This is a genomic window from Onishia taeanensis (assembly GCF_013349955.1).
GTDB classification, from domain to species: domain Bacteria; phylum Pseudomonadota; class Gammaproteobacteria; order Pseudomonadales; family Halomonadaceae; genus Onishia; species Onishia taeanensis_B.
The window spans coordinates 51679-233962 of the sequence record NZ_JABVXC010000005.1; the positions used below are offsets into that span (position 1 = coordinate 51679).

The 182284-nt window shown below is 62.5% G+C and carries 149 protein-coding genes and 2 tRNA genes; 84 read left to right on the plus strand and 67 right to left on the minus strand.

What is annotated here, in order from left to right:
• The 3 genes from HUS66_RS08095 to HUS66_RS08105 all read left to right on the plus strand — a co-directional run.
• Positions 1–888, plus strand: an 888-nt coding sequence (locus tag HUS66_RS08095) for a methyl-accepting chemotaxis protein (protein ID WP_254628750.1), incomplete at its 5' end; no start/stop codon positions are given.
• Between the two features lie 294 nt (positions 889–1182).
• Positions 1183–2940 carry a methyl-accepting chemotaxis protein gene (locus HUS66_RS08100; RefSeq protein WP_175070410.1) on the plus strand — a complete coding sequence of 586 codons (1758 nt, stop codon included), beginning with the start codon at positions 1183–1185 and terminating at the stop codon, positions 2938–2940.
• 322 nt (positions 2941–3262) lie between these two features.
• Entirely contained in the window at positions 3263–4828 is a 1566-nt protein-coding gene (locus HUS66_RS08105; protein WP_175070411.1) for a putative bifunctional diguanylate cyclase/phosphodiesterase, read from the plus strand.
• Positions 4829–4871: 43 nt separating this feature from the next.
• On the opposite strand, the gene HUS66_RS08110 is transcribed toward HUS66_RS08105, so the two are convergent.
• Complete coding sequence (locus HUS66_RS08110; protein ID WP_175070412.1) at positions 4872–5804, minus strand: LysR family transcriptional regulator; 933 nt, start codon at positions 5802–5804, stop codon at positions 4872–4874.
• A 161-nt stretch (positions 5805–5965) separates the two neighbouring features.
• Between HUS66_RS08110 and HUS66_RS08115 the strand changes: the two genes are divergently transcribed.
• The 4 genes from HUS66_RS08115 (at position 5966) to HUS66_RS08130 (ending at position 9578) form a co-directional block, all read left to right on the plus strand.
• On the plus strand, positions 5966–6436 hold the full coding sequence (locus tag HUS66_RS08115; protein ID WP_175070413.1) for a DoxX family protein: 471 nt from the start codon (positions 5966–5968) through the stop codon (positions 6434–6436).
• A 111-nt stretch (positions 6437–6547) separates the two neighbouring features.
• A complete protein-coding gene (locus HUS66_RS08120) occupies positions 6548–7369 on the plus strand; it encodes a DODA-type extradiol aromatic ring-opening family dioxygenase (RefSeq protein ID WP_175070414.1) in 822 nt (273 codons plus the stop codon).
• A 233-nt stretch (positions 7370–7602) separates the two neighbouring features.
• Positions 7603–8211, plus strand: a complete 609-nt coding sequence (locus tag HUS66_RS08125) for a LysE family translocator (protein ID WP_175070415.1) — start codon at positions 7603–7605, stop codon at positions 8209–8211.
• A gap of 107 nt (positions 8212–8318) precedes the next feature.
• Positions 8319–9578: an EAL domain-containing response regulator gene (locus HUS66_RS08130; protein ID WP_175070416.1), complete on the plus strand. Its 1260-nt coding sequence runs from the start codon at positions 8319–8321 to the stop codon at positions 9576–9578.
• A 75-nt stretch (positions 9579–9653) separates the two neighbouring features.
• Here the strand turns inward: HUS66_RS08130 and HUS66_RS08135 are convergent, their stop codons facing one another.
• Complete coding sequence (locus tag HUS66_RS08135; RefSeq protein WP_175070417.1) at positions 9654–11306, minus strand: acyl-CoA dehydrogenase family protein; 1653 nt, start codon at positions 11304–11306, stop codon at positions 9654–9656.
• A gap of 165 nt (positions 11307–11471) precedes the next feature.
• On the opposite strand from HUS66_RS08135, the gene HUS66_RS08140 reads away from it, so the two are divergent.
• Genes HUS66_RS08140 through HUS66_RS08160 form a run of 5 tightly spaced genes read left to right on the plus strand, consistent with a single transcriptional unit; the run spans position 11472 to position 16951 of the window.
• Entirely contained in the window at positions 11472–12011 is a 540-nt protein-coding gene (locus tag HUS66_RS08140; protein WP_175070418.1) for an NUDIX hydrolase, read from the plus strand.
• Positions 12008–12937 (plus strand): AAA family ATPase, encoded by a 930-nt coding sequence (locus HUS66_RS08145; protein ID WP_175070419.1) that lies wholly within the window; start codon positions 12008–12010, stop codon positions 12935–12937. The genes HUS66_RS08140 and HUS66_RS08145 overlap by 4 nt, the downstream gene beginning before the upstream one ends.
• 3 nt (positions 12938–12940) lie before the next feature.
• Positions 12941–14083 carry a DUF58 domain-containing protein gene (locus HUS66_RS08150; protein WP_175070420.1) on the plus strand — a complete coding sequence of 381 codons (1143 nt, stop codon included), beginning with the start codon at positions 12941–12943 and terminating at the stop codon, positions 14081–14083.
• Positions 14080–16437, plus strand: coding sequence for a DUF3488 and transglutaminase-like domain-containing protein (locus HUS66_RS08155; RefSeq protein ID WP_175070421.1), 2358 nt, complete (start codon positions 14080–14082; stop codon positions 16435–16437). Before HUS66_RS08150 ends, HUS66_RS08155 begins: the two co-directional genes overlap by 4 nt.
• 19 nt (positions 16438–16456) lie before the next feature.
• Positions 16457–16951 (plus strand): glutathione peroxidase, encoded by a 495-nt coding sequence (locus tag HUS66_RS08160; protein ID WP_175070422.1) that lies wholly within the window; start codon positions 16457–16459, stop codon positions 16949–16951.
• 100 nt (positions 16952–17051) lie between these two features.
• Here HUS66_RS08160 and HUS66_RS08165 read toward each other — a convergent pair whose 3' ends face one another.
• Positions 17052–17447 (minus strand): DUF7079 family protein, encoded by a 396-nt coding sequence (locus HUS66_RS08165; RefSeq protein ID WP_175070423.1) that lies wholly within the window; start codon positions 17445–17447, stop codon positions 17052–17054.
• Positions 17448–17586: 139 nt separating this feature from the next.
• On the opposite strand from HUS66_RS08165, the gene fabV reads away from it, so the two are divergent.
• The 3 genes from fabV (at position 17587) to HUS66_RS08180 (ending at position 21178) form a co-directional block, all read left to right on the plus strand.
• A complete protein-coding gene (gene fabV, locus HUS66_RS08170; RefSeq protein WP_175070424.1) occupies positions 17587–18786 on the plus strand; it encodes an enoyl-ACP reductase FabV in 1200 nt (399 codons plus the stop codon).
• A 176-nt stretch (positions 18787–18962) separates the two neighbouring features.
• Positions 18963–19937 carry a GlxA family transcriptional regulator gene (locus HUS66_RS08175; RefSeq protein WP_175070425.1) on the plus strand — a complete coding sequence of 325 codons (975 nt, stop codon included), beginning with the start codon at positions 18963–18965 and terminating at the stop codon, positions 19935–19937.
• Between the two features lie 209 nt (positions 19938–20146).
• The gene (locus tag HUS66_RS08180) at positions 20147–21178 is read left to right on the plus strand and encodes an aldo/keto reductase (RefSeq protein ID WP_175070426.1); all 1032 of its coding nucleotides are present in this window, start codon (positions 20147–20149) and stop codon (positions 21176–21178) included.
• 13 nt (positions 21179–21191) lie between these two features.
• On the opposite strand, the gene HUS66_RS08185 is transcribed toward HUS66_RS08180, so the two are convergent.
• Positions 21192–22280 carry a LysR family transcriptional regulator gene (locus HUS66_RS08185; RefSeq protein WP_175070427.1) on the minus strand — a complete coding sequence of 363 codons (1089 nt, stop codon included), beginning with the start codon at positions 22278–22280 and terminating at the stop codon, positions 21192–21194.
• Between the two features lie 152 nt (positions 22281–22432).
• On the opposite strand from HUS66_RS08185, the gene rluF reads away from it, so the two are divergent.
• The 3 genes from rluF (at position 22433) to HUS66_RS08200 (ending at position 25207) form a co-directional block, all read left to right on the plus strand.
• Positions 22433–23578 carry a 23S rRNA pseudouridine(2604) synthase RluF gene (rluF, locus tag HUS66_RS08190; protein WP_175070428.1) on the plus strand — a complete coding sequence of 382 codons (1146 nt, stop codon included), beginning with the start codon at positions 22433–22435 and terminating at the stop codon, positions 23576–23578.
• A gap of 110 nt (positions 23579–23688) precedes the next feature.
• A complete protein-coding gene (locus HUS66_RS08195; protein WP_175070429.1) occupies positions 23689–24246 on the plus strand; it encodes an isochorismatase family protein in 558 nt (185 codons plus the stop codon).
• Positions 24230–25207 carry a GlxA family transcriptional regulator gene (locus HUS66_RS08200; protein WP_282848464.1) on the plus strand — a complete coding sequence of 326 codons (978 nt, stop codon included), beginning with the start codon at positions 24230–24232 and terminating at the stop codon, positions 25205–25207. The genes HUS66_RS08195 and HUS66_RS08200 overlap by 17 nt, the downstream gene beginning before the upstream one ends.
• Before the next feature lie 7 nt (positions 25208–25214).
• Here HUS66_RS08200 and HUS66_RS08205 read toward each other — a convergent pair whose 3' ends face one another.
• From HUS66_RS08205 to HUS66_RS08230, 6 genes are all read right to left on the minus strand, one after another.
• Positions 25215–25844, minus strand: coding sequence for a class I SAM-dependent methyltransferase (locus HUS66_RS08205; RefSeq protein ID WP_175070431.1), 630 nt, complete (start codon positions 25842–25844; stop codon positions 25215–25217).
• Positions 25845–25898: 54 nt separating this feature from the next.
• Positions 25899–26777, minus strand: coding sequence for an ABC transporter ATP-binding protein (locus tag HUS66_RS08210; protein ID WP_175070432.1), 879 nt, complete (start codon positions 26775–26777; stop codon positions 25899–25901).
• Positions 26777–27916, minus strand: a complete 1140-nt coding sequence (locus tag HUS66_RS08215; protein ID WP_175070433.1) for a FecCD family ABC transporter permease — start codon at positions 27914–27916, stop codon at positions 26777–26779. Before HUS66_RS08215 ends, HUS66_RS08210 begins: the two co-directional genes overlap by 1 nt.
• A gap of 62 nt (positions 27917–27978) precedes the next feature.
• Entirely contained in the window at positions 27979–29028 is a 1050-nt protein-coding gene (locus HUS66_RS08220) for a FecCD family ABC transporter permease (RefSeq protein ID WP_175070434.1), read from the minus strand.
• 20 nt (positions 29029–29048) lie between these two features.
• Positions 29049–29981, minus strand: a complete 933-nt coding sequence (locus HUS66_RS08225; RefSeq protein ID WP_175070435.1) for an ABC transporter substrate-binding protein — start codon at positions 29979–29981, stop codon at positions 29049–29051.
• A gap of 41 nt (positions 29982–30022) precedes the next feature.
• Positions 30023–32005, minus strand: coding sequence for a ligand-gated channel protein (locus tag HUS66_RS08230; protein WP_175070436.1), 1983 nt, complete (start codon positions 32003–32005; stop codon positions 30023–30025).
• 150 nt (positions 32006–32155) lie between these two features.
• Here HUS66_RS08230 and HUS66_RS08235 point away from each other — a divergent pair, with 150 nt between their 5' ends.
• Positions 32156–33076, plus strand: coding sequence for a LysR family transcriptional regulator (locus HUS66_RS08235; protein WP_175070437.1), 921 nt, complete (start codon positions 32156–32158; stop codon positions 33074–33076).
• Positions 33077–33127: 51 nt separating this feature from the next.
• On the opposite strand, the gene HUS66_RS08240 is transcribed toward HUS66_RS08235, so the two are convergent.
• The gene (locus tag HUS66_RS08240) at positions 33128–33922 is read right to left on the minus strand and encodes an SDR family NAD(P)-dependent oxidoreductase (RefSeq protein ID WP_175070438.1); all 795 of its coding nucleotides are present in this window, start codon (positions 33920–33922) and stop codon (positions 33128–33130) included.
• 282 nt (positions 33923–34204) lie between these two features.
• Between HUS66_RS08240 and HUS66_RS08245 the strand changes: the two genes are divergently transcribed.
• The 6 genes from HUS66_RS08245 to zapE all read left to right on the plus strand — a co-directional run bounded on the left by HUS66_RS08245 (position 34205) and on the right by zapE (position 41880).
• Positions 34205–35419, plus strand: coding sequence for an aspartate aminotransferase family protein (locus HUS66_RS08245; RefSeq protein WP_175070439.1), 1215 nt, complete (start codon positions 34205–34207; stop codon positions 35417–35419).
• Positions 35420–35484: 65 nt separating this feature from the next.
• Entirely contained in the window at positions 35485–36549 is a 1065-nt protein-coding gene (locus HUS66_RS08250) for an arginine N-succinyltransferase (RefSeq protein ID WP_175070440.1), read from the plus strand.
• Positions 36549–37595, plus strand: a complete 1047-nt coding sequence (gene astA / locus HUS66_RS08255) for an arginine N-succinyltransferase (RefSeq protein ID WP_175070441.1) — start codon at positions 36549–36551, stop codon at positions 37593–37595. The genes HUS66_RS08250 and astA overlap by 1 nt, the downstream gene beginning before the upstream one ends.
• A gap of 115 nt (positions 37596–37710) precedes the next feature.
• Entirely contained in the window at positions 37711–39180 is a 1470-nt protein-coding gene (gene astD / locus HUS66_RS08260) for a succinylglutamate-semialdehyde dehydrogenase (protein WP_175070442.1), read from the plus strand.
• Positions 39177–40550 carry an N-succinylarginine dihydrolase gene (gene astB / locus HUS66_RS08265; protein WP_175070443.1) on the plus strand — a complete coding sequence of 458 codons (1374 nt, stop codon included), beginning with the start codon at positions 39177–39179 and terminating at the stop codon, positions 40548–40550. Before astD ends, astB begins: the two co-directional genes overlap by 4 nt.
• Positions 40551–40713: 163 nt before the next feature.
• Positions 40714–41880, plus strand: coding sequence for a cell division protein ZapE (gene zapE, locus HUS66_RS08270; protein WP_175070444.1), 1167 nt, complete (start codon positions 40714–40716; stop codon positions 41878–41880).
• Between the two features lie 19 nt (positions 41881–41899).
• Here the strand turns inward: zapE and HUS66_RS08275 are convergent, their stop codons facing one another.
• From HUS66_RS08275 to HUS66_RS08335, 13 genes are all read right to left on the minus strand, one after another.
• Positions 41900–43288, minus strand: a complete 1389-nt coding sequence (locus tag HUS66_RS08275; protein ID WP_175070445.1) for a PepSY-associated TM helix domain-containing protein — start codon at positions 43286–43288, stop codon at positions 41900–41902.
• 97 nt (positions 43289–43385) lie between these two features.
• The gene (locus HUS66_RS08280; protein ID WP_175070446.1) at positions 43386–43838 is read right to left on the minus strand and encodes a DUF2946 domain-containing protein; all 453 of its coding nucleotides are present in this window, start codon (positions 43836–43838) and stop codon (positions 43386–43388) included.
• Positions 43839–44035: 197 nt separating this feature from the next.
• Complete coding sequence (locus HUS66_RS08285) at positions 44036–45532, minus strand: diguanylate cyclase domain-containing protein (RefSeq protein ID WP_175070447.1); 1497 nt, start codon at positions 45530–45532, stop codon at positions 44036–44038.
• Between the two features lie 376 nt (positions 45533–45908).
• Positions 45909–47306: an amidase gene (locus tag HUS66_RS08290; RefSeq protein ID WP_175070448.1), complete on the minus strand. Its 1398-nt coding sequence runs from the start codon at positions 47304–47306 to the stop codon at positions 45909–45911.
• Positions 47303–47986: a DUF2848 domain-containing protein gene (locus HUS66_RS08295; protein WP_175070449.1), complete on the minus strand. Its 684-nt coding sequence runs from the start codon at positions 47984–47986 to the stop codon at positions 47303–47305. Before HUS66_RS08295 ends, HUS66_RS08290 begins: the two co-directional genes overlap by 4 nt.
• A 69-nt stretch (positions 47987–48055) precedes the next feature.
• Positions 48056–49342 (minus strand): TRAP transporter large permease, encoded by a 1287-nt coding sequence (locus tag HUS66_RS08300; protein WP_175070450.1) that lies wholly within the window; start codon positions 49340–49342, stop codon positions 48056–48058.
• Complete coding sequence (locus tag HUS66_RS08305; protein ID WP_175070451.1) at positions 49342–49917, minus strand: TRAP transporter small permease subunit; 576 nt, start codon at positions 49915–49917, stop codon at positions 49342–49344. The genes HUS66_RS08300 and HUS66_RS08305 overlap by 1 nt, the downstream gene beginning before the upstream one ends.
• 51 nt (positions 49918–49968) lie before the next feature.
• Complete coding sequence (locus tag HUS66_RS08310; RefSeq protein WP_217487962.1) at positions 49969–51033, minus strand: TRAP transporter substrate-binding protein; 1065 nt, start codon at positions 51031–51033, stop codon at positions 49969–49971.
• 93 nt (positions 51034–51126) lie between these two features.
• Positions 51127–51927 (minus strand): putative hydro-lyase, encoded by an 801-nt coding sequence (locus HUS66_RS08315; protein ID WP_175070452.1) that lies wholly within the window; start codon positions 51925–51927, stop codon positions 51127–51129.
• 110 nt (positions 51928–52037) lie between these two features.
• Positions 52038–52937, minus strand: a complete 900-nt coding sequence (locus tag HUS66_RS08320) for a LysR family transcriptional regulator (protein WP_175070453.1) — start codon at positions 52935–52937, stop codon at positions 52038–52040.
• A 4-nt stretch (positions 52938–52941) separates the two neighbouring features.
• Positions 52942–53991 carry an SPFH domain-containing protein gene (locus HUS66_RS08325; protein WP_175070454.1) on the minus strand — a complete coding sequence of 350 codons (1050 nt, stop codon included), beginning with the start codon at positions 53989–53991 and terminating at the stop codon, positions 52942–52944.
• A gap of 2 nt (positions 53992–53993) precedes the next feature.
• Entirely contained in the window at positions 53994–54467 is a 474-nt protein-coding gene (locus tag HUS66_RS08330) for an NfeD family protein (RefSeq protein WP_175070455.1), read from the minus strand.
• Between the two features lie 113 nt (positions 54468–54580).
• Positions 54581–54790, minus strand: coding sequence for a hypothetical protein (locus tag HUS66_RS08335; protein WP_175070456.1), 210 nt, complete (start codon positions 54788–54790; stop codon positions 54581–54583).
• A 183-nt stretch (positions 54791–54973) separates the two neighbouring features.
• On the opposite strand from HUS66_RS08335, the gene HUS66_RS08340 reads away from it, so the two are divergent.
• The 6 genes from HUS66_RS08340 to malG all read left to right on the plus strand — a co-directional run bounded on the left by HUS66_RS08340 (position 54974) and on the right by malG (position 63664).
• Positions 54974–56317 (plus strand): DUF2252 domain-containing protein, encoded by a 1344-nt coding sequence (locus HUS66_RS08340; protein WP_175070457.1) that lies wholly within the window; start codon positions 54974–54976, stop codon positions 56315–56317.
• A 57-nt stretch (positions 56318–56374) separates the two neighbouring features.
• Positions 56375–57346 carry a cysteine synthase A gene (cysK, locus tag HUS66_RS08345; RefSeq protein WP_175070458.1) on the plus strand — a complete coding sequence of 324 codons (972 nt, stop codon included), beginning with the start codon at positions 56375–56377 and terminating at the stop codon, positions 57344–57346.
• A 55-nt stretch (positions 57347–57401) separates the two neighbouring features.
• On the plus strand, positions 57402–59393 hold the full coding sequence (gene rmuC / locus HUS66_RS08350) for a DNA recombination protein RmuC (RefSeq protein WP_254628751.1): 1992 nt from the start codon (positions 57402–57404) through the stop codon (positions 59391–59393).
• A 519-nt stretch (positions 59394–59912) separates the two neighbouring features.
• Complete coding sequence (gene malE / locus HUS66_RS08355; RefSeq protein WP_175070459.1) at positions 59913–61109, plus strand: maltose/maltodextrin ABC transporter substrate-binding protein MalE; 1197 nt, start codon at positions 59913–59915, stop codon at positions 61107–61109.
• A 75-nt stretch (positions 61110–61184) separates the two neighbouring features.
• Positions 61185–62759: a maltose ABC transporter permease MalF gene (malF, locus tag HUS66_RS08360; RefSeq protein WP_175070460.1), complete on the plus strand. Its 1575-nt coding sequence runs from the start codon at positions 61185–61187 to the stop codon at positions 62757–62759.
• Positions 62760–62773: 14 nt separating this feature from the next.
• Entirely contained in the window at positions 62774–63664 is an 891-nt protein-coding gene (gene malG, locus HUS66_RS08365; protein ID WP_175070461.1) for a maltose ABC transporter permease MalG, read from the plus strand.
• Between the two features lie 284 nt (positions 63665–63948).
• Here malG and ugpC read toward each other — a convergent pair whose 3' ends face one another.
• From ugpC to malT, 3 genes are all read right to left on the minus strand, one after another.
• On the minus strand, positions 63949–65064 hold the full coding sequence (ugpC, locus tag HUS66_RS08370; protein ID WP_175070462.1) for a sn-glycerol-3-phosphate ABC transporter ATP-binding protein UgpC: 1116 nt from the start codon (positions 65062–65064) through the stop codon (positions 63949–63951).
• A complete protein-coding gene (locus HUS66_RS08375; RefSeq protein WP_175070463.1) occupies positions 65052–66725 on the minus strand; it encodes an alpha-glucosidase in 1674 nt (557 codons plus the stop codon). Before HUS66_RS08375 ends, ugpC begins: the two co-directional genes overlap by 13 nt.
• 146 nt (positions 66726–66871) lie before the next feature.
• Positions 66872–69598: an HTH-type transcriptional regulator MalT gene (gene malT, locus HUS66_RS08380; protein WP_175070464.1), complete on the minus strand. Its 2727-nt coding sequence runs from the start codon at positions 69596–69598 to the stop codon at positions 66872–66874.
• Between the two features lie 135 nt (positions 69599–69733).
• On the opposite strand from malT, the gene HUS66_RS08385 reads away from it, so the two are divergent.
• Positions 69734–71311: a glycoside hydrolase family 32 protein gene (locus HUS66_RS08385; protein WP_175070465.1), complete on the plus strand. Its 1578-nt coding sequence runs from the start codon at positions 69734–69736 to the stop codon at positions 71309–71311.
• A 36-nt stretch (positions 71312–71347) separates the two neighbouring features.
• Here the strand turns inward: HUS66_RS08385 and HUS66_RS08390 are convergent, their stop codons facing one another.
• Positions 71348–72376 carry a LacI family DNA-binding transcriptional regulator gene (locus HUS66_RS08390; RefSeq protein WP_175070466.1) on the minus strand — a complete coding sequence of 343 codons (1029 nt, stop codon included), beginning with the start codon at positions 72374–72376 and terminating at the stop codon, positions 71348–71350.
• A 349-nt stretch (positions 72377–72725) separates the two neighbouring features.
• Here HUS66_RS08390 and ltnD point away from each other — a divergent pair, with 349 nt between their 5' ends.
• From ltnD to HUS66_RS08445, 11 genes are all read left to right on the plus strand, one after another.
• The gene (gene ltnD / locus HUS66_RS08395) at positions 72726–73679 is read left to right on the plus strand and encodes an L-threonate dehydrogenase (RefSeq protein ID WP_282848471.1); all 954 of its coding nucleotides are present in this window, start codon (positions 72726–72728) and stop codon (positions 73677–73679) included.
• Positions 73676–75034 (plus strand): 3-oxo-tetronate kinase, encoded by a 1359-nt coding sequence (gene otnK / locus HUS66_RS08400; RefSeq protein ID WP_175070467.1) that lies wholly within the window; start codon positions 73676–73678, stop codon positions 75032–75034. The genes ltnD and otnK overlap by 4 nt, the downstream gene beginning before the upstream one ends.
• Complete coding sequence (gene otnC / locus HUS66_RS08405; RefSeq protein WP_175070468.1) at positions 75031–75678, plus strand: 3-oxo-tetronate 4-phosphate decarboxylase; 648 nt, start codon at positions 75031–75033, stop codon at positions 75676–75678. Before otnK ends, otnC begins: the two co-directional genes overlap by 4 nt.
• A gap of 83 nt (positions 75679–75761) precedes the next feature.
• Entirely contained in the window at positions 75762–76556 is a 795-nt protein-coding gene (gene otnI, locus HUS66_RS08410) for a 2-oxo-tetronate isomerase (protein ID WP_175070469.1), read from the plus strand.
• A gap of 170 nt (positions 76557–76726) precedes the next feature.
• Positions 76727–77689, plus strand: coding sequence for a D-erythronate dehydrogenase (gene denD, locus HUS66_RS08415; protein ID WP_175070470.1), 963 nt, complete (start codon positions 76727–76729; stop codon positions 77687–77689).
• Between the two features lie 59 nt (positions 77690–77748).
• Positions 77749–78750, plus strand: coding sequence for a TRAP transporter substrate-binding protein (locus HUS66_RS08420; RefSeq protein ID WP_175070471.1), 1002 nt, complete (start codon positions 77749–77751; stop codon positions 78748–78750).
• 64 nt (positions 78751–78814) lie between these two features.
• Positions 78815–79375, plus strand: coding sequence for a TRAP transporter small permease (locus HUS66_RS08425; protein WP_175070551.1), 561 nt, complete (start codon positions 78815–78817; stop codon positions 79373–79375).
• Entirely contained in the window at positions 79372–80646 is a 1275-nt protein-coding gene (locus tag HUS66_RS08430; protein WP_175070472.1) for a TRAP transporter large permease, read from the plus strand. Before HUS66_RS08425 ends, HUS66_RS08430 begins: the two co-directional genes overlap by 4 nt.
• 155 nt (positions 80647–80801) lie before the next feature.
• Positions 80802–81689, plus strand: a complete 888-nt coding sequence (locus tag HUS66_RS08435) for an NAD(P)-dependent oxidoreductase (RefSeq protein WP_175070473.1) — start codon at positions 80802–80804, stop codon at positions 81687–81689.
• Between the two features lie 73 nt (positions 81690–81762).
• Complete coding sequence (locus tag HUS66_RS08440) at positions 81763–82509, plus strand: trimeric intracellular cation channel family protein (RefSeq protein ID WP_175070474.1); 747 nt, start codon at positions 81763–81765, stop codon at positions 82507–82509.
• 59 nt (positions 82510–82568) lie between these two features.
• A complete protein-coding gene (locus HUS66_RS08445) occupies positions 82569–83654 on the plus strand; it encodes a DUF3541 domain-containing protein (protein WP_175070475.1) in 1086 nt (361 codons plus the stop codon).
• Positions 83655–83682: 28 nt separating this feature from the next.
• Here the strand turns inward: HUS66_RS08445 and HUS66_RS08450 are convergent, their stop codons facing one another.
• The 5 genes from HUS66_RS08450 to nhaD form a co-directional block, all read right to left on the minus strand.
• Positions 83683–84438: a PEP-CTERM/exosortase system-associated acyltransferase gene (locus tag HUS66_RS08450; protein WP_175070476.1), complete on the minus strand. Its 756-nt coding sequence runs from the start codon at positions 84436–84438 to the stop codon at positions 83683–83685.
• Positions 84439–84502: 64 nt separating this feature from the next.
• Positions 84503–87253, minus strand: coding sequence for a bifunctional diguanylate cyclase/phosphodiesterase (locus tag HUS66_RS08455; RefSeq protein ID WP_254628752.1), 2751 nt, complete (start codon positions 87251–87253; stop codon positions 84503–84505).
• A gap of 133 nt (positions 87254–87386) precedes the next feature.
• Positions 87387–88607, minus strand: coding sequence for a porin (locus tag HUS66_RS08460; protein ID WP_217487963.1), 1221 nt, complete (start codon positions 88605–88607; stop codon positions 87387–87389).
• Complete coding sequence (locus tag HUS66_RS08465) at positions 88576–88974, minus strand: hypothetical protein (protein ID WP_175070478.1); 399 nt, start codon at positions 88972–88974, stop codon at positions 88576–88578. The genes HUS66_RS08460 and HUS66_RS08465 overlap by 32 nt, the downstream gene beginning before the upstream one ends.
• Positions 88975–89444: 470 nt before the next feature.
• Positions 89445–90911, minus strand: coding sequence for a sodium:proton antiporter NhaD (nhaD, locus tag HUS66_RS08470; RefSeq protein WP_175070479.1), 1467 nt, complete (start codon positions 90909–90911; stop codon positions 89445–89447).
• 528 nt (positions 90912–91439) lie between these two features.
• Here nhaD and HUS66_RS08475 point away from each other — a divergent pair.
• On the plus strand, positions 91440–92153 hold the full coding sequence (locus HUS66_RS08475; protein ID WP_175070480.1) for a DUF3581 domain-containing protein: 714 nt from the start codon (positions 91440–91442) through the stop codon (positions 92151–92153).
• Positions 92154–92319: 166 nt separating this feature from the next.
• Entirely contained in the window at positions 92320–93288 is a 969-nt protein-coding gene (locus HUS66_RS08480; protein WP_175070481.1) for a magnesium transporter CorA family protein, read from the plus strand.
• A gap of 137 nt (positions 93289–93425) precedes the next feature.
• Here HUS66_RS08480 and HUS66_RS08485 read toward each other — a convergent pair whose 3' ends face one another.
• Positions 93426–94325, minus strand: a complete 900-nt coding sequence (locus tag HUS66_RS08485) for a hypothetical protein (RefSeq protein WP_175070482.1) — start codon at positions 94323–94325, stop codon at positions 93426–93428.
• A gap of 341 nt (positions 94326–94666) precedes the next feature.
• On the opposite strand from HUS66_RS08485, the gene HUS66_RS08490 reads away from it, so the two are divergent.
• The gene (locus HUS66_RS08490; protein ID WP_175070483.1) at positions 94667–95131 is read left to right on the plus strand and encodes a hypothetical protein; all 465 of its coding nucleotides are present in this window, start codon (positions 94667–94669) and stop codon (positions 95129–95131) included.
• Between the two features lie 88 nt (positions 95132–95219).
• Here HUS66_RS08490 and HUS66_RS08495 read toward each other — a convergent pair whose 3' ends face one another.
• Positions 95220–95939, minus strand: a complete 720-nt coding sequence (locus HUS66_RS08495; protein WP_175070484.1) for a response regulator transcription factor — start codon at positions 95937–95939, stop codon at positions 95220–95222.
• A 39-nt stretch (positions 95940–95978) separates the two neighbouring features.
• Between HUS66_RS08495 and HUS66_RS08500 the strand changes: the two genes are divergently transcribed.
• Positions 95979–96587, plus strand: a complete 609-nt coding sequence (locus HUS66_RS08500) for a molybdopterin-dependent oxidoreductase (protein ID WP_282848479.1) — start codon at positions 95979–95981, stop codon at positions 96585–96587.
• Positions 96574–98826 (plus strand): ATP-binding protein, encoded by a 2253-nt coding sequence (locus HUS66_RS08505; RefSeq protein ID WP_175070485.1) that lies wholly within the window; start codon positions 96574–96576, stop codon positions 98824–98826. The genes HUS66_RS08500 and HUS66_RS08505 overlap by 14 nt, the downstream gene beginning before the upstream one ends.
• 13 nt (positions 98827–98839) lie before the next feature.
• Here the strand turns inward: HUS66_RS08505 and HUS66_RS08510 are convergent, their stop codons facing one another.
• The 3 genes from HUS66_RS08510 to HUS66_RS08520 form a co-directional block, all read right to left on the minus strand.
• A complete protein-coding gene (locus tag HUS66_RS08510; protein WP_175070486.1) occupies positions 98840–100033 on the minus strand; it encodes an EAL domain-containing response regulator in 1194 nt (397 codons plus the stop codon).
• A 149-nt stretch (positions 100034–100182) separates the two neighbouring features.
• On the minus strand, positions 100183–101868 hold the full coding sequence (locus HUS66_RS08515) for a methyl-accepting chemotaxis protein (RefSeq protein WP_175070487.1): 1686 nt from the start codon (positions 101866–101868) through the stop codon (positions 100183–100185).
• Positions 101869–102147: 279 nt separating this feature from the next.
• Positions 102148–102363: a DUF3820 family protein gene (locus tag HUS66_RS08520; RefSeq protein ID WP_112055562.1), complete on the minus strand. Its 216-nt coding sequence runs from the start codon at positions 102361–102363 to the stop codon at positions 102148–102150.
• 264 nt (positions 102364–102627) lie between these two features.
• On the opposite strand from HUS66_RS08520, the gene HUS66_RS08525 reads away from it, so the two are divergent.
• Together HUS66_RS08525 and nfsA are read left to right on the plus strand one after the other, a co-directional pair.
• Positions 102628–103260 carry an SDR family oxidoreductase gene (locus HUS66_RS08525; protein ID WP_175070488.1) on the plus strand — a complete coding sequence of 211 codons (633 nt, stop codon included), beginning with the start codon at positions 102628–102630 and terminating at the stop codon, positions 103258–103260.
• A 168-nt stretch (positions 103261–103428) separates the two neighbouring features.
• A complete protein-coding gene (nfsA, locus tag HUS66_RS08530; RefSeq protein WP_175070489.1) occupies positions 103429–104160 on the plus strand; it encodes an oxygen-insensitive NADPH nitroreductase in 732 nt (243 codons plus the stop codon).
• A gap of 73 nt (positions 104161–104233) precedes the next feature.
• On the opposite strand, the gene HUS66_RS08535 is transcribed toward nfsA, so the two are convergent.
• The gene (locus HUS66_RS08535; protein WP_175070490.1) at positions 104234–104761 is read right to left on the minus strand and encodes a YgjV family protein; all 528 of its coding nucleotides are present in this window, start codon (positions 104759–104761) and stop codon (positions 104234–104236) included.
• A gap of 357 nt (positions 104762–105118) precedes the next feature.
• On the opposite strand from HUS66_RS08535, the gene HUS66_RS08540 reads away from it, so the two are divergent.
• Positions 105119–106591 (plus strand): MFS transporter, encoded by a 1473-nt coding sequence (locus tag HUS66_RS08540; protein ID WP_175070491.1) that lies wholly within the window; start codon positions 105119–105121, stop codon positions 106589–106591.
• Between the two features lie 192 nt (positions 106592–106783).
• Here the strand turns inward: HUS66_RS08540 and HUS66_RS08545 are convergent, their stop codons facing one another.
• On the minus strand, positions 106784–107071 hold the full coding sequence (locus tag HUS66_RS08545; RefSeq protein ID WP_175070492.1) for a coiled coil domain-containing protein: 288 nt from the start codon (positions 107069–107071) through the stop codon (positions 106784–106786).
• 230 nt (positions 107072–107301) lie between these two features.
• On the opposite strand from HUS66_RS08545, the gene blaOXA reads away from it, so the two are divergent.
• Positions 107302–108108 carry a class D beta-lactamase gene (gene blaOXA, locus HUS66_RS08550; protein ID WP_175070493.1) on the plus strand — a complete coding sequence of 269 codons (807 nt, stop codon included), beginning with the start codon at positions 107302–107304 and terminating at the stop codon, positions 108106–108108.
• A gap of 32 nt (positions 108109–108140) precedes the next feature.
• Here blaOXA and HUS66_RS08555 read toward each other — a convergent pair whose 3' ends face one another.
• Entirely contained in the window at positions 108141–108911 is a 771-nt protein-coding gene (locus HUS66_RS08555; RefSeq protein WP_175070494.1) for a DUF1499 domain-containing protein, read from the minus strand.
• Between the two features lie 397 nt (positions 108912–109308).
• Here HUS66_RS08555 and HUS66_RS08560 point away from each other — a divergent pair, with 397 nt between their 5' ends.
• The gene (locus HUS66_RS08560; RefSeq protein ID WP_282848482.1) at positions 109309–109653 is read left to right on the plus strand and encodes a DUF427 domain-containing protein; all 345 of its coding nucleotides are present in this window, start codon (positions 109309–109311) and stop codon (positions 109651–109653) included.
• Positions 109654–109908: 255 nt separating this feature from the next.
• On the opposite strand, the gene HUS66_RS08565 is transcribed toward HUS66_RS08560, so the two are convergent.
• Positions 109909–110925 (minus strand): TauD/TfdA dioxygenase family protein, encoded by a 1017-nt coding sequence (locus tag HUS66_RS08565; RefSeq protein ID WP_175070496.1) that lies wholly within the window; start codon positions 110923–110925, stop codon positions 109909–109911.
• A 290-nt stretch (positions 110926–111215) separates the two neighbouring features.
• Here HUS66_RS08565 and HUS66_RS08570 point away from each other — a divergent pair, with 290 nt between their 5' ends.
• Positions 111216–112253, plus strand: coding sequence for a DUF2235 domain-containing protein (locus HUS66_RS08570; RefSeq protein WP_175070497.1), 1038 nt, complete (start codon positions 111216–111218; stop codon positions 112251–112253).
• 57 nt (positions 112254–112310) lie between these two features.
• Here HUS66_RS08570 and HUS66_RS08575 read toward each other — a convergent pair whose 3' ends face one another.
• Both HUS66_RS08575 and HUS66_RS08580 read right to left on the minus strand, forming a co-directional pair.
• Complete coding sequence (locus HUS66_RS08575) at positions 112311–113306, minus strand: ion transporter (RefSeq protein WP_175070498.1); 996 nt, start codon at positions 113304–113306, stop codon at positions 112311–112313.
• 137 nt (positions 113307–113443) lie between these two features.
• Entirely contained in the window at positions 113444–114520 is a 1077-nt protein-coding gene (locus HUS66_RS08580) for an NAD(P)H-dependent flavin oxidoreductase (RefSeq protein WP_175070499.1), read from the minus strand.
• Between the two features lie 93 nt (positions 114521–114613).
• Here HUS66_RS08580 and HUS66_RS08585 point away from each other — a divergent pair, with 93 nt between their 5' ends.
• From HUS66_RS08585 to HUS66_RS08610, 6 genes are all read left to right on the plus strand, one after another.
• Positions 114614–115501, plus strand: a complete 888-nt coding sequence (locus tag HUS66_RS08585; protein ID WP_175070500.1) for a LysR substrate-binding domain-containing protein — start codon at positions 114614–114616, stop codon at positions 115499–115501.
• A 97-nt stretch (positions 115502–115598) separates the two neighbouring features.
• Positions 115599–116819, plus strand: a complete 1221-nt coding sequence (locus tag HUS66_RS08590; protein WP_175070501.1) for an AAA family ATPase — start codon at positions 115599–115601, stop codon at positions 116817–116819.
• Positions 116816–117313 carry a hypothetical protein gene (locus HUS66_RS08595; protein WP_217487966.1) on the plus strand — a complete coding sequence of 166 codons (498 nt, stop codon included), beginning with the start codon at positions 116816–116818 and terminating at the stop codon, positions 117311–117313. Before HUS66_RS08590 ends, HUS66_RS08595 begins: the two co-directional genes overlap by 4 nt.
• A gap of 198 nt (positions 117314–117511) precedes the next feature.
• On the plus strand, positions 117512–117955 hold the full coding sequence (locus tag HUS66_RS08600) for a GNAT family N-acetyltransferase (protein ID WP_175070502.1): 444 nt from the start codon (positions 117512–117514) through the stop codon (positions 117953–117955).
• Between the two features lie 491 nt (positions 117956–118446).
• Positions 118447–118563 (plus strand): DUF427 domain-containing protein, encoded by a 117-nt coding sequence (locus HUS66_RS17805; RefSeq protein WP_254628753.1) that lies wholly within the window; start codon positions 118447–118449, stop codon positions 118561–118563.
• 136 nt (positions 118564–118699) lie between these two features.
• Positions 118700–121609, plus strand: a complete 2910-nt coding sequence (locus HUS66_RS08610; protein WP_175070503.1) for a TrlF family AAA-like ATPase — start codon at positions 118700–118702, stop codon at positions 121607–121609.
• Between the two features lie 56 nt (positions 121610–121665).
• Here the strand turns inward: HUS66_RS08610 and HUS66_RS08615 are convergent, their stop codons facing one another.
• The 5 genes from HUS66_RS08615 to recC form a co-directional block, all read right to left on the minus strand.
• Positions 121666–121818: a hypothetical protein gene (locus HUS66_RS08615; protein ID WP_175070504.1), complete on the minus strand. Its 153-nt coding sequence runs from the start codon at positions 121816–121818 to the stop codon at positions 121666–121668.
• Positions 121819–121901: 83 nt separating this feature from the next.
• Positions 121902–122462: a hypothetical protein gene (locus HUS66_RS08620; RefSeq protein WP_175070505.1), complete on the minus strand. Its 561-nt coding sequence runs from the start codon at positions 122460–122462 to the stop codon at positions 121902–121904.
• Between the two features lie 226 nt (positions 122463–122688).
• Positions 122689–124914: an exodeoxyribonuclease V subunit alpha gene (recD, locus tag HUS66_RS08625; protein WP_175070555.1), complete on the minus strand. Its 2226-nt coding sequence runs from the start codon at positions 124912–124914 to the stop codon at positions 122689–122691.
• Positions 124914–128954, minus strand: a complete 4041-nt coding sequence (recB, locus tag HUS66_RS08630) for an exodeoxyribonuclease V subunit beta (protein ID WP_425340079.1) — start codon at positions 128952–128954, stop codon at positions 124914–124916. Before recB ends, recD begins: the two co-directional genes overlap by 1 nt.
• Before the next feature lie 2 nt (positions 128955–128956).
• Positions 128957–132667 (minus strand): exodeoxyribonuclease V subunit gamma, encoded by a 3711-nt coding sequence (recC, locus tag HUS66_RS08635; protein ID WP_175070507.1) that lies wholly within the window; start codon positions 132665–132667, stop codon positions 128957–128959.
• A gap of 191 nt (positions 132668–132858) precedes the next feature.
• Here recC and HUS66_RS08640 point away from each other — a divergent pair, with 191 nt between their 5' ends.
• Positions 132859–133179 (plus strand): hypothetical protein, encoded by a 321-nt coding sequence (locus HUS66_RS08640; RefSeq protein WP_175070508.1) that lies wholly within the window; start codon positions 132859–132861, stop codon positions 133177–133179.
• A gap of 32 nt (positions 133180–133211) precedes the next feature.
• Positions 133212–133700, plus strand: a complete 489-nt coding sequence (locus HUS66_RS08645) for a metallophosphoesterase family protein (RefSeq protein ID WP_175070509.1) — start codon at positions 133212–133214, stop codon at positions 133698–133700.
• A 45-nt stretch (positions 133701–133745) separates the two neighbouring features.
• Here the strand turns inward: HUS66_RS08645 and HUS66_RS08650 are convergent, their stop codons facing one another.
• Together HUS66_RS08650 and HUS66_RS08655 are read right to left on the minus strand one after the other, a co-directional pair.
• Positions 133746–135056 carry an arsenic transporter gene (locus HUS66_RS08650; protein ID WP_175070510.1) on the minus strand — a complete coding sequence of 437 codons (1311 nt, stop codon included), beginning with the start codon at positions 135054–135056 and terminating at the stop codon, positions 133746–133748.
• Between the two features lie 301 nt (positions 135057–135357).
• Positions 135358–135957, minus strand: a complete 600-nt coding sequence (locus tag HUS66_RS08655; RefSeq protein ID WP_254628754.1) for a methylated-DNA--[protein]-cysteine S-methyltransferase — start codon at positions 135955–135957, stop codon at positions 135358–135360.
• Positions 135958–136708: 751 nt separating this feature from the next.
• On the opposite strand from HUS66_RS08655, the gene HUS66_RS08660 reads away from it, so the two are divergent.
• Positions 136709–138220 (plus strand): protein adenylyltransferase SelO, encoded by a 1512-nt coding sequence (locus HUS66_RS08660; RefSeq protein ID WP_175070511.1) that lies wholly within the window; start codon positions 136709–136711, stop codon positions 138218–138220.
• 138 nt (positions 138221–138358) lie between these two features.
• On the opposite strand, the gene katG is transcribed toward HUS66_RS08660, so the two are convergent.
• Together katG and HUS66_RS08670 are read right to left on the minus strand one after the other, a co-directional pair.
• The gene (gene katG / locus HUS66_RS08665; protein WP_175070512.1) at positions 138359–140536 is read right to left on the minus strand and encodes a catalase/peroxidase HPI; all 2178 of its coding nucleotides are present in this window, start codon (positions 140534–140536) and stop codon (positions 138359–138361) included.
• A gap of 252 nt (positions 140537–140788) precedes the next feature.
• Positions 140789–141790, minus strand: coding sequence for a LysR family transcriptional regulator (locus HUS66_RS08670; RefSeq protein WP_175070513.1), 1002 nt, complete (start codon positions 141788–141790; stop codon positions 140789–140791).
• Positions 141791–142077: 287 nt separating this feature from the next.
• Here HUS66_RS08670 and HUS66_RS08675 point away from each other — a divergent pair, with 287 nt between their 5' ends.
• Entirely contained in the window at positions 142078–143577 is a 1500-nt protein-coding gene (locus tag HUS66_RS08675) for a CoA-acylating methylmalonate-semialdehyde dehydrogenase (protein ID WP_175070514.1), read from the plus strand.
• 108 nt (positions 143578–143685) lie between these two features.
• Here the strand turns inward: HUS66_RS08675 and HUS66_RS08680 are convergent, their stop codons facing one another.
• Entirely contained in the window at positions 143686–144357 is a 672-nt protein-coding gene (locus HUS66_RS08680) for a hypothetical protein (RefSeq protein ID WP_175070515.1), read from the minus strand.
• Between the two features lie 313 nt (positions 144358–144670).
• Here HUS66_RS08680 and ilvD point away from each other — a divergent pair, with 313 nt between their 5' ends.
• Complete coding sequence (gene ilvD / locus HUS66_RS08685) at positions 144671–146359, plus strand: dihydroxy-acid dehydratase (protein WP_175070516.1); 1689 nt, start codon at positions 144671–144673, stop codon at positions 146357–146359.
• 155 nt (positions 146360–146514) lie between these two features.
• Here ilvD and HUS66_RS08690 read toward each other — a convergent pair whose 3' ends face one another.
• From HUS66_RS08690 to HUS66_RS08710, 5 genes are all read right to left on the minus strand, one after another.
• A complete protein-coding gene (locus HUS66_RS08690; protein WP_175070517.1) occupies positions 146515–148056 on the minus strand; it encodes a PhnE/PtxC family ABC transporter permease in 1542 nt (513 codons plus the stop codon).
• A gap of 30 nt (positions 148057–148086) precedes the next feature.
• A complete protein-coding gene (locus tag HUS66_RS08695; protein WP_175070518.1) occupies positions 148087–148740 on the minus strand; it encodes an ATP-binding cassette domain-containing protein in 654 nt (217 codons plus the stop codon).
• Positions 148740–149594: a putative selenate ABC transporter substrate-binding protein gene (locus HUS66_RS08700; RefSeq protein ID WP_175070519.1), complete on the minus strand. Its 855-nt coding sequence runs from the start codon at positions 149592–149594 to the stop codon at positions 148740–148742. The genes HUS66_RS08695 and HUS66_RS08700 overlap by 1 nt, the downstream gene beginning before the upstream one ends.
• Positions 149595–149757: 163 nt before the next feature.
• A complete protein-coding gene (selD, locus tag HUS66_RS08705) occupies positions 149758–152076 on the minus strand; it encodes a selenide, water dikinase SelD (RefSeq protein ID WP_175070520.1) in 2319 nt (772 codons plus the stop codon).
• A 203-nt stretch (positions 152077–152279) separates the two neighbouring features.
• Entirely contained in the window at positions 152280–152567 is a 288-nt protein-coding gene (locus HUS66_RS08710) for an XRE family transcriptional regulator (RefSeq protein ID WP_092525639.1), read from the minus strand.
• A gap of 183 nt (positions 152568–152750) precedes the next feature.
• Here HUS66_RS08710 and HUS66_RS08715 point away from each other — a divergent pair, with 183 nt between their 5' ends.
• From HUS66_RS08715 to HUS66_RS08730, 4 genes are all read left to right on the plus strand, one after another.
• On the plus strand, positions 152751–153293 hold the full coding sequence (locus HUS66_RS08715) for a YaeQ family protein (protein ID WP_175070521.1): 543 nt from the start codon (positions 152751–152753) through the stop codon (positions 153291–153293).
• Positions 153294–153494: 201 nt separating this feature from the next.
• Entirely contained in the window at positions 153495–154454 is a 960-nt protein-coding gene (locus HUS66_RS08720) for a TAXI family TRAP transporter solute-binding subunit (protein WP_175070522.1), read from the plus strand.
• A gap of 304 nt (positions 154455–154758) precedes the next feature.
• Complete coding sequence (locus HUS66_RS08725) at positions 154759–155241, plus strand: DUF1850 domain-containing protein (RefSeq protein ID WP_175070523.1); 483 nt, start codon at positions 154759–154761, stop codon at positions 155239–155241.
• 113 nt (positions 155242–155354) lie between these two features.
• Positions 155355–157364 carry a TRAP transporter permease gene (locus tag HUS66_RS08730; RefSeq protein ID WP_175070524.1) on the plus strand — a complete coding sequence of 670 codons (2010 nt, stop codon included), beginning with the start codon at positions 155355–155357 and terminating at the stop codon, positions 157362–157364.
• Positions 157365–157487: 123 nt separating this feature from the next.
• Here the strand turns inward: HUS66_RS08730 and HUS66_RS08735 are convergent, their stop codons facing one another.
• Positions 157488–158162 (minus strand): YbaY family lipoprotein, encoded by a 675-nt coding sequence (locus HUS66_RS08735; protein WP_175070525.1) that lies wholly within the window; start codon positions 158160–158162, stop codon positions 157488–157490.
• Between the two features lie 276 nt (positions 158163–158438).
• Between HUS66_RS08735 and purE the strand changes: the two genes are divergently transcribed.
• Both purE and HUS66_RS08745 read left to right on the plus strand, forming a co-directional pair.
• Positions 158439–158945, plus strand: a complete 507-nt coding sequence (gene purE, locus HUS66_RS08740; RefSeq protein WP_175070526.1) for a 5-(carboxyamino)imidazole ribonucleotide mutase — start codon at positions 158439–158441, stop codon at positions 158943–158945.
• Positions 158946–158957: 12 nt separating this feature from the next.
• Positions 158958–160124, plus strand: a complete 1167-nt coding sequence (locus HUS66_RS08745) for a 5-(carboxyamino)imidazole ribonucleotide synthase (RefSeq protein WP_175070527.1) — start codon at positions 158958–158960, stop codon at positions 160122–160124.
• 136 nt (positions 160125–160260) lie between these two features.
• Here HUS66_RS08745 and HUS66_RS08750 read toward each other — a convergent pair whose 3' ends face one another.
• A complete protein-coding gene (locus tag HUS66_RS08750) occupies positions 160261–161304 on the minus strand; it encodes a YeiH family protein (protein ID WP_175070528.1) in 1044 nt (347 codons plus the stop codon).
• Between the two features lie 97 nt (positions 161305–161401).
• Here HUS66_RS08750 and HUS66_RS08755 point away from each other — a divergent pair, with 97 nt between their 5' ends.
• Positions 161402–162328: a LysR substrate-binding domain-containing protein gene (locus HUS66_RS08755; RefSeq protein ID WP_175070529.1), complete on the plus strand. Its 927-nt coding sequence runs from the start codon at positions 161402–161404 to the stop codon at positions 162326–162328.
• Here HUS66_RS08755 and HUS66_RS08760 read toward each other — a convergent pair.
• Positions 162325–162636: an NGG1p interacting factor NIF3 gene (locus tag HUS66_RS08760; protein ID WP_175070530.1), complete on the minus strand. Its 312-nt coding sequence runs from the start codon at positions 162634–162636 to the stop codon at positions 162325–162327. The two genes, HUS66_RS08755 and HUS66_RS08760, sit on opposite strands and share 4 nt — an antisense overlap.
• A 207-nt stretch (positions 162637–162843) precedes the next feature.
• On the opposite strand from HUS66_RS08760, the gene HUS66_RS08765 reads away from it, so the two are divergent.
• Positions 162844–163353 (plus strand): fasciclin domain-containing protein, encoded by a 510-nt coding sequence (locus tag HUS66_RS08765; protein WP_175070531.1) that lies wholly within the window; start codon positions 162844–162846, stop codon positions 163351–163353.
• 190 nt (positions 163354–163543) lie between these two features.
• Positions 163544–164389 carry a fructosamine kinase family protein gene (locus HUS66_RS08770; protein WP_175070532.1) on the plus strand — a complete coding sequence of 282 codons (846 nt, stop codon included), beginning with the start codon at positions 163544–163546 and terminating at the stop codon, positions 164387–164389.
• Between the two features lie 69 nt (positions 164390–164458).
• Here the strand turns inward: HUS66_RS08770 and HUS66_RS08775 are convergent, their stop codons facing one another.
• Complete coding sequence (locus tag HUS66_RS08775) at positions 164459–165370, minus strand: alpha/beta fold hydrolase (protein ID WP_175070533.1); 912 nt, start codon at positions 165368–165370, stop codon at positions 164459–164461.
• Between the two features lie 482 nt (positions 165371–165852).
• On the opposite strand from HUS66_RS08775, the gene HUS66_RS08780 reads away from it, so the two are divergent.
• The 3 genes from HUS66_RS08780 (at position 165853) to HUS66_RS08790 (ending at position 172013) form a co-directional block, all read left to right on the plus strand.
• Positions 165853–167316, plus strand: a complete 1464-nt coding sequence (locus tag HUS66_RS08780) for a TolC family outer membrane protein (protein WP_254628755.1) — start codon at positions 165853–165855, stop codon at positions 167314–167316.
• 344 nt (positions 167317–167660) lie between these two features.
• The gene (locus HUS66_RS08785; protein WP_175070534.1) at positions 167661–168833 is read left to right on the plus strand and encodes an efflux RND transporter periplasmic adaptor subunit; all 1173 of its coding nucleotides are present in this window, start codon (positions 167661–167663) and stop codon (positions 168831–168833) included.
• Positions 168834–168836: 3 nt separating this feature from the next.
• Positions 168837–172013, plus strand: a complete 3177-nt coding sequence (locus HUS66_RS08790; protein WP_175070535.1) for an efflux RND transporter permease subunit — start codon at positions 168837–168839, stop codon at positions 172011–172013.
• Between the two features lie 227 nt (positions 172014–172240).
• On the opposite strand, the gene HUS66_RS08795 is transcribed toward HUS66_RS08790, so the two are convergent.
• Positions 172241–172897 carry a TetR family transcriptional regulator gene (locus HUS66_RS08795; RefSeq protein WP_175070536.1) on the minus strand — a complete coding sequence of 219 codons (657 nt, stop codon included), beginning with the start codon at positions 172895–172897 and terminating at the stop codon, positions 172241–172243.
• Positions 172898–173168: 271 nt separating this feature from the next.
• On the opposite strand from HUS66_RS08795, the gene HUS66_RS08800 reads away from it, so the two are divergent.
• Positions 173169–174200: a succinylglutamate desuccinylase/aspartoacylase family protein gene (locus HUS66_RS08800; protein WP_175070537.1), complete on the plus strand. Its 1032-nt coding sequence runs from the start codon at positions 173169–173171 to the stop codon at positions 174198–174200.
• Between the two features lie 22 nt (positions 174201–174222).
• On the opposite strand, the gene dusA is transcribed toward HUS66_RS08800, so the two are convergent.
• Entirely contained in the window at positions 174223–175248 is a 1026-nt protein-coding gene (gene dusA / locus HUS66_RS08805) for a tRNA dihydrouridine(20/20a) synthase DusA (protein WP_175070538.1), read from the minus strand.
• A gap of 548 nt (positions 175249–175796) precedes the next feature.
• Entirely contained in the window at positions 175797–176150 is a 354-nt protein-coding gene (locus HUS66_RS08810; RefSeq protein ID WP_175070539.1) for a hypothetical protein, read from the minus strand.
• 1068 nt (positions 176151–177218) lie between these two features.
• On the opposite strand from HUS66_RS08810, the gene HUS66_RS08815 reads away from it, so the two are divergent.
• The 3 genes from HUS66_RS08815 (at position 177219) to HUS66_RS08825 (ending at position 179581) form a co-directional block, all read left to right on the plus strand.
• Positions 177219–177551 carry a TraR/DksA family transcriptional regulator gene (locus tag HUS66_RS08815; RefSeq protein WP_175070540.1) on the plus strand — a complete coding sequence of 111 codons (333 nt, stop codon included), beginning with the start codon at positions 177219–177221 and terminating at the stop codon, positions 177549–177551.
• A 359-nt stretch (positions 177552–177910) separates the two neighbouring features.
• Positions 177911–178291: a hypothetical protein gene (locus tag HUS66_RS08820; RefSeq protein WP_217487967.1), complete on the plus strand. Its 381-nt coding sequence runs from the start codon at positions 177911–177913 to the stop codon at positions 178289–178291.
• A gap of 393 nt (positions 178292–178684) precedes the next feature.
• Positions 178685–179581, plus strand: coding sequence for a LysR family transcriptional regulator (locus HUS66_RS08825; protein ID WP_175070542.1), 897 nt, complete (start codon positions 178685–178687; stop codon positions 179579–179581).
• Positions 179582–179625: 44 nt separating this feature from the next.
• Here HUS66_RS08825 and HUS66_RS08830 read toward each other — a convergent pair whose 3' ends face one another.
• Positions 179626–180366, minus strand: a complete 741-nt coding sequence (locus HUS66_RS08830) for an SDR family NAD(P)-dependent oxidoreductase (RefSeq protein WP_175070543.1) — start codon at positions 180364–180366, stop codon at positions 179626–179628.
• A 165-nt stretch (positions 180367–180531) separates the two neighbouring features.
• On the opposite strand from HUS66_RS08830, the gene gltX reads away from it, so the two are divergent.
• The 3 genes from gltX to HUS66_RS08845 all read left to right on the plus strand — a co-directional run bounded on the left by gltX (position 180532) and on the right by HUS66_RS08845 (position 182284).
• Complete coding sequence (gene gltX, locus HUS66_RS08835) at positions 180532–182010, plus strand: glutamate--tRNA ligase (RefSeq protein ID WP_175070544.1); 1479 nt, start codon at positions 180532–180534, stop codon at positions 182008–182010.
• 79 nt (positions 182011–182089) lie between these two features.
• Positions 182090–182165, plus strand: a tRNA-Ala gene (locus HUS66_RS08840).
• Positions 182166–182211: 46 nt separating this feature from the next.
• Positions 182212–182284, plus strand: a tRNA-Glu gene (locus HUS66_RS08845).

Sequence of the window (182284 nt, forward strand, 5' to 3'; positions counted from 1 at the left end):
GTGCGCAACAGCACCAATCACGTGCGTGATGCCGCGACGCAAATGGAGCAGGGCAGCCAGGAACTGGCCACCCGCACCGAGCAGGCGGCCGCCAACCTGCAGCAGACCTCGGCCTCGATGGAGGAAATCACCTCCACCGTGGATCACAGCGCTCAGTCCGCTCAACAGGCCAATCAGCTGGTGCTGAGCACCGGCGAAGTGGCGCGCCGCGGCGAGTCCGCCATGCAGGATGTCGAGCGCACCATGTCGGATATTCACGACTCGTCCAGCAAGGTCAGTGACATCGTCACCATGATCGATTCGATCGCCTTCCAGACCAATATCCTGGCCCTCAATGCCTCGGTAGAAGCCGCCCGTGCCGGTGAGCACGGGCGTGGCTTCGCCGTGGTGGCCGAGGAAGTGCGCACCTTGGCGAGTCGCTCCAGTGACGCATCGAAGGAAATTCGCGCCTTGATCGATACCTCCGCTGAGCACACCAAGTCGGGCGCTGAGCTGGTGCGTAATGCGGGTGCCACCATGCAGGAGATTGCCGAAAGCGTGGCCAAGGTGACGGATGTGATCGGTGAGATCACGGCCGGCGCCAAGGAGCAGAGCACCGGAATCGGCCAGGTCAATACGGCGGTTACCGAAATGGACACCATGACCCAGCAGAATGCGGCCATGGTTCAGGAGTCGACCACTACTGCCAGCCAGATGCGCGATCAGGCCGAGCAACTGCAACGCTTGCTCAATTCCTTCGTGCTGGGTAGCGATGACGCCTCGTCTCACCAGTACGATGAGCCAACAGCGCCTGCGCTGCCCTCAGCGTCGAGCCCAGCATCGCGTCAACAGGCGCCCGCTCGCAGCAAGTCGGCGGCCCATGCCGAGGAGGAGTGGGAAGCCTTTTGATCGTATGGCCTAGCTGATAGGCGATAGTAAAGGCTCGAGAGGTTGGAGATGGCAAAGCCAGTTGGCCGAGAGGTCAGCTGGCTTTTTCTGTTCTTATTGTTAGGTATTTCTAATAAATAAGAATGCTCGCGGACCTGCCTCAGGGAGCTGTCTTTATGGTTGAACTCCTCCCTTTTTCGCCTATGGGAATGATGGGTGTTTACTACTCCTTTGGTCGAGCTTTGCTCAAATTTTGCAGAGACATGCCGATAGACAATAAACGGACTTTTTGCAGATCGAGGTGGATGCGCTCTTATGGAAAAAAATAAAGCAACGCTAAGCTGGTGGAATCTGCAGACCAAGACCATGGCATTGGTACTAGTGCCACTATTGTTGATAACCGCCATCCTGGTAGGGATGAAGAGCTATCAAAGCGTCCAGTCTTCCAGGGAAAACTTGGCGCATCAACGCGAAGAACTGTTGCAAAGTCGGCAAGCGACAGTGAAAGACGTGGTGATGGCGGCCAAGAGCGCCATTGCGCCTATCTACGATAATGCTGGCCCCAACGATGAAGACGCTAAAGCCCGGGCGGCGGAGATTCTGCGGTCGATTCGTTTCGGTGACGGAGGTTATATCTTCGTGTTTCGTTACGATGGCACCACCGTTGCCCATATCAATCGCGACCTTGAGGGCAAGAACCTGATTGGCTTGCAGAGCCCCGACGGTGACTACATGATTCGGTCACTGATCGAGAATGCCAAGGCCGGAGGAGGCTTCCATGAGTATCCCTGGCCTCACCCCGAAACCGGGCAAGAAGAAGACAAATACTCCTATTCTATAGGGCTGGATAAATGGGGCTGGATGCTGGGCACCGGCGTCTATGCGGTTGATATCGACGAAGCCATGGCCGAGGCTCGCGCGACCGCCAGCGACAACCTGCGTGACTCGATCATCAGTTCGCTGCTGACGGCACTGGCGCTACTGCTGGGTGTTGCGTTGCTGGCAAGCTGGTTGGTCAAGCGTACCCTCAAGCCGATCCGCTCTGCGGCCCAGACGATGGGCAACATCGCTAGCGGCAAGGGCGATCTGACCCAGCGCCTGAACGTCTCGACTCACGACGAGGTCGGCCAACTGGCCGAGGGCTTTAATCTCTTCGTCTCGCGCATGCAGGACACCCTGCGTGAAGTGCGCAACAGCACCAATCACGTGCGTGATGCCGCGACGCAAATGGAGCAGGGCAGCCAGGAACTGGCCACCCGCACCGAGCAGGCGGCCGCCAACCTGCAGCAGACCTCGGCCTCGATGGAGGAAATCACCTCCACCGTGGATCACAGCGCTCAGTCCGCTCAACAGGCCAATCAGCTGGTGCTGAGCACCGGCGAAGTGGCGCGCCGCGGCGAGTCCGCCATGCAGGATGTCGAGCGCACCATGTCGGATATTCACGACTCGTCCAGCAAGGTCAGTGACATCGTCACCATGATCGATTCGATCGCCTTCCAGACCAATATCCTGGCCCTCAATGCCTCGGTAGAAGCCGCCCGTGCCGGTGAGCACGGGCGTGGCTTCGCCGTGGTGGCCGAGGAAGTGCGCACCTTGGCGAGTCGCTCCAGTGACGCATCGAAGGAAATTCGCGCCTTGATCGATACCTCCGCTGAGCACACCAAGTCGGGCGCTGAGCTGGTGCGTAATGCGGGTGCCACCATGCAGGAGATTGCCGAAAGCGTGGCCAAGGTGACGGATGTGATCGGTGAGATCACGGCCGGCGCCAAGGAGCAGAGCACCGGAATCGGTCAGGTCAATACGGCCGTCACCGAAATGGATACCATGACCCAGCAGAATGCGGCCATGGTTCAGGAGTCGACCACTACTGCCAGCCAGATGCGCGATCAGGCCGAGCAACTGCAGCGGCTGCTCAATTCCTTCGTGCTGGGTGACGACGGTGCCCAACCGTTTCAGCGTGCTGAGGAAAGGGCGCCTTCGTTGCCCTCCACCTCTAGCGCATCTTCACATGCAGCGGCACCCGCTAAAGCCAAGTCATTGGCACATAACGAAGAAGAGTGGGAAGCCTTCTGATCGCCAGCTCCGCCACCGTTCCGGTGTCGGGCCAGTTTACGCAGCAAGCGAGACACAAGCAGACCGCGGGAAGGGGCAATACACCCTTACCCGCGCTTGCCTCATCAGCGACTTTTCTGGGAAAGCGTTGGTATCAAGCGACTATTAAGCCTGCTGGGGTTGGCGTCTTTGTATACCCTTGTAGCTCTTTTGGGGTACATGAGGACTGCAGGCAATGAGGTCATTCGATGTTCCGACAACAACAGACCGCAGACGGCGCACGCTTACACTGTGTGCCTTACCCCATCTCAAGCGATGCGGCAGTCTGGTTCTGTTGTTGCTCATGGGCACCTGGATCGTCTATGCCACGGGAGGAACGGCCTACGCATACCCTTATCTGATGTTGGCGCCGGTCCTGATAGGTGCCTTCTGGTATGCGTTGGCCGGCGGGCTGTGCGTGGCGCTTGCCGCCGGCATTCTGATGGCCTTCATGCCCCAGGATGCTTCGCTTAATATCGAGCAGAGTACGGCCAACTATCTGATTCGCATAGCACAATACCTGTTGCTGGGGGGAGTTTCGGGGTGGCTTTTCCTGCTGAGACGTCGGTCGGCACGCCGCCATAGAACCATGGCGCGTACCGACCCGCTATCAGGGCTCGCCAATCAGGTTGCGCTCAATGAAGACTTGGGACGCCACCTTGATCTGCCCGCCACACGAGGTGCGACGACCGGGTTGATGCTGGTACGGATCACCGATATCACTGACGTCATTGATGCCATGGGCCTGGATGCCGCCGATGAACTGGTGCTCTCGCTGAGCGAGCGCTTGAAAGGTGTGGTATGTGGGAAGCCGTTCGCCTATCGGGTCAATCATGATGAACTGGCACTGATACTCCACGATATCGACCTGAGTGATATCGAGCGGATCGCTTTGAAGCTGCTGGATGTCGGCGAAGAAAGCTACCTGATTCAGCAAGTGCCTGTGCGCATGCAATTGGAGGTCGGCAGTAGTCTGCGGCAAGGGGATAGTGTCACGCAGGGAAACCTTGTCCGTGAGGCCCGTATTGCTTTGTTCACGGCCATTCAGGAAGGCAGCGCTCACAAGCATTTCTCTCCTCGACTCGAGCGTCACTCCCTCGATAGCCTGCAATTAATTGCCCGCGTGCGCAGTGCTCTCCAAGAAAGAGAGTTTTCGTTGCACTACCAGCCCAAAATCCGTTTGGCCGACGATCGGGTATGTGGCAGCGAAGGCCTGATCCGCTGGCCGCAGGCCGATGGCACTCTTATTCCCCCCGGCCAGTTCATGCCCAAAGTGGAAAGTACCTCGCTGATCAATCCCGTTACTCATTTCGTGGCTCGTGAGGCGGCAAGCTTTGCCCGTCGGCATGCTGGCTGGGGTGTCATCAGCATTAACCTGTCTGTGCACAATCTCTATGATGACGACTTGGTCGACTTGCTGATCGAGTTGGTCGAGCAAACTGGTTTGACCACGGAGTGGTTGGAGGTGGAAATTACCGAGACCGCCTTGATCGGTGATCTGGCGGCGGCACGTCGTGCCATCCAGCGCATTCGTGATGCGGGGATCGGGGTGAGCATTGATGACTTCGGAACGGGGTTTGCCTCTTTTGAATACCTTCAGCACCTGCCGATTACGGGACTCAAAATCGACCGTACTTTTGTGGCTCAGTTGGAAACGAACTCTCGTACCCGCAAATTGATGACCTGCATGATTGAAATGGGGCATGCACTGGGCTTAACGGTCACTGCCGAAGGGGTGGAGACGCAAGGGCAGGCAGATATTCTACGCGAGCTTGGCTGTGATCAGGCGCAGGGGTTCCTCTATACGGGAGCCTTGCCAGCGGGTGACTACCTGGCCTGGTGCGATGCTCATGCCGAGACTCTGTCCTGAAGCGACAGACCGGGCTTGCTGTTTGGCCTGTGTCGAGTTGGCCTCAGCCGTTGAGTGCCTGGCGCAGAAATTCGCGAAATACGCGGACCCTCGCCGGGGCCTGGAGCCCTGACAGCGTGATGGCATAGAGCCTTGCCTGCGCGACGCTATGGTCCGGCAGGACGGGCACTAGCTTGTGCTCATCGACGAGAGGCTGAATGATCAGGTCTGGCAGCACGCCGATCCCTCCACCCGCAGCCAGCAGTCGGGCGAGGCTGGCATAGTCTGTCGTACGCAGGCGAGGCGGAACCTTGATCTCGCTTCGCTTGCCGCGCCGGTCGGTGAGCACCAATGGCGTGGGTCCCTCTAGGCCGCGACGAATCGCCAGCGCGTGATGCTGCAGGTCGCCAGGGTCTGCCGGTGTGCCGTGCTTTTCCAGGTAGTCGGGGGACGCATAGAGCCGCATGTGGAAGTCGGCGATGCCAGAGGCACGGTAGTTCATGTCGGGCAGGTCATCGGTGCTGGCGCGCAGCGCTAGGTCGATGCGGTTGGCGGCCAGATCCAGCGGCGTATCGGTCATCAAGAGTTCGATGCGTATCTGCGGGTGGCGCTCCTGGAAGGCCACTACCAAGGCCGGCAACAGGTCGATGCCCATATCGACCGGTGCGGTGACCCGCAGGTTGCCTTCGGGCACCGAACGCGAGGAACGGGCGCTTTCGGTGGCATCTCCCAACAGTTGCAGCGCCTCCCGGGCCTTGGCATGGAACAAGAGCCCCTCCTCGGTAGCCGAGACCGCCCGCGGGGTGCGGGCCAGAAGCGCTGCGCCGAGGCGACCCTCCAGTCGTGAAATGCGTCGACTGACGCCGCCTTTGGTTTCATCGAGCTCCCGAGCCGCCGCGGAGATGGAGCCGAACTCCACCACGGCACAGAACGCGCGGATGTCCTCCAGGGCGCCGCCCAGCGTGACACTGTTCGGGGTTTCCAATTCATCAACCATGCGTTGCCATTCCGCCATCTCCCGGAAAATCGGAAACCCCAATATGCTGTCTTCCATCCACAGGACGCAAGCGCCTGTTGCGATCCACTAGCTGTCGCATCGCAACTTCAGACGTTGCAAACCACAGGCGCTGCGACCACAGACGATTCGAGGACACGCTCATGAACCAGAACATCGATACCGCCGCATCCACTGTCACTCCCGGCCCGGCGATCTTCCAGCGCCTGTCGGTGCTGTCCTATCCGTTGATTCGCGTGACCGCGGGCTTGCTGCTGATGCCTCACGGCGCCCAGAAGCTGTTTGGCTGGTTTGGCGGCTATGGTCTCGAAGCGACCGGCCAATTCTTCGCCGACAGCCTCGGTATGACACCCGGCGTGCTGTTTGCGCTGATGGCGGGTCTGGTCGAGTTCTTCGGTGGTCTAGCCTTGGTGCTTGGCCTGCTGACACGCCCAGCGGCACTTGGCGTGATGGTGCTGATGGGCGTCGCGCTGAGCGTGCACATTCCCAACGGCTTCTTCTGGACCAACGGGGGCCTCGAGTATCCGCTGATGTGGGGGTTGGTAGCCTTGGGCATCTTCCTGCGCGGCGGTGATCGCTTCTCACTTGATGCCAAGCTTGGCCTCAAGATCTAAGCCATCATCCTGAGTGACCCCTTATCTTGAACTTCACCCTTAGCCCTAGCGCCGGCTTGAAAAAGCCGGCTGGCGGCGATGTTGCCGCCCTTGAGTCTCGGAGGTTCGACCATGTCCCATCCCGCTGCTTCCACTTCCTTGCCGACAGTGTTTCTGCCCCATGGCGCCGGGCCTTGCTTCTTCATGGACTGGCAGCCGGCTGGGCTGTGGGATCGTATGGCCGCCTGGTTGAGCGGCTTGACCGACACGCTAGAGGTGAAGCCTCGCGCAATCTTGGTGATCTCCGCGCACTGGCAAGCTGACACTTTCACCGTCAATACCCAGGCGTCGCCATCGCTTTATTTCGATTACTACGGTTTTCCCGATCACACCTACCGGCTGAGCTGGCCGGCGACGGGTGACCCTGAGCTTGCCGCCGAGGTGCGTGAGCGGCTGGCCGAGGCCGGGCTTGCTTCCAGCGAAGACGATCAGCGCGGGCTCGACCATGGCGTCTTCATCCCGCTCAAGCTGGCGTTCCCGGAGGCCGAGGTGCCGGTGGTTCAGCTATCGCTGAAGAAGGGGCTAGACCCCGCCGAGCATCTGGCCCTGGGGCGTGCCTTGGCCCCGCTGCGCGAACAGGGCGTGCTCATCATCGGCAGCGGCATGAGCTATCACAACATGGCGCGATTGAGGCGTGGCGGTGCGGTCGTCGATCCGGATTCCCGCGCCTTCGATACCTGGCTTGGCGAGACCGTGGCGCTTGCCGGCTCGGCCCGCTCTTCGCGTCTTATGGACTGGGCGTCAGCACCCAGCGCGCGTGCCTCCCATCCGGAAGAGGAGCATCTGCTGCCGCTGTTTGTGGTGGCTGGGGCCGGCGGTGAAGCTCCCGGCAAGAAGGTATTTGAGGACGAGGTAATGGGCAGCGTGCAGTCGGCCTTCGTTTTCGGTGCCTGATTCGCAGCAAAAAGGCGCCCCGCATGCTGCATCGAAGGTCGGCTTGGCCGGGGGGCGGCCGGCGCCTATGATAGTGTTTCGCTATCACACCCTTGGCTATCTTCCTCCTGGCAGGGCAAGTTGGCCTGGATAGGGCATGTTTACCTGGAAAGAGTATGTTTGCCTGGAAAGAGCATGGCCAAGGAGGGCGGCGAGAACTTAGTGCCAGCAAGCCATGAAATAAGGAGATATTCATGCCGTTCACCCTGTGGCTGTCGCTTGCGGCAGTCTGTGCCATTGGGGCCATGTCGCCTGGGCCTAGTCTCGCGCTGGTGTTACGTCATACCTTGGGCGGTGGTCGCCTGCCGGGAGTGGCAGCGGCGCTTGCGCACGCAATGGGCGTAGGGCTCTATGCGCTGTTGACCGTCTGGGGCCTGGGAGCCTTGATTGCCCGCCACCCGCTACTGTTCCAGGTGATTACCTGGGCCGGTGCCGCCTATCTCGCCTGGCTTGGTGTGAAAGCGCTGCGGGCCGGCCAGGCATCAGCGCTGCAGGCCAGTGGCGTGGCCACGACTCAAGTGCAGGCCGCCCGTGACGGGATGCTGGTGGCGCTTGGCAACCCCAAGCTGATCCTGTTCTTCGTCGCGCTGCTTAGCCAGTTCGTCAGCCCTGACATGAGCGCGGCGGCCAAGGCGTTGATCGTCGCCACGGCGATGGTCATCGACGGCGGCTGGTACGTGCTGGTGGCCGTGGCGCTATCGCATTCCGCCGTGCTGCCCTGGCTTCAGGCTCGGGCTCACTGGCTCAATCGTGTAACCGGGGTGATCCTGTTGGGGTTGGCCATTCGGGTGCTATTCGGATAGCGCAGACATTTATACGTTAATCGCTTAGTTGGCCGGATCAGTTGGGTGTATAAGTGAGTGGCTAGGCCACGTTGGCCGAGCGACAACTCAATCGTGTGAGAGCTCTGATGCCTCTGGATACTGCGCCACTGGCCGTCGTCGTCGACAAGGACCCAGGTGTTTTGGCCGACCTGACTCACCTGTTGCGTACCTTGGGGCTCGAGACTCACCACCAGCCTGCCGACTTGCGGGCATGCCTCACCTGTCTTAGGCCGCGGTTAGTGATCCTCGATCTGGAAATCGACGGGGTCGAAGGAATCGATACCCTGCGCTATCTCGCGGACGTCGGCTATCAAGGTTCGGTGATGCTGCTCAGCGCCGTGGACCCCAAGGTAATGCGGATCGCTGAACGGATGGGCCATACTCTTGGCCTGGCCATGCTGGATTCGTTGAGCAAACCGTATGAACTGAGTGCCCTGCATGACAGCCTTGATGGACTGCGGATGCCGTCACAGGGCGACACCGCCGATGAGCGCAATCAAGAATGGGGCCGCGGGGAGATCGTTCGCGCTCTGAAAGAGCAGGAGCTGGTGGTTCATTATCAGCCCCAGTTCGATCTGGCCTCTCAGGCCCTCAGCGGCGTCGAGGCTCTGGTGCGCTGGCAGCACCCCGTGTGTGGGCTGATTTGGCCGAGCCACTTCCTGAAGTTGATGACCCTGGAGCAGACGCGGCTGATGACTCGCCAGATCGTGGCGCAGGTCGCTCGCGATTCACAGCTCTGGCGGGTAGCAGATCACCAGCTGTCGGTGTCGATCAATATCTCTCCCAACGAGCTACTCCATGATGATCTTGTCCCGCTGATGGACGAACTGCAGCAGTCGCTGGGGTGTCGGCTGTCGCTGGTGCTGGAAATCACCGAAAACGATGCCATGCATGATGAGCTGTTGAGCAGCGAGGTGGCGGCTCGGCTGCATCTGCTTGGCATGGAGCTGTCGGTCGACGACTTCGGTGTTGGTTTCTCGTCTCTGGCACGCCTCCAGCTGCTGCCGATCAGTGAAGTGAAGATCGATCGCGGTTTCGTGCGCCACCTCAATGACAATCCCGAGGATGCGGCCATTGTCGAAGCCGTGGCCTTGCTCGGGCAGCGGCTTGGTATCCGGGTGGTGGCCGAGGGCGTCGAGACGCTGGAGAGCCTGACGCAGTTGGCACGTTTTGGCTGCACCCATGCCCAAGGCTATGCGTTGGCGAGGCCCATGCCGATCGAGGGTCTGCTTGCGCTGATCGCGAGTCTGGGCAGCTGTCAGCCCGCGACATCCGACCCCACCGAGCCCCAGGCCTATCAGTTCTGGATGCCGCGTAACGTCAAGCCCGCTAATAACGCACCCTGATCGAGGCACGGCTCTTTATTCGGCGACGGCGTGGTGTACACAGCTTGGCGGCAGCAGGCGCTTCCTTCGTGGCGCTCAGGGCGTGATTCGCTCGAGGATAGCGGCCAAGGGCGCCTCCACCGGCAGTACACCGTAGGCCGGGCTCGGCGCTTCGCCGAGCCGCGTTCGGCAGAAGGTATCGGCCACTGCCGCCGGGGCGAAGCGCAGCAGCAGCGTGGCCTGCAGGGCCTGGGCCATGCGCTGGGTCAACCAGCGTGCGCGCAGCGTCAGGGTCTCGCTGGGCTGCGTCAGTGCTTGGTCGAGTTCGGCCAGGGCACGGTCGAGGTCGGCCTGCTGGCCGTGCGCCGCCCTGAGCTCGCTTGTCAGCGCCTCGATGCTCTCCGGATGGCGCGCCATCACCCGCAGCACATCCAGGCAGATGACGTTGCCTGACCCCTCCCAGATCGAGTTCACCGGCGCCTCTCGGTATAGCCGTGCCAACGGTGTTTCTTCCACGTAGCCGATGCCGCCCAGGCATTCCATGGCCTCGGCCATGAAGCCGGGCCCGCGCTTGTTGTGCCAGTACTTGGCAAGCGTCGGCAGCAGTCGTGCCAGGGCTCGCTCGTGGTCGCTGCCGCTGGCTTCGCCATCGAAGGCACGGGCGGCGCGCAGACTCAGCGTCACACCGGCCTCGACTTCCAGCGCCAGGTCGGCGATCACCATCCGCATCAGCGGCTGCTCGGCGAGCGGCCGGCCAAAGGCGTGGCGGTGGCAAGCGAAGCGCCATGCTTCGCGTAGGGCCTGTCGCATCATGCCCACCGGGGCCACGGCAGCGTCGAGTCGTGTTTGCTGGACCATATCGAGAATGGTGGCGATGCCGCGGCCCGGTGAGCCGATGGGCTGCGCCCAGGCGTGACGGTACTCGATCTCGGCGGAGGCGTTGGCACGATTGCCGCACTTGTCCTTGAGACGCTGAATCTCGATGGGGTTGCGGCTGCCGTCGGGCTGGAAGCGCGGCACCAGGAAGCAGCCGAGGCCATCTGGCGTCTGCGCCAGTGTCAGGAAGGCATCCGACATCGGCGCGCTGCAGAACCACTTGTGGCCGGTCAGCCAAGCGCCCTCACCGTCGGCCTGGGCTCGGGTGGTGTTGGCCCGCACGTCGCTGCCACCTTGTTTCTCGGTCATTGCCATGCCCAGCGTCACCGCTGACTTGTCATCGCGTGGCAACGCTCGTGGGTCATAGTCCCAGGTCAGCAGCCGCGAGCCCCAATGGTCCAGTATCCGATCATCCTTCGCCAGCACCGGCATGGCGGCATGGGTCATGGTCAGCGGGCAGCAGATGCCGGGTTCGGCCTGAGTCAGCAGATAGAGCGCGGCAACGTGCGCCTGATGGCCACCGCGGCCTTCCTCCTGCCAGGCTACCGCATGCCAGCCGTGGTCGAAGGCTTCGTGCATCAGCGCATGGTAGGCAGGGTGGTACTCGACCTCGTCCAGCCGCCGCCCGTGCCGATCGAAGAGCCGCAGGCGCGGCGGGTGCTGATTGGCTGCCTCGCCCAGCGCCTGCAGCCGCCGGCTGCCCACCGCCCGGCCTAGCACGGCGAGTCGATCGGTGACCCAGGCGGGGGCCTCACGCGCCAGCGCTTCGCGCAGCGGCGTGTCGTCGGCCAGCCAGTCCTCGTCCTCGAGCGGCGGCGGCTGGTTGACGACCTCATGAGTGGCGAGGTGTTGGCGGGGGGCGCTATCGGCCATGGCGGTGGGCTCCAGGCGGCATCTCGAGGCAGGCGCTGACGATAGGACTCAACCTCTTGGTCTTTTGAGCATGGTCAGCGAGCGGTGATCGGTCAAACGTCGCCAGGCTGGCCCCGGCCCGGTGGACTGGTTAGGCTAAAAGGCTGATCCGATAGGGAGAGCCCGATGACCGCCGATGATTTCACACTGCCGGCGCCGGTGATCGCCGATGAACACATCCAGTTGGTCGATGCCCGCAATCGCCCCTGTGGCAGTGCACCCCGGGCGCTGATGCGTCGCTTCCACTTCTGGCACCGGGCCACCTACATCGTGGTCCGCAACGCCAGGGGAGAAATCTGCGTACAGCGTCGCACCCTGATCAAGGAGGTTTTCCCCGGCGGTGATGACCTGGCCGCCGGTGGCGTGGTCGGCGCCGGCGAAGCGGTACATCTGGCCGCCCGCCGCGAACTCGCCGAAGAACTTGGTATTCGTGGCCAGCCGCTCAGCACCTGTGGCGGTTTTCGCTATTCAGAAGGCGGTAACCATATCTACGGCAGTGTCTATCTGGTCGATTACGATGGGCCGCTCTGCCTGCAGCCCGAGGAAGTCGATTCGGTGCGCTGGATGCCGCTCAAGCAGGCGCTGGCCCTGGATACCGCCACGCCGGATACCCGCTGCGCGCTGGGCATGCTGCATGCGGGTGGCTGGCTCGAGGAGGCGGCATGAACCAGCTCGCGCAGCGTCACGCAAGCGTCAATGACGTCATGGCAGCGCTGTCGACGGTGGTGCGCGGCAAGCCGCGGGAGGTGCGGCTAGCGCTGTGCTGCCTGCTGTGTCGCGGCCATCTGTTGATCGAGGATCTGCCAGGACTTGGCAAGACCACCCTGGCCCAGGCGCTGGCCCGGGTGACCGGACTCGATATGCAGCGGTTGCAGTTCACCAGCGACCTGCTACCCGCCGACGTGCTTGGCGTCTCGGTGTTCGATCCGGGGCAGGGGCGCTTTCATTTCCATCCCGGGCCGGTCTTTCATGGCCTGGTGCTGGCCGACGAGGTGAACCGTGCCACGCCCAAGACCCAGAGCGCGCTGCTCGAAGCCATGGAGGAAGGACAGGTGACGGTCGAGGGCGAGACGCGAGCGCTGCCGGATCCGTTCTTCGTGATCGCTACCCAGAACCCTCAGGATCAGGCCGGCACCTTCCCACTGCCCGAGTCCCAGCTCGATCGTTTCCTGATGCGCCTGTCGCTTGGCTACCCCGAGCGCCAGGCCGAGCGCGAAATTCTGCGCGGCGAAGCCGGGCGCGCACGCCTCGTCGACCTGCCGGTATTGCTCGATGCCATGACCCTGCAAGACATGCAGGCACGCCTGGCAAGCCTGCATGTCGCCGAGCCATTGCTCGATTATGTGCAGGCACTGGCGGCGGCCAGCCGCAGTCATCGCGATCTGCCCTGGGGGCTATCCACCCGCGGCGTGCTGGCACTGCTCCAGGCCAGCCGGGGCTGGGCGCTGCTCGAGGGTCGTGACCACGTCTTGCCCGAGGATATTCAGGCGGTGTGGGTGCCAGTGGTCGCTCACCGGCTAAGCAGCGGCAACCGCGATGCCGACGAGAAGGCGGCGCGCGATCTGCTTGCCGCCGTGCCGGTGTTGGGCTAGCCGATGATAAAGCGGAGCGCCCTCTTCGCTGGGCCGCTGACTCGCGGCTGGGCGCGGCTGCGTGCCTGGAGCTGGTCCCGTCGCTCGACCCCTGCCGATGCGCCGCTCTCCCAGCATCGGCTGTTCGTGATACCGACCGGCTTTGGCCTGGCCTGGGCGGGCCTGATCCTGATCCTGTTCCTGTTCGGCACCAACTATCAGAACAATCTGGCCTACGGCCTGTCCTTTTGGCTGCTCGCCATCGCCTTGGTGGCGTTGCTGCGCGGTTGGCGCAACCTGCTGGGCGTGCGTGTGACGATCACCCCCGAGGGCGAGGCCTTCGCCGGTGGCGAGGCGCGACTCAGAGTGCGGCTTGCCGCCTCCCGGGATCGTCAGGCGTTGGCGGTGTGCCTCGGGCGGCGGCTTGGTCGGCGGGCAGGTCGCCGCGCCGGGCGACACCTCGAAGGTCACCGCGAGGTGGTCGATCTCGTCGATGGCGATGCCAGCCTGACGCTTGGCTGGCCGGTCTCTGCGCGGGGCGATCAGCCTCTGCCGCGGCTGCGCCTGGAGAGCGACTGGCCGCTGGGATTGGTGCGGTCCATGGCCTGGGTCGAGAGCCCCGCGACGCTGCTGGTCTATCCCCGACCAGGTCCGAGCACCGATGCCGCCATGCTCGAAGCCCGTTCTATGGATGAGTCGACGCCCCAGGCGGGGCCGAAAACGCCACGTGAGGCACAGGACTTCGCCGGGCTCAAGCGTTACGTGCCCGGGGATGCCCCCTCGCGGCTTGCCTGGAAGCAGTGGAGCCGCACCGGGGTGCTTGCCACCAAGCACTTCAGCGAGCCACCGACAGCACCTACCTGGCTTGACTATGCGGCGGTGACGGGCGATGTGGAAACCCGGTTGTCGTGGCTCTGCTATCAAGTGAACGCTTATCATCGCCGCGGCGAGCCCTTCGGCCTGCGCCTGCCCGGCCTCGTGCTGCCGCCGGCCAGCGGTTCCGTCCAGCGTCGCCGCGCGCTTAGCGCCCTGGCGCGCTTTTCTCTCGATAGTGCCTCTGAAGACGCTGCCCATGGCGGTTCGGACGACGGCTTTCTCGGCAAGAGCTCGAGCGCTGCACCTGAGGCAGGGGCTACGGGTAGCGATGCACGAGCGGAGGGCGCATGAGCGAGTCTTCCGTGCCTGTCCTGCTGGCCGATGGCGAGAGTCTCTCTGCGGCCATGCTGCGCCGGCTGTTTATCGGTCAGTGTCTGGTGCTTGGCATGCATCTGGCGTTCATGCCGCTGTGGTTGCTGGCGGTGGCCGTGCTGGTGGCCTGGCGTCGCCACCGCCAGTTGATCGAACGCGCCCCCCAGGCCGGCGTGGTCCTGCGCCTGGTCTCGATTGTAGCGCTGCTGGGGGCGCTTTGGGCCCAATACGGCGGTTTTGGCGATCTCGAGGCGCTGCTTGGGATGTTGGTCGGCATCTACCTGCTGAAGCTTCTGGAGACCCGTACCCGGCGCGACGCGCGGGTGGTGATCGGTATCGGCTTCGTGGTCCTGACGGCGAGCTTCCTGCATGACCAGAGCATCGTCATGGCGCTGGGCGCGCTGGTGGCGGCGACCTGGCTGGTGCACTCGCTGGTGATGTTGTCGGGTGGCGCGCAGGCTCGTCCCCTTCGTGTCGCCTGGCGTGAGACCGCCTGGCTACTGGGCCTGTCGGCGCCGCTGATGGTGGCACTCTTCATCGGCATGCCGCGGCTCGGGCCGCTGTGGAGTCTGCCGACACTCGAGCGCGCCTCGACGGGGCTCTCCGACAGCATGGCGCCTGGCGAGATCGCCAGGCTGTCGCGGAGCGATGCCCGGGCCTTTCGGGTCAGCTTTGAGGGCCCGGTGCCCGCGCCCGCCGAACGCTACTGGCGGGTCTATACCCTGACGCACTTCGACGGCAAGCGCTGGTCGCGGGAGACGCCGGAAGCCCTGGCCGCGACCCTCGAACGCCCGCTCAGCGACTTCGCCAAGACCGCACGGCGCAACCCCTTTACGGCGGATACGGCTAGAAGTGCGGCCACTGATCAACCTGGCGGCGTAACCGGCTCCGGCTCGACGTCAGGCGGTTCGTCTCGCTACCGGGCGGAGTTCCTGCTGGAGCCGGACAGCCGGCCCTGGCGACCCTCGCTGGGGACGCCGCTGGCAAGCCCGGAGCGGCAGCGCTTCTTCGGCGATGGCACCTTCGAGGGCGTGACCGCACTCTCCTCGAGGGGCCTGGTGACCCTTGAAAGCAGCGGTGAGGCGCCGGCCTTCGCCGACCCGGCCGGGCGTGCCTGGCATACGCTACTACCCCGAGGGCGCAACCCGCGTACCCTGGCGCTGGCCAAGCGGCTGTGGCGGGACGCCGAGGGAGATCCCGAGGCCTATCTGGCTGCCGTGATGGCGCGCTTCGGCGAGGCGCCCTATCGCTATACCCTGGAGCCGCCGCGGCTATCGGGCGAGCATCGCGTTGACGCCTTCCTGCTCGATAGTCAGGCCGGATACTGCTCTCACTATGCCTCGGCCACCGCGGTGCTGGCGCGGGCGGTGGGCATCCCGGCGCGAGTGGTCGCCGGCTTTCAGGGCGGCGAGCGCCATCCGGACGGCCACCTCACGGTGCGTGATTACGATGCCCATGCCTGGGTCGAGGTCTGGCATGACGGCGCCTGGCATCGGTTGGATCCCACCTCGGTCATCGCGCCTGAGCGCATCGAGCAGGGCACGGCCGCCCTGAGCGCCGGAAGCCAGGCCTTTCTGGCCGATGCTGGCCTGTCGCCACTGCGCTTTCGTGATGTCGCCTGGGTGAATCGGGCCAGACTTGCCTGGGAGCAGCTCGAGTATCGCTGGCAGCGCCAGGTCGTGGGCTATGAGCGTCGTGATCGTGAGGCACTGCTGGCGCGCTTGCTGCAGGCGCTGGAGGCCCCCTGGCAGGCGTTCAAGACACTGAAGGAGCGGGTGTCGTCACTGGTATCGAGTGGCGGCGTCGGGGCCCTGCGTCTGGGCGCCGAAGTACTGGGCGTACTGACGCTTGCCGCCGTTTTAGGCTTTGGCGCGCAGGCCGGAGTGCGGCGCTGGCGACGACCGTCGACACTGCGCGGTCTGCTGCTTGATGATGCAGCCTGGCTCGCCGGTCATGGCTATCCGGCGCGGCCGGGGGAATCGCCGGCGGCGCACCTGCGTCGCCTGGCGGCAGCCAAGCCAGGCGCTGATTCGTCGGGTGGTGAGTCGTCGGGTGGTGAGTCATCAGATAGCGAGCCGGGCTTGGCCGGTGGGCGGGGGGCTGATGGCCAGCAGCGTCAGCGCGACCTCGAGTCGGCCTGCCAGGCCTTGGCTGAGGCCATCGAACAGCTCTATTATGCGCCGCTCGACGACAGCCAGCGTCGCCGCTGGCGTGAGGTCTTTCATACGCGGCGCCGACACTGGCGACGCGTTTTTCTTCGTGTGAGCCGATGTCGCGGGGGAAGTGCCGGCAGGCTGGCGCGTTGGCGACAGACATGGCATCTTGGACGCTAAAGCCGGATCGGTGCTCGCCATGCATATCCACGACATAGACTGTCAGACTGCCGCGGGCGACCCCTTCAACCTGCTGGCCCTGCGCGGGCAGGTACTCCTGGTGGTCAACGTCGCCAGCCGCTGCGGTTATACGCCCCAGCTCAAGGAGCTCGAAGCTCTCTATCGGCGCTATCGCGACCGGGGCTTTATGGTGCTCGGTTTTCCCTGCGACCAGTTTGCCCATCAGTCGCCGGAATCGGCACGCGCCTTCTGCACCTTCGGCGAGCAAGAATTCGGAGTGACCTTCCCGCTGCTCGAGAAGGTCAAGGTCAACGGCGCTGGCGCCCATCCGCTGTTCATCGAGCTGCGCCGCCAGGCGCCGGGGCTGCTGGGGACCAAGATGATCAAGTGGAACTTCACCAAGTTCCTGGTCGGTCGCGAGGGGCAGGTGCTGCGTCGTTTCGGCCCCCGGGACGGCGCGCGCGAAATCCGCGTGGCGCTGGAAGCGGCGCTGGATGCGCCTTTTTCTGCCTGAGACGCCGGTTTCAGCCTGCCTTCTTCAACCCACCTTCTTTCACCCACCACCTTCAACCCATGACCCGGTGTTCCAGACCAGGGTCATGGTGCTGGGCGGGTCAACGTGCATCCGGGGTTTCTCCTCGCGCCAGCATTACCCGCATCATCAGCTCGTTCCAGCGGTGCCGAGTCATCATGGTGGTCAGCCCCGAGAAGAGTATCAACATCTTCTTGCGCCAGCCGGAGAGCCGCTTGTAGTGGGCGACCAGCTGGCCGACCAGCTTACGGTCATCGAAGCGTCGCCATTCGCCGGCCACCGACAGTTGGTGGCGCGCCAGCACCGGCGCCAGTTCCAGGCGAAAGATCCATTCCAGCTCCTTGAGCGTCAGATCGTGGCGTTCGATCACTTCGACCATGCGTGCGTAGTCGCTCTCGCGGGGCTCGCGTTCGAGCCACAGCGGCGCCAGGGCGAGCCAGAGTTCGGCGCGCAGGTCGACCAGGGCTTGAGTGTCCATGGTTATCCTCTCGGTTGAGCAGGGCATCTTGGGTGATGGGCGCAGCCGACTCAAGGGGCGGACACTCGCGCGCCAAGCCGCTAGAATATGCACCACTGTCATTTTGCTTGTACTTTATCACCGACTGTCGAGGTTGCCTGTGATCATCAAACCCAAGGTTCGCGGTTTCATCTGTACCACCACCCATCCCGTCGGCTGCGAGAAGAACGTCCTCGAGCAGATCGAAGCCACCAAGGCGCGTGGTCTGGACAAGGCGAGCGGACCCAAGAAGGTGTTGGTGATCGGGGCCTCCAGCGGCTATGGCCTGGCGGCCCGCATCACCTCGGCTTTCGGCTACGGCGCCGACACCCTGGGCGTGTTCTTCGAGAAGCCCGGCACCGAGAAGAAGCCCGGCACCGCCGGCTGGTACAACTCGGCGGCTTTCGACAAGTTTGCCAAGGCCGAGGGCCTGTACAGCAAGTCGATCAACGGCGACGCCTTCTCTCACGAGGCCCGTGAGAAGGCCATCGAGCTGATCAAGCAGGACATGGGCCAGGTCGACCTGGTGGTTTACTCGCTGGCCTCTCCGGTGCGCAAGCTGCCGGACAGCGGCGAGGTGAAGCGCTCTGTGCTCAAGCCGATCGGCGAGACCTACCGCGCCACCGCCATCGACACCAACAAGGATGCCATCATCGAGGCCGAGGTCGAGCCGGCCAACGAGCAGGAAATCCAGGACACCATCACCGTCATGGGCGGCGAGGACTGGGAGTTGTGGATGAGCGCCCTTGATGAGGCCGGTGTGCTGGCGCCGGGCGCCAAGAGCGTGGCCTTCAGCTATATTGGCACCGAGATTACCTGGCCGATCTACTGGCACGGCGCGCTTGGCAAGGCCAAGGAAGACCTGGATCGCGCCGCGCACGCCATCGACGCCAAGCTCAAAGAAACCGACGGCGGTGCCAATGTGGCGGTGCTCAAGTCGGTGGTCACCCAGGCCAGCGCCGCCATTCCGGTCATGCCGCTCTACATTGCCATGGTCTACAAGATCATGAAGGAGCAGGGCCTGCACGAGGGTACCATCGAGCAGCTCAACCGCCTCTACGGCGAGGCGCTCTACGCGAGCGAGCCGGCGGCCACCGATGAGGCCGGACGCCTGCGTCTGGATGACTGGGAGTTGCGTGATGATGTCCAGAAGGCCTGCCAGGACCTGTGGCCGCAGGTCACTACCGAGAATCTGTTCGATATCACCGACTACGCCGGCTACAAGCACGAGTTCCTGAAGCTGTTTGGCTTCGAGCGTGATGACGTGGATTACGACGCCGACGTGGCGACCGTCGCCGACTTCGACGTCGTCAACCTGTAACGGGTTGGCGCTACCTACCTTCCTGATCGCGCCTGCCGGCCTCATGCCGGCAGGCGTTTTTCATGCAGGCGCCAACACTTCCATTTTCGCCCCGCTGGCAGTGCCGCTCGGCTGTCGTCTGGGCGCCGATGCCCTATGATGGTTTTCCCGCGCTGGATGGATGATGGCGACACGCAATGCATGACCTTTCTGTTGATTCTTCGGCTCAGCCGCCGCGTCAGGTAGGAGTGCTGCTGCTGCCGGGTTTTTCGCTGCTGGCCCAGGCCTGTGCACTGGAGCCCCTGGCGGTGGCCAGCCAGTTGGCCGGCCGGCGGCTCTATACCCCCATGGCCTTCGGCCTCGATGCCCGGGCGGTGACCAGCGCCGCCGAGCTGTCGCTGTCGCCGCCGCTGGTGCCTGGCGACGATGACCGGTCGCTCGACTTGCTGCTGGTCTGCGCGCCGAGCCCGCTGGCCGCTGCGCTGCCGGCGAGTCTCGCCGACTGGCTGAAACGCTTGGCGGGGCGGGGCGTGGTACTGGGCGGTATCGCCGGTGGCGCCGAGGTACTGGCCTGGGCGGGAGTGCTGGATGGCTATCGGGCGACGCTGCCCTGGCAGCGGGTCGATGCCGTGGGCCAAGAACACCCGGCCATCAATCTGTCACCGCAGTTATTCGAGATCGATCGCGACCGACTGACCTGTGGCGGCGGCACCTCGGCCATGGACATGGTGATGACCCTGATTGGCATGCACCACGGCCAGCGGCTGGCCGAGAAGGTGTCCGAGCACTTTGTTTGCGAGCGTATTCGCATGGCCGATGAGCCTCAGCACGTGCCGCTGCGCTCGCGGCTTGGTCATGCGCCGCAGAGCCTGATCGACGCCGTCGCGCTGATGGAGGCCAATATCGAGGAGCCGCTGACCACCCATGAGCTGGGCGAGCATCTGGGCATTTCCCGGCGTCAGCTCGAACGCCTGTTCAAGAAGTATCTGCAGGCCGTGCCGAGCCGCTACTACCTGGATCTGCGCCTGCAGGAGGCGCGTAAGCTGCTGCGGGATAGTGATCGTGCGGTGGGCGACATCGCCCTGCAAACGGGCTTCTCCTCCGGTGCCCACTTCTCCACCGCCTACCGTAACCATTTCGGCATGACGCCCCGGGAAGAGCGGCTGGCCTGAGCCCCCGGGCCGGCCAACCCCCTGCACGTCGGGCTCGGCCAAGCCCCGCCGGCATGGTCTTAACCAACTGTCGATGAGGGGTGCCGCCTGGTGGTGATGTGCAACCGATCATGCCGTGATGCGTTAAAGGTATTACCGAATCGGCAATTCCCGCCCTGATCCGTCCGCGCCATGCTGTGCCTCGACACTTCATCAAGACGAGGCAACCGATGACATCGCCCACGACGACTTCTTCACCACTTCCCGAACGCGAGCTTGGCCAGGGCCTTCGTGTCTCGAGCATGGGCTATGGTGCCATGGGGCTCAGCGAGTTCTATGGCCATACCGATGAGGCCAGCGCGCTGGCGATACTGCACGAGGTGGTCGAATCCGGGGTTACCCTGATCGATACCGCGGACATGTACGGCCGTGGTCACAACGAGCGCTTGATCGGTCAGTTGCTGAGCTCGTCAAACGCCAGCCGCGAGCTTAGCAACCTCAAGGTGGCCACCAAGTGCGGCATCGACCGGCCGGCGGATGCCAGCTATGCCCGCGGCATCAATAACCGGCCCGAGTATATTCGCGCCTGCTGCGATGCGTCGCTGTCGCGGCTGGGCGTCGAGCAACTGGATCTTTATTACCTGCATCGTGTCGACCCAGAGGCGGATATCACCGAGACCATGGGCGTGATGAAGCAGCTCGTGGATGAGGGCAAGGTGGCGCATGTCGGCCTGTGCGAGGTCTCGGCCAGCACCCTAAAACGGGCCCATGCCGTACATCCGCTGACGGCCCTGCAGACCGAATATTCTCTGTGGTCGAGAGACATCGAAGCCGAGATTCTGCCGGCGGTCGAGGCCCTCGATATCGGCCTGGTGGCCTACTCGCCGCTGGGGCGGGGCTTTCTGACCGGGCGCATCGCCTCGGCGCAGGATTTGGCCGAGGATGACTTTCGACGCCACAATCCGCGCTTCCAGGACGAAAACCTGGCGCACAACTTGGAGTTGCTGAAGAGCGTCGAGGTCATCGCCCAGCGTCATTCGGCGACGCCTGGACAGGTCGCGCTTGCCTGGTTGCTCGGCAAGTATTCGCGGCTGGTACCCATCCCCGGCACTCGCCGCTCGCGCTATCTCGAGGAAAACCTGGCGGCGCTGTCACTGCGCCTGGAGGCGCAAGAGGTCGCTGAACTGGAGGCGGTGATGCAGCCCGAGCGCATTCAGGGGCAGCGCTATACGGCCGAGGGTATGAAGGGCGTTAACACCTAACAAGCGGCCGGTATCAGCTATCGCCGACAGGCCTGGCTTGGAAGGAATGGGGCTGGCAGGAATGGGGCTCGAAGGAAAACGCCTCGATGAGCTTTCGCACTCGCTTTCGCGGTTCGCCATCGCGCCAGGCCAGATGAATGTCGATGGCCAACTGCCGCTTCAGGGCGGGGGTGAGGTCACGATACACCACGCCGATGCGGCTGGCGGCGAGCATGGACGCTGGCAGCAGGGTAAGCCCTTCGCCGTCGGCAATCCTTGCCAGCAGGGTAATGTGTTCCGCGGGTTCCGCCAGGCGTGGTGGCTGGTACCCCGCCGCGTTGAAGATAACCTCGCAGCGATCGAAGAAGGCGGGGTTGTCCGGGCGCGGAAACCAGTAAAGGGGCGTGTCGGCGATGTCCTGCAGGTCGATGATGTCACCCTCGGCGGCCGGGTGCTGGGCCGGTAGCGCGACGACCAGCGGGTCGATGGCGATATGGCTGATGCGCAGCCCCGCCGGCAGGCGCTCGATCTCGCCGATGATGGCCAGGTCGATCTGTCCGGCGGCCAGCCGCGCCAGCAGGTGCTTCGAGTAGTCATACTCCAGCCGGGCATGCTGATGGCCTCGCGCCTCGCTCAGGGCCTGGTGCAGGGCCGGAAACTGGCTGAAATCGAGCACGCTGGTCAGACCGATGCGCACATCCTGGTCAGCGTCTTCCACCTGTGAGAGGCGGGTGGCCACGGCCGCCTCCAACTGGCTCAGCAGGCGCTCCGCTTCGAGCAGAAAGTCCTGGCCGGCAACGGTCAGGGCGACCCGGTGGGTGTCACGATCGATCAGCCGGGTACGCAGTAGCGTTTCCAGGCCATGGATCTGCCGGGACAGCGGCGGCTGCGACATGTGCAGGCGTTGCGCGGCGCGGCGGAAGTTGAGTTCCTGAGCCACGGCAACGAAGCATTGCAGCTGCTTGATGGTGGGCAAGCGAGGCGATTGTGGTAGACGCGGGACGTGAGGCATGACATGAGCCTGGTCGATCGAGGGGCCCGCCGGCAGGCGGGAAAATACCGGGTGGCGCTTTCCACGCAGAGCCACCTCAAGATGCCAGGGATCAAGTTTACCAACCTTCAACGTATCCTGCTGCGAAGCACGATCTAGGTTGCCGCGGCTGGGCGCGGGCGGCCCGGGGCGCTACCATTGGTCGATCTTCTTTCACGCAGTAGCCGGCGACGCGCGCCTCGTCGCGATGGCCGCCTTCTGCCCCGACTCTCCACGGTTTCCCCATGGCTCTCGATTCAAGCGATACCCGCCTCAACAAGTTCATCAGCGAGACCGGCATCGTCTCGCGTCGCGAGGCCGACCGGCTGATCGAGGAGGGCGCGGTCAAGGTCAACGGCCGCCGCGCCGAAATGGGCATGCGGGTCACCGATGCCGACCGGGTCACGGTGCGCGGCAAGCCGCTGCGGGCCAAGCCCCGGCCGGTCTATCTGCTCTACAACAAGCCGGTCGGCGTGACCTGTACCACCGACCCTGCCGATCCCACCAATATCGTCGATGCCATCAACTACCCCGAGCGCATCTTTCCCATCGGTCGACTCGACAAGCCCTCCCAGGGGCTGATCCTGCTGACTAACGATGGCGATATCGTCAACAAGATCCTGCGGGCGGGCAATGCCCATGAGAAGGAATACCAGGTGCGGGTCGATCGCCCCATCGATCAGGCCTTCATCGAGCGCATGGGCGCGGGTATTCCGATTCTCGGCACCGTGACCCAGCCCTGTCCGGTCCGCCAGACCGGGCCCAACAGCTTCACCATCGTGCTGACCCAGGGCCTCAACCGCCAGATCCGTCGCATGACCGAGTACCTGGGCTATGAGGTCACCTACCTCAAACGGGTGCGGCTGATGAATATTCATCTCAACAGGCTGTCGCCCGGCCAGTGGCGAGAGCTGAGCGACGATGAGATGGCCACTCTGGAGGGCATGCTCGGCGATTCGCGCAAGACCGAAGAGGCTTCGTTGCCCAAGCGCAAGGCCAAGTCCGCCAAGCAAGGGGCTGGGAAGCCGGGCGCCAAACGAACCGACAAGCCCAATCCGGGAAAGTCCGCCCAGGGCAAATCGGCTGGCAAGCCAGGGTCCAGCAAGCCCAAACGCGCCATTCGGCAGGGAGCGAAGGTCGGCGAGGGTAAGCAAGGTGACGCTGCCAAGCCCAAGCGGGCGAGCCAGCAGGCGGGGAAACCCGGCGCCGGCAAGCCGACAGGCAAGGGCGGTCAGGGCAAGTCAGGAGCCGGCAAGCAAGGGCCGAACAAACCAGGGGTGGGCAAGAGTGGCCCGAGCAAGCAAGGGCAGGGAAAGAAAGAGCAGGGAAAGAAAGGGCCGAACAGGGCCGGCGGCGGGCCCGCCAAGCGCTCACCGCGCGGGCGTTCCTGACAATTCGCGGCAGCATGGCCGAAAGTGTCCGCTTTCCATCCGATAGTCGCCGTTCTTGCCGCCGTTGCAGCGCTATGCTGATCTCTCCATTCCCTTGAGAGCACCGAGCCATGACGACCGCCCTGTTGATGATCGACGTTCAGGCCTCCTTTCCCGCCCGTGATTACTGGGATGAAACCCTGGCGGCCCCTTGGCGCATCCACCAGCGCAAGCTGCTGAATCTGGCGAGCGAGGCCGGCATTCCGATGGTGCGCATCTTTCACGAGGCGCCGGGAAGCGCTACGCCTTTCGACCCCGAGCATGGCCTGATTCGTCCGCTCGAGGGGTTCGATGATTCGGCCGCGGCAACCTTTCACAAGCGCGCCCACAATGCTTTCACCGACACCGCGTTAGGCGCATGGTTGGATGCGCGCGGGATCCGGCGGCTGGTCATCAGCGGCATTCGCACCGAGCAATGCTGCGAGACCACCGCACGGGTCGGTTCTGACCTGGGCTACGAGGTGGATTTCGTCAGCCAAGCGACCCTGACCTTCCCGATGCAGCGCCACGGCAGGACCTGGAGCGCCGATGAGATTCGCGCCCGCACCGAGCTGGTGCTGGAGGGTCGGTTCGCGCGGGTCGTTGAGGTGGCCACCCTGCAGGAGGAGTGGCGTGAACACACTGCCTGATCAAAGGGCGCTGCGGGTCGGGGTGCTGATGCTTCCTGGCCAGGTGCCGCTGGACCTGGTCGGGCCCTTGCAGGTTCTGCATGGCGCCCAGCGGTGGGTGCCTGGTATCTCGATTCGCTATTTCGGTCCGCTTGCGTCGCTGGACTGGCTGGGGCCGCTATCGCTTGTTGGCATCGAGCCGCTGCCGGAGGCGCTGGAGCCGCTGGACTTGCTGGTCGTGCCCGGCCAGTACCGGCGGGGTATCGAGCCTCACCTGCAGCCCGGCTGCGTGGCCTGGCTGCGTCGCCATGCCGGGTCCGCCGAGACCCTGATGGGCATCTGTTCAGGGTCATTGCTGATGGCCGAGGCCGGCCTGCTGGACGGCCGGCGCTGCACCACCCACCACACATTGCTATCGCGCCTGAAGGCGTTGGCGCCTGGCGCCCAGGTGCAGGGCGACTGCATCTTTATCGAGGATGGCCCCTGCCTGACCAGTGCGGGTATCTCCACCGGCATCGATACCATGCTGCACTGGCTGACCCGACGGCTCGGGCATCGGCTTGCGCTGGCCGTGGCCCGGGAAATGGTCCTTTACCTGAGACGCAGTGGGCACGAGCCTCAATTGGGCAGTTGGCTGGAAGGACGTAATCATGTCGACGAACGCATCCATCAGTTGCAGGATGCGCTCTGCGCAGGGCTGAAGGAACGTTGGACCCTCGAGGCCATGGCGAAGGTGGCGGTGATGAGTGAGCGTCACCTGCGGCGCCGCTTCGTCGCTGTGGCAGGCATGTCGCCGGGGGACTACCTGACGCGGCTGCGCCTGCAATTGGCTCGCCAGCTGATGGAGGAAACGCCCTGGAGTATGGCCCGGATTGCCGGTGAGGTTGGCCTGGGCGATGATCGTCAGCTGCGCCGCGTGTGGAAACGCTTCGCTGAGGGCTCGCCTCAGGCATGGCGCGAGCGTTTTACGTCATCGGCTTGAACCTGATTCAGTGCGACGATAGCCCCTTGCGTGCCAGCAGGGCGCGAAACAGTTCGCCCATCATCACCGGCTCGTCGTTCTCGATCACGAAGCCGGCTCCTGCCAGTAGTGGGCGCGCCTGACGAGTGATATCGGTGGCGATGGCGCTGGTCACCAGGTTCAGGGCCCGCCGTGCCGTGCCGGCTGGGTGGCGGTCGGGTTGAAACTTGTCCAGTACGCACAGCTGTCCGTCCTCGGCCAGCACCCGATAGGCTTCCCGCAGGCCTTGCTCGGGATGCGGCATGACGGCAAGTATCAGGTGCATCACCACCACATCGAAGTGACCGTCCGGGTAGTCGAGGTGCTCGGCATCCATGACCCGGGCGCTGGCATCGATGCCCAGGTGGTCGGCCCTGGCTTGGAAACGGCGCACCATGGCCGGGGAGAGGTCGGTGCCGTGCACCTCGATGCTGCGCGGCAGCCAGGGCAGGTCGAGCCCGGTGCCGGCACCAGCGATCAGTACCCGCTGGCCGGTTTGCCAGTCCACGGCGGACAGCGCCTGACGCCTCGCGCGGCGAAAGGCACGCTCGGCGACCAGGTCATAGATCGGGGCGTAGAGGCTGTAGCGCAGCCGGTTCCAGCCGGTGGTGTTGAACATTGCGACATCTCCCGTGGACTCGCCTGGCCGCTTTGGGCGCCATACATGCCTGCATCATGCGCCTGTCTTGCAAAGCTGAGAAGAGCCTGGAGCGTCGTCGCCTACCGCTGGCGCGCGGGTGCGGCGCATATTGGCCAGTATTGGGCTGCCAGTGGCGGGGTCGCTGAGCAGCGTACAGTCGATACCGTAGAGCGTACGGACCAGGTCTTCGGAGACCACGTCGCTTGGGCGGCCAGCGGTGACGATACGCCCGCTCTGCATGGCCACCAGGTGGTCGGCGAAGCGGCAGGCGCTGTCCAGGTCGTGGACCACCATGACCACCGTCTTGCCGGCGGCGGCGAGACCACGGATCAGCTCGAACACTTCGAGTTGATGCCCCAGGTCCAGAGCCGCAGTGGGCTCGTCGAGCAGCAGCAGCGGCGTCTGCTGAGCGATCGCCATGGCGATCCAGGCCCGCTGGCGCTGTCCGCCGGACATGGCATCCAGTGTCCGGTCGGCGAGATCGGTGAGATGGGCGGCGGCCAGTGCCGCCTTGACCACGCGCTCATCCTCCACGGACCATTGGCGCAGCAAGCCCTGATGGGGCTGACGGCCGAAGCGAATCAACTCGGCGACGGTCAGGCCTTCGGGGGCCTGGGTATCCTGGGGCAGTAGCGCCAGACGCTGAGCGAGCTCCCGGGCAGGCAGGCGCTGGATATCCTGCCCGTCCAGATGCACGACGCCTTTCCGAGGGGCATGCAACCGGGCGAGACCGGCCAGCAGGGTCGACTTGCCGCAGCCGTTGGGGCCGACGATGGCGGTCACCTGGCCGGCGGGCAGAGCGATGTCGAGATTCTCGATAACCGTGCGGCGTGTCTGGCGGCGGCCAGCGCCATAGCCGAGTTCGAGCCCTTGGGCACTGAGCGGTCCGGGTAGCTGGCTGTTTTGGTGCATCAGCAGGTCCTCCGAGAGGGGCGCAACAATATCCATAGCAACAAGGGGCCGCCGATCACGGCGGTGACGATGCCGACCGGAATCTCCAGCGGCGCGAGCATCAGGCGTCCGGCAAGATCGGCGCCAACCATCACTAGGGCACCGGCTAGCGCCGAGCCCATCAATGGCACGCCCCGCGGCGACGAAACATGGCGGGCAAGTTCGGGGCCGATCAGGGCCACCATGCCCACCGGTCCTGCTACTGCGACGGCAAGTGCCGTCAGCGTCACCGAGAGCATTAGTGCCCCGCGGCGGCAGCACCGCACCCGGATGCCGAGCCCCGCGGCCACGCTGTCGGAGAAGCGCAGCACGTTCAGGGCCTGGGCGATGTATCGCGATATCACCAGGCCGATAGAAAGGGCTCCGGCCAGCGCCCATAGCGAGGCCGGGTCGCGGGCATTCAGGCTGCCCATCGTCCAAGGGTAAGCGGCGTTGGCGGTGTCGATATCGACACGGGCCAGCATCAGCTGGGTCAGAGCCCCAAACACCGCGCCAACTCCGATCCCGGCGACGATGAAGCGATACCCGCGCGTCCCGACACCGCCGGCAAGGCCGAACGTCAGCGCAGTGGCGGTCGCCGCCCCGGCAAGCGCCAGGGGCGGTGGGGCGAGGCTCATTCCCATCCCCACCACCGAGGCCACCGCGAAGGCAGTGGCGCCGTTGTCGATGCCGATGATGCCGGGAGTGGCCAGGCGATTGCCGGCCAGGGTCTGCATCAAGCAGCCAGACAGGGCGAAGGCGGCGCCGGTGGCGATGCCGGCCGCTAGCCGAGGCAGGCGCAGTTCGTGCACCAGGAAGGCGTCCATAGCATCACCCTGACCGAGCAGCGCACGGACGGTCTCCAGCGGCGCCAGCGTCACGCTGCCCAGGCACAGCGACAGCCCGCTCAGGGCCAGCAGGGCGACGATCAGGCCAAGGTTGGCGGCAAGGGCGCGCCGGTCGATAAGGATCGCTCCGTCTTTGCCCGTTATTGGCAGAGCGAGTCGCCAGTAGCCCGCAGGTGGCCGAACGACGGGAACGTGGCGATGGGTGGCCGCCGGCGAGCCGGTGTCGCCCAGGCCGCGGAGGTTCGAGATCGAATCGGGTGAGCTAGCGTTCATGCGCCTTCATCATTTCCAGGATCGGGTGTCGGGCGTTATCGAGAGTCATTGGTGGTGTGGCGTCATAGGGTCGGCAGACGGCGCGAGCGCACCACCGCGACCAGCACCGGGGCGCCGAGCAGCGCAGTAATCACCCCAAGCGAGAGCTCCGAGGGCCTCACCACCACCCGGGCGACGATGTCGGCAGCGATCACCACGATGGGGCCTAGTGGCAGGGCGAGCCAAAGGGTGCGGCGGATGTCGGGGCCGGCGAGGGCTCGCGCGGCGAAGGGCACCACAAGGCCGACGAAGGCGATCGGGCCGGCTATTGCGGTCGCCGCACCGACTAGCAGGGCGACCACGGCGATGGCCAGCAGCCGGACGCGGCGTGGGTGATGGCCAAGCCCGACGGCGACCCGTTCGCCAAGCGCCAGTGCCGACAAGGGCCGAGCGATGCTCAGCGTGATGGCCGCGGCCAGCAAAAGGCTTGGCAGAATGGCCTGCAGGTCGGAGAGACGGCGTCCGGCCAGGCTGCCCACCAGCCAGAAACGGATCTCGTCGGCGGCGCGCTGATCCATCATCAACAGCAGCGAGGTCAGGGCGCCGAGCAGGCCGGAGAGCACTGCGCCGGTCAGCACCAGGCGAACCGGGTCCTGGCCCAATGCGTTGACACGGCCGGCAGCCAGCACGCAGGCACAGCCGGCCAGCGCGCCGAGCTGGGCGACCGAGACACGCAGGGTGGCGGCGCTGGCGCCAAGTACCAGCGCCAGGGCAATCGCGAAGGCACTGCCGGCGCTGACGCCGAGCAGTCCAGGCTCGGCGAGCGGATTGCGAGCGACCGCCTGCAGCAGCGCCCCGGCCACGCCGAGGGCGGCGCCCACGGCCAGCCCGACCAGGGTGCGCGGGCCGCGCAGCTCGAGAATCACGAAACGCGCCTCTTCGCTGGCTGCCGTCAGGCCTTGGGGCTGGAAGAACAGGGTACGCAGCGAGGTCAGAGGGCCGACGTCGCCAGCCCCTATCACCAGGCTTGCCAGGCACAGCAGGCCCAGAGCGCCAAGCAGCCAGAGCCCAGGAATCACCAGGGCACGACGACGCTCCCCGCAGGGGGCGCCGCCTCTTCTTGAAGTGGTCATCGCCATTCCCTGTAATGGCGTCACGGCCGCGCCGACGCGATGTCATCGAGAATCGCGTCGGCGGCCAGCGGCCCTGAGGCGCTGGTCCATAGCTGGCCGTCGACCGGCACCACGTGGTCGCGCTTGGCCACGTCCAGGCGGGCGAAGGCCGGTGAGGTCTTGGCGGCCGCCAGGGCGTCGTCGCCCTCGGCATTGAGCGTGGCCATGAACAGCCAGTCGCCATCCAGGCGCGACAGGTTCTCGAGGCTCAGCGGATCACTGTGTGGGCGGCCTTCGGGCACGCTGTCGCCGCCCAGAACCGTGAAGCCGCTATCGCCTAACAGCTCGGTGGCGAAGAGTCGGGGCGACATCAGGAGCGCTCCCTGGGGCATCCAGCGTGCCAGAGTGGCGGTTTGGTTGCCCGCCGCGTTGGCGCGCAGCGTCGCGGCGCGCTCTTCCACCGCGTCGATGGCGGTTTCGACGGGGGCCTCGCGACCCAGCGCCTCGGCGAAGAAGCGGGCCTCCTGCTTCCAGGCGCCTTGAGAAAAGGGCTCGACGGCGGGCACCAGGGTCGGGGCGATCTGCGACAGCAGCCGATACTGTGTCTCGGGCAGGCGCGGTGAGGCAAGAATGATGTCGGGTCGTTGGGCAGCGACGGCTTCTATATTGGTTTCGCGAGCCGTACCGACGATGGCGATGCCTGCCGCGCGCTCCTGCAGATAGCGGGCCACATCATCGCCGCCTCGGGTAGCGATGGCGGCCAGTGGCATCACCCCGGCGGCCAGAGCGGTATCCAGGGCGCCTTCATAGAGGGTGACCACTCGCGCTGGCTGGCCTTCGACGCTGACCTCGCCATAGGCGGTGTCCAGGGTTCGCGCCGATGCCGGTGAGGCCGCCAGCAGCAGGCCAAGGCCAAGGCTCGTGAGCAGGGTGGCAAGGACCTTGCCCCGGTGACGTTCGATGCTAGGTGTCATGCGTTGTCTCCGCGTTTTCAAAGGCCGGGTGATGTGGTGAATCAAAAGTCGATGTTCAGGCCCAGCCAGTAGCGTCGGCCGTCCTCGACGTAGCCGTACTCGTCGTAGGTGACTGATTCATCGAAGAGGTTGTAGACACCCAGGTTGAGCTTGGCCTGCTCGGTCAGCTGGTAGCCAAGGCCGGTATCGACGAAGGTGTAGGAGGGCGCGACGGTGGCATCCTGCGATGGGCCGGTATTGGGCTGGCTTTCCTCACCGCGATAGGTCACGCGAGCCCAGGGGGTCAGGCGCTGAGAGGCCTGCCAGTCGAGCGACAGGCTGGCCAGGTGCTTGGGCAGTTGAGTCAGCGGCTCGCCTGCGTACTCACCACTCTTCTGTTCGGAATCGGTGTAGGTATAGCTGGCCGTGGCCTCGACGCTATCCCCAAGCGGCGCCGACAGGGACAGCTCGACGCCCCGAGTGACGGCTTCATCGACGTTGATGCGATAGGTTGGGTCGGAGCCGAACTGGTTGGGCCCGGCCGTGCAGATAGCATCAGGGCAGGCGATGCGAGTGATCTTGTCCTTGAAGTCGTTGTGGAAAACGGTGATGCCGGCATCGAGTCCGCCACGCGTGGAGTAGAGCAGGCCCAGCTCTTTGTTCAATGAGGTTTCCGGTTCGAGATCCGGGTTGCCGTAGACGTTGCCCCCGCGGCTGACCTGGCCCCAGTCGGCGGTGATCTCGCGCAGGTTGGGTGAGCGATAGCCGGTGGAGACGCCGCCCTTGAGGGTCCAGCGGGGCGTCAGGTTCCACACGCTGTAGAGGCGCGGGCTCAGGTGGCTGCCATAGTTTTCGTTGTCGTCCAGGCGCAGCCCGCCGGTGAGCGACCAGTCCTGGGTTAGCATCCATTCGTCTTCGACGAATAACGCCCACTGCGAGGATTCGATTTCGTTCCGGTCGGAGATCTGGTTGGAGGTGTCATCGGAGAGCGATTCTTCCTCGTAGCTGGCACCCAGGGTGACGATATGTGCTGCGAGTGGCATCACCAGGCTGGATTTGGCCGTGGTGTTGGTGATCTCCATCTCCCGGGACTTGTTTTCGCTGACCTCGCGCTGCAGGTAGGATTCGCTGGTACCGAGGTCCCAGCGGCCGCTGTGGCCCAGGGCAATATGCTCGCGGTTGTAGTCGTTGTACGAGTCCTCGCAGCCGCCGCGGCAGCCTTCGCTGGGCGCGGATCGCCCTATCCTGGCTTCTCGGGTCTGCTCCGAGCGCCCGGCCTCCAGCGTGAGGTCATGATCCTCGCTGGCGGTTAGCGACAGCCGCGCGGTAAGGCTGCGCAGGTCGCTTTTGGCATGGCCATTGACGATCTCATCCTCGTCTCGTGCACTGGTCTGACCATAGACCTGAAGGCCCAGCAGCCCCGGGGCAAGCGGGCCGCTGAGATAGACATTGGTCTGCTGGCTGTTGCCTGAGGCACTGTCTTCCTGGAGAACCGTCTGGGTCTGCAGGTTGCCGTGCCAGTCATCGGCCACCTTGCGGGTGATGACATTGATGACCCCGCCGATGGCATCTGAACCGTAGAGGGTCGACATTGGCCCGCGCACTACCTCGATGCGCTCGATGGCAGAAAGCGGCGGCAGCCAGCCCTGTTCGATGCCGGGACCATCGCTGTTGGGGCGCGACTCGCGGCTGCTTTGCGGCTTGCCGTCGATCAGCAGCAGAGTGTAGTCGGCAGGCATGCCGCGCAGACTGATGTCCTTGGAGGCGCCCGCACCAGTGACGATCACCCCAGGCACGTCGCGCAGAGCATCGGTGACGTCCCGGTAGTAGCGACCTTCCAGGTCCTCGCGGGTCAGCACGCTGATCGAGGCCGGTGCATTCTTGGTCTGCTGTTCGAAGCCCGCCGCTGTAACCACGACATCATCCAGCGCGACGGTCTCGGTTTGTGTGGCCGGGTCTGTCCGTGTGACGGGATCGGCCTGCGCCGTGGCGCCAAGCCCGGCCACTACCAGGCCGAGCAGGGTCTTTTGAAAATGAATTGCCATGTTGTCCCTTGCTTTTATGTTAATGCGAATCCTTGTGATTTGCATTATTTCATTAGCTCGGGTCAGATGTCCTGCGACACCGCGTTGCAGCTTCTGCAACGCTTGGCCCTGCACAACGGATGACGCGACGGATAGGAAGGCGCTACCCATATGTACGACTTTGATGAGTTGGCTGCTTTCGCTGCAGTCATGGAGGATGGCAGCCTTGCGCGCAGTGCCATGCGACTGGGGGTGTCCAAGTCGACCCTGAGTCGACGCATCCATCAACTTGAGCACCACCTGGGCCAGCCGCTGCTGCGCCGTCAGTCCAATCGCATGATCGCCACCGAGGCCGGAGAGGTCTTCCTGCGCTATTGCCACCAGCTCCAGCAACTGGCCCAGCAGAGCCATCAGGCGCTGGATGAGCTCAAGGAGGTGGTCAGCGGTGAGATCACCGTGCACGTGCACAGCATGTTCCTGCGTGGCTGGTTCACGTCCTGCGCCGAGGCGTTCCTTGCGCGCTATCCGGGCGTGAGACTCGATGTGCGCACCCAGGGCGCGGTGCCATCGGTGGGCGACAACCGAACGCTATGCCTGTGGCTGGGGAGGGTGCCGGAATGCGGCCTGCGCCAGGAAATACTGGGGCGTCTGAGTCGTCGTCTCTACGCGCATCCGGATTATCTGGCCCGGCGAGGGGAACCCTTGCATCCTCGTGAGCTTGCCGGACATGACTGGGTGGATCTGCTGGGGGATAGCCAGGCAGGGCTTGCCTTTTATCATGATCAGGCAGGCATCGTCGACGTGGCTCCTTCACCGTCGCGGCTGCGGGTCGACCAGTACACCATGCACATCGATGCCATCGCTCGGGGAAGAGGGCTTGGGGTATTACCGGACTGGATGGTGGCACGGCGCGAGCAGGCGCACCCCGGCGAGCTGGTGGCCTGTCTCGAGACATGGCGACCGGCGGATTTGCCGGTGACCCTGCTGTACCCTTTTGGCCAGCAGCCCAGGCGGGTCACCCGTTTTCTGGAGGTGCTTCGTCAGTCGGTCCCGCCGGCTTGGCAGCGGGACCGACACCTGGCGATGGCCTAGCTATGGCCGGGGTGGCCATGACCAGGGCGGCCAAGCCAACGAGTGGCGCTGTCAGGCCATGGTGTCGACGATGCCGCCTTCTACCCTCAGCGCCGCGCCGGTGGTGGCGCTGGCTTGGGGCGAGGCCGCGTAGACGCTCATGTTGGCGACTTCCTCTGGCGTTGCCAGGCGCTGAATGATCGAGGAAGGACGATTCTCCTGCACGAAGCGGGCTTCCATCTCTTGCTGGGAAATACCTGCCTCATCGGCGGCCTGCTTGAGCATCTTGATCACGCCTTCGGAACGGGTCGGACCCGGCAGGATGGCGTTGACGGTGACGTTGGTGCCGGCGAGCACCTTGGCAAGCCCGCGAGAGATCGACTGCACCGCGCTCTTGGTCATGCCGTAGTGGACCATTTCGCTGGGAATGTTCAGCGCCGACTCGCTGGACAGGAACTGGATCCGCCCCCAATCGCGTTCGCGCATGCCCTTGGCGTAGTGGCGCGACAGGCGTACCGCACTCATCACGTTGACATCGAAGAACTGCTGCCAGGTCTCGTCGTCGGTCTCGAAGAAGTCTTGGGGGGCGAAGATGCCCACGTTGTTGATCAGGATATCGGTGTCGGGTTGGGAGTCGATCAGCGCCTGGCAGCCCTCGGCAGTGCCCAGGTCGGCGGCTACTCCGGTGATGCTTGCCTGAGGCAGCGCTTGCTTCAGGCTTGAAATGGCGTCATCGACCCGGGTCTGGGTACGCCCGGTGATCACCACCTCGGCGCCGGCTTCGGCGAGTCCGCTGGCGATGGAATAGCCGATGCCGGCGGTGGAACCGGTGACGATGGCATGCTTGCCGGATAGATCGATACGCATGTGGCAGACTCCTTGTGGAATAGGCCCTGGTGGGCTGGTCTAGAAGCCCTGGCGGGGCAGGAGATGTTTTTAGCCTGCTAATAAGGTGGGGCGCTCGACGGATTCTTCAAGGGCCGTCTTCTGCCGTTGCCGATGGGCCCATCAAGCAGCGCTATGGTATGCCGATGGCCTGATGGCCGCCCGCCGCTTTTCATAATTCGCCGTCCCATCGCTGAAAGCCTAGCGTGACGGCGTCCCCGTATACTCTTTCAATACCCAGATCCCTAAAGGATGGAACAGACCATGAGCTATACCCCGACCCGCAGCGACTTCGACCGCTACATGGCGCCCAACTACGCGCCCCAGCAAGTCATCCCGGTACGCGGCGAGGGGAGCCGGCTATGGGATCAGGAGGGTCGCGAGTACATCGACTTCGCCGGCGGCATCGCCGTCAACGCCCTTGGCCACTGTCACCCGGTGCTGGTCGACGCCCTCAAGGATCAGGCCGACAAGGTCTGGCACTTGGCCAACGTCTACACCAACGAGCCGGCGCTTAAGCTTGCCAAGGCGCTTGTCGAGCGCACCTTCGCCGACAAGGTGTTTTTGTGTTCCTCCGGCGGCGAGGCCAACGAGGCGGCGCTCAAGCTGGCGCGTCGCTGGGCTTATAACGAACATGGCGAGCACAAGGACAAGATCATTTCCTTCCGCCAGTCGTTCCACGGCCGCACCTTCTTCACCGTCAGCGTCGGCGGCCAGCCCAAGTATTCCCAGGGCTTCGGGCCGGTGCCGGGCGGCATCCTGCACGCCGAGTTCAACGATCTCGAGGCGGTGCGCGAGCTGATGGGCGACGACACCTGCGCGGTGATGGTCGAGCCGATGCAGGGCGAAGGCGGCATCGTGCCGGCCACTCAGGAATTCCTCGAGGGCGTGCGCGCGATGTGCGATGAGCACCAGGCGCTGCTGATCTTCGATGAGGTGCAGACCGGCGTTGGCCGCAGTGGCTCGCTGTACGCCTATATGGAATACGGCGTGACCCCGGACATTCTGACCAGCGCCAAGTCGCTGGGTGGTGGCTTCCCGGTCGGCGCCATGCTGACCACCGACGCCATCGCCCCGGCGCTGGGCATCGGCACCCATGGCTCTACCTATGGCGGCAACGCCCTGGCCTCCGCCGTGGCGCTGGCCGCGGTCGAGTTCATCGACACCCCCGAGGTGCTCGAGGGCGTCAAGCGTCGCCACGCACTGTTCCGCGAGCTGCTCGAAGAGATCAACCAGAAGCACGGCGTGTTCAAGGAAGTGCGCGGCATGGGCATGCTGATGGGCGCGCAGATGTCGCCGGCCTATGAGGGCCGCGCCAAGGACATCCTGCCGCTGGCCATCGAGGAGGGCCTGATGGCGCTGATCGCCGGTCCCAACGTGTTGCGCATGGCGCCGTCGCTGGTGATCCCCGAGGACGATATCCGCGAGGGCATGGCGCGCCTCGAGCGGGCCATCGCCAAGCTCGTCGCTAAGGCATGAGCGCTACCGTGACGGTTTCAGCCCAAGGTTCAGCCCCTACTCATGGCCACGATGGAGGACAGCCCATGCTGGTCGTTCGTCCTGCCCGGCCGGCGGATCTGCCGGCCCTTGAGCGCCTGGCCGGCACCGCCACGCCGCGCCTGACCAACCTGCCGGCTCATCGTGACCGCCTGGAAGAGCGCATCACCCGTTCCCAGCGCTCCTTTGGCCGTGCGGTCGACTTTCCCGGCGACGAGCACTACACCTTCGTGCTCGAGGACCGGGAGCGCGGCGAGGTGGTGGGTACCGCCACCATCCGCGCCCAGGCCGGCGCGGTGGATGCCTACTACACCTACCGCCAGGAGACCCTGATTCACGCCTCGCAGCAGCTCAATGTGCGCCGCGAGGTGCAGACCCTGTCGCTGTCTCATGAGGTCTCAGAGGCGTCGCTTTTGTGCGCGCTGTCGCTTGATCCGCGTTACAAGGGCACCAGCGCCGAGAGCCTCTTGCGCCGGGCGCGACTGATGTTTATCGCCCAGTATCCGGAACGCTTCGCCGATCTATTGGCGGTGGCCTTCCCGGGCTTCCTCGATGAGGCGGGCGAGTCGCCGTTCTGGGCAAGCGTCGGTCAGCATTTCTTCCAGCGCGGCTATCAGGAGATCAACCATATCGCCGGCGTGCGCTCGAAGAGCTTCATTGCCGAGGTGATGCCGCAGTTCCCGCTCTATCTGCCGCTGCTCACGCCCCCGGCGCGGGCCGCCATCGGCCGCGAGCACCCGGACCACGAAGCGGCACTCGAGGAGATGTTGGCCGAGGGCTTCGTGCGCAGCCGCCACGTCGACATCTTCGATGCGGGCCCGGTGATCAAGGGCGAGCGTGACCGCCTCGAGACCTTCCGTCGTGCCAGCTGGCACCCGGTACGCATCCGCCCGGCCGCCTCACTGCCCGATGCGGAACCGGCGATGATCGCCAACCAGAAGCTCGGCGAGTTCCGCTGCGTGGTGGCCCGCTATGCGCTGTCGCCCACCGGGCAGTTGATGCTCTCTCCCGAGCATGCCGAGATCCTCGGCGTCGAGGAGGGCCGCGCCGTGCTGGCCGCGCCCCTGGCGCTGCCCGACGCCATCGATGCCCTCGACGAAGGAGAACTGTGATGCGCATTCGTCCGATTGCCCGCGGCGACCTGGACGGCCTGCAGGCCCTCTCCCGACAGACCGGCGTCGGCTTCACTTCGCTGCCCGACAACCGCGAATTCCTGGCAAGCAAGATCGAGTCGGCGGCGCGTGCCTTCGAGGAGCGCACTCCGGTCGATGATCGCCTGTACTTCTTCGTGCTGGAAGACGAAGACAACGGCGAGCTGGCCGGCTGCTGCGCCATCGAAGCCCAGGTGGGCCGCGAGGTGCCTTTCTATCACTACCGGCTCGGCACCCTGGCGCATTCCTCGGTGCAGCTCGATCTGCACCGCACCATCGACACTTTGTTTCTGAGCTCGGATCACACCGGCGATGCCGAGGTGGCCTCGCTGTTCCTGCGTCCGGAATACCGCGGTGCCGACCGTCGCCACGAGCGCAACGGCGCCCTTTTGTCCAAGGCGCGCTGGTTGTTCATGGCCCAGTTCCGCGACCGCTTCCCGGACAAGGTGCTGGCCGAGATGCGCGGCGTCTTCAACAAGGAGGGCGTGAGCCCCTTCTGGGAGAACCTTGGCAGCCACTTCTTTCCGCTCGAGTTCAACCAGGCCGACCGCCTGACGGGCCTTGGCCAGAAGAGCTTCATCGGCGAGCTGATGCCCAAGTTCCCGATCTACACCACCTTCCTCTCGAAGGAGGCCCAGGCCTGCATCGGCGAGGTCCACGAGCACACCCGCCCGGCGCTGGAGATGCTCAAGAAGGAAGGGCTGCGCTGGGAAGGCTATATCGACATCTTCGATGCCGGCCCGACCGTCGAGGCCTATATCGACGATGTGCGCGCGGTGCGCAACTCGACGCTCTGCCAGGTGGAAGTGGGCGCCGAGCCCGCCACTGAGCTTGGCAGCGATACCCGCGAGCGCCCGGAATGGCTGGTGTCGACCACCGCTATGGTCGGCTTCTGCGCCTGCTGGGTGGGTCGCGGCCCCGAGGGCGAGGTCATCACCCTGACCGAGACTGAGGCACGCCGCCTTGGCGTCGGCACCGGCGACAGCGTGCGGGTGCTCAGCACCTGAGCCGCGACGGAACACCACAACAATTCGCGACCGGACGTCACGGCAGCGCCGCGCTATCCGGTTGGCCACCCACTTCGCAGGCGCGGCGGTCCCGCCGCGCGCAAGGAGAGATTCCATGCACGCCAAGCAGCAACTCCTGATCGGCGCTACCTGGCTTCCCGGTGAGGCCGAGGGCTTCGTCAAGACCGACCCGGTGTCTCATGACACCCTTTGGCAGGGCGGCAGCGCCAGTGCCGAGCAGGTCGGGGCCGCGGTGGATGCCGCCCGCGCCGCCTTCCCGGCCTGGGCTCGTACCCCCTTCGCCGAGCGCCAGGCGCTGGTCGAGCGCTTCCGCGACGTGCTCGACGGCCGCCGTGAGGTGCTGGCTACCGCCATCGCCCAGGAAACCGGCAAGCCGCTCTGGGAAGCGCGTACCGAAGTCGGCGCCATGATCGGCAAGGTGGCGCTGTCGGTGGCCGCCTATCACGAGCGCACCGGCGAGCGCAGTAAGGACGTCAACGGCACCCAGGCGGTGCTGCGCCATCGCCCGCATGGCGTGCTGGCCGTGTTTGGCCCCTACAACTTCCCCGGTCACCTGCCCAACGGGCATATGGTGCCGGCGCTGCTGGCCGGCAACAGTGTGGTCTTCAAGCCCAGCGAGCAGACGCCGCTGACCGCCGACCTGACCCTGCAGTGCTGGCGCGAGGCCGGCCTGCCGGACGGCGTGATCAACCTGGTGCAGGGCGCTGCCCCGATTGGCCAGGCGCTCTCCGCCCATCCCGGCATCGATGGTTTGCTGTTTACCGGCAGCGCCAAGGTCGGCGGCATACTGCAGCAGCAGTTTGCAGGCCAGCTCGACAAGATCCTGGCCCTGGAGCTTGGCGGCAACAACCCGCTGGTGATCAAGGACGTGCCGGATGAAAACGCCGCGGTGCTGACCATCCTGCAGTCGGCGTTCCTTTCAGGCGGCCAGCGCTGCACCTGTGCCCGCCGTCTGATCGTGCCCCAGGGCCCGGTTGGCGATCGTCTGATTGAGTCGCTGGTCACGGCCATATCCAAGCTGCGGGTGGCCGGTCAGTTCAGCGAGGACGCGCCCTTCTACGGCGGCCTGGTCAGTGTCGAAGCCGCCGACGGCCTGCTCAAGGCCCAGGACGCCCTGGAAGCCATGGGCGGCCAGGTGCTCGCACGCATGCAGCGCCTGGAAGAGGGCACCAGCCTGTTGTCGCCGGCGCTGATCGATGTCACCGGCATCGCGGTGCCGGACGAAGAGCACTTCGGTCCGCTGCTCAAGGTGCATCGCTACGGCGATTGGGATGAGGCGATGGCGCTTGCCAACGATACCCGCTACGGCCTGTCCGCGGGGCTGATCGGCGGCGACCGGGCCGACTGGGACGACTTCCTGCTACGCATCCGCGCCGGCATCGTCAACTGGAACCGCCAGACCACCGGCGCCTCCGGTGACGCGCCCTTCGGCGGGGTGGGCGACAGCGGCAATCATCGCCCCAGCGCCTATTACGCCGCCGACTACTGTGCCTACCCGGTCGCCTCCATGGAGGCCGAGAGCCTGGTGATGCCCGAGACCCTGCCGGCGGGAGTGGTGCTATGAGCGAGCCTGTGAGCGATGCCGTGAACGCGACCGACGTGCGCGAAGTGAACTTCGATGGTTTGGTTGGGCCGACCCACAACTACTCGGGGCTGGCCCACGGCAACGTGGCTTCGATGAGCCACGGTGGCCTGGTCTCCAATCCTCGGGAAGGGGCCCTGCAGGGACTTGGCAAGATGAAGTCGCTGATGGATGCGGGCTATGCCCAGGGTGTGCTGCCGCCCCAGCAGCGCCCGGACCTCGGCGCGCTGCGGGCGCTGGGTTTCTCCGGCAGCGACGGCGAAGTGCTGGCCCGGGCCGCCAAGGAGGCGCCGCAGATCCTGCGTGCGGTCTGCTCCGCCTCCAGCATGTGGACCGCCAACGCCGGCACCGTGACGCCGAGCGTCGACGCCCCGGATGGCCGTGTGCACTTCACGCCGGCCAACCTGCAGTCGAGCTTCCACCGCTACCTGGAGCCGCAGACCACCGGCCGGGTGCTGGCGGCAATGTTCAAGGACCAGGGCCACTTCGCCCATCATCCGGTGCTGCCGGCGACACCCGCCTTCTCCGATGAGGGCGCGGCCAACCACACCCGCCTGTGCGGTGACTACGGCGAGCCCGGCGTGCATCTGTTCGTCTACGGCCGTCAGGCCTTCGGCGGTGATGGCATCGAGCCCAAGCGCTACCCGGCCCGCCAGACGCTCGAGGCCAGCCAGGCGGTGGCCCGCCAGCATGGCCTGACCGATGCCCAGACGGTATTCGCCCAGCAGCATCCGGAGGCCATTGACGGCGGCGTCTTCCACAACGACGTGATCGCGGTGGGCAATGGCCCGGTGCTGCTCTACCACGCCAAGGCCTTTCGCGACGAAGAAGGCACGCTGGACGCACTGCGCGCCAAGATGGCCACGCCCTTGATCCCGGTGCGGGTGCCGGAAGAGGCGGTCAGCCTCGAAGACGCCGTGGGGTCGTACCTGTTCAACTCGCAGCTGCTGTCGAACCCGGACGGCTCGATGACCCTGGTGGTGCCCGGCGAGTGCCAGGAGAACGAGGCCGTGTGGCGCACCATTCAGGATCTGCTGATCGCCGGCCCCAACCCGATCAACGAGGTACTGGTCAAGGACGTCAAACAGAGCATGCGCAACGGCGGTGGCCCTGCCTGCCTGCGCCTACGCGTGGCGCTCAGTGAGGCCGAGCGGGCCGCCGTGACTGGCCGGGTGCTGCTCGACGACGGCCTCTACGGTGATCTCACCGCCTGGGTGGAGAAGCACTATCGCGATCGCCTGGCGGTGGAGGACCTCGCCGACCCACAGCTTGCCGTCGAGACCCTCACCGCCCTGGACGAGCTGACTCAGCTTCTCAAGATCGGCTCGGTGTATCCGTTCCAGCTGGGATAGGTCGCTACATACTGGTGACTGGCAACACCATGCCCTCGTCGGCTTTTCTGGCCGGCGGGGGCGTTTTTTATCGTGTCGCTTTCTACCTGCCGCTTTCTGCCATGCTTCGATGCTGGCACAGTAATGTCTCTTGCGATTTTCTTTCACGACGCAGGCCCTGCCGATGACCTTCTCGCCCCTTGAAGCCTATGAGCACGCTCTTGAGAACGGCTTTGTCGAGGACGCTGCCCAGCGCCAGGCAGCCGAGGCGCTCGACGCCTGCGGCGTGGCGCTGAACAGAGCGCACTCCCAGAAGGCAAGAGAAGAGCAAACGTCTGTGCTCGCAGAGCGCGGCAGGGGCCTCTACCTCTGGGGGCCGGTGGGGCGGGGCAAGACCTGGCTGATGGATCGGTTCGTCGCTTCGCTTGAGGTGCCGGTGCGCCGCCAGCATTTTCATCACTTCATGCGCTGGGTGCACCGGCGCCAGTTCCAACTGATGGGCACCGCCGACCCGCTGGGACAGCTGGCGGCCGAACTGGCAGAAGAGGTGCGGGTGCTGTGTCTGGATGAGCTTTATGTCAACGACATCGCCGATGCCATGCTGCTGGGTGGAGTGCTGATGGCGCTGTTCGAGCAGAGGGTGGCGCTGGTGACCACCTCCAACCAAGCGCCGGATCAGCTCTACGCCGACGGCTTCAACCGCGAGCGCTTCCTGCCGGCCATCGCCGCCCTCGAGCGGTATCTCGAGGTGATTAACCTCGATGGCGGTCAGGATCATCGCCAGCATCCGGGCGAGGCCCGCAAGCGTTACTGGATAGTCGAGCCAGGAGCACCGAGCCCGCTGCCTGCGGTCTTCGATGAATTGGCCTCAGGGCAAGCGACCACCAGTGAGCCCATCAGCCTGGGGCACCGTGAAATCGAAGTGAAGCGGCAAGGGAAAGACGTGCTCTGGTGTTCCTACGCTGCGCTTTGCGAGCAGCCGCTGTCGGCGCTGGATTTCATCGGCCTGTGTGATCGCTTTCGGGCCATCATGCTGGACGAGGTGCCGAGCCTGGGTGGCCAGCCCGAAGCCGCACGCATTGCCCGAGGCACCGAGGATGGTGTGGAACGCGTGGTCGCCGGTGACCGGGCGCTGCCTGCCTTGTCTCCCCAGGATGACGGCGTACGCCGCTTCATCGCCCTGGTCGATGAGTGCTACGACCGTGGCATCCCCCTCTACCTTGCCGCTCATGTGCCCCTCGAAGCGCTTTACTCCAAGGGGCACCTGGCCTTTCCCTTCCGGCGTAGCCTGAGTCGTCTGCAGGAAATGCAGCTCAGCCGCTTCGGTGTCGACCTGGTGGCTGAGGGCTGAGCGCAGAAGGCGGTTTCGCCTAGCGGGAATCGCTGACGGCGTCGCTGGTCGTCGCGGGCCTGTTGCCACGCAGCCCGTCGATGCCCAGCAGCACCAGCAGGCTCACGCCCAGCACCGGCATGGCGACACCCAGCCCCAGGGCGGTAACGCCAAGCAAGGTCAGCGTGGCCGGTGGCAGGCGGCGCAGCAGCGGCCACAGGGCTTGGCCGGCGTTTGGCTGACGGCGACGCCACCACATCACGTATCCCCAGCTCCCCATGACGATGATGCCGATCCCGAGCGCGGCCAATAGCAGTTGGTTGGGCAAGCCGAACAGCACGCCCATGTGGGCATCGATGCCCCAGCGGGTCAGCTTGGCCGGTAGCGAATAATCACCAAAGCGCACCTGGTCGAGCACCGCAAAGCTCTGCGGGTGGATGGCCACCTCGTCGACCTGGGAGGGCCAGGTGCGGTCGATTTCGCGCACCTTCCACGCCTGCCCAGGGCCGGGGACGCGTAGCTCGATCTTGCCGGCGTTCAGACCGGCCCGACGGGCCGCGGCCAGCACCCGGTCGGCATCGTCCGCATTCAGCAGGGCCATTTTGGTGTGAGATGCCTGATGTTCCGCGTGAACATTGGTGGTGTTGGGCGCGCCCAGCTCGAGCGATACCCGGGGCGTGCCCCAGCCGCCGGCCTTGAGCAGGGTAAAGAAGTTGGCGCCTGCCCATTTGGACCAGGTCATGCCGGTGGCCGAGAGGCCGAGCAACCCCACCAGCAGTACCAGGCCCAGCAGGCTGTGACGCCGTCGGGTGCGCAGGCGCTTGGCCGTCCGGGTCTGCTTGCGGGCGTTGACTCTGGGACTTGGCGAAAAGGCCCAGATGGCGAGGCCTCCCAGGGCCGCGAGCCACAGCCAGGACGCGGCCAGCTCACTGTAGAGTCGGCCGATATCGCCCTGCATCAGGTTGCGATGCAACTGATCGATGAAGCGTCGCAGTGGCAGCACGCCGCTGGTGCCATAGACCGTCAGGTCACCGCGCACCGCAAGGCTCGTCGGATCGATGAAGATGGCGCGATGCTCACCGCCCTCGAGGCTTGGATCGTTGAACATCACTCGGGTGGTGGTTCCGGCTTCGGGAGCCGGGCGGATGGCGCTGGGCGCTCGGTTATCCCCCAGATAGGCCTGAGCTGCGGCGATCTGTTCTGCCAGCGGCGCGGGCGCGGCATTGGCTGTGCTTGCCGTCGGGTCGGTGGTCAGGGCCTCGTGATAGATCGCCTGCTCGAGTGCCGGCGTCAGCGCGTAGAGGGTGCCGGTCAGGGCGGCGAACAGAATGAAGGGGCCGACCATTAGGCCAATATAGCCATGCAGGCGGATGATCAGCGCCTTGAGGGTGCTGGCGGTACGGGGCGGGGCGGCTGTATGTTCGGTCATTGGGTATCTCTGATGAGTGAAGCAGCACCCTGGGATAGCGGCAGGGCACAGGCCTGTTGGCAAGACGACTGGGGCCGCCTTGCGTCAGGGGAGTGGGTCACGACATCAGGGAGTGCGGCGGGGCGCGGGGCGCGAACGCCGGATAGGTGGTTTCGGCATGCGGCAGCTGGGGACTGGCCAACGGCCGTATGCGTGAGGGGGCTGGCGTCGCCGCTAGCGGCGACGCCAGCGTGGGCATGACCCCAGGGGTGTGGGCGAACAGCAGGCAATAGCCGCAGGCGGCCAGGACATCGGTGTGGTGACATGCCCCGCCATGCGCGGAGTGCTCCCCGGTCTCAGCCATACTCGTCGAATGAGCCTGTGCATGAGACATGGGCATATCGGCCTGCTGGTGTTCGAGCAGGCGCTGCGACTGGCTGATCAGTGGGCCGACGAATACCAGCAGCATGGCGACCAGCGCCAGCCAGGCCAGGCAGCGGTCGGGTCGTATCCGCCATCCGATTTCGCCATGCGGGCGGCGGGCGCAGGAGTGACGGGGAGGCCTTGGCAAGTGAGCGAATATCCGACGTGAGAGGAGAAAACGAATCCAGGCGCGATGTCGCGCGATAAGGCACGCCATGAAGGATAAAGCACGATCATGTCATCGCCCAGCGGTGCTCTGGGGCGTTTTGCCGCAGCGGGTCGTTGGCGAATTCGGCGGCAGGACCGGTAATTGATGGCACGCACGCTTGGGTTGAACAGGCGAGCTCAGGCTATAGAGAAGGCACTGTCGTGGACTACCATGCGGTTGCGGCCATGATGCTTGGCGGCATACAGCGCTCGGTCGGCCCGAGCGATGGCGATAGCCTGGCAGTCATAGGGGTCGTCGCTGTCGGGAAGCGCTACCAGCCCAAGGCTGATCGTAATGCGCAACTCAAGCTTTTGATGGGAATCGGGGATCGTCAGGCAGAACGGATACTGGTCGATGACATGGCGTATGCGTTCGCCAAGTTCGCTTGCCTGGTCGGGAGTCACTTGGTCGATCAGGACGGCGAATTCTTCACCGCCGATGCGGGCAAAGCTATCCTGCCGACGTAGCACCTGTTGAATGCGTCGAGCCATTAGACAGAGCAGGGCATCACCTGCGGGGTGGCCGTGTTGGTCGTTGACTTGCTTGAAATGATCGATATCCATCAGCAACAGATAAGGCCAGCGCTTATCGCCTTTTTTGGCTTTGGGGCGCTGGGCGAGATGCGCAAAGTGCTGTTCGAGGCCGCGACGATTGAGCAGCTCGGTCAGGGCATCATGATGGGATGCTGTTAGCGCCTGCTGTTCCTGATGTTTCCGGTGGCTGATGTCGATCAGCAGTCCGGCGATATTCAGCGGTCGCCCCTTATCGTCATAGCTGATTTCGGCGACGATTTCGCTCCAGCGAAGCGCACCGCCAGTGACGCTCACTCTGGCATCTTGCCGCCAATCACTCGCCTTGGCTCGCAGGGTCTCGCGCAGGCGCTGGAACAGGTGTGGCCGATCCTCTGCCACCACACAACTCAATAGGCGGCGCAGTGGAATATAGGGGTAGGTCGCCGGGTAGTTGAGTATCCGCCGCAGGCCTTGGGAGCAGAACAGCTCGCCGTAGACCAGGTCTATCTCCCAGACGCCACAATCGGTCACGCGATGCAGCAGCTCGAGCTGCAGGGAACGGCTGTTCAACTGCTGGCGATAAAGGCCCGCGGCGATCAGCTCGGCGGCGATCGTCAATAACTGGAGCCCGGTCCCTTTCCAGCACAGCGCCCTCTTGCAGTCGTCGATTCCCAGGGTGCCCCACCACTTGCCATTGAAGCGGATCGGGACGGTTGCCATGGAAAGAATCCCCTGGCTTTCCAGGTTATTACGCAAAGACCCCGGCGCCAGGTGGTGCGTCATCATGCTTTGACCCTGCCCCTTCAGGCGTTGGTCGATCAATTGCTGATATTGAGGATCGTCGAAGAGTGTAGAAAAAAATCGAAAGCGCCGATGGTTACTCTGCTGATAGTGGCTCTTGGCACTCCATTCGAACACATAGTCCTGAACGATGGCATCGTCACTGAGCTCGATCAGTTGAAACACCCAGACCCGGCTGCCGCCGGTGGCGGCGCCAATCAGAGCCAGCAGACGCTTTACGCCCTCTGTGAAGCGGGACTGGTCGGCCATGTCCCATGCGCTATCGGCCAAGGCTGACAGCAACTTGGTGGCATCGAGACTTCCCTGTTCACTTTCAGGCATAGGCGTGCCGTTTTCTTAGCAAGGGGTGTTTCTCGCCTGCTGTCTAGCGTTAGGCGTGACTTGTTATCGGGTTACTTATATAGACATAACATGACAATTGGAAAAAGGATGCAATCATCCATTTGGGGGCAATCGCAAAATCACCTTCCACTGGAGCTTATCCGCTGTGTTTATTCAAACGGTCAAGTGCGCTTTCAACAAGCTGTCTGGCGAGTGGTGGGAGGTCGAGGCAGGCCGGGGTCCTCGAGTTTGTCGCAGGGCTCATTGGGGCGCCTGCGACAGGGGATAGCACAAGAAGGTATCGGGCCCCACGTGTGCGGATGGCTTGGCGAGGGGCTCGATGCGAGTGGCTCGATGCGAGGAGCATCGGCCGGCGCTAGCCCAGTGTTGCCTCAAGGACGCTGGCCATCTGTAGCAGGGCCTTGTCCTCACCCTGAGGGCGGGCCAGCATCAGGCCGATTGGCAGCTCGGCATCGGCCGCGCCGTAGGGCAGCGAGATGGCGCTGGCATCCAGATAATTGAAGACGCTGGTGTTGCGCAGGGCGCGGCGGTTGGCGGTCTGAAAGGCCTCGGCGTTCGTCGCGAGGTCACGGTGCTTGGGAGGCAGCATGGCCACGGTGGGAAGCAGCACCGCATCGAAGCCGACCAGTTCCGCAGCGAAGCGATCCTGAATGCCGGGGCGTTGCCATAGCCTGTTCAGATAGTCGCTTGACAGTACCTCGCGACCGCCGCGCAGCCGCTCGGCGATGAACGGGTCGTAGTCGGCTTCGCGAGCGGACAACTGCTCCCGATGCAGGGCCGCCGCCTCCGGGACGACGAGCCCACCCTGCTGGTTGATGGCGTGAGCCTCCACCACCGCCGCGAGCGGCAGGCGCTCGACGTGCCAGCCGAGTCGGTGCAGGGTGAACACGGCCTCGTCGAACGCGGCGGAGACCTCCTCGTCGAGCTCCTCGAGCAGTGGGCCGTCGGGTATCGCCAGGCGCAGTGGGCGAGGCGTGGCATCCAGGGTGACCTCCTGCCGACTTAGCGCCTGCCACAGGGTGGCACAGCAAGCGACGCTCGCGCCGATGGGGCCGACGCAGTCGAGGCTCGGTGACAGCGGGTAGGCGCCCTCGCCGGGCACGCTTGACTGGCTGGGCTTGAACCCCACCAGGCCGCAGAAAGCCGCCGGGATACGCAGCGAGCCGCCGGTATCACTGCCCAGTGCCGCCGCCGCGAGGCCAAAGGCCACCGACGCGGCCCCGCCCGAGGTCGACCCACCTGTGATGCGAGTGGCATCGAAGGGGTTGGGGGGCGTACCGACGTGGGGGTTGAGGCCAAGGCCTGAAAAGGCGAACTCGCTCATGGTGGTCCGGCCGGCGAGCAGCGCGCCGGCCTGACGCAAGCGGGCCACGGCTGGCGCATCCTGCGTCGCGGGCAGGCTGGTTTCGAGCACCCGCGACCCAGCGCGGGTCACCTCGCCGCGCACGTCGAAGAGATCCTTGATGCTGATAGGCACGCCGGACAGCGCGCGCGGTGCCTCGCCTGCTGCCTGCAGGGCCTGCTGAGCACCGGCCTGGGCGTCCAGGCGGGTCGGATCAAGGCTTAGGAAGGTCTCGCGGGTGATGTCCGTGAGCGCCGCGGCGCGCTGGCTCAGAGCCTCGCTGGCCTCGCAGTAGCTGAAGTCGCCATTCTGGAAGGCCGCGGCGAGATCCGCCAGCCGACGCTGGTTGGGCGGGCGCTCCCAGAAAGCCTTTGCCATCGCCCGGGATGTCTCGGGAGTGTGGTGGCTCATTGTGCTACCTCCAGCGCCTCGATCCGGTAGTGGTGGCTGAGCGTACGATCGCGCACCGGGTCCTTCAGGTGCATGGTGAAACCCTCGCTGGGGCGGATGCTGCCGATGGCTGGCACGGTGCCACACAGCAGCACGCTATTGGGCGCCAGGCTGCCGTTCACCGCAAGCGCCGCTGGCAGTTTCGCCAGCAGCGCCGGCACGTCGAGCAGCTCGGCCAGGGTACCCTGCTGGTAAGTGACGGTCTGGCCGTCTTCTTCGATTTCGCTTGAAAGTTCCAGCGTATCCCAGTGATCGCGGATCTCGTCGTAGCGCCAAGCCTCGCGGCCGATCGGCTTGGCGCACAGCTGCTTGGATTCGGCGACGCCAACGGCCTCGAGCTTGCGGTCGGTGTGATCGGAGGCCAGGGTCACCCACAGGGTGCCATCGGCGTCGCTGATCAGGCAGGCCTCGACCTCGCCGGAGCCGTGGGTACCAAGCATCTGCACCTGTTCCTGTTGGGTCAGCAGCTCGATGCCGCCCCGGTAAAACAGTGGGGTGGTGGAGGGAGGCTTAACGCCGAGTTCCGCTAGTTCCTCGATATGGTGCTGTACGCCGGCCTGGTCGCGGCCGGCCCAGCCAGCGATCGCCAGACGCTCGGGTGTCAGGGTGAAGGTACCGTCGGCATGGGTGAAGGTCAGCATGGAAAAGGCTCCGTTCTTGTTGTCAGGTCAGGATGTTAGGGCTATTGGTTCAGGACTATTGGTTCAGGACTATTGGTTCAGCGTCTGGGGCAGCCACAGGGCGATCGACGGAAAGGCCACCAGCAGCGCGGCCATCACCAGCATGGCGGCGAGGTAGGGCAGGGTGCCGATGATCACGTCGGAGAAGGCTTCGCCACGGCGCGAAGCCTGGACGATGTAGAGGTTGAGTCCTACCGGGGGCGTGATCAGCGCCAGTTCCACGAACAGGATCATCACGATGCCGAACCACACCTTGTCGAAGCCAGCGGCGACGATCAGCGGAGTGACGATGGGAATGGTGATCACCATCAGTGACAGGGTCTCGATGAAAAAACCCAGTACGATGAACAGCGCAATCACCGCCATCAGCAGCGCGAAGGGCGAGAGGTCGTAGGCGTTCAGCAGACCGGTGAGCTGCTGCACCATGCCCGAGGAGGCCAGCGCGAAGTTGAGGAAGGAGGCGGCCAGGATGATGAACAGGATCATTGAGCTGGTCTTGATGGTGCCGTCCAGCGCGGCCATCAGCATCTTGCCATCCAGGCTGCGGTTCAGTGCGGCGAGCCCCAGCGAGGCGATCACGCCGATGGCCGCGGCCTCGGTGGGCGTCGCCCAGCCCAGGTAGATCGAGCCCACGATTACCAGGAACAGCACCAGTAGCGGTAGCAGGAACTTGAGGCTATTCAAACGGGTGCGCCAGGAGGCCACATTGCTGGGGCCGCCCAACGAGGGCTTCCACAGGCATAGCAGCAACGAGGCGATCATGAACAGCAGCGCCAGCCCCAGGCCCGGGACCAGACCGGCCATGAACAGCTGCGGGATCGACGTCTCGGTAAGGAAGCCGTAGACGATCAAGTTGATGGAGGGTGGAATCAGAATCCCCAGGGTGCCGCCGGCGGCGATGCTGCCGCAGAACAGCTTGGCGTCGTAGCCCAGCATCTTGCCCTGGGGCAGGGCCACGGTGGAGACCGTGGCAGCGGTTGCCACCGAGGAGCCGGAGGTCGCCGAGAACAGCGCCGAGGTGGTGATATTGGCGTGCAGCAGGCCGCCTGGCAGCCACGAGAGCCAATGGTCCATGGCTCGGTAGGCCTTCTCGGCGATGCCGGCGCGCACGATGATCTCGCCCATCAGCACGAACAGCGGAATCGCGATCAGCAGGAAGGAGTCAGCGGCCGACCACAGGTTCTGACCGAGTGCCTTGGTCAGCGGGAAGAAAGAGAAGAACTGGTCGATGCCAAAGGCTAGCAGGAACAGCGTCACGGCGACTGGTATACCGGCCAGCAGCAGGCTCAGGATACCCACGGAAAGAAAGGCAAGCATCAGGTGGTCTCCTGGGCAGTTTCGCCCTTGTCCGGGCCGGCCAGGGCCTCGATGGTAGCGGCATCATGGGTGAGCAGCGCGGCCAGCACGCGCAGACCGAGCACGCTGGTCGTGATCGCGAACCACACATAGCCGGCGAGCCACAGTACCTGCGGAATCCACAGCGGAGTGGCCAGCGGGGTGTTGGCAGTGGAGCTGTTGGCGAGCGACTTGGCCAGCACCGGGTAGGCGTTGAAGGCAATGGTCCAGGCCACCAGGTTCAACGCCAGCAGAGCGATGATGTCGAGCGCCTGACGCGAGCGCGGAGACAGTTGGCCATGGACCACGTCGATGCGGATATGGGCGCGCTCCAGCAGGGTGTGCGACAGCCCCCAGGCCGAGAGCACCGCCAGCACATAGCCGGAGTACTCGTGAACCCCGGAGAGGGCATGGCCGGCGAACTGGCGCATCAGGATCTCGACACCGATGAACAGCACCACGGCCAGCAGGGCGAAGCCCATCAGGCGGGCGGCGATACGGGAAATCAGGCGCGTGACACCAACCACGGCATCGAGCGCGGGAATAAGGGTCTTCATGGGGTATTACCTCGCATATGGGCCGCCCCGCTTCGGCGGGGCGGCTGCGGGTCAGGGCGCGGTGGCAGTCAGACCTACAATCTCGCCGACGCTTGAGTTCCAGGCCTGGCGGGTCTCGTCATCGACACGGGATGCCCAGGCAGGCAGCACCTTTTCTTCGAGTGCCTGACGGGCCCGGGCCAGGTCGTCGTCACTGGCTCGCACCAGGGTCATGTCGGCCGGGTCACCCAGCGGGCACTCGCCCTGGCCGGTCAGGCAAGCGATACCGCGTGCCGTCTCGGTGCGGGCATTGGCCCATACCGGCGCCACGAACTCGCTGTCGAGACTCGACTGGATCTGGGCCTGAGTGGCGTTGTCGAGACCGTTCCACTTGTCGAGGTTGATGGCGGTGATCACATAGTCCCAGCCGCCCATCGGCAGGGCGAGCAAGTGGCTTGACACCTCATGCCAGCCGGCGCTGTAACCGGATAGCGAACCGGTTACGGCGCAGTCGATCACGCCGCGCTCCAGCGACCCCGGCACTTCGTTGAAGGCGATGTTCAGGCTCTGGGCGCCCAGCGCTTCGATGAACTCCCCCGTCGAGCGGCCGCTGGCGCGCACCTTTTTGTCGGCGAGGCTCTCGATGCCATCGATCGGCGTGTTACAGAACAGCACCTGGGCGGGGTAAGGCACGATGGCCAGCACATGGCTGTTGAAGCGCTCGTTCATGGTCGTTTCGGCGAGGGGGCGGAAGGCCCCGGCGACCTGCTGGGCGGACTCGATGTCGCTGGCCATCATCGGCAGGTCCAGGCCCTCAAGGGCGGGGGCATCGCCCACGGTGTAGTCGGCCACGGTCATGCCGACATCGAACAGGCCATCTCCCAGGTAGCGATAGACGTCGCTGCCCGCGATGCCCATCTGATCATGGGTGGTGACCTGGGTTTCGATCTCGCCATTGCTCTTCGCGGGCAGCGTCTCGCTCCAGAACGGTTTCTCGAACTGGCGGTGCAGCTCGAGGCTGCTCCAGCTGCCGACCACGTTGAGGGTGGTTTCGGCACTGGCCGTGGCGCTCAAGCCGATCAGGCCGAGGCCGACCAGGGTGGTCGTCAGGCGGGTGGGGCGAAGGGACTGAGTCATAAGGAGCTTCCTTCTTGTTGCTGTTATGGGAACGTGGGGTTTCGGCGCCTGAGGGTGCGGGGTCAGGCCTGCCCCGAACCTGCCCGGGTAGGCTTAACCGAATTTGAGCCGTTGGTTGGGCAGGTCGGTGATCAGCATGTGACCGGGACTATGGGTGATGACGAAGGGTAGCCTGGCCTGCTCGATGGCCAGCTGGGGAGTCACTCCGCAGGCCCAGAACACCGGCAGGTCATCGTCATGGAGGACGGGCGGCTCGCCAAAGTCCGGCGTGGCCAGATTCTTGATGCCGAGCAGCTCGGGGTGGCCGATATGGATCGGGGCGCCATGCACTCTGGGCATGTCGGTGGTGATCTGGATGGCGCGGATTGCATGCTCCGCCTGAAAAGGGCGCATGGACACCACCAGCTCGCCGCGAAAGACGCCGCTTGGGGTCAGGGAGCGATGGGTGCGGTACATCGGCACGTTGCGGCCATGGCTTAGGTGGCGCACGTCGAGGCCATCACTGATCAGCGCTTCCTCGAAGGAGAAGGAACAGCCGATCGAGAAGCTGACGAAATCCTCCTGCCAGTACTCGGCGATGTCGGTGCATTCGCCGGCCAGGGCGCCATCGCGGTAGAGGCGATAGCGCGGCAGGTCGTGGCGCAGATCGATGTCCTCGCCCAGTGCATGAGGCACGGGGTCGCCTGGGCGGGTCACGTCCAGCAGCGGGCAGGGCTTCGGGTTCATCAGGCAGAAACGCATGAAGTCGTCGGCATATTGTGCTGGCAGGATCACCAGATTGGCCTGGGCGAACCCAGCGGCCAAGCCGCTGGTGTGGTGGCTCCAGTCACCGCGGCGGATGGCCTGGCGAACCTCGTCGGGGCTCGAAGATGGCGTCAGACGGGCAGAGGTCATGGCATGTCTTTGTGGTTGTGATTATGCCTTCACGATAGGAATCCGCTTTCGATAAATCCAATCGATTCTTACGATACTTTTTGATCGGAAAAACCTTTCATGCGACCGGGTCAGGCGTTTTCGTGGGCGGCCTGATCACGCTGCGCGATCTCGATGGCGAGTTCCGTGATGCCTTCTGCCAAGGTGCTTTCGAGGTGCTGGGGCCAGCAGGCAGTGAAGCTCAGGGCGGGCAAGGTGCAGGGCAGCTTGATCAGCGCGCCGCTGGCCAGTTCCTTTGTCACGATGCGTGGCGGTATGGCGCCGATACCAAGCCCGTCGAGGGTCATGCGCACAATGGTCCACAGCGAGCTCGAGCAGTGTAGCTTGACGCTGTCGAGTCCCTGGTGGTGGAGCAGCGAACCCAGCTCATGGTAGGGGCGAGAGTGACGGGCAAAGGTGATCAGCGGGATGCTGCCGAGTCGCTGCAGTGAGAAGAAGGCCGGGTCGAGCCCCAGAGAGGGGCTGGCCACAAGGCCCATGGTGTAGTGACACAGGAAACGATTGAGCACGTTTTTGGTATTCACCGGGCCCATCAGAAAGGCCAGGTCGATATCGTGCTGGTTGAGCTTTTCGGCGAGTCCCGGCGAGCTGTCGACCTCGAGCTCGAGGGTCATCTCAGGAAAGCGCTGGGCCAGTTCGGTGAGGAAGGCCGGCAGCCAGCTGTGGGCTACGGTCTCCACAACCCCCAGCCGCAGGGTGCCCTGGAAGGGGGATTCCAGGTCGAGGATCTTGAGGGCCTGCTGGCGTGCCTCGAGGAGCTGCTCGGCATGGCGGTAGAACTGGCGACCCTTGGCGGTGGGTTTCACCGGCCGCTGAGAACGTTCCAGGAGACTCTCGCCGATCAGCGCCTCGAGCTTGCCGATACGATCGGATACCGAGGGCTGCGTCAGGTGCAGGTGGTGCGCCGCCAGCCGAAACGAGCCGAGGCGCACGATCCATACGAAGGCTTCGATTTCCTTGAAGTCGAACATGGGCTCAGGACGCGTTGCTGGCTCCGCCCAGCATGCCGCTGCGCAGGCCGGACTGGCTGGCATTGTCATTGAGGTGCTGGCGCACGCTGTCTTCCGGGGAGCCGGCCATTTCCCGGAACATGCCCATCGACCCAAGCAGCGCCGAGGATTCGTAGGGCACGAAGACGCGCTCGCCCTCCTTGGCCATGGTCGGCAGGGCCTTGATGTAGCTCTGGCCGAGCAGATAGCCGACCACGGTGCGCTTGTTCTCTTCGCTCTCGCCGATGGCGTTGAGCACCAGCTTGATCGATTCCTGCTCGCCCTGGGCGCGCAGAATCGCGGATTCCTTGTCGCCCTCGGCGTTGAGGATCGCCGATTCCCGCTGACCTTGGGCCATGGCGATGGCAGCAGACTTCTCGCCCTCGGCTTCGGTGACGGTGGCGCGGCGCTTGCGCTCGGCGGCCATTTGCAGGCGCATGGCGGACTCCACCTCTTCAGGCATGGCGATGTCCTGCACCTCGACCCGTGAAATCTTCACGCCCCACTTGGAGGCCGGTTCTTCCATCGAGGCCTGGATCTCGTTGTTGACCTCGGCACGGGACTCGAACAGCTTGTCGAGCTCCATCTTGCCGACCACCGAGCGCAGGGTGGTCTTGGCCAGCACTTCGACCGCCTGGCTCATGTTCTCGACTTCGTAGACCGCCCGCTTGGGATCGATGATCTGATAGTAGAGAGCGCCGTTAATGGTCACGGTGACGTTGTCGGTGGTGACCACCGGCTGGCCGGGGAAGTCCATGACCGTTTCACGGCGGTCGATGCGAATTTCGTCGCTGGTCAGCGGCAGGTACTCTTCCCCCATCTTCTTGTAGCGGATCATGGTGATGGCACGGGGCTGCTCGATGAAGGGGATGATGATATTGATGCCGCTCTCCAGGACCCGGTTGAACGAGCCCAAGCGCTCGATGACCATGACCTCGGACTGCCGCACGATGACCAGCCCCTTGGCGATGATCACGATACCCATGACGACCACGATCAGGCTGAGAATCAGCCCCGGGCTCAACGGAAATTCCATTTTCACTGCTCCTGTGATGATGCGCTGGCGGATGCCAGCGTGACGATGGCGGTGGTGCCATCGAATTCCTTGAAGATAACGTCGGTGCCCGGAGGCAGACGCGTGGTGGTGCTGTCGGCGACGCGCAGGCGGTAGAAGTCGCCGTTGATCTTGAGGCCGCTGGCGCCGTCGAAGTCGCGATCCAGCGTCAGATAATGGCGCCCCTGCTCGGCACCGGTGCCGGTGGTGCCATAGGCCACGCCCTTGGGCGAGAAGCGTGGCCGGATCACCTTGATGGTCAGGGGAACCAGCACTCCGGACAGCACGCCCATGGCGAGCAGTTGCCCACTAATGGGTAGCCCGAGGGCGGCGGTGGTCGCCGCGGTCAAAGCAGCAGCGATGGCTAGTGCCAGCAGCATCAGCGTGCCGGAGGTCAGCTCGGCCAGGCCGAGCACCAGGGCGGCAGCGAGCCAGAGCATCGCAGGGGTCCATTCCATGGCTGTTTCCTCGGTTGGTCAGTCGGTCTAGTGTCGCATGCCGCCTTGAAGGGGGCGCTAGGGCGTGAGTGCTGTTTAGCTCGCTGCGTTAAGTAATGCGCTTCGTCGGGCCGTCAGCGCGGGGCATCACTGATCGAGCGGGGCTCGCCGTTTTCATCGAGAATCACGCCCGGTGAGTAGGGCGTAGGTGTTTCATCGCCGGGTGCGCCGAGTACGGTCTCGCGGTGTCCATCCGGGTAGGTATTGATGGTACAACCAGGGAGCAGCATCGCCAGCAGGAGGCCGGCAATCAGCGGCAGGGCGCACAGACGGAAACGTGGCATGACGGGGCCTTCTAGGGATATCACAAGATTGATGCGTAATATGCTAATCATACCTTGCCCGCTTGTCCGGTGACATCTTCGTAACGGCTCCCTTGATGCCATATCATCGAACCTCATCCACCTCTACCATGAAGGGACTGGCCGCTCTCATGGCTATTGCCCCTTATCGAGGAGACACGCCGCATGTCGCAGCCCCTGACACGCCATAACCGACCCCAGCAGGTGCTCGATGCCATCGATGCCGCCAACGCCGGCCTTTCCGATGCCGACCGGGAGGCCAAGTTCGCCAAGCTGGCACAGTCGCCGTACCGCTTCTTTCGCGGCACCAATCACCTCTACTGGGATGATGTCTGGCACGATTGGCGCTTCGCCTTGTTCGGTGGCCTGCCCGAGACCCAGACCTGGCTGCAGGGTGATGCCCATGCCTACAACTTTGGCGCCTATGGCCATCACGACGATGCGGTGCGCTACGGCATGGATGACTTCGACGACGCCCTGATCGGCGACTACCAGTACGATCTCTGGCGGCTGGCCATCAGCCTGGTGCTCGATGCTCGCGAGAATGTCGGCCTGTCACGCAAGGGCATCCGCAAGGCATTGAAGAAACTGCTTGAAAGCTATCACGACGAACTGGCCGGGCACGTGCGCGGCGAGGCGCCGATGGCCGTGACTCTAGAGACCGCCAAGGGCCCCTTGGCGCCTTTCCTCGAGAAGGTGACGCGTAAGGAAAGCCGGGCCAAGATGCTGGACAAGTGGACCACCCTCGACGAGGGAGGGCGGCGCTTTGCCGTCGAGGAGCGTCCGGAGAAGCTGGCCCGATTGCCCGCGCACCTGAGTAGCCAACTGCGCAAGGCCATCGAGGAGGAGTACCGCAATACCCTGAGCGGGGCACGCGCCCAGGCCGAGGAGGATCACTTCCGGATCAAGGACATGGCGCGGCGTCTCGACGCCGGCACCGGCTCGCTGGGGCTCGAACGCTATTACGTGCTGATCGAAGGCGGGCGCAGGCTCGAACATAAGCACGAGCACGACGACGTGATCCTCGATGTGAAACAGCAGACGCCTCCCGAAGGCTGGCGCAAGATGAACGCCGCCGAGAAGCGTGCCTGGAAGGCCGCCTTCCCCCATGAAGGGACTCGCCATGCCGCCGCTTTCAGCGCTATCGCCGAGTATCCCGACCTCTACCTGGGCTGGCTGCATCTGGGCGAGAGCGTCTTTTCGGTGCGCGAGCGCTCACCGTTCAAGGAAGACTTTCCCACCCACAAACTCGACGGTGCCAAACCCTACCGCCAGCTGGTCAAGCAATGGGGACGGATTCTCGCGCGCGAGCACCTGCGTGGCGCCCGTGCCCTAAACCAGGACGACCCGGCACGCTTTGCACGCAACGTCTGCGCACGACTCGATGGACGCCTGGAGCCCTTTATCGAGGTGGTCAGCACCCTGGCGGTGACCTATGCCGACTGCGTCGCCCAGGATTACCGCGTCTTCGTCGATGCCCGTATGCCTGGCTATTCGGACGACACCTAGCCGGTGCTATGATCGGCTGATCTTCAATTTCATACATATACCCTCAGGGAAATATTCATGGCCAAGATCCACAACGACAACTCGCTGTCTATCGGTAATACCCCGCTGGTGCGTCTTAACCGAGTGAACGCAGGCGCGACCATCTGGGCCAAGATCGAGGGCCGTAACCCGGCCTATTCAGTGAAGTGTCGGGTGGGGGCGGCCATGATCTGGGATGCCGAAGAACGCGGCCTGCTCACACCGGATATGACCATTATCGAGCCGACCAGCGGCAATACCGGTATCGCGCTTGCCTTCGCCGCTGCCGCTCGCGGCTACAAGGTGATGCTGACCATGCCGGCGTCGATGAGCCTTGAGCGGCGCCAGGTGCTCAAGGCGCTGGGCGCCGAACTGGTGCTGACCGAGCCCGCCAAGGGCATGCCGGGGGCCATCGCCAGGGCCGAGGAAATCGCCGCGTCCGAACCGGCGCGCTATTTCATGCCCCAGCAGTTCAATAACCCGGCCAACCCGCGCATCCACGAGACCACCACCGGCCCCGAGATCTGGAACGACACCGACGGCGCGGTGGACGTATTCGTCGCTGGGGTCGGTACCGGCGGGACCCTGACCGGCGTCTCGCGCTATATCAAAAAGACCCAGGGCAAGGCGATTCATAGCGTGGCCGTCGAGCCCACTGATTCGCCTATCATCAGCCAGACCCTGGCCGGTGAGCCGCTGGCCCCCGCGCCACACAAGATTCAGGGCATCGGCGCTGGCTTCGTGCCCCAAAACCTCGACCTCGAGATGATCGACCAGGTCGAGCAGGTCAGCAACGAAGACGCGATGGCCATGGCGCACCGGCTGATGCTGGAAGAAGGCATTCTCTGCGGCACTTCCTGCGGGGCCGCCGTGGCCGCTGCCGTGCGCATCGGCCAGCAGCCCGAACATCACGGCAAGAATATCGTCGTGGTGTTGCCCGACAGCGCCGAGCGTTACCTGAGTTCCGCGCTCTTTGCCGATCGCTTCAGCGAGCAGGAAACGGTGCAGTAAGGCCGGTTGGTCTCAGCACACGTCATCGGCCGCGCCGAAACACAAGGACAGACGCATGATGCTTGATCCCATAATGATGGCCGCGCTGGCGGCCGTGTCGGCCTTCGTGTTGGGGGCGCTGGTGACCTCTTTGCTGGCCCGTCGACGGCGTCATGAGGCGCTCAAAAAGGCCCAGGCCGAGGCAGCAGCGCAGGCTGAGTCGCTGCGCGAGGCCTTGGCTCGTCAGACCGAGACGCTGGAAGCGCGCGATGCGATGCTTGCCGAGCGTGAGAAGGCGCTGGCCGAGAAAACCGATGCGCTCTCCCAGGCCGAGCTTGCCAAGGCGCGCCTGGAGACCGAGCTTTCAAGCCTGCGAGAGGGGCTCACCGCCCGTGAGCACGACGTCGAACGGCTGACCGATGCGCTTAGCGAGGCTCGCGAGCGGGCTCAGGCGCTAGGCGAGGAGAAGGCGACGCTGACCGAGTCGCTGGCGCGGTTACGGGAGCATCAGACGGCGCTGTCGGACGGTTTCCATGAGCGCTTGGCCGAGCGTGAGCAGCGCCTCGAGCGGGTCGAGTCTCAACGCGTCAAGCTCGAGCAGGCGCTCGAAGATAGCCAGGAGAAAGTCGCCGACCTGCGCGAGAACCTTCGTTCGGCAAGCACACAGCGCGACGAGAAACAGGCGGCACTGGTCAATTACCAGGCCTGGTGGGAGCGCGAGAAGGCCGCTCGCGAGACGCTGGCCGAAGAGCTTGCCAACCTGAAGACGACCCATGGCGAGCTGACCAGCACGCTCTCCCAGAAGCAGCAGCACTTCGACGAGCAGCTCACGCTGGTCAAGGAAAGTCGCGATCAGCTCAAGCAGGAGTTCGAGAACCTTGCCAACGAGATCCTCGAGCGTAAGGGCAAGGCTTTCTCGGATATGTCACAGCAGCGACTGACCGGCCTGCTACAGCCGATTCAGAGTGAGATGAAGGGCTTTCGCGAGAAGGTGGAGTCGATCCATCAGCAGGAGAGCGAGCAGCGCGTGCAGCTGCGCACCGAGCTCAAGCACTTGCAGAGCCTGAACCAGGCGATCACCGATCAGGCCGACAAGCTGACCAACGCCCTGCAGGGCCAGAAGAAAATCCAGGGCAACTGGGGCGAGCTGATGCTCGAGAACGTGCTGGATGGTGCCGGCCTGCGCCGCGGCAAGGACTACGATCGCGAGGTCAGCTTCACCACCGAGGATGGGCGTCGCCGGCCGGATGCCATCGTCTACCTGCCCCAGCAAAAGCATCTGGTCATCGACGCCAAGACCTCCCTCGCCGCCTATACCCGTTATGTGAACGGCGACAGCGATGGCGAGAGATATCAGGCACTTGCCGAGCACTGCAAGGCAGTGGGTGATCGCATTACCGAGCTTTCCGACCGCCACTACTACGATCTGCCGGGGCTCAACTCGCCGGAAGTGGTGGTGATGTTCATTCCCGTCGAGTCCGCCTACGTCGAGGCGCTCAAGCACGACGAGAGCCTCTATCAGCGGGCCATCGAGAACAACGTGCTGGTGGCCACCCCGACCACGCTGCTGACCAGCCTCAATATCGTGCGTCAGCTGTGGCGCTTCGAGGATCAGAGTCGGCATTCGGCCGAGCTTGCCAGCCGCGCCGAGAAGTTCTATGACAAGCTGCGTGTGTTCCTCAACAGCATGGAAGACGTCGGTAAGAAGCTCGACGGCGCCCGCCTGAGCTTTGATCGCGCCATGAACCAGTTGAGCGCCGGCAAGGGTAACCTGATCAAGCAGACCAACGAGTTTCGTGAGCTCGGCGTGGCGGTGAAGAAGGAACTGCCGCGGGAGCTTACCGAGCGGGCGCGACTGGAGCTGGAGCCTGGTGGTATGGATGGCGGCGAGAGGACAAGCGAAGGTGATGGCAACGACACCGGCGCGCTCGATGATACGGCGTCTGCTGACGCCACGCCCGACGCCACGCCAGACGCTTGGCAGGCGAACGATGAGCAGGCCGACACCGCCACCGGTGATACCCCGTCATGGGCGACACTGACTAGCGAGGCCGAAGAGCGCAGCTGACGAGCGATCGGCATCAGGCTGATATCTCGCCATCACGTCTCTGCCATGGAGCAGGCGGGAAGCTGTTTTCCCGACACGATCTGCCTGCGCCTGGCTGATAGAGGATGACTCCCATGGTGTTCAGCCGACGCGGCCTTTTCGGAGCTGCCTAACACATCCCCAGCAATCCGGCGGTCAGTGAGCCGTTTAGTGGCATTATCGCCAAGCACTCGCTGATTGCCGCCATCCCTCAGGAGGCCACCGTGGCCGGGAGCCTCCAGCGGTCCCCTGAGCGACGATATCGTCCCCCGCCGCGTCGCTCGCGATCGACGTCTCCCCGCCCCGATCAAGGGGCCCCGATCTTTGACTTTCCTCCTACGCCCTGACCTTACGCCACCACCTCCTCACGACGGGAGGAGGCAGGACGGCGAGCAATTGGCGACCCTTGACGTGGTGAGAGCCCGCCGCCTGCCGGGATGGGCCTTGCCCTTGAGACACGTCATCGATACGCGTCACCTCACAACAACTAGAGGGCTCGATATGACACCACGCCATGCTTTCCTGACTTCGCTGTTGGCCGCCGGCCTTAGCGCCGCCGCTACCTTGCCGGCCATGGCCTTCGAGGACGACACCCTTACCGTCTGGATCGGCGACAACAAGGGCCCTCAGGGGATCCGTGAAGTAGCCAAGCGATTCACGGCCGACACCGGTATCGTCATCGACATCGTCCATCCCGACGATATGACCAACCGCTTCCAGCAGGCCGCCGGCAGCGGCCAGGGACCGGACATCGTGATCTTCGCCCACGACCGCATGGGAGAATGGGCCCAGAGCGGGCTGCTCAAGTCCATTGCGCCCTCCGAGACCTACCGCGATCGCTACTTCGACTTCACCTGGGACGCCGTCGAGTGGAACGGCGCGACCTATGGCTATCCTATCTCGGTGGAGTCGCTGGGCCTGATCTACAACAAGGACCTGGTGGAGACGCCCCCCGAAAGCTTCGCCGAGCTTGCCAGCCTCGATGCCGAGCTAACCAAGGAAGGCAAGAAAGCGATTCTCTTCAACTACGGTGAGCCCTACTTCAGTTGGCCACTGCTGGCCGCCAATGGCGGCTATGCGTTCCAGCATACCGACAGCGGCTACGACACCAGCGACATCGGCGTCAACAATGCCGGCGCGGTGGCGGGAGCCGAGCGTCTGCGTGAATTGATCGACAGTGGCGTGTTGCCCGAGGGCACCGACTACAGCGTAACGGATACCCGCTTCAATCGGGGCGAGGTGGCCGCCATGATCAGTGGCCCCTGGGCCTGGAGCAACCTGGAGAAGAGTGGCATCGACTTCGGCGTGGCGCTGCTGCCCAGGGTCGGTGATGAGCGGGCCAAGCCGATGTTCGGGGTGATGGCGGCGATGATCAACTCGGCCTCGCCCAACGACTTCCTGGCCACCGAGTTCCTCGAGAACTATCTGCTCGAAGAGCAAGGACTGCGTACCTTCAACAGCGATGGGTCGCTGGGCGCCGTGGCCCATAAGGCCTATCAGCAGGACCTGGAATCCGATCCGCGGATCGCCGCTACCCTGGCCAACGCCGAGCTAGGCTCGCCGATGCCCAACATCCCCGAGATGGGGGCCTTCTGGTCGGCCATGGAACCGGCGCTGCAGAACATCGGCAGCGGCCGCCAATCACCACAGGCGGCGCTGGATGCCGCCGCGGAGCGCATCCGCACCGCTATCGAGTGACGCTTTCCTTCTCGTGTCCATGCCCCCGGCCGGCCGTGAACCCGCGTCAGGCCGGGACAGACCGCAGGTGACCCCATGTTTGTGACCAACGCCTCGCGCGGCTTACCGCGCCATCGATCCCGCGCCCCCGCCGAGCGCTACCGCCGTTGGGCGATGCGCGCCCTGACGGCACTGCTGGTGCTCGGCACGCTATGGCTGGTGGTGGCCTTCCAGCTGCGCGGCCAGTGGATGTTCTCGCTGCTGTTCCTGGTGCTGGGCGCCAGCCTGGCGATCGTGTTCGGCAAGCGCCAGCTGATGAGCCACCGCTATATCTTTCCGGCGCTGGCTGGGATGGGGGTGTTCGTCATCTTCCCCCTGATCTATACCATCGGCATCAGCTTCAGCAACTACAGCTCGAGTAATCTGCTCAGCGAGGAACGGGTACGTGCCCAGTTCCTCGGCCAGACCTACCAGGCCGAGGGCCAGGCCTTCGACTTTCGGCTGGTCCGTGACGGCAATCGGACGCGCCTCTACCTGGAGGCCGAGGCCTCAGGAGTGGCGGGGGAGGCCAGGCAACTGGTATCCCGGCCGCTGGCACAGGCCGTGGAAGGGCAACCCCTAGCGGTCGAGCCGACCCAGGCAACCCCCTCCGGCGAGGTGCTGGGCATCCGCGAGGTGATCGCCAATCGTGAGCTCCTTGAGGCCCTGAGCCTGGTGATGCCGGATGGCACCGAACTCCAGATGGCGGGGCTACGCAGCTTCGCGCCGATACTGCCGCGCTTCGAAGCGAACCCCGATGGCAGCCTGACCGACCTGCGCGACGGTACCACCCTGACGCCTAACCAAGAGACTGGCTTTTTCGTCACCGAGCAAGGTGAGCGGCTTACCCCAGGCTGGCCGGTCGCGGTCGGGCTGGACAACTACACCAAGATCTTCACCGATCCGGACATCCGCGGGCCCTTCCTGCAGATCTTCGTCTGGACCTTCGTGTTCGCCGGGCTGACGGTGGTCTTCACCCTGGCGGTGGGCTTCACCTTGGCCGCGCTGTTGCAGTGGGACCAGCTCAAGGGCAAAGCTGTCTACCGCACCCTGCTGATCCTGCCCTATGCGGTGCCGGCCTTCATCTCGATCCTGATCTTCAAAGGCATGTTCAACCAGAACCACGGTGAGATAAATCTGATCCTCGAAAACCTCTTCGGCATCAGCCCCGACTGGTTCACCGACCCGGCGATGGCGCGCACCATGTTGTTGATCGTCAACACCTGGCTCGGCTACCCCTACATGCTGCTGCTATGCATGGGGCTGATTCAGTCGGTCCCCAACGATCTCTACGAAGCCTCGGCGGTAGACGGCGGCGGGCCGCTGACCAATATGTGGCGCATCACCCTGCCGCTGATCCTGAAGCCGTTGACGCCGCTGCTGATCGCCGCCTTCGCCTTCAACTTCAACAACTTCGTGCTGATCGCCCTGCTCACCGGCGGTAAGCCGGACATCCTCGGTGCCAGTACCCCGGCGGGCACCACCGACCTGCTGGTCAGCTACACCTATCGCATCGCCTTCCAGGATGCCGGCCAGAACTTCGGCCTGGCGGCTGCCATCGCCACGCTGATCTTCCTGCTGGTGGTGGGGCTGTCGTGGCTCAATCTGCGCCTGTCCAAGGTCAAGGTCTAAGGAGAAGTCGTCTCATGGCCATGGTTCAACCCCGTTCGATCCGTACCCGCAAGCTGGGCGCACACCTGGCGCTACTGGGGTTCGTCAGCCTGGTGGTGTTCCCGCTGCTGCTGGTGATCTCGATCTCCTTCCGCGAGGGCAACTTCGCCACCGGCAGCCTGATCCCTGAACGCTTCTCGCTGGAGCACTGGGCACTGGCCTTCGGCATCCCCTGGGAGCGCGCCGATGGCACCGTCGTCCAGCCGCCGTTCCCGGTGCTGCTGTGGTTGTGGAATTCGATCAAGGTGGCGTTGGCGTCTTCGCTGATGATACTCGCCCTCTCCACCACCAGCGCTTATGCCTTCGCGCGCATGCGCTTCGCCGGCAAGGCGCCGATCCTCAAGGGCATGCTGATCTTCCAGATGTTCCCCGCGGTGCTCTCGCTGGTGGCGCTCTATGCATTGTTTGATCGCCTCGGCCAGTTGGTGCCCTGGCTGGGGCTCAACACTCACGGCGCGCTGATTCTGGCGTCGCTGGGCGCGGTGGCGCTGCATATCTGGACCATCAAGGGCTATTTCGAGTCCATCGACGGCTCCCTGGAGGAGGCGGCGATGGTCGACGGCGCCAGTACCTGGCAGGCCTTCTATCATATTCTGCTGCCGCTCTCGGTGCCGATCCTGATGGTGGTGTTCATCCTCGCCTTCATCATGTCGATCATGGAATATCCCATGGCCTCGGTGCTGCTGCTCGACGAGGACAAGCTGACACTCGCCGTCGGCGCCCAGCAGTATCTCGCCGAACATAATCCGCGCTGGGGTGACTTCGCCGCTGCGGCGGTGCTCTCTGGGCTACCCATTACCCTAGCCTTCCTGCTATGCCAGCGCTGGATCGCCGGCGGGCTCACTGCCGGTGGGGTAAAGGGCTAAGCCCCTGATTTCCTCGTCCCGACAGGGACCCCCCTTTCCCCGGCCTTCGCCGGGGTTTTTTATGTCGTGGTCGAAGCCATGGCAGGTTGTGGGGGGGCGACTTCCGGAAGCATGTCGTCCCGCTGGCGCCGGCGTCGAGGGGGCGATGAGCGTGGCTATCCCGTGTCAGGGCCGCGCTCCCTGCGAGAGAGTGGTTTTCCTCCAGGCCAATCACGGCGATATGGCAACGACAACGCCCCGGGCGCGAGGCGCACCGGGGCGTGGCAGAGCAGGGAGAGCGTCGTTCAGTGGGCGATGCCGGGGATCTCCACCTGACGCGGGCAGGCCTGGCCGTCGGGACCAAACAGGTGGCAGTGGGCACCGTCCAGGCCTAGCTCGATGCCCTGTTGCTCCTCTAGCTGGGCCAGGCCGTCTAGGCGCTGTGTCACGGTGCCCTCGGCGCCCTCGACCTGCAGGTGGGCGAGGGTCTCATAGCCTAGCTTCTCGGCCACCATCAGCTTGGCCTCGAGGGTCGCCTCGCCCTGGTCGGGGGCGACGAAGTCCTCGGCGCGAATCCCCAGAGTGGCGGTATCGCCCGCCTTGAGGCGTCGCCCGTCCACCGCCACGGCCAGCGTCTCGCCGGAGGGCAGGCGCACGCCGGTGCGCTGCGGGCCCGGGTCGACCACCGTCACCGGCAGGGTGTTGATGCGCGGCGAGCCGATGAACTCAGCCACCTCCAGCGACTGCGGGAAGTGGTAGAGCGACAACGGGGCGCCGACCTGGGCGATGCTGCCGCTCGACAGCAGCACGATGCGGTCGGCGAGCGTCATGGCCTCGACCTGGTCGTGGGTGACGTAGATCATGGTGGCGCCGAGGCGCTTGTGAAGCTCGGCGATCCGCACCCGCATCTCGACCCTTAGCGAGGCATCGAGGTTGGAGAGCGGCTCGTCGAACAGGAACACTGCCGGCTCCTTGACCAGGGTGCGGCCGATCGCCACCCGCTGGCGCTGGCCGCCGGAGAGGTCCTTGGGCTTGCGCTCGAGCAGCTCGGTGAGCTGCAGGATCTCGGCGGCGTGTTCGACCCGGCGGCGAATCTCGGCCTTGTCGGTGCGCGCCAGCTTGAGGCCGAAGGCCATGTTCTCGGCCACCGTCATATGCGGGTAGAGCGCATAGGACTGGAAGACCATGCCGATGTCGCGCTCCTGGGGCGGGATCTCGTTGATCCGCTCGCCGTCCAGTCGCATCTCGCCGCGGCTGATGTCCTCGAGCCCGGCGACCATGCGCAGCAGGGTCGACTTGCCGCAGCCCGAGGGGCCGACGAAGACCACGAATTCGCCGTCGTGGATGGTCAGGTCGATATCGCGCGAGATCTCGACGCCGTCATAGTCCTTGCCGATGCTTTCGAGTGTCAGATGTCCCATGAGGTTTCCTCGGAATCGGTGATGCAGCGAGCGATGGCGATGCCATAGGCGGGCAGTGTGAGCCCGCCATCCCGCCAACTGCCGTTGACCATCGCCGGTGCATCGTCGAGGGCCTGGGCATCCTTAGGCGCATCAAGCTCGCGGGGTTCACCGGCGAAGTTCAGCGCCACCAGCAGGCGCTCGCCCGCGTACTCACGCTCGAGGCATAGCACCTCGTCACGCACCGGTTGGTAGCAGACCGCGCCCTTGATCAGCGCCGGCCGGGTACGGCGGAAGGCCAGGAAGGCCCGGTAGGCGTTGAGCAGCGAGTCTGGGTCCAGGTCCTGCTGGTCCACGGCCAGGCCTAGGTGGGCGTCGGGCACCGGCAGCCAGGGCGTGGCCCGGGAGAAGCCGCCGTGGTGGGCATCGGCCCGCCACGGCATGGGCGTGCGGCAGCCGTCGCGGCCCTTGTAGCTTGGCCAGAAGGTGATGCCGGCCGGGTCGACCAGTTGCTCGAAGCTCAGCTCGGCCTCGGGCAGGCCCAGTTCCTCGCCCTGGTAGAGGCAGATGCTGCCGCGCTGGGTGAGCAGGAAGGCCAGGTAGAGGCGGAGCCTAGCGCTATCGTCTTCGGCGCCCCAGCGGGTGGCCAGGCGGGTGACGTCGTGGTTGCCCAGCGCCCAGCACGGCCAACCGTCGCCGATGCGCGCCTCCATGGCGGCGAGCGTCTCACGCAGGAATTCCGGGTCATGCCGTTCGCCGAGCAGGTCGAAGGAGTAGGCCATGTGCAGACGATTACCGCCCTGGGTGTACGCGGCCATCACGCCCAGGGAGTCGTCGTCGCCGACCTCGCCGACGCTGGTGGTGCCGGGGTATTCGTCGAGCAGCGCCCGAAGCCGCTCGAGGAAGGCCAGGTTTTCGGGCTGGGTCTTGTCGTAGAGGTGCTGCTGATAGCCGTATGGATTGTCCGGCCGCACGCCGATGAAGCCTGCGGCGATCCCCTCCCGGGGGGGGTTGTCCTTGAGCTCGCCGTGGGTACAGAAGTTCACCGCATCCAGCCGGAAGCCGTCGACGCCGCGCTCCAGCCAGAAGCGCACCTCGCCCAGAATGGCCTCGACCACCTCGGGCGTCTGGAAGTTGAGGTCAGGCTGTTCGACCAGGAAGTTGTGCAGGTAGTACTGGCAGCGGCGGGTGTCCCACTGCCAGGCGGAGCCGCCGAAGATCGCCTGCCAGTTGGTGGGCGGCGCACCGTCGGGCCGGGGGTCGGCCCACACGTACCAGTCGGCCTTGGGGTTGTCGCGGCTCTGTCGGCTTTCCTGGAACCAGGCATGCTGGTCGGAAGTGTGGGAGAGCACTTGGTCGATGGTGACCCGGAGACCGCGGGCATGGGCGGCCTCGACCAGGCGGTCGAAGTCCTCGAGGGTGCCGAACATGGGATCGACGCCCCGGTAGTCACTGACGTCGTAGCCGAAGTCCTTCATCGGCGAGGTGAAGAAGGGCGACAGCCAGATGGCGTCGACATTCAGCGAGGCAATGTAGTCGAGCCTGTCGATCACGCCCTGCAGATCGCCGATGCCGTCGCCATTGGTATCCAGGAAGCTGCGCGGATAGATCTGGTAGATCACCGCGCCGCGCCACCAGTCGGCGCCCTCGCGGCCGAGGTACTGAGAGGTATCTGTGATCATGAGCCGGGTCCTCGTTGTGGATGGGCGTCGGTGCTGGGCCGCGCCCACGGGAAAGAGTGTCGGGCTCATGGTGGCGGGAGTGCCGAGGAGATAGATCCTCCCGTCGGGGACGAGACAGGCGTAGGCAGGGGGAGGAGGTGGAGCGACTACTCCCCCTGGATGCGGCCCAGTAGGTCGCCGGCCAGGGCGATGGCCTCTTCCCGGCGGCGGATGTTCTGTTTCTGGTAGAGGCTGCGGATGTGCGTCTTGATGGTGGTCGGCGCCACCGAGAGCTGTTCGGCGATCTGCTCGTTGGACAACCCGGCGTGGATCAGGCCGAGAATCTGCCACTCGCGGCGGGTCAGCGGCGAGGTGCGGATCAGTTCGGGGACGTCGGGACGCGTGACGATGTCGGCGATCACGGTGTCGTCGAGCATCAGGCGCACGGCGCGGCCGAAGTCGCGCTGGCGGCCGGCCAGCATTATCAGTCGCTTGGCTCGCTCGCGCGCCAAGCCATCGAGTTCATGAGTCTCGAGCAGGGCCGTAAGCATGTCGTGAAGAGGCTTGCCCAGCCGCAGAAAACTCCCGGTCAAGGCCGTGCGCGTAGCTAGGTCGAGTGCCTTTGACATATGCCTCAGTGCCGCATCGCGGTGGTCGCATTGCCATTCCAGCGCCGCCAGACAAAGTTGGTTGCGATTGGCATCGGTTATCAGGCCGAAGTGTTGGGTCTGTTCTTCTAGGGCTTCCAGCAGGGGGCGGGCCTCCTCCGGCCGGTCGAGTAGCATCAGGGCGCGGGCGTGATTGCGTACGTTAGCCTGGGCGAAATGGTTGCTGGCGGTGTCGAGTTCGGCCGCCGGCGCCTCCTGCAGCCAGCGGGTCACGGCATCGCGATCGTCGTTGGCCTGCCACCAGGCCAGCAGGATGGCATGAGCATTGGCACGCCAGTCGATGTGATAGTCGCCCTCGGCCAGTATCTTGCGCAGGCGGCGGATGTGGTCGGTGCAATGGGCCTGGTCACCACGGGCCAGGGCGACCTTGGCTAGACCGACGTGACACTGCAGGGTCCAGGCCTCGCCCTGACTGTCAAGTACGGCAATGCCTTTGAGTGCCGCCTGCTCGGCCTCGTCCAGGCGGTGCCATTCCCACAGCAGCTGACTGCGGATGCGGTACAGGAACTCGGCCACCGGCAGACGGTCGAGGCCGCAGTGCTCGATGTGCGCGAAGGCACGTTCCTGGATATCGAACGCCGCCTGCAGGCGGCCCTGTGCCACCAGGGTCTCCGAGTGGTGGCACAGCGTCCAGAGGATCAATTGGTCGTCGCCGAGGTGTCTGGCTTGTTGCTCCACCGCCTGGATCCGGGCCAGCGATTCCTCCAGCTGGCCCTGAACGAAACGCGCTTCACAGTAGATGGCGCCGGCCGAGACCGGAGTGGCATCCAGATAGTGTGCGGGCAGCGTTAGCGCCTGCTGGGCCAGCGGGGCGGCCCGCTCGGCGTCGCCCTGGTTGATCGCCAACTGCGCGCGAAGCGTGGCGAACTCGGCGGCCAGCGCTTGCCAGTCCGGTTCATCGAGTTGTGCCTCGATCCAGCCGATGGTCCGCTCGGTGCGGTCGAACTGGTACTGGGCATGCGTGACCCAGCCATAGATCAGGGTCAGCCGAGGTGAGGCGCTGAGCCGGGCTTCGCCGAGGGTTTCCATGGCCCGCGCCAGCAGGGCGAAGTGGCCGTTGGCTAGCAGGTGCGGGCCGTGGTGTTCGATCAGCGTCGCTAGAGCCGCCGGCTGGTCGGCATTGATGGCCTGGGCAAGCGCCAGGTCGGGCTTCCCCAGCGCCAGCCATGCGGCGCTGGCTCGGCGGTGCAGCTGGTGTTGGGAGTCAAGGCTCATTTCATGTCGACGATGGCACAGGTACTGGGCGAACAAGGGATGAAAGCGCCACCATTGATCGTCGGGGGACAAGCGGTAGAGAAACAGGCCCGCCCGGTCCAGGGCTTCCAAGCGTTGGGTGATCCGGTCACCTTCCAGCAAGCGTGCCACCAGCTGAGGCGAGAAGCGTTCCAGTACCCCGAGCTGCAGCAGCAACTGGCGGTCGTCGTCATCGGCACGCCCACTCAGTAGGTCGTCAAACCAGGCCACGAAGTCCGGGTGCGCGCCGCTCATGCGATCGAGCAGGGCATCGAAGCCGGCTCGCGTGGTGGTGCGCTCGACCAGCCAGTTGAGGGCCATGATCCAGCCTTCAGTCAGGCGCAAGGCGCGCTCCAGGCTGACTCGGCTAGGAGGGAAGATAAGCTGCTCGGCGCACAGCGTTTGGGCTTCTTCATGGTCGAAGGCCAGCGCCTCGACGCCGACTTCCTCTAGCTCGCCGCGCAGGCGAAGCGCCGGCAGGCCAAGGGACGGCCAGGTGCGCGAGACCAGCGTCAGGGTCAGCCAGGGGGGCTGGTGGCGAAGCCAATGCATTAGGCCGGCCAGGATCTCGGGGTTGGTGATATGCTCGAACTCGTCAATCACCAGTCGGCAGGGCTTGGCCTCGCCGGGCAGCTGTGACAGCCAGGTTTCGACGGTATCCTCCAGGGAGACATCAGGATATTCAGTCGAGTCGCCGCTGGACGGGGGCGAGCACTGGAGATGCTCCCGGAACAGGGTGCCGAGGGCAGCCTCGAAGTAGCGAATGAAGCGCAGTGGGACATTGTCCTGAGGATCGAGCCGCAGCCAGGATGCCGCTTGTTCTAGAGCCGGCAAGCGCTCGGCGAGCAGCGTGGTCTTGCCGTAGCCGGGGGGAGCATGAATCACCAGCACGCGGATGCGCTCGTCGAGCACGAAGTGATCGTTGAGGCGCTCTCGAGCGACTGTGGTGGGCGGCAACAGTGGCGGAGCGAGCTTGTCTGGCATCAGTCGCATATCACACCGGAATAGGGGCTTAATCGTTATAGATTTCCTCTAGTATGCCCAACCGGTGAGCCCTACGGGACTCTGTTCGACCAAGGTGTTAGGGTCGTCGCTCTGTTCCGACGCCACCATCGCCGCGAGCCTGACATGACCGATGCTATCGCCCCTACGCCGGCATATCGTCCGCTATTGCACTTCACGCCGCCCAAGGGCTGGATGAATGATCCCAACGGGCTGGTGCATCACGCGGGGCAGTACCATCTCTTCTACCAGTATTATCCGCATGACACCGCCTGGGGGCCGATGCACTGGGGACATGCCAGCAGCGGCGACCTGGTGCACTGGACCCATCGGCCGGTGGCGCTCACGCCCGATGAACACGGCATGTGCTTTTCGGGCAGTGCGGTAGTCGATTGGCAGCATGCCTTCGTGCCGGAATGCGAGATCACCACGGCACCGCGCAAGGCCGAGTGCGGCACGCTGCGTGCGGACATGCTCACGCCCCTGGTGGCCTTCTTTACCCGCCACGTGCCGGGCGGCTCCCCCGAGCGAGACCATCAGTCCCAAGCGATGGCAGCCAGCCGCGATGGCGGGCGTAGCTGGCAGGCGCGTGATGCGGCGATCCTCGACAACCCGGGGCTTCAGGACTTTCGCGATCCCAAGGTGTTCTGGCATGCCGAAAGCGCGCACTGGGTGATGATCCTCACCGAGGGGCAAACGCTCGGCATCTATCGCACCCAGGGAGGCGCTGACTGGGAGAAGGTTTCCACCTTTGGTGCCGGTTATGGCGCTCACGACGATCTGGCCTGGGAATGCCCCGACCTCTTCCCGCTGCCGGTAGAAGGCCGAGTCGGCACCGATCAGCAGGGGGGTGACGGCACGGATCTCGACGCGGGCGCCGATAGCTTTGAGGAGCGCTGGGTGTTGATGGTCGGCGTGCAGCGCTGTGGCCCTGCTGGTGGCTCCGGCACCCAGGTGTTCATCGGTGACTTCGACGGCATTCGCTTCAAGCCTGATCAGGCCCCAGAGACGGTAACCTGGTTCGATCACGGCGCCGACTGCTACGCCGCCCAGAGCTGGTCGGATCATCCCGGTGAGCGCCTGGTGATCGGCTGGATGAGCAACTGGCTATACGCGCATCAGACGCCGACCGGTGACTGGCGCGGCGCGATGACGATTCCCCGAGCGCTGAGCCTTGCTCGTGATGAGCAAGGCGAGGGTCATGTGCTGCGCCAGGCGATTCCGGATCGGGTTCGCGATAGCGCCCTGGCCCTCGATGCGATTATGGTACCGCGCCAGCCGGCGACCGGCAGCGTCCTGGAGCTTGGCGAGGCCGAGGCCGCCTTGGCCGAATTCCGGCTCGATCTCGTACCGGGCGCCACGGTGGTGCTTCGCCCCTTCGGCGACGACAGCCTGGTCTATCGGCTGGAATACATGGACGCCGGCCTCGATGTGACCGTTGAACGTATCGCGCCGTCTGACCCGGACGCGAGTCAAGCGGCCGCACTGAGTGAGCACTTCCCGCACTGCACCCACTACCATTTGGCCGCCGGGCCGCGCATCGCCTGTCAGCTGTTGCGCGATCGCTGCTCGGCGGAGCTGTTTATCGATGACGGGAGGCTGGTGATCACCGAGCTTGCTTTTCCAACCGCGCCGCTGCCGATGACGCTGAGCGTCGAGCAGGGTGAGGTCGGCCTCGGCGCCGTCAGCGGTCGGCACTGGTAGGCAGCCCTGACCGTGCGACCATGCCTGGGCAGGGCGTCAGGTGCTTTCACCGACCAGCAGCTCGAAGCCTACGTCGTGCTGTTCAGGAGTGCGAGCAGCGCCCTCGAGCCTGGCGATCACCCGGCGGGCGGCCTCGCGGCCGATGGTTTCTCGCGGTGAGCGGATGGTGGTCAGGCGGGGGGTGATGCGCTGACCGATCGGCAGGCCGTTGAAGCCGGCGATGGCGATCTCTTCGGGCACCCGGATGCCCTGACGCTGGGCGTGCAGGATGGCACCGGTGGCCAGATCATCATTGGCGAAGTGGATCGCCGTGGCCTCCGGATGATGGGCGAGCACCTCTTCCAGCGCCTGGGCGCCGGTCTCGAACTGGCCGAGATGCTCCAGATCCAGCAGCGGTGCCGATAGATCTTGTTCTTCCAGCACCTCGCGGTGCCCCGCAAAACGCAGGCCGGCACGATAGTCGCGTTCCAGCTGGGCGGCCACATAGACGATCCGGCGATGGCCGCGCCCGAGCAGGTGTCTCGCCATGCAGCGCCCGGCTTCGGCATGATCGAGCCCAATGTTCAGGTCCCGCGCTTCGCCAAGCTCCATGATCTCGGCAATCGGGTGCTCCCAGTGCTCGAGCACGCGCTGGCAGGCCTCGTTATGACGCAGGCCGGTCACTACCAGCGCCGAGGAAGACCAGCCGAGGAAGGTACGCACCAGCTCGCATTCCCGGTCCAGGTCGTAGTCGGTGTTGCCGAGCAGGATCTGGTAGCCGTGGCGCTCGAACTCCGCCTGCAGGCCGGCGATTACCTCGACGAAGACGATATTGGCAAGCGACGGCACGATCACCGCGATGAAGCGCGAATTGGCCGAGGCCAGGCTGCCGGCCAGCATGTTGCGCACATAGCCCACCTTGTCGATGGCTGCCTCGACGGTGGCCCGCGTCGCGGGACGCACCGCCTGCGGCGAGTTGAGCACCCTTGAGACGGTGATGGCTGAGACGCCGGCCTCCCGCGCCACGTCAGCGAGTGTCGGCTGCATGACACTCTTGCGATTGCGCCGCTGTTTGTCGCCCGCCATGGGCTTTCCCTCCTGTGGTCGGTCCCTGACTGCTTGCTGATTGTCCGACGGCGCCTTTCCTGATCGTTCGCCCCTCGCTGTTCTTATCGGCCGCTGTGCGTTTTCCGGGCGGATTTTAGCCTTCGGTCCGGCCTCGGGCGAGGGCAACGATCTAAGGCGAGGCGTGTGATTAGACATTGGTCTCGCTTTGTGCGCTGTGTCTTGCTCTGACCAGAATCCTACTCTAAGAATGAATGGTAGCGCTAACATCGGCGCATCGCCAGAGCCATGCAGCGGCCATTCTTGCCCCTCTTAGGGCCCGCCAGACGAGCGCCATATTCGCTCATGATCATTCAGCTAGGAGTCTTCCGTGTCCCCACAAAACGCCTCATCCATCGGTGTCGTCGGCCTTGGTGCCATGGGTCTCGGCTCGGCCACGGCCATGCTCGAAGCCGGTCTGCCGGTCATTGGCTGCGATATTTCGGCCAAGGCCCGCGAGACCTTCGAGGCAAGGGGTGGGCGCTGCGTGTCCACTCCCGCCGAACTTGCCGCCGAGTGCCGTGTGGTAGTGCTGGTGGTGGTCAATGCGGAGCAGGTCGAGAGTGTGCTCTTCGATGCCCCGGCTTCGGGTGAGGCGGCTCTGGCCGCGAGTCTGGCGCCGGGCAGCCTGGTGATGCAGTGCGCCACGGTGGCCCCTAGCTATGCCACGGCGCTCGGCGAACGGCTGGCGGCGTTGAACCTCGAGATGCTCGACGCGCCGATCAGCGGTGGCGCCGCCAAGGCACGCAGCGGCGATTTATCGGTGATGGCCTCCGGTGCCGAGACCGCCTACGCCAAGGGGCAGGCGGCACTCGATGCCATGGCGGCCAAGGTTTATCGCCTCGGTGATGCGCCGGGCCCAGGCTCCAGCGTCAAACTGGTTAACCAGCATCTGGCCGGGGTGCATATCGCTGCGGCCGCCGAGGCACTGGCGCTGGGCATCCGCATGGGGATCGACCCCGAGGTGCTGTATGAGGTGATCACCCACTCGGCGGGTAACTCCTGGATGTTCGAGAACCGCGTGCCGCACATCCTCAAGGGCGATTACACCCCGCTCTCGGCGGTGGATATCTTCGTCAAGGATTTGAACATCGTGCACCAGACCGGCCGCGAGCTGCGCTTCTCGATGCCGGTGGCGGGCAGCGCCCTGCAACAGTTCACCGCCGCCAGCGGTGCGGGCTTCGGCCGCGAGGATGACTCGGCGGTGATCAAGGTCTATCAGCGTCTGTCTGGCATCGACCTGCCGGCCGCCAACGACGGCAATGCAGGGGAGGGGCTGTCATGAGCCGTGAGCAAGCCTCCAAGATCGTGCTCGGTGCCATCGCCGATGATTTCACCGGCGCCACGGACCTTGCCAACAACCTGGTGCGCTCGGGCATGCGCACCCTGCAGGTCATCGGCGTGCCGAGTGCTGATGTGGCGCTGGACGATATCGATGCGGTGGTGGTGGCCCTGAAGTCCCGCTCCTGCCCGGCGGCGGAAGCCATCCGCGACTCCCTGGCGGCCCTCGACTGGCTTCAGGCCCAGGGCGCCCGTCAGATCTTCTTCAAGTACTGCTCGACCTTCGATTCCACCGATGACGGCAATATCGGCCCGGTGGCCGATGCCTTGCTGGAGAGGCTGGGTGCCGCTCAGCCAGATGCGCTGAAAAGTCAGCAGACGGTGATGGTGCCGGCTTTCCCGCTCAATGGCCGTACCGTCTATCAGGGCCACCTCTTCGTCGGCGACCGCTTGCTCAATGACAGCGGCATGCAGCATCACCCCTTGAACCCAATGCGTGACGCCGACCTGGTACGGGTGCTCGCCCGTCAGACATCGCAGCGGGTGGGCCTGCTCAACCGGGCGATTCTTGCCAAGGGGGCGCCAGCGGCCGGCGCCCATCTCGCCGAGCTGCAGCAGGCCGGGGTTCGCCATGTGATTTGCGACACCCTGGATGAGGGCGATCTTGAGGTGATCGCCGCGGCCGTCGTCGAGATGCCGCTGGTCACCGGTGGCTCCGGCCTCGGTCAGGCGCTGCCGGAGCAGTATCGCCAGAAAGCGTGGCTGGCCCCGGTCGAAAATGCCGGGCGATTGGCGCCGGCCAGCGGAGCGGCCCTGGTGCTCTCCGGCAGTTGCTCGCGAGCGACGCTAGGTCAGGTCGAGCACTTTCTCGGCCGTCATGAAGGCTTGGCGCTGGACCCGTTGGCGCTGGCCGAGAGCGATGCGCCGATCGAAGACGCGCTTGAATTCGCCCGGACTCGGCTATTCGGCGCTGCCACAGGCCCGGTGCTGATCTATGCTTCGGCGGCGCCGCAGGCAGTGGAAGCCGCCCAGGCGACGCTGGGGGCGGCTCGGGCCGGCGAGCTGGTCGAGCGGGCGCTGGCGACCATCGCCCAGACGCTGGTCGCCGAGGGCGTGGGGCAGTTGCTGGTCGCCGGTGGTGAGACCTCCGGGGCGGTGGTGTCGGCGCTGGGCGTTGGCGAGCTGCGCATCGGCGAGCAGATCGATCCTGGCGTGCCCTGGACCCAGACACAGCTTGCTGGTCGCGAAGCGCCGCTGTCGCTGGCGCTCAAGTCCGGCAATTTCGGCGGCGTCGACTTCTTCACTCGCGCCTTCGACGTCCTGTCCGAGCAGTCGAGTGCGGCAGAGGAGGGCGCATGAGCACCCGAGACGATAACCGCTTGCGCGAGCAGATCGCCGTCTACGGCAAGTCGCTGTTCGACCGCGGCCTGACCATGGGATCCAGCGGCAATATCAGCGTGCGCCTCGACGATGGTGGCTGGCTGATGACGCCCACCAATGCCTGTCTGGGGCGGCTCGATCCGGCGCGTATCTCGCGGCTCGACCGCGATGGTCGCCACCTTGACGGCGCCAAGCCGACCAAGGAAAGCGTGCTGCACATGGCGATGTACGGCGAGCGGCCTCAGTCCGAGGCCATCGTGCACCTGCACTCGACTCATTCGGTGGCGGTCTCCTGCCTACCCGAGGTGGATCCTTGCGACTGCATCCCACCGCTGACCGCCTACTACGTGATGCGGGTCGGCCGGCTGCCCCTGGTGCCCTATCACATGCCGGGTGACCCGGCGCTGGGCGATGCGGTGAAGGGGCTCGCCGGCAAGCACAGCGCCGTGCTGCTGGCCAATCACGGCCCGGTGGTGGCCGGCAAGTCACTGGAAGCCGCGGTCTATGCGACCGAGGAGCTCGAAGAGACCGCCAAGCTCTATCTGCTGCTGCGTGGCCAGAACCCTCGCGGTCTGAACGAGGAGCAGGTGGCGGAACTAGAGGCGCGGTTTCCCCGCGATTGACACAGAGCACGATGCGCCGCCGCTTGCGGTGGACGCAACGATCGAGATAACGACGAGATAACAACGAGACAACAGGAATCGACATGATCCGACTGGCCGCCAATCTCAGCATGCTGTTCCCGGAACAGGCCTTCATGGAGCGCTTCTCGGCCGCCGCCGCGGCGGGCTTTCAAGGCGTCGAATATCTCTTTCCCTATGCCTTCGAGGCCCGGGAACTGCGCTCGGCGCTGGATGACAACGCCCTGAGCCAGGTGCTGTTCAATCTGCCGCCGGGAGACTGGGACGCCGGCGAGCGGGGGTTGGCGAGCCTGCCCGGCCGTGAGGCTGAATTCCGCGATAGCGTCGTTGAGGGCATTCGCTATGCACAGGCGCTGGACTGTCCGCGGCTGCACGCCATGGCGGGCTTGTTGCCCGAGGGCGCCGATGCGGCGATCCGAGAGGCGCACCTTGCGACCTACATCGAGAATCTACGCTTCGCGGCCGGAGAACTCGAGAAGGTCGGCAAGACCCTGCTGATCGAGCCGATCAACGGCCGCGACATGCCGGGCTTCTTCCTGCAGCGCCAGGGGCAGGCCCGCGAGGTGCTCGAACGGGTCGGTGCCGACAATCTCAAGGTGCAGTTCGATCTCTATCACTGCCAGATCGTCGAGGGGGACCTGATCCGCAACATGGAAGCGCAGTTCCCCCACATCGGCCACGTGCAGCTCGCCGGAGTCCCGGAGCGCCATGAGCCGGATCTGGGTGAGGTGAATTACCCGGCGGTGCTCGCTCACCTCGATGCCTTGGGCTATCAGGGCTGGGTGGGCTGCGAATATCGGCCGGCCGGCGATACCCGCTCGGGGCTGGCCTGGGGCCGTGATTATGGCCTGCGTGGCTGAGTTCGCCGGAAAAGCGCTGAGCCAAGCGGTATCGCCTCAAGCAGCTGTGCTTAAACAACCATGCTTTAAACAGCCAAGCTTTAAACAACGACGCACCTGATTCGTACCACGACAATCCACACAACGACCATTCACATAACAACCATTCACATAACAACCAGGTAGCTGCCATGCACGTTCTGATCACCGGTGCCGCCGGTTTCCTCGGCCAACGCCTCGTTCACGCTCTTGCCGCCTGCCGCGAGCTGGACGGTCAGCCGCTCACGCGCCTGACCCTGGTCGACCAGGTGGAGGCGTCCGTGCCCGAGATCGCAGGCGTCGAGTGCGTCGCTCGGGCCATCGACATCGCCGCGCCCGGTGCTTTGGACGCAAGCCTCGACGAGCACCCGGAGGTCATCTTCCACCTCGCCGCGGTGGTCAGTTCGGCCGCCGAGGCCGATCTGGATCTGGGCATTACCGTCAACTTCGAGGCCACTCGGGCGCTGCTCGAGGGCTGCCGAGCCCGCAAGCTCTCGACCACTCGCTTGATCATGGCCAGTTCGGTGGCGGTCTATGGCGGCGACCTGCCGGATGTCGTCGAGGACATGACCGCGCTGACGCCGCAAAGCTCCTATGGCACCCAGAAGGCCATGTGCGAGCTGTTGATCACCGACTATAGCCGCCGTGGCTTGATCGATGGACGGGTGCTGCGTCTGCCGACCATCGTCATCCGCCCGGGGCGGCCCAATGCCGCAGCCTCGAGCTTCGCCTCCAGCATCCTGCGCGAGCCGCTCAACGGCGAGGATGCCGTCTGCCCGGTGCCTACCGATCTCGAGCTATTCGTGATGTCGCCGCGCCGGGTCACTGAGGCGCTGATTCACGGTGCCGAGGTGACCGGCGAGGCCTTCGGCCCCTCCCGAGCACTGATGCTGCCGGGCATCACGGTGAGCGTCGCCGAGATGCTCGAGGCGCTGCGCGAGATCGGGGGCGAAGAGGCCCTGGCCCGGGTCCGCCATGAGCCTGATCCGCGCATCGAGGCCATCGTCGCCAGCTGGCCATCTCGCTTCATCAATGCACGCGCCCGGGAGCTCGGCTTCCAGGGCGATGCCAACCTTCGCGACATTGTCGAGAGTTATCTCGGCGAGCGTGACTGAGTCCTCGATCCCGTCGAGGAACACCCCAGCGTGTCTCTGCAACCCAAGAGGTCATAACAATGAAAGCCAAGTTTGCACGCCACAGCCTGTCCGTTGCCATCGGCAGCCTTACCACCGCGGCCCTGGCGCTCGGCGCCATGAATGCCCAGGCGGCCCAGACCATCAACCTGGGGCATACCCTCTCCGACAGCTCCCACTACTCGGTGGGCGCGGATGCCTTCAAGGAAACCCTAGAGCGCCTTAGCGACGGCGAGTTCGAGGTGGTCGAGCACCCCTCCGGTGCCCTGGGGGGCGAGCGGGCGATGATCGAGGGGCTGCAGATCGGTACCGTCGATGTGGTCATTACCTCCACGGGCCCGCTGGGCAACTTCGTACCGCAGACCTACGTGCTCGATCTGCCGTTCCTGTTCAAGGACTACGATCAGGCTCGCTGCGTGCTGGACGGTGAGGTTGGCCAAGAGCTACTCGACAAGATGGGCGAGCATAATCTGGTGGGGCTTGCCTGGTCGGAAAATGGCTTCCGCCACATGACCAACAGCAAGCGCCCGGTGACCTCGCCCGGGGACGCCGAGGGTCTGAAGATTCGCACCATGGAAAACAAGGTGCACATGGCGGCCTTCGAGCAGATGGGCGTGCACCCGACCCCGATGGCCTTCCCGGAGGTCTTTACCGCGCTACAGCAGGGCACCGTGGACGGCCAGGAGAACCCCATCACGGTGATCGTGGCAAGCAAGTTCTGGGAAGTGCAGGATAACCTGTCGTTGACCGGCCACGTCTACTCGCCGGCCATCGTGCTGGGCTCGCCGGTGCTGATGGATGGCCTCAGCGAAGAAGAGCAGGGCTGGTTTGAACAGGCCGCTCAGGCCTCTGCCGAGGCCACTCGCGAGGAAGTCTCGCGCCTCGAGCGTGATGGCGTGGAGATGTTGCGTGAGAAAGGCATGACCGTGGAGACCGATATCGACAAGGCGCCGTTCCAGGAAGCCGTCAAGCCCGCCTACCAGATCTACACCGACCAGTACGGCAGCGAGATGCTCGACCGTATCCGTGCCAGCGACTGCTAACGCTGGCGACACCCTGATCCGGCGCCGGGCGGTGCCGGATCCTCCCTAAAGTATGGTGGATGTGATGGTGGAGCTTTTCCTGCGCTTCGAGCGCCTGACCACCCGGATCGCCCTGCTGGCGGCGATCGCGATGCTGATCATCTCGGTCACCCTGGGCTTCTATCAGGTGGTGACTCGCTTCGTGCTGGATGCGCCTTCGACCTGGTCGGAGGTGATCTCCCGTTCGGCGATGATCTGGTGCGTGTTTCTTGGCGCGGCGGCCGGTTTTCGTGGGGGCTTCATGATGTCCGTCGAAGTCATCTACAAGCTGCTGCCTGCCCGTCGGCTGATCTGGCTCGAGGTCTTCGTGGCCCTGTGCTGCCTGATCGTGTTCGTGGTGCTGATCCAGTACGGCACGTCCATGACGCTGCGCGTGCGGACGCAAATGCTTTCCGGGCTGGAAGTGTCGATCGCCTGGGCCTATGCGGCCATGCCGGTAGGGGCTGGCTTCGCGCTGATCGCCGTGCTGGCGCGCCTGCTCGCTCAGATCACCGGTCGGGAGACCATCGGTCCCGAGGAAAGCGAGACACCCAAGGTCGCCGCTCCCACGCCTGACACCCATCCGCAAGACGAGGTGCGCCCATGAATGCGGCCATTGGTCTGTCGTTGATCATCCTGTTCAGCCTCGGGGTGCCCATTGCCATCTCGATTCTGCTGGCCTCGATCATTGGCATCGAGTTCTTCTCGCGCCTGCCTTTGTTGCTGGTGCCACAGCAGATGTTCGTCGGCATCGACAATTTTCCGTTGATGGCGATTCCCTTCTTCATTCTCGCCGGCAACCTGATGGCCGCCGGCGGTATTTCTCGGCGCTTGGTCGATCTGGCCAAGGCGATGGTCGGCGGTGTGCAGGGTGGCCTGGCCATGACCTGCGTGTTGACCTGCATGATGTTCGCCGCGGTGTCCGGTTCCAGCGTCGCGACGACCTTCGCCATTGGCTCGATCCTGATTCCGGCGATGGTCAAGCACGACTACCCGCGGCCGCTGGCGGCCTCCATCCAGGCCTCGTCGGCTGAGCTCGGGGTGCTGATTCCGCCCTCGATCCCGCTGATCCTGTACGGCGTCAGTACCGATACGTCGATCGGCAAGCTGTTTATCGCCGGCATCGGGCCTGGGCTTCTAATCGGCGGCGCGCTGCTTTTGTTCTTGTATATCTTCTGCAAGATCCGTGGCTATGGCATGCGGGACCGTGAGGATCGTCATGATCTGCCCACGGCCTTCAAGCGTGCCTGGGCGGCCATGCTCATGCCGGTCGTGGTGATAGGCGGTATCTACGGCGGCGTCTTCACGCCCACCGAGGCATCCGCGGTTGCAGTGGTCTATGCCGTGATCGTCGGTGGGCTTGTGTATCGCGAGCTGAACTTGGATGAGCTGGTGCCGATCCTCAAGCAGAGCGTGATTTCCACGGCGGCGGTGATGCTGATCATCGCGGCCGCGGCGCTGTTCAGTTTCCTGATCAGTCGCTCGGGTCTGCCGGCCGACGTGGCCAGCTGGGTAACCCAGGTCTTCGACAGCCCCATCTCCTTCCTGCTGGCGGTGAACGTGATGCTGCTGATCGTCGGCATGTTCATCGAGACCTCGGCGGCGATCCTGGTGCTGGCCCCGATCTTCACGCCGATCGCCGTCCAGTACGGCATCGACCCGGTGCACTTCGGTCTGATTGTGGTGGTCAACCTGGCACTCGGCATGTTCACGCCGCCGCTGGGCGTCAACCTGTTCGCCGCCTGTGCGGTCGCCAAGCTGTCGATAGATCAGCTGTTGCCCTGGCTGATGCGGTTTGTGCTGGTGGTGCTGGCCTGCTTGATCGCCATTACCTACATGCCCTGGATTTCGCTAGGCTTGGTCGACCTGCTGTATTGATAGCCAGCAAGCACTTATCAGAAAGCACTTATCAGAAAGTACTTGTCAGAAAGGCCGTTGCCATCCGCCACGGCTAGGAGAGCGCAGACTCACATTGGCTTATTTATTCCCCTTTTATCACGGCCTGTTCACCAAGGCTGACAAGGAGCAAGAGCATGACGGATTCCCGACGGGTAGGGCTGATCGGTGTTGGCCTGATGGGGCATGGCATCGCCCGCAATCTGCTGCGCCATGGTCACGCACTGAGTTTTCTCGATCACCCGGGCAACCAGCCGGTGGATGACCTGATGGCCGAAGGCGCAACGCGCCTGTCGAGCGCCGCCGATGTCGCTGCCGCGGCCGATGTGGTGATCCTGTGCGTGACCGGTTCGCCGCAGGTCGAGGCGGTGCTCAGCGAGGCCGGGGGCGTGTTAGATGGCCTGGCGCCCGGTAGCATCGTCATCGACTGTTCCACGGCGATTCCCAGCTCGACGGTGGCGATCGCCGAGCGGGTCGTCGAGCAGGGCGGGCGTTTCTGCGACGCCGCGATGACCCGGACGCCCAAGGAAGCCGAAGAAGGGCGACTGAACCTGATCGTCGGCGCTGCGAGCGAGCTCTTCGCCGAGATTCGCCCCTTGCTCGAGAGTTTCGCCGAAGCGATTACCCACGTCGGGCCGGTAGGCAGCGGGCACCGGGTCAAGCTCTTGCACAACTTCGTATCGCTGGGTTTCTCGGCGGTGCTCGCCGAGGCGTCAGCTGCCGCGCGCCAGGCCGGCATCTCGCCGCAGGCACTGGTCGAAGTGCTAGGCAATGGCGGTGGTGCAGGCGTGGTCTTCGAGCGCCTGAAACCCTTCATTCTTGCCGATGACGCATCGAGCTTTCGCTTCTCGCTGTCCAATGCCGATAAGGATATCGGCTACTACCAGCAGATGGTCGCTGAATTGGGAGCCAGCCACCAAGCCGCCGATGGGATCGCCGGACTATATCGACAGGCCGTCGAGCAGGGGCACGGTCAAGCGGCGGTACCGGAGCTTGTTGCCCTGCTGGCCGAGGCATCGCGTTAGATGCCCGGGGAATAGGCACGGCGCCGTCGCAAATCGCGTATCCTTAACGAGGACATGAGCAAGGAGCGATGACGTGGCGGCGTTGGTCTATTGGATGGACATGGCGGGGGTGATCGTCTTTGCGCTGTCGGGGGTGATTCTTGCCTGCCGCACGCGCATGGACCCCTTCGGAATGCTGGTGCTGGCGGCGGTGGCCAGCATCGGCGGTGGCACTATTCGTGATCTGGTGCTGGGCGTGCGCCCGGTGTTCTGGGTCACGGACCCCACCTATCTGTGGGTAGTGCTGGCAACCGTAGCTCTGTCGATTCTCGGGTTTCACTACATTCATCGCCTGACGCGAACGTTTCTGCCGGTGACAGACGCCTGCGGACTTGCACTGTTCACCGTGATCGGCACCCACAAGGCGCTGATGCTTGGCAATGCCGGCGTGGTGGCGGTGCTAATGGGCATGATGACCGGGGTTGCCGGCGGCATGCTGCGCGATGTGCTGGCGCGGCGGGTACCGATGGTGTTGCGCCAGGAGATCTATGCGACGGCGTCGATCCTTGGTGGCACGGCCTATGTGCTGCTCCTTGAACTCCAGATGAACACCGTTCTTTCCATTGGCCTGGCACTGGGGCTGACTCTCTCACTACGCCTTGCGGCTATTTACTGGCAACTGAGCCTACCCACCTTTGCATGGGTGGTCACGCCACCACCGGAGCCCGCTGATACTCCCCCCCGTGACACGGCGGTCAGCGATGCCCCGGCCCACGTACGGCGACGTCCTAAAGTGAGGGTCAAACTGATCAGCCCCAGAACGACACGCCGCCGCCGCTGAGGCAACCTCTCTAGTGAGTCTATACTTTTCCTGCAGCCATGTTCCGGCAGGAGGTCGTCATGCGATCAAGGGCATTTGGGTATGAGGCCTATCATCCGGTACAGAGCCGGCTGCGCTGGGTTCTGCTTTGGCTACTGTGTTGTCTGGTTGTCGGATGTGCGACTAGCTATCCGCTTTCGCAGCAGGACATCGCGGCCGAGATACGTGATCGCTACGACACCGCTTTCGACATACTGCCCGCCGCCAAGCAGCGCCACTATGCCCAGCGGCTGTATCGGCTTACCGGCGATGAGCGGTATCTACCGCCACTGCAGGACTACGGCAGGCGACTCGTTGCGTCTTTGCAAAAAGATATAACCGGCTTGGCCCAGCCGGGCTATGCCGCTCGTCGAGCCGCCGCGCTGCTAGAACGCTACCCTGAGCGAACCAGAAAGCAACGCAGACGCAAAGAGATGCTGGGGGACTGGGGCGAGATGATTTTCGCCAAGTATCTCGCCTTTCGGCTGAATCAGGCGCGCGCTCACGGTCTGTTGAATGATCAGCAGCTGCCCGGAGCCGATAGGGCGATCGCGTACCTCGAGGATCAGCCGTATCGCAATTTCCTGACGTCCCCTGACGTACTCGAGGTCTATGCCGCTCAGGTCGCAAACCTGGCCTATGACCTCTATGGGTTGGGGGTGGCCGATCTGCGACATGAGACCAAGGCGGCCTTTCGTGCTCACTACCCACCGGAACGTGATGCCGCGCTGTCGCAAGCTTCCTTTCGCAACAAGATCTATGGCATGACGCACTTCGTGATTGCCGCCAGCGACTATTACCAGCATCAGGTGTCGGCTGCTGACAACGCCTGGATCCTCGAGGCGTTCGATGCTCGGATCGATCGTATCCTGGCCGAGACCAAGGAAGACATCTACACCGAAGTTGGTATCAGCTTCCAACTGGTGGGGCTAACCGATCACCCGGTCGTTGCGCATACTCAGCAAGCACTGATCAGCGCCTATGACCCAGAGGCAAGAATGATCCCCGGTGAGTTCGGTAGCACTGATCTAGCACGAGGTGAGCACCGCAACGTGCTGGCCATCATGCTGCTGGATTGGCCCCGGCGGCTTTATGTCGGGCCGAGGCTCGAGTCGGTCGTTCAATGAGCGGGGCATCTTGCTCAGGGCACCCCCCCTAGAACGCCAGACCTTCTGATACCTGGGCGCCAGCCAGCTGTCGGCGGAGTTGGCGCTTGATCTCCAGGTAGAAGGGCGTGAGTTCCTTCTTGAACTCATGCTTTGCCCTTTCATGGTTGATATAGAAGCCCCCACGGGTGCCGAAGTGTTCGAAGATCTCCGTGATTCTGGTGAAGTGGAATCCCGAGAAGGACAACGCCCGCGGCAGGTTGGGCTGCATCATGGCGAAGACATGCGGCCTTTCGGTCAATCCCACCAGGGCAAAGGTGGTAAGAAACAGACCGATCATGATCATGGGGAAGAGTTGTCTCTCCTCGTCGCGGAAGTCGAGGTAGTCTCCATGTCCGGTGAATTGATGTTTTCTGTGGCGAAACGAAGAAGGGACCGCGAATCGGGAAACTTCGCAGGTCTCCTCGGGTGGGAAATTCGCTGGGCCTAAGGAAGGATGGTGGAAGAGGGGAGTGCAGATACCTTCTAGCGGCAGTGTTGGCTTTTTCCTCCCTAAACTCATCGGGGAAACCAGCCTCATACAGCCGGCAATCAAGCCGGTACGCTTATGCGTGATGAAGCAGTGAATCGAGGCGTCTTCGTACTGATCAAACTCTAGTCCTCTTTCCTTGTCGGCGCTGAGTTGGTAGTCGAGTTCTTCGACGAACACCTGGTGCCTGAGACGCCTGAGTGTATTCTTTTCCTCTGGAGTGGTGGCGATGTTGAACTGGAACTGCTCCAGGAAAGCGTCGATCTTTTCTTCCATTCCACTCTTTTCCTGTGACGTTCCTTGCTCTTTCAGGATATTCATTAGCTTGACTCTAAGTCATTTATTTCATGATTGTTGTAAAGAAAGTGCTGTCCGCGCTGGCAGGCTTTCCAATGTGGAACCCTTGGCCATACTCTATGCCATAGCGTGTCAGTAGCTCGATAGTCTCTTCGTCATCAACAAACTCGGCAATAGCATGCTTGCCAAGCCCATGGGCTATATCGGATATGGCCTTGACGATGACTCTACTGTTGCCGTCTTCTTTTATACTTTGAATGAAAGAGCCATCTATCTTGATGTAATCTACCGGCAGCTTGCTGAGGTAATGGAAGCTACTGAAGCCTACGCCGAAATCATCCAATGCCGTCTTACAGCCTAGATCCCGCATTCCCTGCAGAACCTGGCGGGCAGTGGAGAAGTCCGTGACGGCGGACGTTTCGGTGACTTCCAGGATCAGTTGGTGCGGGTTGGCGCCGCTGGTGACGAGTTGGCTTTCGAGAAAATGATTTAGTTCTTGATCGTGTAAAGTGTTGCCAGACAGGTTGACCGATAGGGTGATCCCTCTGTCCTGAACCTGGTTCAGTATCATGAGGCTCTTGCTCAACACCCAGCGATCAATCTGAATGATCTGGCCACTGCGTTCGGCGATAGGGATGAACTGCCAGGGCGCTATCAGTTCACCATTCTCGCAGCGCATCCGTAATAGCAGTTCATAGTGCTTGATCTCGCGATCGGCGAGGGAGGAGATGGGTTGAGCCATCAGTTCGAAGGCATCGTGCTGTAGTGCTTCCCTGATGCGCTCAATCCAGTAGACGCGTTGATGAAGCTCGTTTTTCGCCTCGTCGAGGGTAGAGAGAATATGCCAGCGTTTCAGGCTGCTTTCCTTGGCCTTATACATGGCCACATCGGCATTGGCCATCAGCTCATCGGGCGTATGACCGTGGAGCGGAAAACAGGCGATGCCAATACTCATGCTGGCCCTATGGCACCGCCCGTTCGGTAGCAGCAGAGTCGTGCTGTCCAGACGCTGTTCCAGTTCATGGGCAACCTGGATGGCGTCGGCTTCATCGGCATGCTCCAGCAATATTGCAAACTCATCGCCGCCCAAGCGGGCGACAGTGCCCTTGTCGCCAATCGTCTCTTCGATGCTCTGGGCCACCAGCTGAAGTAGCCGGTCGCCAGCGGGATGTCCACTGAGTTCGTTGACATCCTTGAACTGGTCGAGGTCCGTGAAGAGAACGACCCCCGTGTAGTTATTGGTCAGGGCTGTTGCGATTTTTTCCTTGAAGGCGCGACGGTTGTACAGGTTGGTCAGGGAATCACGGCTTGCCAGCCAGGCGAGACGGGACTCGGCGGCCTTTCGTTCCGTGATATCAATACCCACCGAAATTGTATGCATGACCCTGTTTCTGCTCTCGGAGAGTGGGGCGTGATACCAGACGATGGTGCGCTCTTGGTCATGAGGGCCGCGGAGAATGCGCTCCTCTGCCTGGTGGTTATGCTCATCGAGATGGGGATCGCCTACAGAATGAAAGAGCGCTTCAAACCGTTGCCCGAGGATCACCTCATAGGGCTGGTGAAAGATATCCTGACAATATTGATTGACTAGGCTGATGCGGCCCTGATCATCCTGCGTCAGGATGAGGACATGTGCCGTATCGAGCAGACTCTCGATGAAGTCTCTTTCTCGAGCCAGTTCCACTAGCCGCGCATTGAGCAGTTCACCACGTGACGAGACCTCCGCCTCCAGGGTCTCCAACTGGCTGGTGAGATCCAGTGCCGTCGCATCCAGTAGGTCGATTTCATCCGACAAGCGACGTTTCGGTCGAGGGATCATCTGCCTGGTTCTGGCAAAACCGCCTTCCGCCAAGGCAGGCAGGACGCTGGCGAGCCGCCGGACCCTCGACATGGGTTTCCAGAGAATGGCTAGAAGCATTGCTTCGGCAGCTAGCCATCCAATTAAACCGGTCGTGAGGATTGTGCCAGTATTTCGGTTAATGGCATCTATTTGCGATGAAATATCGGACATAAGTAAGAAATGGCCATTTGCACTTCGTGTGCTTCCGCTTTTGAGGAGAACTGCACTGATTTCTATATGCTTATTATCATGTTTCAGCCTAATCGACTGATCTTGCAACTCTTCTAATGAACTGATGTATGCCGCTTGGTGTATCAGCGGCAAGGTTTCTTTTTGGTTGGTTAGTGTAGCCAATTTCCCATGCCAGGCGCTAACACTGCGTGTTATGTCCAATTGCTCTTGGGCATATTGTCCTGTAATTAGCAGGGCTATATCGCTTCCCGATACTTCTCGGGCCTGCCGAGTTACATCGGCCAGTGAGCGCGAGATCAAAATAGCACCATGGCTTTGGCCATCTACCAGAATAGGAGCCAACACATACTGCCGGCAGTTAGCGAAGCAGCGTAATGTTTTGAAGGGGACGTCGGAGGCAATAACTTTCTTGCCCCATTCCGTGATGGGTAAGTCATGGCCTGCCTGACTGGCACCCCATTGAGCAAGCGGCTGGCCAGAGCCATCTAGCACCATGAGCTCGTCAATACCAGCTTCCAGTTGTAGTGTTGGCCATTTATTATTGAAAGAGTCGGCGATGATTGTTTGATCAGCCTGCTTCAGAGCATTTCCAAGATCAGGGGTGAGAGAGGCGTTCAGTGCTGCGATCTGCCGCAGGCTATCCATAGACTGGCTGAGGGCTTGGCGAATTACCCTGGTTTGGCGTTTCAGCTGAACGTTGCGTGAGTCATCGAACTGTCGCAGAAGGTTGTCTCGGCTGACCATTGTGAAGACTGTGGTCATCCCAAGTAGCAGAAGGCTGCTCAACGCAATTACGCGCCAAGTCAATCCAAGCTTAGGTTTTGTCTGCTGCGACCTGTCCATGAGTGAATAGTTTTATCCTATTAGCATATACCTAATCATAACGAAGATGAGGTTAAAAGCGCACCGAAAATTGAGCCAGGAACATATTCCAGTATTGACTAGTATTGGACGCGTCAGGGTTGTCCTGAATAGGTATCCACCCCGTGCCATTGATATAATGGTACTCTGCCGAGATGAGAACCTTAGGGTATGGTTGCCACTGCAGACCCATGGTCCAATCCTTTGCAAACTGTGAGTGGGCTGGTCCAGCTCCACTGGATTCAAAGTGCTTGCCTGAAGGGTCATCACGGTTGCTGATCAAACTGTCATAACGAACAAGCCACTGCCAGTCCCTTCTCAGGCGGTGGATATACTGTAAATACCAGCTGTTTCCAGTGGATGAAAAATTCCTTGGTTCATTAAATCCATAAAGTTCAGTCTTTCTGACTGCATATTCTCCAGTCAGGCTCCAGTTTTCGGAGTTATATTGAACAGAGAATACCCAGGGTTGGAAATTAAGTTTACCGTTGTTAAGGTTACTGTCATTTGACTCGTAATCTGCCTTGGCATGTCCAACACTAATGGCAGAGATGATCCGTCCCGCATCATGCTCGTATCGGAGCTGGGCGATGAGCGAAGACTCTGAGTCAAAGGAGCCCGACCTGTCACCGAAGCCCAAGGTCCTGTCGACATCCTCACCCAACTGAGCTTCGCCAAGACCAAGCTGGGCCCTGATGTTGCCGCTACTGAGGCGTTCTTCGGCGTAGAGGGTGGCACCGTCTCCGGCCAGGCCAACCGTGCGGGTCCTGTCAAAGTAGATGGATTGAGGAAGTAGGATGCTCGGCCGTGTAAAAGCTACATCGCGTGTCTGGTTGTAAAAGCCAAAAGGGTTCTTGAACCGGCCTAGCTGCAAGCCTATATTTCTCTTCTGGTTTGAGAATACTTGGTAATCAATCACTCCATAGTCCAGCTCGGGCTGAGCTTCACTTCCATCGCCACCTGCGCGCCTGCTTAGTACCTGGGCGGCAACCAAAATATCTTCGTGGGGGCGAACGGAAAAATTGACGCCAACTTCGGTAAATTGGGTGCTACCACCGCTTTCGCTGCTGGGGCCAAAGAAGTCGTTGTCATCAGTGATCACTAGTGCCTGACTGAGAAAGCCATGGACTTGTAGCGTACTGCCCATACCCTGAGCACTTGCATTTGTGGCAGTTGCTAGGAGACCCAAGATGCCGATGACACTAAGAAGTCGTGCCCCTGCTTCACTCCATTGATATGACTTGGACACGATCATCCAGATACTCCCTATCTAGATACCCCAGACTTCCTGGGGTGGTAGCGATGCGTTCTAGCATTGCCGGTTGTGATATCACTTTCGTGGGGGCCTGTCCTGTTCCCGAAAACACGACACGATCCCAGGACAGTTGAAGTTGGTGAGGGTAGACCGACAGGCTTTGCTTGGCGAAGCGCTCATGTACAGGGTGGTCGTTTGGCAGTACGAGGACCCTCAATACCTGCCCGTCGGGCCAGGTGCGTTGTCGCATGGCGAACATGGCTCGTGCGGTATCCCGGTTCAGCGATGTTGTTCTGACGCCTTGGTGCGCGACCATGACGATATCGAGCGGTCCTTCTTCAGCAATAGAAATTGGTGCGAGCACCATGGCCAAACTCGTTAGCAACCAGCGTGTCAAGCTGAACGGCTGAACAGACCTTATTCCCGACATGGATCACCCAAACGGTTTATGGAACCTGGTCGGGCATTTTGCGGTTCGATAACTGCCTTGGCCGCGTCGTTCACGCCGTCGCCGGCAGGAGAAGTGCTTGGGCCGAGAGAAAGGCATGCACAGCGAGCAATATTTAACATCGGCTGACTGATAAACCTTTCACTCCTCATGTCGCAGTAGTCAAACTTATGCGATCAGGTCCTAATGACAACTTGAAATATTGTTGTATTCATTAATGGCACTTATCTAAGCATCTTAAAGCACGCCTGATGAATTGGCTATGTCGACTGCAGCCTGATCTGGAGACGTCAGTGACAGGTGAGCCGACACAGAAAAGTGTGCCATGAAAAAGGGGGGGAGAGATGAGAGCAAAATGGCCGGCAGCGAAAACTGCCGGCCAGAGTAGGTCAATGAAGAGCGAAACTGCCAGCATTTAGCCACAGGTGGACGAGAATACTGGCCACATAACCGAGGAAAATGATGGGTGACCATTTGAGGTGGCCGAGGAAGGTGTAGGAGCCGCGGGCCTGGCCCATCAGCGCCACACCTGCGGCTGAACCGACCGACAGCAGGCTGCCGCCGACGCCGGCGGTTAGGGTGATCAGTAGCCAGTGACCATGCGACATATCCGGCTCCATGGTCAGTACCGCAAACATAACCGGAATATTATCGACCACCGCCGAGATCAGCCCTAGAAACACATTGGCCCAGGTGGCATCCCACTGGTTGTAGAGCACTTCCGAAAGCATTGCCAGATAACCCATGAAACCCAGGCCACCAACGCACATTACTACCCCATAGAAGAACAGCAGCGTATCCCACTCGGCACGGGCGATGCGGTTGAATACGTCGAACGGAACGACACTGCCCAGGCGCTCCAGCGCCTGAAGGTCTCCGCGCTTTTGGTAATGAGTGCGCTGGCGTTCCAGTTCGCGCGGCAGGCTGCGGCGCAGGTAGTAGCCAAAGAACTGCAGGTAACCCAAGCCAGTCATCATGCCGAGTACCGGTGGCAGGTGGAGCAGAGTATGGCAGGCCACTGCCGTTGCCACCGTCAGCAGGAACAACAGCACGATTCGCCGTGCTCCACGTTTCATCTCGATATGCTCACCGTGAGCCTTGGGATGATAGTTCGGGACGAAGAAACTCATCACCACCGCTGGCACCAGGAAGTTGGTCAGTGAAGGCCCCAGTAGCTCGAAGAATTCATAGAATTCCACCAGGCCGGCCTGCCAGACCATCAGGGTCGTGATATCACCAAATGGGCTGAAGGCGCCGCCGGCATTGGCAGCCACCACGATATTCACACAGCAAAGGTTGATGAAGCGGTGATTGCCTTCAGCCACCTTGGTGACAACAGCGCACATCAACAGGGCGGTGGTCAGGTTGTCGGCGACGGGGGAGATCACGAATGCCAGGCCGCCCGTCAGCCAGAACAGGCTGCGGTAGCTGAAGCCGCGTTCCAGCATCCAACCTCGCAGAGCATCGAATACCCCGCGCTCATCCATAGCATTGATGTAGGTCATCGCGACCAGCAGGAACAGCATCAATTCCGAGAACTCGAGTAGCGTGGCCCGAAACGCATGTTCGGCAGCGTCTGGCATGCCATTGCTGACATAGACCCAGCCGATGAGTCCCCAGATGATACCCGCAGCTACCAACACCGGCTTCGATTTTCGCATGTGCAGCTTTTCTTCAAGCATGACAAGTACATACGCAAGAACGAAGATCGCCACGGTAAGCATGCCGACCGCCGAGCCGGTTAGATCGAGCTCACCGGACATGGCCAGTACCGATGGGCTGAAGGCCAGGCAGAGCAGGGCGAATGCGATGGCTGGGAGACGATGTTGCCAGGAAAAAGGCGATTTATTGTTCATAGTTTATTGTATCGGCTTTGGTTTAAATAATGGTTTTCTACGATGCTATCATGCCGCGCACTCGTACCAATTAGAGACCTTCGATGCATGGCGGCAATTAACCTGCTTGCATGATCTACATCATGATTCTGAGCCAGCTCTCGGGTGACAGAACAACATTCGAATGGGAGTGCTGAATACCAGAGATGCCCAGTGCACCGTTTTTGTGCATCTCCGCCAATCATGTCGGTGATAGCAGTGTGTAGGAAGAGGCGAGCCGGCAGGTCGGTGGTGAACTTGCATCGCGGCGATAGGCGAATTTTTGACAACATGTTACGTTAGCCCCCGCGAAGTCTAGTGATACGGCACAGCGTGCTGGCTTCCGCGAAGCATAAGGACTAGATGAGACAATGGTGTCGCTCATCACCGACAATTTGACGGCTAATGGCGTCAGGTGAACAGGATGTCCGCTGTCCTTGGACTGTCGTGACCGCTCTCGCCCGGGAAGGGCGAAGTCTAATCTTTTCTTGAGGTGCAATAAGACGACGCATGTTTCTCGACAAATTCCATCAGGTCCACGACGGCCGCATCAGCATCAGTGCGGAGCAAGCCAGTCATTTTGCCAAGCAGGTCGCCGGAGACTACAACCCGATCCACAACCCGGATGCGCGGCGCTTTTGTGTGCCGGGGGATCTGCTCTTTGCGCTAGTCTTGTCGAAGTTCGGCTTGTCTCAATGCATGACCTTTCATTTCCGCAGCATGGTGGGGGCAGAGGTCGCACTGGACTTCCAGGCGCATGACGATGGCTCTATCTGCGTCACCGACGAGCAGGGCAAGGTGTACCTGGAGGTCGAACGAAGTGGTGACCTGACGCACGACGAAGACGTGATTGCGGCCTTTACGCGTCGGTATGTGGCGTTTTCCGGCAAGAACTTTCCGCATTATCTCAAGCCGCTGATGCAGACGCATGGCGTCATGTTCAATCCCCAGCGTCCGCTGGTGATCTACGACAGCATGGGCTTTTCGCTGGACCGCCTCGATGTCGAAGACCCTGGTCTCGAGCTTGAGGACTCGTCTTTCGAAGTGCTCGGGAAGCGCGGCGAGGCCCTGCTGGAGTTTGGCCTCACTGCCTGCGGCCAAAATATTGGCAGGGGCTCCAAGAAGCTGGTGGTCAGTGGTCTGCGTGACTACGACACCGCAGCCATGGACGAGATCGTCTGTGAGTTCTATCGTCTCAAGGCCGCCTATGAGGCAGCGGTCTGATATGACGGCCCCTGGGGCGACGCCGCCTGGGAGAGGGTTGGTCGAGCCCCCGTCTGCATGATGTACGGTTGCTTGACCGTCCGTTAGTGGGCCGGTCATTCAGTGCAAAGTCATGGGGACTAGCTTATCTTGGCACCTTTCCATTATCCAGGAAGGATCGTGCCTCATGATTCGCACGCTACTGCTCGACACCGAAGGTCATTCGCACACGGGTGGAGAAGAGCTGATCGCCGATTGGCGTGAGCAATCCGACAGTCGCATCTGGATTGATTTGCAGGGTGTCGCACCTGAAGGCCAGCGAGCCCTGCTCGAGGAATTCGACTGCCACCCACTGGCGATCATTGATGCCCAGCGAGAGCGCCATCCTCCCAAGATCGAAGAGTTTGAGACGCACACCCTGATTATTTATCGGGGCATATCGTCCTTTGACGCTGAGCTTAACTATGCTCCACAGCAGGTCGCCTTCTTTATCGGTGATCGTTTTATGATCAGCCTGCACCCAAGTCTTGCCATGAGCATTGATCGCATGTGGGGCCAGGACGGCAGCAAGCTGCTGGGACAGTCGTCCGGGCAACTGGCGCTGAAGATCATGCATCTCTCGGCGGGTTTTTATCTAGAGAGTCTGCTTGAATTCGAGACTCAGCTAAGCGATCTCGAGGATGGACTGATTGAAGCGGGCAACGATAGCCTGATGAAGCAGATCATCAGCTATAAGTCACGATTGGTTAAGATGCGCCGAATCTTCAACTACCACCAGGCGATTACTCAGGAATTGATGGCCTATGATTACGATCACCTGCCCCGGGAAAATGCCGAGACCCTGCACGCCGTCAACGATGTTCATGAGCGTTTCGAGCGTTTATATAGCCTGACGCAGATGTATTATGACATCTGCGGCGACCTGGTAGACGGCTACATCTCAATCTCGTCTCACCAGCTCAACATCACCATGCGGGTGCTCACTGTTATCACCGCGATCTTTGTCCCACTCGGCTTCCTGGCTGGTCTTTATGGGATGAACTTCGCCTATATCCCGGAGCTAGGCTATCACTACGGCTATTTCGTTCTGCTTGGTGTAATGGCCGTGATTGCCACCAGCTTGATTTGGTTGTTCCGCCGCAAGGGCTGGATGTAGCCCTTTCTATGGTTCTGGATTTCGCGGTGAGAGCGTGGCACTGGGGGATAGCTAGTAACAGGCACACCAAAACGCCAGGTCTGGAAACCTGGCGCGAGAAGTCGCAACGCACGGCCATTTTTCATGGCCGGTGCTTGTCACTTCAAGTAGATCTGCCCCTGTCCATAGAGACTCTGGCAGTCGGCGGCGTCGTGATAGCGATCTTCAGCGAGGTTGTTAGCATTCACGCCTGGGCCGGCAAAGCGCGGATCGTCGCACTCCCCGTCGTTGGACCACTGGCTGGTGTTATCACCCCACTGGATATCGCCTGAGCTGTTGACCGTGCCACTGTTCGACGCAAGCGTAATACGCCCCTGTTCATAGAGACTCTGGCAGTCGACGGCGTCGTGATAACGATCCTCGTCGACATTGAGCGAATGAGCCCCTTCGCCGATGAAGCGTGGGTCGTCGCATTCGCCGTCATTGGCCCACTGGCTGGTATTGTCGCCCCATTCGATATCGCCGCTATTGTTGACCGGCGTAGGGCTCGAAGAAGAACCGCTCGGTATGCCCGTCCATTGTGGGTCTCGCTCGGAGATCTTGACGATCGCCTCGGGCATTTCGCCGGGGTTAAAGGTACCAACCCAAACGTTGTAGTTGCCGGAAGGCGCTGACCTCCACTGCAGCGCCGGATTGTTGCCGCTGGTGGTCGAATAGTCGTCGTTGCAGTGCCAGTTGCCGTTGGCGTCATAGACCACCAGCGTCGTGTCCGCTGCCGACTCGACATAAATGGTGAGTGGGTACTGGCCAGCCTGGAAATTGATGTCCAAATCCGGCGTTTCGCCGTTCACGAAGCCGCTGCAGTTGGGGCCTGCTTCGGAGGCATCGGTGTCGCCGCCTGCACTTATACTGATCTGGTGAGGATCGGGCTGGAAACCTGACGTCAACTCAATGGTTTCGTAGAGCGGTGCGGCCTGCCAGTTTAGCGCCTGGGCGGAGCTGGCTAGGCACAGCAGCGGGACGGTGGCGAAGACGGCGCAACGTGAAGCGGACATCATGAATGCATTTCCTTGCAATGGGAGAGCGATGACGAGGCACATCGCAGGATAATATGGTCAGAAATGCTGGAAATGTCACGCTTTGCAAGGCTTTTCGGAGCTGTTTCTCCTGAATTCATGATCTGAACGCCTAGCCATGACACTACCGGGAGTTGGGCTTTCTAAGCCATTGAAGGGTGGGCGCACCACTGGGCCACTTGTGGCCTCCGTCATTTTACTCATCTTGCATCTCTCGCCCTGTACCCGCGGACAGTTATGGACCGGCAAGAGGGCGGGCCAGCCACTATGCTTGGGTCAGGCCCGTTCGGGCCTCTTCGTCATGCTTCGGGAGGTTTTGCATCATGGCCAGAAATTACGTCACGCTTGGTTTAACCACTTCACTGTTAATCGCCGCGACTGTCTTTTCCACCGCCTTGCTGAGCACTCCAGCGTTGGCGGCCGATGGGCAGGATCTCACCTTCCAGGGAGACGCCAGCTTCAACGGCCCGCACGGTGGTCAGGCGATCAAGGCTGCTCTAGTCGATACCACCTCGGGCGAGGTGGTTGATATGCAGTCTGGTACCGTCTCAGCCGACGGCGATCCGGCCTTCTCGTTTACCTTCCGCGATGCGCTGCAGGCTGGCGATAGCTATGCGGTCGACTACTGGATCGATTCCAACTTCGGTGGCGGCAGCGTCGGCACCTGCGACGGCATGCAGCATGACCACCAGTGGCATATCCCCATCGAGGTCGGTAATGGGGCAACGACACATGTCGAAAGCCACGCCCCTTCCGCCATGTCCCCAGTTTGCGCAAGTTTCGAATAGAGCCGTTGCATTCTCGCTAGGCGTCCCGGGCACCGCTCCGGGACTTTGTTGCCCCGGCCAGCCTGACGAGAGAGGCATGTAAGGTTACCTACGAAACCTGTGTGGCATGATGGGCCTCTGACGAGACTGTGACCGACTCCATTCGGTAGCCGCACTGATAGATGCTACGGAGTCGGAAGCCGTGGCTACCGTCGAGGATGAGCTTGCGGCGAAGCCGGCTGATGTGAGTGTCGACGGTGCGGGTCGAAATATCGCCCTGCATACCCCAGACGACTTCGAGGAGATGTGCACGTGAGAGCAACTCGTTGGCATGCGTGAACAGCAGCGTTGCCAAGCGGTATTCCTTATCGGTCAGAGTGACGGCGTGCTCTTCAAAGCGTATGCAGCGCTGCTGGTGGTCCAAATGATAGTCCCCGACCCTAGCGGCAGTATCTTCCGCTATTATTCCCGCGCGCCTGCCTAGGGCATTGATGCGGGCACTTAACTCTCTTGGCCGCAGTGGCTTGGCAATGAAGTCGTCTGCGCCATGCTCTAGAGCCATTACGACGTCTTCTTCATTCTGGCTGGCCGTGATGAAAAGGATGAGCCCACGCCAACCATCATGCTGGCGGAGGTTCTTGGTCACATCCATACCGCAGGCATCGGGCAATCGCCAGTCGATGATCAAGAGATCGAAGGACTGGTGTTGTAAGGCGCGTCGCAGCTCGCTGGCGCGCTGGAAAAGCGATATCTCATGCCCCTCCTTGGCCAAACACAGTTCTATGAAGGACTGCTGGATGTCGTCATCTTCTAGAACGCCAATGCGCATTGGTCACTTCCTAAGACATGGCTTTGAGAGAGCATTCTAGTGCAAGGAGCGCTGGTTGATGCGTTGGTAGGGGACTTTAAAGTTTTTTGGCTTAGTGCCGATATGAAAATCATCTTTTCTAAGAAAAATCATAAATCAATGAAAATACTGACAAAGTTTTTGTTCGTCACTGTACTCGGAGCTACCGTGATCTTTGCCGGGAAAGTGCAGGCTCTTGAGGCGCCCACCGGTCCTGTCATCCTCGTGGTCAGTGGCAAACTAAGCAATACCAATGTGGGGGATGAGGCTCACTTCGACCGTGCGATGCTCAAGGCGCTTCCACAGCATGAAACCCTGACACACACACCCTGGCATGATGGTCAGGTCAGGTTCGAGGGCCCGCTAGGGCGCGAACTGCTCAAGGCTGTGGGCGCCCAGGGAACTAGCATGCGCATTACGGCGCTGAACGACTATGCAGTCGACGTCCCAGTGGAAGATTTCATGACTTATGACGTCTTGTTGGCCATGTCGGCTGACGGGCGTGCATTGAGAGTACGTGATCAGGGGCCGATCTTTATTATTTATCCATTCGATGAGAAGCCTGAGCTGCGCAACGATAATATAGTTTACCGTTCAGTCTGGCAGGTTAAGTACATTGACCTCGAATGATGCTGTGCCGCCCAAAATGGCCATCACCATGCAGTCGTTGTTTTCTAGACGATACAGGGTGGCCACCCTGGCGGCGATAATTTTCTTTTTTTCGTTGCTGGTTACCGGCGGAATTATACTTCAGCGACACCAAGAGTTGCAGAACAGGTTGGATGAGAATCTTACTTGGGCATCCTATCAGTTTGATAGAGAGGTGCGAGAATTTCGTTTTACTATAAGCGGAGTTGATTCGTTCGACCTGGATACTATGATGCTTCGTTTCGATATCCTCTATAGCCGTATGAGGCTCTTTCAACACGGTGAAATTGGTAGGGAAGTGGGGAATATCGACAGTCTGTCGGAATCGGTGAATAAAGCCGACTCCTTGATCGACTCTATGGATAATCAGCTTTCATCCCTTCCCATTGACGCTACCTCACCCCCCCATGACTTACTGGCTAGCTTGCGCCAAAAAAGCACGTCATTACAGGAAATTTCTTCCCGTATTCTACTTGATGTCAATGCCGAGGTGGCAGCGACGCGCGCGCATCAACAAAGGGGGCTGTTACAGCTCTATGCGTTGGTGATAGCTCTAGTGCTATTGCTGATAGTATCCGGGGGGATTCTCGTTAATGCTCTAATACGCGAAGGGCGTCTGCGCGGCGAGAAGGCCTGGCTGCTGCAGCGACAAACCTCTGAATTGAATGAAACAGCGATGCGCGCTCAGGAGGCCAGTCGCGCCAAGTCGGAGTTCATGGCAGTAATGAGTCATGAGGTCCGTACGCCACTCAATGGCGTAATCGGTATGGCTGACCTGCTGTCTGACGAACCCATGTCCGCTCGGGGTTGCAACTACCTAATGGCGCTCAAGCAAAGTGCCGATGGGCTTCAGGCGGTCATCAGCGATATCCTCGATTACACCAAGATAGAGTCGGGCTCGCTAGAGCTTGAGCAGCAGCCTTTCGATCTCGTCAATTTCTTGGAACAACTATGCGCTGGTTATCAGCTGCGCTGCAATTCCCCAAAGCTGACCTTCAGACACCATATCGATCGCAATGTGCCGCAATATGTCAGTGGCGATGTCAATCGCCTGCGCCAGATTCTGATGAACTTATGCAATAACGCCATGAAGTTCACTCAAGAAGGTCTGATTACGCTTTCGGTCATGGCTGAAGCCAATTCATCGATTCGTTTTGAAGTAAGGGATACGGGATGCGGCATTGCGCCTGAGGATCAGGCGCGTCTGTTTGCGCCTTTTACGCAAGTGGATGCATCGATCACTCGTCGTCATGAAGGAACGGGCCTAGGGTTGGCGATTTGTCGTCGGCTTGTCACTGCCATGGGCGGGACAATTGGTGTGGAAAGTCAGCCTGAGATAGGCAGCAAGTTCTGGTTCGTGGCCGTACTACCCGAGGCCGAAGGTCATGCTATCGGACAACGTATGGATACGGCAGCGATAGTTCTGGGGCGACACAAGGTCTTGGTCGTTGAAGATAACCCTATCAACCAGACGCTAGTTGAAGCCATGCTTGCGCAAATGGAGCAGGATGTGGTGGTGGTTGATAATGGCGCTGAAGCGCTAGTGCGGATGGAGGAAGAGACCTTTGATCTCGTCCTGATGGACATGCAGATGCCGGTTCTCGATGGGCTTGAAACAACCCGTCGATGGCGAGCGCGCGAGACAGGAAGACATTTGCCAATCATCGCCATGACGGCAAACGTGATGCCTGCCGCTTTGGAAAGCTGTTTCCGTAGCGGCATGGACAATGTACTGAGTAAGCCCTTTACGCGTGAAGCCATGCTGCTGCTGCTGAGCAAGTATCTTGAGCTGGCGTCAACTGAGCCTGTGATCGCCGAGCCATGCGACGTCGATGCAGAGGCGCCGTTGAAGAGGTGTGGGGCGTCAGTAAACGGTGACCTCTTGGATGCATCGATTTGTGAAGAGCTGCGCTACACCTTGGATCCCGTTGCTCTCGAGGGCTTGATGAGGACCTATTTGATGCGACTCGAAGTGCGCCTTGAGGATCTACAAGGTTACCTCAATGCCGGCAAGCGGCAGGCGTTGGAGCGCGAAGCGCATTCGCTTAGAGGCGCTTCCGCAGCCTTGGGGTTCGTTGCTATCGCTAAGGTGGCAGGGATGCTGGAAGAGGCACCGCCCGACACCTCGCGCGAAGAGTTGCAGCGCCATCTCGACGTTTTGTTAAGCCTAAAAGGCGGCGCCTATGAGGTTTTGATGGAGGCCAACCTGCTGTCTGCCTGAGGGAGTGTGCTGCCTAGCAAAGTATTTGTGACTGATTCTGCCGTGCTTGTAAGGGGCCTTGATCAATAGGCTGATTGATCAACCAAGTGTTGAACTCTGCCTCTGGCATTGCGGGAGCCCATAGATAGCCTTGTCCTTCGTCACAACCCGCAAGCCTCAGGCGTTCTAGTTGGCCAAGTGTCTCTATACCTTCTGCCACAACCTTTAGCCCCAAGCGCTTCCCAAGCTCTATCGAGGATAGAGTGATAGCGGTAGCCTCGTGCTCTTCATCGCAATGTGACACGTAGCTACGGTCCAGTTTCAGTTCATCGAACGGAAGTTGGTGGAGCTGGGTGAGTGATGAATGACCGGTACCAAAGTCATCCAGCGACAAACGGCACCCCCGCTCCCGTAAGGCTTGCAAAATGTGGCGGGCATACCGGTAGCACTCGATGCCAGTGTTTTCTGTTAATTCCAGCGTCACGCCCTGCAGGCCTTTGGCCCTCGATTCCAGCATCCGTTCGAAGGTATCCAGCAGACTGGGCACCTTGAGTAGCTGTGCAGGAATATTGATGGCGATATTCAAATCCCAGCCATTCCTATGCCAGCGCTCCTGTTGCGCGAAGGCCTGTTCGATCACGTGCCAGGTGAGGTCGACGATCTGGCCGCTCTGTTCGGCCAGGGGGATGAAATAGTCGGGGGAAATCATGCCGAGTGCCGGGTCTTCCCAGCGTGTCAGCACTTCCACGCCCGTTATTTTCCGCGATGTCAGGTCGTATTTTGGTTGATACGCCAGGAATACATACTCACTCTGCATCGCTAGTGCGAGGTCGCTGGCCGTGACTTGGCGTGCCATGCTGTGCTGGAGGCTAATAAAGTGATCCAGTCTGGTAATCAAGTTTGGCTTTGGCAAGAAGCCGAGAATGTTGAGGCGCTTCTTGGCACCTTCTTTCAGAATATGGCTCGCAATCTCAGGATCACAGCTGCTTATCAATATGATGGCCATGTCTAACCTGAGGTTACTGAGATAATCAATGACATCTAAGCCATTGAAGTCACCCAGGTTGTAATCCAGCAACATCAAGTCAGCGTCTAGGAGCTCGGGGTAGCATACAAGATCCCCCAAGCCGTTGGCAGTTACTACTTCGTATCCCCGCTTCTTTAGCAAGTGGCTACTGACCATCTGTATTTCGATATCGTCATCGACGACCACGGCACGTTTGATCACTGGGTAAATCCTTTCGTTATATTGCCCGGGAAGAGGGAAGCCATTGCTAGGTGGATTATCTAGGCGGTATGAATGCTGGCATTGCACAATGGCGATATGAAGTCGCCAGCCCACGTCGTGGCTGGCGATAACTTCACATCTGCTATCGTTTAGAATGCCTCCCATTCAAGCTCGGATTTTCTTTCCTGGTACGTATTGGCCCGACGCACTGGGGGCGATACGTTGGGACGGCTTGCCAACGCTGGGGCCACCGGTGTCGGTAGGTTGTCGGCTTGATTGTTGCTCAGTTTGAAGGAGGCAATCAAACCATTGAGTCGCTCGGCCTGCTCTCGCATTTCGCCCGCCGCAGCGCTGGACTCTTCAACTAGTGATGCATTCTGTTGCGTCATGTTATCGAGCTGGTTGATCGCGGTATTGATCTGCATGATACCCAGGCTTTGCTCTTTCGCCCCGGCAGTAATATCACCGATCACATGAGTTACGCGCTCAATGCTGTCAACGATTTCATTCATTGTCTTGCCGGTACTCTGAACCAGGTCGACGCCTGTTTGAGTGCGAGCGACCGATGTATCGATTAACTCACGAATTTCGCGCGAGGCGTCACCGGAGCGGCTTGCCAGCGTGCGGACTTCCTGGGCAACAACCGCGAATCCCCGGCCATGCTCCCCGGCGCGTGCAGCCTCGACAGAAGCGTTGAGTGCCAGGATATTGGTCTGGAAAGCAATACCATCGATCAGGGTGATGATTTCGCTGATCTGAGAGGCCGACGTTCTGATCTCCTCCATGGTGCTCTGGACTTGGTTCATGGCTTCCTGCCCACGGCGAGTAACATCTACCGTTGACAGGACAAGCTGATTGGCCTCTGTCGCAGCATCTGAAGTAACGGCGACGGTTGCGGTGATTTCCTCCATAGAAGCCGATGTTTCCTGCAGACTCGAAGCCGCTTGCTCTGTGCGTGATGCAAGATCCTGGCTGCCCTTGGCGATTTCATCCGAGGCAAAATGCACGCTCTTGGTACTGGTGCTCACTGCCTGAAGGGTCTTATCGATGCGGCTGACGAAGGCATTGAACTGTAGCGCTAGATCGCCGATTTCATCGGTGCGTTTGGTATTGATTCGAGCAGTCAGATCTCCATCACCCTCAGCAATCTCTTTGATACGCCCGGTAATCTGGCGAATCGCTTTCGACATCATCTGCGGACCAATGAGAGCCAGTGATACGGCACCGATGAAGACTAGAATGACGAAAGTCAATGTGGAGGTCTGGTGAGTGTTTATCTTGCTGATAGCGTGGGCTTCCATCTCCAGAATTTTGGGCATGATGGCCTCGCCGGCAGCGTTCAAGAAATCTCTGAAATCCGCGAAAGTAGCAGTGGCTTGTCCATCCAGAAGGCTATCGGCGGCAATGTCATTATCTTGTGCATGAAAAGTGATGACATTCTTGGCTTGCGCCAACCATTGCGTGAACTTTTCCTCGCTACCGTTCAATAACTGGGTGACTTCAGGATGATTCACCATGACGCTCGAGAATTCGTTGATGCGGTCTTGAACCTGTTGTGTATTTTCCTGGAAGTCGCTGATGGCTTTTTCAGCATTTTCAGTGCCCGGCTCTTCTCGCATGTATTCCAGTACACTCATCTGGGCCTGATACAGGTCGCGATCAGCATTGGTGATGAGGAAAATGGCGCGGGTAAAGTCGTTGCCGATTTCTACCATATGCTTCTTCATGGAGCTTACGAGGAAGAAGTTGAGGGCAAAAACGATTAGCAGGGATATTGCTACCCCGGTAAAGGCAACAGAGTATTTCACGCTAATACGGTTTAAGGCTTTTTTCATTTTCGTTATCTCGAGAAGTCTGGCTTTTGTGTAAGCCTTTTTGGTGTGACTACCCGATGAAAAGTACTGTGGACCTTGCAAATCGTCTACATGCCGACGCTATCTTTCACGCTTGTTTACATTTGGGGAAGATCGTGGCTCCTTGCCCTCGTCATATCACTAGTGGTGTCGGGAAATTTGACGTGATGAAAGGCGTGTAGCTTGCGAGAGCCAGGCTGCGTTTTACCTCAGTGCTGCTTGTGGCTGTTACCCGCCGCTCATAGTGCCTCCGCCGCTGAATCAGCCTCGGCGGCGCAGCGGATCGAGCAGCCCGCTGAGGCCGTTGTGGTCGATCTCCTGCATCAGTTGCAGTAGCCGGCCGATTTCGCCATTAGGAAAACCCTCCCGGGCAAACCAGTTGAGGTAGCCGCCGGGCAGGTCCGCGATCAGGGTGCCCTGATGCTTGCCAAAGGGCATTTTCAGTGTCACCAAGCGTTCCAGGTCTTCGGGGTTCACGGCATTTTCCTCGAAAGGTCAGCGAAGGTTTGCGGCGCCCATGATGGTGTGGGCGTGGTCAGGGGTGCGGTCTTGGTTTATCCCTGTCAGCGGCGAGCTTACGTCAGCGCGCGCTTTCTCTCTATCTCGTTGGCATCTTGTCTGCCTGTTGCCAGTCAGCACCAGCTTGTTGAGAATGCTGATGGTAACGACTATTAGGAACCTAATAGTAGGAGCCCAATATCAGGGACCTAGCGAGCGACAAGAACCGATAGGGAGACGAGCATGACCACCTTAGTGATCGGTGCCAACGGCCAGATCGGCCACCAGTTCTGCGCGATTGCCGCCAAAACCGGACTGCCTATCAAGGCCATGATCCGCCATGAAGACCAGCGCGCCTGGTTCACCGAACAGGGCATCGACACCGTGATTGCCGACCTGGAAGGCGACTTTCGCCATGCCTTCGAAGGCTGCGATCAGGTGTTGTTCACGGCAGGCTCTGGCCCACATACCGGGCCTGACAAGACGCTGTTGATCGACTTGTACGCGGCCACCCGCGTCGTTGACGCCAGCCGCGAGCTCGGCATCAAGCGCTTTTTAATGGTCAGCGCCCTGCGCGCCGAGAACCCGCAGGAAGCCCCGGAGAAGCTGCGACCTTACATGGCTGCCAAGTTTGCTGCCGATGCCTACTTGAGAAGCGCCGGCGTGCCCTACCTGATTCTCAAGCCCGGGCGATTGACTGACGAACCCGCCAGCGAACGCGTTGCTACCTCGCTTGAGGAAACCGGCGGCGAGAATACCGTCTCGCGTGCCAACGTCGCCCATGCGTTGGTGCATCTGGTCAAGACAAACGACCTTATAGACCGCGAGTTCTGCCTGCTCGACGGCGAGCGCGAGATCGGCGCAGCGCTCTACTAGTCGTGCGTTCCGGCATCTTCTTGCCTGGCAGGCTGATGCCGGCAGCCCGATTCGCGCAGCCATTACGGACATTGGTAGCGGAATATAATAAGCATGCTATTTATTTTGACCTACGTTTGCTGCCATGATTAGTCTGCCCGATCCCCTGACTGCATACTACGAGATTCTATGAACGCTACTATCGAGCTGCTGAAATCCCATCGGTCGATCCGCAAGTTCACCGAGCAGAAGATTCCCCACGAGCTGTTGCTGGAGCTCGTCCGTGCCGGCCAGAGTGCCGCCACCTCCAGTCACGTTCAGGCGTACAGCGTCATCCACGTGAAGAATCCGGCCAACCGCCAGAAAATTGCCGAACTGGCTGGCGGGCAGGCCTATGTCGCCGATGCCTCTGACTTCCTGGTGTTCTGCGCCGATATGAAACGCCCCACCGAGGCCTCGGAACGGACCGGTGCCAACGTGGTGCGCGGCATGACCGAGCAACTGCTGGTGGCAAGTGTCGATACCGCCCTGATGGCCCAGAACGTCGCGGTCGCCGCCGAATCCGAAGGACTTGGCATCTGCTATATCGGAGGTATCCGCAACAATCCCCAGGCCGTCAGCGATCTGCTACACCTGCCCGAGCATGTTTATCCGGTCTTCGGCATGTGCATTGGCTACCCGGCCCAGACCCCCGACATCAAGCCGCGGCTGCCGGTAGAGGCGATTCTCAAGGAAGATGTCTACGACGATGATCATCAGCAGGTGGCGGCCTTCGACGACACCATGCATCGCTACTACCGCGAACGCAGCGGCGGTAACAAGGATGCCGACTGGTCGCACAACCTCACCCCGTTATTCGATACCAAGCTGCGTCCCCACATGCGCGACTTCCTGGTCGAGCGCGGCTTCGAAATGAAGTGAGGTGCACGTTAAACGACTGTCTCCGCGACTGGCTCAGCGACTGGCTCGGACAGGGCCTCAAATGGTTTCAGCATCAGCCGTGGATATAGCGCAGGCGGGCGTCACGCCGGAGGCGGACAATAGTGATCACGTTGGTCACGAAAATCAGGCTTTCGGCGATGGTGCCGCCAATCGAGCCGGCCAGCAGGTTGCTGGCGACCCAGCACAGCGCCGCCGCCGCCAGGGCGGCGCGCATGGCAATGCCGCGCAGCATGAACATTCCCCAGGTGCCCAGCAGCCCGGCCATCAGTGCCGGGATGTCTCGCGGGCCACTCCAGGTCAGCACAGCCACCGCGAGAGTCGCCACTAGCATCCCGAGCATAAGCCTGACGTTACGTGGAAAACGGCGCACCAGTGCGATGCGCAGCACGATCAGCGCCGAAATTCCTGCCGCTACCCAGCTTCCGAACAGCGCGAACTGGGCGGCGAAGGCGACGTTGGCGAATAGCAGCAGCACGAACAGTTTGTCATCGCGCTTGCTGGCAAATGCGACGAGGCAGAGGGCCAAGGCCACCAGGCTGACGCCTTGACCCAATAGCCATGTTGAGCTGATCTCTTCCATGCAACCTTCCATGCAACGTCCGCCGTCGAGGCGGGGGGAGTGGTCTGAATAATGCAGGCGAGGCCATGCTACCACGCTGATGGTGCGATGATGGGGGCCTTGGCGGGCACTGGCAAGGTGATGACGAGCCCTGCTAGGCCTGAGGAAGCACGCTTGGCATCGATCAATGGGCTAACGTCAGTCGCAATGACATTGATGGTTGGTTCATGCCTGGGCCAAGACGGGGGTGAGTCTGTTACCGTCGGGCCTGCGATAGTCAGTCGCTGCGTATGCTGCTTGACTAGAGCGGTCGGTCGGCGCTGCAGATGCAGGATCTGAGAGTGCCGACAGGGTTGATGCTTGCCAAAAGGAGGCCGAATGAAGCCGCTTTCTAGTACCGGGTTTGCGCTCTTTGGCGCAGCACTGATCGCTATCAGTTACGGGCTCGCGCGTTTCGCCTTTGGCCTGTTCGTGCCGCCCATTCGCGATGAGCTGGAACTCACGGCGTCCGTGATCGGTATCATCGGCTCGCTGCCCCTCATCAGCTTCCTGCTCGCCACGCTCGTTGCTCCGTTCGCTGCTGACCACCTCGGTGCCCGCAACGCGGCGGTGCTGTCCGGCGCCTTCGGCGTCGCCGGGCTGGCATTGATCAGTCAGTCGAGTAGTGCACTGACACTCGGTGCAGGGGTGTTCGCATGCGGCATTTGTACCGGCCTGATGATGCCGGCGCTCACGGCGGCCATGCAGGCGCTGGTCAGGCGCTCGCTGCACGGGCGTGTTAGTTCCGTCATGAATGCGGGCACCAGTATCGGCGTGGTCGTTGCCGTGCCAACGGTGCTTTTCCTGACCGGCGCCTGGCGCCTCGCCTATATCTCATTCGCCGTGCTGGCCGCCATCGGCGTGATCGCCGCATGGTTTCTGTTGCCCTCGGTATCGAGGATCTTGCCGGCAAACGCCGCTCCTCCGCCTCCCATCAACGAATTGCCGTGGTCGCGGCTGATCAGGCTCTCGCTATTCGCCTTCCTGATGGGCTTCGTCTCAGCGGCCTACTGGATCTTCGCGCCTGACCTGGTGGTCACCCTTGGCGGCCTGTCATCCGGTGTTACCGGGTGGCTGTGGCTCGCGGTGGGCCTAGCTGGCCTCGGCGGGGCTGTGGTGGCGGACCTGGCCGATCGCAACAACCCTCCCATCACTCATGCCCTGATGTTGATGATGCTGGCAGCCAGCCTCGCTTTGCTAGCAGCAAGCCCCGGCCAGCCGCTGCTGGCGGCATTCTCTGCGCTGGTCTTCGGCTTGGCTTATATGAGTTTGACGGGCCTTTACCTGATGACCGGCATTCGCCTGTTGCCGGGTCGGCTGTCGGTTGGCCCGGTGTTGCCGTTCATGGCCGTCTCGGTGGGGCAAGCGACCGGTTCGCCCGTGGTCGGCATGCTGGTCAATGCATTTGGCTACGCCAATGCGTTCGCCATGTTCTCCGCGCTCGGCATTCTGGTCGCCATCCTTTCCCCCTTCTATCCAGGCTACATTGCCCAGGCCGAAGAAGAGGAAAGTGGTGAAGAAGATACTGGTCTCCAGGCAGCATACGATTACCAGCTGCAAGACGAAGAGGGCGAGCCGCTCCATCCCGAGGCGGATATCATCGAGGAAGCAGAAGAAGCAGAAGCAGAAGAGGCCGCCGCCGCTGAAGCGGAGGAAGAAGCCAGCGCAAGTAGCGGTGATGCTGACTCCGTCCAATCAGACGCAAATACCGATGAGGCCGAAGCCACTACAGCACAGGCCACATCGGCCCAACCCTCTTCAGACGAAGCAGCCACCGATTCGCAGAAGCCAATCTACAAAGGCAGCCCATGAGGCATTGAGGCAGCGATGTAGGCGGCCAAGAACACGCCTTAGCAGCCAACGCGTCCGCCATAACGGACTGGCTTTGTTGTGGCGCAAGGGCGCTGGGGCGAGAGACTTGGGGCGTGAGTTTGTAGGAAACGTCTGGAGAGAGACGATAGCGCCCCACAGGGGCGCTACTGTGTAAAGGAGGGTGTAGCTTAATTACTTGAAGCGGGAGCGCGCCTTTTCCAAGGAGTCGCTAAGCGAGTCCCAGGCGCGTTCCGCGCCAGCCTTGACGTCGTCCCAAGCATCGTCGCTTGAGTTGCGAAGCTCATCGAGCTTCTCGCGCATCTCCTCGCGCTTCGCCTCTAGCCGGTCGACCTCCTGTTCTTGATCGATTCGTGCGTCGGCCTCGGCGCCTCGGGCTTTTGCCCTCATCTTGTCCAGCTCGGCCTGTAGCTCATCCAGCTTGGCACGCAGCTTCTGCTCGTAGGCATTTTTCTCGCTCATGGGAAAGTCCTTTCCTTTTGGCCAGTGTAGAGAACCTTGAAGATAGCTCGTGCTGACGACAAGGTGGTTACGATGACAGTGACATATCTAGCCGGGGCGACTGCAAGGCACAAAAGTGTCCAACGGCCAGCAAACTATGTGGCGTCAGCTACCTTGACTGTTTTTTCGGTACGTTCTTCGGTACGTTTTTCGCTACGCTCTTCCTTCACCCCTAGGGTAACGCCGATCTCATGACACGATTCGCTCGTCTGGCTGCTGCGGCCCTGTTGATTCTGATACCCCTGAACGCTTCGGCCGAAGAATGGCAACAACGCCCTGATTGGGCCGACGTGTTCGCCGAGCAAAAGGCTGTCAACGGCACGCTGGTGATTGTCGATAAGCGGGAGGGCCGTGCAGGACGCTTTGTGGTGAATCCCGAACGTGCCAATCAGCGGCTCTCGCCGGCGTCTACCTTCAAGGTGCCCCACGCACTGTTCGCACTGGATGCCGGTGCAGTGGATGACGAGTTCGAGGTGTTTCCCTGGGATGGAACCGAGCGCGATGTGCCGCCCTGGAACCAGGACCAGACCCTGCGCTCGGCGCTGCGCTATTCCACCGTATGGGTCTTCCAGCGCCTGGCCAACCAGATCGGTCGCGAGCGCGAGCAGGCCTACCTGAGTGAGATCGGCTACGGCAACGCCCGAGTGGGTGATGACGTCGAGACCTTCTGGCTAGATGGCAGCCTTAGGGTCAGTGCCGTCGAGCAGGTCGAATTCCTCGAGCGGCTCTATGACATGGCGCTGCCTTTCACCGAAGCTGACCAGCGGCTGGTGAAAGACATCATGATCAATCAAGCAGATGGTGACTGGATTCTGCGTGCCAAGAGCGGCTGGGACGGCCAGGTCGGTTGGTGGGTCGGCTGGGTCGAGCGGCCCAGCGGCCCGGTGTTCTTCGCGTTGAATCTCGACACCCCCGAGCGCTTGGCCGACCTGCCCAAGCGCAAAGCCATCACCCGAGCGGTGCTGCGTCGTTTGGAAGCGCTGCCGATGTCGCAATGAGCCAAGCCCCGCGCTAACCGGCGCTGCCGCGGTTAGCCCGCTGCCATTCGCATCGCCAGATCGTTCAGGAAGTCCTGGATGCGGGCGGCATTGGTGCCCAGGTCGCTCTGGCCGACCCGTGATGCCGAGCGCATGTCGACCCTCACACCGTCATCTACCTGCGTTAGGCGGATCACTACGTCGTCCTTGAAGCCAAACCAGCGGGTGGTGGCGGTGGCCTCGAGCCTCGAGTCGCTGACGGCCGCGACCTCCCAGCCTCTAGCGACTACCGTGGCCTCGACTGCCGCCATGGCATCTTCCATCGGCACGGGGAGGGTGAGCGCGTGCAGCCTGCCATAGGCGGCCCGCTGTTGGTCGGCGAAGCCCTGCGGATAGGCCACTTCGTTGGGGGCGGCTTCCCGCGCAGCGGCCAGCGCCTCGAAGGCCGGCGGATGCTCGAGATCGGTAGTGATGTCATGGATTGGCGGTACCGTTTGAGCCCGCTGCATCATGTGAGCGGGCAGGGCGATCATCGCCACCACTGCCGCGCTGGTGAGCAGCCCCACCAGTACCAGGCGCCAGCGGCGACAGAAGGCCGCGACCAGCACTGTGATCAGGCCCACCGCGCCTGCGCCTACCGCCAAGTGCGCGCCCTGACGCAGCATTGAGAATGAGGTGCCAAGCGACACCCAGTCCAACCGGTAGGCGCTGCCTGATCCCGCCATCAGAGCCGCTGCGGCGACCACCAGCACAACACCCAGCCAGGCGCTCACGACCGGCCAGGCTCCGCCGCGCGGTCGCGGCTTGAATATCGAAGATGCCATCTTTGCTCCTTGTCAGTTTTCACCCGGAATTCGGTGGTGGTTCTTCAGACATGCGTCGTTGTTTATGGAGTCAGCGATGACGGAGCCGTCTATGGCACCGTCTATGCAACAGAGGCCTCAGCATACGTGCAGCAGCGCCTCTATACCTATTCTACTGCCAGTGGCGGAATGTGCCTTGGCGTTGGCGAGCGATACCGACAACACAAACGCCAGCGCGCTATGGTGGCGCCTTTGCAGCCCTGGTTCGTGATATGGCTCGCGTTTCTTGAAGCATCCTGCTTTGAATCAGCCTGATTTGAGTCAGAGAGCGCATGCAAAACATGCTAAAGCACGGGTGACTGCGGCAGACATCCTGATAGGCTAGGTGCTGACAAGGATGCCGCAAAGGATCTGCGTAGTGCCTGATATCGCAAACACCCCCCGTATTACCCTGCACCCGCACACTCGCCGGGTACGCATCTATTCAGGCGACACTCTGATCGCCGACAGCGAAAACGCCATCGAACTGCGCGAGCGTGGTTATCCACACCGCCATTACATCCCAAAAGAAGATGTAGATATGTCGACGTTGTCGACGTCCTCCACCGTCACCCACTGCCCCTTCAAAGGGGATTCCACCTACTACTCATTCTCCAGCATTAATGACGTCGCCTGGAGCTATGATCAGCCGATTGAGGAAATGGAGGCAATCGCTGGGCGCTTGGCATTTGATACGGAAAAAGTGACGGAGCGGGTTGAGTGAAGGCTGGTTGGCCGCAAAGCGGACATGGAAGGGCGGGATGCTTGATATGGCTTGGCATCAGAATGCTGCTGGCGCATAACCGCTGCACCGGCGTCCTGCCTGCCACTGGGCGGCCTTGAGTCAGCGTTGCCTTCTCAAGGCTGCCCCAGAAAAGCGATAAGCACTACATCAAAGTGCGGATGTGTCTTTCACCTCGCATTCGACACATCGACGAGTCGATCCTGAGTTCAATGCTTTCTTGAATGCCAGGCTGGACTAGTTTTGCATCGGAATGCCATCTTCCCAGCGAAAGCCGATGCCGCCGCCCTGCCAAACGCCGTCATCCAGCGGGCTGGGCCCATGAATGTCGACATGCTGCGGCAAGCCGAAGCCGGGCGCGAGGTCCTGGGTGCCGCGAACGGTGCTGCGGTGCATGATCCGCAGGCCCTGTTCCTCGGCGGGTAGATGAGCACCGGGAGCCGCGCGATGCGCGACGGCCAGGTTGTCGATGAACACGCAGTCGTTTTCCTGATACTCGAATTCGGCGGCGTAGCCGTGCTCAAGCCCCGCATTCAGGATGTCGTTGTATTCATGGCACAGCTGCGTCAGTTCATCGGCGGTCAGCAGACGAAAGGCCTCCTCGTCGGGGAGCTTCTCGATCACCGCCCCCGTCATGCCCAGGTGTAGCCAGATGCACTTGCGCTTGGAGATAGGGTGCTCATGCACCACGGGATGCACCACGCCGGATGAGGAGTTCACCGAGGCGAGGCGGCTCCAGTAGGCCTGCCGATCCTCTGGGAGGGCGTCATAAGCGGCACCCTGATGGGCGAAGTAGGTGCCGCCGCCTTGCTCGGCCGGCCGGATGATGTGATAGCCCGAATGCGAGAAGGTATCCGGGTTGAAGCTGCCGTCGTTGTGCCATTGCGGCCCCACGCCAGGAATGCCATGACGCTGATCGTTCGACAGGCGGAAGATATGCCGATTGCCCTTGGGGGTGGCCGGGTGCACACCATGAGTGCTGTGCAGCTCCTTGCCACCCCACCAGCAACTGGCGCGCAGAAAGTCATCGGCCTCTAAAGGCGTATCGTTCTTGAACACCAGAAAGCCGCGCTTGGCCATTTCCTGCTCGAGTGCCTCGATCACCTCTTGAGGCGGCGCATCCTGGGCAGAAAGGTCGATGCCGCGGACCTCGGCGCCCAGCGGATCGAGTGGCGCGATGGAGCCGCCGAATCGTTCGATGATGGCAACGCGGGTGGGATCGAGGGGCGCAATGGTCGATGGGTTAGTCGTCATGGCTAACCTCCTATCACTGTTCCCGTGCGGCGGTCGCTGGATAACGAAAGCGACCTTGCGTGGTGAGCCCATTCGCTAGGGCAGGGCAACTATCAAGGACCAACTATCAAGGACCAACCATTAAAGGCCGCACGGGATGAATGTGGCCTTATTCTCTCAGAGTGCTCCAGCAGGACCAAACGGCCGGCAGCTAGGGTATGACTGGCCGTGACTCGCGACCCGTGACCGGCACTGGCGATTTTCATGGGCGAATTACACTGAAGGGTACAGTGGCCAGCGAGGATGGGGAGATGGCGAATATTGTGGTCTGCGCAGACGGTACCTGGAACCGCCCCGAGGATGACCTGAAACAGGACTTTCCCACCAATGTGCTGCGGCTCTCCCGAGCCATCAAGCCCGACGGCGGTGACCTGAAACAGCATGTCTTTTACGACTGGGGGCTTGGCTCATACCACCATAGCCTGAGCGCGGGAGCGACCGGCAAGGGCATTCAGAAGAACATCATGGATGGCTATCGCTATATCCTGCATAACTACGCTCCGGGTGACCGGATATTTCTGTTTGGTTTCAGCCGCGGTGCCTACACCGTGCGAGCCATAAGCGGGCTGATCAACAACTGCGGCATTCTCAAACGCCAGGATGCGCGCTTGGTGACAGAAGCCTGGAAGATCTACAAGAGCCCCAGCGCGAAGAACCATCCCCGCGGAGAAGCCGCCATGGCGTTTCGGGCCCGCCATAGCCACGTATCGCGGCAGGTACATTTCATCGGCGCCTGGGACACCGTTGGTGCGCTGGGCATTCCCCATAGCCTGATGGGGCTCTTCGAGCGGGATGACGAATTCTACGATACCAAGATCGGTGCCAACGCCTCGGTAGTGCGCCAGGCCCTGGCCATCGATGAAAAGCGCGAAGACTTCGAGCCCACCATCTGGCTGCCCAGGCCAGGTGTCGATATGAAGCAGGTCTGGTTTGCCGGCGTGCATACCGATGTTGGCGGCTCCTACCCGCCCGATAAAGGAACCGGCATTCGCGCCTCTGATACGCCCCTCGAGTGGATGCTCACCGAAGCCGAAGGTGCTGGCCTGATGGTGGAGCGGCATCTACGGGATAGCCTGACGCCGGGAGAGCGGGGCAAGCTCCACCAATCCCGCAAACACGTCTATCGGTTGAAGCCTCCGTTGCAACGGGAGTTGATCGTCTCAGGCAAACCCACCCTCATTCATCCCAGTGTCAGACGCCGCTACGAAGCCGACCCCAGCTACAGACCTCCCCAACTGAAAATACTGGTCGATCAATATGGCTGGGATCAATTGGACGTGGGCGCCTGACCGAGGGCGTATCGACGGCACGCGGTCACGCCACCCTCGCGAGGCCAGGCCGCATCGCTATTCGTAGTGCTGCTGCCAGCGCTTCACCCCTATCTGTTCCTTGAGCAGTTCCAGCATATCCACCAGCACTTGCTCGGTGATCTGTTCGGTCTTGGGATCGGTGCGCAGCCAGGCATCGAAGCCGCTCTCGGCCAGGTGCTCCACCAGCGATGAAAACTCCGCCGATTTCAGCCCCGCCAGCGCCTCGTCGACCAGGTGGCAGGCCAGGTCGGAAAGCGATCCCTCCAGGCCACGCGTCAACTGGCTGCCCATCGGCAGCCGCGAGAGCCGCTTGAGCTCCGGGCTTTCCGCCAGGGTGCGGCTGACCAGACCGCGCACATAGCGCAGGGTATCGTCTCGGTTATTGGTGTAGGCATCGCCCGCCATGGTCTCCAGCCGCTGGCTGACCTCGCGTATCAGCGCCTGTTTGCGGGGCTCCACCACCCGCTCGACCACCGAGGACGAGAGCCCATCGCCGGAACGCAACTCCTGCTGCACGTTATCGAGCATGCGAATGGCGATACGGTCGGTGAGCTCCTCCAGCAGGATGTCGTAATACTTGGCGATCACGCTGTAGAGATACCAGCGCCGCACGTCGATCAGCCCCATGCGTTGCAGCCGGTGCAGCAACGAGATGACGCGCAGGATACGCAGCAACCTAAAGCCGCCCAGCGGGATGCAGCCCAGCACGTCGTACCAGTGCACGAAGGGATAGAAGAACCAGCGGTGGTAGTGCCGCTCGGCGATGGCCACCGCCCAGCCCAGCAGCACGTCGAGCAAGAAGATGCTCACGAACGCCAGGTCGATGCTGAGGAAATTAGCGTGGATGTGCTGTTCGTAAGCGCCATGCAGGCCGGGCGCCACGGCCTCGAAGGCAGCGTTCAACGGCGGCAAGAGAAACAGGCTATCGAACAGTAGCAGCGCCAGGTTGACGATCACCAGCGCGATGATGAACAGATCCCACACCAGGTGGGCCCGTTCCAGGGCCGGCGAGGTCGTGCGGGTGGCAGGCATGGTGCCTCCTTGAACGCGATGCCGAGGGGGTGTGCTCCATCCTATAGCCTTCGCCTGCCGTCGACACCCTTACATCCTAGGCGTACTCCTCAAAGCCAACGCCGCATCGTATTCAGGCGTTCACCGTGCCCATGACGTCAGGTGGCGTTTCGCCATTCCTGAAGCAGCCGATTCACGAGCTCGCCGGCGGGGAGTTCGCGCGCCAATGGCGCGCCCTGTCCGGCCCAGTGTGCGGCGAATTCATGATGGCCAAGACCGGCCGCCGCCGCGTTGAGGCGCTTGGCCGCATCGTACGCCACGGGGTAAGCGGGGGGCATTACTTCGGGGATGGTTTCGGGCGTGGCTTCGGCGTGGCGAATCAAGCGGTTGAGGATGCCACGTGCCGGCCGCCCCGACAGCGCCGATGTCATGCGGGTCATTTCGGCACGTTCGCTCTTGAGGGTCGAGCGATAGCCTTCGTTGGCCGCCGATTCTGGGCACAGGATAAAAGCAGTTCCCAGTTGGGCGGCACAGGCGCCCAGCGCCAGGGCCGAGCGGATGCCTTGGCCATCCATGATGCCGCCGGCCGCGATGACTGGCAGGGCCATTTCCTTGACCAGCCGGCGAACGAGCACCAGCGTGCTTAGCCGTTCATCGCCAGCCTGCGAATCGAAGCAGCCGCGATGCCCGCCCGCCTCAAAGCCCTGGGCCACGACCGCGTCGACGCCCCTCGCCTGGATAGTTCTCGCCTCTTGCAGGCTGGTGGCCGTCGCCAGCGTGTAGATGCCGGCTTCGCGCAGGGCGCGTATCCGCGTCTCGGACGGCAAGCCGAAGTGAAAGCTGACCACGGCGGGCCGCGTCTCGAGCAACATCTCAAAGGCTATATCGTCTTCCACGAAGCTGCGGTAGATCTCATCGAGCTCGGCCGGCGGCTCACCGCCACTTTCCCGAAACAGCGGCGCCAGATGCGCGAGCCAGGCCGACTCCAGAGCCGCGTCGCGCCGCGCGGGCGCATGGCAGAAGACGTTGACGTTAAACGGGCGTGACGTCAGCGCCTGGGTCTGTTCGATCATGGTCCGGGCCTGGTTAACTCCGCTGGCGCCGATGCCCAGAGAGCCCAGGCCGCCGGCGTTCGACACGGCTGCGGCTAGCGCCGGCGTGGCGACGCCAGCCATAGGGGCTTGGATGATGGGCTGGATGCCCAGCCGGTCGGTCAGGGGATTCGACGATGTCATGTGAACGGCCTCCAAGAGCGCGAGAAACGATGGCTTTTATTCATTCTCATATTAAGAATAAAATAGGTTAATAGATTCCAAAAGGCGAATCATATGGACCTGGAAACCCTGAAAATATTCGAGGCCGTCGCCGCTGAGCTGAGCGTGACCCGCGCCGCCGCGCGGCTCGGGCGTGCCCCCTCCAACGTCACGACGCGCATCCAGCAATTGGAGGCGGAGCTGGACGCGGCGCTGTTCATTCGCCTCGGCAAGCGCATCACGCTTTCGACGGCGGGGCAGCGTTTCCTGACCTACGCACAGCGCCTGCTGGCGCTGGAGGACGAGGCCCGGCAGGCCGTGGGCGGCAGCGGTGATGGCAGCCTGCGTATCGGCAGCATGGAGAGCACGGCGGCCAGCCGGCTGCCGGCGCCGCTGGCAGCCTTCAACCGCGCCCATCCGGCGACCCGGCTCGAGGTCAGCACCGGCCCCTCCGGCCCGCTGGTGGAAGAAGTGCGCGACGGGCGGCTGGACTGCGCTTTCGTGGCCTTGCCCGCCGAGCTTGAGAACGAGCCAGCCCTGGCCGAGATGGGGCTGCAAAGCGCGCCGGTTTGGGAGGAATCGTTGCTGCTGCTGTTGCCGCCCGCCGATGCTGTGGCCACCACACCGGCGGAACTTATCACCCGTACTCGCACCCGCACCCTGGCGGCCTTCAAGCCGGGCTGCACCTACCGCGCCATGGCGGAACAGCGGCTCGGCATCGTCGCCGGGAGCGAGTGGCGTGTTCAGGAGCTCGGCTCCTACCACGCCATGGTGGCGGCCGTTTCGGCGGGCGCCTGCGTCACCCTGCTGCCGCGCAGCGTGCTGGAACTGTGCCGCGTGCCGGACGACCTGACCACGCTGGAGATGGGCACCGTCACCACGCGCCTGCTGTGGCGCCGCGGCTACGAGACGCCCGCCTTTCAGGCGTTCGCGGGTGAGTTTCTGAGGGAGACATGTACCTGATTCTGCGATTCGGGTGGCTCACCGGGCAATCAGTCGACCGTCCTTCGCAAACATGCCAGACTTCCATGCCTAACCCTCGCCGGCGGAATGCCTCTGAATGAAGCTCAAGTGCCTGACACTGGAAAACTTTCGTGCCAAGCCCTCTCTGTCGATGACATTGGGGCCGCGCCTGACCCTGCTGATGGGCGCGAATGGCAGCGGCAAGACCACGCTGCTGGACGGTATCGCCATCGGGCTCGGTGAAATCCTCACCTATCTGCCTGGTGTGTCGGGCATGACCTTCAAGAAACGCGGTGAGATACATCAGCGGGATAACCGCCTGGCTCCCTTCACGCGGATTAGCCTGGAAACCCCGCAGGGGCTGGGCTGGGACCGCCTGCAGCGGCGCGACAACAGCAAGAAGACGACCGGCGAGATTCCCCCGGGGCGAGGCGTGAAGGCGCTCAAGCAGCACCTGGACACTTCTGTGATCGAGCCCTGGTCGGCCGGTGAATCCTTCGAACTGCCGGTGTTTGCCTATTATGGCGTCAGCCGCGCTTTGCTGGATTTGCCCCGGAGTCGCAAAGGATTTCCCAAGTCACATGAACGCTTCGATGCCCTGGCCAATGCGCTGAACGCCGATACGCGCTTCAAGTCGGCCTTCGTCTGGTTCTACAACAAGGAAAACGAGGAGCATCGCCTGCAGAAGCAGCACAAAAGCTTCGATGTGACACTTCCCGAGCTGGACGCCGTCCGCCGTGCCATCACACGGTTGTTTCCGGACCTATCCGAGCCGCATGTCGAGCTCAATCCACTGCGTTTCGCGGTGAAGCAGGAAGGCGAGTGGCTTGACATCGCCCAGCTCAGCGATGGCTATCAGACCCTGTTGGGTTTGGTCATAGATCTCAGTTCACGCATGGCCATGGCCAATCCGCAGCTGGACGATCCGCTGGCAGCCGAAGCGGTGGTGATGATCGACGAAGTCGATCTGCACTTGCATCCCGAGTGGCAGCGGCGAGTGCTGGGAGACCTGCTGGCCACCTTCTCCAATACCCAGTTCATCGTCACCACGCATAGCCCCTTTATCGTCGAGGCGCTCAACAATCACCTCAAGCGCAGCCAGATCGACGGCCTCGAGATCGCCAGCGAGTCCATCCGGTCACTGCTGCCGCTTTCGCCGGAAGAGGTGGCTGCCTATCACGTGACGCCGGACGAGGCTCAGTCGCTGATGGATGCCGATCTGGGCCTGCTCGATGACAAGCTGCTCGGCCACTTCAATGCCATCAATCGTCTCTATGACGAGATGCGAGATATCGAGTGGGAGCATCGCGAGGCATGAACCTGGGCGAGTATCAGCACTGCGTGTGCCGCAAGATGGGCAACACACAGGCGCAGTGCCTCGGGGAGTACACGCTCGGTGAGCAGGGCAAGCTGGTTCGCCTGACCCCCAAGACAGGAGAGCGGGGCGTCGCTGTCGTGCTGGATGGCTGCGTGTTGCGTGACAACCAACCGAAGTGCGATGGCCTCTTCCTCTGGCAGGGCAATCAACGCCATGCGGCCGTGCTCGTCGAACTCAAGGGAGCCGGTGATATTCCGCATGCCTTCGAGCAGTTGGCCTATGTGAAGCGTCATCGGGCGGAATATCGGCAGCTGGTGGCTTGCCTGGAAGAGGAAGCACGCGGGCGGGTAGCGGAAAAAGCCGTGGTGGTAACCAACGGCCTGCTGCCCAAGCCGGAACAGGAACGGCTGGAGAACCACCACGGCATCCGAGTGATGGCCGTCATACACTGCGAAGCCAGCTCGCCAATCCCGGATGTCCGGGATTATCTCTGATTGGCCAGTGTATCAACGAGTCTATCTACCGCGGCGGCCAGCGTTTCGTCGATGACGTGCAGGTACACCATCCAGTCGTCGACCTGGTTAAACGCCACCTTGGCTGCGCCCCAGCGCGTTCATCGTTTGACAGCGGCGGGCGGCATGGCGTCTTTTATCGGCGCAGTAGCGGTACAAGAAGCAACAAGGGAATGTTTGATGAACGTCGAGAGCGTAGGGAAAGCCGACTATCGTGAGCTGCTGGATGTCTGGGAGGCATCGGTCAGGGCAACCCATGATTTCTTGCGCGAACAGGACCTGTTGGAGCTGAAGCCGCTCATTTACGAGCAGTATTTCGGCGCGGTCGGTTTAACCTGCGTAAAAGGCGGAAGTGGTGAAATCCTAGGCTTCTGTGGCGTGCACGACGGCAATATAGAAATGCTGTTCATCGCACCGCAGGCACGCGGGGAGGGCATCGGCTCCTTACTACTGGATGATGCGGTAACGGCCCAAGGCGCCACCAAGGTAGACGTTAACGAACAGAACCCACAGGCGCTGGGCTTCTACCAGCACAAAGGTTTTACCGTCAAAGACCGCTCCCCGCTCGACGGCCTGGATAAGCCCTATCCATTGCTGCATATGGAACTTGAAAATACGCCGTGACGCATCGCGTCAGCTGTAGTTCGCTTGATCAGGCCACCGTTTGCTTAAGCCCTCGCTGCTAGACGAGCCCAGCGAACCCTCCAGGTCCGGCAGCGGCGCCGCTCCGCTGCTCCTTACTCATCCTGGTAGTTTCCCTCAGCCCAATATCGCCACCTCATGATGGGCAAGTGGTGTTAGCGCCAAGCATTCGATGGCTCGGTTGATGTTTAGTGGGCCATTCTCATGATACTGACGTTGATCAAAAGCCTAAGTGAAATTGTCGCCAAACAGTGACATTCTGACTCCCTCGTTCTAGGCTGATGGACCAGCCTATACGCAAGGGAACTGCCGATGGCCGATCACACCGCCGAACCTCGCATTACCCTGCATCCGCATTCCCGGCGGGTTCGCATCCTCGATGGTGACACTCTGCTCGCCGATACCCGCAACGCCATCGAATTGTGTGACGTGGTTATCCACCTAGACAATATTTGCCGCGTGCGGGTGTGGATATGTCGAAGCTCTCGGTTTCCTCTACCGTCACCCACTGTCCGTTCAAGGGCGGTATCAACTATTACTCACTGGTGGATGTGGCTTGGTTTCATGAACAAGCTGCTTGCGAGAAATAGAATCTTGGTGGGAAGCTGATATTTCACCTCGGGAAAGTGCTAGCTAAAAAGTCTTTGGGAACATAAAAATCACTGATGGAATGATTTGTAAATACAGTGTTTTAAATATACAGATTTGAAAATAAGGTTGCTGGTTATGAATGATCCTAAAGGCTCATTGTGGCGAAAGTGGGATATGCACGTCCATACCCCATACTCGATATTGAACAATCAGTTCGGCGAAGATTTTGATGAGTATGTGGTGAGGCTGTTTAAGTCTGCCATTGAGCGTGGAGTGGAGGCTATTGGTATTACAGATTACTGTATTATTGATGGGTATAAAAAGCTGGTGAAAGATTATTTGAATGATGAGAAAAAATTAAAGTGTTTGTTTTCTGATGAAGAGGTAGAAAAAATAAGAAAAATAGCTGTATTTCCTAATCTTGAGTTTCGTCTTAATAAGCTTGTTATTGGGAATGAAGTTGACTTAAAGTGGAATAGAAAAACTAACTTTCATGTGCTTCTCTCAAATGAGTTGACTCCAGAAGTTATAGAGGAAGAGTTTCTTTCTCGCGTTGAGTTCGAAATTCAGGCTATACCTGGGCAAAGAGCGGAAAGAAGGGGGTTGTCCAAGTCTAACTTGGAAGCTTATGGGCGCCAATTGATTGATCAGCACCCCAAGTTTTCTGGGAAAAACCCACTAGCTGTCGGGATATGCAATGCATCTGTAGACTCAGGAGAAATTGCAGATATATTATATTCTGATGCAAGGCTTAAGAGGAAATATTTGCTAGCCCTTCCTTGTGATGAAGATCTTAGTATAGTCAGTTGGGATTCAGCTGGACATGGGCTCAGGAAAACATTAATTCAACAAAGCCAGCTGGTTTTCTCCTCAAATAAAAATACACGAAAATTTCTGTTGGGTGGATTTCACGGCACTGTTTCCGAATTCAAAAAAGAATTCGGTTTGCCCAAGGCATGTATTTGGGGATCAGATGCGCATAGTTATGAAGGCTTGTTTAATCCTGATGAAAATAGGAATACTTGGATAAAAGCTGACTTGACTTTTGAAGGGCTCAAGCAAGTTGTTTTTGAACCACAGTTTAGAGTTGCTATACAAGAGACTTGTCCTAGCAAGAAGACTGGTTATGAAGTTATAGATTCGGTAAGGTTTATCGATAGCTCTGGAAAAGGTTTGTTTCAAGAGGGTGAAATAAATGTCAACCCTGAGCTAACTTCAATAATTGGTGGGAAGTCGTCGGGTAAATCGTTGTTGTTGTACCATATCGCAAAAACCGCAAACCGCGATGAAACAGAAAAAAAGCGATCTCTGGCGGGAGCTAGCAGCTATAATGAGTTGTTTGATGAGAAGGCTTTTGACTTTGAAGTTCTTTGGGCCGATGGTAGTGTTCAGAGGTTGAAGGAGAGGAATGCACAAAAGCCAATTACTTATATACCCCAGTTGTATATTAACAAGCTTGCTGAAGAGAACGGTAGGGATCAGCTTAACGAGCTGGTTTTAGAAGTTATATTCCAAGATGCTTCTGTCAAGCAAAGAGTGGAGAGTCTTTATAAAGAGCGCGATGTTACAAATGAAAGAATTGGATCGGCTGTGGCCAAGCTAGTTGGGTTGAGGCATCAGTATTCAAGAGCAAAAAAAGAATTAGAAAATATCGGAGATTTCGAGTCTGTCAAAAAAGAAATAGAGCGGATAAATAATGAAATTGAGCGCGTTCAAAAATCTTCTGGGTTTACACCTGAAGAGCACCAAGAATACAAGAGCCTGTCTTCTAGGTTGTCTAGGATAGAAAAGCGTAAAGTTTCAATAGAGCTGTTTTCCTCTAACCTTCAAGAGTTGGGTGATAACCTTGTTGATGAGATTGAATCATCATTGTCAAATGTTGGAATTTATTTAGGTGATGCAAATAGTTCTCCAAAAATCAGTGTTTCCGAGAAACTAGCTTCGACGGTCTCCGGGGGGCTCTCTAAGTTAAAGCTTGACATCCAACAAGAAGTTGGTTTTGCAAGAAGTCGCGCAGAAAAGTTGTGTGAGAAGCTGAAAGCTCAAGAAGTAGCAACCTCTACGGCTCTCGAACAGTTTTCAAAAAAGATAAAAAGCCAAGAAGAGTTGAAAGATCTCCAAGCTTTTCTGAAAAAACAAGAGCTAAAGCTCAAGTCGATTGAAGAAGCTGAAAAAGATGTTCAGTTGGTGAGAAAACAAGGCGGAGATATAGCTGCACAGCTACGTAATCTATATTCACATCTTTTTTCTATATATAAAGATATGGAGGGTGTTTTTAATGATGCCGCAGATGTAGATAGCGAAGTGATTAAGCTAATAGCAAGCGTTGAGTTTGATCACGATCGCTTTGATAGTTTCATTGGCTGTTTTGATGGTAGGGGTAGTCTGAGTAGTTTGCTGGGCTGTTCTATAGACGAAGCTAATAGATATAAATATAGAAAAGATAGTCACATTGAATCGATATTTGAGATTGTAGAGAAAACTCGTGATTTTTCTAAAATATCGAAAAAAGTTAAAAAGAGTGTTGATGAAGAAGCATTATTAAGAAATTTGCTGCAAGATTGCTTTTATATATCTTTCGATCTTTTGTATAAAGATGATGACATTATATCTATGTCGCCAGGTAAGCGTGGTTTGGTTTTGATTAATCTTATACTTCATCTCAGCAATTCTTCCCATCCAATTCTTATTGATCAGCCTGAAGATAATCTAGACAACCGAACTGTGTATAATGAGCTTAGAGATTTTGTTAGAGAAAGAAAAGTGGGGCGGCAAATAATAATGGTTACACATAACGCAAACATGGTTGTGTCTACTGATTCGGAATGCGTTGTTGTTGCGAATCAATCTGGGCAGCAAAGGGGTGTGGAAAATGAAAGCTGTAAGTTTGAGTATGTCTCCGGCGCTATTGAGTACACGTTCATAAACTTACAAGCACCGTCTGTTCTAAAGGCTTATGGGATTCGAGAGCATATATGTGAAGTTCTAGAAGGCGGTCAGCTTGCATTCGAGGAACGAGAAAGAAAGTATGCTTTTAGATCCTGATGTGTGTCGGGTTTCGGATGATTAACTGCTCGTTTGGCAAAAGAACTTGCACCAGCTCATACCCCACTCACCCGCATCTCTCGCCGCTGCGCCGCGCCCATCAGCTGGCCGCGGCCAGTTTCCACCAGCGTCAGCCAGTGGCGGGTTCGGATGATGACATTGTAGGCCAGCTTCCGGGTGAGGATGGGGTTCGGCGCGTCGAGCAGCACCAGCGCGGCGTGGGTGGATAATCGGGGGCTGTCCCCGTTTTTTCCAATATTGGGCGCTCTTTCGCATATAAAATACCGCATCGCTAGTACTGAATAATCATACGTCTATAATAATGCGGATCACTTACCTTGGGGTTAAAAATACAGTCCACGAACTCACCATCAGTGCTTCCAAATCCATCGCTCATGCCGCTGATTACAAAACTACTTCTGTGATTTTCATATATTTCAAAATGAAAGTCCATGAAAAATCCCAAAAAGTCAATGTCGTAAAAGCATTCGGATTTTCTTCCCGACTCATAAAAACTTTCCCGTTTTGTTGAACCATCATCATACCTGTAACGATCTTCCAGTTTAGACAGCACATCATCTTCGATGCTTTTCAACTCGGATTTCTGTAAGTCATGTCTGCACTTAAATGCACAAAACAAATAATACCTCGGGTTGCCGGAACTGTACGATCTGGCTGACAGATCTCCCATAGTCAGCCCTACTTTTGCAAAAGTATTATTTGCAGCATCGGCAGCCAAATACAACCAGGTCTCTGTTGACTCGAAATCTAGTCTTGATCTCTCCCTGATATATTCCAGTTTGTAATCGTCAGAAATATCAATGTCGTCAAGGGTTCTTTTTTCTTTTCTCAATTTTCTATCCTTTGCTTATAGGAATGTGTCGAATTAAAGTGGTCATAAAAGTCGTGGCAAATAAAATATTTCACATCATTGCAGTCATGCAAGTCGATATGCTAGTGGGGCACGACCTTCCTGCGTTACCCTAGGCTAATCATGACTGGTAATTGCCAATCGTTAACGACTGCTTTTGGCTGAAAGCAGACCTAAACATTGGCTTGAATAAGAGAGCCGAAGCCCATCAGCTCCCCAGCCCACTCACCCGCATCACCCGTCTCTGCGCCGTGTCCATCAGCTGGCCGCGGCCAGTTTCCACCAGCGTTAGCCAGTGGCGGGCGCGTGTGATGCCGGTGTAAACCAGCTCCCGGGTGAGGATGGGGTTCGGCGCGTCGGGCAGCACCAGGGCGGCGTGGGTGAACTCCGAGCCCTGTGATTTGTGCACCGTCATCGCGAACACCGTCTCCACCGACTGCAGGCGGCTGGGCAGCACCCACTTGATGCGGTCGGTGCCGTCGCCGGCGGGGAAGGCGACCCGCAGCAGGCGGCGATTGTCGTCGCCGGGCGAGGCGCCCGGGCGCGGCATATCCAGGGTGATGCCGATATCGCCGTTCATCAGCCCCAGGCCGTAGTCGTTCTTGGTGACGAGCACTGGGCGGCCGGGGTACCAGCGCTGGCGGCCGTCCTGGCTGTCGATCAGCTTCTCCCGCTCCAGCGCCTGGCGCACCCGCTCGTTCAGGCCTTCCACGCCCCATGAGCCACGGCGCAGCGCGCACAGCAGCTGGAAGTCGCCGTGGGCTGCCAACACGGCACGTGCCCAGTCATCGAAGTCCTGCTGTTCGGCGTCGTCGGTTGGGCGCCGCTCGGCCATCACGCTCAGGAAGTGGCGATAGCCCACCGGCGGCGGCAGCGTTTCGTCGCGATGTACTCGGCCCTGGCCGGCATGGGGAAAACGCTCGGGGCAGCCGGTCACCGCTAGGCGGGCCAGGCCGCGCTCGTCGTCGGCGGAAAGCTTCAGGTGCGAAAGGTCGGCGAAGCCGTGGTTGAGGGCGTCGCCAATCGCTTTGCGCTTGGCGGCGGGCTCGGCTTCCAGGTTGATAGCGGCGGCCAGTTGGCCGATGCCGCTATCTGCCGTGAAGCGGTGGCTGACGCGCAGCATGGCGATGGCTTGGTCCAGCGGCTGGCCGTCGGCGTCCAGGGTGTCGCTTGGCAGCGGCTGGCCGGTGGCCTCGGCCAGCCACTCGGCGGTGGCCGGGGTGTAGTGGCCGCCCTCGGCCCGGGCGCACAGGTCGCCGAGCACGGAGCCGGCCTCCACCGAGGCGAGCTGGTCCTTGTCGCCGAGCAGCACCAGCCGCGCCCGGGGCGGCAGCGCTTCGAGCATCGCGGCCATCATGCCCACGTCCACCATCGAGGCCTCGTCTACCACCAGCACGTCCAGCGGCAGCGGGTTGTGGCGGTCGTGGCGGAAGCGGCGGGTATCGGGGCGCGAGCCGAGCAATCTATGCAGCGTACTCACCTCTTTCGGAATCACCTCGCGCAGCCGCTCGGGATCGTCGTCCAGGCCGTCGAGTTCGAGCTTGGCCACCTGGCTGGCGATGGACTCGTTGAGCCGGGCGGCGGCCTTGCCGGTGGGCGCAGCCAGGCGAATGCGCAGGGCCTGCTTTCCTTCCCCCTCGTCTTCACCGAACGCCAGTGCCTGCAGCAGGGCGAGCAAGCGTACCACGGTGGTGGTCTTGCCGGTGCCGGGTCCGCCGGTGATCACCGCGAAGCGCGAGCGGCCGGCCAGGGCACAGGCGGCCTTCTGCCAGTCGAGCGGCGCGGGCTGTGTGGGCTCGGGAAACAGCGCATCGAGGATCGGGCGTAAGCGAGCCGCATCCGGGGCGTCGTCGTTATCCGTTCCCCCGAGCCTTGCGACAATCCGGCTGTGAATATCCTGCTCGTGCTGCCAGTAGCGGCGCAGGTAGAGGCGTGGGCGCGCATTGGTGCCGGCCAGCACCAGCGGCGTGCTGCCGGGGCCTTCGGCCACTAGCTCGGGCTGAGAAAGCGCCGCGCGCCAGGCGTCGAGCTCCAGCGCAGTCATCACCCGGCTGGGCAACGGTGGAGGGTCCTCCAGGCTATCGCCCTCTGGCGGCAGCGAGAGCGCCAGGTCCGGGGTGGCCAGGGTCTGAGCCAGGTCGAGACACACATGGCCGCGGCCGAGCTGGTGGCTGGCCAGCGCCGCCGCCAGCAGCAGCAGGGGTGAGGCCTCACTTACCGGGCTCCCTTTACTCTCCCTGCTTTCGCGGCTCGCCTCGCGATGCAGAAAGGCGGCGAAGGCGCGGTCCAGCGATCGCAGCCAGCCGCGCTCCACCCAGCGGTCGAGCAGGGCGAACAGCACCGCGTGATCGGCCAGCGCATATTCGGGCGCTTGAATCAGCGCGGTCTCCGGGGCGTCGGTATTGACCGGGGAGGCGTTGGAAGATGTCGGCATCATGTGGCGGCCTCCTCGGCACTGAACAGGGCATCGAGCGCTAGGATCAGCTCGCTTGGCGGGCGTTCGGCGTGTACGCCACGGGAGGGCGCGCGGGTGCCGCGCAGGAAGACGTAAAGCGCTCCGCCCAGGTGGCGTTCGATATCGTAGTCCGGCAGCCTGGCCTTGAGTAGCCGGTGCAGGGCCAGCAGGTAGAGGCAGTACTGCACGTCGTAGCGCTTCTCAAGCACGGCCTCAAACATCGCCGCCTCGGTGTAGGCGGCATCGTCCGCGCCCAGGTGGTTGGACTTCCAGTCGAGCACATAGAAGCGCCCCTCGTGTTCCACCACCAGGTCGATAAAGCCCTTGAGCATGCCGTTGAGCGTATCGGGCTCGAGCGCTGGCCTTGGGCGCCCACCGAGTGTGTGAGTGCTTACAAGGGCGTCCAGTTGGCGGGTGTCGACCTTATGGGCGGCGAACCAGAATTCCAGCTCGACGCGGTAGTCGGTGGCGCCGTTTAGAGCAGCGAGGCGCAGCGGTGCGGCCTCGCCATCGCTAGGGGGCGGCACCGGTAGCGGTGTGGTCAAAAGCTCCGGCAACCACTGTTCGAGTGCGGTGATCTGGCCTTCCCAGCCGCGGCGGTTGGCGCGCCGGGCCAGGGTATCGGCGCGTAGCGCCTCGTCCTCGGACACCTGGGCGAAGCCTTCTTCGCCAGCCCATTCCAGCAGGCCGTGCAGGAAGGTGCCCGCCGAGGGCCCGCGGGGAAAGCGGTGAAGCGAGCCTTCGCTCACCGTGGCGGCGTTGGCATCGAAGGGCTCGTGGATCACCTCCATGGCCGTCGCCTCATCGGCGGTGGTGGGCTCGGGGGAGGGCTCGGCCTCGTCGTCTGCTCCTGAGCTGTCCTCATCCGGGGTGGCGCCGGTGCGCAGCGCCGAGTAGCTGGCGATCCACCAGTGCTCGCGGATCTTTCGAGTGGGCGCGCGGGCCTCACCCAGCGGCACATCATCGCTGGCAAGCTCCACCGGCGTGGCATCGGCCTCTGGGGCGTCCTGCACCGTGACTCTCTGGGCACAATCGCCAGGGTTCTTGTCGGCCAGCGCTTCGAGCGCCGGGCGCAGGTTATCCGGCGTCAGCGCCTCGCCCCCGGCGATCAGGTGGCCGACGGCGCTGCGCTCCATGGCCTCCAGCGGCGCCAGGCCGAGCCAGGTGGCATGGCGGGCGCGGGTCAGGGCGACGTAGAGCTTGCGCAGATCCTCGCCCAGGCGCTCGTGGTCGGCGCGGGCCAGCGTCGCTTCGTCGGCGGACAGCGTCAGGCGCAGGTGGCCGTCGTCGTCGTGCCAGCGCAGCGGCAGGTCGCCGGCTTTCACCGGGCGGAAGGCGGCGATGAAGGGCAGGAACACCAGCGGGTACTCCAGGCCCTTGGACTTGTGGATGGTCACTACCTGCACCAGGTCGGCGTCGCTCTCCAGGCGCAGGCGGTGGGTGTCGGATTGGGCCTGCGGGTGTGCGCGGGACTCGGCAAGAAAGCGCAGCAGGGCGTGCTCGCCGTCGATCTCGGTACTGGCCTCCTGCAGCAGTTCGCCGAGGTGCAAGAGGTCAGTGAGCCGTCGCTCGCCTTCGGGCACCGCCAGCAGACGGCCGGGCACCGCGAAGTCGGCCAGCAGTCGATGCAGCATGGGCAGCACGCCACGGCGCTGCCATTGGCGGTGGTAGTCGCGGAACTGCATTACCCGCGCCTCCCAGGCCAGTTCGTCCTGCTGGGGGCCGCCATTCAGGGCGTCGAGTTCGGAAAGTGATAGCCCGAGGCTTGGTGTGGCCAGGGCGGCGCGTAGGCTGCGCTCGTCGTCTGGGGCGGCGCAGGCGGCCAGCCACACCTCCAGCTCGGCGGCTGCCTCGGTCTCGAACACGCCTTCCTTGTCGGAGAGATAGACGCTGCGGATGCCGCGGGCCAGCAGGGCGGCCCGGATGGCGCGGGCCTCGCCGGCGTTGTTGACCAGCACGGCCAGGTCCGACGGCGCCAGCGGGCGCAGCTCGCCGTCTTGTGTGAAACCGGTCTGGCCGGCCTGGCCCTCGCGCAGGAGACTGGCCATCTCGGTAGCGCAGCGCCCGGCCAGCTCGTGGAGATAGGCCGATTTCGACAGGGTGTCTTCAGCGTCCAGGTGCCAGAGCGTTAGCGCCGGCTGGGGCGAACCGTGTCTAACCAGAGCATCCTTCCTGCCATTCGCGTCCACTGGTGCAAACGGAACCGGATTATCGTTTCCACGGCGGAACAGGAAGGCGCCGGCTTCGCTCTGTTCGGCATGTTCGAACACTCGATTGACTGCCTCGACCATCGGCGTGGCGGAGCGGAAGTTGGTGCCCAGGGTGACGTGGCGGCCGGCGGTGTCGAGCCGGGCCTGAAGGTAGGTGTGAATATCGGCGCCGCGGAAGGCATAGATCGCTTGCTTGGGGTCGCCGATCAACAGCAATGCGCTTTTGTCAGCGCCCGAAGCCGCGCCATTTTCAGCGCCCGAAGCCGCGCTCGTTTCACCGTCATCAGCGGCGCCACGATTCTCGGCCAGCTCATAGACGCGGGCGAACAGCCGGTATTGCACCGGGTCGGTGTCCTGGAATTCGTCGACCAGCGCCACCGGGAACTGCTCGCGGATGCGCTTGGCCAAGGTCTTGCCGGCCTCGCCTGCGAAGGCGGCGTCCAGCCGGTGCAGCAGGTCGTCGGGGCCGAGCTCGGCGCGGCGGCGCTGGACGGTCTCGCGTCGCGCGGCCATCCAGTGCACGGCGTGGGCGAGCAGGTCGGCGAAGGGGTCGGGCAGCTCGGCAAGCTTATCCGGCAGCGCTTCCAGGGCCTCCAACGCCGGCAGGTTCGGTGTGGGATCTTCCTTCCATATCTCGGCGATGCCCTCGGGCGTCAGCCGCTTCCAGGCGGCGTCGGTCAGTGCCGGCTTGGCGAGTTCGGGGTCATTCGCCCAGTCGCGAAGATCGCCGATCCATTTGGCGCGGTTCTTGGCATTGAGTTTACGAGCATCGAAGGCTTTGCGGTTGTTAGCTTCTTCCAGAAGTGCTTCCAGCTCGTCGAGCCAGGCCGGCCAGGGCGCCTTAATTTCGGCCAGCGCCGCGGCGCGCTGCTCGCGGTAGTTGGCCAGCGCCTCGAAGGGTGGCGGAGCGGCGGGCAGGGCGGCGGCGTGGGTGCGCAGCCGGCCGGCGGTGTCGTTGAGGGTGTCCGGGGTGGTCCAGTAGCGGGCGATGATCTGCAGCGCCTCGGGGTCGAGGTCGTAATAGAAGCTGCGCCAGTAGTCCCGGGCGATCTCCAGGTCCATCTCCGACTGGTCCAGTGACATCTCCAGGGCGAACAGGCTGCCGCTATCGAAGGCGTGCTCGCGCAACATGCGGTGGCACCAGGCGTGGATGGTGGAGACGGCGGCCTCGTCCATCCATTCGGCGGCCAGCCGCAGGCGCCGGGCGCAGGTCGGCCAGCTCTCGCGGGGGTAGCTGTCGCGCAGGGCGAGCAGCGGATCGCCGCCCGGCGGGTCGCCGCCCGGCGGGTCGCCGCCCGGCGGATCGCTGCTGGGAGGCGCATCTTCTTCAGGTTGCGAGTTATCCACCGCCGGTTCGGCGAACAGATCGCCTGTCTCTTGCGTCGCTATGTCGGTGGCAGGTCCTCGCGGAGGCGCTGTGAATCCTTCCCTGGACGCTACATTCGACATCCCTGTCGAATGACCTCCGCTTTGACCTGCCCCCGGCGCCCCGTCTTCGTCGATTGGCTGGAAGGCGTCTGCTGCCTCGACCAGCCGGGCGCGGATGCGGTCGCGCAACTCCTGGGTGGCGGCGTTGGTGAAGGTGACCACCAGGATCTCCGGCGGCGTCAGCGGCCGGGGAAAGCTGGCCGCGTCGGCTTCGTGCTCTTTGTTCGAGAGTCTGGGACCAAGCACTAGGCGTAGATAGAGCAGGGCGATGGTAAAGGTCTTGCCGGTGCCGGCGCTGGCCTCGATCAGCCGGCTGCCGGTGAGCGGCAGCGCCACCGGGTCGAGGCGTGGCGTCTCGGCGACTTGTTTGTCTTCCGTCATCGTCATGCCTTGCCTCCCTGGCCCTTGCTACCGTTCTTTGGGTTCTTTTTATCGCCGCCGCCCTTGGCTTTTACCGCATCGTGCAGCGGGGCGTAGAGCGCATTCGTCAACTCGGTGAAGTGCCGCCCGGCGGCCTGATGGCGCGCGAGACTTTCGAGGTCGCGCCACTGGCGGGCAAGGTAGGGATCGCGGTCGCGTTCGCCGGGCGTGTAGTCGTTGCCCTCGAATACCTGAACGGCGGCCTTCCAGGCCTTGAGATCGGCTTCCTCTGCCTTGTCTGTCTGTGAAGAGCCTTCATCGCCACCGAAGACGCGGGCCAAGGCGCTATCGTCGCCGCCCTTCTCGTGCCAGGCGAAGGCGGTATCCCGGGCCAGTGGCAGCGGGGCGGTCATGCCGGCGCGCCAGGCGCGGGCGATGGCCTGCAAATGGGCCCGTGCAGCAGTCGCGTCCAGCGGTGCCAGGGTGCCGCCGCCGGCGCGGGAGAGCAGCACCGTGGTCATGGGGCCAAGGGCGAGCTGGCTGGCCAGATGCGCGACCCAGGGGGCCAGCCAGTGCTTCCAGTTGTATTTGCCCTTGTTAACTAGGCTGCTGGTCATCAGCACCAGCCGGCAGCGTTCGCCGTCTTCGTTTTCGCGCAGGCCGTCCAGCCAGTCCTCCACGGCCAGCGTGCCTTCGTTGGTGGCCAGCTCCAACGACACCGCCGCCGGGCTCTCCCAGGCGAAGGGCCAGGCTTCGAGTTGATCGGCGTAGTCGCCAAGCACCTTGTCCAGCGGCTCGACCAGTTGCTCGCGCATCAGCTCGGCGAAACCGCCCATGGCCAGGCGGCCCTCGCGCTCCAGGCGCTCCAGGGTGTCGTGAATGACGGGCGTCGGCGGCTCGGCCGCATCCACGGCACGGCGCCCAGACTCGATCAGCGCCTGCTGGAGCTGCCAGTGGTCCAGGCCGTTCAGGGCGAAGGGCTCGTGGTCCGGGCTTTCCAGTGCCTCGCGCTCCAAGTAGACGCCGAGCCGGGTGGTGAAGAAGGCTTTGACCGGGTCTTTTAAGAAGCCGGAAAGGCGCGCCAGTGGCAGCGCCGTGTCGATCTCCATCGATGGTAGCTGACCATCGACGGCGGCTTCGGGAGATGGCTGGCCAGTGTGGATTGCCCGCCATTCATGGGCGTAGGTGTACAGGCCTCGCTCCCCCGAGAAGCTCTCAACCGCGCCCGACCCCGCGCGGCTTTCTACCGTGCCCGACCCCGCACGGAAGTATTTCCGACTAAACGGCTGCAGCGGATGCTCTGTGGTCAGGGCGTCGACCAGCGTCTGTCCGGTGTCGTTGCCTTCTTCTGAACCGGCCAGCTTCCAGCCGGCGGCCAGGTGGTCACGCAGTTGGCCGAGCAGCACCGAGGGCGGGCGCGGTTCGTTGTCGTGAATGCTGCGGCCGACCCAACTGATCATCAGGCTGTCGCGGGCCGAGAGCAGCGCCTCGAGGAATAGGTAGCGGTCGTCCTCGCGGCGCGAGCGGTCACCGGGGCGGTAATCTTGGCCCATCAGGTCGATGTCCAGCGGGCGCTGCACACGCGGGTACTCGCCGTCGTTCATGCCCAGCAGGCAGACGTGGCGGAAGGGGATGGCGCGCATCGGCATCAGGGTGGCGACGTTCACCGCACCGGCCAGGAAGCGCTGAGAGAGATTGGCTTCGTCGAGCTGGCCAAGCCAGTGCTCTCGCACCACCGAGAGCGGCAGCGCCTCGGTGAGGCCGGCATCCTCGGTGGTCTCTTGCCAGTCTTCCAGCAGTTCGCCCAGGCGGTTGAGGGTGGCCAGGTCGGCCTCGTCCTCGGCGGTGAAGCACTCACTCAGCAGGTCGCGCAGGCGGCGACACCAGGTGCCCACGTCGGCGGGCTCGGAGAGCGCGCGCCACTGGGCTTCGAGGGCGTCGAGCAGGTCCATCAGCGGGCCGGCCAGCGCCGCTTCCAGGCCGCCGATGTCGCCAAACGGCTCGATGTCGTGCCAGGGGCCGTCTGCCGTGTCGCCGACGGCATAACCCAATAGCAGCCGGCGCAGGCCGAAGGCCCAGGTGTTGGCGGTAAGCCCGCCGGGTAGGTCGAGCTGGGCGCGCTGCTCGGCATCGAGCCCCCAGCGGATGCCGGCGCCCTCGATCCAGCGGCGCAGCACCGGCAGGTTGTCGGCGGCCAGGCCGAAGCGTCCGCGCAGGGCGGGCACTTCCAGTAGATCGAGCAGGTCACTGACCGTGAGGCGCGATTCCGGCAGGTGCAGCAATGTCTCCAGCGCCACCAGCAGTGGCTGACGGTGGCGGCTGGTCTGGTCGGAGAGCGTGAAGGGAATATGGCGCGGGTCGTCCTGGGGCAGCCGGCCGAATACCGCCTGCACGGCGGCGGCGTAGGTGTCGATGTCCGGCACCATCACCAGTACGTCTCGCGGGCGCAGCGTGGGGTCGGCGTCGAAGGCGGCCAGTAGCTGATCGTGGAGGATCTCGACTTCGCGCAGGGCGCTGTGGGCAACATGAAAGCGCAGGCTGCGATCCTGGGCCGGGTCTACCGCCGGCCAGGTCTCGCGGGTCTCCTGGGGTGGCCGCAGTTCGAGGATGTCGTCCTGAAGTTGCTGCAGTAGTCCCGTGGTCTCGCCGTCGGCGGGCGAGTCGAACAGGTCGATGCGCAGCGCCTCGGCGTCGAACAGAGCCCGGTAGGCGTCCTGGTCGTCGAACTCGTCGAGCAGGCGCAGATAGTCGCGGCCCTGCTTGCCCCAGGCGGCCAGCAGCGGTTGGGCGTGCAGGTGCAGCTGGGTGTCATCGAGCTCCAGCGGCATGCCGGGGCGGTGGCGCTGGCGCCGGCGGGCGGCCCGCAAAAGGTCCTTGTGCTCGATGATGTCTGCCCAGTAGTGGCGACAGGGGTTGTGCACGCAGAGCAGTACCTGGGTGACCTTCGACACCGCGGCCAGGGCCTCCAGTGTCTGGCGGGGCAGTGAGGAAATGCCGAATACCACCACCCGGCGCGGCAGCCCGGCGGGGCGCGTCTCTTTGTTCAGGGTGTCGGGCGTCAGTTCGCGGCAGGCCTCGAGGAAGCGGGTATGCACCCAGGCACGGCTGGTGGTGAGCCCACCCTCACCGATATCATCGCGCAGCCGCCGCCATAGCGCCGGCTGCCAGCACTGGTCCTCGGCCAGCGGACGTGTCTGGCCGCGGGCGTCGATCAGCTTGTCGCGGCCCTCGGCCCAGGCGGCGAGCCAGTCGGCGCGGTAGACCTGGTACTGGTCGAACAGGTCGGCCAGGCGCTCGGCGAGCTGGTGGCGCTTGCGCAGGTCATCGTCGTCGGCCAGGAAGCGCGCCAGGGGCGCGAAGGTGGCGTCATCGGTCAGTTCTGGCAGCAGGCGCATCAACCGCCAGATCAGGCGTGGCTTATCCAAGGGCGAGGCCGGCGGCACGGCCTCGGAGCCCAGCACTGCACGATAGGCCTGCCACAGGTAGCGGGCCGGCAGGGTGACGTCCATCGCCGCGGCAATGCCGGCGCCGGCAGGCGGGTCGGCGGCCAGCGCCAGCTTCAGCCACTGGCTGATGCCGTTGCTCTGCACCAGAATCACTTCGTCTTCCAGCGGCCCCAGCGGATGAGTCCGCAGCCATTCCACCGCCAGGTCGCGCAGCGTTTCCAGGCGATTGCCGTGGATCACCATGAAGCCGGGGCTGAGCTCGGTTCCCTGGGAGAGACTAAGGGGCATGGCGATTCCTTCGCAGCGATGAGACGGAGGTCAATGGTGCCGTAAAATGCTGGGGGTATGAAGCAGGGCGAGGTTCGGGTGAACATCAGCGCCGGGCAGGAGTCGAGAAGGCATGCCTGCCTTGCCTGGCGAGCCTAGCGCGGGAGCGAGGTTTTTCATCTGCTTTTTTCAAACTGGCCGGGAGTCCCCTCATGAGCTCATCGACGCCGCTGACTACGCCGGACGGCCGCTACATCGTGGTTCGCGGTCGCCTATGGCGGTGCACGAACCCTGAGCTTCCCGAGGCGGAACGCCAGCACTGGGTACAGCGCCTGATGCAGGCCCGGCGTAGCGTGGCCCAGGCGAAGCGTAAGCGGGATGCTGAGCTTGAGCGCGAGGCTCGCGATCAGGTCGACGAGGCCAAGCGGGCGTTGGGCGAGCGCGGGCCGGTGTGGTGGCAGGACGGTGCGCCGGACTATACCCAGTACAAGGTGGCGAACACGCCTTACGCTGATTGGTACGCGGCGCTGTAGCGCACTTGATGAGGCTGTCGGGAGGCTGATGCATGGATAACGATCACGTTGAACTCGACGCCCCTATCGGCGTGATCGCCGACACCCACGGCACGCTGCGCGACGAGGCGCTCTCGATGCTCGAGGGCTGCGGGCTGATCCTGCATCTTGGCGATGTAGGCAGTCGAGATGAGGATGAAGCGATCCTTGCGCGGCTGGGCGAGCTGGCGCCGGTGCTCGCCGTGCGCGGTAACGTCGACACGGCGGACTGGGCCGAGGGAATTCCTTGGCACCGCGATCTCACGGTTAACGGCTGGCGCCTGTGTCTGGTGCACGACATCGCCGATTTCGATGGCGAGACGCCATGCGATGCCGTGCTCCACGGGCATTCCCACAAGGCGCGCAACGAGTGGCGCGACGGCCGGCTGCTGTTCAATCCCGGTGGCGCTGGCCGGCGCCGATTCTCGCTGCCGCTGACGCTTGGCAAGCTGTGGGCCGATGAGGCCACCCTGCGCGGTGCCATCCTGCATCTACCGCTCTAGTCTTTACCCTGCGTGGCGATATCCGGTCCTCTTCTCGACAGGTACTTATTGGGGCGGCAGTTGCGGCAGCCAGAATGCCAGGGCCGCAAGCGTGGCCAATAGAACCGGCGGGGTGATGACCAGTCCCACCTTCATGTATTGCCCCCAGCCGATGCGGTAGCCCTTGCCGGCCAGTACATGCAGCCAGAGCAGGGTGGCGAGGCTGCCGATGGGGGTGAACTTGGGTCCCAGGTCGTTGCCGATAACGTTGGCATAGACCATCAGCTGTTGGGTGGTTGCCGACACCTGAGCCTGATCGATGGCCAGTGCACCCACCAGGGTCGAGGGCATGTTGTTCATCAGCGAGGCCAGAATCGCCGAGGCGACCCCGGTCCCCACGGTGGCCACGAAGGCGCCCTGGCCGGCGAGCCACTCCAGCACCCGGGAGGCCTCGGCGGTGAGCCAGGCATTGCCGAGGCCGTAGACCACCAGGTACATGCCCAGCGAGAACAGCACGATCTGCCAGGGGGCATTGCCGATGACCTTCTTGAGCGAGATGACGTGCAAGTGGCTCGAGGTGAACCAGCGTCCGGCGATGGCCATTAGCACCAGGGCCGCCACTCCCATGATGGCGGAGAACGGGATCGACCAGCGAGTGGTCAGGAACAGGGCGGCCAGCAGCATGGCGAGTAGCGGGAAAGCGGCGAGGAAGACCTGGCGGTCGCGAATCGCGGAGGCCGGCGCCTCGAGCCGCTCGACATCGTAGCGGGCGGGGATGTCGCGGCGGAAATACCAGCCGAGCACTCCCAGCGTGGCCGCCAGCGACACCAGATTGACCGGCACCATCACCTGGGCATAGCGCGAGAAGCCGATTTCGAAGTAGTTGGCGCTGACGATATTGACCAGGTTCGAGATGATCAGCGGTAGGCTGGTCGAGTCGGCGACGAAGCCGGTGGCAATGATGAAGGCCAGGGCGGCTTCGGGACGGAAGTCGAGTCGCGCCAGAATGGCGACGACGATGGGTGTCAGCAGCAGGGCGGCGCCGTCGTTGGCGAACACCGCCGCGATGATCGCGCCGAGCATCACGATCAGCGGGAACAATAGCCGCCCCCGGCCGTTACCCCAGCGGGCGATGTGCAGAGCGGCCCAGGCGAAGAAGCCGGCCTCATCGAGAATCAACGAGATGATGATCAGCGCCACGAAGGTGAAGGTGGCATCCCAGACGATGTGCCACACCGTACCCACATCGCCCCAGCCGACGACGCCGGTGGCCAGCGCCACGGCAGCACCGCCCAGGGCGCTCCAGCCGATACCCAGCCCCTTGGGCTGCCAGATGACCAGCACCAGGGTGATGACAAAGATGGCGAACGCCAGCATGAAGGGCTCCTTTCCCGGTGGTTCGGTTCAGTGGATCGGTTCAGTGGATCGGGTGGTTGATGGGCCGGAATACGGCCTAGGCGTTGCCGGCCCGTACCGAATAGCGAACGGTCGGGTAGGCGGCCCGATGCCGGGGCAGCCGAAATGCTACCCGTTACTCGCAGACATCGGCGAGGTGCCTGGGGCAAGGCGGCAGACGCAAGGCGATTCCTGCGCATGATAAAGGCAGGAGGGGCATGGTGCCGTAAATCGCGCACGGCATAAATCAGCTGCCGCTCATTTCTTATCGGCGGGCAGACCCTCACCCCAGGTCGAAGGGAATTTCACCGGCCTCGTGAGCCAGCAGCCATTGCTTGCGGCCGATGCCGCCGGCGTAGCCGGTCAGGCGGCCATCGCTGCCGATCACCCGATGGCAGGGCACCACGATGGCGAGCGGGTTCTGGCCGTTGGCGCGGCCCACCGCGCGCTGGCCGCCACGACGGTTAAGCTGCTCGGCAATCTCGGCGTAGCAGCGGGTCTCGCCGAAGGGAATGGTGGCAAGCGCCTGCCAGACTCGCTGCTGGAAGTCGGTGCCTTTGGGGGCCAACGGCAGGTCGAAGGTCTGGCGCAGGCCGTCGAAGTATTCCTCGAGCTGGGCACGGGCGCGGTCGGTCAGGGCGTTGGGACGGGGCGTTTCATTGGCCTCCGCCTCGCTGACGAAGACGATTTCGGTGAGGCCGGCGTCACTGGAACGCAGGCGGATCAGGCCCAGGGCTTCGCTCTCCGGCGGCCGGTAGTAGTCGAGGGCCTGATCGGCAGGACGGTCATTGTCACGCTCATCAAGGCGCTTATCCGGATGCTCGTCCAGACGGGCATCCGGTTGATCAAAAAGCGAGCGGGAGACAGCGGGTGCAGAGGACATGACGGTGGCTCCTGAGAGGATCGTTCTGGAGAAGGATCTTGGGCAAGCGCTACCGAGACCATAGCGGAAACTGGCCTTGGCTGCTGGTGGTTTGCTCGCGTCATTACCCTCTGGAACCGACGAGGCCGCCTCATGGGGCGGTCTCGGTGAGTGCTCATATCCCGATTCGGGGCGGAGCCGATCAGGCGTTGTCGTACAGATCGCGATAGGCCGCGTAGGCGGTATCGATCTGCTGCGCATCCGCGGCGAAGTGGTCGGCCAGCCGCACGCAGAACTGCTGCTTCTGAGCGTCGTCGAGGCGGGCATAGATCGCTAAGGTGCGGCTCGCCAGGGCGATGCTCGAGGCCTCGCCAGCACTTTTCAGCAGATCCTAGCGGGCCTTCACCAGCGCTTCATGATCGGCCGTGGCCCGGTCGTCATCGCGACGTCTCAGCAGCATGTCGCGCTGCGTGATGTTGCTGAACAGCTCCTGCAGGAAGCTCATGTTCATGATTGGTCCCTAAGCGGTGAGCCCAGGGGCAAAGACAAAGACAGTGACAAGGCCAAGAGCGAGTCGGCCTTCGGGGGCAAGTGCCAACCCCAGCGATTGGCTTCCAGGCCGACGATGATCGCCGCCACCATCTGCCCGATGAGGCGCGGCAACTCAAGCATAAGAGCATGGCTGAACGACCCGTGCGATGAAGTCGCCGGGAATGTTGGCCGTATTTGCCTGTCCCTGTAGGGTAGGCGAGCCCGATTTGGAGGAGGCGTCATGTTCCCGAGTTTTTCCCTGCGCTATGCGCACCTGCCGTCGCGCATGAGTGCCGAGTGCGCCCCAACGCGGGTGGCGAACCCGCGACTGGTGGCATTCAATCACGCCCTCGCCGAGGAGCTTGGCTTCGATGCGGCCGCCTTTGACGCTACCGAGGCCGCCGAGGCGCTCTCCGGCAATGCACCGCCTGAGGGCAGTGAGCCGCTGGCGATGGCCTATGCAGGCCACCAGTTCGGCAACTTCGTGCCCCGCCTCGGCGATGGCCGGGCGCTGCTGCTGGGCGAGGTCATCAATCGCGACGGCCAGGTTCGCGAGCTGCAGCTCAAGGGCGCCGGGCGCACGCCTTTCTCTCGGGGCGGTGACGGCCGCGCGCCACTGGGACCAGTGTTGCGCGAATACCTGGTCAGTGAGGCCATGCATGCGCTGGGCATTCCCACCACCCGGGCGCTGGCCGCAGTGACCACCGGCGAGCGCATCGTGCGCCGCCTGGCTGAGCCCGGCGCGGTGCTGACGCGAGTGGCGTCGAGCCACCTGCGAGTGGGGACCTTCCAGTATTTCGCCGCCCGCCAGGATGTCGAGGCGATACAGCTGCTGGCCGATATGGCCATCGAGCGCCACTATCCGCACCTCGAGCCGCTGAGCGGCGGCGGGCGCTATCTCGCCCTGCTCGAAGCGGTGATAGCCCGCCAGGCTGAGCTGGTGGCCCGCTGGATGGGGGTGGGCTTTATCCACGGGGTGATGAATACCGACAACTCGACGATCTCCGGTGAGACCCTGGACTATGGCCCCTGCGCCTTCATGGATGCCTATGATCCGCGCACGGTGTTCAGCTCCATCGATGAGCGGGGCCGCTATGCCTTCTCCAACCAGCCCCACAGTGCCCAGTGGAACCTGGCTCGCTTCGCCGAGACGCTGCTGTCGCTGCTCGACGATGATCACGACCGGGCCATTGCGCTTGCCACCGACGCCATCGAGGCCTTCCCCGAGCACTTCGAGGCGAGCTACGGCGCGATCAAGCGCGCCAAGCTGGGGCTCGAGCGTGTCGAGGCTGACGACGAGGCTCTCGCTCAGGAGCTGCTGGACGCCATGCAGGCCGGGCATGCCGACCATACCCTGACCTTCCGCACCCTGGCCGATGCCCTCGAGGATCAAGGTCAGGGTGACGGTCAGGGGGATGACAAGAATGGCGGCGAGTCGCGTCTGGTCGCGCTCTTCGACACGCCCGAGGCGATCACCGCCTGGCTCTCGCGCTGGCGCGAGCGCCTCACCCGTGAAGACGCCGACGCTGCGACCATCGCCGCGCGGCTGCGGGCCACCAACCCAGCCGTGATTCCCCGCAACCACTTCGTCGAGCAGGCCTTGAAGGCGGCCGACGACAAGGACGACTTCGGCCCCTTCGAGGCGTTGCTGGCGGCCGTGACCGCCCCCTTCGAGGCGCCCGAGGGCGAGCTCGACTACACCCAGCCGCCGCAGCCAAGCGAACGAGTCCTGCGTACCTTCTGCGGTACCTGAGGCGCGGCGCTCTGGGTTAAGCGGCTTTGGAGTCGAGCGGCTTTGGGATAAGCGGTTCGTTGAATGGAAAAGAAAACGCCCGGGGAGCGTGAGCATCCCCGGGCGTTTCTATTGCGGCTTGCTAGCCAGTGGCTGTGATCAGGCCCCGAGCTTTTCCAGGTCGTAGCGGTCGGCGTTCATCACCTTGGTCCAGGCCGCCACGAAGTCGTTGACGAACTTCGCCTCGTTGTCGTCCTGGGCATAGACCTCGGCGTAGGAGCGCAGGATGGAGTTGGAGCCGAACACCAGGTCGATGCGACTCGCGGTCCATTTCACCTGATCGCTGGCGCGGTCGCGGATCTCATAGACGCCTTCGCCGGCCGGTTTCCAGGTGTAGGCCATGTCGGTCAGGTTGACGAAGAAGTCGTTGGTCAACTGGCCCACGCGATCGGTGAAGACCCCGTGCTGGCTGCCGCCGTGATTGGTGCCCAGCACCCGCATGCCGCCGATCAGCACGGTCATTTCCGGGGCGGTCAGGCCCATCAGCTGGGCGCGGTCGAGCAGCATTTCCTCCGGTTTGACCACGTACTCCTTCTTCAGCCAGTTGCGGAAGCCGTCGGCCAGCGGCTCCAGAGGCTCGAAGGACGCGGCGTCAGTATCTTCATCGCTGGCATCGCCGCGGCCCGGCGAGAAGGGTACCCGGACCTCATGGCCCGCGGCCCGGGCGGCCTGCTCGATCCCCACGCTGCCGGCCAGCACGATGATATCGGCCACGCTGGCGCCACTGTCGGCGGCGATCTTCTCGTACACCTTCAGCACCTTGGCCAGGCGGTCAGGCTCGTTGCCGGCCCAGTCCTTCTGGGGTGCCAGGCGGATGCGAGCGCCGTTGGCGCCGCCGCGCATGTCGGAACCGCGGAAGGTGCGGGCGCTGTCCCAGGCGGTGCTGACCATCTCGGCGATGCTCAGGCCGCTGTCGGCGATCTGCTGCTTGACTGCTTCGATGGAGTAGTTGGTCTCGCCCTGAGGCACCGGGTCCTGCCAGATCAGGTCTTCCGCCGGCACTTCCGGGCCGATATAGCGCGCCTTGGGCCCCATGTCGCGGTGGGTCAGCTTGAACCAGGCGCGGGCGAAGGCATCCTGAAAACGATCTGGATCCTGGCGGAAACCGTCGAGAATCTTCCGGTAGGTGGGATCCATCTTCATCGCCATGTCGGCGTCGGTCATGATCGGGTTGTGGCGGATGGACGGATCGCTGGCGTCGACCGGCTTGTCTTCCTCCTTGATGTCGACGGGCTCCCACTGGTGAGCACCGGCGGGGCTCTTCCTGTTCTCCCATTCATGGTCGAGCAGCATGTCGAAGTAGCCCATGTCGAACTTGGTCGGGTACTTGGTCCAGGCCCCTTCGATTCCCGACGTGACCGCCTTCGATGCCATGCCCTGCATGTTCGGGTTGTTCCAGCCCATGCCCTGTGCCTCGACATCGGCTGCTTCGGGCTCTGGGCCCAGCGCTTCGGCATCGCCGTTGCCGTGGCACTTGCCGACGGTATGACCGCCGACGGTCAGTGCCGCGGTCTCCTCGTCATCCATGGCCATGCGGGCGAAGGTCTCGCGTACCTGGGCGGCGGTCTTGAGCGGGTCGGGCTGACCGTTCACGCCTTCCGGGTTGACGTAGATCAAGCCCATCTGCACCGCGGCCAGCGGGTTTTCCATGGTGTCGGGCTTGTCGACATTGCCGTAGCGCTCGTCGGAGGGTGCCAGCCACTCCTTCTCGGCCCCCCAGTAGACGTCCTTCTCGGGATGCCAGATGTCTTCGCGACCGAAGGAGAAGCCGAAGGTCTTGAGACCCATGGACTCATAGGCGACGTTGCCGGCCAGGATGATCAGGTCGGCCCAGCTGACCTTGTTGCCGTACTTCTTCTTGATCGGCCACAGCAGCCGGCGGGCCTTGTCGAGGCTGGCGTTGTCTGGCCAGGAGTTGAGAGGCGCGAAGCGCTGGTTGCCGGTGCCGCCGCCGCCGCGACCGTCGGCGAGTCGGTAGGAGCCCGCAGCGTGCCAGGCCATGCGAATCATCAGGCCGCCATAATGTCCCCAGTCGGCCGGCCACCAGCTCTGGCTGTCAGTCATCAGGGCGTGCATATCTCGCTTGAGAGCGTCGAAGTCGAGCTTGCGTACTTCATCCCGGTACACAAAGTTCTCGCCCATGGGATCGGTCTTGCGGTCGTGCTGGTGAAGGATGTCCAGGTTGAGCGATTCCGGCCACCAGTCCGTGTTGGAATGGCCGGTGGCGGTTTGGCCACCGTGCATGACCGGACACTTGCCTTGTTGTGCACTGCCCATCGCGATATCTCCCGTCCTGTTGGTCTGAATGGGGGCCTTCCCCCTTCATCGTCGACGACCCTTTCTCTTGCATGCTCTTGTGCATGGTATGCCAAGCGATTCACTGTCGACTGCGTCAGTGGAAAGGGTTCTTTATCTTGCGTTTGCTTCCTATCACAGCTTAGTGGCGGGCCTGAGGGCTTCAATTTTTCTTTACTCAAGAAGCTGATAGCTAATTTTCATCGGTGATCGTGCATACAAGTGAGGCCGACGTCACTCGGTGCTTGGCCCTGCTGATGGGCATGTCAGGCAAGCAGCGGGGTCGCCCATCAGCCAGGCTCGGTTGGCCTCGACGGTCTCGCGCAGGTACTCCCAGGTCAGGCGGACCCGAGACAGGCGTCGCTGCTCCTGACGGGCGGTGATCCAGAACTGGCGGGTGAGGTCGATGTCGTCCACCAGCACCGCTTCCAGCGCTGGATGCTGCTCGGCCATGAAACAGGGCAATACCGCCAGCCCCGCGCCCTGCACGGCCGCGCTGTACTGAGTGGTGACGCTGGTGCTGCGAATGCTGAACTGGGGCGTATGGCGCTCGTGGTCCTGAATAACGAGCGTCTGATGGGCCCCGGAGGCAGCAGACCGGGAAGGGTCCAGCAAGGGCTCGAGATAGTTGAGCTGATCGCTGAAGATCAGGTCATCGATATAGCCGATCAACCGGTGCTGGCTGAGCTCACGTCGGGTGGTTGGCCGGCCATGGCGGGCCAGGTAGTCGCGACTGGCGTAGAGCCGCAGCCGATAGTCGCATAGCCGCGAGATCACAAGGCCCGCGCTGCTGGGGCGTTCCACGGTGATGGCCAGGTCGGCCTCGTGACGGCTCAGGTTGACCACCCGAGGCAGCGCCAGCAGGTCCAGCGTCAGCGCCGGGTGACGCTCGCCGAAGGCCGCCAGCAAGGGCGCGATCACCCAGGTGCCGAAGCCCTCGGTGACGCCGAGGCGAACCTGGCCACTGAGCTGCCGGTCCTGATCACTCAGGCCCTCGGCCGCTTCCATGGCGTGGCGTGCCATTTCCTCGGCGTGGGCCTGCAGGCGATGGCCGGCTTCGGTGAGCCGGTAGCCATGTGTGCTGCGCTCGAAGAGCTGAGTATTGAGCTTCTGCTCGAAACGTTTGGTGCGTCGCGAAAGCGTCGAGTGATCGACCCCCAGGCGTCGGGCCGCATCGGTCAACCGCTCGCTGCGGGCAACCTCGAGAAAGACCTGAATATCCTGCCAGTCGAGCATCGCGAGGGGCCTCTCTCGGTGCCTCAGGGATAATGTCAATTGTGCGTATATGCACAAACAATGTGCTGCCCTGCCCGTTGTGTGTCAATTCATCCCCTGTCTACACTCGATCTAGCCGCTTCCTATACTTCGGCCGTGTCAATATGCACATAAAGTCGAAGCCGAATTGTCATGAGAAGCGCCATGGCTCGATGCACCAGATCCCGCCAGTTCATACACAATCACAAGAGGCTGTCCCGCATGGCGTCGTGTCGACATTGCCGGAGACTTGCCCAGGAGCCGCTATCATGTCAGTGCGTGAGATTCCCCTTTATATCGACGGTCAACCGGTGCCCTCCGAGAGTGGAGAGTGGCGCGATGTGCTCAATCCAGCGACTCAGGAAGTGGTGGCTCGGGTGCCGTTCTGCACAAGCGATGAAGTCGACCGGGCCGTGGCCAGTGCCAGGGCCGCGTTCAAGACCTGGCGCAAGGTGCCGCTGGCCAAGCGCATGCGCATCATGCTCGCTTTCCAGGCGCTGATCCGCGAGCACACTGGCGAGCTTGCCGCGCTGATCAGCGAGGAGCATGGCAAGACACTACCCGATGCCGAGGGCGAGGTGGGACGCGGCCTGGAAGTGGTCGAGCACGCCTGCTCGATTCCGAGCCTGCAGCTTGGCGAACTGGCCGAGAACGCCGCCAGCGAGGTGGACGTCTACACCCTCAACCAGCCGCTCGGCGTGGGCGCCGGCATCACCGCCTTCAACTTCCCGATCATGCTGCCCTGCTTCATGTTCCCGCTGGCCATCGCCACCGGCAATACCTTCGTCCTCAAGCCCTCGGAGCAGGACCCGTCATCGACCATGCGTCTGGTCGAGCTGGCCCACGAGGCTGGCGTGCCTGCCGGGGTGCTCAACGTGGTGCACGGCGGGCCGGACGTGGCCAACCAGATCTGCGATCACCCGGACATCAAGGCGCTGTCGTTCATCGGCTCGACCCAGGTTGGCACGCACATCTATCGCCGGGGCACTGAGGCCGGCAAACGGGTGCAGTCAATGATGGGGGCCAAGAACCATTGCGTGGTGATGCCGGATGCCAACCGCAGCCAGGCGATCAACAACCTGTTGGGCTCGGCCTTCGGCGCCGCCGGCCAGCGTTGCATGGCCAACTCGGTGGTGGTGCTGGTGGGCGAGGCCAGGGCCTGGCTCGAGGACATCGTCGAGGGTGCGCGCAAGATGAAGGTCGGCCCCGGCACGCAGCGCGACGCCGACCTGGGGCCACTGGTATCGCCTGCCGCCCGCGAGCGAGTCGAGGGGCTGATCGACGCCGGTGCCAAGGAAGGGGCGACCCTGGCGTTGGACGGCCGGGGCCTCAAGGTCGACGGCTATCCGAACGGTAACTTCGTCGGCCCCACGGTGTTCAGCGACGTGACCGCCGACATGACGATCTACCGCGAGGAGGTCTTCGGGCCGGTGCTGTGCGTGGTAGGCGTCGAGACCCTCGATGACGCCATCGCCTTCGTCAATGCCAACCCCAACGGCAACGGTACCTCGATCTTCACCAACTCCGGCTGGGTGGCACGCCGCTACGAAAGCGACATCGACGTTGGTCAGGTGGGCATCAATGTGCCGATCCCGGTGCCGGTCGCCTACTTCAGTTTCACCGGCTCCCGGGCCTCGAAGCTTGGCGATCTCGGCCCCAACGGCAAGCAGGCGATCCAGTTCTGGACCCAGACCAAGACCGTGACCGCCCGTTGGTTCGAGCCCGAGAACGTGTCGAGTGGCATCAACAGCACCATTTCGATGAGCTGATCGTCGCTGTCGCAGCCTTTCCGCACGCGCTTTTACGGCCATCAACGAAACCGCCCTGCCTCTCAAGGCGGGGCGGTCTGCTTTTTAGGCTAGGGGTTTCCCGTGCGATCAGTTCAAGTCGCTAAGCAGCGCGAGTACGGGCTCGACCTGGCTGACGTGCAGTACCAGTTTCACTTCGCCGGCCGGGGCATGGTGTAGCGGCGTGACCACTGCAAATTCGCCTTCCTCGAGGTGGAACTCGTGGATTTCGCGCAGACCCGCGGCGGTCTTGCAGCAGATTGAGCGGTAGGCATCGTCTTCGCCGTAGATCAGGCGATGATAGACCTTGAAGAAAGTGTAAAGGGCAAGGCCGTTGGGAAACTCTGGCCAGCGGGCGGGGCTTTCACGAGTCTCGGCATCGATAGTTGCGCCGTTTTGCTCGGCCGAGGCAATGGCGCTCGCCAGGGGCTCGGCCAGCAGTGAGCCGGTATCAATCGGCAGCAGCGTCAGGTTGGCTAGCGCATCACGGTATAAGGCGAGGCTGCCGGCGATATCGCCCTCGCCGCGAAGCTTATGCTCGTGGTGATGCAGGTCCGCGGCTGCACAGGCGCCATTCTCCCAGCCATGAAGCACCTGCATGCTCAGACGCTCCTCGCGCAGCGCTTCGCCTAGTAGCGCCTGAAGAGCGACGCGCAGATGCAGCTTGCGTTCCGGGACATCGTTGTCGAAGGCTTCGTAGGGCATTGCAAATATCTGGTGCAGGCGCCCTTCGGCGTGCTCCTTGGCTTCTGTGTAGTTCATCCTGAATTCCTGCAGGTGATTGTTGGCATGGCTATTCTGAGCATTGCCTAGGTTATCGGCTGAGACTGTCATTACCTGAGAGATTGAGACGATTGTGAGCCTCGTTGTCGTATGTTTGCTCCCGGCGCGAAAGTCACGCGCGGTGTAATGGTTGCCTAAGACGGCATGGCCGCTTAAGGAGACCGGGAGTGCGGGTCTGTGATGCCGGTGACCAGGGCAGGTTGCAAGGCTGGTTTGCAAGGCTGGTTTGCAAGGGCAGTGCATGGCGCCCACTATCTGGGGATTAACGATCAATCTGCTAATAGGAGGCCCCATGTCCGATACGCCCAAGGATTCACGCCGGCGCTATTCCGCCCCGGTGGTCGATGGCCTCGGTAAGTCTGCCAGTCGCGCCATGCTGCGCGCGGTGGGCTTTACCGATGAAGACTTCACCAAGCCTCAGGTGGGCATCGCTTCGACCTGGAGCCAGGTCACGCCCTGCAACAGCCACATCGACGGGCTTGCCGACGAGGCCAGTGCCGGTGCCGATGGCGCCGGTGGCAAGGGCGTGATCTTCAACACCATCACCATTTCCGATGGCATCGCCAATGGCACCGAGGGCATGAAGTATTCCCTGGTGTCGCGGGAGGTGATCGCCGACTCCATCGAAACCGTGGCCGGCTGCGAGGGGTTTGATGGCCTGGTGGCGATCGGCGGTTGCGACAAGAACATGCCGGGTTGCCTGATCGGGCTGGCTCGCCTCGACCGTCCCAGCGTGTTCGTCTACGGCGGCACCATTCTGCCCGGCGAGAACCACACCGATATCGTCTCGGTGTTCGAGGCGGTGGGTGGTCACGCCAAGGGCGATCTCGACCTGATCGACGTCAAGCGCATCGAGGAAACCGCGATTCCCGGTCCCGGCGCCTGTGGCGGCATGTACACCGCCAACACCATGGCTTCGGCCATCGAGGCATTGGGCATGAGCCTGCCGGGCAGTTCGGCGCAGAATGCCGTCTCTCAGGCCAAGCGCGACGACTGCGCCGCCGCCGGGGCCCAGGTGCTCGAACTGCTCGAGCGCGATATTCGTCCCTCGCACATCATGACCCGCGAGGCCTTCGAGAACGCCATTACCCTGGTGATCGCCCTGGGGGGTTCCACCAATGCGGTGCTGCACCTGATCGCCATGGCGAACAGCATCGGCGTCGAACTGGGGCTCGACGACTTCACCCGGCTTGGCAAGCGGGTGCCGGTGCTCGCCGACCTGCGCCCCAGCGGCCATTACATGATGAGCGAGCTGATCGAGATCGGCGGCATCCAGCCGCTGATGAAGATGCTACTCGAGGCAGGCCTCCTGCACGGTGATTGCCTGACCGTGACCGGCCGGACACTGGCTGAAAACTTGTCGGGCGTGGCGCCTTATCCCGAGGATCAGCGCATCATCGCGCCGCTGGATGCGCCGCTGAAGGCAGAAAGCCACCTGCGTATCCTGCATGGCAACTTGGCGCCTGAAGGGGCGGTGGCCAAGATCACTGGCAAGGAAGGGGTGCGCTTCACCGGCACCGCCCGAGTGTTTGGCTCCGAAGAGGAAGCCCAGGCGCGCATCAATGACGGCACCGTGGTGGCCGGCGACGTGGTGGTGATCCGCTACGAAGGCCCCCGCGGCGGCCCTGGCATGCGTGAGATGCTGACCCCGACCTCGGCGATCATGGGGCGCGGGCTCGGCGATTCGGTGGCCTTGATCACCGACGGGCGCTTCTCGGGCGGCAGCCATGGTTTCGTGGTCGGTCATATCACCCCGGAGGCCTTTGACGGCGGGCCGCTGGCACTGCTCGAGAATGGCGATCAGATCACCATCGACGCCGAAGCCGATACCATCACCGTGACGCTTCACGAAGACGAGCTCGAGCGTCGGCGTGCCGCCTGGCAGCAGCCGGCGCCGCGCTATCGCCGCGGGGTGCTGGCCAAGTACGCCAAGACGGTAAGCTCCGCCTCGACCGGTGCGGTCACCGACCTGCCCGACTAGCCAGTGCCGCTGTGGCAGGGATGCCGCAGAGGTTGGCGAAAACGCTCGTCAGACGGCCAAGCCATGCGGTCTTGCCATGCGGTCTTGCCATGCGGGCTTGGCAGAAAGCTTCGGCAGAAAGGATCGGCTGGAGTCGTGAGTCTCCAGCCGGACGCTCAGGGCTCGCAGTTGGCGGTATGGCGCAGCCGCAGGCGGGCGCGCAGGTGACGGGCCAGCACATCGACACCGATGTTGAGCAGGGCGGTGATCAGGATCAGCACCATGGCGCGGTCGAAGCGGATCTCCTGAATAGCGCTGTCGACGTAGAACCCCAGGGTGGTGATGCCAAGAATGCCGAGGATGGCCGTCTCGCGCATGATGATCTCCCAGCGATAGAACAGCAGCGCCAGAAAGGGGCCATAGAGACGCGGGGTGAGCTCATAGGCATAGCGCACGAGGCCGTGAGGCGCGTCCGGGCGCAGGCGCACCTCGTTGCTGCGTCGGCCGACCAGGTGGGCGATGATGCCGCCGTTGTGAATCGCCAAGGCGACCACCGCGGGTAGCATCGAGGGCCCCCATAGCTGGAGCAGGATAAAGGCCAGCAGGTACTCGGGGGTCGAGCGCATGACCACCAGCAGCCCATGGCCGAGCAGGTGGGTCAACCGATTGCCCGGGACTCTGGCGCCAGCCTGCTGCCTGCCGGCAACTGCCCAACGCCCATGCCACCCACGTCCTTGAAAGAAATGACGGGATACCAGTGGGTAGAGCGCCAGCGCCAGCAGGCCGGTCAGCACCAGGGCGATCTGGGAAAGCACCAGGGTGTGCCAGATGCCGGGCAGTGCCTCACTGATCATGATATCGCCAAGCCAGCCAACAAGGCCGGAGAGGCCTTCGCCGTGGCGCAGCGGCGAGGGCACGATGTCTTCGCTGAAGAAGCGCGAGACATTGCTCCAGACGATCGGCAGGCCGCTGCCCAGGCAGAAGGGCGCCACCACCAGATACACCGGCACCAGCAGCGGGCGCACCCAGAGCCGCAGGCTGGCGATCAGGGCGTAGAACAGCAGCAGTAGCGCGCCTACGGTGTCGTAGTGGCCCTGGGCGAAGGCCGATTCCAGATAGAAGCCCAGGGTCGGCATGCCGACGAAGCCGAGCACGGCGCTGGAGCGCAGGCCGCATTCGAGCCGGTAGCTGGTATAGCTGACCAGGTGCGGCCAGGCTTCGCGCAGCCGCGTGAAGGCAAGCGTCGAAAGCCGTCCGCTGCCGGCGGGCAGCACCTGCTCGGGAAGCGGGTCGGTTTCCTCGAGGATCTCGGCAAACACCTTGGCGAAGACCCCGGCATAGGGCAGGGCGATGGCCAGCACCCCGGTCAGCGGATGCAGGCCAAAGAACTGCAGAAAGATCAGCGCCCAGAACAGCTCATGGATGGCGCGCACGAAGGCGCAGATGCTGCGCACCAGGCGTGAATGAAAAATCAGCGCCAGCAGGAAGCCTGCCGTTGCGCCGAGCCCCACGCCGACGAAGGCGAAGGCCAGGGTGCGTAGCAGCGCCACCCAGAGGTGATCGACGGCGCTGACATCCGGCTGCACCAGACCCTGCACCAGCCGGCCGAGCTCATGCCAGGGGGCGTGGGCGGTGATGGAAAGATCGGCGATGCCGAGGCAGAGAATGGCCAGAGCCACGAAGCCAAGGCTTAAACGAGCCGTTGCGGAATGCCACATGGGTAGGCCTTGCGGGTAGGGTGCTTCAATTCAGTAGAGTGGCAGCAGGTCCTGAGCGGTGAGGCGTGCGCTGGGGGCGTCCAGCGCGATACCACCGTCGGCGATGCCGATCACCCGGTCGGTGAAGCGCAGCGCCAGCTCGACGTCGTGCATGGCCAGCACGGCGGTGGGGTAGGCCTGGGTCAGCTCGACCATCAGCGCTTCCGATTGGGGGCCGTCCAGCGCCGAGACCGGCTCGTCGGCCAGCAATACCTCGCCGCCCTGGTGGATCGCTCGGGCCGCCGCCACCCGCTGGCGTTGGCCACCGGAGAGCTCGCCGGCCATGGCCCAGCACTTGTCGTCGATTGCGAGCCGCGCCAGCAACGGCTGGATGGCGGCCACGTCGCGGCGGAAGGGTTTCGCCAGGGTCACCAGGTTGTACCAGGTGGGGTGCGTCGCCAGCGCTCCCATGTAAACGTTATGGAAGACGCTGAGCGAAGGGACCAGACCCAACTCCTGAGGCATCAGCGCCGCGCCGCGGCCCCGCCATTGCTGATACATCACCGCAAGCAGGCTCGACTTGCCGGCACCGCTCTTGCCCACCAGCGCGACGCGTTCGCCGCGCTGAAGGGTCAGGTTGAGTGGCCCCAGCACGCGCTGCTGGCCATAGTCGGCGACCGCATCGGTAAGCGCCAGGGTGCTCATCAGTCGATCAGGTCCAGTTCCTTGCCGACGGATTCGATGATCGCGTAGTCGTCGTTGCTGGCCGGAATGAAACCGGAGCGCGGGAAGCTTTCCAAAAGCTCGGCGTCTTCCATGTTGAGCAGGGCTTGCTGGACGCGATCGGCGAAGCCCGTGCCGAAGCGCTCATCGACGTCGCCGCGGATGGTCCACTGATAGTCCGGGTAGTTCGGGGTCTTCCACACTACCTCGACCTGGTCGGTGTCGATGTTGCCGGCCTCGACCTCGTTCTCCCACACCGTGTAGTTGACGGCGCCCAGGTCATAGGCGCCGGAAGCCACCAGCGAGATGGTGCGGCTGTGGTTGCCGCTGAAGCCGACCCGCGAGAAGACCTCTTCCGGCGGCTGACCGAAGGCCTCGCGCAGATAGTACTCGGGCATCAGGCGACCGGAGGTGGAGCCCTTGGAGCCGAAGGTGAAGGTCATGTCGCGCATCCTGTCCGACAGGCCTTCGCCTGTTTCAAGCCCCGTGCTCTGGTGAGCGATGAAGTAGGTCATGAACTCGGCATCCTCGACGCCCTGGGCCAGAGCGCGGGAATCCGGTACTCGGGCGCGGGCCTGTACGCCGGAGAGGCCGCCGAACCAGGCCAGCTGGACCTGATTGTTGCGAAAGGCGGTCACGGCGGCGGCATAGGACTTCACGGGCACGAAACGGACATCGACCTCGAGCTGCTGCTCCAGATAGTCGGCAACGTTCTGGAAGCGCTGCTGCAGGCGGGTCTCGTCTTCGTCGGGAATGGCGGTAAAGACGAAGGTGTCGGCGCTGGCGATGGGCGCGGCCAGCAGCACGGTCAGAGCGAGAGTCAGGCGCTTGAGCATCGGTATTTTCCTTGTGACGCGGGTAGAAAGCCGGCGTGACGGGCGTGATCAGACGCCATGGTACTCAAAAACGGGCTGAATTGTCCTGCTCGAGCGGCCAAGCGGCCAGTCAATGGGCGCAGGCGTTCATCGTCGGCGCCCTTACTCGCGGCTGACTCGCGGCTTATTCACGTAGCCGAATCGGGGCCGGGTCGTCGGTCATATCCTCGGAGGCCGCGATCACTCGGCCGATGATGGCCGCCTCGACGTAGCCCAACGCCTTGAGTTCAGCGAGACAGGCCTCAGCCCTGTCGGCCGGCACACCGGCCAGCAGACCGCCGGCGGTCTGGGGGTCGAAGAGCAGGCCGTAGCGGGGGTGGTCGCGCCAGCCAGCCTGATCCCGAATGGCCCGGCGCAGGCGCACGTTGGACGGCTGCAGCGAGCTTACGATGCCGGCGGCGAGGGTCGCCTCGGCCCCGTCGAGCAGCGGCAGCGCCGACAATGTCAGTTCGGCATCGACGCCCGAGGGGCGGGTCATCTCGACCAGATGGCCGAGCAGGCCGAAGCCGGTGACATCGGTGCAGGCCCGGGCGCCATGGGCCTGCAGGCAGGTCGCACCGGCCCGGTTCGAGCGGCACATGCTGTTAAGGGCCGCATCGATCCAGCGCCCACGGGCGGCGAGCTGGGCCTGGGCGGCGAACAGAGTGCCGGTACCCAGCGGCTTGGTGAGGATCAGAGCATCTCCCGGGCGCAGGCCATTCTTGCGCATGGGGCGTTCGGGCAGGTCATCGATCAGGCCGTTGACGGCGAAACCCAGCGCCAACTCCTGGCCCTCGCCGGTGTGACCGCCGACCAGCTGGCAGCCGGCGGCGTCGAGCACCTCGACGGCGCCGGTCATCATCTGGCGCAGGGTGTCTTCGACCTTGGCCTCGAGCCCCGGCGGCACCGTGGCCACGGCCATTGCGGTCTGGGCCTCGGCGCCCATGGCGAAGATATCGCCCAGCGCATGGTGGGCGGCCACCTGTCCGAACACATAGGGATCGTCGATAAAGGCGCGAAAGAAGTCGATGCTGTGCACCATGGCCTTGCCCGGCGGCACCCTGACCACGGCGGCATCGTCGGGGTCGGCGAGCCCCACCAGCACCTCGGCGTGCTCGATCGGGGACAGCTCGGCCAACGCCCGCGACAGCACCGAGGCGCCGACCTTGGCCCCGCAGCCGCCGCAGCGCATGGCCAGTGCCGAGAGCGCCTGGGTGTGCTCGTCATCGTCCAGTGTTACGCGGCTGTCGGTGCGAGTGGGCGCCTTGTCGGTCATCGCCGGCAGTTCGTTGAAGCGTGCCATGAAGCGCCGGTCGATATGATCCTTCCACCGCCACAGCCAGGCCCCGGCCCAGGAAAGCGGGCCGCGGGAGGCCACGGCATAGCGGTCGCCACTACTGATCAGCGCCAGCCACTGGCGCTGCGGGCAGTAGGCCGAAAGCGACCTGCCGATCAGGCTGGCGCGCAGGTTGTCGGCCAGCGGCCGCCCCTGGCGCACCGCGAATACGCCGGCCTTCTCCCGGGGGCGGCCGTCCTGGCTGGCGATATCGCCAGCGGCGAAGATGTCCGGGTCGCTAATGGTCTGCAGGTAATCGTTGACCCGAATGAAGCCCTGCTCATTCAGGGCAAGGCCGGTGCCTTCCAGCCAGGCGGCACCGCCGGCCTGGGTCACCCAGACGGTTTCGTCGGTCTCGAATGCCTGGCCCCGGGCATCGATCAGCTTGCCGGTCTCGACCCGAGTGATCTGGCAATTGAGGTGCAGTTCGACCCCGCGGGCTTTCAACAACCGCGTGAAGCGTGCCCGCACCCGGCGGTTATGGGTAGGCAAGACCTCGGCGCTCTGGGTGAAAAGGGCGCACTGGAGCGTGTCGGGATCGCGGCCCTGGGCCTCAAGCTCATGGCGCAGGCGGTATTGCATGGCCAGCAGCAGTTCGACGCCGCCGGCACCGCCACCCACCACCGCCAGGCGCAGCGGGGCGTTTTTCTCGGTCGGCCGCTCGGCGAGGCGCGCGAGCAGTTCGCCCCAGCGCTTGCGGAAGGCACGGATTGGTTTGACCGCGACCGCATGATCCGCGGCGCCGGCCACCTGACCGACCCGCGGCGTCGAGCCGATATTGATCGACAGCTTGTCATAGGGCAGCGGCGGGCGGTGGGCGAAGGTTACCGTATGAGCGTGGCGGTTGATGCCGGTGGCTTCGTCGCGCACGAAGCGTGCGCCGGCGGCTTGTGCCAGGCGGCGTAGATCGATGTGCACCTCATCGAACTCATAGTGCCCGGCGACATAGCCCGGCAGCATGCCGGAATAGGGCGTGTGGGTATCGCGGCAGACCAGCGTCAGGCGCACCCCGGGCTCGGGGCGCATCGCGAAGCGTCGCAGCACGGCGACGTGGCTATGTCCGCCCCCGATGAGCACGATGTCGCGACTGATCGGGGCTTGCCTGACCGAGGGGTCCGCTGACTGCATGCGATGGGCCTCTGCAAGTGGGTGGCTGATGAAGTTGGCGGATAGGCACTGATGCGCCGCCCACACAAAAAATCCAGCCCCGTTGCCGGCGCTGGACTTGCATAGTCTATCGATCAGGCGTGGCGTTACGCCATGCCATCTTCCACGCATCGCTTTAGCGGGGCGAGGAATCGATCATGGGGTCGGAATAGGAGAGTCATGTTCTAGGGCGGCAGGGGGCTGCCATCGTCGACGCAGACGCAGTTGCGCAGCGATTGAAGCTCATCGACCGAGAATTGCTCGATCTTGCCGGCCAGCAGATCGCTGAGCCGTTTGGAAGGAATGCCCGCGCGCTGGGCAATTTCGCGATTGGGAAGCTCGGAAAGAGCGATCTTGCGGGAAACAATGCGCATCAGGCGCGAGCGTTTCTCCAGTTCCCTGACGTCCAGGTCGGGTGCCATTCGCGAGGGTTCGAGGGCATCCCAACCGGTCGATAATCGTGCCGTACTCATGACGCTCCGTAGACTTGGCTTTCGATGCACTCAGCATGCAAGGTTTTGGCGACATCCGCCAGAGGAATTGCCACGATTTTTGCGATCTTTTCTGCTCCTGGTCAAGGCCTGACGCGTCTTCATCGTGCTGAGGCGGCAAGGGGAGTAGACTGCCGCCCCAACACCCCTGACTGGACGTATTGCATGGCGCTTACCGCGACCCCCTACAAGGTGGATCTCAACCTCACCGATCTTGACCGCAACGTCTACCAGACGCTGCGCTTCACCGTGGCCCGCCATCCTTCCGAGACCGAGCCGCGCATGGCGGCTCGCCTGCTGGCTCATGCGCTGTGGTATGACGAGGCGATAGCCTTTGGCCGCGGCCTGTCCGATGTCGATGAACCCGCCCTGTGGGTCAAAAGCCTGGATGGACGCGTGCTGCACTGGATCGAGGTCGGCCAGCCGGATGCCGAGCGCCTGACCTGGTGTTCGCGGCGCACCGAGCAGTTGTCGCTGCTGGCCTATGGCAGCCTGCGGGTCTGGGAGACCAAGGTGCTGCCGGCGGTATCGACCCTCAAGAACTTGTCCATCGCGGCGCTGCCTCAGGAGGCACTGGAGGCGCTCGCCGAGGACCTGCCGCGCAGCATCAACTGGGCGATCATGATCTCGGAAGACACCCTCTTCGTGACCGATGAGCGCGGCCAGCACGAACTGGCCCTCGAATGGCTTCAGGGCGGGCGCGACTGACCTGGAGCATGCCAAGAATTGTCGCTGGAAGTATCCAATAGTCGTAGGAGCATGGTGACATCGCGCGTCGACGTGCTAGCTTTTTAGGGAATATGCATGCAAACGATAGGGCTGTCGGCAGGCGCCGGGAGCCTCGTTGTGAAGATAACAACATCGGGCCATGGCCCTGTGCCAGTTGAAGCCCTGCCCCAAGGAGTCTCCATGCGCGTTCTCAAGTATGCCCTCGCTGCGTCCCTGATCGCCGCCTCGTCTTCGGCCGTGGCCCAGCAGCTGTCGATCGCTACTGGCGGTACTGGTGGCACCTACTACCCCTACGGCGGCGGCATCGCCGAACTGATCAACAACCAGCTAGAAGGTTATGAAGCCGTTGCCGAGGTGACCGGTGCCTCGGTGGAGAACATGGCGCTGATCTATCGCGAGGATTCAGATCTGGCCATCGCCCTGGCCGACACCGTCTATCAGGCTTACACCGGAACCGGTGACTTCGACGGCCGTCAGGTCGAGGACGTGCGCGCCATCGCCTCCCTGTATCCGAATGCGGTACAGATCGTGACCCTGGCCGACTCCGGCATCGAGAGCCTATCCGATCTCAAGGACAAGGTGGTTTCCGTTGGTGCGCCGGGCAGCGGCACCGAGCTCAATGCTCGCGCCGTGCTGGAGTCCAATGGCATCACCTATGACGACTTCGATCCGCGGCGTCTGAACTTCAACGAGACCGCCGATGCGCTGCGCGACGGCGACATCGCCGCCGGTTTCTGGAGCGTTGGCCCGCCGACCAGCTCGATCCTCAACCTGGCCACGACTCGCGATATTCGCTTGATCGGGCTGACCGACGAAGAAGTCGCCAACGCTCGCGGGGAGTCTGAGGTGTTTGCGCCCTATACGCTGCGTGCCGGCATCTATGAAGGCGTCAAGGAGCCCGTTCAGACCATCGGCATTCCCAACGTGCTGACCGTTAATGCCTCCATGGATGACCAACTGGCCTACGACATCACCAAGCTGCTGTTCGAGCAGACCGACAAACTGATCGCCATCCATCCGGCGGCCAACGACACCACGGTCGAGTTCAGCACCGACGCCACGCCGATTCCCTTCCACCCGGGCTCCCTGCGCTACTACGAGGAAGTAGGTGCCGAGGTGGCGGACTATCAGCGGCCGTGAACCGATGATGTCTAACGTCAATGAGGATCCACAGGGGCGAGCCGGCGGGCTCGCCCCCTTGTGTTCTAGCCTGTTAACTCGGCTGACGGCTAAATTGCCTCGTCGCCCCGTCGTTCGGCTGCGTGCTGCCTCTGGGCTGTTGGCGCCGATAGCGATGTTGATGCTGGCTTTTCCGGCTAGTGCTTCCCCAGATAGCAGTTTTCCAGGCAGTATCTCTCTAGACAGCAGTTCTCTAGACAGCAGTTCGCAAGGTCGTACTGCTCGAGCCAGTACGTCGCAGACCAGTAGGCCCCAAGAGCGCCTCATGTCGGGCGCTTCTGCCACGACTGTCGTTGCCAACGACACTGACGGTGCATCCGAGAACCGGGTGCTCGAGGTGCGGGATCGCAGCGATGCGCTGCTGGTTAGCCTGCCGGTGCCGCAGGGAGAAGGCTGGTGTCTCAAGTGGAACCACTCGGTAGAGGGCTTTCCGGTCCTCGACTGCTACCGTAACGAGCATGGCCGGATGGTGCTCGAGCGAAGCCACCAGCCGGACTTTGCCGCCGGCCTTGGCCATGTGCCGGGCCGGGGACGCCAGGTAAGCGATGGCCATGGCGGCTACTGGATCAAGGGTATCCACGAGCCGGTGCCGGGCGACCGCTACCTGCTGAGAGTCGGCGCGCCGCGGGTCAATCACCGCCTGGTCCGTGAGGACAAGACGGTAAGCCTGAGCGATCTGGCGGCCGGGCAGCGGGTGAGCATCGGGCTGCGGCCTGTGCCGGCTTCCGACTCTTCGGACAACACCTAGGCTCTGTTCGAAAAGGCGGCGCACGAAGACCGTTGCTCGACAGAGTCCTTTCTTTTTTCGTGGGTCCGGCGCCGCCTTGGTGGCCGGAATATTCCATTTTCTAGAGGGACCTCATGAGCGATTCGGCCACTTCCCCCATCGTGCCTGGCAGCCAGGCTCAACATGCGCGACCGATCCTGTGGCTGATCGCCTTGGTAGCGGTGGGTCTTTCGCTGTTCCAGCTGTATTCCGCCGGCATCCAGCCGCTGGGGCTCTTCTACCAGCGCAGCATTCATCTGGCGCTGATCATGATGCTGGCGTTTTTGATGTTCCCGGTGTTCGGCCCCAAGCGTCGGCGGGGCGTCGTGGGCGGGGCCATCGATCTGGCTTTCTTTGCCGGGGCGGTGATCACCGGCGGCTATCTGGTGCTCTATCTCGACGATATCTTCAATCGCGCCGGTTTCTGGAACCAGACCGATATCGTGGTGGGCTGCATCGCCACGGTCACCGTGCTCGAGGCGAGCCGCCGCGCGGTGGGGCTCGGCATGACGATTATCGGCATTCTGGCGCTGCTCTATGCCTTTGCCGGCCCGCGGGGTGAGCTGCCCTGGCTGGGGCAGTTCCTGCCCGGAATCATGGAGCATCGCGGCTACGATCTGGAGCGAGTCGTGGGCCAGCTATATTTGGGCCAGGAAGGCATCTTCGGCTTGCCGATGGGGGTCGCGGCGACCTATATCTTCATCTTCGTGCTGTTCGGTGCCTTTCTCGAGATCACCGGCGCCGGCAAGTTCTTCATCGATCTGGCCTATGCGGCCACCGGTCGCCAGCGCGGCGGGCCGGCCAAGGCAGCGGTGCTCGCCTCGGCGGGCATGGGCTCGATTTCCGGCAGTGCGATTGCCAACGTGGTCACCACCGGGGCCTTTACCATTCCGCTGATGAAACGGCTGGGCTTCAGGCCGGCCCAGGCCGGCGGCATCGAGGCGGCGGCCTCCACCGGTGGGCAGATCATGCCGCCGCTGATGGGGGCGGGCGCCTTCCTGATTGCCGAATATACCCAGATGCCCTATCTCGAGGTGGTCAAGGTCAGCGTGCTGCCGGCCATTCTGTATTTCGCCACCGTCTATCTGTTCGTGCATATCATCGCTCTCAAGCAGGGCATGCTGGGCATGTCACGCTCTGAGCTGCCGCAGGTTCGTGATGTGATGCGCGAGGGCTGGCATTTCCTGCTGCCGCTGGGGGTGCTGGTGTGGCTGCTGGTGATGAACATGTCGCCGATGCGGGTCGGCTACTTCGCGGTGATCACTATGCTGGTGGTGGCGGCGCTGCGTTTCTCGGTGTGGTTCCTGTTCGTGGCGCCGGCCCAGGGCAAGCCGGTGACCGGAAAGCGTATCGGTGAGGCGCTGTGGGCCGGGGCGGTCAAGCTGACTCAGGGGCTGGAACTCGGTGCGCGTAATGCCGTAGCGGTGTCGATGGCCTGCGCGGTAGCCGGCATCATCGTTGGCGTGGTGGGTCTGACCGGCCTGGGACTCAAGTTCTCGGCGATGATGCTGGCCTTCTCGGATGGCAATCTCTTGCTGGCGCTGGTCATGGTACTGCTGGCCAGTCTGGTACTGGGCATGGGCCTGCCGGTGACGGCGAGCTATATCGTACTGATCGTGCTGGTCGGTCCGGCGCTGTCCAACGAGTTCGGTGTGCCGCTGCTGATCGCTCACCTGGTGGTGTTTTGGTATTCCCAGGACTCCAACGTCACGCCGCCGATTGCGCTGGCGGGTTTCGCCGGTGCGGCGATAGCCGGCAGCAAACCGATGGAAACCGGCTTCCAGGCCTGGAAGTTCGCCAAGGGACTCTATCTGATTCCACTGTTCATGGTCTTCAATCCCGAGATCATCATCGGCGGTCCGGTGCCGGTCGTGATCTGGAATGGCGTGATTGCGATTCTGGCGTTGGGCGCCTTTGCGGCGGCCCTGGAAGGCTATCTGTTCACCCGCATGTCCTGGCCGGTGCGTCTGGTTATCGTGCCGGCGATCATCGGGGTCTTCTATCCGGATCTGCGTGCCGAGATTGCCGGCGCCGTGGTGATGGCGCTGGCCATCGCCGGCAACTGGCTGGCCTGCCGTCGGGAGGCGCCGGCAGCGGCGGGCTGATGGCCGTCTGACGCGACAGGTCGTATCACTCAGCACAGCCCCACCCGTAACTTGGGTGGGGCTGTGTTTTTGCTGCTGGGTCGTGACACCTAAGTGGTCCACGCCTTGAGCAATGGTCGGGGGTTAGCTCTGTTCGGACGCCTTTGACTCAGCCTGTTCTGTGGCAGGTTTGGTCTCTTGGTCTGATTGGCTGAATACTTGCTCGCTCGGTGCGTTTTCCACCGGTTCCAGCATCAGGGCCATCGGGCCCGGCTGGCTGTCGGCGTTCAAGGCCAGGGCTTCGGGCTCGGCCGTCGACCACAGCACCAGGTCATTCGCATTGCGTACCTCGGCCTGTAGCACCTGGCGATGGTCGTCGTTGAGGGGCGCACTCGGCATCGTCAGGCTAAAAGGCAGGGGCAGGGCGACCCGGTCGGCGTCGAAGGCTTCCTCGCTCAACACCTTGGCGCTACCGTCCTCGAGAGAGATATTGATCAACTGTACGTGGATCTCGGCATCGGTCGGCAGTGAGAGGCTCTCGGGGGCGCTGAGCGTGCCACTCAGGGTCAGGGTGGCGGCATCGTCAAAGGCATCGCCCTGGGCATCGTCATTGCTGCTATTGGCATCCTGCTGGGATGTGGTCGTTTCGGACGAACTCTTCTCGGCCATGGCTTGGTCCGTCCCTTGATGGCTGCTCGAGCCCGCATTAGTGCTTGGGCTTGCATCGTTGCCGGCGACGTTCTCTTCGTTACGGGCATCGCAGGCGGCCAGGGTCAGGGCACTGGTCAGTGCGGCGATCAGGGTAAGATGGCGTGTCATGGGGCGTCTCCTTCAATCGAGATCGGGGGCGGGCCCCGGGATGACCGGCAATCCGGCCGGTGTCGATGGAAGGACCCTAACAAGCAAGTACGCACTCAGAGTGCAAGTTGCTGTCTCCGCTGAGCGACGCCAAGCGTCCAAGAGACTTCCCCCGACGCCCGCGAGGCGGTATGCTGCGCGGTTTTCAGGCGGCTGGACCGGGTTGTGTCGGGCCGTCTCCTCGCCCCGCTGTGCGGCGTCCTCAGATCGTGCAGCCCAACCATCAGGAGCAAGGCGATGCAGCCGTCGAACGAGCCACCACGCGTTGGCGTGATCATGGGATCCAAGTCGGACTGGCCGGTCATGGAGCACGCGGTGGCGATGCTCGAGAAGCTCGGTGTGGCCTATGAAACCAAGGTGGTGTCCGCCCATCGCACGCCGGACCTGCTCTTCGACTACGCCAAGAGTGCCGCCGAGCGCGGCCTGTCGGTGATCATCGCCGGTGCCGGCGGGGCGGCCCATCTGCCCGGGATGGTGGCCTCCCAGACGCCGCTGCCGGTGCTCGGTGTGCCGGTGGAGTCGAAGTCGCTCAAGGGATTGGATTCGCTGCTGTCGATCGCTCAGATGCCCGGCGGCATCGCCGTGGGTACCCTGGCCATCGGCAAGCCCGGCGCCACCAACGCCGGCCTGCTGGCCGCGCAGATCGTTGGCCTGCAGGATGCCAAGGTACGCGAAGCCGTCGAGACCTTCCGTGCCGAGCAGACCCAGAAGGTGCTGGATAATCCCGATCCCCGGGCCGAGTGAGGAGACGCTGTCATGAGTGATGCTGCCAACGATGCTGCCAACAACGCGACCGGAACCGCCATCGGCGTGCTAGGCGCCGGCCAACTGGGCCGCATGCTGGCGCTGGCGGGCTATCCGCTGGCCAACCGCTTCGTGTTCCTGGATACCACCGGCAATCCGAGCGCCGGCATCGGTGAGGTGATGATCCTCGAACCGAAAGACCAGCAGCGCCAGCTCGAAGAGTTCCTCGCCAAGGTCGACCTGGTCACCTACGAGTTCGAACATCTGCCGGTGTCGCTGGTGCAGGCCATTGAGGCGCACAAGCCGGTCTATCCGTCCAGCGAGGCGATTCGCGTCTGCCAGAACCGGGCTGAAGAAAAGGCGTTGTTCGATCGTTTGCATATTCCCACGCCAGCCTATCGCCTGGTCGAGAGCGCTGAGGAACTCGAGGCCGCGGCCCGCGAACTGGGCACGCCGGTGGTCGCCAAGTCGGTCACCGAGGGTTATGACGGCAAGGGACAGGCGGTGCTCAAGTCGCCGGACGAGGCTAAGGACGCCTGGGCATCGATCAAGCATTCCCGGCTGATTGTCGAAGCCTTTGTCGACTTCGTGCGCGAGGTGTCGATCATCGCCGTGCGCGGCCGCGACGGCCAGGTGGTCTTCTATCCGATGGCCGAGAACCAGCACGTCGATGGCATCCTGCGCTATTCGGTGGCGCCGCTGCCGGACCTCGATGACAGCGTCCAGCAGACCGCCGACGATTATATCCGCGCGCTGCTCGATGAGCTGGACTACGTCGGGGTGCTGACGCTTGAGCTGTTTCAGACCCGCGACGGCGGCCTGATGGCCAACGAAATGGCGCCCCGGGTCCACAACTCCGGCCACTGGAGCCAGGACGGCGCGGCGACCAGCCAGTTCGAGAACCATCTGCGCGCCATCCAGGGCCTACCCCTGGGTGATACCGCGGCTCGGGCGCCGACCTGCATGGTCAATGTGATCGGTCGCGAGGGCGATCCCGCCGAGATTCTCGCCATCGAGGACGCCCACCTGCATCGCTACGGCAAGAGCGAGCGGGCCGGGCGTAAGCTTGGTCACGTCAATCTGGTGGCGCCGACCCATACGGCGCTGATGGAGAAGGTCCGCGCCTGTGCCGCCCTGCTGCCCGGGGCGCCGGCGCCGAAGATGAGCTTCGAAGGCTAATATTGTTAGACAGGTCTTTTTAGACAGACCCTCGTTCGCTGATTAGCGGCCGAGCAAGAACGACGCCGCACCTCTCGGAGTGCGGCGTCTTTGCGTGTGATCGGCAATCTTGATCGCAGGGGGTGGACCTGGAGGGTTAGCCCATCAGCGCCAGGCTTGCCAGCCCGCCCCCCAGCATCAGCAGCGTGAAGAGACACAGCGCCAGGACCAGCGGCTTGACGCCCAGCGCCTTGAGGCTCGCCAGTCGGGTGTTGAGGCCGAGTGCGCCCATGGCCATGGTAAGGGCTAGCTGGCCGGTCATCACCAGCCCTTGGTGCAGCGCCGCCGGCAGCGTGATCAGGCTGTTGAAGATGACCATGGCCACGAAGCCGAAAGCGAACCAGGGAATCGTCATGCCGCCTGCTGGGCGCCCGGCGCTTTCATCGGCATTCTCTGCCGTGCGGTTCAGCCACCAGCGGCCGACGATCAGCAGGAAGGGGACCAGCATCATCACCCGCACCAGCTTGACGATCACCGCATTGGCCAGCGCATCGGGGCCGACCGCGTCACCGGCAGCGACGACCTGGGCGACCTCATGCACGGTGGCGCCGATGTAGATGCCGAAGAGGCCTTCGGGCATTCCGGTCAGTGGATAGAGCAGCGGATAGACCAGCATGGCCAGCGAGCCGAACAGCACGACGGTAGCCACTGCCATCGAGGCGGCAGCAGGGCGCGCGCGGATCGTGGTCTCGGTGGCCAGCACCGCGGCGGCGCCGCAGATGGCGCTACCGGCGCTGGTCAGCAGGGCAGTCTCCCGGTCCAGGCCCAACCAGCGGGTGCCGAGCTGGTAGCCGATGACAAGTACGCTTGAGATGACCAGCAGGTCGAGCAGCACAATCCTGGGGCCCAGTGCCATCACCTGCTCGAGCGTCAGCGACAGCCCGAACAGTACGATGCCGCCGCGCAGCAGCCAGCGGGTGGCAAAGGCGAGGCCGGGTCCGGTGCGCTCGAAAAACCCCCGGCTGGTCAGGCCGCTGGGAAGAAGGGGGTGCAGCTTCTTAGCGGGTATATTGCCGAGCACCAGGCCCAGCAGCAGCGCAAACACCAGCGGGCTCATGCCGCTGTCGGCGAGCCCCGGCAGGGCGGCCGCGCCGGTGCCGGCCAATGAAACGAGCGCACAGAGCAGCAGGCCTTGCCACATGAGTCGGATCTCCTCGAAGGATGAGTCCACAAGGCTAGGCGAGGTTAGATCGAAACGTTATGTTTTAATAACGATATCCCTATTCGGTAGAGCCGATATGACGCCCCCCGTGAGTTTTCGCCAGCTACAGGTCTTCGTGACGGTGGCCCGCAGCGGCACCGTGAGCGCCGCTTCCCGTCAGTTGAGCCTTTCTCAGTCGGCGACCAGTCAGGCGCTGTCAGATCTGGAGCGGGCGCTCGAGGTGGCCCTCTTCGAGCGGCTGGGCCGCCGCCTGCGCCTCAATGATCGTGGACGTCACCTGCTGCCTCAGGCCGAGCGCTTGCTCGATGGCATGCAGGAGTTTGTCGCTTCGGCCCGGGAGCCGGAAGGGGCGTTGCGCGGTACCTTGACGGTGTCGGCCAGCGCCACCATCGGTACCTATCTGCTGCCGCCCCTGGCGGGTGTCTTCGGTGAGCGTCATCCGGGCGCCGACCTGCGCCTGAGGCTGCGCAACAGCGGCGAGGTGATGACGGACCTGTTGCGCTTCGAGGCGGACCTTGGCCTGATCGAGGGGCAGTGCCACGAACCCGGCCTGGCCAGCGAGACCTGGTGCGATGATGAGCTGCTGGTGGTCGCCAGTCCCCGTCACTCGCTGGCTGTGCGGCAAGACCTCGATGGCGAGGCGCTGGCCGAGGCCCGATGGATTCTTCGCGAGCAGGGCTCTGGCACCCGTGAGGTCTTCGAGGCGGCGATGGCACCGGTGCTGCAGGCGGCGCCTTCGCACCGCCTGCGGGTGCGCATGGAGCTTGGTCAGCACGAGGCCATCAAGCAGGCAGTGAAGGCGGGTTTGGGGCTCGGCTGCCTGTCGCGGCTCAGTGTGGTGGGGGAGCTCGAGCGTGGCGAACTGGTGGCGCTCTCAACGCCGCTGTCGCTGGTGCGATCCTTCTCGTTGGTGTGGCACCCCGAGCGCTATCGCAGCCCGTTGTGGCAGGCCTTCAAGGTATTCTTGGGCGAGCAGCGCAGGGAGTTTTCGTACAAAACTTAGAAGTCTTCCAGTCTCCATACCTCATAGGCTGGCTCTTCATAGGGGTGAGCTTTCTTGAGGGCCGCCACGGCGTCGCGAATCAGCTCGTCCTGGCAGACCAGTTCGATCTTTACCTCTTCGACATGCGAAAGGCCGCCGACGCGACCGATATGCGGGTCGGCGCCGCTGAGCGGGCGAAACTGGCCGATGCCCGCCGTCTGGAAGCAGCAGGCTTCATAGTCACCGATGCGCCCGGCACCGCTTGCGAAGACGGCCTCTTTTACGATCTCAGCCGCTTCGGAGGGGGCGAAGAAGGCAAGCTTGTACATGACTCTCTCCCTTATGAATGGGGGAAATGAAAAAAAACTTGTGCGATTGGAACTAATTGTCCAGCCTTTGTACAAATAGGTTGTGTGGTACAGGGCTGGCGCGACCCTTTCGCGTCCCGAAGGCCGCCTCGAGTGGCTACTTGAGCGAGGCGAGAAGCGCTCAAGGTCAATGTCTTTCCTAAGGTACGTCCTACAGGAGTAAGTTCCATGAAAGCCATCGCAGTCGCAGCACCCCAGTGGATGGGCATCGGCCTGGTTGGCATGATGCTCGCTGGCACGGTCCAGGCGGATGATCATGGTATGGCTAAGGCCGACATCGTCGATACCGCGATCGAAGCCGGTCAATTCGATACTCTGGTGGCCGCGGTCAAGGCCGCTGACCTTGTTGACACTCTCAAAGGAGAGGGGCCCTTTACCGTCTTCGCCCCCACCGACGACGCCTTCGCTGCCTTGCCGGACGGTACGCTCGACACCCTGTTGATGCCGGAAAACAAGGATCAGCTTCAAGCCGTACTGACCTACCATGTGGTACCCGGCAAGATCATGGCAGAAGACGCCATGTCTGCCAGCTCTGCTACCACCGTGCAGGGACAGGACCTGACCATCACCACCATGGACGGTCAGGTGATGATCAATGATGCCACCGTGACTGCTGCCGATGTGATGGCGAGTAACGGCGTCATCCATGTGATCGACAAGGTCCTGATCCCCGAGTAAGGCGACGATGCCTGAGCTGATGTCCGTATTCGGTGCGGCATGAGTATCGGGGTTCATCGAGCGGCCTGCTCCTAGTCAGCCCGACACCATCCCGTCGTGCCCCTGTACCGCCTCCCTCGGGAGGCGGTATTTTTGTGGCTGGGCATATACAGCATTGATGGAAACATCATTCACCTGGCTGGAGATGAGCATGGACGATCAATTGAGCGCGTTGTTGGAGCGTCTGGATCTCGAGCCCAGCGGGGCTCTATCGCCGCTGAGCGGCGGTGATATCGCCGAGGTGGCGGGTCTTGAGACTCGGCAGGGCACGATAGTGGTCAAACGTGACGATCCGCAGCGCCTGGCCGGCGAGGCCGAGGGACTCAGTGTTCTGCATGATGCCTTGGCAGGGAGTGCGCTGCGAGTGCCCAGGGTGCTGGGTCAGGAAGGCCCCTGGCTACTGATGGAGGCGCTGAACGTTGCGCCGCGCACGGCCGCCAGCGAGGCCGAACTGGGTGAGGGCCTGCGGATACTGCACGCTGTGACCCTTGAGGCCCACGGCTGGTCCCGGGACAACGCCTGTGGCCAAACGCCCCAGCCCAATGCCTGGCTCGATGACGGTCGCGCCTTCCAGCGTGAACGCCGCTTGACGCCCCTGGCGGCCGCCTGTCATGAGCAGGGGCTATGCGATCAGCGACTGAGAGCACGGGTGGCAAGAGTCGCCGAGCGACTCGACGACTGGCTGCCCGACGCCCCAGCCAGCCTGGTTCATGGCGATCTGTGGTCGGGCAACGTCATGCATACCGACCGCGGCCCGGCGCTTATCGATCCGGCGGTGTATGCCCATTACCCGGAAGTCGACCTCGCCATGCTGACGCTGTTTGGCATGCCGTCGCCGGCCTTCTTCGAGGCCTACTGGAACGGCAAGCGCCCCGGCGATTGGCCGAGGCGGGAAGCCCTGTTCCAGCTCTATCCGCTGCTGAATCATCTACTGATGTTCGGTGGCAGCTACCGGGGCGCCGTGGAACGTGCCCTGACCCGCGTCGAGCAGGACTAGGGGCGACGAAAGCTGATCAAAGCGCGGGCAGCAGAAGCGGTGAGGTAGCGACCCGCTCAGCGCTCGCTGTCAAACGCTTATCCTGCGCTTCAGCCAGTCGCGCCCGCGCTGCCACCAATGCCGCGCAGATGGCGCCGTGGTGATGGCGGGGCGTCGCAGGAAGTCGGCGATGGGAGCCACTTGGCTGGGGCGATCGAGCATCGGTGCGTGACCGCAGCCCGGCACTTCCAGGCTGACGAGTGCCGGCTGCTCCTGTCGCATGCGCTCGATGCTCTCGTGGGCCAGCAGCGGCGAGGTCGCGCCGCGAATCACCATCAGTGGGCATTGAATGGCGCGCCAGTCGGCCCAGGTATCGCGTGGCGTGTCATGGATGAATTGCTCGCCGATGCGCGGATCGTAATGGTAGGTCCAACTGCCATCGGGCAGGCGTCGAGCGCTGTCCAGCGCCAGCTGTCGCCAGGCATCCTCGCTGTCGATGCCAAATCCCACATAGTGTTCGCGCAGCTCGGCTTCCAGGTCGCCGAAGTTGACGAAGCGATGCATGGCGCCGAAATAGGTCGCGAGACTCGATAGGCCATCCGGATCCAGCTCCGGGCCGACATCATTGAGCACCAGGCGTTCGATGCGTGAGGCGGTAGTGGGCTCGGCGGCGAGCAGCATGCCCAGGAGGCCCCCCATCGAGGTGCCGACCCAGGGCACTCGCTCGAGCTCGAAGTGGTCGAGCAGGGCGATGGCGACTTGCTGGTAGTGCTCATACAGATAGTCATGGGCGGGATAGAGCGACCAGCTGGAGAGACCACGCCCCGGCGTGTCGGGGGCCAGTACGCGCCACCCGGGGCCCAGCTCGCGCGCCAGGGCCGCAAAATCGCCGCCGTGGCGGGCCAGCCCGTGCCAGGCGACCAGCGTGCGCGGAGCCTCGGGATTCCAGATGCGCACTGCGATCTGCAGTGCTCTGACCTTGACCAGTTCCAGGCGATCCATAGTGCCGACCCTTTGATGTGGTGCAGAGGTATATGGTGGAAAGCTATGTGAGGCAGCGCCATATAGCCTGCCCTGCGTGAAGTCGGCAGAGGCGTGCTGTTTGGCGGAGCGCTATGCTGCCATGCAGCATAGACTACAACATCGACAGCCAGATGCCATGACGGTGAGTGCGATTGAATGGTTGAGGTCGCCGGAGGTGCCTGCAGAGCGCCTTGATGTTTATCAGCACACCCAACAGCGCGGCGATAAGCCGTTTTCCAGCAGGAGCCGAGTGCCGATAGGCAGGCTCAATCATGGTCGAAAAAAGGAATAATCATTAGCTTGCTAGTATACATACACGTATGTAGCTATAATGCCCGCCAATTGACATAAGCGTGAACCGTCGTTTCTGGCATGATGTCTAGCGACGGAGAGGGGGACGGGTGATAGCGCTTCCCCCTATGCTATATCTGTCTCCATCTTCCCTTGACCAAGGAAAGCTCATGCCGCTCATCACTGATCTCTCTGCATCCGGCAGGCGCCTGACTCGACGGGCCATCATGCTGCCCCTGGCGCTGTCCATTGCCCTGGCAAGCCAGGCTCAGGGCGCCGACCTGCTGACTATCGCAAGCGATTCTCTGGAAAACGATGCCAGCCTTGCCTCAGCGCGAGCCAACCTGAAAAGCACCCAGGAAAGTCGTGACGTTGCCGGTGGTGACCTGCTGCCGCAGATCAATGCCTCTGCCGAGTTGGCGAACAACCGCACCTACGACAGCCAGCAGTCGACCATGTCCAGTGTGGGCGCCAGCCAGAGCGCGGATGATGACTACAACAGCGGCAGCCTGGCCCTCGATGCCAGCCAGGCGTTGTACGACGCGGCCAATGCACGTGAAGTGGATCGGGCCGAGAACCAGGTCGATCAGGAAAGGCTATCGCTGATTGCCAGTGAGCAGGAGCTGCTGTTTGATGCGTCGACCGCGTATTTCGAGATTCTGCGCGCCAATGACATTCTCGCTGCCCGTCGAGCTCAGGAACGTGCTATCTCGCGCCAGCTGGAGCAGGCACGAGAGCAATTCGAGGTCGGCCTGATCGCGATTACCGACGTCGAGGAGGCCCGCGCCAGCTTCGACCAGGCTCGGGCCGAGCGCATCACTGCCCAGAGCGACCTGGAGGTCAGCTTCGAGGAACTCGAACGCCTGACCGGTAAGCGCTACCAGAGCATCCAGAGCCTTACCGAAGACCTGCCGGTCGAGCTGCCGACGCCCTCTGAACGTGATGCTTGGGTCGATATGGCCCTCGAGGAAAGCCCGCTGTTGAAAAGCGCCATGGCAGCGGTCGACGTCTCGCGCTCAAGCGTCGATATTTCCAAGGCGGCGCGTCTGCCGGTGGTCGAGGCCTTTGCCGCCTACAACTATGCCGACAGCGATCGCGACCAGGTCGAGGGTCACGACTCGTCCAGCCAGCTCGGCGTGCGCGCCAGCCTGCCGCTGTATACTGGCGGCTCGACCAGCGCTCAGATTCGCCAGAGCACCTACACACTGGAAGCCACTCAGTATGATGCCGAGGCGCAGCGTCGCCTGACCATCCAGCAGGTGCGCTCGCTTTACACCCAGGTGCGCAACGATGTCGCCACCGTGGAGGCGCGCCGTCAGGCAGTGGTTTCCAACCGCAGCGCCCTGGACGCGACTCGTTCGGGCTATGAGGTCGGCACCCGAAACATCGTCGACGTCCTGGCGGCTGAACAGAACCTTTACGACGCGATTTCCAACCTGGCCGAGGCGCGCTATGACTATGTGCTCGACAAGCTCGAGTTGCGCCAGCAGGCCGGAACCCTGGATGTCGAGGTGATTCGCGAGTTGAATGCTCAGCTCAGCGCCGATCAGGCCGTGCTGCTGGAAGTCAGCAGGGATAGCGACTCCTATGATTCCATGATGGATATCGGCGAGCGTCCGCAACCCGACGCCTGAGCCATGGCCGCCGCTCCGTCGGGCGGTGGCTTCTGGCCTAGCTGGCCAGCGGTCCTGTTACCTAGCAGTGCCCCCCCCTCGCTGGCGCGTATCGCGCGACGGGTGAGTGAAGAGCCAGTCCATAAGAACCAGTTCATAAGAACCAGTTCAGAAGAACCAATGACCAGAACCGGTCATCGATACGCGAGCTACCCATCGCCATACCCCTAGTGTCTCGGGCCTGAGTCTGCATCCAGGCCCGTTTCACACCGTCAATATCCATACATGTATGGATGTTTAATGCCGGGCGTCGACGGTGGTGGACAAGCCACGCATTGATTTCATCATTCGAGTGGGAGACAGACATGCAGAAAAACGCAAACGCGATGCGCCCTTGGCGACTGGCGCTGCTTGGCTTGGGGCTTGCTGGTCTCATGGCCGGCTGCGGCAGCGAGTCGGGCGGCCAGGCGCAGGCGGGGGGGGGTAAACAGGCGGCGCCTGCGACGCCCGGCCAAGTCATGAGCGTCGAGCGTCGTGATATCGCGCTCGACAAGTCCTATCCCTCGCTGCTCAGCAGCGAGAATGAGGTCACCGTCGTGGCACGGGTCAGCGGTCTTCTGGAAGCGCGTCAGTTCGAGCCCGGCGACCGGGTCGAGAAGGGCGACAGCCTCTATACCATTGAGCCGGCCACCTATCAGGCGTCGGTGCGCAGCGCCGAAGCCGACCTGCAGAGTGCCAAGGCCGAGCGGGATCGCGCTCAGCGCGACGCCGACCGCTATCAGCGCCTGCTCAACCAGAATTCGGTGAGCCGTCAAGATTACGATGATGCCCTGGCGGATCTCCAGGTGGCACGCGCCACCGTGGCGCAGAACGAAGCGGCGCTGGACAGTGCTCGCATCGATCTCAATTACACCGACGTCGAGGCGCCGGTGAGCGGCGCGATTAGCCTGAGCGAAATCAACGTGGGCAACCTGGTGGATCCCGGCACAGAGCTTGCCACCATCACTCCGTTGGACCCTCTCGAGGTGCGTTTCCAGCTGCCCCAGGCGGATGCCCTGGCGCTGCGCCGTCAGCGTGACGACCAGGAGGCGCCGATCGGCGCCACGCTGTCGCGCCCTGCCGAGCAGGGCAATGCCGCGCTAAGCCTTGACGGTAAGCTCGACTTCCTGGGTAGCCGGGTCAGTGAGAGCACCAGCACCGTTGAGGCGCGGGCGATGTTCGACAACCCTGAGGGCAGCTTCCTGCCGGGTCAGTTCGTGCGTATTTCGCTTTCCCGTCTCAAGCGCTATGACGTGCTGGCGGTCCCCGAGATCGCCGTGACCGAGGGGCTGATGGGCCCGCAGGTGTTCGTGTTGGATGACGACAACAAGGCCCGTGCGCGCACCGTCGAACTCGGTGAAACCGCCGGCCACTGGCTAATCATCAAGAGCGGTCTGGAGGCCGGTGAAAGAGTGCTGGCCAGCGACCCGGGCGGTATCCAGCCGGGCACCACGATCGAACCCCAGCCCTTCGACGGCGACGCAGCAAGCGGGAGCTGATCCATGACGTTTTCCGATTTCTTCATCCGACGGCCGGTGTTCGCCACCGTGCTCTCGGTGATCATTGCTCTGGTCGGCATCATGGCGATGCGCGTGCTGCCCATCGAGCAGTATCCGAGCGTGGTGCCGCCGACGGTCTCGGTCAAGGCGACCTATCCGGGCGCCGATGCCGACACGGTGTCGCAGACCGTGGCCGCCCCGCTTGCCGAGGCGATCAACGGCGTCGAGGACATGCTCTACATGAACTCGACCACCGCCGACAACGGCTCGCTGTCCATGAGCATCGCCTTCGCCATCGGTTCGGACGGTGATACCAACACCATCAACGTCAATAACCGCGTTCAGCAGACGTTGTCGCAGCTGCCCGAATCGGTGCAGGCGCAAGGGGTGACGGTCGAGCTGAGCTCCAGCAGCATCCTGATGGTGCTGGGCCTGACCTCGCCGCAGAATGACTACGGCAAGATCTACATGCAGAACTACGCGACCCTCAACCTCCTCGACGAGCTGCGCCAGGTGCCTGGCGTGGGCAGCGCCGAGGTGCTGGGGGGCGGCGAGTTCGCGATGCGCATCTGGCTCAACCCGGACAAGCTGGCCGAGTATGACATGACCCCGGCCGAGGTCGCCGATGCGGTCAGTGCGCAGAATACCGAGGTAGCAGCAGGGGGGCTGGCCAAGACGCCGCAGGGCGAGTCACGGGCCTACAGCTATACCATTACCGCCCCCGGTCGTATGAGCAACGCCGATCAGTTTCGCGACATCATCCTGCGCACCAATCCGGACGGCTCGGCGCTGCGTCTGGATGACGTCGCGCGTATCGAGCTAGGTGCATCCTCCTACAATGTGGATGCGCGTTTGAATGGCGGCACCATGACGCCGATCATGATCAATCAGCAGCCTGGCGCCAATGCCCTGGAAACGGCCAAGCAGGTGGTCGCTACCATGGACCGTCTCAAGGAGCGCTTCCCGCCGGGGCTAGACTATGAAGTGCCCTACGACACCACGCTGTTCATCGATGCCTCGGTGACGACTGTGGAGCATACCTTCATCGAGGCCTTCCTGATCGTCGCGGCGATCGTGCTGATTTTCTTGCAGAACTGGCGGACCACGGCCATCGCGTTGTCGGTCGTGCCGGTCTCGGTGGTAGGTACCTTCGCCGGGCTTTACCTGTTTGGCTTCTCGATCAATCTGCTGTCGCTGTTCGCGCTGGTGTTGGCGATCGGCATCGTGGTTGATGATGCCATCCTGGTGGTGGAAAACGTTGAGCGACTGCTCGAGGAAGATCCCAACATCAAGATCTTGGCCGCCTCGAGCCGGGCGATGAAAGAGGTCGGTGGTCCGGTTATCGCCACCTCGCTGATCATGGCCGCAGTATTTGTGCCGGTGGCCTTCCTGGGAGGCTTTACTGGGCAGATCTATCAGCAGTTCGCCTTGACCATTGCGGTGTCGGTAGCGATCTCGGCGGTGGTAGCGCTGACCTTCACCCCGGCAATGTGCGCAATCTTCGTGCGCCACAAGTCGCGTCATCCTCGCTCCAAATTCGTCCAGGCCCTGACCGCGCCGCTGCGAGTTTTCGATCGCGCCTTCGCTGCCATTACCCGGGCCTATCTGTGGCTGGTGGCGTTGCTGGTCAAGCGCTGGGTGTTAGCGCTGGCGCTGGGGGTCGCGACCTGCGTGGGTTCCTACGCCCTTTATGAGCGCACGCCGACCTCGCTGGTGCCGGAGACCGACCAGGGCATGGTGCTGGCCAGCGTGTCGCTGCCTGAGGCCGCGTCGCTTGAGCGAACTCAGGACTACATGGCCGAGCTCAGCGATAAGATCGAATCGGTACCCGCAGTGCGTTACGTGGCCGCCGTGGCGGGCTACGACATCCTGTCCAGTGCCGTTAACAGCGCCCGCGGCATCATGTTCATCGCCATGGAGCCCTGGGCTGAACGCGACATGAGTGCCACGCAGTTGATTGGGCAGATCATGAAGTTCGGCGGCAGTATCGATGGCGGCAAGGCCATGGCGTTCAACCTGCCGCCGATCATCGGTCTGTCGACGACCGGCGGCTTCACCGGCTACCTGCAGTCCTATGATGGCGCGGATGCCAACGAGCTCTATCAAGCCTCGATGAAGGTGATGCAGGCGGCCAATCAGCGTCCCGAGCTCAACCGGGTGTTCACCACCTATAACGCCAACGTACCGTCCTATCGCGCCGATATCGATCGCGAAAAGGCGTTGAGCTATGGCGTGTCGCTGGATGATCTCTACACTACCCTGTCGAATACGTTGGGCAGTGGCTTCGTGAACTACTTCTCGTATCGGAGCCGCAACTTCCAGGTCTACATGCAGAACGAGTCGGAGTTCCGCCAGACGCCGGACGCTCTGGATCAGATCTTCGTGCGCGGTGGTGATGGCAAGCGCATTCCGCTTTCCGAGTTCGTGACCCTGGAGCGCCAGTCGACGGCCTCGGTGATGACGCGCTTCAATGTCTATCCGGCGGCGCAGTTCCAGGGCGGTCCGGCGACGGGCTATAGTTCCGGCGAGGCGGTTCACGCCATGCAGGAGGTGGTCGCGGACACCCTCGGCGATGGTTGGGGCATGGGCTGGACCGGTACCGCCTATCAGGAAACCAATGCCGGTAACGCGGCGACCCTGGCTGTCGTGTTCGGTATCATCATGATTCTGCTGATCCTGGCGGCCCAGTATGAAAGCTGGTCGCTACCGCTGGCGGTGATCACGGCGGTGCCCTTTGCCTTCCTGGGTGCCATCGGCGGTATCGTGCTGCGTGGTCTGGATATCAGCATTTATGTCGAGATCGGTATGCTGGTAGTGGTCGGCCTTGCCGCCAAGAACGCGATCATGATCGTCGAATTCGCCGAGCTGCAGCGCAAGGAGCACGGTAAGTCGATCCGCGAGGCGGCGATGATTGCGTCCGAGCTGCGTTTCCGCCCAATCGTGATGACCTCGCTGGCCTTCATCTTCGGCACCTTGCCGCTGGCAACCGCTACCGGTGCCAGTGATACCAGCAGCCAGCACATCGGGACCACTGTTGCGGTGGGGATGGCCTCGGTGGCCGTGTTGGCAAGCCTGTTCGTGCCGACTTACTACGCGATGATCGCCAAGGTGCAGCAGTGGTTGGCCGACAAGCGTGGCAAGCATCATGAAGAGGCAGCACTAGAGCAGTCTCGCGACTGACCGCGTCGTAAAATGTGATCCCACGTCACGACAAGGCCGCTTCCCAGGGAAGCGGCCTTTTTTGTGACCGCCAAGGCTGCGTCAAGTAGGGCTGCCACGGCTGTTAGAGGTCACAGCCGACAGCCGCCGCCACGGCCAATCAGTAACAAGTAGAGTATCTAGCTGAACGTCGTCCGCGGGGGGAGGCGCAAAGAGAGGGGCAGGTGCCAAGCTAAGCAATGGCCGGCTCATGAAGGGTAGGCGGTCGTTGTTGTGGGGTCATCGCCGGGGGCGTCACGCGACAGCAGGTCAAACAGACTGTCGATGATGACTCGGCCACGCTCGGCCAGCGAATATTCCTTGGGCGTGCGCAGCCAGTCCTGAATCATTCCGCCGATGGTGTATTCCATCAACCGGGCGGCGTGGACGGCCGTGATATGGGGAGCCAATTGGCCGGATTGCTCGGCCATTTCGAAATGGCGCAGCATCGAGCCATAGCAATCCTCGGCCATCTTGTGCTGCATCTGCAGCGGGTTGATGTCGCTGAAGAATTCGCAACGATGCAGGATGATCGACAGCACCCGACGATGGCGGGGCTGTTCGATGCGAATGAAGGCGTGCCGCAGCGTCAGGCGGATGGTATCAAGCGGCGTACGGCCTTGCTGAGGGGACTCGAGTTCGCGGGTCAGTTCCTCGAAGGGCAGGTGCACCCGGTCACTCATGGCGTGAAAAAGATCCGCCTTGTTCTTGAAGTGCCAATAGACGGCGCCGCGGGTCATGCCCGCGTGGCGAGCGATCTGCTCGAGAGTGGTTCGGGCGACGCCTTTCTCGAAGAAGACATCTTCGGCGGCATCCAGCAGTGCCTCGCGGGTCGCTTCGGCGTCGGCTTTAGTCTTTCGGGCCATAAGAAGACAGCGGTGATCATCACGGTGAATAGGGTAGGAGTATTCTAGCGCAATAAGCGCCTACTTACATGCACGCATGTATGCATCTAACGTCTTAGCCAGTCTTGAGAGACTCGTCAGAAGGGCTGTGAAGGCGTATAACGTCAATCATCAGAAAACACTGTTTTCAAAGCTGAACCCGACCAGGACCGCGTTAGTATGATGCGTTGGGCCCCTGCTCTCTAGACGGCTCTCGCTCGATTGCCTCGATTGCTACAAGGAAGCTTTGCTCATGGCTCGTGCCCCCTTTGAACTCGCCGGTGTCAGAGTGACCCCCGGCGCCCGCGCCCAGATCGATGTGCCGGTGGCCAAGCTCTACACCCATGCGCCACTGCATATCCCCGTCGAAGTGGTGCACGGTCGCCAACCCGGCCCCACGCTGCTGGTCTGTGGCGCCATCCACGGCGATGAGATCAACGGCGTCGAGATCGTGCGCCGGCTGTTGCGCTCGAAGGGCCTGCAAGGGCTGCGTGGCACCCTGATCGCAGTGCCTATCGTCAATGTGTTCGGCTTCGTGCAGCACAGCCGCTATTTGCCCGATCGTCGCGACCTCAACCGCTGTTTTCCCGGCAGCGAGTCTGGTTCATTGGGCTCGCGCGTGGCGGCGTTGTTCCGTGAAGAAATCGTCGACCAAGCCACGCATATCATCGACCTGCACACCGGTGCCATTCACCGCACCAACCTGCCGCAGATCCGCGCTCAACTGACACCGGAAAGCGAAACCGAAGCCATCGCCATGGCCTTCGGCGTGCCGGTGATTCTCAATGCCGAGCTGCGCGAGGGAAGCCTGCGCCATTATGCGCAGTCCCGCGGTATGCCGGTACTGACCTACGAGGCGGGTGAGGCGCTGCGTTTCGATGAGTGGGCGATTGCGCCCGGCGTGCGTGGGGTGCGACGGGTCATGCGCGCTATCGGCATGCTGGCCAATGACCGTCGTCGGGCCACGCCTCGCCAGGCGGAGGTCGCCAATGGTTCGAGCTGGGCGCGGGCGCCGATCGACGGCATCCTGAGGCCCAAGGTGCGACTGGGCGCTCGAGTCGCCAAGGGGGAAGTGCTTGGCAAGGTGGCCGATCCGTTCGGCAACTCGGAAGAAGACGTGCTGGCGCCGGCCGACGGTATCGTCATTGGCATGGGCAACCTGCCGCTCGCCAATGAGGGCGAGGCGCTTTTCCATGTGGCGCGCTTCGATGCCATCGAGGAAGCCGAAAACGCCGTCGAGACCTTCCAGTCGGACTATGATCCGGCCCCGGAAGGCATGTCATAGGCCGATGGGCCTCTTGATCTCTTCAGGCCGGCTGGGCCAGGCGCTCTTCCGATACCAGCGACAGCGCCTCGTCGAAGACCTCGAGGTCGGCGCCGTCCCGGTGGGCGTTTTCCGAGAGATGACGGCGGAAGCGTCGGCCACCGGGGCAGCCCTGGAAGAGTCCTAACAGGTGGCGGGTGATGTGGTTGAGCTTGGCACCTTCGTCCAGCCGTGTGGCGATATAAGGGCGGAAGGCGCGAGCCGCGTCGTGGCGGCTGGCAGCCGGCCCTTGCTTGCCATAGAGGGCTTCATCGACGCCGGCCAGCAACCAGGGATTCTGGTAGGCCTCACGGCCGATCATCACGCTGTCGACGCGCTCAAGGTGTTCACGGCATTCATCCAGCGTCTTGATGCCGCCGTTGATGCCAATGTGCAGCTCGGGACGCTGCTGCTTCAAGCGGTGCACGCGGCCGTAGTTGAGCGGCGGCACGTCGCGGTTCTCTTTGGGTGACAAGCCTTCGAGCCAGGCCTTGCGGGCATGCAGGGTGAACACCTCGCAGCCGGCGGCGGCGACCTCGTCGATGAAGCGCTCCAGATCCGCATCTTCATCCTGATCGTCGATACCGATGCGGCATTTCACCGTCACCGGGATGGATACCGCCGCCTGCATCGCCTTGACCGCTGACGCCACCTTGTCCGGATGCCCCATCAGGCAAGCCCCGATCAGGTTGTTCTGCACCCTATCGCTTGGGCAACCAACGTTCAGATTGACCTCGTCATAGCCCCATTCCTCGGCGATCGCTGCGCACTCGGCGAGCTCCCCGGCATCGCTGCCACCCAGCTGTAGTGCCAGCGGATGCTCGACGGCCTCATAGCCCAGAAAGCGCTTGCGCGGACTGCCATGCAGGATGGCGCCGGTGGTGACCATCTCGGTATACAGCAGGGCATGACGGCTCAGCGTGCGGGCGAAGGCCCGGTAGTCGCGAGTCGTCCAATCCATCATCGGCGCGACGGAGAAGGTGCGATCCAGAGGTGCTGGGGGCGTGGTCGCGTTGGCCAGGTCAGTCATAACGTTGCAGTGCCGTGGTGGTGCCCGGTAATCGGCGCCACGCCGCGCGGTTGCGGGTGTCTCGCCTGGGCCGAAGGGCAGGGGCTTGGTCAGAGGCGGTGCGACGAGCGCACCCTGAAAAGGGGCGTATTCTCCCATAACTGCGTGTCGGGTGCATGTGGTCATCGACAGCGGATGGCCACAGCCATTCGCGTTCCTGGCTGGTTGGCATCCAGCCTTGGGCAGTGCTTAGATCAGGCGGTTTAATCAAGCAATCTAGCCTAGGGGTTAGGCGGCGTAAGTGCTTGCGCGGGGTTAGCTGACGTGCGCGTACCCTCAACCCCGGGGACATGCCGGACTCGACCTCGACGATGAATGCGGTGCACCGTGGATGATACAGCCTCATCATTATCTGCATGGAACAAGTGTTTGCTAGTGTTGCACTCCAGTGATAATAAAATCCTTGGACGTTGCTTTCTTTTACACTCAACTTTCTGTGCGCAGCTTTCAGCTCGGAGCTGCACTTAATTTAGTGCACCGACCCGTCGGTGTCTCGAGTGCCGGGATAGTTAGAGGCGCTCGATGTCGACCAGGTGACCAATGATGGGATAGCCCGCCTTCTTGGCAGCCTCTTCCGCTTCCATCTGCGCTTCCAGGCGAGAAATGCTGCTTGAGCGATGCTCGAAGATGGTATCGAGTTCGAGGCGCTTAGTACGCACGGCCAGTTTGACCAGGTGGCCCGTCTTGTAAGATTCGACCTGTTCCTTGGTGGGGCGCTGCTTTTGGCGGGGTTTGGTGTCTGAGACCGGGGTCTTGTTGGCGGCTTGAGCCAGGCGCTTGGCTTTTTCTTTCTCGCTGTTGTCTTGGAAGGCGTCAATTTCGCGACGCATGCTTTCTTCAAATTCGCTTAGATTCGTCATCATACTCGTGCTTTTCCTAATGATAAGGTGGCCATCTTTTATTCAGATGATGGCGGTTGTGGCAATACGCTAACTTTAAATGCCTCTCTTCTTTAAAACTTATGTCTTACAAGAAGTCGTTGGGCGAGAAGCGATAATGTCATTTGGCATCAAATAACAAGCAATCAGCCTTGCGTTGGCTTCGGCCATTAAGGCGAATAAATCGATCCACTGGCCTGAGTGTCATTCTCAATGCTTCGCCTGGACAAATCTTGGGCACTGCAATCGAGCGCCTTGATGGCCACGACGTCGATGAGCATTGCAGCGTCCACTGCGCAGTGAAAGCTCTGATATACGCATGGAACATCGAGGTGATGAGACCGACGACAGGTGTTGCGGCGCTGATTGCTCGCCTCTGGCCTAGCGGCCAAAAATTGTCGATATTCTGCTGAAGATACATGACCCTTGGCGCTTTGGCTACTATTGGCTCCAGGCTCGCCTGCATGACCTGAACAGGCTGTCGCAGACCTTTTCTGGCGCCCATAAGGTGCCAGCCCCCGACGACACGATCATCTTTACTATCACCGCCGCTCTTCGCTCTACTATCGCGGAAGATTCTGCCGTTGAGCGGGACGATGGTTCAGTTCGTGTGGGCGCACGACCTGGTAGCGGCCCGTTGTCGGCATCTCGAATGCTTCCAGCATTGCTTCGTGGGCGGAGCCTAGCAAGGCCTTCGGCCCTTTATCGTTGCGTCCTTTAACCCCATCAAAACGTCATAGTGGCGCGGTGCGTACCTCTGGCCGTTAGCTGATGGCGTTCCAACATGCCTGTCGGTATGCGCATGATGAAGAAGAGTGGGTGGCTATTGCCTTGCTAAGAAAATGGGGCTTGGCGAGGTTTTTTAAAGGCCGGCAACGAAAAGCCTGCACTCCGCTGATATGCCAGTCACTGTCATTCGACCGTGAATGGGGCTTCGTCCGATGTGGTAACGGGCCTTTAGGCACTGGATTGGCTGTGTGTGCCGTTGATGCTTGTGCTAGGACTATTCATAAGGCTTGCGCAACTGCCGGCCGGTTGCTGAAAGGGGATGACATGAGTCAACGCACTGCGGCCCTCGAGGCCCTCCGAGACGACCTGATTGCCCGTATCGAGCGTTATCAGGCCAGCAAGCAGCGCTCAGAAGGCGCCCTGGACAAGGATATGGAAGACCAGTCTATCGAGCTTGAGAATAGTGAAGTGATCGATTCGCTGGAAAACGAGGCGGAAGCCGAACTCAGGCAGGTCATGCATGCTCTCGAGCGCATCGAGGTGGGAGAGGGACATCGCTGTGAGCGCTGCGGCACCACCATCGATGACAAGCGGTTGGTGGCACTGCCCTATACCACGCGCTGCATTAACTGTGCCGAGCAGCTACCTGGCTTCTGATGGTCTATCGCCGCGCCGGCGTTGTCACCTGCTGGGCGCCTGCCGTGTTTTACTATCTGTCATCTGAATCATCATGTTCGCGATGCGTGATGGCAGGCGTCAAAATGAGACACAGCAAATGGGCGATAGAGGCAAGCATGCGTGATGGTGCCAGCAAAACGAAAACGCTAAATAGGGCAGGGCCTTGGCATGGGTGGCCTGGCGTGCTCGGTGTTGCACTACTTCTCGTGCTCGCCGGTTGTGAAGGGAGTTCGGGTCCATCCTCCGGCGACGGGGACAAGGAGACAGCTTCTGCTCAGGCCCAGGTATCATCATCGTCCGCAGACACTTCTACGGCTTCATCTGAACAGCCGGAGGCATTGTCCGAGTCCGTCACTGTGACCGTGACGACGCAGCTGACCGATGCGCGGCGCCTCGAGATGACGGGCCGTACCAACCTGCCGGATCGAACCCGGTTGCTGGTGGTGCTTGAGCGCGAGGCCAGCGGCGTTAACTGGCAGGTGCGGACCGAGGTGGGTAATGGCCGATTCACCGCCGGGCCCTTGGGCCCAGGAAGCGGGCTGATCGCTGGGCGATATCTGATTCGTGTGTCGATGCCGGCGGCCGACGTACAGCCGTCGGCGGTCAAGGCGCGGGTTGGCGCTCGCGGTGAGCATTTGACCGGGCCTTTGGTCGCTCGATCGCCGCATGGGCTTGGCAATGTCATCGAGTATCGAAAGGAGTATCAGGTCGAGCAGTAGCGTCTCGTCGGCGCCTTAGCGCTTTGGCACACGCGACTTGAGGTGCGAGATATTCAGGTTCAGACGAGGGGAGTCAGGGCGGAAGTCTTTGCCCGAAAGGACAGTATTGGGGGATAAAAAATAGGCGGGAAATAAAAAGTACTGGCGGATAAAAGAAATGCGTGCCGGTCGCGCCGGTCACGCAAAAAAGAAATGCACTGAAGGCGACATCCAGGCGATGGCGGGATTGCCGCGCCTGATGACGTTGACGTGGCCAAGGAGGTAATGGGTGCCTGCCTTGGACACGCCAGGGCAGTATAGTGAGTCGGCCTTTGCGGAATAAGAGGGTACAATCGAAAACTAGTGTTTCCATTTTGGAAACACTAGCTCGAACGTACCAGAAAGGAGTCGACGATGGCTGTACTCGATGCACTCAGAGTCTTCGTTGAGGTGGTGAAGGCCGGCAGTTTCACTGCGGCCTCGCGTCGCTTGGGGATTTCCAAATCCATGGCCTCCAAGCGCGTGGCAGCGCTGGAAGATGAGCTGGGAGTCAATCTACTGCATCGTTCGACTCGCTCGCTGCACCTCACTGAGGCGGGGCAGATCTATTACGAGCACGGTCTGCGCATCCGCGAGGAGCTGGATGCCGCCGAGGCGCAGGTACAGTCGGTCACGGCCCGGCCGAGAGGCCAGTTGAAGGTCAGCGCTCAGGTCAGTTTCGGCTTCATGTACCTGGCGGAGCCGACCACCGCCTTCATGCGTCGCTATCCTGACGTGGCGGTGGAGATCCTGCTAGAGGATCAGCGCTTCGAGCCCATCGACGATGCCGTCGATCTGGCCATCCGCATGGGACCCTTGCCGCCTTCTAGCCTGGTCTCGCGCCCGCTGTGCAAGGTGGTCTATGGCCTCTATGCGGCGCCGGAGTATCTGGCGAGAGTCGCTGACCCCGTGCACCCCCAGGATATCCGCGACCACGACACTATCTTCTACGGCAACTATGACCTGGGCGCCCATTGGCGCTTTTCGCTCAACGGCCAGCCGCTGGATATCGAACCGAACTCACGACTTGTCATCAACAACCTGCTGGGGGTGGTGGAGGCGGCCAAGGCCGGCTTCGGTCTTGCCTATCTGCCGACGTTTGCTGCCCGTTCGGCGGTGGCCGAAGGCCAGCTGGTGCCGCTGCTCCAGCCCTACTGGAACGAGCATGGCAGCATGCTGGTGCTGTTTCGCTCGCGAAAGTATCTGCCGGACAAGACCCGCACCTATCTGGATTTCATCACCGACTGGTTTCGCGAAAATCTGGCGCTGTGAAACGCTCACTAAGGCCCGCCAGCTGATGCGCCAGGCAAGCGCTCTTACCAGGGGATCGGCTCTCCCGCCCAGTCCCAGAAGCTGCCGCTGTCGGCGGGAGTGCGGGCATCCATCACCTTGAGCATCCGCTCGGCGACGAAGTCAGCCGTGAACAGCTTGCCCTTGGGCACCCGCGCCTGGAAGGGCTTGGATAGTGTGGTATCGGTGGTGCCGGGGTGCAGGCTCAAGAGGATGGCCTGCTTGTTGAGGCGCTTGAGCTCGATGCTGGCACCCTTGATCAGCATATTGTGCGCCGCCTTGCTGGCGCGATAGGCATACCAGCCGCCCAGTTCGTTGTCGCCGATCGAGCCGACCCGCGCCGAAAGGCTGGCGAAGAGGGTGGGGTGCTTGCCCTTGAGCGACGGCGTCAGCGCCTGAAGCAGCATCGCTGGCGTGGCAGCATTGACGTGATAGAGATGCTCGATGGCAGCGAAGCTTAGCTCGTCGAGTTTCTTCTCCGGGACGATGCCGCGCTGTTCGTCGTGCAGGGTGCCGATGGCATTGAATACCAGGTGCACCGCTGTGCCCGCCAGGTGGTCGGCCAGCGCGCCGAGGCCTTGGTCGGTTGTGACGTCGAGCGCTAGATGGGTGAGGCGCGGGTCGTCATGGTCAGGCATCTGACGTGAAACGGCGATCACGCGGCCCGGCCGGGGGCTTGCCAGCAGCGTTTTCAGCATGGCGCGGCCGATGCCGCCGCCCGCGCCGGTGATCACGGCCGTGAAGTCGTCGGGAAGATGCTTGAGCATGGTCATTGCCTTTGTTGTGAGCATGGGCATGGTGGAGGGCGAGAGAGCCAAGTCGAACAGATGTGGCTATGGACTCGGCGAGGCACGAATGATTCCCGGCTGATGGGGGGCGAGGGAGTGCGTATAATGCCCCACCAGGTTTCAACCACCCATGGATCGATCGACATGACCGTACGTACCCGTATCGCGCCGTCCCCCACCGGCGATCCCCACGTGGGCACCGCCTACATTGCACTGTTCAACCTGTGCTTCGCCCGCGCCCACGGTGGCCAGTTCATCCTGCGCATCGAAGATACCGACCGCGAACGCTCCACCGCAGAATCCGAGCGGATGATCCTCGATTCTCTGCAATGGCTGGGGCTGGATTGGGACGAGGGCCCGGATGTCGGCGGCCCCCATGGCCCTTACCGCCAGAGCGAGCGCGGTGATATCTATGCCGAATACGCCCAGAAGTTGCTCGAGGCGGGGCATGCCTTCAAGTGTTATCGCACCAGTGAGGAGCTCGATGAGCTGCGCGAGGCGCGCAAGGCCGCCGGTCAGCACATGGCGCTCAAGCCCGCCGACCTAGCGCTGCCCGCCGAAGAGCATGCGCGTCGCGAGGCCGAGGGCTGGCCCTATGTGGTACGCATGAAGGTGCCCAGCGAAGGCACCTGCGTGGTCGAGGACATGCTGCGTGGCACCATCGAGGTCGAATGGACCCAGGTCGATGCACAAATCCTGCTCAAGTCCGACGGCATGCCGACCTACCATCTGGCCAATGTGGTCGACGACCACCTGATGGGGATCACCCATGTGCTGCGTGGCGAAGAGTGGATCAACTCGGCGCCCAAGCATCAGCTGCTCTATGAGTATTTTGGTTGGCCGATGCCGGCCCTCTGCCACATGCCGCTGCTGCGCAATCCGGACAAGTCGAAGCTCTCCAAGCGCAAGAACCCGACTTCAATCAACTATTACCGTCGCATGGGCTTCCTGCCACAGGCCGTCACCAACTACCTGGGGCGGATGGGCTGGTCGATGCCTGACGAGCGCGAGAAATTCACCCTCGATGAGATGATGGCGCACTTCGATGTGCAGCGCGTCTCCCTCGGCGGCCCGGTCTTCGATCTGGAGAAGCTGACCTGGCTGAACGGCGTCTATATCCGCGAGGATCTGGATGATGCAGCGCTGCTGGCCGCGCTGCGCGACTGGGCCTTCAACGAGGACTATGTCCGCCAGATCCTGCCTCAGGTACGCCCTCGGGTGGATACCCTGTCCCAGGTCATGCCGCTGGCCGGGCACTTCTTCTCGGGGCTGCCGGCCATCGATGAGTCGAGCTTTGCAAGCGTTAAGCTCGAGCGTGATGAGCTTGTCAAGCTGCTGCAGTTCCTGGTCTGGCGCCTTGAGGGTGTGACCCGCTGGGAAAAGGAGTCGCTGCTGGCTGAGGTGAAACTGCTGGGCGAGTACTTCGAGCTTAAGATGAAGGCCTTTCTGGCGCCGGTGTTCATCGCGATCACTGGCTCGGCGACCTCTACCTCGGTGATGGATGCCATGGCTATCCTCGGTTCTGATATGACGCGCGCGCGTTTGCGCCACGCTATCGCTGTTCTCGGGGGCGTGTCGAAGAAGCAGGCCAAGCGTCTCGAGAAGGAATTTCGCGAGCTCTAGGTCGCCACGATAAAGTTACCTAAGCATGTTGACGAGAGCGGGGCGTATCAGTAATATACGCCTCGTTCTCGAGAGACACGGGGCCTTAGCTCAGCTGGGAGAGCGCAACACTGGCAGTGTTGAGGTCAGCGGTTCGATCCCGCTAGGCTCCACCAATCTCGCCCGGAATTATCATTTCGGGAAAAGAACGGGTTTTGATGCGTCCCATTCGTCTAGTGGTCCAGGACACTGCCCTTTCACGGCAGTGACAGGGGTTCGAACCCCCTATGGGACG

What these genes read in the sequence shown, in the direction of transcription:
- HUS66_RS08310 (WP_217487962.1), bottom strand. Translation starts at nt 51,033, where the DNA reads ATGACTCAGTCCCTTCGCCCCACCCGCCTGACGACCACCCTGGTCGGC.
- HUS66_RS08175 (WP_175070425.1), top strand. Translation starts at nt 18,963, where the DNA reads ATGCATGACCTTTCTGTTGATTCTTCGGCTCAGCCGCCGCGTCAGGTA.
- HUS66_RS08785 (WP_175070534.1), top strand. Translation starts at nt 167,661, where the DNA reads ATGCAGAAAAACGCAAACGCGATGCGCCCTTGGCGACTGGCGCTGCTT.
- HUS66_RS08230 (WP_175070436.1), bottom strand. Translation starts at nt 32,005, where the DNA reads ATGGCAATTCATTTTCAAAAGACCCTGCTCGGCCTGGTAGTGGCCGGG.
- otnK (WP_175070467.1), top strand. Translation starts at nt 73,676, where the DNA reads ATGAGCCGTGAGCAAGCCTCCAAGATCGTGCTCGGTGCCATCGCCGAT.
- HUS66_RS08720 (WP_175070522.1), top strand. Translation starts at nt 153,495, where the DNA reads ATGCGCGTTCTCAAGTATGCCCTCGCTGCGTCCCTGATCGCCGCCTCG.
- HUS66_RS08660 (WP_175070511.1), top strand. Translation starts at nt 136,709, where the DNA reads ATGTTCCCGAGTTTTTCCCTGCGCTATGCGCACCTGCCGTCGCGCATG.
- HUS66_RS08650 (WP_175070510.1), bottom strand. Translation starts at nt 135,056, where the DNA reads ATGCTGGCGTTCGCCATCTTTGTCATCACCCTGGTGCTGGTCATCTGG.
- HUS66_RS08435 (WP_175070473.1), top strand. Translation starts at nt 80,802, where the DNA reads ATGACGGATTCCCGACGGGTAGGGCTGATCGGTGTTGGCCTGATGGGG.
- katG (WP_175070512.1), bottom strand. Translation starts at nt 140,536, where the DNA reads ATGGGCAGTGCACAACAAGGCAAGTGTCCGGTCATGCACGGTGGCCAA.
- HUS66_RS08340 (WP_175070457.1), top strand. Translation starts at nt 54,974, where the DNA reads ATGTCGCAGCCCCTGACACGCCATAACCGACCCCAGCAGGTGCTCGAT.
- HUS66_RS08125 (WP_175070415.1), top strand. Translation starts at nt 7,603, where the DNA reads ATGCCGTTCACCCTGTGGCTGTCGCTTGCGGCAGTCTGTGCCATTGGG.
- HUS66_RS08540 (WP_175070491.1), top strand. Translation starts at nt 105,119, where the DNA reads ATGAAGCCGCTTTCTAGTACCGGGTTTGCGCTCTTTGGCGCAGCACTG.
- HUS66_RS08725 (WP_175070523.1), top strand. Translation starts at nt 154,759, where the DNA reads ATGTCGGGCGCTTCTGCCACGACTGTCGTTGCCAACGACACTGACGGT.
- HUS66_RS08195 (WP_175070429.1), top strand. Translation starts at nt 23,689, where the DNA reads ATGACGACCGCCCTGTTGATGATCGACGTTCAGGCCTCCTTTCCCGCC.
- HUS66_RS08215 (WP_175070433.1), bottom strand. Translation starts at nt 27,916, where the DNA reads ATGAACGCTAGCTCACCCGATTCGATCTCGAACCTCCGCGGCCTGGGC.
- HUS66_RS08145 (WP_175070419.1), top strand. Translation starts at nt 12,008, where the DNA reads ATGAACCAGCTCGCGCAGCGTCACGCAAGCGTCAATGACGTCATGGCA.
- HUS66_RS08180 (WP_175070426.1), top strand. Translation starts at nt 20,147, where the DNA reads ATGACATCGCCCACGACGACTTCTTCACCACTTCCCGAACGCGAGCTT.
- HUS66_RS08760 (WP_175070530.1), bottom strand. Translation starts at nt 162,636, where the DNA reads ATGTACAAGCTTGCCTTCTTCGCCCCCTCCGAAGCGGCTGAGATCGTA.
- HUS66_RS08245 (WP_175070439.1), top strand. Translation starts at nt 34,205, where the DNA reads ATGAGCTATACCCCGACCCGCAGCGACTTCGACCGCTACATGGCGCCC.
- HUS66_RS08455 (WP_254628752.1), bottom strand. Translation starts at nt 87,253, where the DNA reads ATGACCACAGTCTTCACAATGGTCAGCCGAGACAACCTTCTGCGACAG.
- HUS66_RS08285 (WP_175070447.1), bottom strand. Translation starts at nt 45,532, where the DNA reads ATGCCTGAAAGTGAACAGGGAAGTCTCGATGCCACCAAGTTGCTGTCA.
- HUS66_RS08390 (WP_175070466.1), bottom strand. Translation starts at nt 72,376, where the DNA reads ATGGCGGGCGACAAACAGCGGCGCAATCGCAAGAGTGTCATGCAGCCG.
- HUS66_RS08290 (WP_175070448.1), bottom strand. Translation starts at nt 47,306, where the DNA reads ATGAGCCACCACACTCCCGAGACATCCCGGGCGATGGCAAAGGCTTTC.
- HUS66_RS08830 (WP_175070543.1), bottom strand. Translation starts at nt 180,366, where the DNA reads ATGCTCAAGCATCTTCCCGACGACTTCACGGCCGTGATCACCGGCGCG.
- astB (WP_175070443.1), top strand. Translation starts at nt 39,177, where the DNA reads ATGAGCGAGCCTGTGAGCGATGCCGTGAACGCGACCGACGTGCGCGAA.
- HUS66_RS08430 (WP_175070472.1), top strand. Translation starts at nt 79,372, where the DNA reads ATGAATGCGGCCATTGGTCTGTCGTTGATCATCCTGTTCAGCCTCGGG.
- HUS66_RS08825 (WP_175070542.1), top strand. Translation starts at nt 178,685, where the DNA reads ATGGCTGTACTCGATGCACTCAGAGTCTTCGTTGAGGTGGTGAAGGCC.
- HUS66_RS08115 (WP_175070413.1), top strand. Translation starts at nt 5,966, where the DNA reads ATGAACCAGAACATCGATACCGCCGCATCCACTGTCACTCCCGGCCCG.
- HUS66_RS08225 (WP_175070435.1), bottom strand. Translation starts at nt 29,981, where the DNA reads ATGACACCTAGCATCGAACGTCACCGGGGCAAGGTCCTTGCCACCCTG.
- HUS66_RS08700 (WP_175070519.1), bottom strand. Translation starts at nt 149,594, where the DNA reads ATGCTCAAGCGCCTGACTCTCGCTCTGACCGTGCTGCTGGCCGCGCCC.
- HUS66_RS08800 (WP_175070537.1), top strand. Translation starts at nt 173,169, where the DNA reads ATGGCTCGTGCCCCCTTTGAACTCGCCGGTGTCAGAGTGACCCCCGGC.
- HUS66_RS08790 (WP_175070535.1), top strand. Translation starts at nt 168,837, where the DNA reads ATGACGTTTTCCGATTTCTTCATCCGACGGCCGGTGTTCGCCACCGTG.
- otnC (WP_175070468.1), top strand. Translation starts at nt 75,031, where the DNA reads ATGAGCACCCGAGACGATAACCGCTTGCGCGAGCAGATCGCCGTCTAC.
- HUS66_RS08105 (WP_175070411.1), top strand. Translation starts at nt 3,263, where the DNA reads ATGGGCACCTGGATCGTCTATGCCACGGGAGGAACGGCCTACGCATAC.
- malG (WP_175070461.1), top strand. Translation starts at nt 62,774, where the DNA reads ATGGCCATGGTTCAACCCCGTTCGATCCGTACCCGCAAGCTGGGCGCA.
- HUS66_RS08240 (WP_175070438.1), bottom strand. Translation starts at nt 33,922, where the DNA reads ATGCGTATCGATCTATCCGGCAAGCATGCCATCGTCACCGGTTCCACC.
- astA (WP_175070441.1), top strand. Translation starts at nt 36,549, where the DNA reads ATGCGCATTCGTCCGATTGCCCGCGGCGACCTGGACGGCCTGCAGGCC.
- HUS66_RS08640 (WP_175070508.1), top strand. Translation starts at nt 132,859, where the DNA reads ATGAGCTCATCGACGCCGCTGACTACGCCGGACGGCCGCTACATCGTG.
- nhaD (WP_175070479.1), bottom strand. Translation starts at nt 90,911, where the DNA reads ATGAACAATAAATCGCCTTTTTCCTGGCAACATCGTCTCCCAGCCATC.
- dusA (WP_175070538.1), bottom strand. Translation starts at nt 175,248, where the DNA reads ATGACTGACCTGGCCAACGCGACCACGCCCCCAGCACCTCTGGATCGC.
- HUS66_RS08750 (WP_175070528.1), bottom strand. Translation starts at nt 161,304, where the DNA reads ATGTGGCAAGGCCTGCTGCTCTGTGCGCTCGTTTCATTGGCCGGCACC.
- malE (WP_175070459.1), top strand. Translation starts at nt 59,913, where the DNA reads ATGACACCACGCCATGCTTTCCTGACTTCGCTGTTGGCCGCCGGCCTT.
- HUS66_RS08235 (WP_175070437.1), top strand. Translation starts at nt 32,156, where the DNA reads ATGTACGACTTTGATGAGTTGGCTGCTTTCGCTGCAGTCATGGAGGAT.
- HUS66_RS08730 (WP_175070524.1), top strand. Translation starts at nt 155,355, where the DNA reads ATGAGCGATTCGGCCACTTCCCCCATCGTGCCTGGCAGCCAGGCTCAA.
- HUS66_RS08450 (WP_175070476.1), bottom strand. Translation starts at nt 84,438, where the DNA reads ATGGAAGAAAAGATCGACGCTTTCCTGGAGCAGTTCCAGTTCAACATC.
- HUS66_RS08590 (WP_175070501.1), top strand. Translation starts at nt 115,599, where the DNA reads ATGAAGCTCAAGTGCCTGACACTGGAAAACTTTCGTGCCAAGCCCTCT.
- HUS66_RS08480 (WP_175070481.1), top strand. Translation starts at nt 92,320, where the DNA reads ATGATTCGCACGCTACTGCTCGACACCGAAGGTCATTCGCACACGGGT.
- HUS66_RS08325 (WP_175070454.1), bottom strand. Translation starts at nt 53,991, where the DNA reads ATGGAATTTCCGTTGAGCCCGGGGCTGATTCTCAGCCTGATCGTGGTC.
- HUS66_RS08250 (WP_175070440.1), top strand. Translation starts at nt 35,485, where the DNA reads ATGCTGGTCGTTCGTCCTGCCCGGCCGGCGGATCTGCCGGCCCTTGAG.
- denD (WP_175070470.1), top strand. Translation starts at nt 76,727, where the DNA reads ATGCACGTTCTGATCACCGGTGCCGCCGGTTTCCTCGGCCAACGCCTC.
- HUS66_RS08300 (WP_175070450.1), bottom strand. Translation starts at nt 49,342, where the DNA reads ATGCTTGCCTTTCTTTCCGTGGGTATCCTGAGCCTGCTGCTGGCCGGT.
- HUS66_RS08475 (WP_175070480.1), top strand. Translation starts at nt 91,440, where the DNA reads ATGTTTCTCGACAAATTCCATCAGGTCCACGACGGCCGCATCAGCATC.
- malT (WP_175070464.1), bottom strand. Translation starts at nt 69,598, where the DNA reads ATGCGACTGATGCCAGACAAGCTCGCTCCGCCACTGTTGCCGCCCACC.
- HUS66_RS08775 (WP_175070533.1), bottom strand. Translation starts at nt 165,370, where the DNA reads ATGGATCGCCTGGAACTGGTCAAGGTCAGAGCACTGCAGATCGCAGTG.
- HUS66_RS08780 (WP_254628755.1), top strand. Translation starts at nt 165,853, where the DNA reads ATGCCGCTCATCACTGATCTCTCTGCATCCGGCAGGCGCCTGACTCGA.
- HUS66_RS08210 (WP_175070432.1), bottom strand. Translation starts at nt 26,777, where the DNA reads ATGCACCAAAACAGCCAGCTACCCGGACCGCTCAGTGCCCAAGGGCTC.
- HUS66_RS08330 (WP_175070455.1), bottom strand. Translation starts at nt 54,467, where the DNA reads ATGGAATGGACCCCTGCGATGCTCTGGCTCGCTGCCGCCCTGGTGCTC.
- recC (WP_175070507.1), bottom strand. Translation starts at nt 132,667, where the DNA reads ATGCCCCTTAGTCTCTCCCAGGGAACCGAGCTCAGCCCCGGCTTCATG.
- HUS66_RS08715 (WP_175070521.1), top strand. Translation starts at nt 152,751, where the DNA reads ATGGCGCTTACCGCGACCCCCTACAAGGTGGATCTCAACCTCACCGAT.
- HUS66_RS08150 (WP_175070420.1), top strand. Translation starts at nt 12,941, where the DNA reads ATGATAAAGCGGAGCGCCCTCTTCGCTGGGCCGCTGACTCGCGGCTGG.
- HUS66_RS08295 (WP_175070449.1), bottom strand. Translation starts at nt 47,986, where the DNA reads ATGCTGACCTTCACCCATGCCGACGGTACCTTCACCCTGACACCCGAG.
- HUS66_RS08495 (WP_175070484.1), bottom strand. Translation starts at nt 95,939, where the DNA reads ATGCGCATTGGCGTTCTAGAAGATGACGACATCCAGCAGTCCTTCATA.
- HUS66_RS08165 (WP_175070423.1), bottom strand. Translation starts at nt 17,447, where the DNA reads ATGGACACTCAAGCCCTGGTCGACCTGCGCGCCGAACTCTGGCTCGCC.
- HUS66_RS08485 (WP_175070482.1), bottom strand. Translation starts at nt 94,325, where the DNA reads ATGATGTCCGCTTCACGTTGCGCCGTCTTCGCCACCGTCCCGCTGCTG.
- ugpC (WP_175070462.1), bottom strand. Translation starts at nt 65,064, where the DNA reads ATGGGACATCTGACACTCGAAAGCATCGGCAAGGACTATGACGGCGTC.
- recB (WP_425340079.1), bottom strand. Translation starts at nt 128,954, where the DNA reads ATGACGGAAGACAAACAAGTCGCCGAGACGCCACGCCTCGACCCGGTG.
- HUS66_RS08795 (WP_175070536.1), bottom strand. Translation starts at nt 172,897, where the DNA reads ATGGCCCGAAAGACTAAAGCCGACGCCGAAGCGACCCGCGAGGCACTG.
- HUS66_RS08305 (WP_175070451.1), bottom strand. Translation starts at nt 49,917, where the DNA reads ATGAAGACCCTTATTCCCGCGCTCGATGCCGTGGTTGGTGTCACGCGC.
- HUS66_RS08765 (WP_175070531.1), top strand. Translation starts at nt 162,844, where the DNA reads ATGAAAGCCATCGCAGTCGCAGCACCCCAGTGGATGGGCATCGGCCTG.
- HUS66_RS08220 (WP_175070434.1), bottom strand. Translation starts at nt 29,028, where the DNA reads ATGACCACTTCAAGAAGAGGCGGCGCCCCCTGCGGGGAGCGTCGTCGT.
- HUS66_RS08100 (WP_175070410.1), top strand. Translation starts at nt 1,183, where the DNA reads ATGGAAAAAAATAAAGCAACGCTAAGCTGGTGGAATCTGCAGACCAAG.
- HUS66_RS08375 (WP_175070463.1), bottom strand. Translation starts at nt 66,725, where the DNA reads ATGATCACAGATACCTCTCAGTACCTCGGCCGCGAGGGCGCCGACTGG.
- HUS66_RS08515 (WP_175070487.1), bottom strand. Translation starts at nt 101,868, where the DNA reads ATGAAAAAAGCCTTAAACCGTATTAGCGTGAAATACTCTGTTGCCTTT.
- HUS66_RS08555 (WP_175070494.1), bottom strand. Translation starts at nt 108,911, where the DNA reads ATGGCATCTTCGATATTCAAGCCGCGACCGCGCGGCGGAGCCTGGCCG.
- HUS66_RS08610 (WP_175070503.1), top strand. Translation starts at nt 118,700, where the DNA reads ATGAATGATCCTAAAGGCTCATTGTGGCGAAAGTGGGATATGCACGTC.
- cysK (WP_175070458.1), top strand. Translation starts at nt 56,375, where the DNA reads ATGGCCAAGATCCACAACGACAACTCGCTGTCTATCGGTAATACCCCG.
- HUS66_RS08155 (WP_175070421.1), top strand. Translation starts at nt 14,080, where the DNA reads ATGAGCGAGTCTTCCGTGCCTGTCCTGCTGGCCGATGGCGAGAGTCTC.
- HUS66_RS08770 (WP_175070532.1), top strand. Translation starts at nt 163,544, where the DNA reads ATGGACGATCAATTGAGCGCGTTGTTGGAGCGTCTGGATCTCGAGCCC.
- HUS66_RS08645 (WP_175070509.1), top strand. Translation starts at nt 133,212, where the DNA reads ATGGATAACGATCACGTTGAACTCGACGCCCCTATCGGCGTGATCGCC.
- blaOXA (WP_175070493.1), top strand. Translation starts at nt 107,302, where the DNA reads ATGACACGATTCGCTCGTCTGGCTGCTGCGGCCCTGTTGATTCTGATA.
- HUS66_RS08545 (WP_175070492.1), bottom strand. Translation starts at nt 107,071, where the DNA reads ATGAGCGAGAAAAATGCCTACGAGCAGAAGCTGCGTGCCAAGCTGGAT.
- HUS66_RS08585 (WP_175070500.1), top strand. Translation starts at nt 114,614, where the DNA reads ATGGACCTGGAAACCCTGAAAATATTCGAGGCCGTCGCCGCTGAGCTG.
- HUS66_RS08690 (WP_175070517.1), bottom strand. Translation starts at nt 148,056, where the DNA reads ATGTGGCATTCCGCAACGGCTCGTTTAAGCCTTGGCTTCGTGGCTCTG.
- HUS66_RS08570 (WP_175070497.1), top strand. Translation starts at nt 111,216, where the DNA reads ATGGCGAATATTGTGGTCTGCGCAGACGGTACCTGGAACCGCCCCGAG.
- HUS66_RS08680 (WP_175070515.1), bottom strand. Translation starts at nt 144,357, where the DNA reads ATGAACTACACAGAAGCCAAGGAGCACGCCGAAGGGCGCCTGCACCAG.
- HUS66_RS08335 (WP_175070456.1), bottom strand. Translation starts at nt 54,790, where the DNA reads ATGCCACGTTTCCGTCTGTGCGCCCTGCCGCTGATTGCCGGCCTCCTG.
- astD (WP_175070442.1), top strand. Translation starts at nt 37,711, where the DNA reads ATGCACGCCAAGCAGCAACTCCTGATCGGCGCTACCTGGCTTCCCGGT.
- nfsA (WP_175070489.1), top strand. Translation starts at nt 103,429, where the DNA reads ATGAACGCTACTATCGAGCTGCTGAAATCCCATCGGTCGATCCGCAAG.
- selD (WP_175070520.1), bottom strand. Translation starts at nt 152,076, where the DNA reads ATGCAGTCAGCGGACCCCTCGGTCAGGCAAGCCCCGATCAGTCGCGAC.
- HUS66_RS08735 (WP_175070525.1), bottom strand. Translation starts at nt 158,162, where the DNA reads ATGACACGCCATCTTACCCTGATCGCCGCACTGACCAGTGCCCTGACC.
- rluF (WP_175070428.1), top strand. Translation starts at nt 22,433, where the DNA reads ATGGCTCTCGATTCAAGCGATACCCGCCTCAACAAGTTCATCAGCGAG.
- HUS66_RS08460 (WP_217487963.1), bottom strand. Translation starts at nt 88,607, where the DNA reads ATGATCGTGTCCAAGTCATATCAATGGAGTGAAGCAGGGGCACGACTT.
- HUS66_RS08575 (WP_175070498.1), bottom strand. Translation starts at nt 113,306, where the DNA reads ATGCCTGCCACCCGCACGACCTCGCCGGCCCTGGAACGGGCCCACCTG.
- HUS66_RS08425 (WP_175070551.1), top strand. Translation starts at nt 78,815, where the DNA reads ATGGTGGAGCTTTTCCTGCGCTTCGAGCGCCTGACCACCCGGATCGCC.
- HUS66_RS08755 (WP_175070529.1), top strand. Translation starts at nt 161,402, where the DNA reads ATGACGCCCCCCGTGAGTTTTCGCCAGCTACAGGTCTTCGTGACGGTG.
- HUS66_RS17805 (WP_254628753.1), top strand. Translation starts at nt 118,447, where the DNA reads ATGTCGAAGCTCTCGGTTTCCTCTACCGTCACCCACTGTCCGTTCAAG.
- HUS66_RS08535 (WP_175070490.1), bottom strand. Translation starts at nt 104,761, where the DNA reads ATGGAAGAGATCAGCTCAACATGGCTATTGGGTCAAGGCGTCAGCCTG.
- HUS66_RS08810 (WP_175070539.1), bottom strand. Translation starts at nt 176,150, where the DNA reads ATGATGACGAATCTAAGCGAATTTGAAGAAAGCATGCGTCGCGAAATT.
- zapE (WP_175070444.1), top strand. Translation starts at nt 40,714, where the DNA reads ATGACCTTCTCGCCCCTTGAAGCCTATGAGCACGCTCTTGAGAACGGC.
- HUS66_RS08110 (WP_175070412.1), bottom strand. Translation starts at nt 5,804, where the DNA reads ATGGTTGATGAATTGGAAACCCCGAACAGTGTCACGCTGGGCGGCGCC.
- HUS66_RS08745 (WP_175070527.1), top strand. Translation starts at nt 158,958, where the DNA reads ATGAGTGATGCTGCCAACGATGCTGCCAACAACGCGACCGGAACCGCC.
- otnI (WP_175070469.1), top strand. Translation starts at nt 75,762, where the DNA reads ATGATCCGACTGGCCGCCAATCTCAGCATGCTGTTCCCGGAACAGGCC.
- HUS66_RS08695 (WP_175070518.1), bottom strand. Translation starts at nt 148,740, where the DNA reads ATGAGCACCCTGGCGCTTACCGATGCGGTCGCCGACTATGGCCAGCAG.
- recD (WP_175070555.1), bottom strand. Translation starts at nt 124,914, where the DNA reads ATGCCGACATCTTCCAACGCCTCCCCGGTCAATACCGACGCCCCGGAG.
- HUS66_RS08580 (WP_175070499.1), bottom strand. Translation starts at nt 114,520, where the DNA reads ATGACATCGTCGAATCCCCTGACCGACCGGCTGGGCATCCAGCCCATC.
- HUS66_RS08815 (WP_175070540.1), top strand. Translation starts at nt 177,219, where the DNA reads ATGAGTCAACGCACTGCGGCCCTCGAGGCCCTCCGAGACGACCTGATT.
- HUS66_RS08490 (WP_175070483.1), top strand. Translation starts at nt 94,667, where the DNA reads ATGGCCAGAAATTACGTCACGCTTGGTTTAACCACTTCACTGTTAATC.
- HUS66_RS08670 (WP_175070513.1), bottom strand. Translation starts at nt 141,790, where the DNA reads ATGCTCGACTGGCAGGATATTCAGGTCTTTCTCGAGGTTGCCCGCAGC.
- purE (WP_175070526.1), top strand. Translation starts at nt 158,439, where the DNA reads ATGCAGCCGTCGAACGAGCCACCACGCGTTGGCGTGATCATGGGATCC.
- HUS66_RS08445 (WP_175070475.1), top strand. Translation starts at nt 82,569, where the DNA reads ATGCGATCAAGGGCATTTGGGTATGAGGCCTATCATCCGGTACAGAGC.
- HUS66_RS08160 (WP_175070422.1), top strand. Translation starts at nt 16,457, where the DNA reads ATGCATATCCACGACATAGACTGTCAGACTGCCGCGGGCGACCCCTTC.
- HUS66_RS08315 (WP_175070452.1), bottom strand. Translation starts at nt 51,927, where the DNA reads ATGACCTCTGCCCGTCTGACGCCATCTTCGAGCCCCGACGAGGTTCGC.
- HUS66_RS08600 (WP_175070502.1), top strand. Translation starts at nt 117,512, where the DNA reads ATGAACGTCGAGAGCGTAGGGAAAGCCGACTATCGTGAGCTGCTGGAT.
- HUS66_RS08275 (WP_175070445.1), bottom strand. Translation starts at nt 43,288, where the DNA reads ATGACCGAACATACAGCCGCCCCGCCCCGTACCGCCAGCACCCTCAAG.
- HUS66_RS08130 (WP_175070416.1), top strand. Translation starts at nt 8,319, where the DNA reads ATGCCTCTGGATACTGCGCCACTGGCCGTCGTCGTCGACAAGGACCCA.
- malF (WP_175070460.1), top strand. Translation starts at nt 61,185, where the DNA reads ATGTTTGTGACCAACGCCTCGCGCGGCTTACCGCGCCATCGATCCCGC.
- HUS66_RS08465 (WP_175070478.1), bottom strand. Translation starts at nt 88,974, where the DNA reads ATGGTGCTCGCACCAATTTCTATTGCTGAAGAAGGACCGCTCGATATC.
- ilvD (WP_175070516.1), top strand. Translation starts at nt 144,671, where the DNA reads ATGTCCGATACGCCCAAGGATTCACGCCGGCGCTATTCCGCCCCGGTG.
- HUS66_RS08140 (WP_175070418.1), top strand. Translation starts at nt 11,472, where the DNA reads ATGACCGCCGATGATTTCACACTGCCGGCGCCGGTGATCGCCGATGAA.
- HUS66_RS08595 (WP_217487966.1), top strand. Translation starts at nt 116,816, where the DNA reads ATGAACCTGGGCGAGTATCAGCACTGCGTGTGCCGCAAGATGGGCAAC.
- HUS66_RS08120 (WP_175070414.1), top strand. Translation starts at nt 6,548, where the DNA reads ATGTCCCATCCCGCTGCTTCCACTTCCTTGCCGACAGTGTTTCTGCCC.
- HUS66_RS08525 (WP_175070488.1), top strand. Translation starts at nt 102,628, where the DNA reads ATGACCACCTTAGTGATCGGTGCCAACGGCCAGATCGGCCACCAGTTC.
- HUS66_RS08420 (WP_175070471.1), top strand. Translation starts at nt 77,749, where the DNA reads ATGAAAGCCAAGTTTGCACGCCACAGCCTGTCCGTTGCCATCGGCAGC.
- HUS66_RS08135 (WP_175070417.1), bottom strand. Translation starts at nt 11,306, where the DNA reads ATGGCCGATAGCGCCCCCCGCCAACACCTCGCCACTCATGAGGTCGTC.
- HUS66_RS08385 (WP_175070465.1), top strand. Translation starts at nt 69,734, where the DNA reads ATGACCGATGCTATCGCCCCTACGCCGGCATATCGTCCGCTATTGCAC.
- HUS66_RS08320 (WP_175070453.1), bottom strand. Translation starts at nt 52,937, where the DNA reads ATGTTCGACTTCAAGGAAATCGAAGCCTTCGTATGGATCGTGCGCCTC.
- HUS66_RS08675 (WP_175070514.1), top strand. Translation starts at nt 142,078, where the DNA reads ATGTCAGTGCGTGAGATTCCCCTTTATATCGACGGTCAACCGGTGCCC.
- HUS66_RS08205 (WP_175070431.1), bottom strand. Translation starts at nt 25,844, where the DNA reads ATGTTCAACACCACCGGCTGGAACCGGCTGCGCTACAGCCTCTACGCC.
- HUS66_RS08655 (WP_254628754.1), bottom strand. Translation starts at nt 135,957, where the DNA reads ATGTCCTCTGCACCCGCTGTCTCCCGCTCGCTTTTTGATCAACCGGAT.
- HUS66_RS08565 (WP_175070496.1), bottom strand. Translation starts at nt 110,925, where the DNA reads ATGACGACTAACCCATCGACCATTGCGCCCCTCGATCCCACCCGCGTT.
- rmuC (WP_254628751.1), top strand. Translation starts at nt 57,402, where the DNA reads ATGATGCTTGATCCCATAATGATGGCCGCGCTGGCGGCCGTGTCGGCC.
- gltX (WP_175070544.1), top strand. Translation starts at nt 180,532, where the DNA reads ATGACCGTACGTACCCGTATCGCGCCGTCCCCCACCGGCGATCCCCAC.
- HUS66_RS08710 (WP_092525639.1), bottom strand. Translation starts at nt 152,567, where the DNA reads ATGAGTACGGCACGATTATCGACCGGTTGGGATGCCCTCGAACCCTCG.